The sequence below is a fragment of the Halosaccharopolyspora lacisalsi genome (assembly GCF_014137975.1).
Lineage (GTDB): Bacteria > Actinomycetota > Actinomycetes > Mycobacteriales > Pseudonocardiaceae > Halosaccharopolyspora > Halosaccharopolyspora lacisalsi.
Genome location: NZ_JACGWZ010000007.1, coordinates 225,700 through 399,767, shown reverse-complemented (window position 1 = coordinate 399,767; position 174,068 = coordinate 225,700). Strand labels below are relative to the sequence as shown.

General features: G+C 68.3%; 170 protein-coding genes, 4 tRNA genes, 3 rRNA genes and 4 pseudogenes (1 of these 181 running past the window's edge). 88 read left to right on the top strand and 93 right to left on the bottom strand.

The genetic code is table 11. The features are described from left to right. Both FHX42_RS22960 and FHX42_RS22955 read left to right on the top strand, forming a co-directional pair. On the top strand, positions 1-225 hold a 225-nt coding region (locus FHX42_RS22960), incomplete at its 5' end, for a DMT family transporter (protein WP_182546500.1). Beyond that, positions 222-821: a TetR/AcrR family transcriptional regulator gene (locus FHX42_RS22955; RefSeq protein WP_182546499.1), complete on the top strand. Its 600-nt coding sequence runs from the start codon at positions 222-224 to the stop codon at positions 819-821. The genes FHX42_RS22960 and FHX42_RS22955, both read left to right, overlap by 4 nt. A gap of 215 nt (positions 822-1,036) precedes the next feature. On the opposite strand, the gene FHX42_RS22950 is transcribed toward FHX42_RS22955, so the two are convergent. Then, positions 1,037-1,576 (bottom strand): hypothetical protein, encoded by a 540-nt coding sequence (locus FHX42_RS22950; protein ID WP_182546498.1) that lies wholly within the window; start codon positions 1,574-1,576, stop codon positions 1,037-1,039. Between the two features lie 249 nt (positions 1,577-1,825). Here FHX42_RS22950 and dnaK point away from each other — a divergent pair, with 249 nt between their 5' ends. The 4 genes from dnaK to FHX42_RS22930 are packed head-to-tail and all read left to right on the top strand — an operon-like array spanning position 1,826 to position 6,141. After that, a complete protein-coding gene (gene dnaK, locus FHX42_RS22945) occupies positions 1,826-3,703 on the top strand; it encodes a molecular chaperone DnaK (protein WP_182546497.1) in 1,878 nt (625 codons plus the stop codon). Continuing rightward, a complete protein-coding gene (gene grpE / locus FHX42_RS22940; RefSeq protein ID WP_182546496.1) occupies positions 3,700-4,455 on the top strand; it encodes a nucleotide exchange factor GrpE in 756 nt (251 codons plus the stop codon). Before dnaK ends, grpE begins: the two co-directional genes overlap by 4 nt. 24 nt (positions 4,456-4,479) lie before the next feature. After that, positions 4,480-5,673: a molecular chaperone DnaJ gene (dnaJ, locus tag FHX42_RS22935; RefSeq protein WP_182546495.1), complete on the top strand. Its 1,194-nt coding sequence runs from the start codon at positions 4,480-4,482 to the stop codon at positions 5,671-5,673. Between the two features lie 3 nt (positions 5,674-5,676). After that, positions 5,677-6,141: a heat shock protein transcriptional repressor HspR gene (locus tag FHX42_RS22930; RefSeq protein ID WP_328796684.1), complete on the top strand. Its 465-nt coding sequence runs from the start codon at positions 5,677-5,679 to the stop codon at positions 6,139-6,141. Between the two features lie 120 nt (positions 6,142-6,261). Here the strand turns inward: FHX42_RS22930 and FHX42_RS22925 are convergent, their stop codons facing one another. Next, a complete protein-coding gene (locus FHX42_RS22925) occupies positions 6,262-7,365 on the bottom strand; it encodes a globin domain-containing protein (protein ID WP_235987819.1) in 1,104 nt (367 codons plus the stop codon). A gap of 293 nt (positions 7,366-7,658) precedes the next feature. Here FHX42_RS22925 and FHX42_RS22920 point away from each other — a divergent pair, with 293 nt between their 5' ends. The 5 genes from FHX42_RS22920 to FHX42_RS22900 all read left to right on the top strand — a co-directional run bounded on the left by FHX42_RS22920 (position 7,659) and on the right by FHX42_RS22900 (position 11,735). Continuing rightward, positions 7,659-8,450 carry a pyridoxamine 5'-phosphate oxidase family protein gene (locus FHX42_RS22920; RefSeq protein ID WP_328796683.1) on the top strand — a complete coding sequence of 264 codons (792 nt, stop codon included), beginning with the start codon at positions 7,659-7,661 and terminating at the stop codon, positions 8,448-8,450. An 83-nt stretch (positions 8,451-8,533) separates the two neighbouring features. Next, a complete protein-coding gene (locus tag FHX42_RS22915; protein ID WP_328796682.1) occupies positions 8,534-8,998 on the top strand; it encodes a MarR family winged helix-turn-helix transcriptional regulator in 465 nt (154 codons plus the stop codon). Positions 8,999-9,161: 163 nt separating this feature from the next. Beyond that, a complete protein-coding gene (locus FHX42_RS22910; protein WP_182546493.1) occupies positions 9,162-9,653 on the top strand; it encodes a MarR family winged helix-turn-helix transcriptional regulator in 492 nt (163 codons plus the stop codon). 194 nt (positions 9,654-9,847) lie between these two features. After that, the gene (locus FHX42_RS22905) at positions 9,848-10,831 is read left to right on the top strand and encodes an MSCRAMM family protein (protein ID WP_220480709.1); all 984 of its coding nucleotides are present in this window, start codon (positions 9,848-9,850) and stop codon (positions 10,829-10,831) included. Between the two features lie 52 nt (positions 10,832-10,883). Beyond that, on the top strand, positions 10,884-11,735 hold the full coding sequence (locus FHX42_RS22900) for a YceI family protein (protein ID WP_182546491.1): 852 nt from the start codon (positions 10,884-10,886) through the stop codon (positions 11,733-11,735). An 81-nt stretch (positions 11,736-11,816) separates the two neighbouring features. On the opposite strand, the gene FHX42_RS22895 is transcribed toward FHX42_RS22900, so the two are convergent. The 13 genes from FHX42_RS22895 to FHX42_RS22840 form a co-directional block, all read right to left on the bottom strand. After that, positions 11,817-12,851, bottom strand: a complete 1,035-nt coding sequence (locus FHX42_RS22895) for a zinc-dependent alcohol dehydrogenase family protein (RefSeq protein WP_182546490.1) — start codon at positions 12,849-12,851, stop codon at positions 11,817-11,819. Between the two features lie 144 nt (positions 12,852-12,995). Next, complete coding sequence (locus tag FHX42_RS22890) at positions 12,996-15,101, bottom strand: VanW family protein (protein WP_182546489.1); 2,106 nt, start codon at positions 15,099-15,101, stop codon at positions 12,996-12,998. A 123-nt stretch (positions 15,102-15,224) separates the two neighbouring features. Continuing rightward, complete coding sequence (locus tag FHX42_RS22885; protein WP_182546488.1) at positions 15,225-15,545, bottom strand: GroES family chaperonin; 321 nt, start codon at positions 15,543-15,545, stop codon at positions 15,225-15,227. 64 nt (positions 15,546-15,609) lie between these two features. Next, the gene (locus FHX42_RS22880) at positions 15,610-17,487 is read right to left on the bottom strand and encodes an NHL domain-containing thioredoxin family protein (RefSeq protein WP_328796681.1); all 1,878 of its coding nucleotides are present in this window, start codon (positions 17,485-17,487) and stop codon (positions 15,610-15,612) included. Between the two features lie 45 nt (positions 17,488-17,532). Next, the gene (locus FHX42_RS22875; RefSeq protein WP_328796680.1) at positions 17,533-17,949 is read right to left on the bottom strand and encodes a type II toxin-antitoxin system VapC family toxin; all 417 of its coding nucleotides are present in this window, start codon (positions 17,947-17,949) and stop codon (positions 17,533-17,535) included. After that, entirely contained in the window at positions 17,946-18,605 is a 660-nt protein-coding gene (locus tag FHX42_RS27535) for a YunG family protein (protein WP_182546486.1), read from the bottom strand. Before FHX42_RS27535 ends, FHX42_RS22875 begins: the two co-directional genes overlap by 4 nt. A gap of 394 nt (positions 18,606-18,999) precedes the next feature. Next, entirely contained in the window at positions 19,000-19,299 is a 300-nt protein-coding gene (locus FHX42_RS22865; RefSeq protein ID WP_182546485.1) for a HigA family addiction module antitoxin, read from the bottom strand. A 9-nt stretch (positions 19,300-19,308) separates the two neighbouring features. Then, positions 19,309-19,587, bottom strand: a complete 279-nt coding sequence (locus FHX42_RS22860) for a type II toxin-antitoxin system RelE/ParE family toxin (RefSeq protein ID WP_328796679.1) — start codon at positions 19,585-19,587, stop codon at positions 19,309-19,311. Positions 19,588-19,714: 127 nt separating this feature from the next. Beyond that, the gene (locus FHX42_RS22855) at positions 19,715-20,104 is read right to left on the bottom strand and encodes a YunG family protein (protein ID WP_182546483.1); all 390 of its coding nucleotides are present in this window, start codon (positions 20,102-20,104) and stop codon (positions 19,715-19,717) included. Positions 20,105-20,277: 173 nt separating this feature from the next. Further along, positions 20,278-20,976, bottom strand: a complete 699-nt coding sequence (locus FHX42_RS22850) for a hypothetical protein (RefSeq protein WP_182546482.1) — start codon at positions 20,974-20,976, stop codon at positions 20,278-20,280. A gap of 495 nt (positions 20,977-21,471) precedes the next feature. Further along, complete coding sequence (locus FHX42_RS22845; RefSeq protein ID WP_235987729.1) at positions 21,472-22,311, bottom strand: alpha/beta fold hydrolase; 840 nt, start codon at positions 22,309-22,311, stop codon at positions 21,472-21,474. Positions 22,312-22,640: 329 nt separating this feature from the next. Continuing rightward, a complete protein-coding gene (locus FHX42_RS27195) occupies positions 22,641-22,772 on the bottom strand; it encodes a hypothetical protein (RefSeq protein WP_268898446.1) in 132 nt (43 codons plus the stop codon). A 527-nt stretch (positions 22,773-23,299) separates the two neighbouring features. Beyond that, positions 23,300-24,577 (bottom strand): acetyl-CoA C-acetyltransferase, encoded by a 1,278-nt coding sequence (locus tag FHX42_RS22840; RefSeq protein ID WP_182546480.1) that lies wholly within the window; start codon positions 24,575-24,577, stop codon positions 23,300-23,302. A gap of 99 nt (positions 24,578-24,676) precedes the next feature. Between FHX42_RS22840 and FHX42_RS22835 the strand changes: the two genes are divergently transcribed. From FHX42_RS22835 to FHX42_RS22810, 6 genes are all read left to right on the top strand, one after another. Further along, positions 24,677-26,014: a 3-oxoacyl-ACP reductase gene (locus tag FHX42_RS22835; RefSeq protein WP_182546479.1), complete on the top strand. Its 1,338-nt coding sequence runs from the start codon at positions 24,677-24,679 to the stop codon at positions 26,012-26,014. A gap of 2 nt (positions 26,015-26,016) precedes the next feature. Continuing rightward, positions 26,017-26,844, top strand: a complete 828-nt coding sequence (locus tag FHX42_RS22830; protein ID WP_182546478.1) for a MaoC family dehydratase — start codon at positions 26,017-26,019, stop codon at positions 26,842-26,844. A gap of 123 nt (positions 26,845-26,967) precedes the next feature. Beyond that, positions 26,968-27,621: a response regulator gene (locus tag FHX42_RS22825; RefSeq protein WP_182546477.1), complete on the top strand. Its 654-nt coding sequence runs from the start codon at positions 26,968-26,970 to the stop codon at positions 27,619-27,621. A 59-nt stretch (positions 27,622-27,680) separates the two neighbouring features. Then, positions 27,681-28,502, top strand: a complete 822-nt coding sequence (locus FHX42_RS22820) for an HAD family hydrolase (RefSeq protein WP_328796678.1) — start codon at positions 27,681-27,683, stop codon at positions 28,500-28,502. Between the two features lie 173 nt (positions 28,503-28,675). Continuing rightward, entirely contained in the window at positions 28,676-29,617 is a 942-nt protein-coding gene (locus FHX42_RS22815; protein WP_182546475.1) for an ABC transporter ATP-binding protein, read from the top strand. Positions 29,618-29,621: 4 nt separating this feature from the next. Then, on the top strand, positions 29,622-30,356 hold the full coding sequence (locus tag FHX42_RS22810; protein ID WP_182546474.1) for a hypothetical protein: 735 nt from the start codon (positions 29,622-29,624) through the stop codon (positions 30,354-30,356). A gap of 336 nt (positions 30,357-30,692) precedes the next feature. Here the strand turns inward: FHX42_RS22810 and FHX42_RS22805 are convergent, their stop codons facing one another. After that, positions 30,693-31,160, bottom strand: coding sequence for a universal stress protein (locus tag FHX42_RS22805; protein ID WP_328796677.1), 468 nt, complete (start codon positions 31,158-31,160; stop codon positions 30,693-30,695). A 237-nt stretch (positions 31,161-31,397) separates the two neighbouring features. Here FHX42_RS22805 and FHX42_RS22800 point away from each other — a divergent pair, with 237 nt between their 5' ends. Beyond that, positions 31,398-31,967 carry a hypothetical protein gene (locus FHX42_RS22800; RefSeq protein WP_235987728.1) on the top strand — a complete coding sequence of 190 codons (570 nt, stop codon included), beginning with the start codon at positions 31,398-31,400 and terminating at the stop codon, positions 31,965-31,967. A gap of 65 nt (positions 31,968-32,032) precedes the next feature. Continuing rightward, positions 32,033-32,746, top strand: a complete 714-nt coding sequence (gene trmB / locus FHX42_RS22795) for a tRNA (guanosine(46)-N7)-methyltransferase TrmB (protein WP_182546473.1) — start codon at positions 32,033-32,035, stop codon at positions 32,744-32,746. Positions 32,747-32,754: 8 nt separating this feature from the next. Here the strand turns inward: trmB and FHX42_RS27190 are convergent, their stop codons facing one another. The 3 genes from FHX42_RS27190 to FHX42_RS22785 all read right to left on the bottom strand — a co-directional run bounded on the left by FHX42_RS27190 (position 32,755) and on the right by FHX42_RS22785 (position 34,471). After that, complete coding sequence (locus FHX42_RS27190) at positions 32,755-32,877, bottom strand: hypothetical protein (RefSeq protein ID WP_268898445.1); 123 nt, start codon at positions 32,875-32,877, stop codon at positions 32,755-32,757. A 137-nt stretch (positions 32,878-33,014) separates the two neighbouring features. Next, positions 33,015-33,755 (bottom strand): hypothetical protein, encoded by a 741-nt coding sequence (locus FHX42_RS22790; RefSeq protein ID WP_182546472.1) that lies wholly within the window; start codon positions 33,753-33,755, stop codon positions 33,015-33,017. Then, positions 33,752-34,471 (bottom strand): ABC transporter ATP-binding protein, encoded by a 720-nt coding sequence (locus FHX42_RS22785; protein WP_182546547.1) that lies wholly within the window; start codon positions 34,469-34,471, stop codon positions 33,752-33,754. Before FHX42_RS22785 ends, FHX42_RS22790 begins: the two co-directional genes overlap by 4 nt. A 217-nt stretch (positions 34,472-34,688) precedes the next feature. Here FHX42_RS22785 and FHX42_RS22780 point away from each other — a divergent pair, with 217 nt between their 5' ends. From FHX42_RS22780 to FHX42_RS22770, 3 genes are all read left to right on the top strand, one after another. Continuing rightward, entirely contained in the window at positions 34,689-36,494 is a 1,806-nt protein-coding gene (locus tag FHX42_RS22780) for a sensor histidine kinase (RefSeq protein WP_328796676.1), read from the top strand. After that, positions 36,491-37,150 carry a response regulator gene (locus FHX42_RS22775; RefSeq protein ID WP_182546471.1) on the top strand — a complete coding sequence of 220 codons (660 nt, stop codon included), beginning with the start codon at positions 36,491-36,493 and terminating at the stop codon, positions 37,148-37,150. The genes FHX42_RS22780 and FHX42_RS22775 overlap by 4 nt, the downstream gene beginning before the upstream one ends. 219 nt (positions 37,151-37,369) lie before the next feature. Next, complete coding sequence (locus FHX42_RS22770; protein ID WP_407926316.1) at positions 37,370-38,695, top strand: amidohydrolase family protein; 1,326 nt, start codon at positions 37,370-37,372, stop codon at positions 38,693-38,695. A gap of 73 nt (positions 38,696-38,768) precedes the next feature. Here the strand turns inward: FHX42_RS22770 and FHX42_RS22765 are convergent, their stop codons facing one another. From FHX42_RS22765 to FHX42_RS22750, 4 genes are all read right to left on the bottom strand, one after another. Then, positions 38,769-39,455, bottom strand: coding sequence for an SDR family oxidoreductase (locus tag FHX42_RS22765; protein ID WP_182546469.1), 687 nt, complete (start codon positions 39,453-39,455; stop codon positions 38,769-38,771). Positions 39,456-39,528: 73 nt separating this feature from the next. Continuing rightward, on the bottom strand, positions 39,529-41,604 hold the full coding sequence (locus tag FHX42_RS22760) for a PhoX family protein (RefSeq protein WP_182546468.1): 2,076 nt from the start codon (positions 41,602-41,604) through the stop codon (positions 39,529-39,531). A gap of 250 nt (positions 41,605-41,854) precedes the next feature. After that, positions 41,855-43,846, bottom strand: a complete 1,992-nt coding sequence (locus FHX42_RS22755; protein WP_182546467.1) for a PhoX family protein — start codon at positions 43,844-43,846, stop codon at positions 41,855-41,857. 84 nt (positions 43,847-43,930) lie between these two features. Then, positions 43,931-45,154, bottom strand: coding sequence for an MFS transporter (locus FHX42_RS22750; protein ID WP_182546466.1), 1,224 nt, complete (start codon positions 45,152-45,154; stop codon positions 43,931-43,933). Positions 45,155-45,323: 169 nt separating this feature from the next. Between FHX42_RS22750 and FHX42_RS22745 the strand changes: the two genes are divergently transcribed. Next, the gene (locus tag FHX42_RS22745) at positions 45,324-45,983 is read left to right on the top strand and encodes an HAD family hydrolase (protein WP_328796675.1); all 660 of its coding nucleotides are present in this window, start codon (positions 45,324-45,326) and stop codon (positions 45,981-45,983) included. Here the strand turns inward: FHX42_RS22745 and FHX42_RS22740 are convergent. After that, on the bottom strand, positions 45,970-46,371 hold the full coding sequence (locus FHX42_RS22740) for a hypothetical protein (RefSeq protein WP_220480708.1): 402 nt from the start codon (positions 46,369-46,371) through the stop codon (positions 45,970-45,972). The genes FHX42_RS22745 and FHX42_RS22740 overlap by 14 nt on opposite strands. Positions 46,372-46,666: 295 nt before the next feature. On the opposite strand from FHX42_RS22740, the pseudogene FHX42_RS22730 reads away from it, so the two are divergent. Beyond that, positions 46,667-47,343 (top strand): annotated as a pseudogene (locus tag FHX42_RS22730) (formylglycine-generating enzyme family protein). A gap of 10 nt (positions 47,344-47,353) precedes the next feature. On the opposite strand, the gene FHX42_RS22725 reads toward FHX42_RS22730, so the two are convergent. The 6 genes from FHX42_RS22725 to FHX42_RS22700 form a co-directional block, all read right to left on the bottom strand. Continuing rightward, positions 47,354-50,938 (bottom strand): replicative DNA helicase, encoded by a 3,585-nt coding sequence (locus tag FHX42_RS22725; RefSeq protein WP_407926313.1) that lies wholly within the window; start codon positions 50,936-50,938, stop codon positions 47,354-47,356. 473 nt (positions 50,939-51,411) lie between these two features. Continuing rightward, positions 51,412-51,864 (bottom strand): 50S ribosomal protein L9, encoded by a 453-nt coding sequence (gene rplI, locus FHX42_RS22720; RefSeq protein ID WP_182546462.1) that lies wholly within the window; start codon positions 51,862-51,864, stop codon positions 51,412-51,414. A 27-nt stretch (positions 51,865-51,891) separates the two neighbouring features. Further along, a complete protein-coding gene (gene rpsR, locus FHX42_RS22715; RefSeq protein WP_182546461.1) occupies positions 51,892-52,131 on the bottom strand; it encodes a 30S ribosomal protein S18 in 240 nt (79 codons plus the stop codon). Between the two features lie 59 nt (positions 52,132-52,190). Beyond that, positions 52,191-52,664: a single-stranded DNA-binding protein gene (locus FHX42_RS22710; protein WP_182546460.1), complete on the bottom strand. Its 474-nt coding sequence runs from the start codon at positions 52,662-52,664 to the stop codon at positions 52,191-52,193. 60 nt (positions 52,665-52,724) lie between these two features. Then, complete coding sequence (gene rpsF / locus FHX42_RS22705) at positions 52,725-53,096, bottom strand: 30S ribosomal protein S6 (RefSeq protein ID WP_182546459.1); 372 nt, start codon at positions 53,094-53,096, stop codon at positions 52,725-52,727. A gap of 149 nt (positions 53,097-53,245) precedes the next feature. Continuing rightward, entirely contained in the window at positions 53,246-53,530 is a 285-nt protein-coding gene (locus FHX42_RS22700; protein ID WP_182546458.1) for a hypothetical protein, read from the bottom strand. Between FHX42_RS22700 and FHX42_RS22695 the strand changes: the two genes are divergently transcribed. The 4 genes from FHX42_RS22695 to FHX42_RS22680 all read left to right on the top strand — a co-directional run bounded on the left by FHX42_RS22695 (position 53,529) and on the right by FHX42_RS22680 (position 56,824). Continuing rightward, on the top strand, positions 53,529-53,987 hold the full coding sequence (locus FHX42_RS22695) for a hypothetical protein (protein WP_182546457.1): 459 nt from the start codon (positions 53,529-53,531) through the stop codon (positions 53,985-53,987). The two genes, FHX42_RS22700 and FHX42_RS22695, sit on opposite strands and share 2 nt — an antisense overlap. Positions 53,988-54,056: 69 nt before the next feature. Then, positions 54,057-54,437 carry a hypothetical protein gene (locus FHX42_RS22690; RefSeq protein ID WP_182546456.1) on the top strand — a complete coding sequence of 127 codons (381 nt, stop codon included), beginning with the start codon at positions 54,057-54,059 and terminating at the stop codon, positions 54,435-54,437. Between the two features lie 217 nt (positions 54,438-54,654). Then, positions 54,655-55,413, top strand: a complete 759-nt coding sequence (locus tag FHX42_RS22685) for a deoxyribonuclease IV (RefSeq protein ID WP_182546455.1) — start codon at positions 54,655-54,657, stop codon at positions 55,411-55,413. Positions 55,414-55,504: 91 nt separating this feature from the next. Further along, positions 55,505-56,824 carry a glycosyltransferase family 87 protein gene (locus tag FHX42_RS22680; RefSeq protein WP_182546545.1) on the top strand — a complete coding sequence of 440 codons (1,320 nt, stop codon included), beginning with the start codon at positions 55,505-55,507 and terminating at the stop codon, positions 56,822-56,824. Positions 56,825-56,915: 91 nt separating this feature from the next. Here FHX42_RS22680 and FHX42_RS22675 read toward each other — a convergent pair whose 3' ends face one another. Next, complete coding sequence (locus FHX42_RS22675; protein ID WP_182546454.1) at positions 56,916-57,338, bottom strand: DUF2690 domain-containing protein; 423 nt, start codon at positions 57,336-57,338, stop codon at positions 56,916-56,918. A 545-nt stretch (positions 57,339-57,883) separates the two neighbouring features. On the opposite strand from FHX42_RS22675, the gene FHX42_RS22670 reads away from it, so the two are divergent. The 3 genes from FHX42_RS22670 to FHX42_RS22660 are packed head-to-tail and all read left to right on the top strand — an operon-like array spanning position 57,884 to position 61,384. Beyond that, positions 57,884-60,265: a glycoside hydrolase domain-containing protein gene (locus FHX42_RS22670; RefSeq protein ID WP_182546453.1), complete on the top strand. Its 2,382-nt coding sequence runs from the start codon at positions 57,884-57,886 to the stop codon at positions 60,263-60,265. Positions 60,266-60,270: 5 nt separating this feature from the next. Beyond that, on the top strand, positions 60,271-60,729 hold the full coding sequence (locus tag FHX42_RS22665) for a hypothetical protein (RefSeq protein WP_182546452.1): 459 nt from the start codon (positions 60,271-60,273) through the stop codon (positions 60,727-60,729). Beyond that, positions 60,722-61,384 carry a hypothetical protein gene (locus FHX42_RS22660; RefSeq protein WP_220480706.1) on the top strand — a complete coding sequence of 221 codons (663 nt, stop codon included), beginning with the start codon at positions 60,722-60,724 and terminating at the stop codon, positions 61,382-61,384. Before FHX42_RS22665 ends, FHX42_RS22660 begins: the two co-directional genes overlap by 8 nt. A gap of 82 nt (positions 61,385-61,466) precedes the next feature. Here FHX42_RS22660 and FHX42_RS22655 read toward each other — a convergent pair whose 3' ends face one another. From FHX42_RS22655 to FHX42_RS26840, 4 genes are all read right to left on the bottom strand, one after another. Beyond that, positions 61,467-62,009, bottom strand: coding sequence for a hypothetical protein (locus tag FHX42_RS22655; RefSeq protein WP_182546451.1), 543 nt, complete (start codon positions 62,007-62,009; stop codon positions 61,467-61,469). A 37-nt stretch (positions 62,010-62,046) separates the two neighbouring features. Then, complete coding sequence (locus FHX42_RS22650; RefSeq protein WP_182546543.1) at positions 62,047-63,558, bottom strand: glycosyltransferase family 87 protein; 1,512 nt, start codon at positions 63,556-63,558, stop codon at positions 62,047-62,049. A gap of 193 nt (positions 63,559-63,751) precedes the next feature. Beyond that, positions 63,752-67,072, bottom strand: a complete 3,321-nt coding sequence (locus FHX42_RS26845; protein WP_220480705.1) for a transglycosylase domain-containing protein — start codon at positions 67,070-67,072, stop codon at positions 63,752-63,754. 101 nt (positions 67,073-67,173) lie between these two features. Next, the gene (locus FHX42_RS26840; RefSeq protein ID WP_182546450.1) at positions 67,174-67,578 is read right to left on the bottom strand and encodes a DUF5318 domain-containing protein; all 405 of its coding nucleotides are present in this window, start codon (positions 67,576-67,578) and stop codon (positions 67,174-67,176) included. A gap of 410 nt (positions 67,579-67,988) precedes the next feature. On the opposite strand from FHX42_RS26840, the gene FHX42_RS22635 reads away from it, so the two are divergent. Next, the gene (locus FHX42_RS22635; RefSeq protein ID WP_182546449.1) at positions 67,989-69,101 is read left to right on the top strand and encodes an inositol-3-phosphate synthase; all 1,113 of its coding nucleotides are present in this window, start codon (positions 67,989-67,991) and stop codon (positions 69,099-69,101) included. Positions 69,102-69,215: 114 nt separating this feature from the next. On the opposite strand, the gene FHX42_RS22630 is transcribed toward FHX42_RS22635, so the two are convergent. From FHX42_RS22630 to FHX42_RS22620, 3 genes are all read right to left on the bottom strand, one after another. Continuing rightward, positions 69,216-70,259 (bottom strand): glucose 1-dehydrogenase, encoded by a 1,044-nt coding sequence (locus FHX42_RS22630; protein WP_182546448.1) that lies wholly within the window; start codon positions 70,257-70,259, stop codon positions 69,216-69,218. After that, positions 70,256-72,130 carry a glycoside hydrolase family 15 protein gene (locus FHX42_RS22625; RefSeq protein WP_328796673.1) on the bottom strand — a complete coding sequence of 625 codons (1,875 nt, stop codon included), beginning with the start codon at positions 72,128-72,130 and terminating at the stop codon, positions 70,256-70,258. The genes FHX42_RS22630 and FHX42_RS22625 overlap by 4 nt, the downstream gene beginning before the upstream one ends. A 70-nt stretch (positions 72,131-72,200) precedes the next feature. Further along, positions 72,201-72,788: a type VII secretion system-associated protein gene (locus tag FHX42_RS22620; protein WP_182546447.1), complete on the bottom strand. Its 588-nt coding sequence runs from the start codon at positions 72,786-72,788 to the stop codon at positions 72,201-72,203. A 190-nt stretch (positions 72,789-72,978) separates the two neighbouring features. On the opposite strand from FHX42_RS22620, the gene FHX42_RS22615 reads away from it, so the two are divergent. The 6 genes from FHX42_RS22615 to purM all read left to right on the top strand — a co-directional run bounded on the left by FHX42_RS22615 (position 72,979) and on the right by purM (position 79,459). Further along, the gene (locus FHX42_RS22615; RefSeq protein WP_182546446.1) at positions 72,979-73,416 is read left to right on the top strand and encodes a PRC-barrel domain-containing protein; all 438 of its coding nucleotides are present in this window, start codon (positions 72,979-72,981) and stop codon (positions 73,414-73,416) included. A gap of 226 nt (positions 73,417-73,642) precedes the next feature. Further along, entirely contained in the window at positions 73,643-74,851 is a 1,209-nt protein-coding gene (locus FHX42_RS22610) for a S8 family peptidase (RefSeq protein ID WP_182546445.1), read from the top strand. A 211-nt stretch (positions 74,852-75,062) separates the two neighbouring features. Then, the gene (locus FHX42_RS22605) at positions 75,063-75,827 is read left to right on the top strand and encodes a helix-turn-helix transcriptional regulator (protein WP_328796672.1); all 765 of its coding nucleotides are present in this window, start codon (positions 75,063-75,065) and stop codon (positions 75,825-75,827) included. Between the two features lie 265 nt (positions 75,828-76,092). Then, on the top strand, positions 76,093-76,497 hold the full coding sequence (locus FHX42_RS22600; RefSeq protein WP_182546444.1) for a sterol carrier family protein: 405 nt from the start codon (positions 76,093-76,095) through the stop codon (positions 76,495-76,497). Positions 76,498-76,600: 103 nt separating this feature from the next. Then, entirely contained in the window at positions 76,601-78,196 is a 1,596-nt protein-coding gene (purF, locus tag FHX42_RS22595; protein WP_182546443.1) for an amidophosphoribosyltransferase, read from the top strand. A 144-nt stretch (positions 78,197-78,340) separates the two neighbouring features. Beyond that, a complete protein-coding gene (gene purM, locus FHX42_RS22590; protein WP_182546442.1) occupies positions 78,341-79,459 on the top strand; it encodes a phosphoribosylformylglycinamidine cyclo-ligase in 1,119 nt (372 codons plus the stop codon). 42 nt (positions 79,460-79,501) lie between these two features. Here purM and FHX42_RS22585 read toward each other — a convergent pair whose 3' ends face one another. Beyond that, a complete protein-coding gene (locus FHX42_RS22585; protein ID WP_182546441.1) occupies positions 79,502-80,077 on the bottom strand; it encodes a DUF305 domain-containing protein in 576 nt (191 codons plus the stop codon). Positions 80,078-80,318: 241 nt separating this feature from the next. Between FHX42_RS22585 and FHX42_RS22580 the strand changes: the two genes are divergently transcribed. Both FHX42_RS22580 and FHX42_RS22575 read left to right on the top strand, forming a co-directional pair. Further along, positions 80,319-80,498, top strand: a complete 180-nt coding sequence (locus FHX42_RS22580) for a hypothetical protein (RefSeq protein ID WP_182546440.1) — start codon at positions 80,319-80,321, stop codon at positions 80,496-80,498. Between the two features lie 129 nt (positions 80,499-80,627). After that, on the top strand, positions 80,628-81,062 hold the full coding sequence (locus FHX42_RS22575; RefSeq protein WP_182546540.1) for a DUF4396 domain-containing protein: 435 nt from the start codon (positions 80,628-80,630) through the stop codon (positions 81,060-81,062). A gap of 254 nt (positions 81,063-81,316) precedes the next feature. Here FHX42_RS22575 and FHX42_RS22570 read toward each other — a convergent pair whose 3' ends face one another. Beyond that, positions 81,317-81,499: a DUF3073 domain-containing protein gene (locus tag FHX42_RS22570; protein WP_182546439.1), complete on the bottom strand. Its 183-nt coding sequence runs from the start codon at positions 81,497-81,499 to the stop codon at positions 81,317-81,319. Between the two features lie 213 nt (positions 81,500-81,712). Here FHX42_RS22570 and FHX42_RS22565 point away from each other — a divergent pair, with 213 nt between their 5' ends. Continuing rightward, positions 81,713-82,606, top strand: coding sequence for a hypothetical protein (locus FHX42_RS22565; protein ID WP_220480703.1), 894 nt, complete (start codon positions 81,713-81,715; stop codon positions 82,604-82,606). Positions 82,607-82,803: 197 nt separating this feature from the next. Here FHX42_RS22565 and FHX42_RS22560 read toward each other — a convergent pair whose 3' ends face one another. The 5 genes from FHX42_RS22560 to FHX42_RS22540 form a co-directional block, all read right to left on the bottom strand. Beyond that, positions 82,804-83,763 (bottom strand): asparaginase, encoded by a 960-nt coding sequence (locus tag FHX42_RS22560; RefSeq protein ID WP_182546438.1) that lies wholly within the window; start codon positions 83,761-83,763, stop codon positions 82,804-82,806. Then, positions 83,760-84,320 carry an RsiG family protein gene (locus FHX42_RS22555; RefSeq protein WP_182546437.1) on the bottom strand — a complete coding sequence of 187 codons (561 nt, stop codon included), beginning with the start codon at positions 84,318-84,320 and terminating at the stop codon, positions 83,760-83,762. The genes FHX42_RS22560 and FHX42_RS22555 overlap by 4 nt, the downstream gene beginning before the upstream one ends. A 101-nt stretch (positions 84,321-84,421) precedes the next feature. Then, positions 84,422-85,177, bottom strand: coding sequence for a 3-keto-5-aminohexanoate cleavage protein (locus tag FHX42_RS22550; RefSeq protein ID WP_182546436.1), 756 nt, complete (start codon positions 85,175-85,177; stop codon positions 84,422-84,424). A 28-nt stretch (positions 85,178-85,205) separates the two neighbouring features. Beyond that, entirely contained in the window at positions 85,206-86,354 is a 1,149-nt protein-coding gene (ygfZ, locus tag FHX42_RS22545; protein ID WP_182546435.1) for a CAF17-like 4Fe-4S cluster assembly/insertion protein YgfZ, read from the bottom strand. Next, entirely contained in the window at positions 86,351-86,791 is a 441-nt protein-coding gene (locus tag FHX42_RS22540; protein WP_456318585.1) for a Fur family transcriptional regulator, read from the bottom strand. Before FHX42_RS22540 ends, ygfZ begins: the two co-directional genes overlap by 4 nt. 127 nt (positions 86,792-86,918) lie before the next feature. On the opposite strand from FHX42_RS22540, the gene FHX42_RS22535 reads away from it, so the two are divergent. Beyond that, on the top strand, positions 86,919-87,767 hold the full coding sequence (locus FHX42_RS22535; RefSeq protein ID WP_182546434.1) for an aminodeoxychorismate lyase: 849 nt from the start codon (positions 86,919-86,921) through the stop codon (positions 87,765-87,767). 297 nt (positions 87,768-88,064) lie between these two features. Here FHX42_RS22535 and FHX42_RS22530 read toward each other — a convergent pair whose 3' ends face one another. Then, complete coding sequence (locus tag FHX42_RS22530) at positions 88,065-88,718, bottom strand: FABP family protein (protein WP_182546433.1); 654 nt, start codon at positions 88,716-88,718, stop codon at positions 88,065-88,067. Positions 88,719-89,011: 293 nt separating this feature from the next. Here FHX42_RS22530 and FHX42_RS22525 point away from each other — a divergent pair, with 293 nt between their 5' ends. The 4 genes from FHX42_RS22525 (at position 89,012) to rrf (ending at position 95,620) form a co-directional block, all read left to right on the top strand. Further along, positions 89,012-89,758 carry a class I SAM-dependent methyltransferase gene (locus FHX42_RS22525; RefSeq protein ID WP_182546432.1) on the top strand — a complete coding sequence of 249 codons (747 nt, stop codon included), beginning with the start codon at positions 89,012-89,014 and terminating at the stop codon, positions 89,756-89,758. Positions 89,759-90,500: 742 nt separating this feature from the next. Beyond that, positions 90,501-92,033, top strand: a 16S ribosomal RNA gene (locus FHX42_RS22520). A gap of 294 nt (positions 92,034-92,327) precedes the next feature. Beyond that, a 23S ribosomal RNA gene (locus FHX42_RS22515) occupies positions 92,328-95,424 on the top strand. Between the two features lie 78 nt (positions 95,425-95,502). Further along, a 5S ribosomal RNA gene (gene rrf, locus FHX42_RS22510) occupies positions 95,503-95,620 on the top strand. The 16S, 23S and 5S rRNA genes sit together here, the layout of an rRNA operon. 118 nt (positions 95,621-95,738) lie before the next feature. Here the strand turns inward: rrf and FHX42_RS22505 are convergent. The 6 genes from FHX42_RS22505 to FHX42_RS22485 all read right to left on the bottom strand — a co-directional run bounded on the left by FHX42_RS22505 (position 95,739) and on the right by FHX42_RS22485 (position 98,937). After that, complete coding sequence (locus FHX42_RS22505) at positions 95,739-96,041, bottom strand: DUF1416 domain-containing protein (protein ID WP_182546431.1); 303 nt, start codon at positions 96,039-96,041, stop codon at positions 95,739-95,741. 2 nt (positions 96,042-96,043) lie between these two features. After that, positions 96,044-96,904, bottom strand: coding sequence for a sulfurtransferase (locus FHX42_RS22500; protein WP_182546430.1), 861 nt, complete (start codon positions 96,902-96,904; stop codon positions 96,044-96,046). A 28-nt stretch (positions 96,905-96,932) separates the two neighbouring features. Beyond that, positions 96,933-97,379, bottom strand: coding sequence for a DUF4395 domain-containing protein (locus FHX42_RS22495; RefSeq protein WP_182546429.1), 447 nt, complete (start codon positions 97,377-97,379; stop codon positions 96,933-96,935). Positions 97,380-97,472: 93 nt separating this feature from the next. Then, positions 97,473-97,547 carry a putative leader peptide gene (locus tag FHX42_RS27930; RefSeq protein ID WP_407926315.1) on the bottom strand — a complete coding sequence of 25 codons (75 nt, stop codon included), beginning with the start codon at positions 97,545-97,547 and terminating at the stop codon, positions 97,473-97,475. A 71-nt stretch (positions 97,548-97,618) separates the two neighbouring features. Then, positions 97,619-98,089, bottom strand: a complete 471-nt coding sequence (locus FHX42_RS22490; protein WP_182546428.1) for a TlpA family protein disulfide reductase — start codon at positions 98,087-98,089, stop codon at positions 97,619-97,621. Then, complete coding sequence (locus FHX42_RS22485) at positions 98,086-98,937, bottom strand: LmeA family phospholipid-binding protein (RefSeq protein ID WP_182546427.1); 852 nt, start codon at positions 98,935-98,937, stop codon at positions 98,086-98,088. The genes FHX42_RS22490 and FHX42_RS22485 overlap by 4 nt, the downstream gene beginning before the upstream one ends. Positions 98,938-99,259: 322 nt before the next feature. Between FHX42_RS22485 and FHX42_RS22480 the strand changes: the two genes are divergently transcribed. From FHX42_RS22480 to pstB, 6 genes are all read left to right on the top strand, one after another. Continuing rightward, positions 99,260-100,009, top strand: a complete 750-nt coding sequence (locus FHX42_RS22480) for a winged helix-turn-helix domain-containing protein (RefSeq protein ID WP_182546426.1) — start codon at positions 99,260-99,262, stop codon at positions 100,007-100,009. Between the two features lie 51 nt (positions 100,010-100,060). Further along, positions 100,061-101,023, top strand: a complete 963-nt coding sequence (mshD, locus tag FHX42_RS22475; protein ID WP_182546425.1) for a mycothiol synthase — start codon at positions 100,061-100,063, stop codon at positions 101,021-101,023. A 201-nt stretch (positions 101,024-101,224) separates the two neighbouring features. Continuing rightward, positions 101,225-102,340 carry a phosphate ABC transporter substrate-binding protein PstS gene (gene pstS, locus FHX42_RS22470; RefSeq protein WP_182546424.1) on the top strand — a complete coding sequence of 372 codons (1,116 nt, stop codon included), beginning with the start codon at positions 101,225-101,227 and terminating at the stop codon, positions 102,338-102,340. Between the two features lie 163 nt (positions 102,341-102,503). Continuing rightward, positions 102,504-103,433: a phosphate ABC transporter permease subunit PstC gene (gene pstC / locus FHX42_RS22465; RefSeq protein WP_328796688.1), complete on the top strand. Its 930-nt coding sequence runs from the start codon at positions 102,504-102,506 to the stop codon at positions 103,431-103,433. Next, positions 103,430-104,344 carry a phosphate ABC transporter permease PstA gene (pstA, locus tag FHX42_RS22460; RefSeq protein ID WP_182546422.1) on the top strand — a complete coding sequence of 305 codons (915 nt, stop codon included), beginning with the start codon at positions 103,430-103,432 and terminating at the stop codon, positions 104,342-104,344. Before pstC ends, pstA begins: the two co-directional genes overlap by 4 nt. A 14-nt stretch (positions 104,345-104,358) precedes the next feature. Beyond that, entirely contained in the window at positions 104,359-105,135 is a 777-nt protein-coding gene (gene pstB, locus FHX42_RS22455; protein WP_182546421.1) for a phosphate ABC transporter ATP-binding protein PstB, read from the top strand. Positions 105,136-105,214: 79 nt separating this feature from the next. Here pstB and FHX42_RS22450 read toward each other — a convergent pair whose 3' ends face one another. The 7 genes from FHX42_RS22450 to FHX42_RS22420 all read right to left on the bottom strand — a co-directional run bounded on the left by FHX42_RS22450 (position 105,215) and on the right by FHX42_RS22420 (position 113,297). Continuing rightward, positions 105,215-106,060, bottom strand: coding sequence for a helix-turn-helix domain-containing protein (locus FHX42_RS22450; RefSeq protein WP_328796668.1), 846 nt, complete (start codon positions 106,058-106,060; stop codon positions 105,215-105,217). A 72-nt stretch (positions 106,061-106,132) separates the two neighbouring features. Further along, positions 106,133-106,780 (bottom strand): phosphate signaling complex protein PhoU, encoded by a 648-nt coding sequence (gene phoU / locus FHX42_RS22445; protein WP_182546420.1) that lies wholly within the window; start codon positions 106,778-106,780, stop codon positions 106,133-106,135. 104 nt (positions 106,781-106,884) lie between these two features. After that, a complete protein-coding gene (locus tag FHX42_RS22440) occupies positions 106,885-109,581 on the bottom strand; it encodes an LCP family glycopolymer transferase (protein WP_328796667.1) in 2,697 nt (898 codons plus the stop codon). A 255-nt stretch (positions 109,582-109,836) separates the two neighbouring features. Continuing rightward, positions 109,837-110,718, bottom strand: a complete 882-nt coding sequence (locus FHX42_RS22435; RefSeq protein ID WP_182546419.1) for a GGDEF domain-containing protein — start codon at positions 110,716-110,718, stop codon at positions 109,837-109,839. A gap of 264 nt (positions 110,719-110,982) precedes the next feature. Beyond that, positions 110,983-111,426: a hypothetical protein gene (locus tag FHX42_RS22430; RefSeq protein ID WP_328796666.1), complete on the bottom strand. Its 444-nt coding sequence runs from the start codon at positions 111,424-111,426 to the stop codon at positions 110,983-110,985. A gap of 2 nt (positions 111,427-111,428) precedes the next feature. Further along, positions 111,429-112,583, bottom strand: coding sequence for a tRNA dihydrouridine synthase DusB (dusB, locus tag FHX42_RS22425; RefSeq protein WP_182546418.1), 1,155 nt, complete (start codon positions 112,581-112,583; stop codon positions 111,429-111,431). 135 nt (positions 112,584-112,718) lie between these two features. Continuing rightward, positions 112,719-113,297 (bottom strand): superoxide dismutase family protein, encoded by a 579-nt coding sequence (locus FHX42_RS22420; protein WP_182546417.1) that lies wholly within the window; start codon positions 113,295-113,297, stop codon positions 112,719-112,721. Positions 113,298-113,483: 186 nt separating this feature from the next. Here FHX42_RS22420 and FHX42_RS22415 point away from each other — a divergent pair, with 186 nt between their 5' ends. Beyond that, a complete protein-coding gene (locus FHX42_RS22415; RefSeq protein WP_182546416.1) occupies positions 113,484-114,407 on the top strand; it encodes a DMT family transporter in 924 nt (307 codons plus the stop codon). Positions 114,408-114,462: 55 nt separating this feature from the next. Then, positions 114,463-114,535: transfer RNA gene (locus FHX42_RS22410), tRNA-Lys, on the top strand. A 326-nt stretch (positions 114,536-114,861) separates the two neighbouring features. Here FHX42_RS22410 and FHX42_RS22405 read toward each other — a convergent pair. Further along, the gene (locus tag FHX42_RS22405; protein WP_182546415.1) at positions 114,862-115,038 is read right to left on the bottom strand and encodes a hypothetical protein; all 177 of its coding nucleotides are present in this window, start codon (positions 115,036-115,038) and stop codon (positions 114,862-114,864) included. Positions 115,039-115,067: 29 nt separating this feature from the next. Between FHX42_RS22405 and FHX42_RS27925 the strand changes: the two are divergent. Continuing rightward, positions 115,068-115,220 (top strand): annotated as a pseudogene (locus FHX42_RS27925) (hypothetical protein); the annotation flags it as partial. A gap of 2 nt (positions 115,221-115,222) precedes the next feature. On the opposite strand, the gene FHX42_RS26835 reads toward FHX42_RS27925, so the two are convergent. The 12 genes and pseudogenes from FHX42_RS26835 to paaI form a co-directional block, all read right to left on the bottom strand. Next, the gene (locus FHX42_RS26835) at positions 115,223-115,504 is read right to left on the bottom strand and encodes a hypothetical protein (protein ID WP_235987726.1); all 282 of its coding nucleotides are present in this window, start codon (positions 115,502-115,504) and stop codon (positions 115,223-115,225) included. A gap of 12 nt (positions 115,505-115,516) precedes the next feature. Next, on the bottom strand, positions 115,517-116,248 hold the full coding sequence (locus FHX42_RS22395; protein ID WP_328796665.1) for a sulfite exporter TauE/SafE family protein: 732 nt from the start codon (positions 116,246-116,248) through the stop codon (positions 115,517-115,519). A 17-nt stretch (positions 116,249-116,265) separates the two neighbouring features. Continuing rightward, on the bottom strand, positions 116,266-116,907 hold the full coding sequence (locus FHX42_RS22390; RefSeq protein ID WP_182546413.1) for a TVP38/TMEM64 family protein: 642 nt from the start codon (positions 116,905-116,907) through the stop codon (positions 116,266-116,268). A gap of 470 nt (positions 116,908-117,377) precedes the next feature. Next, a pseudogene (locus FHX42_RS26830) lies at positions 117,378-118,027 on the bottom strand (response regulator). Between the two features lie 54 nt (positions 118,028-118,081). Then, a pseudogene (locus FHX42_RS27530) lies at positions 118,082-118,648 on the bottom strand (sensor histidine kinase); the annotation flags it as partial. A 345-nt stretch (positions 118,649-118,993) separates the two neighbouring features. Then, positions 118,994-119,152 (bottom strand): hypothetical protein, encoded by a 159-nt coding sequence (locus FHX42_RS22375; RefSeq protein ID WP_182546411.1) that lies wholly within the window; start codon positions 119,150-119,152, stop codon positions 118,994-118,996. Positions 119,153-119,298: 146 nt separating this feature from the next. Next, positions 119,299-120,240, bottom strand: coding sequence for an NADP-dependent oxidoreductase (locus tag FHX42_RS22370; protein ID WP_182546532.1), 942 nt, complete (start codon positions 120,238-120,240; stop codon positions 119,299-119,301). 35 nt (positions 120,241-120,275) lie between these two features. Beyond that, complete coding sequence (locus FHX42_RS22365) at positions 120,276-121,181, bottom strand: lipid kinase (protein ID WP_328796664.1); 906 nt, start codon at positions 121,179-121,181, stop codon at positions 120,276-120,278. Positions 121,182-121,303: 122 nt separating this feature from the next. Then, positions 121,304-122,941, bottom strand: coding sequence for an APC family permease (locus FHX42_RS22360; RefSeq protein WP_220480701.1), 1,638 nt, complete (start codon positions 122,939-122,941; stop codon positions 121,304-121,306). Positions 122,942-123,264: 323 nt separating this feature from the next. Next, positions 123,265-123,861 (bottom strand): TetR/AcrR family transcriptional regulator, encoded by a 597-nt coding sequence (locus FHX42_RS22355; RefSeq protein ID WP_182546409.1) that lies wholly within the window; start codon positions 123,859-123,861, stop codon positions 123,265-123,267. A gap of 42 nt (positions 123,862-123,903) precedes the next feature. After that, entirely contained in the window at positions 123,904-125,226 is a 1,323-nt protein-coding gene (gene paaK / locus FHX42_RS22350; protein ID WP_182546408.1) for a phenylacetate--CoA ligase PaaK, read from the bottom strand. Next, positions 125,223-125,618 (bottom strand): hydroxyphenylacetyl-CoA thioesterase PaaI, encoded by a 396-nt coding sequence (paaI, locus tag FHX42_RS22345; RefSeq protein WP_182546530.1) that lies wholly within the window; start codon positions 125,616-125,618, stop codon positions 125,223-125,225. The genes paaK and paaI overlap by 4 nt, the downstream gene beginning before the upstream one ends. A gap of 300 nt (positions 125,619-125,918) precedes the next feature. On the opposite strand from paaI, the gene paaZ reads away from it, so the two are divergent. The 6 genes from paaZ to paaE all read left to right on the top strand — a co-directional run bounded on the left by paaZ (position 125,919) and on the right by paaE (position 131,902). After that, positions 125,919-127,994, top strand: coding sequence for a phenylacetic acid degradation bifunctional protein PaaZ (paaZ, locus tag FHX42_RS22340; protein ID WP_182546407.1), 2,076 nt, complete (start codon positions 125,919-125,921; stop codon positions 127,992-127,994). Positions 127,995-128,147: 153 nt separating this feature from the next. Further along, positions 128,148-129,119, top strand: coding sequence for a 1,2-phenylacetyl-CoA epoxidase subunit PaaA (gene paaA / locus FHX42_RS22335; RefSeq protein ID WP_182546406.1), 972 nt, complete (start codon positions 128,148-128,150; stop codon positions 129,117-129,119). Beyond that, on the top strand, positions 129,116-129,421 hold the full coding sequence (paaB, locus tag FHX42_RS22330; protein ID WP_182546405.1) for a 1,2-phenylacetyl-CoA epoxidase subunit PaaB: 306 nt from the start codon (positions 129,116-129,118) through the stop codon (positions 129,419-129,421). Before paaA ends, paaB begins: the two co-directional genes overlap by 4 nt. Positions 129,422-129,455: 34 nt before the next feature. Next, positions 129,456-130,310 (top strand): 1,2-phenylacetyl-CoA epoxidase subunit PaaC, encoded by an 855-nt coding sequence (paaC, locus tag FHX42_RS22325; protein WP_328796663.1) that lies wholly within the window; start codon positions 129,456-129,458, stop codon positions 130,308-130,310. Further along, positions 130,304-130,810, top strand: a complete 507-nt coding sequence (paaD, locus tag FHX42_RS22320) for a 1,2-phenylacetyl-CoA epoxidase subunit PaaD (RefSeq protein WP_182546403.1) — start codon at positions 130,304-130,306, stop codon at positions 130,808-130,810. Before paaC ends, paaD begins: the two co-directional genes overlap by 7 nt. A 3-nt stretch (positions 130,811-130,813) precedes the next feature. Further along, positions 130,814-131,902 (top strand): 1,2-phenylacetyl-CoA epoxidase subunit PaaE, encoded by a 1,089-nt coding sequence (gene paaE / locus FHX42_RS22315; RefSeq protein WP_328796662.1) that lies wholly within the window; start codon positions 130,814-130,816, stop codon positions 131,900-131,902. Positions 131,903-132,051: 149 nt separating this feature from the next. Here the strand turns inward: paaE and FHX42_RS22310 are convergent, their stop codons facing one another. After that, positions 132,052-133,014, bottom strand: coding sequence for a sporulation protein (locus tag FHX42_RS22310; protein WP_182546402.1), 963 nt, complete (start codon positions 133,012-133,014; stop codon positions 132,052-132,054). Positions 133,015-133,174: 160 nt separating this feature from the next. On the opposite strand from FHX42_RS22310, the gene FHX42_RS22305 reads away from it, so the two are divergent. Further along, a complete protein-coding gene (locus FHX42_RS22305) occupies positions 133,175-134,482 on the top strand; it encodes a hemolysin family protein (protein ID WP_182546401.1) in 1,308 nt (435 codons plus the stop codon). Between the two features lie 37 nt (positions 134,483-134,519). Here FHX42_RS22305 and FHX42_RS22300 read toward each other — a convergent pair whose 3' ends face one another. The 3 genes from FHX42_RS22300 to FHX42_RS22290 all read right to left on the bottom strand — a co-directional run bounded on the left by FHX42_RS22300 (position 134,520) and on the right by FHX42_RS22290 (position 136,294). Continuing rightward, complete coding sequence (locus tag FHX42_RS22300) at positions 134,520-134,726, bottom strand: hypothetical protein (protein ID WP_182546400.1); 207 nt, start codon at positions 134,724-134,726, stop codon at positions 134,520-134,522. 205 nt (positions 134,727-134,931) lie between these two features. Beyond that, positions 134,932-135,144 (bottom strand): hypothetical protein, encoded by a 213-nt coding sequence (locus FHX42_RS22295; RefSeq protein WP_182546399.1) that lies wholly within the window; start codon positions 135,142-135,144, stop codon positions 134,932-134,934. 535 nt (positions 135,145-135,679) lie between these two features. After that, complete coding sequence (locus FHX42_RS22290; protein ID WP_182546398.1) at positions 135,680-136,294, bottom strand: YigZ family protein; 615 nt, start codon at positions 136,292-136,294, stop codon at positions 135,680-135,682. 674 nt (positions 136,295-136,968) lie between these two features. Between FHX42_RS22290 and FHX42_RS22280 the strand changes: the two genes are divergently transcribed. After that, on the top strand, positions 136,969-138,120 hold the full coding sequence (locus tag FHX42_RS22280; protein WP_182546396.1) for an FAD-dependent monooxygenase: 1,152 nt from the start codon (positions 136,969-136,971) through the stop codon (positions 138,118-138,120). Between the two features lie 89 nt (positions 138,121-138,209). Here the strand turns inward: FHX42_RS22280 and FHX42_RS22275 are convergent, their stop codons facing one another. Continuing rightward, positions 138,210-139,040, bottom strand: a complete 831-nt coding sequence (locus FHX42_RS22275) for an aldo/keto reductase (protein WP_182546395.1) — start codon at positions 139,038-139,040, stop codon at positions 138,210-138,212. A gap of 175 nt (positions 139,041-139,215) precedes the next feature. Further along, entirely contained in the window at positions 139,216-140,436 is a 1,221-nt protein-coding gene (locus FHX42_RS22270; RefSeq protein WP_182546394.1) for an MFS transporter, read from the bottom strand. A 267-nt stretch (positions 140,437-140,703) separates the two neighbouring features. On the opposite strand from FHX42_RS22270, the gene FHX42_RS22265 reads away from it, so the two are divergent. Further along, positions 140,704-141,204, top strand: coding sequence for a hypothetical protein (locus FHX42_RS22265; RefSeq protein ID WP_220480700.1), 501 nt, complete (start codon positions 140,704-140,706; stop codon positions 141,202-141,204). A gap of 45 nt (positions 141,205-141,249) precedes the next feature. On the opposite strand, the gene FHX42_RS22260 is transcribed toward FHX42_RS22265, so the two are convergent. Together FHX42_RS22260 and FHX42_RS22255 are read right to left on the bottom strand one after the other, a co-directional pair. Beyond that, complete coding sequence (locus tag FHX42_RS22260) at positions 141,250-141,621, bottom strand: hypothetical protein (RefSeq protein ID WP_182546392.1); 372 nt, start codon at positions 141,619-141,621, stop codon at positions 141,250-141,252. Continuing rightward, complete coding sequence (locus FHX42_RS22255; protein ID WP_220480699.1) at positions 141,621-141,908, bottom strand: zinc finger protein; 288 nt, start codon at positions 141,906-141,908, stop codon at positions 141,621-141,623. The genes FHX42_RS22260 and FHX42_RS22255 overlap by 1 nt, the downstream gene beginning before the upstream one ends. 235 nt (positions 141,909-142,143) lie before the next feature. Between FHX42_RS22255 and FHX42_RS22250 the strand changes: the two genes are divergently transcribed. Further along, the gene (locus FHX42_RS22250) at positions 142,144-143,034 is read left to right on the top strand and encodes a Scr1 family TA system antitoxin-like transcriptional regulator (protein WP_182546391.1); all 891 of its coding nucleotides are present in this window, start codon (positions 142,144-142,146) and stop codon (positions 143,032-143,034) included. Positions 143,035-143,058: 24 nt separating this feature from the next. After that, the gene (locus tag FHX42_RS22245; protein WP_182546390.1) at positions 143,059-143,253 is read left to right on the top strand and encodes a DUF397 domain-containing protein; all 195 of its coding nucleotides are present in this window, start codon (positions 143,059-143,061) and stop codon (positions 143,251-143,253) included. Between the two features lie 203 nt (positions 143,254-143,456). Here the strand turns inward: FHX42_RS22245 and FHX42_RS22240 are convergent, their stop codons facing one another. Next, the gene (locus FHX42_RS22240) at positions 143,457-143,945 is read right to left on the bottom strand and encodes a MarR family winged helix-turn-helix transcriptional regulator (RefSeq protein ID WP_182546389.1); all 489 of its coding nucleotides are present in this window, start codon (positions 143,943-143,945) and stop codon (positions 143,457-143,459) included. Positions 143,946-143,991: 46 nt separating this feature from the next. On the opposite strand from FHX42_RS22240, the gene FHX42_RS22235 reads away from it, so the two are divergent. After that, positions 143,992-144,546, top strand: coding sequence for a DUF2269 family protein (locus FHX42_RS22235; RefSeq protein ID WP_182546388.1), 555 nt, complete (start codon positions 143,992-143,994; stop codon positions 144,544-144,546). Here the strand turns inward: FHX42_RS22235 and ctaD are convergent. After that, positions 144,527-146,236 (bottom strand): aa3-type cytochrome oxidase subunit I, encoded by a 1,710-nt coding sequence (gene ctaD / locus FHX42_RS22230; protein ID WP_182546387.1) that lies wholly within the window; start codon positions 146,234-146,236, stop codon positions 144,527-144,529. The genes FHX42_RS22235 and ctaD overlap by 20 nt on opposite strands. Before the next feature lie 150 nt (positions 146,237-146,386). Here ctaD and FHX42_RS22225 point away from each other — a divergent pair, with 150 nt between their 5' ends. Further along, on the top strand, positions 146,387-147,172 hold the full coding sequence (locus FHX42_RS22225; RefSeq protein WP_182546386.1) for a DUF427 domain-containing protein: 786 nt from the start codon (positions 146,387-146,389) through the stop codon (positions 147,170-147,172). Between the two features lie 223 nt (positions 147,173-147,395). On the opposite strand, the gene FHX42_RS22220 is transcribed toward FHX42_RS22225, so the two are convergent. After that, complete coding sequence (locus tag FHX42_RS22220) at positions 147,396-148,001, bottom strand: SACE_7040 family transcriptional regulator (protein ID WP_182546385.1); 606 nt, start codon at positions 147,999-148,001, stop codon at positions 147,396-147,398. Positions 148,002-148,080: 79 nt separating this feature from the next. Here FHX42_RS22220 and FHX42_RS22215 point away from each other — a divergent pair, with 79 nt between their 5' ends. The 3 genes from FHX42_RS22215 to FHX42_RS22205 are packed head-to-tail and all read left to right on the top strand — an operon-like array spanning position 148,081 to position 152,910. After that, positions 148,081-149,694 carry a carboxyl transferase domain-containing protein gene (locus FHX42_RS22215; protein ID WP_182546384.1) on the top strand — a complete coding sequence of 538 codons (1,614 nt, stop codon included), beginning with the start codon at positions 148,081-148,083 and terminating at the stop codon, positions 149,692-149,694. Between the two features lie 8 nt (positions 149,695-149,702). Next, positions 149,703-151,757 (top strand): ATP-binding protein, encoded by a 2,055-nt coding sequence (locus FHX42_RS22210; protein WP_182546383.1) that lies wholly within the window; start codon positions 149,703-149,705, stop codon positions 151,755-151,757. Between the two features lies 1 nt (position 151,758). Continuing rightward, positions 151,759-152,910, top strand: a complete 1,152-nt coding sequence (locus tag FHX42_RS22205) for an acyl-CoA dehydrogenase family protein (RefSeq protein WP_182546382.1) — start codon at positions 151,759-151,761, stop codon at positions 152,908-152,910. 266 nt (positions 152,911-153,176) lie between these two features. Here the strand turns inward: FHX42_RS22205 and FHX42_RS22200 are convergent, their stop codons facing one another. The 4 genes from FHX42_RS22200 to FHX42_RS22185 form a co-directional block, all read right to left on the bottom strand. Further along, positions 153,177-153,740 carry a hypothetical protein gene (locus FHX42_RS22200; RefSeq protein ID WP_182546381.1) on the bottom strand — a complete coding sequence of 188 codons (564 nt, stop codon included), beginning with the start codon at positions 153,738-153,740 and terminating at the stop codon, positions 153,177-153,179. Positions 153,741-153,982: 242 nt separating this feature from the next. Continuing rightward, complete coding sequence (locus FHX42_RS22195) at positions 153,983-156,244, bottom strand: heavy metal translocating P-type ATPase (RefSeq protein ID WP_182546380.1); 2,262 nt, start codon at positions 156,242-156,244, stop codon at positions 153,983-153,985. A 103-nt stretch (positions 156,245-156,347) separates the two neighbouring features. Further along, the gene (locus FHX42_RS22190) at positions 156,348-156,569 is read right to left on the bottom strand and encodes a heavy-metal-associated domain-containing protein (protein ID WP_182546379.1); all 222 of its coding nucleotides are present in this window, start codon (positions 156,567-156,569) and stop codon (positions 156,348-156,350) included. Positions 156,570-156,628: 59 nt separating this feature from the next. Further along, a complete protein-coding gene (locus FHX42_RS22185) occupies positions 156,629-156,937 on the bottom strand; it encodes a metal-sensitive transcriptional regulator (RefSeq protein ID WP_182546378.1) in 309 nt (102 codons plus the stop codon). Between the two features lie 235 nt (positions 156,938-157,172). On the opposite strand from FHX42_RS22185, the gene FHX42_RS22180 reads away from it, so the two are divergent. The 5 genes from FHX42_RS22180 (at position 157,173) to FHX42_RS22160 (ending at position 158,914) form a co-directional block, all read left to right on the top strand. Then, positions 157,173-157,412: a hypothetical protein gene (locus FHX42_RS22180; RefSeq protein WP_182546377.1), complete on the top strand. Its 240-nt coding sequence runs from the start codon at positions 157,173-157,175 to the stop codon at positions 157,410-157,412. A 376-nt stretch (positions 157,413-157,788) separates the two neighbouring features. Then, positions 157,789-158,415, top strand: coding sequence for a ScbR family autoregulator-binding transcription factor (locus tag FHX42_RS22175; protein ID WP_182546376.1), 627 nt, complete (start codon positions 157,789-157,791; stop codon positions 158,413-158,415). 230 nt (positions 158,416-158,645) lie between these two features. Beyond that, positions 158,646-158,718 (top strand) — tRNA-Glu (locus FHX42_RS22170). Between the two features lie 16 nt (positions 158,719-158,734). Then, positions 158,735-158,811, top strand: a tRNA-Asp gene (locus FHX42_RS22165). A gap of 29 nt (positions 158,812-158,840) precedes the next feature. After that, positions 158,841-158,914 (top strand) — tRNA-Phe (locus FHX42_RS22160). Positions 158,915-159,272: 358 nt separating this feature from the next. Here FHX42_RS22160 and FHX42_RS22155 read toward each other — a convergent pair. The 3 genes from FHX42_RS22155 to yczE form a co-directional block, all read right to left on the bottom strand. Beyond that, positions 159,273-159,533, bottom strand: coding sequence for a hypothetical protein (locus FHX42_RS22155; protein ID WP_182546375.1), 261 nt, complete (start codon positions 159,531-159,533; stop codon positions 159,273-159,275). A gap of 354 nt (positions 159,534-159,887) precedes the next feature. Beyond that, positions 159,888-160,697 carry a hypothetical protein gene (locus FHX42_RS22150; RefSeq protein WP_182546374.1) on the bottom strand — a complete coding sequence of 270 codons (810 nt, stop codon included), beginning with the start codon at positions 160,695-160,697 and terminating at the stop codon, positions 159,888-159,890. Positions 160,698-160,705: 8 nt separating this feature from the next. Next, complete coding sequence (yczE, locus tag FHX42_RS22145; RefSeq protein ID WP_182546373.1) at positions 160,706-161,347, bottom strand: membrane protein YczE; 642 nt, start codon at positions 161,345-161,347, stop codon at positions 160,706-160,708. A 78-nt stretch (positions 161,348-161,425) separates the two neighbouring features. Here yczE and yczR point away from each other — a divergent pair, with 78 nt between their 5' ends. From yczR to FHX42_RS22125, 4 genes are all read left to right on the top strand, one after another. Then, positions 161,426-162,838 carry a MocR-like transcription factor YczR gene (yczR, locus tag FHX42_RS22140; protein WP_182546372.1) on the top strand — a complete coding sequence of 471 codons (1,413 nt, stop codon included), beginning with the start codon at positions 161,426-161,428 and terminating at the stop codon, positions 162,836-162,838. A 761-nt stretch (positions 162,839-163,599) separates the two neighbouring features. Then, positions 163,600-164,184, top strand: a complete 585-nt coding sequence (locus tag FHX42_RS22135; RefSeq protein ID WP_328796654.1) for an RNA polymerase sigma factor — start codon at positions 163,600-163,602, stop codon at positions 164,182-164,184. Further along, entirely contained in the window at positions 164,181-164,666 is a 486-nt protein-coding gene (locus FHX42_RS22130; protein ID WP_182546371.1) for a hypothetical protein, read from the top strand. Before FHX42_RS22135 ends, FHX42_RS22130 begins: the two co-directional genes overlap by 4 nt. Before the next feature lie 242 nt (positions 164,667-164,908). Continuing rightward, positions 164,909-166,198: a CHAT domain-containing protein gene (locus tag FHX42_RS22125; protein ID WP_182546370.1), complete on the top strand. Its 1,290-nt coding sequence runs from the start codon at positions 164,909-164,911 to the stop codon at positions 166,196-166,198. 206 nt (positions 166,199-166,404) lie between these two features. Here FHX42_RS22125 and FHX42_RS22120 read toward each other — a convergent pair whose 3' ends face one another. Further along, on the bottom strand, positions 166,405-167,574 hold the full coding sequence (locus FHX42_RS22120) for a pyridoxal phosphate-dependent aminotransferase (RefSeq protein ID WP_182546369.1): 1,170 nt from the start codon (positions 167,572-167,574) through the stop codon (positions 166,405-166,407). Between the two features lie 141 nt (positions 167,575-167,715). Here FHX42_RS22120 and FHX42_RS22115 point away from each other — a divergent pair, with 141 nt between their 5' ends. Then, on the top strand, positions 167,716-168,924 hold the full coding sequence (locus tag FHX42_RS22115; protein ID WP_182546526.1) for a DUF445 domain-containing protein: 1,209 nt from the start codon (positions 167,716-167,718) through the stop codon (positions 168,922-168,924). A 263-nt stretch (positions 168,925-169,187) separates the two neighbouring features. Here FHX42_RS22115 and FHX42_RS22110 read toward each other — a convergent pair whose 3' ends face one another. Continuing rightward, a complete protein-coding gene (locus FHX42_RS22110) occupies positions 169,188-169,730 on the bottom strand; it encodes a CGNR zinc finger domain-containing protein (protein ID WP_328796651.1) in 543 nt (180 codons plus the stop codon). A 113-nt stretch (positions 169,731-169,843) separates the two neighbouring features. Between FHX42_RS22110 and FHX42_RS22105 the strand changes: the two genes are divergently transcribed. The 6 genes from FHX42_RS22105 to FHX42_RS22080 all read left to right on the top strand — a co-directional run bounded on the left by FHX42_RS22105 (position 169,844) and on the right by FHX42_RS22080 (position 173,178). Beyond that, complete coding sequence (locus FHX42_RS22105; RefSeq protein ID WP_182546367.1) at positions 169,844-170,236, top strand: VOC family protein; 393 nt, start codon at positions 169,844-169,846, stop codon at positions 170,234-170,236. A 156-nt stretch (positions 170,237-170,392) separates the two neighbouring features. Next, positions 170,393-170,836 (top strand): helix-turn-helix domain-containing protein, encoded by a 444-nt coding sequence (locus FHX42_RS22100; RefSeq protein ID WP_182546366.1) that lies wholly within the window; start codon positions 170,393-170,395, stop codon positions 170,834-170,836. Between the two features lie 5 nt (positions 170,837-170,841). After that, entirely contained in the window at positions 170,842-171,459 is a 618-nt protein-coding gene (locus FHX42_RS22095; RefSeq protein ID WP_182546365.1) for a hypothetical protein, read from the top strand. Positions 171,460-171,528: 69 nt separating this feature from the next. Beyond that, positions 171,529-171,813, top strand: a complete 285-nt coding sequence (locus tag FHX42_RS22090; protein ID WP_328796648.1) for a DUF2516 family protein — start codon at positions 171,529-171,531, stop codon at positions 171,811-171,813. Continuing rightward, positions 171,813-172,580, top strand: coding sequence for an alpha/beta fold hydrolase (locus FHX42_RS22085; protein ID WP_328796646.1), 768 nt, complete (start codon positions 171,813-171,815; stop codon positions 172,578-172,580). Before FHX42_RS22090 ends, FHX42_RS22085 begins: the two co-directional genes overlap by 1 nt. A gap of 37 nt (positions 172,581-172,617) precedes the next feature. Continuing rightward, positions 172,618-173,178, top strand: coding sequence for a YbaK/EbsC family protein (locus tag FHX42_RS22080; RefSeq protein ID WP_182546363.1), 561 nt, complete (start codon positions 172,618-172,620; stop codon positions 173,176-173,178). Here the strand turns inward: FHX42_RS22080 and FHX42_RS22075 are convergent, their stop codons facing one another. Beyond that, the gene (locus FHX42_RS22075) at positions 173,179-173,691 is read right to left on the bottom strand and encodes a DUF2505 domain-containing protein (protein WP_182546362.1); all 513 of its coding nucleotides are present in this window, start codon (positions 173,689-173,691) and stop codon (positions 173,179-173,181) included. Positions 173,692-173,707: 16 nt separating this feature from the next. On the opposite strand from FHX42_RS22075, the gene FHX42_RS22070 reads away from it, so the two are divergent. After that, on the top strand, positions 173,708-174,068 hold the start of the coding sequence (locus FHX42_RS22070) for a UDP-N-acetylmuramate dehydrogenase (protein WP_407926312.1). Its footprint extends 797 nt past the window's final position; the window shows 361 of its 1,158 coding nt (coding positions 1-361); its start codon is at positions 173,708-173,710; the stop codon falls past the right edge of the window.

Here is a 174,068-nt window from a genome sequence, read left to right as displayed (position 1 = left end):
CTGGTGATCGTGGGCTACGGTTCCGCGTTCGTCGCGCTGGCCAGCGTGCTCAAGCTGGGCGTTCCGGTCAGCGTCGCCTACGCCATCTGGTCCGGTGCCGGAGTCGCCCTGGTGGCGATCATCGGTGCCGCCTTCCTGAACGAGAGCATCACGGCGGTGCAGCTCGGTGGCATCGCTCTGATCATCGGTGGTGTGGTGACGCTCGAGATGGGAGGTGCGCATTGACGACGGTCGACGGGCGCAGGATCAAGGGGGAGCGCCGTCGCCGCGCGATCGTCGACGCGACGTTGCGGATCGTCGAGCGGGACGGTGTCGCCGGTGTCAGTCACCGCAACATCGCGCGCGAGGCCGGCGTGCCGGCGGCCTCGATCGCCTACTACTTCGGCAGCATCGACGAGTTGCTGGTGGCCACGCTGCTGGAGAGCGTCGAGACGCTGATCGGCGAGTTGAACCGGCTCGCCGACACCGTGAACGGGGGCGACGCGCATCGACCCGCCGCCGTGGCGCGATTGCTGGCCGACATGGTCCGCGAGCACCGGGGACGCACCATCGCCGAGTACGAGCTCTACCTGCTCGCCGCGCGCCGCCCCGCGCTGCGCCCGGCCGCGCGGCGCTGGATCGAAGCGGCGTCCGGCTACGTCGACGACGGTTCGGGAGATCCGGCAGTGGCCAACGCCCTGTTCGCCGCGATCGACGGGATGCTGCTGCACGCGCTGATCGCCGACGAGCCGCCGGGTCCCGAGGATTTCGAGCCCACCCTGTCCTGTCTCATGCGGCCGATCCGACACCTCCACCGCATCGACGTTCCGCAGGGGGAATAGGAGCGAATCCGGACGATGCTCCGGGCGACGGGTGAACGCGGTTCGTCGAATGCGGAGCACCGTGGACATCGACGACGATCTCGTGGTGCTCGTCGAACAACGCGGGAAGGAGGCAGTCCAGAACTTCGACGAAGTGGTCGACGAAGCACTCCGGCGTAGCCGGCACCTGACGGAGGATCCGGGAGGAATTTCCGGCACCAGTCCGGACTCGCAGGTCAGTGTCCTCCTCCGCTCTCCTCGCACCCGCCGTCGAGGCTCGGGCCCCCGGTTTCGACGACGACGGACTCGGTGGTGAGTTTCCCGTTGACGCAGACGCCACTCCGCGGCGTGGACCAGAAGCGCGCCAGTGGGGGTCGTCCGGTGCGGGAAACGACGTCGACCGGTTCGAGTCCGGATTCCACCAGGGCGTTTCGCAGCGCTTCCGGAGAGAAGTCTCCGGCGGCTTGGAGCCGTCGCAGTTTCGGTCGCAACCGCGTCGCGGCGGCGTCGGCGATTTCCTGCTGCGGCGAGGAGAGTTCGTAATGCTGTTTCCACCCGTTGTTTCCCGCGTGCTCGCGGGCCCAGGCGTCCCCGGTGCCCTCGTGGCGTTGGTCGGGCGGACGGGGCGCCGTAGGGGCGGGAGTCGACGGCGAGGTCGTGACGACACCGGGATCCAGCGCCGGGTTCTCGGCGGAACGACCGCATCCCGCGAGAGCCGTGCCGCTCGCGGCCAGTGCCAGGGAGATGACGACGAAACGTCTTCGGTGGCGCGACATGGCCCGAGTGTGGCACGCGCAGCGATTCACGGTACGTGGCCCGCGTCACCTTCCTTCTCGGTGGGAAGTGGTGAGCTTCCGTCTCGGGGGAACAATCGTCGCAGGTCGGACGTTGTACCGGCAGGAAGCTTGAGCTTGCGTCACTCAACCCGGTTTGACGACCGCGGCGGGTGTCGGTAAGACTTGAGTCGGCAAGGCTCAGGACCGATGCGTCCCGAGCGAGAAAGCTAGTAGCAGGAGGAAACACCCATGGGGCGAGCGGTCGGTATCGACCTGGGGACGACCAACTCCGTCGTCACCGTCCTGGAAGGCGGCGAGCCGACGGTCATCGCCAACTCGGAGGGCGCGCGGACGACCCCGTCCACGGTGGCCTTCGCCAAGAACGGCGAGATCCTGACGGGCCAGCCCGCCAAGAACCAGGCGGTCACCAACGTGGATCGCACCATCCGCTCGATCAAGCGCGAGATGGGCACCGAGTGGAAGACCACCTTCGACGAGAAGGAGTACACCCCGCAGGAGATCAGCGCGCGCGTGCTGATGAAGCTCAAGCGGGACGCCGAGGCCTACCTGGGTGAGGACGTCACGGAAGCCGTGATCACCGTTCCTGCCTACTTCGAGGACGCGCAGCGGCAGGCCACCAAGGAAGCGGGCCAGATCGCCGGCCTCGACGTGCTGCGCATCGTCAACGAGCCGACCGCCGCCGCACTGGCCTACGGCCTGGAGAAGGGCGAGAACGAGCAGACCATCCTGGTCTTCGACCTCGGTGGCGGTACCTTCGACGTCTCCCTGCTGGAGATCGGCGAGGGCGTGGTCGAGGTCCGCGCCACCAGTGGTGACAACCACCTCGGTGGTGAGGACTGGGACGACCGCATCGTCGAGTGGCTGGTCGACAAGTTCAAGAGCGCCAACGGCATCGACCTGAACAAGGACAAGATGGCGCTGCAGCGGATCAAGGAAGCCGCCGAGAAGGCCAAGATCGAGCTGTCCAGCTCCGCGCAGGCCAACATCAACCTGCCCTACATCACCGTCGACGGTGACAAGAACCCGCTGTTCCTGGACGAGACGCTGACCCGCGCCGAGTTCGAGCGGATCACCTCGGACCTGCTGGAGCGGACCCGCAAGCCGTTCGAGTCCGTCCTCAAGGACGCGGGCACCAAGGTCGGCGACATCAACCACGTGGTGCTCGTGGGTGGCTCCACCCGGATGCCCGCGGTCACCGACCTGGTCAAGACCATGACCGGCAAGGACCCGAACAAGGGCGTCAACCCGGACGAGGTCGTCGCCGTCGGTGCGGGTCTGCAGGCCGGTGTGCTGCGCGGTGACGTCAAGGACGTCCTGCTGCTCGACGTCACGCCGCTGTCCCTGGGCATCGAGACCAAGGGTGGCGTGATGACCAAGCTGATCGAGCGCAACACCACGATCCCGACCAAGCGGTCGGAGACCTTCACCACCGCCGACGACAACCAGCCCTCGGTGCAGATCCAGGTCTTCCAGGGTGAGCGCGAGATCGCCGCGCACAACAAGAAGCTCGGCATGTTCGAGCTCAGCGAGCTGCCCCCGGCTCCCCGCGGCGTGCCGCAGATCGAGGTCACCTTCGACATCGACGCCAACGGCATCGTGCACGTCAGCGCCAAGGACCAGGGCACCGGCAAGGAGCAGTCGATGACCATCACCGGTGGCTCCGCGCTGCCGAAGGAGGACATCGACCAGATGGTCGCCGACGCCGAGGCCCACGCGGAGGAGGACAAGAAGCGCCGCGAGGAGGCCGAGACCCGCAACCAGGCGGAGTCGCTGGTCCACCAGACCGAGAAGGTCCTCAAGGACAACGACGAGCAGCTGCCGTCCGAGACCAAGGAGCAGGTCCAGACCGCGATCAACGAGGTCAACGAGGCTCTGAAGGGCGAGGACACCTCCGCCATCTCCACGGCGGTGGAGAAGCTGGCGACCGAGTCGCAGTCGTTGGGTCAGGCGCTCTACTCCAACACCGACGCCGCGGCCGCCGGTGCGGGTGCCGCCGGAGGAGCGGACGAGTCCGCGTCGGAGTCGGCGGACTCCACGAAGTCCTCCGACTCGGATGACGTGATGGACGCCGAGGTCGTCGACGACGAGGACGAGAAGAAGAAGTGACGTCACCGGAGAACGAAGACAGGGCGGAAACGCCGCAGGAGGAAGGTGAGCAGGAGCCCGTCGTGGTTCGGGACCGGCGTCGTATCGACCCGGACACCGGCCAGCGGCGGGCTCCCGCCCCCGAGGAATCGGACGAGCAATCCGCGGGAGAGGCCACGGAGAGCATGTCGGGAACACTGGACGAGGAGCTGGCGAAGGTGGCTTCCGAGTCCGCGGCCCCCGAGAACCAGGAGGCCGGGACTCCCGATGATCCGCAGGCCGACCTGCAGCGGCAGGTCGACGACCTCACGGCGGATCTCAAGCGGGTCACCGCCGAGTACGCCAACTACCGCAAGCGCGTGGAGCGTGACCGGGAGTCGGTGATCTCCGGTGCGAAGGCGTCGGTGGCCGGTGAGCTGTTGACCGTGCTCGACGACATCGAACGGGCGGAGTCGCACGGCGACCTGACCGGGGCGTTCAAGGCCGTGGCCGACAAGCTCACCGACGCGCTCACCAGCGCGGGTCTGGAGGGCTTCGGGCAGGAGGGCGAGGAGTTCGACCCCTCCCAGCACGAGGCCGTGCAGCACACCACGTCCTCGGAGGTCTCCGGGCCTACGGTGACCACGGTGATGCGCCGCGGCTACCGCTTCGGTGACCGGGTGCTGCGTCCGGCGATGGTCGGGGTCACCGACCACGAGTCGGAGGAACCCGCCGCCGCGGATCAGCCCGACGTCGTCGACGGCGCCGCCGACGAGTCGTCACAACAAGGCTGATTCCAGCGGAAGGAGGGGCGTCCGGTGAGCGCCAGGGAGTGGCTCGACAAGGATTTCTACGCCGAACTGGGCGTCTCTTCGGACGCCTCGGCGGATGAGATCAAAAGGGCGTACCGGAAGTTGGCGCGGGAGAACCATCCCGACGCCAACCCCGGTAACAGCCGTGCCGAGAACAAGTTCAAGGCCGTCTCCGAGGCCTATGGCGTGCTCTCGGATCCGGAGAAGCGCAAGCAGTACGACGAGGCCCGCAAGCTGTTCGCCTCCGGTGGCGGCCAGGGTGGCTTCGGCGGGTTCGGTTCTCCGGGAGGCGCCGGCGGCGGTGCCGGAGCCGGTGGTTTCGACCTGGGCGACCTCTTCGGAGGGGCCCAGGGCGGCTCCACCGGTGGGTTCGGCGACCTGTTCGGCGGGTTGTTCGGCAACCGGCGCGGAGGCGGGGGCGGTGCGGCTTCGGCGAACCGGCCCCGTCGAGGAGCCGACGTCGAGACCGAGGTCCGCATCGACTTCGCCGAGTCCGTGCACGGGGCCACGGTGCCGCTGCGGTTGTCCAGCCCGGCGACTTGCACGACCTGCCACGGCGCGGGCGCCCGTCCCGGTACGCGTCCGCGTGCCTGTCCGACCTGCTCGGCTGAGGGCGTGGTCACGCGCAATCAGGGTGCCTTCGCCTTCAGCGAGCCGTGCCCGGACTGCCGCGGGCGTGGCACCGTCATCGACGATCCGTGCCGGGAGTGCCGGGGTGAGGGTGTCAGCACCCGCACCCGGACGTTGACCGTGCGGATTCCGGAGGGCGTCTCGGACGGGCAGCGCATCCGGCTGGCCGGTCAGGGCGAGCCAGGCCGCAACGGAGCCGGCTCCGGGGATCTCTACGTCGTGGTGCACGTCAACCCGCACGAGGTGTTCGGGCGTTCCGGGGACGATCTGACGATCACGGTGCCCGTCACCTACCCGGAGCTGGCGTTGGGGACGACGTTGACGGTGCCGACGCTGGACGGGAAAGTAACCCTGAAGGTTCAGCCGGGCACCGCCAGCGGCCGTACGTTGCGGGTGCGCGGTAAGGGCATCGGCAAGAAGAGCGGCGGTAACGGGGACATGCTGGTCACTCTCGAAGTGGCCGTTCCGTCCAAGCTGGACGGCAAGGCCGTCGAGGCGTTGCGGGCCTACGAGCGTGAGACCGCCGAGCACGATCCCCGTTCGGAGCTCAACAAGCTGCTCGGGAGGTAAGGCGTGATCGGAAAGCAGTCGCCCGCCGAAGGCACGAGTGGCTTCCCTCCGGGAGCTTCCGAGGACACTCCGGTATTCGTGATCTCGGTCGCGGCCGAGCTTTCCGGAATGCACGCCCAGACGCTGCGCAGCTACGACCGGTTGGGTCTGGTCTCTCCCGGACGGACACCCGCCGGTGGTCGTCGCTACTCCGCCAGGGACATCGCTGTTCTGCGTGAGGTGCAGCGACTGTCCCAGGAGGAGGGCGTCAACCTCGCGGGAATCAAACGGATCATCGAACTGGAAAACCAGGTCGACGCCCTGCGTGGCAAGGTGCACGAGCTGATGGAGGAGCTGGCCGCCGCCCAGCTGGCGGCAGAGCAGGCCGCCGCGCAGGTGCACGCCTCCTACCGCCGTGATCTCGTGCCGCTGCGGCAGGAGACGGCACTGGTCGTCTGGAAGCCGAACCGTCAGCGGCGGCGGCGCTGACGGTTCGGGTTTCACGATTTTCCCTAAAGTTGTGCCACAACTTTAGGGAAAATCGTGTGTCCGACGCGCGACCGGCGCCTGCCCCCCCCGGGGCACGAGCCGAGCCGGTCCACGCACCCGCTAGTCCAGGGTGAAGGGGTCGTACTGGATCCGCTCCAGGGGCGTGCCCGCCACGAGCATCCGACTCACCGTGGCCCTGATCATCGACGGTGAGCCGCTGACCATGACGTCGCGCTCGGCCCACGTCCCGTGGCGGGCCACGACGTCGGCCAGCGTGCCCTGCTCGGCGCCGACGGCCCCGGGGTCGTTGTCCAGCACCGGAGTCACCGTCAGCCACGGGTTGCTCATGGCCACCTGCTGAAGGTTCTCCAGGTCGTAGAGATCGTCGCGGGTGCGGCCGCCGTAGAAGAGGTGCACGTTCGGGTTCTTGCCGTACTGGGCGAGTTCCTCCACGATCGCGCGCATGGGGGCCAGTCCCGTTCCGCCCGCCACCATGAGCACGTCGCGCTCGGACGAGCGGTCCACCGTCAGGCGTCCCATCGGTGCGCCGATGCGCCACTGGTCGCCGGCTCGGGCGTGGCCCACGATGGCGCGGCTGACCCAGCCCTCGTCCACCTTGCGGATGTGGAACTCGAGGGTGCCGTCCTCCGCGGGAGCGTTGGCCGGCGTCAGGTAGCGCCACAGCCGGGGCCGTTGCGGAACTTCGACGCTGACGTACTGCCCCGCCTGGTAGGGCACCGGGTGCTCGGGCCGTACCCGCACCACCGCGACGTCCCAACCCAGCCGCTCGTGCTCCACGACCTCGCCGTTGTACCAGGCCGGACCCTCGTCGGCGGCGGCTGCTTCGGTCATCGCCGAGGCCATCACGGTGTATGCCTCGGCCCAGGCACGTTCGACCTCGTCGGTCCAGGTGTCCCCGGCGTACTTCTTGACGGCGGCCAGCAACGCGGTGCCGAGCGCCTCGTAGTGGTCGGCGACCACACCGAACTTGCGGTGGTCGCGGCCGAGCTGGTGCAGGAAGGGGAGCAGGTCGTCCGGACGGTCGACCATCTGTATTACGTGGACGAGCGCGCGCAGCAGCCTGCTGCGCTGGACTTCCATGTTCACCGGGAACAGTTCGCGAGTGGCGGGGGCGAGGCTGAACAGCATCCCGTAGAAGAACTTGCCCACTTCTTCGGAATGGGGTTCCACCGCGGCCCAGCTCTCGCGGATCAGGCGGACCATCGTGCTGACCCCGGTTTGGGTCTCGTCCGGCCGGGGTGGCCCGGGGCTCAAAACGGCGTTCGCTGTCATGATTTGGGCGCAGTCTTCTCCACATGGGTGGGCGCACCGTGCGGTACGCCGTTCCTTGGTCAACGTCCCCGACAACTCGGACTCTAACTCGTATGTCGGTTGATGTGCTGCTTGATGCCACTTTCGAGTGTTTTTCACTTACTCGACGTCGGTGGAAGTACACGGTCGAGCGAATCAGCACTCCCGATATTGGTCGTGCCGAGCGAGCATGAAACGGTGTGGTCGTGACCGAGGCCCCGCTCCCTCCCACCGGTACGGCACCCGCGGACTACCTCGAACTGGAGCTCGCCGACTCCCGCGAGTCCGGTCGTGAGGCCCCTCCGGAATCCGTGCCCACACAGCAGATCGCCCCGGTGCAGCCCGGACCCGCGGATCCGTTCGCGGGTCGTGAGCAGCCGGTACGGTTCCCCGGATCGTCCGGGGAGCACCTTCTCCAGAGCGCCTACAGTACCGAGCGGCGTGCCAAGCGCTTCTACGACGACCAGGTTCTGGACCACCTCAACCCGCGGATGAAGGAGTTCGTCGGGCGGATGGACATGGCCTTCCTGGCCACCTCCGACGCCAGCGGCGAGTGTGACTCCAGCCTGCGCGCGGGACCGTCCGGGTTCATCGAGGTGCTCGACGACCGCCACCTGGCCTACCCCGAGTACCGGGGCAACGGGGTCATGGCCAGTCTCGGCAACATCAGTGAGAACCCGCACGTCGGCATCCTCATGGTGGACTTCGTCACCGAGATCATCGGTCTGCACGTCAACGGCAAGGCCCGCATCGTCGAGGATCCGGACCTGCGCGCCATCCACCCGGCACTGCCCTCGGAGTTCGAACGCGGGCGCATCCCGGAACGCTGGGTCGTGGTCCAGGTCGAGGAGGCCTACATCCACTGTCGCAAGCACATTCCCCGCATGGAGCCGGTCTCGCGGCAACGCAGTTGGGGCACCGACGACAACAAGCGCAAGGGTGGCGACTACTTCGCGGCGAAGGGCACCCCTCGCCCGTGGCACGCCCAAAACGCCTGAACCCGGCACCGGTGCCGATCCGAAGCGGCCCGCGAGGCACACTGGTCGCCAGTGGGTCCCATCGGTGAAAGAGGGCGCGGATCGTGACTGAAGGTGACGAACGGCGGGACGCCGCTGATGCCGTCGAACGTGAACTGATGATGATGTTCCGGCGGGCGCGCAAGCTGTCGTCGACCGTGGCCGCGCAAGTCCATCCCGACCTGGACCCGGCCTCCTACAGCCTGCTGCTGATGGTCGACGACGCCGGGTCGTTGCGCGGGATGGACGTGGCCGACAAGACGGGGCTGGACAAGTCCACCGTGAGCAGGCAGATCGCCACGCTCGTCGAGCTGGACCTGCTGGAACGCGTCCCGGATCCCGACGACGGCCGCGCCCGCCGCATCCAGCTGTCCGAAACGGGGCGGACCCGGTTGGACGAGGTGCGCAGGCAGCGGCGCGAGCACATGTACTCCGAGTTCGGGAACTGGTCCACCACGGACCTCAGCGAGTTCTCCCGGCTGCTGTCCCGCCTCAACGGGATGTCCCTGGGGCCCATTCGCCCGGAGTGAGCAAGGACACCCGGGAGTGGGCGTGTATCCGGAGTAGTTCGATCGCATGTTTTCCCTGGTCGTGAGCTTCGGCAGGAAGCAGCGGCGCGGGGGTGGCACGTCCTCGAAGTTGTCTTCAGCAACTAAGTACTATATAGTTGTTTGCAACAACCAAGGAATGCCGATGAGACCACAAGTCGACACCTGCGAGGAGCTGCTTCGCCCCCTGCGGTCGTTGCTCGGGCTCAAGCAGGTATCCCTGCACTGGGCGAACCAGAAGAACGACTCGCTTCCCGCCGCCGCTGCCGGGTTGCTGTCCGAGCTCGTTCACCGTGGCGAGTGCCGCTCCTGCGATCTCGCGCAGCACCGCGTCGTCGACGCGTCGGTGGTGAGCAGGCAGGTGGCCCAGCTGGAGAGCTCCGGGCTGATCGCCCGCAGGCCGGACCCCGACGACCGGCGCGTGTCCTTGCTGCACGCCACCCGGGAGGGTGAGCTGGCCCTCGCCGACCTCGAACAGCGAAAGTCGCGGTGGCTGAGCCACGCCCTCCGGGAGTGGGACGACCACGAGGTGCGGCAGCTCGCGAACCTGTTGCAGAGCGCCTCCACTGATCTGCGGGAGGCCGCGCAAGAGCTGATGGACCACCCCGGTCGGGGGACCGAGGAGGGGGCGCGATGACGACCGCGACCGCGGCGGTGTTCGTCGTGCTGGGCAGGACGCTGAAGTCGTCGGTGGCCAAGCGACGTCTCCCCCGCCCGCACCGCTGGAGGACATCGTGCGCGGCGCCCACGGCAGCGGCGACCTCCTCCCCGTCTCGACCCGCGTTCCCGTTGTCACTCCCATCGCCGTTTCGCTCATCAAGGAGGCCCCCCTTGCGCACCACTGTCGAGTCCGTGGAAGAGAACGCGGAAGCAGCGAAGAGCAGGCACCGTGGCGACTCCGGACGGTCGGTCACGGCGCTGGCACAGCAGGACGAAGACAACGGGCAATACACGAACAACGGGAACGGATCCGTGGACACCACACTCGAACGCTGGTCGCCGGAGGACCCGGACGGTGCCCAACTGGCCGGCTCGCTGTTCCCAGGTGGAGGAGGTGGCATGTTCGTCCACGGCGTCGTGCACGGTCCCGGAGGCGACCCGGTCTCCGGAGCGATGCTGACCCTGACCGACTCCGGTGGGCGCCAGATCGACCGCGCGCGCTCCGACGAGGAGGGTGGCTTCCGGGTGCACCCCGGCAGTGGTGGCACCTACATCCTGATCGCGTCCGCGGGCCAGTTCCAGCCGTCGGCCTCGATGGTGGCCGTCAACGACCGCCCGGTGCGCCGGGACGTGGAGCTGTCCGGAGCCGGTGTGCTGATCGGGATGGTCCACGCGGGTACGAGGCCGGTACCGGGAGCCATGGTCGTGCTCACCGACGTGAGGGGGGAGGTGGTCGCCTCGGGGGCCACCGGCAGCGGTGGCGGTTACCGGCTGCCCGATCTGCTCGGTGGTTCGTACACGTTGACCGTCTCGGCCGAGGGGCACCGCCCGGTGGCCACCCAGATCAGCGTGCCGGACGGGCAGGAGACCACCGTCGACGTCCCGCTGGAGGCGGGCACGCGGCTGACCGGTGTGGTGCGCTCGGCGAACCTGGGAGTGCCGGTGCCGGAGGCGCAGGTCAGTCTGCTGGACTCCACCGGCGGTGTCGTCTCGGCGATGACCACCGACGCCGAGGGCGGGTACGAGTTCACCGACCTGCCCGGGGGCGAGTACACGGTGATCGCCACCGGCTACCCGCCGGTCGCCTCCTCGCTGCACCTCGACGGGCAGGAGGCCGTCCACGACGTCGCCCTCGGTCACTCCGGGTCCGAATGACGTCCCGGCAGTACACCAGCTTCACCGCACGACCCGCGAGAGGAAACACGAGATGACCCTCGGCCAGCACGAATCCGGCGCACGACACGTGACCGAGGACTCCGGAACGGTGACCGCCCGGTTGCAGTCCGCGGACGGGTGGCCGCTGGCGAACGGGATCCTGACCATCACCGACACCGGCGGCGCGCAACGGGCGCGGGTGCAGGCGGACCAGCAGGGCATGGTCACCGCACCCGGTCTACCGGCCGGGACCTACACGGTGATCACCACCACCATCGGCTACCAACCGCTGGCCAGGACCGCCGTGGTTCACCGGGGCCGGACGGCCGAGCTGGGGGATCTGACCCTGGATCGCGTGGGCGGCGACGAGCTGCCCACCGCGGGGCTCTGGACGATCGACCCGGTGCACTCGTCGATCCTGGCGACCGCTCAGCACCTGGGCATCAGCAGCATCCACGGGCGGTTCAACGAGTTCAGCGGTGAGATCCGGGTGGCCGACCAGGTGGAGTCCTCCGGCGTGGACGTGCGCATCGAGGCGGCCAGCGTGGACACCGCCAACTCCATGCGTGACTCCCACCTGCGCAACCAGGACTTCCTCGACGTCGAGCGGCACCCGACGATCAGCTACCGGTCGACGGCGTTGAGCCGGCGCGACCGGGACCGCTGGGACCTGGACGGTGATCTCACGCTCTGCGGGGTGACCCGGCCGGTGCGGCTCGACGTCCGGTTCACCGGCGTGGGACCCGACCCGTGGGGAGGTACCCGCGCGTCGGCGACGGCCACGACGCAGTTGCGTCGCGAGGACTTCGCGATGACGTTCAACCAGGCGCTGAGCACCGGTATCGCCGCGATCGGCACGACACTGCGGGTCGAGATCGACATCCAGGCCGTCCGCCAGGACTGAGTTCGACCGAGTTCGCCCGGATCGCTCCTGCGGACGACCGGGCGCGTGGGAGTCCGGTTCCGCGCGAAACCGCCGAGGCCCTCAGGGGCGGACGAGGACCTTCAGGGACTCGCGGTCGGTCATCGCGCGGTAACCGTCCGGGACTCCGTCCAGGTCGGTGGTGTGGTCGAACACGCGCGAGGGATCGAGCTCGCCGGAGAGCACGTCGGGCAGCAGCTCCGGGATGTAGGACCGCGCGGGGCAGACGCCCCCGGCCAGGCCGACGTTGCGCATGAACAGCTCACGCGCGTCCACTCCGCCACCGTCCTGGGGAACACCGACGTAACCGACCCGACCACCGTCGCGGGCCAGCCGCAGCGCCGTGCTCAGCGACTCGCCGGTGCCGACGCACTCCAGCACGGACCTCGTGCCCTGCCCGCCGGTGAGCTCGCGCACCCGCTCCACCGCCTCGTCACCGCGCTCGGGGACCACGTCCGTGGCGCCGTACTCGCGGGCGAGGTCGGTGCGGTCGGTGTGCCTGCCCATGATGATGATCCGCTCGGCACCGAGCCGGGAGGCCGCCAGCACACCGCTGAGCCCGACCGCGCCGTCACCCACGACCGTGACGGTGTCCCCGGGTCGCACGCCCGCCGAGACCGCGGCGTGGTGGCCGGTGGGGAAGATGTCGGCGAGGGTCAGCAGCGCGGGCAGCAGTTCGCTGTCCGGCTCCACCGGCAGCTTCACCAGCGTGCCGTCCGCGTACGGGACGCGGACGGCCTCGCCCTGGGCCCCGTCGGTCCCGTTCGTGCCCCAGAGTCCGCCGTGCACGCACGAGGTCTGCAGCGACTCGCTGCAGAAGTCGCAACTCCCGTCGGAGAAGGTGAAAGGCGAGACGACGAGGTCGCCCGCTCGGAGGCCGGTGACCTGCGAGCCGACCTCCTCCACGACGCCGAGGAACTCGTGGCCGATGCGCTGACCGGCGTCGTCGGCTCCCATGCTCTTGTACGGCCAGAGATCACTACCGCAGATACAGGTCAGGCTGACGCGCACGAGCGCGTCCGTCGGCTCCCGCAGGGACGGGTCGGGGACCTGCTCGACCCGGACATCACCCGCACCGTGGATCACGGTGGCACGCATCGGGCACCTCTTCACGCCGTAGGGGAAGTTCACCCGTTCAGACGCTTGCGATCACCGTCGCATTTCTCCGCGGCGGTGTGGGAAGCCCCACCGTGCACGAAGAGGGGCGCCCCCTCGGTGAGGAGACGCCCCTGAAGCCGGGTCCTAGCCCGCGGGTGGCCCGGGGGGCGGTGGCGGCGGTGGAGCACCGCACTTCACGATCGGCTGCGCTTCGTACTCGGTCTCGTGACTGTTCTTGGTCACTTCGCCCGTCTTGACGTTCGTGCGCGTCCGCGTGTCGGTGACCGTGAAACCGGGCTTGCCGTCGGTCGACTTGCACGGCTGGCCGGGCGGAATCGTGGTCACCTCCGGCGGGATCGGGGGGCTCTTCGGGCTCGTGTGCGACTTCACGTCGTACTTCTTGGTGCCCCAGAACGTCACCGTGATGGACTCCGGGGTCCACTTCGTGGTGATCAGGATCCCGCTGTCCAGGGTGTTCTTGAACTTGACGTCGATGAGGCTGGTGCCGTCGGGCTGCTGGAACACCGTCGCCTCCCGGCCCATCGGGTAGCGACTGATGTAGTAGCTGTGCTCCTTGTGCTCGACGTCCTTGAGGCCGGCGAAGTACGAGGCGTTGTACAACGTCGTCGCGAACTGGGAGATCCCGCCGCCGACGGCCTTGCTCGGCCTGCCGTTCTTGATGATGCCGGATGCGATGTAGCCCTGCGGCTTCTGCCGGATGCCGGTGTGGCCGTTGAGGCTGAACGTCTTGCCCGGCTTGATGATCGCCCCGTTGACCTCCTGGGCCACCCTGCGGATGTTCACCCCGGAGTCGGGGCCGAAGCCCCTGGTCGTGAACGTGGAGACCTTCTCGCGGATGCCGAGCTTGTTGGCCTCCTCGGTGGTCAGCTTCGCGGGCTCCTCCACGTACACGGCTCGCACGCTGCGCGACTGGTCCTGCTGCCGCAGCACCTTGGACAGCGGTGCCAGGCTTTTCTTCCAGTCGATGCCGCGCCCGTGCACTGATTTCTGCACGACCGGCTTGCCGCCCTTGACGACGAAACCGGCGTCCTTGCCGGGGCGGATGGTGCTCGCCAGCTGCGGTTCGGCGGCCTTCACCACGGTGGGCCGGTCCACGTGCATCTTCAACCCGCCGTTGCCGTCGGGGTTGAAGCGCAGCGCGTCCGCGATCATCTCGGGGGTCAGGGTCGCTTTCGCGCCGTCGCCCAGCACCGTCACCGGAGCGGACACGGCGGGCTTGGCGATCCGGTTCAGCGCCTGGTGCACGCCCTGGGAGGTGGTGCTGACCGGTTGCTCGACGAACGGCACCTGCACGGGCCCCTTACCGGCCCACTGGGTGAGCACGGCGTCGGCGGCCTTGGCGGTGTCGATGCTGTGCCCGGTCACCGGCTCGACGGCCACGGGTTCGGCGTCGTCGAACCGGATGGTGCCTTCGGAGGGCTTGTGCTCCAGCCGCGGCACGACCTCGTCGACCGCCCGGTTCAGCTTCGCCCGGTCGACATTGCTGACCGGAGTGATCTCGCGGCTGGTGAAGAACGAGCTCAGCCGCGTGAACGGGTTCAGCGGTTGGGAACCGGCCTTGTCCAGGGTGGCGTCCCAGTCCATCGACAGCCCGGCCTCGCTCGGATCGAGGCTGGTCCTGTCCGCACCGGCACGCAGTACCACGGGTTCGTTGAGTCCGGGGCCGAGTTCCTCGCGCAGCTTGCGCTCGGCGGCGGCCTTGTTCAGCCCACCGACCGCGACGTTGCCCACGACCGTGCCGCGCGGTACCTGACCGCTGCTGAACGCCAGGTCACCGATGTAGAGCAGGGCGAGCAGACCCACGGCGACGCCGGCGGCCACTCCCGAGCGGATCAGCGTGCGGCGTTTCTTCGCGGAACCACCGGAGTCCGGTCCGCTCGACTGCGGCGGGGACGTGCCCGGCGGCTGGTCCGGTGGTGGCGCAGTCCCGTCGAACGACCACGCGGCGGTCCGGGTGGTGTCGGTGATCGCCGGGATCGACTGGGTCGTCTCGGTGTCGGACTCCGGTACCGGGTCGGAGGACACGGCCGGGATGCGCTGCGTACGCTCGGAGTCCGATTCGTCGGGTTCGGTGGTGGGGAACTCCTGCCGCACGGTTTCGTCGGCGGGATCGCCCAACTGTCCCGAGAACCGCTTGGTCGGCTCGTCGCTCGACGTGGACCACTCCGGTGGTGACCCTTCCGGGGGCTCCGCGTTCGATCCCTCGGGGTGTTCGTGGTCTTCCGGCACCGCGTTCCCTTCTCCTCGGTCGTGCGGTGGCTCGTACGGCCAACGGTGACAGGCGTGCTTCACTCGTCAGGGTGACACTCTACGCACGGTGAGGACGCAGTAGCTGCTGTGGTGAGGAGATGCTTACAAGTACAGGCCCGTGCCGTGCTCGATGCGTTCGCTCGCCACGGCGTGCAGGTCCTGTTCACGCAGGACCAGGTACGACTCTCCCTGAACCTCGACCTCGAACTGTTCCTCCGGGTCGAACAGTACCTGCTGGCCGGCTTCGACAGCCCGAACCTGACTGCCCACTCCGAGGACCTCGCCCCACACCAACCGCTTGGCCACCTGGGCGGTTGCCGGAATCACGATGCCGCCGTTGCTGCGACGCTCGCCGGAACCCTCGGAGACCTGCACCATGACCCGGTCATGCAGCATCTGGATCTCAAGTTTGGCTTCGGTCACCCGAAAAGTTTACTTGCTCGCGGCGCGACCGTGGTCGAGGAGGGGACCACGGCCGCGCGCGAACTCAGGAGTCCTGATCGAGTCCGCCCATCACCAACGGTAGTCGCCCAGGACCGTCCGGAGTGACGTGAACCGGCACCCCCCAGTCCTGGCGGCTGAGCCTGCAGGCCGGGTGCTCGACCTCGGAGTCGTCGTCGCAACTGGCCGCCTGGGCCACGACGTGCAGGACGCCGTGCTCGATCCCCTCGGCCAGCACCAGTCGCCGCGTGAGTTCGGAGCCGGTGCCGCCGCCGGTGACCAGCAGCTCCTCGGGGGAGGCACTGACCTCCAGCCGGGTGGAGGGGCCGTAGCGCTCGTCGAGCTTCTGCCCCGGCGGCGGGGTGAACACCACCGCCAGCTCCAGCTCCCCGGAACCGATCTCCGTGGCCGGGCGCTTGACCTGCTGGGAGGCGCCGTGGACGAGTTGGGCCGTCATGCCGGGAGGAACGGGACGTTCCAGCCGGTGCGCGGTGGAGGCGACCACGACGAGTTCCCCGTCGACCACCGCGGCCCCGGAGGGCTCTGCGATCTCGGTGGCCAGCGTGGAGACCTCGCCCCGCTCCGGGTCGTACCGGCGGATCGCACCGTTGTAGGTGTCGCACACCGCCACGGTCGTGTCGGGCAGGATCGCGACCCCGATCGGGTGCTGCAGCAGTGCCTCGGCGGCGGGGCCGTCGGCGTGCCCGAAGTCGAACAGCCCGGTTCCCACGGCCGTGCGCACCTCGAAGCCGGTTTCGGCGGGAGCCACCCAACGCAGCGCCGAGGTCTCCGAGTCGGCCAGCCACAGGCGGTCACCGCCGTCGGCCAGGCCGGACGGCTGGGCGAAGTGGGCCTCGTCGACCGCGCCGTCGCGCAGCCCCTCCACGGTGGTGCCGGCGAACCGCCGCACCTCGCCGGCGGCGGGGTCGAACAGACCCAGGGTGTGGTTGCCCGCCATGGCGACGACGACGCCACCGGCCGGTTCCCACCAGCACACGTCCCACGGGCTGGTCAGCGCGGTGGCCAGGGCGGGGCCGGAGTCGTCCTCGTCCCGCCACTGCGCGCCGGTCCCGGCGACGGTCGTCACGTGCCCGTCGGCCAGCCGCACTCCGCGCAGCAGGTGATTGGCGGTGTCGGCGACCACGACGTCGTAGCCCGCGCGCGCGGCCACCGGTTCGGGCAGCAGCGCCAGCCCGGCGGGTTCGCGGAAACCGGCCACCTCCGGATCGCCGTCCGCGCGGTCGCGTTCGCCGGAGCCGATCCGACGCAGCACGGTCTCGCCGTCGGCGGCGAACTCCACCAGCGAGTGGTTGGCCGAGTCCGACACCAGCAGCGTTCCGCCTCCGAGTCGGATCACCTTGCCGGGGAAGCGCAACGTGGTCTCGGCGGCCTCGGGCGGCACGTAGGGGCCCTCACCCCGGTGCAGCGTGCCCTTCGCCTCGTGTTCGGCGACCACCTCGGTGACGACCTTCCTGAGCGCCTCGACATGGCCCTCACCGGCGGCGACGTGCACGACGTAGCCCTCGGGGTCCACGACGACCAGCGTCGGCCACGCCTTGACCGCGTAGTCGCTCCAGGTGGTCAGCTCGGGGTCGTCGAGCACCGGGTGGTCCACCGAGTAGCGCTCCACGGCCGCCGCCAGCGCCTCCGGATCGGCCTCGTGCTCGAACTTCGGGGAGTGCACGCCGACCGTGACCAGCTCCGCGGAGAACTCCTCCTCCAGCGGCCGCAGCTCGTCGATGACGTGCAGGCAGTTGATGCAGCAGAACGCCCAGAAGTCCAGGATCACGACCTTGCCGCGAAAGTCGGCGAGCCGCAGCTGCTCTCCTCCAGTGTTCAACCACTGACGTCCCCGTAGCTCGGGGGCACGGACGCGGGCGCGGCGGGATGTCTGCGGGGTGCTCACGTCGGTAGTCAACGACACCGGACCGTGCGCTGTTCCTCAGGACAGGTGCTCCTGAGTCACGTCTCACTGTTCGTTCGGCAGATGCAGGGTTTCGGTCAGCTCGGGGCACACCTTCGCCAGTTTGTGGTCAGTGGTCAGCACCCGAAGTCCGAGGTGGCCGGCCAGCGCGATGTAGAGCGCGTCGAGCAGCCGCACGTCCGCGCGCCGTGCCCATGCCCCCGTCAACAGACCTGGCAGCGGGTGACGAGTAACGGGCATGGCTGTGAGGCGGTCCAGGGCCAATTCGACATCGGCGACAGCGAGGTCACCCGCGCGCTGCATCCGACCAAGCGCGGAGATGACCTCAGCGTCCAGGTGCGCCGGAGCGTGTAGCTCGGTCCTGGTCAGACGGTCGATCGCCGCGGGGGCGCAGTCGGTGCCGGCGAGCAGATCGACCGCCACGGAGGCATCCAGCACCACGGCGTTCATCGCTGAGCTCACGCACCGAACTCCTCACGCGCGTCATCGAGCGCGGTAACGGCCGCCTCATGGGTGAGCCCACGCGGCGCAGGCAGCGTCGCCAACCATGCATCGGTAGCGGTGCGCGCCAGCTCGGCGGCGATGGCGGCCTGCGTCAACGCCGAGAGGTTGAGCTGGGCCTCGCGTGCTCGCTCTGCGAGCTCGTCAGGCACCCACACGTTCATCCGAACCATACACACACCATACACACATGTCGTTGCGCGGCCTAGCGCTCGAGGTGCGTCAGCACCCGTTTTCGACAGGGTTTCGTACTCCGTGTCGAGGCGGGTCCTGCCGGTCGGGCGAGAGACGGGTTCACCGGGGCCGACGATCTCGTCCGGAGCGAACTGCTCCCGGGTGAGGTCGACCTCGAGGCTTTTGGCGAACCGGTTCCACCAGTGGAAATCGACCCACCTCCGGTCACGGTGAACCTCACCGCGAACGAGGTCGCCACCGAGCAGATCGTTGAGGACGAGGGCAGTGGTGCCGCACTGGCCGCGGGCCGGATTGCTGGGGTGCCAGTCGGGGACGTCTTCTGGGGCACAGGTGTCAGCACCCCACGAGGACCGGATCGCGCGCTCGATGTCCATCAGAGTCCGAATCGGCATGCCGAGCAGCCTGCCGAAAGCCACCGACACTCACGCCCGATCATGCGTGTCGTCGCCACGACCGACCAGCGGCCCGAGCTGATACTTCGGTCCGGAACGCCCGGAAGTCCAGGATCACGACCTTGCCGCGAAAGTCGGCGAGCCGCAGCTGCTCTCCTCCGGTGTTCACCCACTGACGTCCTCGTAGCTCGGGGCACGGACACGGGCGCGGCGGGGCTGTTCGGAAGTGCTCACGCTGGTAGTCGACAACACCGAGCACGGCAGTGTACCGAGGGGTGTGGCCACCTTGACGGCGAAGCCTCACACGGTGGGCGCGCTATGCTCGCGCTCCCGTGCGCTCGATCGTCATGAGCGTCCTCGGGAGGCGAGCCCGGTAAGTGACCTTGATTCAAGAACGTGCGTTCCGGCCAGCGACGTTCGTTGATCACGCACTGATCGGTGCGATCGAATCGAGCGTGTCACCGAGCTTGTCCTTGGTCACAGCCCGGTCGTAGTCGTCCTGGAGTCCGGTCCAGAAGCCCTCGGACATGCCGAAGTAGCGTGACAGGCGCAACCCGGTATCGGCTGTGATCCCTCGTCGGCCGTGTGTGATCGCGCTGACGCGCGTCTGCGGGATGCCGAGATCCTTCGCGAGCCGGTATTCCGTGATCCCCATGGGTTCGAGGAACTCCTCACGGAGGATCGCACCCGGATGCGTGGGTGGCATGACGATGTCAGTGCTCATGGCTGCCTCTCAGTGGTAGTCGGTGAACTCGACGGCTTCCGGTCCCGCATCCGTCCAGCGAAAGCAGATCCGCCACTGCTGATTCACGCGGATGCTGTGCTGCCCGGCGCGGTCGCCCTTGAGCTGTTCGAGTCGGTTGCCGGGTGGCACGCGGAGATCGTCGAGGGTGGCCGCTCGGTTGAGCATGGCGAGCTTGTTGTAGGCACGACGTTGCGTTTCGGGGTGCAACTTCGTTCGGCGGCGCTCCCAGATCAGCAGTGTGCGTTTGTCGGTGAAGGACCGGATCACGGAGGAATGGTAACGCGTTGCGTCAGTAACGACAAGCATCAGTATTGACAGCGCTGTCGCAGTCATCCCTCATCGGGACGCTTCGCGCCACAGTGATTCCCACGAAGACGCTGTGCGCCGCAGCCGGTCAGCGCGTACCGTCGTCCAGCGCTGCGAAAACTCGGTTGCGGAGGGTCTCGTACTCACCACCGAGGCGGCATATCGCGGGCGGCCGTTCGATCACGGTGCCGGGGCCGACGATCTCGTCCGGAGCGAACTGCTCCCGGGTGAGGTCGACCTCGAGGCTTTTGGCGAACCGGTTCCACCAGTGGAAATCGACCCACCTCCGGTCACGGTGAACCTCACCGCGAACGAGGTCGCCACCGAGCAGATCGTTGAGGACGAGGGCAGTGGTGCCGCACTGGCCGCGGGCCGGATTGCTGGGGTGCCAGTCGGGGACGTCTTCTGGGGCACAGGTGTCAGCACCCCACGAGGACCGGATCGCGCGCTCGATGTCCATCAGAGTCCGAATCGGCATGCCGAGCAGCCTGCCGAAAGCCACCGACGCTCACGCCCGATCATGCGTGTCGTCGCCACGACCGACCAGCGGCCCGAGCTGATACTTCGGTCCGGAACGCCCGGAAGTCCAGGATCAAGCAACGACCTCGGAAGTCCCCGATCGAGTAGGGCTGGTCGCCGGGTGGAACCTCCTCACGGCGGCGGGAACCTTTTAGCGACCTCGGCGGCGCCCTGCAGCAGCCCCGGATCCATGGAACCGCTCGCCGCGGCCGCCTCGGCGCGGACGAGCAGGGAGCGCTTTCGGCGGGAGTCGTAGTGCTCGCCGGTGAGGCGGATACCCCGTGAGGTCAACGCCCAACCGGCGAGGGGGTGGACGTCGCCGGTGCCCTGGACGTCGTCCAACCTCTTCAGCCGGGCCGCGCTGCCACCACCGGACATCCGCACCCAGGCGATCGAGACCACGCCGGTGTTGCCGTGCTCGTCGGCGAGTCCCACCAGGGTCCGTCGCAGGGAGCGACAGGGCGTGTGCACGAAGAACCCCTGCACCTGTCCGAAGGAGTGCGCGGCGCACTTCGGGTCGTACCGGGGCTTTCTCCGGTGCTTGACCTTGAGCCGCATGCGCTTCCACGCCTTGGCGCGCTGCCCCTTGTTCGCGGCCCGTTTCGCCTTGCTCACGCGCACCTGCACGGTCCGACTCACGGCTGAGCCGGCCGCGCCCTCCGTCGACGTGGCCCCCAGACCTCCCAGACCGCCCAGACCACCACCGGAGGCAGCGACCGCGATGGCGACGGCAGCGGCGGCGACGCCACCTCTGCCCTTCGGTTTGTAGCCGGGCCGGGTACGGCCGTACTTGTCGCGCCAGTAGTAGTCTGGTTCCCTGTCATCCGCCACAGTCTCTCCCTCGACGCCGGATCAGTAGGGTGATCCTGCCAACCGGCTCCGACATCGGCGGGAGAACGAACGGGGTTCACCCGAAGGGAGTATCAAGGTCGTCGGTGTTCCTTGCTGGTGTGGGAGCCGCCTAGCATTCGCCGAGTGCGCGTCCTGTTCGCCTTCGCCGGGGGAAGCGGCCATTTCGAACCGCTCGTCCCGATCGCCCGCGCTGCCGAGCGCGCCGGGCACGCGGTCGCTTTCACCGGACGTCCCGCGATGGTTCCCGCGGTCGAGGACGCCGGATTCGTCGCTTTCGCCACCGGAACGGACTCCGGGGTGGTTGCGGAGCGGATCCCGCTGCGGGAACTCAGCGTTGCCGGGGAGGAGCTGGCCGTTCGGGAGGGCTTCGCCGGTCGGATCGCGCGGGAGCGGGCCTGCCGGAACCTGCGCACGCTGCGCGACTGCTGGAGCGGCTCGGTACCGGGGGATGAGCGCCGGTCCGGACGAACTGCCTCACCCGCGCGGGTCGGCCGCGAGGAAACGTTCGATCCTGTTCGCGGTCGCCGTGCGGTCGCCGAACCAACCCAGGTGGCTGTCGGCGCCGCTCAAGAAGAGTTCCGCCCCGGGAATGCCGGCCGTCAGGGACTCGGCGTGGGCGAAGGGAACGCCGCCGTCCGTGCGGCTCGCGACGACCAGTGTGGGTTGGGTGACGGTCTCGGGCGCCACGGCCCGGGTGTGGTCGATGTCGTTGAGAAAACCGCTTCCCGACCGCATCCGCGAGAACAGCTCCACCATCCGCGCCCGTTCCTCGTCACCCAGGGCGGCGACGACCTCGTGCGCCGGCTTCGTGGACAGATCGCCGAGCAGCAGTCGGAGACCGGTGGTGGGAGCGAGCCGCAGGAGCGCACGGACGGCACCCCAGGTCAGCCTCTCGGTGCGGGCGTTGAACACGATGTTCGCGGCGATGCGCGTGCGCCGGTCCGGATAGGTGCCGAAGCCGACCGAGCTCTCCAGGACGAGTCGCTGCACGAGCCGGGGACACCGGGAGGCCATCGCCAGCGCGGTCCGTCCGCCCGCCGAGATCCCCACGACCGCCGCCACGCTGTCGATCCCGAGTTCCCGGCACAGCTCCGCGAGGACGTCGGCGAAGCCGCTCGGTGACGGGCCGACGGACAGCGGCGTTCTCCCGTAGCCGGGGCGGGACGGCACCAGTACCGAGTAGCCGCGATCGAGGTAAGTCTCCTCGCCGGGTGCCAGTCCGGCGCGCATGTGTCCACCGTGGAGGACGAGGACGGTGGAGTCTCCGGCCGCCTCCAGCCGGTACTCGATCCGACCCGAGTGAAGTCGTGTCATCGACGTGGGCCGTTCGATTATCGGCTTCACCATCCGCGCCACCCCTCTTTCGTGAAGATCGCCTCGACCCAATGTAGTGCTTTGGGCGCGCGGGCCGCGCGGTTTCGCGCGAAACCGCCGAAATACGGTTTCGCGCGAAACCGACTAACCACCGCGAATGCGGCAGGAAGTTATGAAGACCGGTACTCGGTCCGCGAGGGGACGGCCATCACCGCGGCGGTCGCCCTGCCCCGGGGAACGCCCCTGCCCAGGGAGCACGCCGTGGCAGTGCTCGGTCTCGTCACGGTGAGACGATCGGCTCACTCGCGAGCCGAATGACCGGTGTGCCGTCAGTCCTGACCGGATTCTTCGTTCGTCGATGTTTGCGTCCGCCCGCGGGCGGTGCTGTGAGTATTGATGTAGAACATGCTCGCTGCCAGCATCGGGATAAACGTGCCGAGCAGCAGGATCGCGGTGTTCACAGGTGCCTCTCCCTTCAAGTGTCTCGAAGAGACCGGTAACCCCTTGATCACCCAGGGTGACGGGGCGCGGGTGTAAAGGAGGCGCCCCCAAAAAGGGGACACCTTGATCGGATCGTCGCCACGGGGGCGACGAAGAGACACCTCGTCCGGCGGCGTGGAGACCACCCCGGGGGCGAGGACGTATCCAAGCGAGGGCCCGACGCCGATATCTCGGCGGCGAGCGAACATCGGAAGTTGGAAGGCCCCGTGATGCTGCCAGGTCGGGGGTCCGACAGCATCACGGAGTCACTCCGTTCATCGTGCCTGGAGCCGACGGCGTTACACCGTCATGAAGGTATGACGTACATCACTTTAGTGTCACCCGTTCGGGTGTACGTGATCCGTACGGCGCACCTCTCGGCAGCGGGCACAACGCCCCAGCTCAGCGGCGCTATTCCTGCTCCGATCACCCTGGTCGAGGCCACGCGCGAAAAGGGGGTCGGGCGGTTCGCGCCGAAACCGCCCGACCCCTGAGGAGAAGCCGCTGCTCAGCGTTCGACGATGGCGGTGACTCCCTGGCCGCCCGCCGCGCAGATCGAGATCAGCCCGCGTCCCGAATCGCGTTCGGACAGCAGTTTGGACAGCGTCGCCACGATCCGCCCGCCGGTCGCGGCGAAGGGGTGGCCCACAGCCAACGAGGATCCGGTGACGTTGAGGCGGTCGGCGTCGACCGTGCCCAGCGGTTCGTCCAGTCCGAGGCGCTCGGAGCAGAATTCGGGGTCCTGCCAGGCCTTCAGCGTCGTGAGCACCTGCGAGGCGAACGCCTCGTGCAGCTCGTAGAAATCGAAGTCGCCCAGCCCGATGCCGTTGCGGTCGAGCAGCTTCGGCACCGCGTAGGTGGGCGCCATGAGCAGGCCCTCGTCCCCGCTGACGTGGTCGACGGCCTCCGAGACCGAGTCGGTGATGTAGGCCAGCACCGGCAGTCGCCGCTGCCGCGCCCACTCCTCGCTGGCCAGCAGCACGGTGGACGCCCCGTCGGACAGGGCGGTGGAGTTGCCCGCCGTCATCGTCGCGGTCTCGCCGCTGCCGAAAACCGGCTTGAGCTCGGCCAGCTTCTCGGGCGTGCTGTCCGGCCGCATGTTCTGGTCGCGGGAGAGTCCCTGGAACGGGGTCAGCAGATCGGAGAAGAAGTCCCGCTCGTAGGCGGCGGCCAGTCGCTGGTGACTGCGCGCGGCGAGTTCGTCCTGCTCGGTGCGGTCGATGCCCCACGCGGCGGCGGTCCTGGCCGCGTGCTCCCCCATCGACAGACCGGTGCGCGGCTCGGCGTTGCGGGGGATCTCGGGCACGACCTGCTGCGGTCGCACACCGCTCAGCGCCTGGAGTCGTCCGCCGAGGCTCTTGGCGTGGTTGGCCCGAAGCAGGAGGCGGCGCAACTCGTCGTTGAGCGCGATCGGCGCGTCGCTGGCCGAGTCCACGCCCCCGGCGATACCGGAGTCGAGTTGCCCGAGGGCGATCTTGTTGGCCACCGACACGACCGACTCCAGCCCGGTCGCGCAGGCCATCTGCACGTCGTGCGTGGGCGTGCGCGGGTCGAGGCGTGAGCCCAGCACGGTCTCGCGGGCGAGATTGAAGTCCCGGCTGTGCTTGAGCACGGCCCCCGCGACGAACTCGCCGACCCGTTCGTCCTGCAGTCCGAAGCGGGCGATCAGCCCGTCGAGCGCGGCGGTGAGCATGTCCTGGTTGCTCGCCCGCGCGTAGGGGCCGCCGGAGCGCGCGAACGGGATCCGGTTGCCGCCGACGATGGCGACCCGACGAATGGTGGTCATGACCGACTCCCTCGCTCTCGTGTCGAACCTCGATGGTGCAACATAACCTACCGACGGGTAGCTTATGCGTCGAGGCAGTCGTCCCTCCCAGGAGTGCTCATGTCCGATCGATACCAGCAACTCACATCATCCGGGCTCGGCCGGCAACTCGCGAAGCGACTCGGATTGCCGACCCCGACCCCGCTGCGGCGCCACCGCCCCGGTGATCCGGTCGTGTCGGCACCGGTGCTCAGCGGCGCGGCCGAGGGAGCCCGGCTGGGTGAGTCGATCTCGAAGACACTGGGCGAGGTGCACGCGCAGGTCGAGCACGCACCCACCGAGGGGACTCGTTACGCGGCGCTGGTCTTCGACGCCACCGGTATCACCGCCAGTGATCAGCTCCGCCAGGTTTACGCGTTCGTCAGTACCGCGATCCGCCAGGTCGCCACGAGCGGCAGGGTGATCGTGCTCGGCACGCCCCCCGAGGAAACCTCCGGCACCGCCGAGCGCACGGCCCAGCGCGCCCTGGAGGGCTTCGTCCGCACCGTGGGCAAGGAACTCAAGGGCGGAGCGACCGCCCAGCTCGTCCACGCCGCGCCCGGTGCGGGCAACGCCCTCGACTCCACACTGCGGTTCCTGCTGTCGTCGAAGTCGGCCTTCGTCTCCGCCCAGGTCATCCGGGTCGGTCCAGCCGACGTCGAGCAGCCGCACCACTCCCGCCCCCTGCGGGAGAAGGTCGCGCTGGTCACCGGAGCATCGCGCGGCATCGGCGAGTCGATCGCCGAAACCCTCGCGCGCGACGGCGCGCACGTGGTGTGCCTGGACGTGCCCGCGCAGGGGGAGGACCTCGCGCGAGTGGCCAATCGCATCGGTGGTTCCACGCTGCAACTCGACATCACCGAGCAGGACGCCCCGCGACGAATCACCGAGCACTTCACCGAGCGCCACGGCGGCCTCGACGTCGTCGTGCACAACGCGGGCATCACGCGGGACAAGACGCTCGGTCGGATGAGCGAGCAGCAGTGGGACTCGGTGATCGGCGTGAACCTCATGGCCCAGGAACGCATCAACGAGGCACTGCTCACCGACTCGTCACCGCTGCGCGCCGGCGGCCGGCTGATCGGAGTCGCCTCGATCAGCGGGATCGCGGGCAACGTCGGGCAGGCCAACTACGCGACCTCCAAGGCGGGAGTGATCGGCCACGTCCAGGGGCTCGCGCCGCGTGCCGCCGAACGGGGAGTCACGATCAACGCCGTGGCCCCCGGATTCATCGAGACGTCGATGACGGCGGCGGTACCCGTGATGATCCGTGAGGCGGGCAGGCGCATGAACAGCCTCTCGCAGGGCGGGTTGCCGATCGACGTCGCCGAGACCATCGCCTGGTACGCCGATCCCGGCTCCGGGGGCGTCAACGGCAACGTCGTACGAGTCTGCGGCCAGAGCATGTTGGGATCCTGACGATGAGCACGATCGAGTTGAGCGGTCCCCCGAACCTGGCCGCGCTGTATCTCAAGGCGGTGCTGTCCGCGCCGACGCGCAACGGTGCCGAACTGCCGGAGACCGAGTACGTGCGCCCCGACATCGTCGTGGACCGCGATCACCTGGCGGACTACAACAGGACCTGCGGGTTCGGGATGCGCGACGAGTTGCCCGTGACCTACCCGCACGTGCTGTCCTTCGCCACGGCGGTGCGCCTGATGACCGATCCGGAGTTCCCGTTCCCGCTGGCCGGACTCGTTCACATCGCCAACAGCATCACCCAGTACCGCCCGTTGCTGGTCACCGAGCCGCTGACGCAGCGAGTGCGGCTGGCCGACCATCGGCCGCACCCGAAGGGGAGGCAGTTCGACGTCATCACCGACACCCTCGTGGACGAGCACGTGGTCTGGACCGAGAGCAGCACGTACCTGCGGCGGGGTGAGCCGAACGAGTCGGAGCCGAAGCGCGGGGTCGAGGCGGTCGAGGCCGGTGAGGCCGTGGCGAGCTGGCGGTTGCCCGCGGACCTGGGACGCCGCTACGCGGCGATCGCCGGGGACCGCAACCCGATCCACCTGCACCCGTGGGCGGCCAAGGCGTTCGGGTTTCCCCGCACGATCGCCCACGGCATGTGGTCGAAGGCGCGCTGCGTCGCGGCGTTCGAGGGGCGCCTGCCGGAGGCGTACACGGTCGACGTCGACTTCGCCAAGCCCGTGCTGCTGCCCTCCACGGTCGAGTTCTCCGCGCGCGGCGCGGACTTCGCCCTCCACTCCCGGTCCGGAAAACCGCACCTGCGCGGTCGATTCTCGTAGCACCGGGTGATTCCGCTCCTCGCACGTGACATCACCCGCTTCGAAAGCCGAGGCCCTCGATGCGGAAAAACACCGTGGTCGGTCCCGTCGCCGGCGCGTACCCGCCTGGATAGGCTGACTCCCATGGTGCGGGTACTGCTGGTGGACGACCAGGAACTCATGCGGATGGGGTTTCGCATGGTCCTCGACGCGCAGGACGACCTCGAGGTCGTGGGGGAGGCAGGTGACGGCGTCCGGGCCGTCGAACTCGCCGAGTCCCTCCGGCCCGACGTGGTGCTGATGGACGTGCGGATGCCGGTGCTCGACGGCGTCGAGGCGACCCGTCGCATCGTGGCGGCCGAAACGGCGAAAGTGCTCGTGCTGACCACCTTCGACCTGGACGAGTACGCCCTGGCCGCGTTGCGCGGGGGTGCGGGCGGGTTCCTGCTCAAGGACACTCCGCCGGACGATCTGGTCTCGGCGGTGCGGTCGGTGGCCAGCGGCGATGCCGTCGTGTCCCCGAACGTCACCCGTCGCCTGCTGGACCGTTTCCTGGGCGGGCCCGGCGGTGAACTGCGGGACGCTTCCGTGCTCGACGTGCTCACCGAGCGGGAGCGCGAAGTGCTCGAGTACGTGGCCAAGGGGCTGTCCAACACCGAGCTGGCCGAGCGGTTGTTCCTGTCCGAGGCCACCGTGAAGACACACATCGGCCACATACTGTCCAAGCTGGAGCTGCGAGATCGGGTACAGGCCGTGGTGCTGGCGTACGAGACCGGTCTGGTCAGCCCGGGAGCATGAGTTGTGATTCGACGCGTTCACGTCCCGCTCGCCGGGCGACTGCGGTTAGTCTCACAGGAGTGAGTCAAACAACCCCGTGGAAACCTCGGCTCGTCGCCCTCGACGTCGACGGCACCATGCTCGACCCCGCCACCCAGACCCTGTCGGAGGGGGTGCGCGCCGCCGTGCGCCGAGCGGTCGACGCCGGTTGCCACGTCGTCGTCTCCACCGGTCGCAGCATGCTCGGCACCCTCCCCGTCCTGGACGAGCTCGGGCTGAGCGCGGGTGCCGTGCTGTGCTCCAACGGAGCCGTGCGGCTCGACGCCGCCACCCGCGAGACCGTCTCCGTCGAGACCTTCGATCCGGCTCCGGTGTACACGCGGCTGAGCTCGCTGCTTCCCGGAGCGCAGTTCGCCGCCGAACAACTCGGCACGGGCAGCCTTGTGACCAGCTGGTTTCCCGAAACTCACCTGCACGGTCCGCAACAGCCGGTCGACGTGGCGGAGCTGACCGAGCGCCCGGTGCCCCGGCTGATCGCGCACTGGGCGGGGCACACACCGGAGGAAGTCGCCGAGGTGCTCGACGGGGTGTCACTGCCCGGCAGCGTCTACACGATCGACCAGTACGCCACGTGGGTCACAGTCGTGCCCGACGGGGTCACCAAGGGTGCCGCGCTGGAGAAGCTGCGCGCCGAGCTCGGAATCGCGATCGAGGACACCTTCGCGGCAGGTGACGGCGACAACGATATACAAATGTTGCAGTGGGCCGGGCACTCCGTGGCGATGGGGCAGGCGCAGCCCGAGGTTCGCACCGCGGCCACCGAGGTCGCCGCCGACGTGGCGGCGGATGGCCTGGTCACGGTGCTGGACCGCTGGTTCTCCGGGGGAACCCCCTCGGGGTGACCCCGAGGCCCTGATACCGGTGTGGGGCCGTACTACGACCTGGATCTGAGACCGAATCCAGACCGAGGTTCGACGCGAAACGGCTTCGGGAACAGGCATGCTGGTGGAGTATCGGCGTCATGACGGCGCCACGGCGGCGTCGGACGCCTTTCCCTAGCTTCGCAGGAGCGACCATGATAGAGGCTGTTGGCCTCACCAAGCGCTACGGCTCGACGGTGGCCGTCAACGACTTGTCGTTTTCCGTCAAACCGGGTCGGGTCACCGGTTTCCTGGGGCCCAACGGTGCCGGTAAGTCCACCACCATGCGGATGATCCTGGGGCTGGACCGTCCGAGCGCGGGCAAGGTGCTCGTCGACGGCAAGCCCTACCAGGAGCTCAAGTACCCGCTGCGTCACGTCGGTGCGCTCGTGGAGGCGAGGTGGGTCCACCCGAACCGCTCGGCCCACGCTCACCTGCGCTGGCTGGCCCGCTCCAACGACCTCCCCCGGAAGCGGGTGGACGAGGTCCTGGGGATGGTCGGGCTGGACAAGGTCGCCGGACGCAAGGCCGGTGGCTTCTCGCTGGGGATGTCACAACGCCTGGGCATCGCCGCGGCGCTGCTGGGAGACCCGCAGGTGTTGCTGTTCGACGAGCCGGTCAACGGACTCGACCCCGAGGGCATTCACTGGATCAGGCAGTTCATGCAGCGACTGGCCGCCGAGGGGCGCACGGTGCTCGTCTCCAGTCACCTGCTCTCGGAGATGTCGCTGACCGCGGAGGACCTCGTCGTCGTCGGTCGCGGTGAGCTGATCGCCGAGTGCAGCACCGAGGAGTTCGTCAACAGGGCCAGTGACTCCTCGGTCCGCGTTCGCTCGCCTCAGGCAGAGCAGCTGGCCGGACTGCTGGCCGAGCGAGGCCTGGCCGCCCGAACGGCCGACGCGCAAAGCCTGCTGGTCGATGGTGCCGACACCGAGCAGGTCGGTGAGATCGCGGCGGCAGGTGGGATCGTCCTGCACGAACTGGCGGCGGAGCGCAGTTCGCTGGAGGAGGCCTTCATGCGGCTCACGGGCGACTCGGTGGAGTACCAGACCGATTTCGGCCAGCCCACCGACACACTCACGACGGCAGGAAAGTGAAGCGATGACTCTGCTCGCTGTTGAACGCATCAAACTGTTCTCGACCCGTTCGCCGTGGTGGTCGATGTTCCTCGCGCTCGCGTTGACCATCGGCTTCGCCGGTCTGATGGCCACCCAGGCGAGCGCGAACTCTCCGATGGGGGTGTCGACGACCCAGATCGGCTACCAGTTCGGGCTCATGGTCATCATGGTCATGGCCGCCCTGGCGGTGACCACCGAGTACCGCTTCGGAACCATCCGCGCCACCTTCCAGGCCGCACCGAACCGCACCCGGGTGCTGTTGGCCAAGACCGCTGTCGTGGCCGCCCTCGCGCTGGTGATCGGAGAGATCGCCGCATTCGGCTCGTGGGGAGTTTCGTGGGTGCTGGCCCCGGTCTCCGACCTGGCGTTGGCCACAGCCGAGCAGTGGCGGCTGGTCGCCGGAGTCGGGCTGGTGTTCATGGGAGCCGCGGTCTTCTCGATCGCCGTGGGCATCCTGCTCAGGCAGTCGGCGGGTGCGGTCACGCTCCTGTTGATCTGGTCCATGCTGGTGGAGCAGTTGATCCGTCTCGTTCCGACGTTCGGCTCGGACCTGCAGGAGTGGATGCCGTTCACCGCGGCCGGACGTTTCCTCACCGGCAGCAACAGGTTCACCGAGTCCGCTCCGCTGGGGCCGTGGGCCTCACTGGCCTACTTCTTCGCACTGGCAGTGGTACTCTTGATCATCGCGCTGGTCACCGCGAACCGGCGGGATGCCTGAAAATCGCGGGGATTTTTCCGATGACGGGCGTGTTACCCGGTGTTACCCATCCCGGCCGAGATACTGGTCACCCTCCCGGATAGAATCAGCGCACAGATCAAGGCCGCTCCGCTGGGTCGACAGTGGACAAAAGTCGCCGCCCTCGGTGGCGAGTCCGATGTGGATACTGCGATGACGCGGCCACGCACAATCGAAACGACCGACTGCATACGCGCTCGGGGGCGCCGGCGGTCGGGACGGGGGAGGGCCCGGGCTGTCATTCGGGGGATGGCCCGGGCCCTGTGCTTTTTTCGGAGCGCTTTTTCGGAGCCGGGCCCGGGTACGTGCGCAGGTGGATCACATGCTGGGGCGTACCACCAGCACCGGGCAGGAGGCGTGACGGACGCACTGCTCGGCGACCGCGCCGAGCAGCAGTCCGGAGAAACCGCCGCGCCCGCGATGTCCCACCACGAGCATGTCGGCGCCGCGCGAAGCCGAGAGCAGTGCTTGGGGGGAGGGCGAGTGCACCACGTGCACCTCCACCGGGCACCCCGGGTCTCCCCCGAGCGTTTCGGAGACGAGCTGATGAGTGTCGGCGAGCACCGACTGCTCGTACTGCTCGGTACTGGGCACCGCGCCGGGAGGGCAGTCCCTCGGTTTCGGTGCGGTGCGGATGCTCCAGGCACGTACGATGTGCAGCACCGTGTTCCTGCACTTGGCTTCTTCGGCGGCCGCGGTCAGGGCACGCAGAGCGGAGGCCGAGTTCTCCAGTCCGACGGCCACGCCCCCGTCGATGTCCACTCGTTGCCATGTTCGTTCCGTCACCTCTCCACTTCACGCCAGTAGCCGGAGGTTGTCGAGCCGAGAGCTCACGAGCACGCTCAAGCTGTTGTTGTTTTGTGACCTTAGACACAATATGGCTCGGTTTGTCCCCCTTGAGGCTTTTTCTGGTAATGCATGAGGGAGGAGACGTTGTCGACGAATCGCTCCTCCAGGGCAGGCACTGCCGTGGGCGTCCCGCGAGGTGCTCCGAGGAGTTCCGCGCGAAGGGAAGGTCCCTCCATGATCCGTACTTCCCCGTTTCTTCGGCACCGGCTGTCGGCGTGCCCACGGCGCAGGTCACCCGATGTCCGGCTGGAGCCACTGCCGGGCTTGGAATGGTCGCTGCTCATGGAGGAGCAGCCACCGGGACCCGACGCGATGTCGCCCGCCGCGCTGCGTCGTGGATGGGTTCATCGTGCGCCGCAGGGGCAGGTGTTGAACCTGTTCCGGAGGCTGACCGCCTCCGGCGGTGACCTTCCCGTCCCGTGGTGGCTGCGGGCGCTGGACCTCGGTCGGATCTCTTCGCGCGCGGAGGCCTTCGAGATCGAGGACGCCCTGCACGGGCTGCTCGGCGCCAGGGTCGGTTGGTCCTTCGTGCCGTGGGTGGGAGCGGGTGAAAGCGTGTACTGGGAGTACGAACCCTCGGACCGGGCACCCATGATCATGCCCACCACCGTGGTTCTGACACATCAGCACACCGGCTGGATCAGCGTCGTGCCCGCTCACAGCGACACCTTCACCGGAGACCCGACGGCGCTGGGCGGTGTGTCGGAGCTGGAGTCGTCACTGACTCGGATCGAATCCTGGTGACCCTGTCCGTCGAAGATGAGCGGCACCTGACGGACGGGAACGGCCGTTTGCGATACTGAATCCCCGTGAGCGCTTCTGACCAGCAGGTTCCCTTCCACCGCACGGTTGTCAGCTATGTTCGACGCAGCGAGCGGACGACAACCGGGCAGCAACGCGCGTGGGATCGGTATTGGCCGGAACTGGGAGCCGAGATCGACGCACTGCCCGAGGGCACACTCGACGTGTCCGGATGGTTCGGTCGCTCGGCACCGGTGATCCTGGAGATCGGCTCCGGGATGGGTGAGGCCACCGCCGAGCTCGCCACTGCCCGGCCGGACGCCAATCACCTCGCGGTGGAGGTGTACAAGCCCGGCTTGGCTCAACTGCTCCTGCGTATCGAAAAGCTCGGCTTGGACAATCTCCGGCTGCTTCGTGGTGATGCGGTCATGCTGCTGCGCAACCACATCGAGCCGAACTCGCTATCCGAGATCCGTGTCTTCTTCCCCGATCCGTGGCCGAAGAAACGGCACCACAAGCGCCGGCTGGTGCAGGACGACATCGTCGAAATGATGGCATCTCGACTTGCCGTGGGCGGTTTTTTGCATCTGGCTACCGACTGGGAACAGTACGCCGAGCAGATGCTGGAGATGTGTCATGAGCAGCCCACCTTGCGCAACCACCATGCTGACATGCCGGGTGGCTGGGCACCGCGGCCGGAATGGCGCCCCGTGACAAAATTCGAGCAGCGTGCGGAGGAGGAAGGTCGCGTGATACGCGATCTCGTGTTCGAACGGATCTGAGTGCCTTTTCACCTCACCTTGTCCCTCGGATTGCGGTCCCAGGCATCGGAGAGCTCCGAACTCACCGCCATCAGCAGAAGCACTCCCAGTGCCAGGATCGTTCCCGCGGTGGTCAAAGCGACAGTGATCATTGCTGTCTTCCTTTCACAGTGGCCCCTGTGGGGAGCGGGTTCCGATTCGTTGCTTTCTCCCGTATCATGACGCCTAAGTTGTGTTCGTGCATCGGCCATATGGTTGGTCACTGGTGACCATAAGGTCATACAGTTGGTCACTGGTGACCATAAGGCCAGGATTGTGTGCCGGAGCCGATTCTGCGCAGTGTCGGTGTGCAGGCGGCGGTGGCTACTACGGCCGCACCGCTTCCGAGGAAAGCCGGAGCGGCCATCCATCCCCCGAACACCGCCTCCGCGCCGAGCAGTCGCAGTACAACGGCGCCGATGACGACACCACCGCCACCCGCTCCCCACATGGCGATCAGCGCGGGCACGGTGACCTCCATGCTCACGACCCTGCGCAGTACCCGTACCGGGGTTCCCGCCGCTAACAGCGCACCGAAGACGTGCCGCCTGTCGAAGACGGAGGTCATCACCGTGGCGACCGCGCACCACCCCGCCGGTGCGGTTACGAGCACGCCGATGATGACCGTCTCCGTCCACTCGCCCGGGAAATGCCCCGGTCCATGGCACGCGGGCAACAGCGTCATCCCCACCGAGCCGAGAAAAACGGCCAGTACGGCGTCGCAGGAGGTTCTCCGGGGGGCGTCGGGGTTCTCGTACAGGCGGCGCCCGGCCAGGAGCGCGGCCGGACCGTGCCAGCGACCGATGAGAAGCCTCCCGAGCGTCGCGGCGATCCACGGGCCCGTGAGCCACACGGACAAGGTGGTGAGAGCCGGAGCGAACAGCAGCACACCGGTGTTGTCCGAGTCCGCTGTCGTGAGCAACCCGTATCCGGACAGTGCCGCCATTCCCATGAGCACGGCGACTCGCCAGACCGGCGCCACGGGGATCACGCCGCCATCACCCCGCCGGTGATGAGCCCCTCCCGGATCTCCATCGTGGTGCCGGTACGTGCGACGAGGTCCCGGTCACGAGTCGTGATGATCACCGCGCTCTCGTCCTCCCGCGCCGCTCGCAGCAGCGTGCTCACGGTCTCTTCTCCGGTACGGACGTCCAGGGCATCCGCGGGTTCGTCGGCGAAGACGATCCGGGGCCCGTGTACGAACGCGCGAGCCAGGGTGACTCGCAGTGCTTGCCCGGCCGAGAGCTCACGGGGACGCCGGTTCTCCAGCCCGTTCAGGTCGAGTCGTTCCAGCCGGGTACGTGCCTCGGCCAGGGCGCGGCACCGCCCCACCCCGGAAACCAGCAGCGGCAGCGCGACGTTCTCCTCGGTGGTGAGTTCGTCCACCAGCTTCCCGCGGGCGAACACGAACCCGAAGGACCGTCTGCGCACCTTGCCGCGTTCGGCCGCGCCGAGGCGGTCGATGCGGTGACCCTGCAGCGCGACCTCGCCGCTGTCCGGGGGCTGGATCGCGGCCAGCACGTGCAGCAGCGTCGTCTTGCCGGCACCGTGCGGTCCGACGATCCCCAGGGCCTCGCCGGCCTTGACGGTGATGTCGACGCCGGCCAGGGCGTGCTGCCGACCGTACCGTTTGAACAACCCGCGCCCGGTGAGTAGCGGCCCCGTCGGCGGGGGGAGGGACGCGAGGGGTTCGGCAGCTGGGGACATCACCGTGTTCTCCTCAGGGGCGAGGGGTGCCCGGTCGGGAAGCGGCATCGGCCGTGTTCGCCGGGATGGCCGGTGGACGTGATCGCTGCCGAGCGTGGCAGCGGTCGTAGCGCGTGCGCCTCGTCTTCGCGGCCGAATGATGCTCGGCCGATCGGCCAGGATCTTCCGAACCTTTCGACCGGGACAGCGCCGACTCCCCGACAGTTACGGTCGTGTGGTGAACACGCCCCGTACCGCTCCCGAACAGGTGAGTCCACCGGCCCCGTGGTGGTGGCACAGCCTGCTCGCTTCGTTGCGCGAGCAGTGGATCTTCGCCGCGCTGCTGGGCTTGGTGTGGTGCGGCGAGACGATCATGACTCTCCAGTACGGCACCGGCAGTCCGGTCCTGTTGGCCACGAGCACCGCCATGGCCGTGCTGGCCCTGTGGGCCCGGCGCTCCCCGGTCCGCGCCGGTCTGCTCGCAGCCGTCGCGATGATCCTGTCGACGGTGGTGTTTCGCCTCTTCGGGCTACGCTCGGGCCCCGACCTGCTCTGGAACGTCACCTTCACCGAGAACGCCGCCGGTGCCCTGCTCGTGCTGTACGTGTTCTGGAAGGCCTCGCGTGGCCGGGCGGTCGTGGTGACCGCCACGCTCGCGGCAGCGTGTCTGTTCGCGGTTTTCGTCCGCACGGGCGTCTCGTTCGTGATGCCCCCGGCGAGCGTGGCGCGCACCCTCGGGGTCGGATTCCTCCAGCTCGTCCTGCTCGTCGGTACGGGGATGTACTTACGAGCCCGGGAGCCCCGGGCCGCGGAAACCTCCATGCAGGGCCTGTTGCGCCGCCAGTGGCCGGTGACCGCCGCGCTGTGCGTGCTGCTGTTCGGGCAGGTGGCGAGCACGGACATGCCGCTTTTCCTGCCCGGCGGCTGGGTGGTGCTGCTCAGCTGCATCGTGATGGCCGGCCTGGCCGTGTTCGCTCCGCTGCGACCGTTCGAGGCGAGTCTACTCGGTGCGATCGCGCTGGTACTGACGACCCTGCTGACTCGACTGCTCGACATAACGCGCTCGTCGTTCCTGCTCGGAGCGATTCCGCCCACCGATATCGCCGCCGGAATGCTGCTGATGGCCTTCGTCGCCCGCTACGACGCGCCGCGCAAGGCGCTCTGGGGTGGATGCGCGCTGGTTTCCTCGACCATCGTGTCCGTGCTCGTCATGCCGCGCGAGCCCCCCGTTCGAACTCCGGCCGACGTGTACCCCGCCTTGTTCATGGGCGGTATTCTGCTGGTGCTGTCGGTGGGAACCGGCATGTACTTCCGCGCGCGGGACGAGGATCGCGCCAAGTCGGTCCGGGCGGCGATCACCGACGCCCAGTACACCGAGCGGATGGCGCTCGCGCGGGAACTGCACGACGTCGTCGCCCACCACGTCACCGGCATCGTTGTGCAGTCGCAGGCCGCGCGCGTGGTCGCGCAGAAGGAGCCGGAGGCCGCGTCGGCGGCGCTGGAACGCATCTCGACCAGCGGTACCGAAGCCCTGACGGCGATGCGGCGGCTGGTCGCCAGCATGCGGGGTGCCGACCCGGTGGGAGCCTCCGGAATGACCGAGCACGCCACGAGCGATCTGGAAGCGGACCTCGAAGCTCTCGTGGCCCGGGCCGAACGGACACTTCCCGACAACGGGCACGCCGCTCGCGTCGAGTTGTCGGTCGAACTGACGCGGCGAATTCCTCCCGAAGTGGCACGCTCCGGATTGCGCCTGGTGCAGGAGTCCCTCACCAATGTTCGGAAACACGCTCCGGACGCCACGCTGATCCACGTCGCGGTCGAGGACACGAACACGTACCTGCACGTCCGGGTCACCGACGACGGCTCGGACACGGCCGCGCATCCCGTCGGCGGATCCGGCGGCTACGGTTTGGTCGGGATGCGGGAGCGGATCGAACTTCTCGGTGGGCGGTTCTACACCGGCCCCGGTGAGCACGTGGGTTGGCGGGTCGAGGCATGGTTGCCTCTTGGTGAACACGAGCGGGAAGAGGGACACCCATGATCCGGGTACTGATCGCCGATGACCAGGAGATGGTGCGGGCGGGGTTCCGGATGATCCTGGAGGCCGAGGACGACATCGAGGTGATCGGTGACGTCCCCACCGGTTCCGAGGCCGTCCGGCTGGCGCGTGAGCAGCGTCCCGACGTGTGCTTGATGGACATCAGGATGCCCGGTCTCGACGGTTTGGAGGCCACCAAACAACTCGCGGGCCCCGAGGTCACGGAGCCGATCAAGGTCGTCGTGGTCACCACCTTCGACCTCGACGAGTACGTGGCCGGAGCACTGAGCAACGGCGCGAGCGGATTCCTGCTCAAGGACGCGGGGCCGGCACTGCTCGTCGAGGCCGTTCAAGCCGCGGTCCGTGGTGACGCGCTGATGTCTCCCCAGATCACCGTGCGTTTGCTGAAGCACTTCCACCAGCCCTCCGAGCCCTCCCGGGCGCAAACCGAACCGCCCGTCGAGGCGCTGACCGAGCGCGAAGTCGACGTGGTACGCGCCACGGCGCGCGGACTGACCAACACCGAGATCGGGCAGGAGCTGTTCATGTCCCTGTCCACCGTGAAAACCCACCTCGCCGCCGCCCAAGCCAAGATCAGAGCGCGGAACCGGGTCGAGACCGCCGCCTGGGCCTGGCGAAGCAACCTCATGGATGACTGATCGGCGGGGAACTCCCAGCCGCTAGGACGAGGTGGAAAAACCGAAAAGCCGAGGTGAGCAGTCTCAGCGGTGAGGATGTTGGAGTCATGACACGAGGACTCCAAGACACCATCCTGCTGGCCGTGCTGATTCTCGTCATGCTCTCGGCCGGACTCATCATGGTGCGAGCGGTCATGACCTTCGGTGCCTGAGAAGTCGGGGGAGAATACGGGTATGCCGATCGCATTACGTCTGTACGCACCACTGGCTTTGCCCTGTGACGCAACATGCTCGGTCGTCCGGGACGCCGTCGTCGACATCGACACCTCGGGGCGCGTCGCCTTCTGCGGAGTTCGCTCCCAGGCGCCGAAGACCGCCACCGACACGGTGATACGGCACTGCACGGGGATGTTGCTCCCGGGGTTGATCAACGCTCATGCCCACAGTCCGATGACGCTGCTTCGGGGGATGGGTGGGGATCTACCGCTGTTGCGTTGGTTGCGTGAGGTGGTTTGGCCCGCGGAGTCCCGACTGCGTCCCTCCGACGTCCGAGCCGGAATGGAACTCGGATGCGTGGAGATGTTGCGTGCCGGGGTGACCACCAGCGCCGAGATGTATTTTTCCGGTGAGTCCGTGGTGGAGGCGACGCTGGCGGTCGGTTCACGGGTCCTGTTCACCTCGGCGGTGATCGACATGCCGGATCTCGGTGATCTCGGCGGGTGGGAACGGATGGTTGACGAAACCAGCCGGTGGATCGACGCCGACGGTCTGCGGTTCGGACCCGGTGAGCGGATCGAGCTCGGTTATGGCCCCCACTCGGCATACACCCTGCCGCCCGAAGCATTGCGGAGCATCGGGGAACAGGCGCAGCAACGTGGTGCCCTGGTGCAGACTCACGTCGCCGAAACCGCCGGCGAGGACAGCAGGCAGCGGGAGCAGTACGGCTCGGTGCCGAAGTTGCTGGACAAGCTCGGTGTGCTCGATGGACGGGTACTCGCCGCACACGGGGTGCACCTGTCGGACGAGGACATCGCGATCCTCTCCGGGCGGGGAGTCGGGGTGGCGCACTGCCCGGGTTCCAACGCCAAGCTTGCTTCGGGAACGGCCCGAACGGTCGACATGCTCGCCTCCGGGATGCCCCTGGGGCTCGGTACGGATGGCCCGTCGAGCAATGACGACCTCGACCTGTGGGAGGAGGTGCAGCTGGCCGGGATGCTCGCAAGGCTGTCCACAGGGGACTCCACGGCGATTTCGGCTCGTTGCGCTCTACTGGCGGCCACCCGAGGTGGGGCCGCTGCCCTGCACCGGGACGACATCGGTTCCCTGGAACCCGGGTGCTACGCCGACATCGTGCACATGGACGTCGACAATCCCGCCTTCGCTACCGGACTCGACGTCGCGGACGAGCAGGTGCTTTCCAATTTGGTGTGGGCAGCGGGGTCGCGGTGTGTCCGAGACGTGTGGGTGGCCGGCGAGGAGGTCCTCCGGGAACGCGAACCCACCCGTGTCGATCGGCACCGCGTGCAGCGAGTCGCCGGAACCGCGGCCGAGCACGTCCGAGGCTGAATCCCGGTCGGTGGTGCCGGGGACTGGAAGTCGCCCCGGCACCACGCGCGAATCCCACGGAGTCGCCGTCCGCTCAGGAAGTGGGGCGTACGACGATCTCGGTGAAATGGGCATCACCGGGTGCGCGGACGGCCGAGACGATGGAGTCGGCGACCGACTCGGGCCGCAGGTAGTTCTCGGGTTCGAAGTCCCCGCCTTCGGCATCGCGTACGCCACGCTGCATATCGGTGGCCACTCGCCCGGGGAACACCGAGGTCACCCGAACACCGTTGGCGGCTTCCTCGGCGCGCAGCACGTCGGCGAAGGCACGCAGTGCGAACTTGCTGGCGGCGTAGGAACCCCAGTGCGGTTTGGCACCCAATCCGGCACCGGAGTTGACCAGCACGACATGCCCGGACGTGGCACGCAGCGCGGGCAGCAGAACACGTGTCAGCTCGGTGACGGCGAACAGGTTCAGCTCGAAGGTGCGTCGCCACGAGTCGGCCGAAACCTCGGATACCGCACCCAGTTCGATCGTTCCGGCACTGTGGACCAACACGTCCAGTTCGTCGATACTTTCGGCGGCAGCGGCGACGGCGCTGTCATCGGTGAGTTCCACGGGCCAGGGACGTGATCCGGGGATCTCGTGGGCCAGTGATTCCAGCGCGGCGTTGTCGCGTCCGCCCAGCAGCACCTCGTGAGTGTCGGACAGGGATCGTGCGACAACAGCACCGATGCCTCGCGAGGCACCGGTGACCAGGGCAGTCGGTCGGGAAGCCATACCGGAGACCGTAACCGCACGCCACGGCGAGGACAGCGGGGGCCTTTTCCCGGAGGAGGCCCCCGCTGCGGGATCAGCGCCGTCCGATCTCGCCGGCTCGACCGCCCTCGTCGCGCCACACCGCGGTGAGGGACGGACGCGGTCGGGAGTCGCCCCCGTCCGGCCAGTGCGAGGTGGGGTGTTGTGCGTCCTCGGCGTCCTCCCCCGGGTGTTGCACGCACACGGTCACCAGGTTGTCGGTGACGATGGGCCCGCAGGTCTCGGCCCCGTTGGGCACGGTGAGGAACTGCTTGACGTGGCCACGTTGTGGTCCGTCGACCGGGACGACGAACAACCCGTCGTGGGAGCCCAACTCGTTGCCGTCCGTGGAGATCCACAGGTTGCCGTGCCGGTCGAAGGCGAGGTTGTCCGGGCACGAGATCGGGCTGACCCGGTTCTTGTCGAATCCGCCGAAGTAGGTGTTCGAGTCCTCCGGGTCCCCGCAGACCAGCAGCAGGGTCCAGGAGAACCGGGTCCCGGTGGCGTCGTCGTCCATCTCCAGCACGTGCCCGTGCTTGTTGCCGATCCTCGGATTCGTCTCGTCGACCGGTGCGTGGCCCGGCGTGCCACGGTTGGAGTTGTTGGTCAGCGCGCAGTAGACGCGGCCGTTGACGGGGTTGGGTTGGACGTCTTCGGGTCGGTCCATCTTGGTGGCGCCGACAGCGTCGGCGGCCAGCCGGGTGAAGACGTAGACCTCCTCGGCGGTGAAGCCGGGGACGTAGGACTTCGCGCCGCCGGCCAGGGGAAGCCACTCGCCGGAACCGTCGAACTCGCCGTCCGCGGGGAGGGCGCCACTGCCGTCGATCTCGGCAGCGGGACTGTCACCGCTGAACCGCGCGACGTAGAGGGTGCCCTCGTCGAGCAACCCCATGTTGTGCCGCCGGGCGTGCGCGCTGCCGCCCGGTTTCATCGTGCCGTGGGAGACGAACTTGTACATGTAGTCGAAGCGTTCGTCGTCGCCCATGTAGGCCACGACACGTCCGTCCTCGGCGACCTCGATGGTCGCGCCCTCGTGCTTGAAACGGCCGAGCGCGGTGTGCTTGACCGGGGTCGAGTCCGGGTCGTGCGGGTCGATCTCGACGATCCAGCCGAACCGGTTCGCCTCGTTGGGTTCCCGCCCGAGGTCCCAGCGCTCGTCGAACCGCTCCCACTTGCGAGTGCTGGCACCGGCGTTGAAGCCGTAGCGGTCGAGTCGCCGCTTGGTCCGTGGATCGGTGACCCGGTCGGCGTGGGCGAAGTACTGGTGGACGTTCTCCTCACCGGAGAGCATCGTCCCCCACGGAGTGACGCCACCGGCGCAGTTGTTCTGGGTACCGAGGACGCGCGTACCGCTCGGGTCGGCCGAGGTCTTGAGATGGTCGCTGCCCGCGGCGGGGCCGCGCACCTCGAACTCGGTGTTCAGCGTGATGCGCCGGTTGTACCGGCTCGGTTCCGCTGTCAGACCACCCCTGGCAAGGTCACGCATGACCAGCAGGACGGACTGACCGTGCGCGGCCCAGGCGATGCGCACTTGCTGCTCGGTCGGGTTCTCCGCGTCGTACCCGGGGAACATGTGCGTCTCGGTGGTGTACTCGTGGTTGACCACCAGCAGGTTGCGTCGACCGGCACCGTCCAGCGGGATCAGCCCCGCGAAGTCGTTGTTGTAGCCGAACTGGCGTTGCTGGGCCTCGGGCGTCTGGTGGTGGAAGTCGAACTCCGGGGCGCCGGGCACGACCGGGTCGCCCCAGCGAATGACGATCCGCTGCTCGTAGCCCTCGGGAACCACCACGCGGTCCTCGGTGTTCGGCGGGACCGGATCGAAGTCCGTTCCCGGCGCCGACGGACCACCCGATTCCGGATGCGGTGGTGCGGGCCGGGCCGCGGCCGTGCCGCCGAACGCCATCGCGCCCGCCGTGGACAGCGCCAGTACGGCGCTGCCCTTGAGCGCGCCGCGACGGCTGAGCACATTCGCCACGATGTCGCCGAAGTACGCGTTGTCCGAGGTGTTGGGGGCTTCGTGCGCGCAGGCGTTGCCGCAGCGGTATTCGCAGGTCACCGCGGATCGTCTGGCGGAGTGGCTGGACACGAGGGGGAGCGGGACGACCCGCCCGCTGTCCGGTCGGGCAGACATGCGGACCTCCAAGACGTCGGTCGGGAACGTCTCGACAGTAGGCGGGTCAGGCGAGGTCGGTGAGACTTCAAAGTGAACAGCGCACGAACACTTCCACGCAGAGTCACCGACTCCGCATGCACCCACGGGGATGTTCACTCGTTCAGCGTCTTTTTCGACACGTTGGGTGAAACCTGTTGATTGAGGTTTTTCCGCCGCGGTGCCCGGCCGTCGCCGTGGTGGACGAGCGCCGGCGTCGCCGCGGCGGTGGCTATCTCCAGACCGCCACCACGGAGGGGCGTGGCCGGGAATCACCGCCATCGGGCCAGTGCGAGACCGGATGGTCGGCATCGGCGCCGTCCACCTCTCCCGGATGCTGCGCGGAGACCAGCACGAACTCGTCGTCGATCACCGGACCGCAGGTCTCGGCTCCTCGAGGCACGCTCAGGAACTGCTTGAGACAACCGCGCTGTGGTCCGTCGACGGGCACCGCGTACAAACCGTCGTTGGCCCCCAGCGCCGCCGAGGAATCGGTGGTGATCCACAGGTTGCCGTGCCGGTCGAAGGCGAGGTTGTCCGGGCACGAGATCGGGCTGACGCGGCTCTTGTCGAATCCGCCGAAGTAGGTGTTCGAGTCCTCCGGGTCCCCGCAGACCAGCAGCAGGGTCCAGGAGAACCGGGTCCCGGTGGCGTCGTCGTCCATCTCCAGCACGTGCCCGTGCTTGTTGCCGATCCTCGGATTCGTCTCGTCGACCGGTGCGTGGCCCGGCGTGCCACGGTTGGAGTTGTTGGTCAGCGCGCAGTAGACGCGGCCGTTGACGGGGTTGGGTTGGACGTCTTCGGGTCGGTCCATCTTGGTGGCGCCGACAGCGTCGGCGGCCAGCCGGGTGAAGACGTAGACCTCCTCGGCGGTGAAGCCGGGGACGTAGGACTTCGCGCCGCCGGCCAGGGGAAGCCACTCGCCGGAACCGTCGAACTCGCCGTCCGCGGGGAGGGCGCCACTGCCGTCGATCTCGGCAGCGGGACTGTCACCGCTGAACCGCGCGACGTACAACGTCCCCTTCTCCAACAGCGACATATTGTGCCGCCGGGCGTGCGCGCTGCCGCCCGGTTTCATCGTGCCGTGGGAGACGAACTTGTACAGGTACTCGAACGCCTCGTCGTCGCCCATGTAGGCCACCACCCGGCCGTCCTCGGCCACGCGAACGGTGGCCGTCTCGTGCTTGAGACGGCCGAGCGCGGTGTGCTTGACCGGGGTCGAGTCCGGGTCGTGCGGGTCGATCTCGACGATCCAGCCGAACCGGTTCGCCTCGTTGGGTTCCCGCCCGAGGTCCCAGCGGGAATCGAAACGCTCCCACTTGCGTTCGCTCTCCCCGGCCATGAAGCCGTAGCGGTCGAGTCGCCGCTTGGTCCGTGGATCGGTGACCCGGTCGGCGTGGGCGAAGTACTGGTGGACGTTCTCCTCGCCGGAGAGCACCGTGCCCCACGGGGTCACGCTGCCGGAGCAGTTGTTCATCGTGCCCCGCACACGGCGGCCGCTCGGATCGCTCGGTGTCTTCAACAGCTCACTGCTCGCCGCCGGGCCACGTACCTCGAACTCGGTGTTCAGCGTGATGCGCCGGTTGAGCCGATCCAGCACCACGGTCGGCGCGCCGTCATCCGAGCGGTCGACCACGACCACGGACAGGCCGTGAGCTGCCCAGGCGATCCGCACCTGCTCTTCGGTGGGGTTCTCCCCGTCGTAGCCGGAGAACAGGAACTCCTCGCTGGTGTACTCGTGATTGTTGACCATCAGCCGCCGGCCGTCCGGTAGCGGTAACAGCGTGCAGAAGTCGTTGTTATACCCGAACTGACGCTCCTGCGCCTCGGCCGTCTGGTCGTCGAAGTCGAACTCCGGAGCACCGGGCACGACCGGGTCGCCCCACCGCAGGACGATCCGCTGCTCGTAGCCCTCGGGAACCACCACAGCATCCCCGGAGTTCGGCCGCACCGGCGTGAAACCCAGACCGACCGGCGGCGTGGCCGCCCGCGCGGGAGTGGGGCCCGTGCCCACGACGCCGACCGCACCGAGCACGGCACCGGCCCGCAGCAGGCCACGACGGCCGAACACGCCGCTGAGCAGATCACCGAAGTACGTGTTGGCCGAATCGTTCGACGGAGGCTGCCCGCACTGGTCCCCACAGCGATAACGGCAGGTCACCTGGGCACGTCCACCTCCGAGCAAGGGCAGCGTCCAGTGGCTTCTTCGCGGCTGCAACGGCATCGAAGTCTCCCGAGGTTTTCGAACAGTACTGGGAGGTCAAGCAGTTATGAGGTGACAGTGAACACTTCTGCCCGAACTGGGCGGTCAGAATTCCTCGCCGACCACCGCGGCCTCGTCCGGAACCCGGTGCGGATCGGGGCGCCGCAACCCGAGTGCGAGCAGACCCGCCGCGAGCACGCACAGCACTGCCGCGACGGCGAAGGGGGCGTGCGGAGAACCCAGCCACCCGGCGACGTGGCTGACCATCGTCGCGGCGATCGCCCCGCCCAGCCAGCGGCAGAAGTTGTAACCGGCGCTGGCCACCGGCCGCGGAACCGGACTCACGCTCATGGCACTGCCGGTGAACAGGGTGTTGAGCAGTCCGGAGGCCAACCCGCTGAGGATGACGCAGACGACCACCACGACCTTGGAATCGATGGTCATCACACCCATCAGCGCCGCGTAGATCACCACCGCGATGATGGTGCCGCCCAGCTCGCCGAAGCGGGCCGCCACCTTCGGTGCCAACGTCACGCCCGCGACGGCCACGCAGACACCCCAGCCGAAGAACACCAGGCCGACCGCGATCGCGCCGAACTGCAGCACGAACGGAGACCACGCGAGCACGGTGAAGAACGCCGCCGTGTACAGCGCGGAACCGACCGAGGTGCGCAGCAGTCCGCCATGGCGCAGCGCCCGCAGCGGATCGAGCAGCTTGATCGGCTGACGCTGTTCGCGCCCGTTCTCGTCCGGGGGCAGGAAGCGCAGCGACAGCACCAGCGCGGCGGCCATCAGCACCGCCGTGCCGGCGAACGGGCCGCGCCACGAGATGTTGCCGAGCAGGGCCCCCAGCAGGGGCCCGACCGACAGTCCGATGCCGAGCGCCGCCTCGTAGAGCAGGATCGCCGCCTGCTGCCCACCGCTGGCCGCGCCCACGATCACCGACAGCGCCGTGGCGATGAAGAGGGCGTTACCCAGCCCCCAGACGGCACGCAGCGCCACCAGCTGCCCGATCGTGCCCGCCAGCGCACACGCCAGCGTCGCCAGCACGATGAGCACGAGTCCGGTCACCACGGTGCGCTTGGGTCCGAAGCGGGCGCTGAAAGCACCCGTGACGAGCATCGCCACGACCTGCACCCCGAGGTAGGAGGAGAACAGCAGGGTCACCGACTCGGGGCCGGCGTCGAGCGCCTCGGCGATGGACAGCAGGATCGGATCGACCAGGCCGATACCGGCGAAGGCGATCACCGCGGCGAAGGCCGTGATCCACACGGCTTTCGGTTGCCCCTTGAAGACATCCAGCAGTCTGGCGTGTCCGGCACCACTCATCAGTGGACGTACCTCGCTTCGCATGCACGCTAATTCGTTTGTCATGCTAACTTTTTGAGCGGGGAAACCCAAGTCGACGATGAACAAGCTCACCACGCCGCACCCGGCACGAGCACCGAGACGGCGATCGACACCGCGTCCCGAACGCGCAGCACTTAGGATCACCCGTGTGCTACCGCGAGCAGTGATCTTCGACCTCGACGGTGTCCTCGTCGACTCCGAACACCTCTGGGACCGAATCCGGCGCGACGTCGTCGCCGAACACGGTGGTGAGTGGTCCGAGGGAACCACCGAAACGCTCATGGGCATGAGCACCCCGGAGTGGGCCCGCCACCTCGTCGACCGGCTCGGAGTTCGACTCACACCGGAACAGACGGCCGAGACCGTCATCGAACGCATGGCCCAGCACTACGCCGCGGGACCACCCGTGATCCCCCACGCCACCGACGCGGTTCGCACCGTCGCCCGCGACCACCCCACCGCCATCGCCAGCTCGGCACCACCCCGCATCATCCGCCGCTACCTCGAGGCCACCGACCTCACCGGCACCATCGGTCACACCGTCTCCAGCGAGGAGGTCGGCGCGGGCAAACCCGCCCCCGACGTCTACCTGCGGGCAGCCCAGGGACTCGACATCGACCCGCGGGAATGCGTGGCCGTGGAGGACTCCGGCAACGGCCTCCGCGCCGCGGCCGCATCGGGAGCCACCGTCATCGCCGTACCCAACCCCCACTTCCCACCGGACCCCGAGGCGCTCCGGCAGATCCACCACGTCATCGACGAGATCAGCGAGCTGCCACCACTGATCCGGCGGCTCACGAGCTCCTGACCCGCGACACCGGACCCAGCGAACGCCGTGCCACGCTCGCCACCCGTTCGTCCGGATGCCCCTCGGCGACCACCCGCAACACACTGTCCCGCCGAGAATGCCGAACCAGGTTCATCCGCTCGACCAACGCGATCTGGTTCGTCGTCGCCGTGTCCCGAAACTCCGAAAGAAACGCCTCGGCGTCCTCCTCCGCGGCTATCGACATGCTGTCCAGCGCGAACGTCAGATCATCATCGGAGCGGAGGGGGACCTCGGCATCCACGTCGCGGCCCTGCAACCACATCCGCGCGGCCGGACCGGCGACCGGATCCTCGGACAATCCCAGCACGGCCTCCACACCATCGGCGCCCGCGTGCTCCAACACCGACAACGCCGTCAACCGCACCATCGGATCGTCCACCTCCAAGCCTCATACAACTAACCGCATGAATGAGGGTTTTGCGGGCGTGGTCGCCGTAGCTGCTCCTCGCCGAGGCCGTCGAGTTTCCACAGCACCACGTCGCGGTGTCGGTCGCGACTGCCGTGCAGACTTTCCTTCTCGTCACCGGTTGGAGGCACTGTTCGCTTCATGCGCGGAACCTGGCAGGCGCGCGCGGTCGCTCAGGCCGAAAAACGACCGGGGCGGCAACCGCGGGTTCGCGGAACACCTCGGCCGGGGCGGGGCATCGGTAGGCTCGTTCGTCATGGGCGTGGACGTGGGAAGCGAGAAGATGGTCGCTGTGCCACCGGGGCGGGTGACGCTGTCGGACCGGAGAACGCAGCACAGGTGGTCGGTCGAGCTCGCCCCCTACCAACTCGCCGCGCACCCGATCACCCGGGCGCTGTACGCACAGGTCACCGGCCAGTGGCCGAGCACCGCGCAAGGCGACCGGTTGCCCGTCGAAGGCGTTTCCTGGTGGGACGCGGCCCGGTTCTGCAACGCCCTGTCCCGGCACGAGGAATTGACGCCCGCCTACCACCCGCACGCCGACGCCGAGGACGTCGAGTGGGACACCTCCGCCGACGGGTACCGGCTGCCGACCGAGGCGGAGTGGGAACACGCCTGCCGCGCCGGTACGACGGGCCCGCGCTACGGACCGCTCGACGAGATCGCCTGGCATCGCCGCAACTCGCACGAGCGGATCCACGACGTGGGGGGGGCAAGCGCCCCAACGCGTGGGGGCTGCACGACATGCTGGGCAACGTCTGGGAGTGGTGCTGGGACCTTTACGACCCCGAGGTCTACGGCGCTTACCGAGTGCTGCGCGGCGGTGGGTGGTTCGACGAGCACTGGAGCTGCCGGGCCTCGGTGCGCCGCCGCAGCCACCCGACCTTCCGGACCGACGACGTCGGATTCCGCATCGCGCGCTCCCTCCGGTGAGGTGCGGGGCCTACTCCTTGGCCATGTCGACGAAGCGGCTGTAGTGCAGCTGGTGCGCCACGGTCACCGTCGACGTCGGTCCCGCGCGGTGCTTGGCCAGGATCAGGTCCGCCTCGCCCATGCGTGGATCGTCCCGCTCGAACGCGTCGGGCCGGTGAATGAGAATCACCATGTCAGCATCTTGCTCGAGGGAGTTGTGCATAACTATGCAGTTGGATACAAAGTTATGCGTATCGTCGACCGTGGCGTCGTAGACCGGCTGTTCGCCCAGTGGGGTGATCTCCACGATCTCGTCCCAGAACACGTCACGGGCCGCCGGGTTATCCAGCTCGGTGTCCTCGAGAACGGCGGCCCCGCCCGACCGGCTTCGACTGGGTGCGCGCTTCCACGTGGCAGAACCGGAGAATTCCGTGCCCAGCCGTGTCGCGAACTCGCGACGAGTCACGGAACGGTCGGGCAGAGCCGTACGTACTCGTCCCCGCACCTCCCCGGGGATCGTGTCGCAGATGGTGTTCCCGACGGCGGAGCGCAGTTTCTCGGTAACGACGTCGACCTGCGGGGAACGAGCACCGTGAACTCCCGCCTCCTCCAGGAAGCGCAGCTGGTTCTCGCCGCCGTAGATCAACACGTGGTAACCGTCCCGGTCCCCCGCCTTGCTCGCGGTCTTGATCCGGGCGAAGACGCCCAACCGGAGTAGCAGGTTGGTGACGTCGTCCGCGAGACGCCTGCTCGACGTGGCGTAGTGGATCCGGGCCTGACCGTAGGTCTCGTCCCAGCGCACCGACCCGTCGGTGGCCCAGAGGTGGCGCAGGAACAGGGCGATCTGCTCGCGCGGCAGGGAGAACACCCGCTCCGGGACGAACTTCTCGTGGCTGCGCAGGCCGAACAGACCCATGTCGTCCAGCCACGCCGCGATCGGGTTCCGCTCGCCCCGTGCGAGCGGATACGGCGCCGGAAGCCGCAACGTCGTCACCTCGGCCGAGGCGTACTCGTCCCGGACCGGTGTGACCCCGAAGTGCTTCGCTGCCTCGGTCACGGCTTCGAGGTTGGCCTCGTCGACGCCGGCGTAGCGGATCGGCTGGCGCTTCACGAAGGAGCCGTCGCCGGTCAGGTGCGCCAGCATGACGATCTCGGGCTCGGGCATCGACTCGGTGCCGAGCGGTTCGGGAACGCTGCGCGGGACCGCGACGCGGTCGCCCACGGCGAGTTCCCCCAGCGGTAGCCAGTCGCGGACCGTCAGCATCGGGTGGTTCGCGGTCGCTTCGATCTCGCGGCCGGAGGCGAGCCGAACCCTGAAGACCTCCTTCACACCGCTGGAGAAGACGTTGGTGATCGGCCGGGGCACCATGCGCATCCGCTCGTCCAGGGACCAGACGATGGGGCGCTCCCCGGTCTCCATGAGTTCGCCGAAGGTGACCTCGGCCCCGGTGTCGGCGCGCAGCAGGCGGGTGCCGCTGGTCAGACACCCCGACTCGCGGAGGTCGGAGAGCTGGGGGCGGCGGTCGTTGCGCTGTTCGGGACCGCGGTTGAGCTGCGAGATGGCCACGACGGGAACGTTGAGCTCCTTGGCCAGCAGCTTGAGGTTCCGGGAGAACTCCGAGACCTCCTGCTGCCGGGACTCGACGCGCTTGCCCGAGGTCATCAGCTGCATGTAGTCCACGACGATCAGATTGATGTCGTTGCGCTGCTTGAGCCGCCGGGCCTTCGCGCGGATCTCCATCATGGTCAGGTTCGGCGAGTCGTCGATGAACAGCGGTGCCTCGCTGATCTCGCTCATCCGCCGCGCCAGCCGCGTCCAGTCGTCGTCGGTCATGCGCCCGCCGCGCATGTCGCCCAGCCGGATGCGGGCCTCGGCCGAGAGCATCCGCATGACGATCTCGGTGCGGCCCATCTCCAGCGAGAAGATGACGCTGGCCATGCCGTGCTTGATCGAGGCTGAGCGGGCGAAGTCCAGCCCGAGGGTGGAGTTGTGGGTGGGGATCATCGACCGGCCGGCCAGGTACAGCCGATCGGCCGCGTCGACCTCGACGCAGCGCACCGGCACGCTGTCGACGGGCCGTACGGCGACGACGGTGCGCGCCGGCTGCTCGTCCGACTCCCGGCGGAGGCGCTTGTGCAGCTCGTTGTTGCGTCCGAGCCGGAACACCTCGTCGGGGCCGGAGTCGAAGACGAGCACCGAGGTGTCGAACTCGTCGCCGTCGTCCTCCCAGTTCGGGGTCGCCGTGCAGGCGTAACCGAGGCTGAGCACCAGCTCCCGGGCCCGGACGGAAGCGAGTTCGCTGATGGTCAGGCCGATGGTGCCGTCCGAGGACACGGAACCGCCCGCGTCGAGCATGCCCGCCAGCAGTGCCCGGCGCTGCTGCTCACTGCCCCGCAGGTATTCGGCGGGCAGGTCGTGGTCCCGCCACGTGCCCAGGTCGGTGAGCCGCTCGGCGATCTCGTCGCCGAAAAGCGGTCCGTCGCCGGGTTCGACGCCCTCCAGCTCGAGGTTCGTCACTAGCTCGGCGTCGTCGGTGCGCAGGCCGCCGGTGTCCGGGTCCCCCGCCAGCAGCCAGACCCCCAGCACGTACGGCGCCACCGGCAGTTCCCGCTCCGGTAGCCGGAGTCGTTCGTGCGGGGGGAGCCGCGGGGTGTCCTCGGCGGCCAGCTGCTCGGTGGTCAGGATCCGTCCGTCGGCCAGCCGCCAGCGGTGCTCGGAGTCGGCGACGACGACGGTGCCGTCGTTGAACTCGATCTCGTGGCAGGGGCGGTCGTGCAGCACCTCGGTCGCGGCCACGACGGTCGTGGGACGGCCGTCGACGCCGAGGAGCCGGTCTCCCCCGGCCACCTCGCCCATGCTGGTCCAGCCGCGCGGGGTGGGCAGCGGCGTGTCCAGTGCCAGCGCCTTGCCGACGCCGGGGCGGGCGGCCACGATCACCATCTGCCCGGCGTGCAGGCCGTTGGTGACCTCGTCGAGGTCTGTGAAGTCGGTGGGCAGTCCCTGGGCGTCCCCGCCGCGCGACGCGATGGCGTCGATCTCGTCCATCGTCGGCTGCAGCAGGTCCTCCAGCGCGGCGTAGTCCTCGCTGGTGCGGTTCTCGGTGACGTCGTAGACGGCCGCCTGGGCGCGGTCCACGACTTCCTCGATCGCAGCGCCCTCGGAGCCGTTGTAGCCGTACTGCACGATGCGGGTGCCCGCCTCGACCAGTCGGCGCAGCACCGCCTTCTCGGCGACGATCTCGGCGTAGTAGCTCGCGTTGGCCGCCGTGGGAACGGTCGCGATCAGGGTGTGCATGTAGGGGGCGCCGCCGACGCGGGACAGCTCGTTGCGGCGCTCCAGCTCGGCGGAGACGGTGATCGGGTCGGCGGGTTCACCGCGCCCGTAGAGGTCCAGGACGCAGTCGTAGATGGCCTGGTGGGCGGGGCGGTAGAAGTCGTGGGGGCGGACGACCTCGACGATGTCGGCGATCGCGTCCTTGCTCAGCAGCATCCCGCCGAGGACGGACTGCTCGGCCTCCAGGTCCTGCGGAGGCTGCCGGTCGAAGGTCTGTTCGCGTCCCGAGCGCCCGTCCCCTCCCTGAGAGGGGTTGGCCCCGCGTTCGTCGGTCAGCGCCACCGGTCTCTGCCACCTCCTGGACGCGCCGAGTCGGACCATCTCGCCCGGAGGGCGGCGGATCCGTCCTTGCCAACGATGTGTCTGCGGTGCTCGCCGACCCCGGTTTCGGAAACTCCGGGCGGCCTCGAGCGGGTTCACTCCACGGCTGTCGCGACTCCCCGCGCGATGAAGCTAGACCGCCGCGCGGAAGGAGGCAAACAGGGCTGTGGACAAGAGTGGGGACAACTTGTGGAGAAGTGCCGAAGTTATCCACAGGACAGCATCCCACTTGGGGAAAACCTGGGGAAAACCAGTGGAGATCCCATGGAAACCCCAGGTCAAGCCCTGTGGATAACTTGTGGACAGCATGAACCGCTTTACTGCGGCATGTCGCTAATCCGACGCGCTTCGGCGTGTCGGATGTATCCACTCATCGACCGGTTGAGAACAGGAACCGATCCGGTCGTGTCGGCGTGAGCGCGTGGCGGCTCTTCTTACTCCGTGGAGGTGACCAGGACGTCCATCGAGGCGTTGACGTCCGGGTGCAGCCGCACGTTCACCGAGTGCTTGCCCAGCGACTTGATGTGCCCCTTGAGGTCCACGGACCGCTTGTCCAGCGGCGGGCCACCGGCCTTGCGCACGGCGGCGACCACGTCGGACTCGGTGATCGAACCGAACAGCTTGCCCTTCTTGGAAACCTTCTTGGGCAGCGAGACCGTGTCCAGCTTCTCCAGCTGCTGCTGGAGTTCCCGGGCGTGCTCCAGATCGCGAACCCGACGGGCCTCCTGCGAGCGCCGGATGGTCTCGACCTGCTTCTGCGCGCCCTTGGTGGCCACGATGGCCAGGTTCTGGGGCAGCAGGTAGTTCCGGGCGTAGCCGTCGCGAACCTCGACAATGTCACCCGAGGAACCGAGGTTGGCCACGTCCGCGGTCAGAATGATCTTCACGACGTGTCTCCTAACGAGGTCGGTCGGTCAGCGGGCGGTCGAGGTGTAGGGCAGCAGCGCCATCTCGCGGGCGTTCTTCACCGCGGTGGCGACGTCACGCTGGTGCTGGCTGCAGTTGCCGGTCACGCGCCGGGCACGGATCTTGCCCCGGTCGGAGATGTACTTGCGCAGCAGCGTGGTGTCCTTGAAATCGATGCTCAGCGCAGCCTTGTCCTTGCAGAAAGCGCAGACCTTCTTCTTCGGCTTGCGCACGGGCGCCTTGGCCATGTGCTAGCTCCTTAAGCGAGCGAAAACTTCGTCTGGGGGTAGGGCCGTCGGGCCGCTGCTCAGAAGGGCGGCTCGTCGCTGAACCCGCCGCCGGAACCGGCGGGCGGAGCCGAGCCCCACGGGTCATTGGACGGCGCGGAATCGCCGCCCGTCTGGCCCCCGCCGCCGCGACTGACCTTGTTCACCTTCGCCGTCGCGTACTTCAGACTCGGGCCGACCTCGTCGACCTCCATCTCGACGACGGTGCGCTTCTCGCCCTCCTTCGTCTCGAAGGAACGCTGGCGCAAGCGCCCCTGCACGACCACGCGCATACCGCGGGTAAGCGTTTCGGCCACGTTCTCGGCGGCCTGTCGCCAGATGTTGCAGCGCAGGAACAGCGCTTCCTGGTCCTTCCACTCGCCGCTCTGGCGGTCGAAGGTCCGGGGAGTGGAGGCGACCGTGAAGTTCGCCACCGCTGCTCCCGAAGGGGTGAAGCGCAGTTCCGGATCGGCGGTCAGGTTGCCGACCACCGTGATTACGGTCTCACCAGCCATCGCCTGCGGGCTCCAGTCTTCTTGGTGCGGCTAGGGGCGCCGTCGATCGCTGAGAAGCGATCAGGCGGACGCGGTGGCCTCGCTGGGGGCGGTCTTGCCGCCGGACTTGGCGTTCGCGCGGGCGAGGCGGGCTTCCTTGCGGGGCTGCGCGACGTGCCGCAGGACCTTGGTGCGCAGCACCATCTCGTTGAGGTTGAGCTGACGGTCCAGCTCCTGCATGGAAGCGGACTCGCTGTTGACGTCGACGACGACGTAGACGCCCTCGGTCTGCTTGTTGATCTCGTAGGCGAGGCGGCGACGTCCCCAGACGTCGACCTTCTCGATGCTGCCACCGTCGTTGCGGATGACCTTGAGGAAGTTTTCCAAGGACGAAGCGACGTTGCGCTCGTCCTGGCTCGGGTCGAGGATGACCATGAGCTCGTAATGACGCATGAAGACCACACACCTCCTGTGGACTCGCGGCCGCGGACTCTCCGCGGCAGGAGGGCCGTCGCGTTGACGGACCGGTTCAGGCTAGCAAGTCGGCCGCGACCTGCTGTGGCGTGGGGCGGGAACCTCCGGCCGGTCCGGAGGGACTCCCCTCAGCTCCGGTGGAGGACCCAGCTGCGCACCAGTCCCGCGGTGGCTGCCGCCAGGGTGACCACGGCGATCAGCACCGGTACGGCCACCCGGTCGCTCGCCCCGGTGGGCAAGGCTTCGGCGCTGCCCACGGCCCGCACCTGCTCCCGCTGTTTTTCGGCGGGCTTCTCCTCGGGCCGTTCGAGCCGGTCGCCGACCTTCGGTCGCTGGTCGGGGGCCGCGCCGAAGGGCGTGCGCGACCACGGTGGCAGCGTCCCGGGCATGGCGGCGTAGTCCGGCGGCACCATGCGTTCGGCGGGCGCGGAGGAAGCGTCCGCATCGAGGGTGGTCGGGCTCGATGCGCTGCTCGGAGATTCGGACGGTTTCGCGCGAGACGGACTCGGCCTCGGGTTCGGTGCGGGATCGGTCGGCTTCACCGCTGGTCCGGGCTTCGGCGTCGACGATGATGTTGGTGCCGACGACGAGGTCGGTGTCGGCTTCGAGGTTGGTGCGGGTTCCGACGACGTTGGCGACGGTGACGATGTCGGCCCGGGTTCGGACGTCGGTGCGGGTTCGGATGTTGGCGACGGCGACGAGGTCGGCCCGGGTTCGGATGTTGGCGACGGCTTCGAGGTTGGTGCGGGTTCCGACGACGTTGGCGACGGCGACGAGGTTGGTGCGGGTTCGGATGTTGGCGAAGGCGTTGGATCGGACGTCGGTGCGGGCTCCGACGTCGGTTCCGGCTCCGGTGTCGATTTCTCGTGACCGGTGACGTCGGCACCGCCGCGGCATTCGCGCACCGCCAGTTCGCGCACGTGGGAGCGGAGCGCTTCGGTGCGTTCCTCGGCCGTGGACAGCTCGGAGATCCGAGGGGCCAGGGCGTCCGACAGTTCGGCCCCGGAGAAGGACCGGTCCTCCTCGGCGACGGTGCCCAGCGAGACGGCCTCGGTGGTCAGGAACTCCCGACGAATCTCGTCGGCGAGCTCGGCTCGGGACGGGAACACCTTGAGCGCGGCCTGTTCGACTTCGGCCTCGAGGACTTCGGGAGCCACCACGATCGGTTGGCCGAACGCGCTGCTGGGGACCTCACCGGTGCACGTGTCGATCACGACCGGCTCGGTTGCCGTCGCCGCACCCACGCCGAGGACCCCGCTCGCGGCGACCACGGCTCCGGCGACTCCCGTGCTCGCGGCCCGTCGCAGTGCACGGGGGTGACTCGTTCGGTCGCGTCCGCTGCCGTGTCGGTTCATCCGTCGCGCTCCTCAGCCGGTTCGACGAGAGTGGCACCACTCAGGATCAGGTGTTCGTGTCCGGATCAACGCACGAACACCCGAAGAGTGACGCCACTCACTCTGACGGAGGCACCCTCCTCACGGAAAGTGCACGACTGTGTGCGGGCCCCTCCCGAACGCGCTTGCTTTACGCTCGGGGCATGCCCATCGGCGCTCATGTCCGCGATGACGATCCCCTCGGTGCCGCCGGCGAGTGCGGCGCCGAGGTGGTGCAGTTCTTCCTGTCCGACCCGCAGGGGTGGAAGACTCCGCAGCCGCATCCACAGGCGGAACGTCTGCGCGACTCCGAGGTCGCGGTGTTCGTGCACGCGCCGTACCGGATCAACGTGGCCTCGTTGAACAACCGGATCAGGATCCCCTCGCGCAAGGCGGTCGACCAGCAGGTACGGGCGGCGGCGGAGGTCGGTGCCCGCGGTGTGGTGGTGCACGGCGGACACGTCACGAAGGACGACGACCCGGCCGAGGGGGTCGCGAACTGGCGCAAGCTGTTCGAGCGCAAGGAGGCCGACGGCGGTTTCGAGGTGCCGGTGCTGATCGAGAACACGGCCGGTGGTGCGAACGCGATGACTCGCAGTCTGGATGACATCGCCCGGCTGTGGGACGCCGTCGGAGCGTTCGGGGCCGGGTTCTGCCTGGACACCTGCCATGCTTACGCGGCGGGCGAGGACCTCGCCGACATCGTGGACAGGGTGCGGGCGATCACGGGCCGGATCGATCTGGTGCATCTCAACGATTCCCGCGACGGGTTCGGGTCGTGGCGGGACCGGCACGCCAACATCGGTTCCGGGAACATCGACCCGGAGGTGTTGCGCGCCGTGTGCGCCGGCGCGAACGCTCCGGTCGTGGTCGAGACCCCCGGCCGGGGACAGGCCGCCGACATCGCGTTCCTGCGGGGATGATCGAGTGACCGGCAGCGGGAAGTCGGGAGGCCGGATCATCGGGGGAACGCGGGAGTCCGCCACGCCGGGTCGGGCCGGGCGCAGGTTGACCATGCTGGGGTTGGCGTTGTTGTGCCTGCTCACCGGCCTGACGATGGTGCTGGGGTACGCGAACAAGGCGCGCTGCACCGGCCCGGGGTTCGACGAGTGGGGGCGCTCGGAGCCGTCCTTCCAGGAACGCTCCTACGGGCTGGTCTGCTACTCCGACATCCAGAAGCTGTGGATCGGACGGGACGTCGACCGGCACGTGTTCCCGTACGTGCACGGCGGCATCACCGAGGACGGCTCGCTCTACGGCGGCGTCGTGGAGTATCCGGTGCTGACGGGGATGCTGATGTGGCTCGGTGCGATGTTCGTCGACACCGACGCCGGTTTTCTGGCCGCGTCCGCGTTGTTGCTGGCGCCGTTCGGGTTGGTCACTGCGTGGTGGTTGGGTCGGTTGAGCGGGTGGCGGGCGTTGTTGTGGGCGTTGAGTCCGCCCCTGGTGTTCTACGCCTTCCACAACTGGGACCTGGCCGCGGTCGCGTGCGCGGTGGCCGCCGTGTTCGTGGTGCATCGTGGTGGCGCGTCGTTGCGAAGACGGGCGACTCTCGGCGCCGTCCTGCTGGGAATCGGGTTCGCCTTCAAGATCTACCCGGGGATCTTCGTGCTGCCGCTGGCCCTGTACGTGCTCACCGGGGGGTGCGGCGGCGCCGAAGGGGTGTCTCGGCTCGACGTTCGCGGTGCCCTGCGGGTGGCCGGTGCGGCCGTGGCCACGGTCGTGGTGGTGAACCTGCCGTTCGTGCTGGCCGGCTTCGAAGGCTGGCTGGCCTCGTTCCAGTACCAGTCCCAGCGGCGGGTGGATCTGAGCACGAACTCGATCTGGTACTGGGGATTCCTGCCGTACCACGGCTCACCGGCGTTCCAGGACGTCGTCGGGCTGGTCTCACCGTTGCTGATACTCGCCTCGTTCGCGCTGGCGTGCTGGCTGGGCTGGCGGCGCCGGGAGCGGACGGGGACGTTCCCGTGGATCCAGGTGAGCGCGGCGATGTTGTGCGGGTTCCTGCTGCTGCACAAGGTGCATTCACCGCAGTACGTGCTGTGGCTGCTGCCCTTCTTCGTGCTGGTGTCTGTGCGCTGGGGATGGGTGGTGGCCTATCTCGTCGCCGACGCGGTGATGGGGATCGGGATCTTCCGGTGGCTGTATCTGAACATGATCGGTGCGTCCAACGGGATCCACAGCAGTTTCGCCGCTCAGGCGGTCGTGCTCGGCGTGTGGGGACGGGCGGCGCTGCTGGTCGGCCTGTTCGTCGCCTTCCTCGCTGCTCGCTCCCCCGTGGACGACGACGAGGAAGCACCCCGGCGCCCCCTGATCGGCGGGCGGCCGGAGTGACCGGTGTGGCTCGTCGTCGGCTGCGGTAGGAGGGACCTGCTCCGAAAGTTCGGGTCCCGATACCGACTTCGACTGCCGAGTGTCGGTTATGTCAGTGGTATTCCGTGCAGTACCAGGTGTTCCATCCATGGACGGCGCCGTCTTTGTACCTGCCGCAGACGCGTGTGGCGTCACGCCCGGCGCCCATCGGGGTCCAGAAGGGGTGCTGCTTGCTGCCCCCTGCCCAATATGTGTAGATGTCAAAAGTATAAGGAGGGTAGTGCGGTTCCGGGGGAACACCGTCCAGGTTGGTCTGGGTAGGAGATCCTGCTCCTCCGTTGACGTAGCGCCCCCAGTTCGCGTGGCACGCCGCCGAGTACCGCAGCTCGAAGATCGCGCTCTCGTTCACCAGCCGATCTACAGTCACGGCGTCGGCGGCGCAGCCCATGGCTTCGGGATCCTTGCCGGTGCACGTCCCGTCGTAGCATCCCGCAGCCTGCGCCGGCTGGGCGGCGACGAGCTGCAGGAAAAGCATGGCAACGATTGTCGTGACTGCTTTTGCCGAAGATAACAAACCTTTCCTGGTCGCTAAACTTCTGTTCCTCATCGTTTCTCCTCACGAGTTTTTTCGGTTCCGTCACTCAACGGGTCGAATTGAAAGAGTAAAGCAGTAAACACGGTCGAGCAAGGTGACAAAAGGCATACCGCTGAATTTCCAGACTTCCGTGACGCATATGCATCGACAGTGGTATGAGGATCCCTCTCGGTGCTGGGAAGTCGTATATAACGGTTGCTTTTTTGTAACCTTTGAGTATCGTTCGCCGCATCGGGGTCAGTGCGCTGCTCTTTCTGTAGTAGTTAGATAAGTGCTTTACGTCACTTTGATTTTCGCGTGTTAATACAGTATAATTATTCGATAATTAAATAATGACGTGTAGGCGGTATTCCGGTGCTCCGGCAGGTGGGCCGTCCCTACTGATACGAATTTTTCGAGCATGCTGCTCGTGAGGCCTACGACCGTTTTGTGTGGTTCCTCGTTCCACGGGGGCGGGGAACGATTTATTTGATGGGAGAAGAACCGTGGACGAGAAGGTTCTCGCGGCGCAGAAGTGGGTCAACTCCACCTACGGCGATGTTCCGGGGTACGAAAGATGCCCGGAGGACGGGACAACCGGGTGGGGTGTCATGTACTCGCTCACTCGTGCGCTGCAGCACGAGCTGGGTATTACCGCGCTGTCGGACAACTTCGGCCCCTCAACGCTGGGACATCTTCGGGATCACGGGGACATCGGCCCGGGTGAGGCGAACGAGAACATCGTCAGGATCGTCCAGCACGCTTGCTTCTGCAAGGGCTACTGGGGTGGTCCGGTCGATGGTAACTACCATAGCAACACGCGAAACGCCATCATCTCCATGAAGGTACAAGCCGGGCTGGACGGTACCAACACGATGGTGCAGCCCAAGGTCTTCAAAGCGCTGTTAACGATGGATTCCTATGTGCTCCTGTCCGGAGGATCCGAGAAGATTCGTGAGATCCAGCAGTGGCTCAACGGTAGGTACATCGATCGGCAGAACTTCTTCGTCGCCCCCTGCGACGGGCACTTCTCGCGAGACGTCCAGAAAGCGCTGATGAAGGCGCTCCAGTACGAGTTCGGTATTCCCGACTGGCAGGTCAACGGAAACTTCGGACCCCAGACGAAGGCGGGCCTGAAAGATCATCCCGTCGCCGAAGGTGATTCCGGTGTATTCGTACAGCTCTTCAGTGCGGCCTGTGTCTTCAACGGTACGGTCAACAACCACGAAGCCGGGGAGGAAAGCAGCTACCACACCACGTTCAAGGAAGTCTTCGATTCGGCTCTCACCACGTACGTGGAAGCCTTTCAGAGATTCTCCATGCTCGTCAGGAATGGTAACGGTGACTACAACACCTGGTGTCAACTCCTGGTGTCGACGGGTAATCCCGATCGCCCGGGGAGTGCAGCCGACTGCAGCACCCCTGTCACACCAGCGCGTGCCCGAACACTGCACGATGCGGGATACCTGGTAATCGGTCGATACTTGGACAACGTGGACGGTAGCAATCTGGATAAGGAGATCAGGCCCGGAGAGTTGCAGACCATATTCGACCATGGACTACGTGTCTTCCCGATTTCGCAGTACTATGGAAGGGAGGTCGACTATTTCACCTACAGCAAAGGTTATCAACACGGTCTTCAGGCTCATGCGCGTGCCGACCACTACGGGTTCAATCGTGGCACGGTCATCTACTTCGCTGTCGACTACGATGCCACGGACCCTCAGATCGACGACTACATTCTCCCGTACTTCTTCGGTGTGCAGGCAGCCCTGTCTTCGCAGAACAAGAAGTACATCGCCGGTGTCTACGGTTCGCGCAACGTGTGCTCCCGTGTGTCCAACGAGGCATACGCGCGCTACTCGTTCGTGGCGGGTATGTCCTACGGGTTTTCCGGAAATCTCGGATTTCCGCTACCGGATAACTGGGCCTTCAATCAGATTCAGACACTGACGGTCGGGTCCGGGGAAGGTGCGATCGAGATCGACAAGAATATTCATAGGTATGGAACCGATGCAGGTTCCGCTTCGGTGAACAACGAGAATTCACCGCTGGACACGTACCTGCAGTACATCAGTGATTTGTACAGCACCGCGCGCTCCTACGGCAGCGGTGACCCCAGCCTGCGCGTCATGGAGTATCTCCGGTATCCGAGATACAATGGTTTTACCAGCGGCTGGCAAAGTCTTATCGGAAACGTCGACACAGCATGGATTGACTATGTGGACAAAAATGTCCCGCGACGTGTTACGAAATTCACCGATCCCTCCTACGGCGTGAGTATCAACATCGACCACTTCGGCGCCACGGCCAACGCCGTGTACCTCAAGGGACGTGGGGAGGGTACGGAGGCCAACAGAGGTGACTTCGGTGGCTGGGGTGGTGACCTGTGTAGCTTCTACGGAGACTGGCGCGCCAACGGTGATGAGTACGCCTCCGGATACAAGTTCTGCATGGACCGTCTCGCGAAGATCAACAAGACTTCGTCCTTTCCTTTTAGCGACCTGATCGAGGATGTCGACGGGTATCTCGTCGGTATGGCTGTTCGCGATGGAAAGAACATCGTCGACGCGATTCAAGATCACATTGGCGGAACCGGGCACCTCAGCCGCTTCAGGAGTTTTTATGACGATCGCTACGGAGGTACGGTCGGAAACACGGTAAAAACGGCGAGCGACATGCTCCAAGGAGCTGTCGACCTGAAGCTCGAGGGTATACGGATAGCGGCGATCGAGAAATCGGGAGGCTGGAAGGTCATACTTCCGGCGGATCTTCCCGGCTACAAGCTCGATCCGTTCATCAAGGGCTATGCTGACACTATCCAGCAGCTTGTGGGGCAGGAAAACGCTCGCTTGTTGCGTCTGAAGTCAGCAGGCAAGGTAGACTGAGCAGAATGCTTTTTCTCGTTCTGCTGGTGTCCCCGCTGTTATCGCTCGGGCTGCTCGTCATGACACTCGTTTACGTGCTGGTTGCTCGGGGACACTCTCTGAAAAACTCGGTCAAGGTTCTGGTTCAGGGTGCGGTCGTTTTTACCTGCCTTGCGCACCTGGTATTCAGCTGGGGGTTTTTTCAGGGGCTCGGCGTGCCCGACATGGGGGAGGAGTGCGCGTCATCGCCGCGGGCCGGTGGGCACGGCCCGTCGGATCTTGCACGAGTGGACAGTCGATTGTTTCCGCCGAAAACCGTGTGCGTGTGGCGGGACGGCATGTCCTTTGATTTGGTGGCCCCCTATATCAATCCGCTGCTGTACACGTTCCTCGCCGCCGCGGTCGTGTGCGTGGTCGCTGCTGTGTACTTCCGCCTGAGGGGTTCTCGGGTTCCGACGAAGAAGGAGAGTGGTTCTGGTGAGTGAGTCCGTCCCCGCGCGGTCGTTGTCGCGAAGACGGCTGTTGGCCGTCGGAGCCGGTGTGGCCGGTGGCGCGGCGCTGTGGACTTCCGGGTTGGACAGCGTGGCCCACGCGGCGTCGAGGCCCGCCGCCGAGTCCGAGCCCGGGACCTGGACCGGCGGCAGGAGTGCGAACGGTTGGCCGGTGATCGATGACCGGGCGCGGATACGAGCCAGCCCGACGGCCGGGCACGTCATCGAGGGCAGCAACGCCTCGGTGACGGTGCTGGCCGGCGACGCGGCCGTCGTGCTGCTGCACGTCGCGCGGCGTTTCCACTACGAGGTCGAGGAGCTGGAAGACGGCGACGTCGTCGGGCACAGCACTTCCCGGACGATAGCGGCTCCGTACGAGAGCAACTACTTGTCCGGTACCGCGATCGCCGTCCGTCCGGGGGAGTACCCGGCCGGTGTCGGAGAGGCGTTGTTCCCCGGACAGCTCGTCACCGTTCGCGACATCCTCGCCGACTGCGAGGGGGTCGTCCGGTGGGGCGGAAAGGAGAAGACGCCCAAGGCGGGGCACTTCCAGATCGACGTCGCCCCCGGCAGCGAGCATCTGCGCGAGGTCGCCGACAAGATCCGACAGTGGAACAGGTCTCCGGGCCGGGGTGCGGGCACCGACTGAGGTCCGCTGGCACCTGAACGAAGAACCCCGCTCGCAACGGTCCGGCGCGCCAGGGGGCGGTCGCGCCGGACCGCTCCCCGAATCAGCGCAGGAAGGGCGGAAGCAGGTCGGTGATCGAGCCCGAATCGCCCCCGAAGGGCCACCACGGCTGCTCGTTCGGCTGAGGTGGCCGCTCGATCGGCCGGGTGTCCGGGGCGGGGCGCTTCTCCGGTGGTTTCTGCTCGTCGTGGCAGGACACGGTGACGGTGCGGTCCAGCAACACGGTGCCGTGGGAGCGGACCTCGATGCGGACGTCACCGTGGTCGGGCACCGAGATGCCGTTGATCACGACTCCGCCGGGGCCGACGGAGCCCTTGGCCTTGCGGTCGCCGTCGGCGGTGATGGTGAACGGTGCATTGTCCCCGTTCTCGGTTCCGCGGATGGTGACCGGGATGTTGGCGACCTCGTCGAGCTTCTCGTCGACCTGGTCGTCCAGCATCGGCACCATCGGCTTCAGCCAGGAGAGGTCGTTGCAGTGCACATGTCCCAGCTCGACACTCATCGGTGGAGCCGCCCCGGCGGCCGGGGCGGACACCAGTGCGGCCGCTGCCGTGGCGAGGACCACCGCGCTGCGACGAAAACCCATTACTGCCTCCCGAGAATCGGTGCCGTCCTCGGTGAAGCTACGGTGCCGCCGGGACTTTCGCCCGCTGTGCGGTGGGGGTTTCCCCCCAACGGGCGAGGCCGGGGAGCCCGATGCGGTCGGGTGCGTCGTCGAGGAAACCGCCGTGCGGGTCGCCGCCGGGCGTGGTGCGCACCTTGTCGCGGGCCGGGTCCAGGATCTCCCGCACGTTCAGCACGCACAGGGCCACGACCACGGCGTCGCGGACGACGACGGCGCCGAGGAACCACTCCTCCGGCAGGCCCTTGTCGGCCGTGCCGAGGTAGTAGTACATGCGCGGCGCCCAGATGGACGCGTCGACGATCATCCACACCAGCAGCAGCCGCCATCGTGGAAGGGCGAGCACGGCCAGCGGCACCAGCCACAGCGAGTACTGCGGACTCCACACCTTGTTCGTCAGCAGGAACGCCGCGACGAGGAGGAAGCACAGCTGCGCCAGTCTGGGTTTGACCGGTGCGGCCAGCGCGAGCCAACCGACGGCGACGCACCCGAGCAGGAACAGGGCGAGACTCACGGAGTTGAGCACGGTCGGTGCCTCGCCCGGCCCGAGCGGGCCGTCGAACCCGGCCCATCCGGTGAAGGAGGACACCACGTTGTACAGCGAGTCCGGATCGGCCGGACGTTCGCTGTTGACCCGGAAGAACTCCCACCAGCCGCGCGGGTACAGCAGCACGATCGGCAGGTTGACCACCAGCCATGCGCCGGCCGCGCCCAGCAGGGCGCGCGTGCCCTCGCGCATTCGGCCGGATCTCAGGCACAGCACGAGCAGCGGGCCGAGCAGGAACAGCGGGTAGAGCTTGGCGGCGCCTCCGAGCCCGATCAGCACCCCCGCGAGCACGGGTCTGCGCCTGGCCCACGCCAGGAGCCCGGTGGTGGCGAAGGCGATGGTCAGCGCGTCGAAGTTGGTGAAGGCGTGCATGAAGACCAGCGGTGACACGGCCGCCAGCGCGGCGTCCCACAGTCGTACTCGGCACAGGCGCGTCAGCGCCCAGATGGTGGCCAGCCACGCGGCGGCGAGCCAGAAAGCCGTGATGTCGAAGTAGACGACGACACCAGCTCCCCCCGGCAACCATCCCGCCTTCGCCAGCGTCAGCCACCCGTCGGTGATCTTGGCGTTGACCCACTGGAACAGTCCCGTCAGGACCGGGTACTCCATGTAGTGGTTCTGCTCCCGCGGAGTGCCCGCGTTCTCCACCCACGACGTCTTGTACGGGAAGACCCCGTCGGGGGCGAGATCGCCCATCCCGTAGCGGGGAATGACGTCGGTGTAGCACATCGCCGTGTACTGGCGGCTGTGCTCCCAGTTGATGCGGAAACCCTGCGAGGTTTCGTGGGTCTGCAGGCACGGCGCCTTGAGCAGCCAGCCCGCGGCCAGGGTGAGCACCGCCAGGAGCAGGATCACGCGCAGCGGGGTCCAGAACCACTGGCGTCCGACCTGGGCGTGACGGCCGAGTCTCCCGCCGAAGGGACGGCTCAGCCGCTGTGCCAGGGGTTCGGTCCACGTGGGCGCCATGCGTTCGGCGGGACCGAGCGAGGCGCGGTCGACGGCCGCCGAGACCCGTTCAGCGGTGCCCGTTCGCGACTCGTGTTCGGGTGGTTCCGGCGACGTGGACACGATCGAATTTTACGGCGTGGGTGCGGCGGTTCCGGCTACGGCCGGGTCCGGTGGCGACCTTCCCGGAAGGAGGTCGCCACCGGTGCCCGGATCAGCCCCCTTCGGGGCGTCCGGTCGATCCGACGGCGTTCTGCCTGCCGTCCGTATCGGTGCTGTTGTCCGAATCGGAGTTCGAGTCGCCGTCGTTCGAATCGCTTCCGCTTCCGGAGCCCTCCTGGCAGTCGGGGTTCCAGATGCTGCACTCCTCGGTGGGCTCCGTGCGGGAGGCGGAGGGATCCGAGGACTCCGAAGCGGACGGATCGCTGCTCGAGGTCGGCGGCATCGTGGTCGTCGGCGGTGGCTTCGTGGTCGTCGGCGGTGGCTTCGTCGACGACGTGGGCTTCTCCGTGGGGGTCGGGGGCGGGGTCCGCCACTGTCCGACCGGGTCGGGATTCGGGAACTGCTTGACGGATTTGCCCTGTAGGTAGCTGGTCATGAACTCCTGCCAGATGTGGCCGGGAAGCTCCGACCCGAAGACGTCGCTGCCCTTGCTGTCCAGCAACGATTCCTGCCCGTTCTTGCTGTTGGCACTCATCGACACGGCGGTGGAGATCTGCGGGGTGTAGCCGACCATCCACGCCGTGAGGTTGTGCCCGGTATCGCCGTTCTGGTGCGTGCCGGTCTTGGAGGCGACGGGGCGCTTGTCGTTGGCCACGCCGATCTCGGCGTGGTCGGCCACGTTGAGCATGGAGGCGGTGACGTTGGCCGCCAGATTCCTGCTCTCCTCCTTGCTGGAGGCGAAGGCCGGTTCCTGCCCGCTGCCGGTGAAGTCCTCGATGATCTTGCCGTTGCTGTCGACGATCTTGGCGACGAAGTGGGACTTGGTCCTCATCCCGTCGGCGAGGGCACCGTAGGCGTTGGACATGTTGGTGGTGGTCGCCCGATACTGACCCAGGGCGATGCCGAGATGGGGGACGCCATCCTGGCCCACCAAGGTCGACTTCCCACCCCGCTCACGCGGAATTCCCGCCTCGTGGGCGGCCTCGGCGACCTTGTCCGGACCGAACTGCATGGCCATGTTCACGAACACGGTGTTGACCGACTTGGTGGTGGCCTCCCGGACCCCGCACTGCTTCGGGCGCTTGCAATCGACGCCTTCGGCGTTGACGTACTTGGTGCCCCCGATCGTCTGCGGTTCCGATCCGTCGTAGGTCCTGCCGATGCCCTTGTTCTGCTGCAGACCGGCCATGGTCACGAACGGCTTGAACGAGGAACCCGGTTGCTGGGGTGCGGCGGCCCAGTCGGTACCGACGCCGCCGCCGCCGTAGTACGCCCTGACCGCCCCGGTCTTCGGGTCGGTGGCCACCAGTGCTGTGTCCAGATTCTCCGGTTGGCCCTTGGTCACCTTGTCGACCGCGGCTACCGCCTTGCGCTGCGCCTGCGGGTCGATGGTGGTGACCACCTGGTAGCCCTGGCTGGTCAGCGTGCCGTACGGGTAGCCCTTCTTCTCCAGCTCGGCCGTCACCTGCTGCTTGATGTGCAGCTGCGCTCCCGTGACCCCCTCGCCGCGCCAGGCCATGCGGGGCTTGGTCTTCGGCATCTCGAGGGTCTTTTCCTCGTTCTTGCGGATCCAGCCGTTGTCGGCCATCTGACCGATGACGTACTCCCAGCGGTGCTGGGCCTGCTCGGGGTTGACCCGGGGATCGTTGCCCCTGGGCAGCTGCACCATGCCCGCCAATACCGCGGACTCGGCCGCGTTGAGCTGCTTCGGCGTCTTGCCGAAGTACGCGTCGGCGGCGTTGTGGATGCCGTAGGCGCCGCGGCCGTAGTAGGCGGTGTTGAGGTAGGCCTTGAAGATCGTGTTCTTGTCGTAGTTGTTGGTCAGCTTGAAGGCGCGGACGACCTCGGTGAACTTGCGCCACATCGTGTGATCGTCGTTGCCGGTGCTGAGCTTGATGTACTGCTGGGTGATGGTCGAGCCACCGCCCTGCCCACCGGTGAGCTGGTTCAGCACGGCACGGGCGATGCCCGTGGGGGAGAATCCCGGGTTGCTGTAGAAGTCCGCGGACTCGGCGGCCATCGTGGCGTGCTTCATGTCACCGGAGACCTCGTCGAGGTCCTTGATGAGCACCCGGCTGTGTCCGCTGTCGCTACTGCTGAACTTGTTGAGCAGCGACCCGTCGGCGTACTTGACGACGAGGCTGGTGTTGTACTCGCGCTGCACCTTCGCCGGAGGCTTGTTCTCCAGGTTGTAGTACAGGACCACGAACATCACGGTCGGGACGATGAACATCAGGGCCGCCGCCCCGTAGCAGGTGCGGCGTACCCGGCGCCAGATCTTCCTGCGCCGCGCCTTCTTGGCCTGGGCGGCGTTCATCTCGTCGTCCGGGTCGCCGTAGTCGTCGTCGCCATAGTCGTCGTCACCGTAGTCGTCGTCGAAGTAGTCCTCGTCCTCGTAACCCTCGTCGTGCTCGTCGTTGGAGTAGTAGTTGTAGCCGCCCTGCTCGGAGCGGTGGGTGATCAGGCCGGGATCACGTGCCGGGCCACCTCCGGCCGCTGCCGCTCCACCGGCCGCACCGGCCGCTGCCGCTCCACCGGCGGCCTGGTGCCTGGTGGGTGGTTCGGAGTCGGTGGGAGGCAGGTTCTCCGTCGGCCGTTCGCCCGGGTGCTGCGGGGAAGCCGACTGCCGCGTCGGCTGTTGGCCGGGAGGTGGCGGAGGTGGTCCCTGCGGGGGCTGCCGTGTCGGCTGGTCACCCGGGGGACGCGGGGGTTGTCCACCCGGTGGTGGCGGCTGGTTGCGGCCGTGCGGCGGTTGCTGCCCCGGCGGGGGGCCCTGCCCTGGTGGGGGGGCTTGCCCCGGCGGAGGGCCCTGCGCCGATCGGGGAGCCTGCGTGGGCTGGTCGGCGTGATTGCCGACCGCCCCACCACTGAGGCGATTCGCGATGGGGGAGGAGTCGTCCGCGGTTTCGTCGGGTGACGGTGCGCCGCTGCCACGGTGACCTTCGGAAGGGACCTGCGGGTGCTGGGCCGTCTCCTGGTTCGGATCGACGTTCGGGGCGCCACGACGGTCCTGCGGACCGGAGCGCGGCGGCTCGCCCCGTGCCCGGGACTGCGGGTCCGTCGTCGGCCAGCCCTGTTGTTCCGGACGCCCCCCGGGCGGTTGTCCTTGAGGGGGTTGTCCCGGGGGAGGCTGCCCCTGGGGAGGTCCCGAGGTGCCGCGCTCCTCCTCTTCCGGCCACGCGGCTCTCCCGGACTGCTGCGGGGGCCGCTGCTGCCCCGGTGGACCTTGATCCGGGCGCTGCGGCGGCTGCTGCGGCGATTGCTGATTCGGTGGGGGCGTGCCACGCTCGCCGGGGCGACCGGGTTCCCGGTTCGTGGGCGGAGGTTGCCGTGAGTGGCGACTCTCGGCCCGGTCGTCTCGCTCGTCGTTCACGAGTTAGGCCTCCAGGACAGGCATCGTTGCGACGCCGTGCTGTGCTTTCACGTCGACCGGCCGTTGCCGGGGCGTGTGCGGTGCGCCGGGACCAACCGGATTCACTCTGCCGCGGTCCTACGTCCGTAGCGGCGGCCATCGGATCCGCCGGTTCCCAGGACGTACGACAGCACCAAGTGGTTCCAGCTACATGTGCGGCACACCTCGACGACGAAAACGTTGAACTCCTTGAACATGGTGTCCATGCGTGCGAGCTCCTCGGGTCCCCTGGCGGAGTTCGAAGCGTGCTTGAGCTCGTCGCCGAAGACCCAGGAGACCTCGGTCAGCCGCTCCTTGCGGCAGACCGGACAGATCACGTCGCTGGGCACACCATGAAACTTGGCGGCCTGTAGCAGGTACGGGCCGGCATCGCAGACCTCATCCACCCCGACTTGGCCGGCGTGCAACTGCGCGAGCAGCGACCGTCGCCGCAACGCGTAGTCCACCACCTGCCGTTGGGTCCGCACGTCCCCCAGCTTACGTGCCTTACGCCAGACCTCCCCATCCCAGGACCCCGTACCGTGCTCGGAGCACCCGCCCGGCGCAATGCAAGACGGTGTCTCGCTCGCCACATCGGATGCTGTGACCAGGGCGCGACGGGGTGGGGGGATATAATGCCTCGTCGGACCCGGCCGGTGGTGCGCGTACTCGTGGCGGTACTCCGCCGAGTTTTTCGCGGTACCGCCGAGTTTTTCGCGGGAGCCAGAGGAACAACGTCGGGGCGAATCGCGTTCGGTGTTTCGGGAGCGGGGCTCCAACGCGTCGTCGACGCATCGTCGCGGACGGGCCGGAGCGTGCCGTTCGAAGCTGCTCGGCGAGAACGGATCCCGGGTGGGACAACACACACGAAGCATGACCGAGAAGGAGGCCCGCGGCTATGGGCGGAGATCGTCGCGATGAAGGTGCCGCACGCGGTGCGGTGCGAGTTGCGGTAGTCGGCGTCGGTAACTGCGCCGCGTCGCTGGTACAGGGCGTGCAGTATTACGCCGACACGGATCCCGCCACCCGCGTGCCGGGGCTGATGCACGTGGACTTCGGCGGGTACCACGTGCGCGATCTCGAGTTCGTCGCCGCCTTCGACGTGGACGCCAAGAAGGTCGGGCGGGACCTGTCGGAGGCCGTGGTCGCCAGTGAGAACAACACCATCAAGATCACCGATGTTCCGCCGCTGGGAGTGACCGTGCGACGCGGGCACACCCTCGACGGGCTCGGGCAGTACTACGGCGACACCATCGACGAGTCCGACGACGAGCCGGTCGACGTGGTCGCCGCACTGCGCGAGACCGAGGCCGACGTGCTGGTGTCCTACCTGCCCGTGGGCTCGGAGGACGCCGACAGGTTCTACGCGCAGGCCGCCATCGACGCCGGTGTGGCCTTCGTCAACGCACTGCCGGTGTTCATCGCCTCGGACCCGGAGTGGGCGCGCAAGTTCACCGACGCCGGGGTTCCGATCATCGGCGACGACATCAAGTCGCAGATCGGGGCCACGATCACGCACCGCGTGCTGGCGAAGCTGTTCGAGGACCGCGGTGTGTACGTGGACCGCACCATGCAGCTCAACGTCGGCGGCAACATGGACTTCCTGAACATGAAGGAGCCGGAGCGGCTGGAGACGAAGAAGACCTCCAAGACGCAGTCGGTGACGTCGCAGGTGGATCGCGACCTCGACAAGCGCAACGTGCACATCGGACCCTCCGACTACGTGCCGTGGCTGGACGACCGCAAGTGGGCCTACATCAGGCTGGAGGGGCGCGCGTTCGGCGACGTGCCGCTGAACCTGGAGTACAAGCTGGAGGTGTGGGACTCGCCGAACTCGGCGGGCATCATCATCGACGCGATCCGCGCGGCCAAGATCGCCACCGACCGCGGTATCGGCGGGCCGGTGTCGGCGCCGTCGGCGTACTTCATGAAGTCCCCGCCGGAGCAGTCCTCCGACTCCGATGCCTACCAGGCCGTCGAGGACTTCATCGCCGGCGACTCGGAGCGCTGAGTCGCGGGGTGGTCGCACCGGGTGCGACCACCCCGCGACGAAGAGCCGAGGGCGGTTTCGCGCGGAGCCGGATTTCGCCGGTTTCGCGCGAAACCGCCCGGCTTCGGGCCGGGCTCAGTCCTGGAGATCGACGACGATCTTCACGTCGTCGGCTCGCTGTTCGAGCGCGTCGGTCCAGCGCGTCAGCGGAACGCGACGGCTGATCATCCGGTGCAGCCAGTCGTGGTCGGCCTCGTCCAGTGCCCGCACGGCCTGCCGGTAGTGCCGCAGGTTGGCGTTGACGCTGCCCACGACCACGTCGTTGTCCAGGACCAGCTCGTCGTTGATCGCCCCCGCCGGCACGGGCAGGGTGCGTTCCTGCCCGGAGATCCCGGTCAGCACGGTGATCGCGTTGCGGGCGGTGCGCCGCAGCACGTCGAACACGACGGTGCCGGATCCGGTCGCCTCGATCACCAGGTTCGGGCGGAAGCCCAGCTCGTCCAGGGACGTGTGGTACTCGGCGCCGAGATCGCGGACGAGTTCGGGTTTGGGGCCGCTGGTGACCTTGTCCAGCACGTGCACGTCCAGCCCCCGCCGCTTGCCCAGCAGCGCTGCCAGCAGTCCGACCGGTCCGGCACCGGTGACCAGCACGTTGTACGGCTCGAAGTGGGTCCGCCTGCCGATCAGCTCGACCTGCTCCCACGCCTTGGCCACGATCGAGGTGGGTTCGGTCAGCACGGCCAGCTCACCCAGCGACGGAGTGGACCGGACGGCGAAATCCGGTTCGATGGTCCACAGCTGGGAGCCGAATCCGTCCAGCTCCTTGATACCGCGCTCGGTGTACTCGCCGTTGAGGCAGAAGTCCCAGTCCCCGGCCGCGCACGCGCCGCACGGGCGCGGGTCCGGACGACGAACGATTCCCACCACGTGGTCGCCCTCGGCGAAGCCGCTGTCCGCCGGTGCCTGCCGGACGCGGCCCACGGACTCGTGGAACAGCACCATGCGCTCCCGACCCGGTGGCAGGCTGCCGTGCCCGTTCTCGGTGACGGCGGTGTCGGTACCGCACACCCCGGCCAGCAGGCCCTCCACCAACAGCTCCCCGGGGCGTGGGGCGGGTTCGGCCAGTTCGTCGACCCTGCTCGACTCGGGCTTGCCGGGAAACACCGTCGCGGCCCTCACACCTGTCTCCTTCCGTCGCGGCGGCTCGGCTCCTCCCGAGTGTGCCCGCCGTAGAGGACGGCCGCCGAGTTGACCAGTCCCAGATGGCTGAAGGCCTGGGGGAAGTTGCCCGTGAAGCGCCCGTTGGCCAGGTCGTACTCCTCGGAGTAGAGGCCGACGTCGTTGGACAGCTCGACGAGGTCGGTGAACATCCGCTCGGCCTCCTCGCGGTACCCGCACAGCGCCAGCGCGTCGACCATCCAGAACGAGCACGCCAGGAAGGAGCCCTCGCGCCCGGCCATCCCGTCGACCGAGTTGGTCTCGGGGCTGGTGGTGTAGCGGTCGACGAGCACCCCGTGCTGCAACTGTCGCTGCACAGCGCGCACGGTGGAGCGCACGCGCTCGTCGTTGCCGGGCAGGAATCCCAGCGTCGGGATCAGCAGCGTGGCCGCGTCGAGACCGGTGCTGCCGTAGTACTGGGTGAACGCGCCCATGTCCTCGTTCCAGCCCTTGATCAGCACCTCGGCGTGCACGGTGTCCCTGATCTCGCGCCAGCGCTCGACGGGGCCGGGTAGTCCGTCCTCCTCCACGGCCTTCACGGCCCGGTCGAAGGCCACCCACACCATCACCCGCGAGTGGGTGAAGAAGCGGTCCGGGCCGCGGACCTCCCAGAGGCCCTTGTCCGGTTGCTGCCAGATGGTTTCCAGGTGCTTGAGCATTCCGCGCTGCATCGACCAGGAAGCCTGGGTCTCGGTGACCCCCCGCTCGCGGGCCAGGTGCAGCGCGTCCATGACCTCGCCGTAGATGTCGAGCTGGCGCTGCCGGAAGGCGGCGTTGCCGACGCGGACCGGGGTGGCGCCCTGGTACCCGTCCAGCCAGTCCGGTTCCCACTCCAGCAGGTGCCGCTCCCCGTTGACGCCGTACATGATCTGCACGTCGGCCGGGTCGCCGGCCACCGCGCGGCCCAGCCAGTGGCGCCACGCCAGGGCCTCGTCGGTGCAGCCGAAGTTGTACAGGGCCAGCAGCACCAGCGTCGCGTCGCGCAGCCAGCAGTAGCGGTAGTCCCAGTTGCGGCTGCCTCCGAGAACCTCGGGCAGCGAGGTGGTGGGGGCGGCGACCATACCGCCGGTGGGACCGTAGGTCAGGGCCTTGAGGGTCGCCAGGGAGCGGTGCACCGCCTCGCGGTGCGGACCCCGGTAGCAGATCTTGCCGGACCACTCGCTCCAGAAGTCCTCGCTGTCCTGGGTCTCCTGCACGGGGTCCATCGGGGGTGGCAGGTCGTCGAAGTCCGGGGACCACTGCAGCACCCAGGTGAACCGCTCGCCCTCGCGGACGGTGAGCACCACCTCGTGGGCCCGTTCGTCGTCCTTGCGCCGGGGCAGCTCGTCACCGCGCAGCACCACGGTGTGCGGTCCGGCCAGGGCCAGCAGGTACTCGTCGAGCACCGGGGTGGTTTCGCGGACGTGGCGCACCCAGGGCATCGAGTGGCCGTAGGCGAAGCGCACCACCCAGCGCACCCGTACCCGGACCTCGCCGGAGACCCCTTCGAGCACCCGCACCAGGCAGGGCTGGTCCTCGACGTTCTTCTCGTGCGGCGGCATGCTGTCGGTCACCCGCACGACGCCGTCGTCGGTGTGGAAGTCGGTGTCCAGCACCAGCGAGTCGCCCCGGTAGGCGCGTTCGGTGCGGGTCACCTCGGTGGTGGGGGCGATTCGCCAGTGGCCGTCGTGGTCGTCGCCGAGCAGGCGGGTGAAGCACGAGGGCGAGTCGAACCGGGGCAGACACAGCCAGTCGATCGAACCGTCCTTGCCGACCAGGGCGGCGGTGCGCATATCGGACAGGAGTGCGTAGTCCTCGATCGGGCTGGGGAGGCTGCGTTCTTGATCGGTCACACCACCGAGGTTAGGGACTGTGCCGCGCACCGACCACCAGGTGCGCCCGGTGCGGCGGCAGAGTCCGTGATCAGTCCTTGGAGGCGGCGGCCTCGACGAGCACGTCGTGCGGGATCACCGCGCGGACGGCGTCGTCGAGGTTGATGCCGAGGTCGAGCCCGTTGAGCAGTTCCGGTAGGGCGTTGCCCGGTACGACGCGGTAGGCGGGCCAGCCCTCCGGCACGCGGGCCGACGAGGTGCAGGCGGGCACCAGCTGGCTGCCGTCGGTCATCTCGGCGGCGTAGACCGAGTCGTCCTCCTCGGACTCCGTGGCGTAGAGCAGGACCTCGGAAGCCAGCACCGCGGGGGGGAGGTCCGTGTCCGGGGCCTCACCGGTGGCGATGTTGTTGAGCACCTGCTCCAGCTCGTTGGTCGGCTCCGGTACCGGCATGGACTGTTCCGAGGGCTGGTACTCGTCGTTGTGGTGGAAGTCCTCGTCGATCTCGCCCTCGGAGTCGATCCGGTAGGCGCCGACGACGCCCTCCGGCGGCACGTCGTCCCCCGAGGACTGGTAGCCCGGGTCGACGATGTAGAGCCAGCTGTCCGGGGTCTGCCTGGCCTGTTCCCGCATCTCCTCGGTGATCGGCGGGCCGGGACGTTGTTCCGGTTCTTGCGACATGAAAGGAGACTCCGTCCCCGTTGGCATCGGCGTACTCCCCCGAGAATGCCAGTCCGCTGGGCGAGTCGGCGGATCGGTCTCGACGACGAGGCCCGTGCCGCGTGCCCGATGCCTCGCACGATGCTCGTGAAGGTGTGACAGGGCAAACTGGGCGAGGCCAGTGCGCTAGGTGGGTGGGAGGCGATCGCTCGTGATCGGGCAACGAGAGGCGCTGCGGCTGTTCGGATGTGAGGTCTTCGACCCCGTGGGCCAGCGGATCGGCATCATCGGGGAGCTCTTCCTCGACGACGTCACCGAGCAGCCGGCGTGGGTCACGGTGCAGACCGGCCTGTTCGGAACGAACGAGAGCTTCGTTCCGCTGGAGGGCGCGGCGTTCGACGGCGACACGGTGACCGTGGCCGTGTCCCGGGAGGCCGTGCGGCACGCACCGCAGGTTCCGCTGGAGCAGGGGAATCTTCCGCCGGAGCGGGAGCGGGAGCTGTACCTGCACTACGGGTTGGAGTACGGGATCAGGCCGGCCGACATCACCCCTGCCGCGGAGTCCGACTCCGCCGCGGAGTCCGATCCCGCGCCGGAGTACGTCGACGCGGTGAGGTCACGACTACGCCGCTGGATCGCGGCGTCCTAGAAGTTCTTCTCGTTCCTGCTGGCTCGTCCCACGTCGAGTGGCTCCTGTCGCATGGGCGAGCCGCCGACCGTGCACGGGCCGTGGATCATATGTCCCTCATGTGACACCTCAGGTGGCGACAACTCGCCAACTCATTCGAAAGAGTGAGGACGGCCATTACATTCCGTCCCGGAAGCGATCAAGTCTCGTCACGGTCACGCCGTGACGAGCCCGCAGGAGGGGACGGATGAAAACACTTTCCCACGGCTGTGGAGCGGGGGTGGCCGCGACTGCGCTCATGGTGGCCGTGACCCCGGTGGCCGGAGCCGTCGAAGTGCCGGAACTGGCTCCGTTGACGCTGCACACCCAGCATTCGGGCGATTCGCGGGAGCAAGCCACTCCGCAGTCGGCCGGGTCGAGGACCTACGTCGTCAACCTCACCGACGGCACGTCCCCACGCGAGATCGCTCGCGACCTGGGCGTGCCCACCGAGCACCTCTACACCTCGACCCTCAACGGATTCTCCGCCGAGCTCGCCCCCGAACAGTTACGCAGAGTGCGGGCCGCGGACTCGGTGGAGGGGGTCTCCGAGAGCTACCGAGTCCAGCTGGAGCCGCCGCGTCCCTCCAGCGCGCCCGACACGCAGGCGTGGGGGCTGGACCGGCTCGACCAGCCGGGACTGCCGCTGGACGGTCGGTACCGGCCCCGCGACACCGGTGCGGGAGTGACCGCCTACGTCCTCGACACCGGGATCGCGCCGAAGCATCCCGAGTTCGGGGGACGAGCCTCGGTCGGGTACGACGCCACCGGTGGTGACGGCATCGACCGCATGGGTCACGGCACTCACGTGGCGGGCACGATCGGGAGTGAGACCTACGGCGTGGCCAAGCGGGCCGAGCTGGTGGGCGTGAAGGTCCTCGGCGACGACGGCAGCGGCACCACCGCCGACATCATCGAGGGCATGGACTGGGTGGCCCGGCACGCCCAGGGGCCCTCGGTGGCGAACATGTCACTGGGGGGAGCCAAGGATCCGGCGCTGAACGAGGCCGCCAGTTCGCTGGTCGACAGCGGTGTGTTCCTGTCCGTGGCCGCCGGGAACGCGGGCAAGGACGCCGCGGACTTCTCCCCGGCCAGCGCGCGGGGCGTGTTCACCACCGCCGCATCGGGGCCCGAGGACCGGTCGGCGGAGTTCACCAACTTCGGCGGGGAGGTCGAGGGCTACGCCCCCGGCGTGGGCATCAGTTCCACCGTGCCCGGTGGCGGTACGCAGGTCTACAGCGGCACCTCGATGGCCAGTCCGCACGTGGCCGGCGCGGCAGCTCTGTACCTGCAGTCCCACTCGGGCGCCGAGCCGGCCGAGACGGTGCGGGCCCTGGAGAACGGCGCCACGCAGGACGTGATCGGCAACGCTCCCCCCGGGACCGAATCGGATCTGTTGCGGGTTCCGGCCCTGTGAATCGAATCATGCCCGGCTGGCCCTTCCTCGGCTGAGACGAGGGAGGGCCAGCGGTGTTTTCGCCCGCGTCGGCTCCGGCAGCCCCGGGAAACGCCGGGCCGGGATCCCGCGAAAGTGGGTTTCTCCCGTGGTCTCGGATTGGTTACGTTCCCACCGAGGGGGTATCGAGTGCTCGCCCGTTCGGGGAGGGCACGGCAGTGAGAGGTGCGCGGTGCTGTCCGGATTCACCGAAACGTCACGACCATCGCAGCATTCGTCGGACGAGACGGCGGATCCCGGGGCGGGAGATCCCGCACGGGAATTCGTGGCCTCGGTGACCCAGGCCCGGTCGAGCGACGGAGTGATCCAGGTCGTCCGGGGGGCCAGACGGGTCGGCTGGGCCGCGTACCGGCTGCAGCGGGACGCCTCGGAAACGGTGCGGGGAGTGGTCAAGCCGCCGTACGCCGCCACCGAGTCGTTGGACTCACTGGAGTGCCTCAAACTTTCCGAGGGGGTGGACTACCAGGTGCTCTACGACCGCGCGGCGCTGGCCCGGCCACCCCAGCTGGAGGTGACCTCCCGGTTGGTCTCGCTCGGGGAGCAGGCGCGGATCGTCCACCTCGCCCCCACCAAACTCCTTCTCGTGGACAACGCGGTGGCGCTGCTGCCGCTGACCACCACTTCCCGCACCGTCGAGAGCGCCGTGGTGGTGCGGAGCTCGGCGTTGTTGGCGGCACTGGTGCGGATCTTCGACGACCTCTGGCGGTTCGCCGGCCCGTTCACCTCGCACGGTGCGATCTCCTCCGAGGCGCCGTCGGAGGAGGAGCGCTGGATCCTGTCGCTGCTGGCCTCGGGCTCCACGGACGAGAACATCGGTCGCCTCATGGGATTCAGCGCCCGCACCGCCCACCGGCGGGTGCGCGAACTGATCACGCGGCTGGGCGTGGAAACCAGGTTTCAGGCCGGGGTGCAAGCAGTCAAACTCGGCTGGCTGTAGGAATTTTTCGGCATGGCTCACGTAGCGGGGCGGGTGGGGAACCTCGGTCGCCGTCTCGCTCCGGGACCCGACACACCGAGTAGTCGATACGCCACGTGTTCCGGACCCGGGTCGCTGTCCTCGCGAGGCGACGGCCGAGAACCCCCGGCTGGTCGGCTTGCGCGCTCGGTGGGGCAGCGGTCGGCGCCGCTTGTCTGACGGTGGGTGCGCTGCGCGGGGCGGCGCACCTTCCCGGTGACTCGCTCGCGCTTCGTAGGGTGGAGCCATGCCCTCCCGCCGCAGTGTGGACCCGCACGAGCTTCGCGACGCCGTCGAGACCGTGGTGCCGTGGCTGGACGGCGTGGCCGAGAGGCCCCCGCGCAGCGAGCTCGCGCCCGCCGTACGGCTGAGCCTGCGTACCCTGCAGCAGCTCGCACCGGGACACAGCGTGGAGGTGCGCGTACCGCCTTTCGCCGCGGTCCAGTGCGTGGCGGGTCCGCAGCACACGAGGGGGACCCCGCCGAACGTCGTCGAGACGGATTCGTACACCTGGCTGTCGCTGGCGACGGGCGGCCTCACGTGGGAGCAGGCGTTGGAGCGAGGCGATGTCCAGGCCTCCGGCTCGCGTGCTGATCTCGCACGATGGTTGCCGTTACTCCGCGTGTCCGGTCGGGGCGCCTCCGAAGTTTGAGTGTGGTCCATCCTGGTCGCGGGCGGGAGGACGGTGACCGAACGTTATACTGGGGTGTAACTCCGACTGCAGTTACAACAGTCTTTCGACAGGGAGTTTTTCGGTGGTCACCGACCTGCCATATCCTGGCGTGAGCAAGCCGGACCAGACGTCGCCCGAAGCTATCGAGCAGGACGTCCCTCGCGAGGAATGCGGGGTGTTCGGCGTGTGGGCGCCGGGGGAGGAAGTCGCCAAGCTGGCTTTCTACGGTCTGTTCGCGCTTCAGCACCGCGGTCAGGAAGCGGCGGGAATCGCCGCTGCCGACGGCACGCAGATGCTGGTCTACAAGGACCTCGGTCTGGTCAGCCAGATTTTCGACGAACAGGTACTCGCCTCGTTGCAGGGGCACATCGCCGTCGGACACAACCGCTACTCCACCACCGGTGGTGGAACCTGGGAGAACGCGCAGCCGACCTTCCGCACCACAGCGGGAGGAGGCGGAGTGGCTCTCGGGCACAACGGGAACCTGGTCAACACCGCCGAGCTGATGGAGCGGGTCGTCACCGAGGGCGCCGACACCGACGCGCAGAACACCTCGGCACCCGCGGGTGCCTGCGAACGCGCGACCACCGACTCCGACCTGGTGTGCGCGCTGCTGGCCACGCACGCCGCGGAGAAGGGCATCGAGCAGGCGGCGCTGGAGCTGCTGCCCACCCTGAGCGGTGCGTTCTCGATGGTCTTCTCCGACGAGTCCACGCTCTACGCCGCCAGGGACCCGCACGGGGTCCGGCCGCTGGTGCTGGGTCGCCTGGAACGCGGCTGGGTGGTCGCCAGCGAGACCGCGGCGCTGGACATCGTCGGCGCCTCCTTCGTGCGCGAGGTCGAGGCCGGAGAGCTGATCGCCGTCGACGAGCGGGGACTGCGCTCGTCCCGCTTCGCGCGACCGAATCCGAAGGGCTGCGTGTTCGAGTACGTCTACCTCGCACGCCCCGACACCACCATCGGTGGCCGGTCGGTGCACAGTACCCGGGTCGAGATCGGGCGGCGCCTGGCCCGCGAGCATCCCGCCGAGGCCGACCTGGTGATCCCCGTACCGGAATCGGGAACGCCCGCCGCCATCGGCTACGCCCAGGAAGCCGATCTGCCCTACGGAAACGGCCTGGTCAAGAACGCCTACGTCGGGCGTACCTTCATCCAGCCCTCCCAGACCATTCGCCAACTCGGCATCCGGCTGAAGCTCAACCCGTTGCGCGAGGTGATCCGGGGCAAGCGCCTGGTGGTGGTCGACGACTCCGTCGTGCGCGGCAACACCCAGCGCGCGTTGGTGCGGATGCTGCGTGAGGCGGGGGCATCGGAGGTGCACGTGCGCATCTCCTCGCCGCCGGTGCGCTGGCCGTGCTTCTACGGCATCGACTTCGCCTCCCGCGCCGAACTGATCGCCAACGGCCTCGACATGGAGGGCATCCGCCAGTCGATCGACGCCGACACCCTCGGCTACGTGTCGCTGGACGCGTTGATCTCGGCCTCCGAGCAGCCCCGCAGCCAGTTGTGCTCCGCCTGCTTCGACGGGCATTACCCGATCCCGGTTCCCGACTCCGATCAGCTCGGCAAGTACCTGCTCGAGAACTCCGACGACAGCGACGAGTCGGGCGTGGCCGGCCCCGCCGAGCCCGTACTGCCCAGTGGCTACGGTGCCGAGGACGCCGTGCGCCGCCCGTGAGGGTGCCGCCGGGAATCGCGGCACCTCGCACCGTCGGTGGTGACATCGTTTCGATGACCACCTGTGACCCTTCGATCCCCCGTGCCGCGTAGCGTGGTCACAGCCAGGGCGGATCGCTTCCCAGCACCAGATGTGGAGCCAGTCGTGTCCGAAGACCTGTCCACGGACTCCAACGCCGACGCCGCCGGGAGCTCATCGGCCACCTACGCCGACGCCGGGGTGAGCATCGACGCGGGCGACGAGGCCGTGGGGCTGATGCGCCCGTGGGCCGAACGTGCCACCCGCCCCGAGGTGCTCGGCTCGCTCGGCGGTTTCGCCGGTCTCTTCCAGCTCCCGCTGGACAGGTGGTCCGAGCCGGTGCTGGCCTCGGCCACCGACGGCGTGGGAACCAAGATCGCCATTTCGCAGGCGCTGGACAAGCACGACACGGTGGGAATCGACCTGGTGGCGATGGTCGCCGACGACCTGGTGGTCTGCGGCGCGGAACCGTTGTTCCTCCAGGACTACATCGCCGTGGGCAAGGTCGTCCCCGAGCGCATCTCCGACCTGGTCAAGGGGATCTCCGAGGGCTGCGTGCAGGCGGGCTGCGCGCTGCTGGGCGGGGAGACCGCCGAACATCCCGGGATGATGGGTTCCGGCGAGTACGACATCTCGGCCAACGCCGTGGGCGCCGTCGAGGCGAACGCGGTGCTCGGACCCGACAGGGTGCGTGCTGGTGACGTCGTGATCGCGATGGGGTCGTCCGGGCTGCACTCCAACGGCTACTCGCTGGCCCGGCACGTGCTCCTGGACAGCGCGCGGATGCCGTTGTCCGGGCACGTCGAGGAGTTCGGCCGCACGCTCGGCGAGGAGCTGCTGGAGCCCACCCGAATCTACGCCAAGGACTGCCTGGCCATGGCCGCCGAGGCCCAGGTGCGTACGTTCGCGCACGTCACCGGCGGTGGACTGGCCGACAACCTGGGGCGTGTGATCCCCCCGGGGCTGACCGCGGTGCTCGACCGCGCGAGCTGGACCCCGGACCCGGTGTTCCGGCTGATCGCTCAGCGGGGGCGCATCGAGGCCGCGGAGATGGAGCGCACCTTCAACATGGGGGTCGGGATGGCCGCGGTGGTCGCCGCCGAGGACGTCGACCGTGCGTTGGCAGTGCTCACGGCCCGCCACGTTCCCGCTTGGGTGCTGGGTGAGGTGTCCAAGCAACCCTCGGTCGAGGAGACCGAGGAGGGTCAGCGAGTGCTCATGAGGGGCGACCACCCGCGCTTCTGAGGCGAAGGTCCGTGGTTCCCCGGGAACCACGGACCTCGTGGCTCAGCCGAGCATCGCCCTCGTCTCGGCGGTCTCGGACCGCTGGGACTCGGTGATCCCGCGGGCGAGTTCCCTGGCGGCGTCGTTGCGACCTTCGTCGAACTCGGTGCGGGCCATGGTGACCGCGCCCTCGTGATGCTCGATCACCATGCGCAGCCACATCTCCTCGAAGGCGTGGCCGCGCGCCTCGTCCAACGCCATGTCCTCGGCCGACATCATGCCGTCCGTGGAGTCGTGCCCACCGCCCGAGGGGGTGGGGGGCTGCCAGTCGCGCAACCAACCGGTCATCCTGTCGATCTCCGGTCGCTGTGCCCGGCGAATCCGCTCGGCCAGGTCACGCAGGGCCGCGTCGTCGGTACGACTCGGAACCATGTCGGCCATCCGCACCGCCTGGTCGTGGTGCGGGATCATGTCGCTCGCGAACGTGATGTCGACCCGGTTGACGTCGACGGGTGCCTGCGACCGGGACGGCGGAGCAGGAGGCCGTTCCGGTTCGGTGTTCGTGCCCGCCGTACCGCAACCGGCCGTCGCCAGTGCCGCCGCCACGACCGGGGCGGCGCCGAACCCGCGCTCGTTCATCGTTCTCCTGTCGGATCTCTTCCGTGTGGTCATCGCTGGTGACGGCTCGGGCCGTCCCGGTGATCACAGCCGGAGAACCCGTAGGGAGTGCAGGCACGGTCGCAACCAGGGAGGAGCTCGGAGCGTGGCGCTCCCGAGGGCGACGCCCCCGGCGCGGAGGTATCGCCGGACGTCCGGGACCCGGCCGAGGAGGCGCAGCGCCCCGCAGCATCATCGCGGCCACCGTGACGGCCAGGCACAGGTGCAGCATGATCCCACCGCCGGGGTTCGCGTCGCGGCAGCACCCGTGGCCGGAGTGGCCCCCGGTCCCGGCCACGGCGACGGCAGCGGTCTCCTGATGTCCGTGCTGTGCGATCGGCAGCTGGTGCATGGCCACCACACCGGAGAGCACCGCGATGAGCAGGAGGACCTTGGCGACTGAGCGCACCACGTCGACTCCTTCCCGCGACCTGCGAGGAATATACCCCCTGGGGGTAGAAGTTGGTTAGGCCGGGCGATCGTTGATCGTGATGGAAGGGGAGTGATGCCCATGTCCGCCGCGTCCTGGTCGATGGCGGCCTCGGCGACACTGCACTGCCTCACCGGCTGTGCTCTCGGTGAGATCCTCGGGATGGTCGTCGGCACCTCGGTCGGCCTGCACAACGCGACCACCGTGTTGCTCTCGGTCGCGCTCGCGTTCCTGTTCGGCTACGCCCTGACCATGCGCGGTGTGCTGCGCTCGGGGGAGACCTTCGGCAGAGCAGCCCGGCTGGCCCTGGCCGCCGACACGCTCTCGATCGCGGTCATGGAGATCGTGGACAACGCCGTGATGGTGCTGATCCCCGGCGCGATGCACGCCGGACCGCTCAGCGTGCTGTTCTGGGTGGCGCTGGTCCTGGCACTGGGTGTGGCCTTCGTGCTCACGACACCGGTCAACAAGTGGATGATCGCGAGGGGCAGGGGACACGCCGTCGTCCACGGCGCCCATGCCCACGCCGGGCACTGAGCCGGAGTCCGACCCGCGATCGAGCCGAGGGGAGGCTTGATAAGCGTCCGTGGCGTCACCGGCAGCCGGTGACGCCACGGACGTCGCTTCCGAACATCGATGTACGACCCGCGAGCGTGCTGTCCACGCCGCGCGGGTGGTCCGGTGACCACTGGCTCGTCAACTCACCCGCTGACTCACGCGGTCACGGCGACATCGGCCGCACACCAACCGAGTGAGCGGTTGCGCTACCGCTCACTCGGTCGGGTCGTGCGTCAGTACCGGTGGTCGTCGTACCCGTCGTCGTCGTATGGGTCGCCGCGATCCTGCTCGTACCACTCGCCCCTATAGTCCGAGGAGAGCTCACGCTCCAAGGCATCCACATCCATGTTGGGCGAGTTGTACTTCAGCTCGCGGGCCACCTTCGTCTGCTTGGCCTTAGCCCGGCCGCGCCCCATGGCTCGACCCCCTCGCACAGGGTGTGCGGGGCGGCCAGGGGAACGGCGGCCCCGCATGATCTCGACAACTTTTCCTGTAACTACCGTACCGCGCCGATGCGGTTCTACGCGACGTGGTGCCGGTACTGGGGTGCCCTCGTCGGGGTGAGTTAGCCCCCATCCACGCCCGCGACACGCGGGCAGGCCGAACGAGCAGCTCGCGAACATGGCACCATGCTCGCTGTGCCAGAGCCGTTCGTCGCCTACCTGAGGGTGTACGAACCCCTGTCTTCCTTCGAAGCGTCCGCGCGGGAACGACTCGCCGAAGCCGTGGAGAGCGGTTCGGTGGATCCGGCCGTCGTGGGTTCGCACGAACAGGACTTGTGGTTGCGTACACAGGTCTCCACCCGTCCTCACCTGTTGCCCGGGGAGGCGGTCGTCGGAAGCGGACCGAGCCGGGAGGAGGTCCTCGTGCTCGATCCGGAGGAGGTCGCCACCGGACCGGCCGACTCCGTCGGGCCGGGGCCGCTGGTGTGCCCGCTGGATCTGCGGGGACGTTCCGCCGCCGCGCTGGTGGGCTTCATCGGCGCCGCCGACGCGCCGTTGCGCACGGCGGCGCTGACTGTGCCGGAGGAGACCGCGAGGTCCCGAGCCACGGCCGTGGTCCAGGAGCTCTCCGACAGCGCCGTCCACGTGCTGTCGTCGACGTGGACGGTGCCGCTGCCCTGGTTCGTGGTGATCGATCCGGAGCAGCGACGGATTCGCGTGAGCGAGACGGGCCGGATCGAGCGCGTGTCCTGGCAGACGTCGATGGCCGACGCCCGCAGGCGGGTCGCTCGGGCCCACACAGCGACCCGCAACTCCCTCGGGGAGGAAGGGCCGACCAGGATGCTGCGGGAAACGGAGCGCTGGCTGGAACGGTTCCACCCGTACTCGGCCGTGGAACTGGACTACGGCGGCCTGGTGCAGATGATGTCTCGCGAGGACATCGATGCCGACACGTCGGCCGAGGACATCGCCGCGATCGTGGACGCCATGGAGGAGGGGCGAAACACCGAGGTCGGGCAGCGCTACGAGGCGCTGCGTGACTTCTGGTCCGAGTTCGCCTCCCACGAACGCTACAACTGAGCTCTCAGGGGCCGCGGAACGGCTTGTGCGGCGGTTCCCGTGGGGGAGCCCGGACTGGGGCCGTGCCGCGGGGTTTGACGATTTTCCCTAAAGTTGTGCCACAACTTTAGGGAAAACCGCACCACCGCGTGCCTGACGGCAGGTGCAGCTGGGTGGGCGGTTCTCCGTGCGCTCTCGCCACCCGCGCAGCCGCGAAGTCAGTCGAGGGCGCCGGGGATCGGGCGCACGGCGCCCACCCGCTCGCCACCGCCGAACAGGGGCTCCTCGGCCAGTGCTTCGAGCTCTCCGACGTCGATCCCCAGGGTGCGCAGTGTCGCGACCGCCACGGGCAGGCGTGCGCGCGCGGCACCGTCCTCGATCTTGATCGCGATGCCGTGCCCGTCGGGCAGCGCGAGCGCCAGCACGCCCTCGACCCCCTCCTTGGACAACAATCCCGGAACCGCGCTCATCAGCTTCGAGTCGGCGCGTCCGGACCCCGACACCAGCCACGGGTGGGCACGCATCGCATCGGCCACCCGCCGCCGCGGAAGGCCGGGCGCGGCGGTGACGTGGTGGGAGAACATCCGGGCGAGCCCGGTGAGTGAGATCGCGAACAGCGGAGCCCCGCACCCGTCGACGCTCGTGGCCGCGATCGGCTCGGCGGCGAGCTCGGTCACGGTCGCGTGCAGCTCGACCTGCAACGGGTGCTTCGGGTCCAGGTAGTCGTCCAAGCTCCAGCCACGTTGCACGCAGGTGGCGAGCATCGCCGAGTGCTTTCCCGAACAGTTCATCGCGATGCGTTGCCTGCCGAAACCCTGCTCGGCCCGCTCGTCCCTGGCCGCCTCGTTCAACGGCCAGTCCCGCGGACACCGCAGCGCGCCCTCGCTCAGCCCGTTCCGACGCAGCAGCTCCCGCACTCGCGCGATGTGGGCGGATTCACCACTGTGCGAGGAGGCAGCCAGGGCCAGATCGGCCTGCTCCGGCAGCTCCAGCCCGGCGCGCAGCATTCCCGTCGCCTGCGCGGGCTTGTTGGACGAACGTGGGTACGTGGCGGAGTCGACGTCGCCGACCGCCCGCAGCACCGATCCGTCGGGGGCGGTCACGACCACCGAGCCGTGGTGCACACCCTCACGGACACCACCCCGGACGATCTCGACGAGGGGGATCGCCGCGGTCACTGCTCGTCCTGCTCCGCGGCCAGCAACTCGTCCACCGAGGCCGCCCCCTCCCTGTAACGGCGTGCGATCTCGGCATTGAGCCGATCCACCACCTCCTGCACCTCGCGGCGTCGCCGTGACACCGAATCCTCCTCGCAGGTGTAGGCCCGCAGCGCCTCGTCCAGCTTCTCCGCGGACAACGACATCACGTCGGAGAGATCGACGTCGGAGACCAGGGCTTCCTCGTGCCTGCGGTGCGACTGGGCACGCGAGGGCTCGGTGGTCTGGTACCGGCCCGATCCGGTGGCGGGGCCGACGGCGTTGTCGGACAGGATGCGCACGAGCTCGTGAACCACCGACGCCGAGCCGTCCTCGTGGCGTCGGCGTTGCTCGGCTCGCACGATGTCGATGCGGGCGTGCAGCATTCTGCGCAGGTAGGAAAGATCGGTCTCCTCCTGCGCGGCCTCGTTCCGCAGCTGCCGCACCAGCCGCAGCTCGCGATGCTCGATCTCGTTGGTGTATTCCGGGGACAGCACCCTGTCGATGCGGCGCCGGCCACCGGGACGGACTTCGATCACGCCTCCATCCTCCGGCACCGAGGAGGCCTCCGCCAAGGCATCGTGGTCCTTTCGCACGTATTCCCGCCGAACGAGGCCACCTTCCGCGTTCGCGACGGAGCTCACGCCGGAGGCTCCGGCAGCAGCGTCGACCGGGCTTCCTCCGGTGGTACCGGGGCCCGCTGGGCGATCTTGGCGACCCCGGTGGCCCTGGCCGCGAGCTGGGTGTTGTCCCGAACCGGGACACCGTCGGCGTAGTCGAGGGTGTCGGCCATGCCCACGCGCACGTGCCCGCCCGCGGCGAGCGCGGTCAGCAGCACCGGAAGACTCGTCGTCCCCAACCCCGTGGTCGTGAAGGTGGTTCCCGCGTCGAGCTCCGCGAGAACCTCCGACAGCCCTGCCACCGTGCCGGGAAGCTTCTCGCCCAGCACGAGGACCACATGCGGTGGGTCCACGAGCTCGAGCCTGCGCAGCGCGTCCAATCCGGCTTGGTCGCGCACCTCGTAGTGCACCGCGATGCCACGGATGCCCGCGCCCTCGCGCAGGTCGGCCACGAAGTCGTCCGGAGCTTCCAGCGGACACGTGATGATGTCGGCCCCTGCGTCGAGCAGGGTCTCCAGGGTCTCCGAACGGGCGTAGGCCGTGACCCGCACTAGCAGACCACTGCGGCCGCGCACGGCGGCCACAACATCGGGCAACGCGGTGTCGTGCCGGGGTTCCAGGTCGATCACCGCCGCCCCCACACGCTCGCAGTCGGCGGCCGCGCCGGCCACTTCCTCGGTGCTTACCGGAAGCTGGGGAACATCGGCCTTGGCGTGAGCTCCGGTGGGAGCGATCGTGATGATCGTTCCCACCGGCGTGTGAGACGGCGCTGTCATGCCCGCGATCCTGGCACAGGCGCCCGGATCACCGGCCGCGCAGGCCCTGCGCGGCCACCTTGCCCGGGGGTTCGCCGGTGTCCGGCGGCACCGAGTCCGGGTCCACGGCCGCGGCCACCGCCCGGTCCTGCTCGGCGTCACCGGCCATCAGGTCGACGTCGACCGGTGCGCTGCGCTTGAGCAACGCCAGCGCCACCGGACCGAGCTCGTGATGCAGCACCACGCTGCCCACGCGTCCCACCTTGCGGTCACCGTGGTGGACGGGGTCGCCGGATTCGGGACGGACCTCGACCGAACCGTCCAGATGCAGCAGCACCATCCGACGCGGCGGCTTGCCCACGTTGTGGACCTTGGCCACGGTTTCCTGGCCCCGGTAGCACCCCTTGGCCACGTGAGCGGCCTGGTGGATCCACCCCAGCTCGTGCGGGATCGCGCGTTCGTCCGTGTCGAAGCCGACACGCGGGCGCAGCGCCTCCACCCGCAGGGCCTCGAAGGCCTGGCTTCCCGAGGGGCGAGCCCCGTTGTCGGTCAGCGACTGCCACCACTCGACCATCGAAGCGCGCGGCACCAGCAGATCCGCCGTGAACAGGCCCCGGAACGGCACCTGGCGCACGAACCCGCCACCGGGCAGGCCGGTCACCTCGTAGGGCTGCGTGGGCACGGGCGAGACCCCGGCCCGCTCCAGCACGGTGGCGGCGTCCGGTCCGACGACGGTGAACACGGCGAACTCGCCGGTGGCCTCGCGGGGCTCGACCTTGGACCAGAAGCGCATCGCCTCCAGGTACTCCATCAGCGACTGCCTGCCGTCGACACCCATGCTGGGCAGGGCGCTGGTGGCCATGGCTCCCGCGTCGGTGTCCAGGTAGACGACGCCGTCGTGGTGGGCGACGAGCATGTGGCTGTCGACGCGGCCCTGGGTGTCCAGCACCAGGGACTCGGTGCCCCACCCCTCTTCCAAGTCGTTCATGTGCTGCGACAGCACCAGGTGCAGCCAGCTCAGTCGCTCCTCGCCGGGCACCGCGATCACCTCGCGGTGTGATCGGTCCACGACCACCGCGGAGCGGACCGCCGAGCGTTGTTCGGAGAACGGGTCCCCGAAGTGACGCGGTACACCCGCGTCCGCGGAGTCCTCCGGGGGCGGCACGGCCCCCGGCAGTTCCAGCAAAGGTGATTTCATGCCCGCTCCTGTTCGGGTGTGGCTTCGCGGCAGTCGCGGCAGCTGCCGGAGAGCGCGAGATGGGTCGCGTCGAGGGCGAACCCGTGCTGCCGGTCGAGTATTTCCGCGAGCCCGTCGAGCAGCTCGCACGGCACCTCGTCGATCCCGCCGCAGCGGTGGCAGACGAGGTGGACGTGTTCGTGCTCCTCCACGGAGTACGTGGGCGCACCGTGACCCAGGTGGGTGTGGCGCACCAACCCCAGCTCCTCCAGCAGGTCCAGCGCGCGGTAGACCGTGGTGATGTTGACCGTCGGAGTCGCGCGCTGGACACGGCGACACACCTGTTCCGGCGTCGCGTGCTCCAGCTCGCGTACCGCGTCCAACACCAACTGCCGTTGCGGGGTCATCCGCATCCCGCGTTGGTGCAGCGTGTTACGCAGCGATCCTCGGTCCGTCACCGCCCACTCCCGTGTCCGTTTCGTGCCGACCCACCGATCGTAGGACGGCCGGCCCCGTGGTGGTCGTCCACGGGTTCGAGAAGCACCTACGCAAGCCCGCACGGGGTTTCACGGCTAGGCTGCGAGTATGCGTGTACTGGCTCTGTTGGACGGGACCATCGCGGACGCCCAGGCGCCGCTGCTGCGCGCCGACGATCTGGGTGTGCAGCGTGGCGACGGCATCTTCGAGACGATCCTGGTCGTCGAGCGGCAGCCCCGCGAACTCGGCCCCCACCTGGACCGGCTGGAGCGCTCCGCCCAGCTCATGGACATGGATCCGCCCGACCGTGCCGGGTTCGAACGCGCCGCGCGGGCGGTGATCGATCACTGGCCGTGGGACACCGACCCCGAGATGGCCCTCAAACTCGTCTGCACCCGGGGCGTCGACGGTGGTGACGGCGGCCAGACCGGATTCGCCATGGGGCAGCAGATCTCGGCGGAAATGCTGCGCAAGCGTGCCGAGGGAGTCTCGGCGGTCACACTGGAACGTGGCTTCGCGCCGGACCTGAAGCAGCGGGCTCCCTGGCTGCTGCTGTCGGCCAAGACGCTGTCGTACGCGGTGAACATGGCCGCCATGCGCGAGGCGGAGAAGCGGGGAGTCGACGAGGTCGTGTTCACCGCGACCGACGGCTCGGTGCTGGAGGGGCCGACCTCCAACGTCGTGCTGGCCAGGGGAGACACCCTCTACACCACACCCCCCGAATCGGGGGTGTTGCCGGGAACCACCCAGGGCGCGTTGTTCCGCGCCGCCGAGCAGGCCGGATGGCGGACCGAGGTCGCCACCTTCCCCGGTGAGTGGTTGTTCGACTCCGACGGAGTCTGGTTGGCCTCCAGCGTCCGGCTGATCACCCGGGTGAACACCATCGACGGTGTCGACGTCCGGGCAGCCGACGAGCAGCACCAGCAGATCACCAAGCTCTACGAAAGCCAATACTGATCAAGATCGTGCGAATGGGTTGTGCGGTGGGTCCTGCGGCGGAACCTCGGGCGGGTTCCGCCCGTAACCCGGCCACCGCCCCCGCGGAGGTGCTGCGCGCCGCAGCGTCTCCGCGGGGCTTTCCTCGCGAGGCACCCGCCCGTAACCCGGCCGCCACCTCTCACGGAGGCGCTTCGCGCCGCAGGCGCATTCGAGAACCCGCGGCCGGTCCACTTGCGTGCTCGGGGCGAAAGTCAGGGTTCAGGTCGCCGGCGCCGCTCGCCCGACGTGGAGCAGGGGATCAGTACTGATTCACAATCAGCCGACGACTCGTTCGAGCTTGGCGGACAGGCGCGGCTGCATCTCGTGCTCGGAGGTGGCCCGCTCCTCGACGTAGGCCAGCGAGCCCTCGACGACGCCGTAGAGCCTGCTCGCGGCGGTCACGTCCTCCGAGGTCGGGGTGCGCAGGATCGCGTCGGTGGACAGCTCCCACGTCGTCTGGTTCTTCGGCTTGCCGAAGAACATCTCCGCGACTCCGGTGGAGTGCGTGAGCAGCAGCTCGATGGTGTCGTCGGGCTGGGGACGCCACCAGCCGCTCTCGCGGAACGCGGGCTCGACGACGTTGCCGCCCTGGGCGTCCAGCTTCCATGCGCGGCTTTCGTAGTGCAGGAACGGGCGACCGTCGTGGGAGAAGGTGACCTGCTGGACGAACCGGTAGCTCTCGCTCATCGAGGGGTGCTTGGCCTCGCCCTCGCCGCGCCACACACCGACCAGCGGCAGCAACGCCAGGCAAGCGCTGTTGATCTCGGGGCCCAGCCTGAGGTTGGCGGTGTCGCCGCTACCGGGCAGGTCGTCGAACTCGGGGAGGTTGCGGTTGCGCGTGTACTCGGCGCGTTCGGCGGCGGCTTGTACCGCCGCGTCACCGCTTCCCGGAGAGGGCTGATTCGTCGGTTGGTCGGGCGTGGCGTTCATCGCCATCGAGGTTACCTGGGCCGCTGACCTGCCCACACACCACGTCGGAGAGCCACTCAGTCGCTGTAGAGGCGCCAGACCACGTAGCCGGCGAACCACAGGGTCGCCACGGCGGCGACCCCGACCATGGTGACCAGGCCCCAGTGCAAGAAAGGTATGAGTTCCACGCGCACCAGGATAGCCACAGGTGGGCATCGCACGGAATGTGGCGTCGGGCATGATTCGCCTTCGAGGCTCGTCGACACCACCGGCCGGAACGCGTGCCCGTCGCGCGTCCGAGACAGGAAATCACCATGGACTTCGACACCCTGCGGGAGCGGGCGCTGACCTTCCGGGAGTGGCTGCTGGCGCGCAAGGACGCGATCGCGCCGACCGGGTTCGACTGGTACCCCTACGACACGATGGCCAGCGTGCTGCACCTGGACACCCTGTTGTCGGAACCGAACCGCTCGGTGTTCGGCTCCGTGGCGGGCGGCCGGGTCGCCGACATCGGTGCCGCCGACGGTGACCTCGGCTTCTTCCTGGAGGCCGAACTGGGCTGCCGAGTGGATCTGATCGACAACGCGCAGCCGAACTTCAACAAGCTCGCCGGTGCGGGCAGGTTGGTCGACGAGCTCGACTCCGAGTGCCGGGTCCACGACGTGGATCTCGACTCGCAGTTCTCGTTGCCCGCGGAGCACTACGACGCGGTGTTGATGCTCGGGTTGCTGTACCACCTGAAGAACCCGTTCTACGTGATGGAGACGCTCGCGCGCCGTAGTGCGCTGTGCTTCGTGTCCACCCGGATCGCACAGGTGACTCCGGACCACCGGAGCAGGCTGGAGCAGCAGCCGGTCGCCTATCTGCTGGACCCGTCGGAAGCCAACAACGACGACACGAACTACTGGATCTTCTCCCGGCAGGGCCTGGTGCGGTTGTTCGAGCGGACTGGCTGGGAGGTCGCGGACCTCGTCACGGTCGGATGCCGGCAGGACTCCGACCCCAGTCGCCAGGACAGGGACGAACGCGCCTTCGCGCTACTGCGGTCCCGAATTGCTTGAGGTGCGCGGCCGTTTCGCGCGAAGCTGCCGGGACATCCGCCATTAAACCCGTGTTGTGCTGGTGTTTCGGTGGTGAGTGGGGGTGGGTGTGTGGTGGGTGGTGGGTGGGATGTAGATTATTCGTTGTCAGCACGGAACGGACTGCGCGGTGGGCCGGGTGCTGGGGGTCGGATTCGGTCTGCTGGTGTTGCTGGTAGGGTGGATGCGGTCTTGCCGAAAAGTTGGTTGCTGGTTCTGCGGCGTGTTCCGGGGTTTTCTCGGGGTGGTTGTGGGCTGGTTTTTTCGGTGTTGTTATTGTTGTGAATACCTGGTTGTGGCTGAATCGTGGATTCGCTGGGATCGGGGGTTTGCCCCCCGGTGTGCTGGTGGTTTCGGGTTGGGTTAGACTGGTGAAGTAGCCGCGTGGCCGGGTTGTGGTTGTGTGGTGGTTCTGCCCGCTGTGGTGGCTCTGTGCCGGGTGTTCGGGGGGTGACCCCCGGGTGAATGCCGGGTTGTGGGTTTGCTAGAGTGGTGTTGGAACGAAGCGAAGGATAATTGATTCTGCGGTGTGTCCGTGGGTGCCTGCCGGTGGGTGGGTGTGTTCTTTGAGAACTCAACAGTGTGCCTGTTTTGGTGAGTGTTTGATGCGGAGCCGTTGATTCGGTTTTGTTTTTTGTCAGCGCCATGCGGGTCCGGCCGGTGATGCCCTGTTTGTGGGGTGTTGGGTTGGATGTGTGTGGTGTGCTGGGGTTTTGATGATCCATGGATGGAGAGTTTGATCCTGGCTCAGGACGAACGCTGGCGGCGTGCTTAACACATGCAAGTCGAACGCTGAAGCCCTTCGGGGTGGATGAGTGGCGAACGGGTGAGTAACACGTGGGTAATCTGCCCTGTACTCGGGGATAAGCCTTGGAAACGAGGTCTAATACCGGATAGGACATCTGGCCGCATGGTCTGGGTGTGGAAAGTTCCGGCGGTATGGGATGAGCCCGCGGCCTATCAGCTGGATGGTGGGGTAATGGCCTGCCATGGCGACGACGGGTAGCCGGCCTGAGAGGGTGATCGGCCACACTGGGACTGAGACACGGCCCAGACTCCTACGGGAGGCAGCAGTGGGGAATCTTGCGCAATGGGCGAAAGCCTGACGCAGCAACGCCGCGTGAGGGAGGACGGCCTTCGGGTTGTAAACCTCTTTCGACACCGACGAAGGCCCCGTGTGGGTGTGACGGTAGGTGTAGAAGAAGCACCGGCTAACTACGTGCCAGCAGCCGCGGTAATACGTAGGGTGCGAGCGTTGTCCGGATTTATTGGGCGTAAAGAGCTCGTAGGCGGTTTGTCGCGTCGGCCGTGGAAACCTGCCGCTTAACGGTGGGCGTGCGGTCGATACGGGCAAACTTGAGTTCGGTAGGGGAGACTGGAATTCCTGGTGTAGCGGTGAAATGCGCAGATATCAGGAGGAACACCGGTGGCGAAGGCGGGTCTCTGGGCCGATACTGACGCTGAGGAGCGAAAGCGTGGGGAGCGAACAGGATTAGATACCCTGGTAGTCCACGCCGTAAACGTTGGGCGCTAGGTGTGGGGACTGGTTCCACGGTTTCCGTGCCGTAGCTAACGCATTAAGCGCCCCGCCTGGGGAGTACGGCCGCAAGGCTAAAACTCAAAGGAATTGACGGGGGCCCGCACAAGCGGCGGAGCATGTGGATTAATTCGATGCAACGCGAAGAACCTTACCTGGGTTTGACATGCGCCAGATTGCCTCAGAGATGGGGTTTCCCTTTGGGCTGGTGTGCAGGTGGTGCATGGCTGTCGTCAGCTCGTGTCGTGAGATGTTGGGTTAAGTCCCGCAACGAGCGCAACCCTTATCCTGTGTTGCCAGCACGTGATGGTGGGGACTCGCGGGAGACTGCCGGGGTCAACTCGGAGGAAGGTGGGGACGACGTCAAGTCATCATGCCCCTTATGCCCAGGGCTTCACACATGCTACAATGGCCGGTACAGAGGGTGGCGAGACCGCGAGGTGGAGCGAATCCCTTAAAGCCGGTCTCAGTTCGGATCGGGGTCTGCAACTCGACCCTGTGAAGTCGGAGTCGCTAGTAATCGCAGATCAGCAGTGCTGCGGTGAATACGTTCCCGGGCCTTGTACACACCGCCCGTCACGTCACGAAAGTCGGTAACACCCGAAGCTCATGGCCCAACCACACTGTGTGTGGGGGGAGTGGTCGAAGGTGGGACTGGCGATTGGGACGAAGTCGTAACAAGGTAGCCGTACCGGAAGGTGCGGCTGGATCACCTCCTTTCTAAGGAGTTCAGTGGGACCATCAAACCCGCGCGTGGACGATGCCTCCGGATGGGGGTGTGGACGTGTGGTCGCTCTCGGCGTGGTTTCCCCGTGTGGGGGGACGCGGTGGGGGTGTGCTCGCTGCAGGCATGCTGTTGGGTTCTGAGGGAACATGCCCCCGGAGCCCGCCCGTGAAGGTCGGAACGGTGTTTCGATCTGGGGGTGGGTGGGGTGGGTGTGTTGTCTGGGTTGTTGTTTGAGAACTGGATAGTGGATGCGAGCATCTGTGCTGTAATTTGTTTGTGTGGCTTGTGTGGCAAGTTAGACGGGCACATGGTGGATGCCTAGGCACCAGGGGCCGATGAAGGACGTGGGAGGCTGCGATAAGCCTCGGGGAGTTGTCTACCGAGCGGTGATCCGAGGATGTCCGAATGGGGAAACCCAGCCCGAGTGATGTCGGGTTACCCGCACCTGAATGTATAGGGTGTGTGGAGGGAACGCGGGGAAGTGAAACATCTCAGTACCCGTAGGAAGAGAAAACACTGGTGATTCCGCTAGTAGTGGCGAGCGAACGCGGAACAGGCTAAACCACGCGCGTGGAAACCGGATAGGGGTTGCGTGTGTGGGGTCGTTGGGGCCCGCTGGGCGGATCTATTCGTCTGCCAGGGTCGTGCTGTGGTGAGCCGAACACCGTGGAGGCGGTGACCGGAGTGGGTGATGAGTCCCGTAGGTGAACACTGCAGGCATGGCCTGGGGCGGTGGCCCCGAGTAGCAGCGTTTCCGTGGAGGGCGTTGTGAATCGGGCGGGACCACTCGCTAAGCCTAAATACTTCCTGGTGACCGATAGCGGATAGTACCGTGAGGGAATGGTGAAAAGTACCCCGGGAGGGGAGTGAAAGAGTACCTGAAACCATGTGCCCCCAAACCGTCAGAGCGCCCTGTGCGGGTGTGATGGCGTGCCTTTTGAAGAATGAGCCTGCGAGTCGCGGCTGCGTGGCGAGGTTAACCCGTTGTGGGGTAGCCGGAGCGAAAGCGAGTCTGAATAGGGCGTCGAAGTCGCGTGGTGCGGACCCGAAGCGGAGTGAGCTACCCATGGCCAGGGTGAAGCGCGGGTAAGACCGTGTGGAGGCCCGCACCCACCAGGGTTGAAAACCTGGGGGATGAGCTGTGGGTAGGGGTGAAAGGCCAATCAAACTTCGTGATAGCTGGTTCTCCCCGAAATGCATTGAGGTGCAGCGTCACGTGGTGCCCGGGTGGGGTAGAGCACTGGTTGGTGGCGGGGCCCGATGAGGGTTACCAACGTCAGCCAAACTCCGAATACGCCCGTGGTAGCAGCGTGGCAGTGAGTCCGTGGGGGAAAAGCTCCACGGTCGAGAGGGAAACAGCCCAGAACACCGGCTAAGGCCCCTAAGTGTGCGCTTAGTGGAAAAGGATGTGGGATTGCCCAGACAACCAGGAGGTTGGCTTAGAAGCAGCCATCCTTGAAAGAGTGCGTAATAGCTCACTGGTCGAGTGATCCTGCGCCGATAATGTAGCGGGGCTCAAGCGTACCGCCGAAGCCGTGTCACCGTGCCCAACACTGTTGGGTGGGGTGGGTAGGGGAGCGTCCCCCACTGCGCGGAAGCATCGGTGTAAACCGGTGTGGAGTGTGGGGGAGTGAGAATGCAGGCATGAGTAGCGCATGGAAAGTGAGAATCTTTCCCGCCGAATGACCAAGGGTTCCTGGGGCAGGTTCGTCCGCCCAGGGTGAGTCGGGGCCTAAGGCGAGGCCGACAGGCGTAGTCGATGGACAACGGGTTGATATTCCCGTACCCGTGGGCACGCGCCCATGGCGGAACCGGGGACACTAACCATCCCGCTGCCCGCGCCGGCTTTCGAGCCGGTGTGGAGTCCAGTGGCATGGGACCTGATCCGGGAGTAGTCAAGCGATGGGGTGACGCAGCAGGGTAGCCCGAGCCAGTGAGTGGTAGTACTGGTGTAAACCCGTAGCCCGCCGTCCAGGCAAATCCGGACGGCTGCAGGGGTGAGAGGTGAGACCGAGCCGTTGTGGCGAAGTCGGTGATCCCGCACTGCCGAGAAAAGCCTCTAGCGATGTGTGTCCATGGCCCGTACCCGAAACCGACACAGGTGGTCTGGTTGAGTATACCAAGGCGATCGGGTGAACTGTGGTTAAGGAATTCGGCAAATTGCCCCCGTAACTTCGGGAGAAGGGGGGCCACCCCCGGTGTAGCACCGCGCGTGTGAAGCTCGGGGTGGCCGCAGAGGCCAGGGAGAAGCGACTGTTTACTAAAAACACAGGTCCGTGCGAAGTCGTAAGACGAGGTATACGGACTGACGCCTGCCCGGTGCTGGAACGTTAACAGGACTCGTTACCCACCATGTGGGGAAGCGGAGAATGGAAGCGCCAGTAAACGGCGGTGGTAACTATAACCATCCTAAGGTAGCGAAATTCCTTGTCGGGTAAGTTCCGACCTGCACGAATGGCGTAACGACTTCTCCGCTGTCTCGACCACAGGCCCGGTGAAATTGCAGGACGAGTAAAGATGCTCGTTTCGCGCGGCAGGACGGAAAGACCCCGGGACCTTTACTATAGCTTGGTATTGGCGCGGGCTACGGCTTGTGTAGGATAGGTGGGAGACTGCGAAGCCCTCTACGCCAGTGGGGGTGGAGTCGTTGGTGAAATACCACTCTGGTCGCAGCGTGCGTCTCACGTCGAACCCTGATCGGGTTCACGGACAGTGCCTGGTGGGTAGTTTAACTGGGGCGGTTGCCTCCTAAAGAGTAACGGAGGCGCCCAACGGTTCCCTCAGCCTGGTTGGCAATCAGGCCGCGAGTGTAAGTGCACAAGGGAGCTTGACTGTGAGACTGACGGGTCGAGCAGGTGCGAAAGCAGGGACTAGTGATCCGGCACTGGCAGGTGGAAGCGGTGTCGCTCAACGGATAAAAGGTACCCCGGGGATAACAGGCTGATCTTGCCCAAGAGTCCATATCGACGGCATGGTTTGGCACCTCGATGTCGGCTCGTCGCATCCTGGGGCTGGAGTGGGTCCCAAGGGTTGGGCTGTTCGCCCATTAAAGCGGCACGCGAGCTGGGTTTAGAACGTCGTGAGACAGTTCGGTCCCTATCCGCCGCGCGCGCAGGAGACCTGCGGAAAGCTGTCCCCAGTACGAGAGGACCGGGACGGACGAACCTCTGGTGTGCCAGTTGTCCCGCCCGGGGCACGGCTGGTTGGCTACGTTCGGCACGGATAACCGCTGAAAGCATCTAAGCGGGAAGCCCGTTCCCAGATGAGGTCTCCCACCCCCAGTGGGTTAAGGCCCCCACCCGACCAGTGGGTTGATAGGCCCGACATGCACGCACAGCAATGTGTTCAGTGGACGGGTACTAACCGGCCGAGGACTTACCCCACACCACACCGCACAGCACCACTACTCGCATCCACCATCCGGCTCTGAAACAACAACCCCCAACCCCATACAGACTTGTGGTCGGTGGCCACAGCGGGGCGGGACACGCCCGGACCCATCCCGAACCCGGAAGCTAAGCCCCCCAGCGCCCAAGGTACTGCACCCCCACGGGTGTGGGAGACTCGGACACCGCCGACCACATTCACCACAAAGAGGCCCCCGCACCCCGTGCGGGGGCCCCTTTCACATCACCGAACCGTGTTTCGAGCACGTGGAGCCGGTTGGGGAGTTTCACGCGAAACTCCCCAACCCCTCGTCAGTCCAGAGCGATGTCCGCGGGATGCAGGCCGGGACCGGAAGCGGCCACTTCCGCCTGACCGCTGCCCTGGCGGTGCAGGGCACGCACGGTCCAAGTGCCCGACGCCGCGTAGAACCGGAAGTCCCCCTCGTCGGAGGAGACCACCTCGGCGGTGAACTCCCCGGAGGAATCCAGCAGTCGTACGAAGGCGCCCCCGACCGGCTGGTCACCGGAACGGACCTTGCCCGCCACCACGGTCTGGTCGCCGGTGTCGGCTTCCAGCGTCGCCGTCTGCTGCGGTGCTCCGCATCCGTCGCTCATGATCAGGCTCCCTGCGTCGTTGAGTCCTTCTCGGAAGGGTTGTCGATCGGCACGCCGATCAGCGAGCCGTATTCGGTCCACGATCCGTCGTAGTTCTTCACGTTGGAGTGGCCGAGCAGTTCACGCAGCACGAACCAGGTGTGCGAGGACCGCTCCCCGATCCGGCAGTAGGCGATGGTGTCCTTGGAGTCGTCCAGCCCGGCTTCCCCGTAGACCTTGCGCAGTTCCTCGTCGGACTTGAACGTGCCGTCCTCGTTGGCGGCCTTGCTCCACGGCACGTTGATCGCGGTGGGGATGTGGCCGCCGCGCTGGGCCGACTCCTGCGGCAGGTGCGCGGGAGCCAGCAGCTTGCCGGAGAACTCGTCGGGCGAGCGCACGTCGACGAGGTTCTGGGTGTTGATCGCGTTGACGACCTCGTCGCGGAAGGCCCGAATCGAGCGGTCCGGGTCCTGGGCGGAGTAGTTCGTGCGCGAACGCTGCGGCTCCTGCTTGGTCAGTTCCCTGCCGTCGAGCTCCCACTTCTTGCGGCCACCGTCGAGCAACCGCACGTCGGCGTGACCGTAGAGCTTGAAGTACCAGTAGGCGTAGGCGGCGAACCAGTTGTTGTTACCGCCGTAGAGGACCACCGTGTCGTCGTTGCTGATGCCCTTGGAGGACAGCAGCTCCGAAAAGTCGTCCCTGCCGACGAAGTCGCGGCGCACGGGATCCTGCAACTCGTTGCGCCAGTCCAACTTGACGGCACCGGAAATGTGCCCCCCGTCGTAGGCGGTGGTGTCCTCGTCGACCTCGGCGAAAACCACCTTGTCGGCGCCGAGGTTCTGCTCGGCCCATTCGGTGGAGACCAGGACATCTTCACGGCTCATCGAGCGACTCCTTCTCGTCGTGCTTGTTCTACACATCGGTTGCTGACCGGCCGCTGGGAACCAGGCGGCGGGCCAGCGGGTACATCTGACAGCCGAGGCAGTATCCGAATGCGGCGTTGAGCAATGCGGCCACCAGCGCGAGCGCGTTCGCGAGGATGCCGAGGAAGTCCCACCCAGCCGCGTAGCCGATCATCGCGAGCAGCGCGAAGACGAATCCGACCCCCTGGGAGAACCGCACCGGTGCGGGATCCTCGCGATCGGCCTCATCGGCCGGCTCCAGGCGCGGCTGCACCGTCTGCCGGTAAACGTGGCCCCACGGGTTCAGCCGTAGACCGACGAACGCGCACAGCGCGAACAGCGCGGTCTGCGCGGCCAGGACACGCCAGCTCGTCGTGACCAGTCCGAGGGCGAGGATGCCGCTGGTCATCCATGCGGTGAATCGGACCCCGCGGGGGTCGAGCGTCTCGGCGGGCATGAGGGCATCCTCACCATGGGCTGATCGTGGACTTGACTGCCGGACCCGGCGGGCACTCGTGCGAACACGCCCCTGGCATCTACTACCGCCCGGTCAGCGCCACCAACACAGGCTGCTACCCACGCGGCACAGATCCACCGCGCGCCTTCGGGTCAGCAGTACATGCACGTTCGGCAGGTTACCGCGCGCGGCCGACAACCGGGAAGCTTGTTCACCAGATGGGACGGTGCGTCCGGGATTCAGCCGAGATAGGGGCGCAGGACCTCGGTGAGCTTGTCGCGGCGCGGTACTCCGCCGAAGCGGAACAGTTCACGGCCCGTGCTGTCGAGCGCGAGCGTGGTGGGGGTGGTGTGCACGCCCAGCGGAGTCGACCAGTCGGGATGGTGGGTGAGGTCGACCTCGACGTGCCGAATGCCCTCGGTGCGCTCGGCCAATCCCGCCAGCAGGATGCGCGTGTGCCGGCACGGGGCGCAGAAGGTGGTGGACAGCTGCAGCAACGTGACCGCCTGCGACCCCTCGGATCCGGCGGGTACGCGTTCCCGCAGCGTTCGGTTTATTTCCTGGGGAAGCTGATCGAACACTGTTCGTTCAACGTCCGTGTCCGCCGTGGTGTTCCGTACCCGGATCCTGCCCTGCCGGGCGCGCCACACCAGCCCCAGGAACATCGCGACGGTCACCGCGCACGCCAGCGCCCACCATTCCGCCGTCATCCGGTGCTCATGCCCTTGGGGCTGATCTTGACCTCGTGGGCGGTGCCCTCGACGATCAGAGCTCCGTGCTCGGCCCGTACCGCTGTCGGAGTCACGGTGAACGGGAGCTGCCCCGGATCGAGGGTGGTGGTGAACTTGTCCAGCACCGACTGCTCGAAGATGTCCGGGAGCGGTATCGGGCCGAAGGCGCTGTTGTCGAGCTTGAGCTCGCGCGGCTCGATGCGCAGCTTGCCGTCGACCAGTGACAACGTGGCGATCACTTGGACGTGGTTGTCGGTGCTGGCGATGTTGACCGTGCCGTCGAGCTTGATGGTGGTCTCGGTCGGGTCCGAGGGGTCACTGCCCGACTCGCTTCCCGACCCGCTGCCGGAGTCGCTGCCGGTGACGGAGTTGTCGGAGCCGCCGGAGGAGTCCCGCAGCGCGTTGGCCGGAGCTGGTGCGATGTTGAGATCGCCGATGCCGATGAACCGGCCGATGTCCGAGGCCTTCAGCCGGAGACGGCCGACCACCTCGTCGACCTGCAACTCGTCGGCCTTGCCCGCCATCAGGGCGGAGGTGGAGACCCGGGCGTGGTACAAGTGGGCCCGCACCCCGACCTCGGTGAGTTCGTCGACGCGCACACCCTTGGCTTTGATCGAGACGTCGTGGAAGTCTCCCGAGGTCGCCTGGGTCAGGAACGGGAAGCCGTTGATCCGGACCGCGGGCGCGTGGGCGAGCTTGAGCTGGGTGCGCATCTTCCGCGACACCTGGTGCTCGGCAATCGCCGCGGCACTGAAGTCCGCTCCGACCAGCAAGGCGACCACGACGGCCAGGGTGATGGCGAGCTTTTTCTTGGTCTTCGTCTTCACCGAGGAAGTCCGTTCTCGTCGGGGCTCGGCCGGACGCGGGCTGCACCGCGCCGTGCCGGGGCACGCACCTCACTGTAGCGGGGTTCGGACAAGCTCGATGAGCATGGCGATACATGCCCGTAACGTCCGGTTCCCGGCCGTTCACATGTGTGACGCCAAACGCGTCACCTGGGATTTCAGGGTGTGTCTCGTTAGTATCAGGGATGTTCCCCAAGCGGCAACGAAGCCGGGCCGTCCGCGCTGTCATGCCGGGGCGGCTTCATCGCCGGCATCGTCCCGCTCGTGTGGTGGGGTGATTCGGCCGGTCCGTCACGGAGGCCTCATGAGTTCTCAGCTGCTGTTCCTGAGCGCCGATGAAGACTGTGCGGCTGTGCTGCCCGCGCTGGAGCTGCTTCCGCACCGGGTGCGGAACCTGCCGCCGGACCCCGGCGCGTTGTTGAACGCGGGCCACCACGAGGTGGTACTGGTCGACGCCCGTCGTGACCTGGCCGCGGCACGTCGACTGTGCAGGATGCTGTCGGCGGATGACTCCGCCGCACCGGTGGTCGCGGTGGTCAACGAGGGCGGACTCGTCACGATCAGCGCCGAGTGGGGTGTCGACGACATCCTGCTGCCCACCGTTGGCCCGGCCGAGTTGGACGCCCGGTTGCGGTTGCTGACTTCGCGGGCGGAGCACGCGGGCAGTGGGCCGCTGACGGTGGGGGACCTGGTCATCGAGGAGGAGACCTACACCGCTCGGCTCAAGGGCAAGGCGCTGGAGCTGACCTACAAGGAGTTCGAGCTGCTGAAGTTCCTCGCCCAGCACGCGGGACGGGTGTTCACCCGTGCCCAGCTGCTCCAGGAGGTGTGGGGCTACGACTTCTTCGGCGGTACCCGCACGGTCGACGTGCACATTCGGCGGTTGCGCGCCAAGCTCGGCCCGGAGTACGACGCGATGATCGGCACCGTGCGCAACGTCGGCTACAAGTTCGTGAACCCGGCCCGCGGGGGCCGGTCCTCCTCGGTCGTCGAGGAGCGGTCCGTCGAGCTCGTCGAGCCGGTCGTCGAGATCGCCGAGCTCGGCCCGCGCTGAAGCGGCGGGCGCCGGTCGGCCGCCGCGGCGTACGTCTGTAACGTCGATGGTGTGGTGCAACTGACGTGGCGAAACGGGTTGGACGGCGCTGAGACCGCCGAGGTGATGCGGCTGCTGTCCGAGGCGGAGAGCGCCGACGGCGTGGCTCCGGCGGGCGAGCACGTGATTCTGCGACTCCGCGCGCACAGGGGCGTGGTCGAGCAGATAGAGCCGGTGCAGGCCGACGTGGGCGGGTCCGAGCACTTCGTGGTGCGTGACGCCGAGGACGAGCTGGTCGGTTACGCGCATTTGGACACCGCCGGGGAGCCCACCGGCGATCCGCTGGTGGCCGAGCTGGCCGTGCATCCCCGGCACCGTGGTCGCGGAGCCGGGGAGAAGTTGGTGAGCGCGCTGCTGGAGCGGGCCGAGGTGCCCGCCGAGCCCGGCGATGCGGACACCGGACGGTTGCGGATCTGGTCGCACGGCCTGCATCCGGCGGCGTCGCGGCTGGCCGAGAGGTTCGGGTTCCGGCGTTCCCGCGAGCTGTGGCGGATGGGTCGTGAGCTGGACGACACCGAGCTCGGTGAAGCGCCGCTGCCGGAGTGGGTCACGATTCGTGCGTTCCGCCCCGGCGTCGACGAGGCCGCCGTGGTGCGGGTCAACCACCGGGCGTTTTCCTGGCATCCGGAGCAGGGTGGAATGGACGAGGCCGAGCTGCGGGGCAAGCAGCGGGAGGACTGGTTCGATCCGGCCGGTTTTCTGCTCGCCGTGGACTCCGCCGGAGAGCTGCTCGGTTTCCACTGGACCAAGGTTCACCCGGACGGCACCGGAGAGGTCTATGTCATCGGTGTGGATCCGGACACGCAAGGCAGCGGTTTGGGGAAGTCACTGACCGTGGCCGGAATGCGCCACTTGCGTGATGTCGGCTGTCCGCGGGTGATGCTCTACGTGGAGGGTGACAACGCGGCGGCAATCGGCGTTTACCAGCGGCTGGAGTTTCGGCGCTGGGACATCGACGTCCAGTTCGGTCGGTGACGAACGGATGACTATCCGTCTCGATGGCTCCCAGTTTGTGGAATGAATCACCCATATGAGGGTGTGTCTGCTTACTTAGAGTGCTTTGTTCACCTGGGGTTCATCTCGACGCGGGTGCGTGGACACCGCGACTCCCTACTGTTTCGGGGCGAGCGGTAAGCACCGCGCCCATCACCCTGTCTCTTCCGGTGGAGGAAAGACGTGAAGTTCAAGAGGCACAGAGCTGCGGTCGGGCTCCTCGCGGCGGGTACGTTCGCGCTCACGGCGTGCGGGAGCGACCAGAACATCTCGGCCGCGAACATGAACCCCGCACTGAAGAACCTCAAGGTCGAGTGCGGGACCCAGCCGGTGGTCGCGGAGGGGTCCTCGGCGCAGAAGAACGCCATGGACATCTTCACCCGGGCCTACACCATGAAGTGCCCGGGACAGAAGATCAAGTACACCGCCACGGGGTCCGGCAAGGGAGTCGCGGCCTTCACCGCGGGCCAGGTCGACTTCGGTGGTTCCGACGAGCCGCTTCAGCAGGGGGCGGAGACCGCGGCGGCCAAGAAGCGCTGCAACGGCAACCCGGCCTGGAACATCCCGATGGTCTTCGGTCCCGTCGCGATGTCCTACAACCTGCCCGGCGTGGACAACCTGGTGCTCAGCCCCGAGACGATCGCCAAGATCTACCAGGGCGAGATCACCAAGTGGAACGATCCGGCGATCCAGCAGCTCAACCCGGACGCCAAGCTTCCCGCCATCGAAATCGTGCCGTTCTACCGCTCCGACGAGTCCGGCACCTCGGCCAACTTCCAGAAGTACCTGGCCACCGCCACCGACGGCATGTGGACCGGGGAGGGCAAGACGTTCCAGGCCGGCCCCGGTGTCGGCCAGGGCAAGTCGGGGACCGACGGGGTGACCTCCGCGGTCAAGCAGACCAAGGGCGGGTTCACCTACGCCGCCTGGGCCTTCCCGAAGAACGCCGGACTGGGCATCGCCAGCATCGACAGCGGTAGTGGACCGGTCTCGCTGACCAGTAAGTCCGCGGGCAAGGCCATCGACGGCGCCAAGATCAAGGGGCAGGGCAACGACCTGCGGCTGGATCTGAAGTCGATCTACGGCAACGACAGCCCCGGTGTGTACCCGATCGTGCTGGCCACCTACGAGATGGTGTGCTCGAAGGGCTACGACCCCGCCACGGCCAAGAGCGTCAAGGCGGCGCTGAAGGTCGCGGCCAACGCCGATCCGCAGCAGTTGGAGAAGGCCGGCTACGCCCCGTTGCCGCCGAAGTTCAAGAGCAGGGTCATGGAGGCGGTCAACGCCATCTCGGCGTAGAGCGTCGGTAATCGAGAAGTGACCAAGTGAGAGGCTGCCCCCAGCAGTGACCGACTCCACGAAGTCCGAGCGGCACCCGGCTGACGCCGAGCCGGGTGCCGCCGCGGCACCTTCCGGCCCGCAGGATCCCAAGACACCTGCCGAACCCCGGTCGGACAGCAAAGTGGTCCGAATCGGCGACCGCGTGTTCCACTCGGTGGCCACCGGCTCGGGTGTCTTCGTCATCGCGCTGATCGCGGCGATCGGGCTCTTCCTGCTCATTCGCGCGATCCCCTCGTTGCAGGCCAACGAGGTGAGCTTTCTGTTCAGCAGGGAGTGGCAGGCCGGGGATCCGGACAACCTGCGCTTCGGCATCATCGACCTGGCCTGGATCACCGTGGCCAGTTCGCTGGTCGCGCTGGTGCTGGCGATGCCGACCGCCTTCGGCATCTCCCTGTTCCTGACCCAGTACGCCCCCCGCTCGCTGGCCCGCCCCTTCGCCTACGTCGTCGACCTGTTGGCCGCGGTGCCGTCGGTGATCTACGGGTTGTGGGGCTTCCTGGTGCTCACACCGGTGATCAGTCCGGTCGCCGTGTGGCTGAACACCAACCTCGGCTGGATTCCGCTCTTCGCCGACGGCAACATTCCCGTGGGCACCGGCTCGAACGTGTTCGTTGCCGGCATCGTGCTGGCCGTGATGATCCTGCCGATCATCACGGGTGTGACCCGCGAGGTCTTCGAGCGCACCCCCACCGTGCAGATCGAGGGAGCGTTGGCCCTCGGTGCCACCAAGTGGGAGGTCGTGCGCACCACGGTGTGGCCGTTCGGGCGCAACGGCTTCATCGGTGGCTCGATGCTCGGGCTCGGTCGTGCGCTCGGCGAGACCGTCGCGCTGACGGTCATCCTCAGCGCCACTCAGGAAGCTCCGAGCTACAGCATCTTCGACGCCGGGGCCACCTTCGCTTCCAAGATCGCGCTGGGGTCGGCGGAGTTCAACAACAACATGACGGTCGGTGCCTACATCTCCGCCGGCCTCGTGCTGTTCGTCACCACATTCGCGGTCAACGCGCTGGCCCGCTGGATCGAGGGCCGCAGCGGTAAGGGGAAAGAATGAGAACGGACACCGCTGACGTGGAACGCCCCGCCACCGCCCCGACGTTCCAGCACATCGGTATCGGACGCAGGCTGAAGAACCACACCGCCACGGGCCTGTTCACGGTCTCCTTCCTGGTCGCGGTCGTTCCGCTGCTGTGGGTGCTGTACACCCTGCTGAGCAGGGGTTTGGTCCCGATGCTCAGCGCCGACTGGTGGAGCCACTCCTTCTACGGGCTGCTCCCCAACGACTTCGGCGGCGGCATCTACCACGCGCTGGTGGGGACCATCGAGCAGTCGTTCGTGGCCGCCGTGATCTCGGTGCCGCTGGGTGTGACGGTCGGGGTCTTCCTCATCGAGTACGGGAAGGACTCGCGGCTGGCCAGCACCGCCACGTTCATGGTCGACATCCTCAGCGGGCTGCCCTCGATCGTGGCCGGTCTGTTCGTCTACGCGCTGTGGATCACCACCTTCGGTTTCCCCAAGAGCGGCTTCGCCGTGGCGCTGTCCCTGGTGCTGCTGATGCTGCCGCTGGTCGTGCGCACCACCGAGACGATGCTGCGGATCGTGCCCGACGACCTGCGAGAGGCCTCCTACGCGTTGGGAGTGCCGAAGTGGAAGACGATCCTCAAGGTCGTGCTGCCCACCTCGCTGTCGGGCATCCTCACCGGCGTGATGCTCGGCCTGGCCCGCATCATGGGGGAGACGGCCCCGTTGCTGATCCTGGTCGGCTACGCGCGCTCGATCAACTTCAACCTGTTCTCCGGGCCGATGGCGTCGCTGCCGCTGACCATTTACACCGAGCGCAAGACCCCGACCGAGGCCGGCGACGCCCGGATGTGGGGGGCCGCGCTGACCCTCGTCCTCGTCATCATGCTGATCAACCTGCTGGCGACGCTGATCTCCAGGTTGTTCGCGGTCAAGACCAAGTAGGCGGTACACAACTCATGGCCAAGCGTCTCGACATCCAGGATCTGAACCTGCACTACGGCAAGTTCCACGCCGTTCAGGACGTGAGCCTGCAGGTGCACGCCCGCGGTGTGACGGCTTTCATCGGGCCGTCCGGGTGTGGCAAGTCCACCGTGCTGCGCGCGCTGAACCGGATGCACGAGGTCATCGCCGGTGCACGGGTGGAGGGCAAGGTCCTGCTCGACGGTGAGGACGTCTACGCCTCCAACGTGGACCCGGTGCAGGTGCGCCGGACCATCGGCATGGTCTTCCAGCGCGCCAACCCGTTTCCCACCATGTCCATCCGGGACAACGTGGTCGCCGGGCTCAAGCTCGCCGGTGAGAAGAACAAGAAGCACCTCGACGAGGTCGCCGAGCGCTCGCTGCGCTCGGCCAACCTCTGGGAGGAGGTCAAGGACCGGCTGAACAAGCCGGGTGGCAGCCTCTCCGGTGGTCAGCAGCAGCGGCTGTGCATCGCCCGCGCGGTCGCGGTCCAGCCCGACGTGCTGCTCATGGACGAGCCCTGCTCGGCGCTCGACCCGATCTCGACGCTGGCGATCGAGGACCTCATCGCCGAGCTCAAGAAGGACTACACGATCGTCATCGTCACCCACAACATGCAGCAGGCCGCCCGCGTGAGTGACCAGACTGCGTTTTTCAATCTGCGCGCGGTCGGTGAGCCCGGCCAGCTCGTCGAGATCGAGGAGACCGGCAAGATCTTCTCCAACCCGAACCAGAAGGCCACGGAGGACTACATCTCCGGTCGCTTCGGCTGAATCACTCTCATCACCACTTCGGTGGTTACCCGGTTTCGCGCGAAATCAGGAAAATCCGGTTTCGCGCGAAACCGGATTTTCATCTGTTCCGGCCGTCGGCGATGGTGGAGATGAGGTTGGCGGAGTCGCGCGTGGTCAGCGCCGCGGCGCACACCCTGTCGAAGGACGTCAGGTACGGCTCCGTCTCGCCGGGCTTGTCGAGAAAGCGCGAGTTGGTGGAATCGCCGAGATGAACGACCTGCGGGTCGGTGGGGTTCGAGAACGAGAAGACGGTGACCCGGTCGCCACTGAGCGCGTGCTCGTCGGCGTCGAAGGGCAGCACTCGCAGGGTGACGTTTCGCCGGTAGCTCATGAGCACGAGGTACTCCAGCTGGGAGCGCATCACCGCCGGACCACCGACCACGCGTCGCAGCACCGCCTCGTCGAGGACCGCCCACAGTTCGAGCGGTCGCTCGCCGAGCAGCCGTTGCTGGCGGGAGGAGGTCACGGCCAGCCGGTCGGCGGTGTCGGTCTCGTCGAGGTTACCGAGCAGTGCCCTGCCGTAGTCGACGGTTCGTAACAGCTCGGGGACCGAATCCGCGCCGAAGCAGCTCACCGCCTGCGCGGCGGTCTCCAGACCGAGATAGGTGTCGAAGCCGGGACGTCGCGCCGTGCTCGGATGACCCTGCCACCAGCCGGGTTGCTTGGAATCCCTGGCCAGCTCCTCCAACGAGGTGACCTGCTCGGCCGCTGCGCCGCAGAACTCCGCCATGAGGCGCACGTCCGAGGCACGTACCGGCACCCGCCCGAGCTCGATCTGACTGATCTTGCCCTGGGAGCAGTCCAGCCACTCGGCGACTTCCCGGTGCGTGCGCCCCGCTCTCTCACGCAGTTCGCGGAGCTTGCTGCCGAGGCGCCGGCGGTGCATGGTCGGACTCTTACGCACGCGGTTGATCTTCGCACGGTGAGTACTCGATACCGAGTATTAATACCGCGCGGCGCTTCGGCGTGTCGGGGATCAGCTGGTCGGCATCGCTCCGGTGACGATGTAGACGATCCGGCGGGCCACCGACACGGCGTGGTCGGCGAAGCGCTCGTAGAAGCGACCGAGCAGCGTGACGTCGACGGCCGCCGACACCCCGTGCTCCCACTCGGGGCTCATCATCACCGAGAACAGGTGCCGGTGCAGGTCGTCCATCTCGTCGTCCTCGCCCTCGAGGGCCTTGGCACCCTGCACGTCCTGGGTACGCATCACCTCGTTGAGACGGCTGGACAGCTTCTCCGCGGACTCGCCCATCCGGGAGAAGTACGGCTTCACGTCCTCCGGCAGCACCGGGTTCGGATGCCGGCGACGGGTGGTCTTGGCGACGTGCAACGCCAGGTCACCCATGCGCTCCAGATCCTCGGCGACGTGGATCGTCGAGATCACCGCACGCAGGTCGCCCGCGACGGGTGCTTGCAACGCCAGCAGGCCGAATGCTCGCTCCTCGCACTGGGCGCGGGCCTCGTCGACTTGCATGTCCTGGTCGATCACCTGCTCGGCCAATGAAAGATCGGCTTCCAGGAGTGCTTTCGTGGCGTGCTCCATGGCGGTGCCGACCATCGTCGACATCGAGGCGAGCTCCTCCGCGAGCATGTCGAGTTGTTCCTGGTAAACCTCACGCATGGTTCCATGCTACGTGGGGTGAGGGGTCGACAATAGGCGGGACGAGTGAACCACTGGTGAACGATTCCGGACGTTACCGACGGTGACGCGCCGCTCTCGTGATCTCAGACACCGCCGCACCGGTCCTTGCCCGCGTTGACGGTCGAGAGGTTGTCCGGGACGTCGGGTTTACCGGTGTCCGGGGAGTGGACCGTGCCCTCGTAGCCGGAACCGAGTTCCAACCGGAGCGCGTCTCCCAGGGAGGGATCGGCGATCAGCCCGGCCCCGGGAATCGAGGTCGCCAGCAGTTGCGCGGCCGCGGTGGTGGAGGGTGAGTGCCGGATGATCGTGCCTTCGCCCCCGGTGTCGAGGTTGCCGACCCCGCTGACCGTGAAGCCGACGTCCCGTAGTTCCTGCGCGGTCTCACCGGCCAGGCCGGCCTGATCGGTGGTGTTCATGACCTTGACGCGCACCTGGGACGGCTGCGTCGGCTTCGGCGCCTGCGACAGCGCCGGAGCGGCCAGCGCCGCACTGCTCGCGTTGGTCGACGCGGGCACGGAGGAGTCGGTCTGCGCGATCTCGCGGGTCTTGGAGTCGCTCGATTTCTCGGGGGCGAGCGACGTGCCTTCGATGATCGCCCGGAACAGGGAGTGGGCGTCGGACTCGCGCAACTCCTCGTTGCCGTTGTCGTTGGGTACGCCGGTGGTCGGCACGGTCACGAACGTGACCTTGTCGCTTTTCAGCCCCTGGAGCGACTTACCCAGCGCGATGAGCTGGTCGGTGCCGATGTTCTCCCCGAAGGTGTTGCTCGTGACCGCGCTGACGAAGTTCGTGAGCTTGCCGGGGTCGAGCAGCACGTTGGCGGACATGACCTTGCGCAGCAGCGCGGACAGGAACAGCTGCTGCCGCTCCATCCGCCCGTAACCCGAGGTCGGGTCGCCCTGGACGTGGCGGGCACGCACGTACTCCAGCGCTTGCCGCCCGTTGAGCTTGTGGACACCCGCTGTCGGGATCACCGGCCCCAGCACGTCGTCGATGATCGGGGTCTTGCTGCAGACCCGCACTCCCTCGACGGAGTCGACCATCGAGGAGAACCCCTGGAAGTCGATACCGAGGAAGTTGGTGATGGACAGCCCCGAGATCTGCTGGACGAGTTTGGTGGTGCACTTCGGGCCGCCGGTGGCGTAGGCGACGTTGAACTTCACGTTCTCCATCTCCGGCACGGACTCGGAGCTGTACTCACCGGTCTTGGGGTCCCAGCGGTTGCAGTCCGGCAGGTCCACCTCGAGGTCGCGCGGGAGCGAGACGACGACGATCCGGCTGCGGTCGGCCGGAATGTGGGCGATCATCGTCGTGTCCCCTCGTGCGCCGGGAACGCCTTTCGCGGTACCGACTCCCTCACCGGCTCCCGCGCCCGCCCTGGTGTCCGAACCGACCAGCAGGAAGTTGCGATCGCCGGTTTGCAGGTGCGCGTCCTGGATCCCGGCGCCGTCGCGGACCAGCGCGGAGACCTCCCGGAACTTCGCGTCCACCCATGCCTTGGCGCTCCAGCCGACACCGGTGGCCACGAAGACCAGGGCGGCCGCCGTGGCCGCCAGCGCCTTGATCGCGAACACGGAGCGCTGCTTGCGGTGCTGTTGCTTCGATTCCATCCGGGACGACCGCGAGTCGCGTCCCACCGCGAAGTCGAAGGGCAGGCTGTCCTGGCCGAGTTCGGGTTCCCTGCGCTTGCGGAACAGCCAGGCGAAGCGGTTGCGTCGCTGGGCCTCCTCCTCGGCGATCTGGTCGTGCACGGCGGAGAAGCGGGCCAGCGTCGCGTCGATCGCGGCGGTGTACTCGCCGTTGGGCTGCTCGTCCGCGCCGGGGACGTCCTCGGCGTCCTCGGACACGTCCTCCTCGGGCGTGTCGCCGTGCTCGGACTGCTCGGGTGTGTCCTCCTGACCGACCGGGGCATGCTGAGTGGTGACCTCGGCGTCCGGCACCGGTTCCCGGGCGGGCGGAGGGACGGGGTGCTGCCGCGTCCGCTCCGGTTGTGCGGGGGGGCCGGGGCGCTGCTCCGGCTCGGCCCGGGGAGCGGGCTTGCCGTCTCCGGACAGTGCCTCGGAGATCCGGGTGGCCTGCGGGTCCTCGCCGGCCCCGGTGTTGTCGGGGCCGGGGGCCGGTCGGGGATGCGCTGGCGGTGCCGCCGGTGGCGTCGGTCCCGGTGGTGGTGCGGGAGGACCGGGTTGCCTGGTGGGCGGGGTGCCGTTTGGTCTTCGCGGCGCGCCTCGGTACTCGGGGGGCTGGGGCGCATCGCCTGCGGGACGGGGGCGACGCGGCGGCTGACGGTCAGCCGTGTACTGCCCGCTGTCGTCGGGCGGGGCCTGGTGCTGTTCGGCCGGGGCCCGTGGCGGTGCCGCTCGACGTGCGGGGGCCATCGGGGCGCCGGCCTGCGGTTCCTGGTTTTGCCGAGGTGGGGCTTGCGGAGGCGCCGGAGGACGTTGGGTCTGCTGGGGTTGCTGAGTCTGCGACTGCTGAGGTTGCGACTGCTGAGGTTGCTGAGCCCGCTGCTGCTGGGGCTGCTGCTGGGGCGGGGGCGGAGGCTGCTCCTGGTTCCCCTCCGACTCCTCGGCGTCGGGCTTGCGCCTGCGATGCGCGGAGCCGCCCTGTGCGGAAGACTTGCCGTGCTTGGACAGCAGATCCGTGACCCGCGTGCCACCGGTACCGTCATCCCCCAGGGCACGCCTGCGGCGCCCGGACGAGGACTCTTCGTTTTCCTCGTCCGGCTGTTCCTGGTGAGGACGCTGGTGCCCGAAACTTCCCTCATGAGAATCCTGAGGCACCCTGGTTCCCTCCCACCATCGAAGACGATGTTGTGCTGGCTTGCTCGGCCGTTGGCGATTCCCCGTCCCCAAGCTGTATCGCTCAACTCTGCCGAGATGGTACGGCTGATCGCCCGAATTGACGATAGCGCGGCCAATTTATTCACAAATCGTGTACAGTCCCCCCGTAAATTGTCATCCAAATCACGTAACAACATTGCTCCGCTTGGCTGTTGGTAACGCCAGGTGTCGCACGCTGTGTGTTTGTCGGTGCTGTCAGTGACCGTGGTCGCGTGAAGCACCCAGGACGTTTCGCTGTCCGGGGCGCCCCGCCAGTCGGACCTCACCGCCCGACCGGTAGGCAACCGCGTTGCGGCCCGACCGCTTCGCCGCATACAAAAGCATGTCGGCGTTGAGGATCAGTTGTTCGGATCCCGGTCGGACGGTCTCGGTGGCACGACGTTGATATCCCAGCCCGACGCTCACCGTGACGTGCAGGCCGGGGGCCATACGCAGCCACGTGAAACTCTCGACGCGGGCGCGCGCGGCCTCGCACGCGGCGAGCGCGGTCGTCATGCCCACACCGGGGAGGACGAGTACGAACTCCTCGCCGCCGTAGCGCGCGCAGAACCCCCCGCCGGGAAGCACCTCCTGGATGAGCTCGACCACCTGCCGCAGGACCCGATCGCCGAGCACGTGGCCGTAGGTGTCGTTGACCTCCTTGAACCAGTCCAGATCGACCAGTGCGATCCCCAGCCCGTCCCGGGATCCCCCCGGGGCCAGCTCCTCCAACCGCTCGTCGAGGTAGCGCCTGTTGTAGCTGCCGGTGAGACTGTCGCGCCTGCTCTGCTCGTACGCCTCGGCGTGTTCCCGGCGCAGCCGGTCGACCTCGTGGCGCAGTTGCCGAGGGACGTGGGTGGGTTCGTCGGACGACATCAGGTCGACCGCCGAGCGCAGGTGCCGGTAGGCCTGCTGCCACTGGCCACGTGAGGCCAGCAGCGCCGCGATGGATTCGTGCAGCTCCACCATCCCGGATTCCTGATCGCCGTCCGGTTCGGGGGCGATCTCGTCGTCGGGAGGAGTCACGGTGGCCCACGACATTCGCGCTTCGTCGCACCGTGACTGCGGCCCGGCGGAACCGCTGCGCAGTCCGCTCATCGCACTCACCTCCCGTCCGTGGTGTCGTCGGGTGAGACGGATCGCTTGAGCTGCTGATACTCGAGCCCGCTCGAATTCGCTCGACCGGTCGACCCGTCTGCACTCTCCGTTTATCGGCGACCCGCCGGTTCGACGCTTCTCGCGAACTGCTTGGTGTTTACCGGGCGGAGGGGTGTGTGTGGAAGCGAAATGAGCTGTCCCCACCCACACGGAGGAGAGCACAAGTGTGTGGTTCGTGGTGACCGTGCCGCAAGTTCGTGAAACTCAGGACGGACACGGAGTGAAGCCGTACACTCGCTCATTCAGGTGGACCAGGTGTTGCGAACCGACCTGGTGTGCGCTGACGACTCCGCTGCGCCGAACGGTGACCTCGACGGCGACCACCCATATTTCACCCCTTGGCGTGATATCGCCGGGGGAGAACGTCGGGTCCGGCCGCAGCGTCGAGAGCACGGGGTCCAGCGTGACCGTCATGGCGCCGAGGTCGCACACGTCGGCGCTGTAATCCGGGTGTTGGGTGCGTCGCAGGAACTCCTGTTGCGCGGCGGGCCCGCGGCGCGCCGCGGCATTGTTGTCGTGAAAGTACCGCCGCGCCAACCGGAGTTGGTCCTCCTCGCCCGAATGCTGTGCACCGACCGAGCAGCCGGACGCGAGCACGACCGAGACCAGGCCGGCGAGCAGCCGCCGCGAGGAGCTCGACCGTGCCACCCTCAGCCGCCGTTGTGGTCCATCTCGGCGTCCGCCGGCACGCTCGCGTCCTCCGGATCGTCCAGCCACCCCTCGGGCAGCACGACCTTGCCCGCCGAGCCCTGTCGTCCACGCGGTCCTTCGGCTTCGTCGGGGAACGGAACGTCGGGATCGAGTTCGGCCAGCAGGTCGTCCAGCTCGCCGAGGCCGGAGACCAGGCCGAAGCGCTTCCGGAGTTCGGAGCCGACCGGGAAGCCCCGCAGGTACTGAGTCAGGTGTTTGCGCAGGTCGCGGAGCCCGCTGTGCTCACCCATGTGGTCGGTCAGCAGTTCGGCGTGCCGTCGGATGACGTGGGCGACCTCGCCCAGCTTCGGTCCCTCCGGAACCGGCTCGCCGGCGAAGGCGGCCTGCAGGTCGCGGAACAGCCACGGGCGCCCGAGGCAGCCACGGCCGACCACGACGCCGTCGCAGCCGGTCTCGGCCTTCATGCGCAGCGCGTCACCGGCGCTGAAGATGTCGCCGTTGCCGAGGACCGGGATGCTTCGCACGGTCTGCTTCAACGCGCGGATCGCCGACCAGTCGGCGTGACCCGAGTAGCGCTGGGCGGCCGTCCTGCCGTGCAGCGCGACGGCGGAGGCGCCCTTGTCCTCGGCGATGCGTCCCGCGTCCGTGCAGGTGACGTGCTCGTCGTCGATACCGACGCGGAACTTGACGGTGACCGGCACACCAGCGGGTTCGGCGGCGCGCACCGCCGCGTCGACGATCTCGCCGAACAGGCGCCGCTTGTACGGCAGCGCCGAGCCGCCACCCTTCCGGGTGACCTTCGGGACGGGACAACCGAAGTTCATGTCGATGTGATCGGCGAGGTTCTCGTCGACGATCATGCGGACGGCCTCGCGCATGGTGTCGGGGTCCACGCCGTAGAGCTGCATGGACCGCGGGGACTCGTCGGCGTCGAAAGCGACCATGCGCAGGGTTTTCGGGTGGCGTTCCACCAGCGCCCTCGAGGTGATCATTTCGCAGACGTAGAGCCCGGCACCGTACTCGCGGCACAGCCGGCGGAACGCGATGTTGGTGATTCCGGCCATCGGGGCCAGCACCACCGGCGGGTCGACCTCGTAGGGGCCGATCCGCAGACCCGACGTGGTCTCACCGGGAGCGGGAAGTGTCGCCGTCATCAGTCGCCATTGTCCCCGATGCCGTCGTCGCGTGGCGGCGACCCGAGCGTTTCCGGTGGCGTCGAGATCACCGGCGTGTGCCGTGCCGTCCCGGTGGATCGCACCCGTGGGCGGTCCACCGGGGCGGTCGCGAGGTCAGAAACGGACGTTGAGGCAGGCCAGCCGCGGCCCGGCCTCGCCGGCCTCGCCGGGAGCGGTCCTGGTCAGGTGCTCGTGGATGACCACCGAGTTGGCCGTGCCCTCGGCCGGGTTCCAGTCGCCGAGGGCGCCGCTGACGGCGTTGCCCTCGGCGTCGGTGCGGAAGTCCAGCCAGATCTCGTTGCCCGGGTTGGCGTAGGTGGGATCGCCGGAGACCCCTTCGGGAGCCTCGTCCTGCTGGAAGTGCGGCCCGGCCGCCGAGCCCGTCTTCCCGCACGGCCGGGTGTGCACGTGCGCACCGTAGTTGCGGTTGGGCCGCAACCCGGTGAACTTCGCGAGGACCTTGGTGTGCGCGCCGTGGGACAACGACGTGACGCTGCCCTCGGAACCGACGGGCACCTGCTTCCGGTCGTAGGTGACGGCGTCGGCGTCCTCGCCGTACGGCTGGAACACCCCGTGCGAGCTGCGCGGCGGGTCATTGTCCGGTGTCGCCGAAGCGGCGGGCGCGGTCAGGGCCAACGCCGCGACGGCGGTGGCGACGGCAGCGGTCCGTCTTCTGGCGGTAGAGATTCGCATGGCAGCAGACTTACCCGGGCCGGGCGCTCCCTGCACTCGAGGTCCCCCGGACGGGTGTACATCCCGGATGGACTTCGCGGACGAAGCCCTGCCGTGAGGGGCCACGGTGATGACTCCCGGGGGTGTGACGAGGATCGTCGTGGTCGCGGCCCTGCCTCGGCGGGGCTTCGCGGTACGTTGATCGTCATGTTCGAGAGCGGACGGGACCGGACGTGGCTGGTCGCCGTGGCCACGGCGATGTGGGGCACCGACGCGCTGTGGCGGATGCCGTTGGCCACCAGCCTGCCCGCGGGCAGCGTGGTGTTCTGGGAGCACCTCATCATCGTGCTGGCGTTGTCACCGCTGCTCCCGCGAGCGTGGCGGGCCTTCGCCGCCTGCGACGTCCGGGAGCGGCTGGCGGTGGTCGTCGTCGGCGGTGGTGCCTCGGCGCTGGCCACGGCGCTGTTCACGGCGGCCTTCCAGGCCGGTGATCCGGTCACCCCGCTGGTGCTGCAGAAACTCCAGCCGATCTTCGCGGCCTTCGCCTCGTTCGCACTGCTGCGCGAGCGGCTGCGGGGGCGATACTTCGCGTTCGCCGTTCCCGCGCTGATCGGTGCCTGGCTGCTGGCCTTCCCCGAACCGCTGGATGTGCAGGTCTCCCAGGTGAAACCGGCCCTGCTGGCCGTGGGGGCGGCCGTCCTGTGGGCGTCGGGCACCGTGCTCGGACGCTTCCTCAGCCGCCGGTTGTCCGCTCAGGACGTGACGACGCTGCGGTTCTCGGTGGGACTTCCCACCGCCGCCGTCATCCTGCTGCTGCGGGGCGACCCCGTCGCGGTGGGCTGGAACAACCTGGGTGGTCTGCTGCTGCTGGCACTGATCCCCGGACTGATCGCGCTGAGCCTGTACTACTTCGGGCTGCGCACCACTCCGGCCGCGCGTGCCACCCTCGCCGAGCTGTCCTTCCCGGCCACGGCGGCGATCATCGGCGTCGGCGTGTTCGACGAGCACTTCACCCCCACCCAGTGGGCGGGCTTCCTGCTCGTGGTGCTCGTGGTCACGGGCATGGGCTGGCACGAGCGCACCAGCCGCACGAAGATGGTCGTCGCTCCGCCGGAGCCGGACCGCGCCTGACGGTCCGGCTCCCGGAGAGGACAAGATCACGCCGACCTTGTAGGCTCCCCCGCGAGGGCCGTTAGCTCAACCGGCAGAGCAGTGGACTTTTAATCCACGGGTTCGGGGTTCGATCCCCCGGCGGCCCACCGACTCTCCCGGTCGCAGCGTTGACCGTCGATCATTACAAGATCGCGAGTGCGCTCTGGGTGCACAGCACGTCTGGACTGCGTATCGACGGCGCTTTCCAGGGCTTCCGCCGCTAACCGCCTTGCGGAACACGTGCGGGGCCACCCGCGCGAATCCTTGGCGCCCCGCCCCGGCTCGAAGGCGGCAGGCTGCTCACCTCGGTCCGGGCCAACGCGGACTCACCGACTGAGACCGCGTGTTCGGAGTCGCTCTCCTCCCGAACCCGGCGAGCGGACCGAGAACCGTCGGACTCCCCGGTGTTGCTCGCGTGGTGGTTGATCAGCGTTCATGAGTACCGGACTCGTTCTCCCGAGGGACGTTTTGCTCGCGCCATCATCAGCACTGGTGCGGACAACAGGACGGCGAGCACCTCGGAGGTGGCCGGTTCCGCGTTCGCCATGAACATGATCGCTGCTGCCCGGGTGAGGACGGCCACGACGGTCATGACCGCGATGCGCTTCAAGAAGTTCCGGGGGCCTCCGTCCAGGACTGGTGCACCATGCTGGACACGAACGTGATGGGCCTGTCGCAGTGCACCCGTGCGGCGCTGCCTCATCCGCTGGAGTCCGCGGAGGGGAGCGCGTCGTCGCCGACGTCGTCAACATCAGCTCGGTCGCCGGGCGAGTCGTACGCACGGGAAACAGCGCCTACGCGGCCACCGAACACGCCGTGGGCGCCTTCAGCGAGACGTTGCGCCTCGAGCCGTGGTCAGACGTCTTCGACGACGGTGAAGTGCACGATGACGACGTCGGCGTCGTTCGGATTCCCGGGTAGTGCTGGTTCAGCGCGGACAGCAGGGCGCCGCGGTCGGCGGACCCGTCCGCGGTGGCGTCGACAGCGGTCCGCACCAGCTCCGCCTCGGCGTCGTTGAGCACCACCTCAACGTAGAAGCCGACCGCCCTCGGGGGCACTCCGCGCTGCCGGGGCATCCGGGTGGGCGGTCACATCGCGGCTTGCAGCAGCAGCACGACCGCGCCGACCGTGGCCACCATCAGCAGGGCCGGGCGGGTGCGGCCGGCGTCGAGGACCCCGCGCAGCGGCCCGGACAGGGCGAAACCCACCAGCGCGAACGGGAACAGGACCAGCGCGGCCAGCAGCGACTCCGGGCCCAACTGCCCGCCCAGGGACAGCCCCACGATCGACAGCAGCGAACCGATGGCGAAGTAGGCCCCCAGGGTCGGGCGCACCTTGGTTCCGTGGACGTGCTGGTAGATCAGGGCGATCGGAGGACCGCCGAGCGCGGCGGCGGTGCCGAAGGTGCCGCTGGCGACACCCGCGGTGACCAGCGCGGGCCGGGTCGGGCGGGGGCTCCAGGACAGCAGGGACAGCCCCACCGAGACCAGCACCGCGACACCGATCAGGATCCCGAGCCCGCGCGGGGGCAGCAGCGCCAGCGCGGCCACGCCGAGCGCCGTGCCGGGAACCCGCCCGACGACGCCCCAGCTCACTCCGTGCCAGTCGAGCTCGCCGCGTTCGCGCAGCATCGCCAGCACGGCGAACACCGAGGCCACCAGCAGCAGGGGAACCGGAACCAGCACCGGGTCGATGATCGCCAGCAGCGGCGCGGCCACCAGGTTCATCCCGAACCCGACCGTGCCCTGCACGAGCGCTCCGAGCAGCACGATCGCACCCGCCACCAGCAGCAGCCAGAAAGTCACGTGCTTCGCCTCCACGGCCCGGATCGGGAGCGCTACACACTCTCCGACCGCCCGGTCGGTGCTGTCCAGTTATCGTTAGCGGAAACACGTCGCCGTGGTGCGCGACGGTGGCGCGCCACTGCGAACAAGGCGGCGGAACCGAGCGCCCCGATGACCAGCCACCACGGGGATCCGGTGGTCAGCCCGGAAGACATGAGCACACCCAGCGTGGTCCCCGGAACCCTGCCGACGGTGGCGAGCAGCGCGAAGCGCCGCAGCCGCATGTCGCACAGCCCGGCGGCGAAGCAGGCGACGTCACCACCCAGCGGTATCGGCAGGGCGAGCACGGGCAGGAGCCACATCCCGTCCGAGCCCCCGAGCGCCCCGGTGACTCTCGTGCCGCCGAGGCGATGCACGAGCGGCCAACCGCAGCGCCGTCCCAGCATGAAGGCCGCGACCGACCCGACGACGGTGCCGACCACGCCGGTCACCCAGCTCGGCCAGGCGCCGAGGAGCGCGACCTCGGCGAAGGTGAACGGACCAGCCGGAACGGGGGCGACCACGACCGACGCCGCCTGCAGCATCACGAGGAGGACCGGTGCCCACGCGCCGAGTCCGGCGGCCCACACCCGCACGGCGGACGCGTCGGGAAGAACGTGCCCCGCCTGCTGGAACAGCTGCTGAAAGTCGATCACGACACCGGTCCCTCCCCGTCGCGCCTCGTCTCGGCCAACCTCGAGTGGTCACCGGCCGGAGCGGATGCTCACCGATCCACGCGGTCGCTAAGCGCCTCTGAACGGCGTGCCCCTGTGGGCGGGAGCGAGGAAGAATCCGATGTAGACCCCTGGTGCACCGCGACGAGCACGAGCGCTTTCGCCGGGAGAGAACGGCGGCGGGTGGAGCGTCGTCACTGGGCATGCGGCCAGCCTCGACGATTCGGTGCGGCACCGTAATCCGGTGGGCACCCGGGCACGGCGGGGGGACGACCCCACTGCGGTGGCTTGTTCGGCGGCGCGTCGGCGGTCGCACGGCTCCGGCCTTTCTCGGGGGCTGGCGCCTTGTGGCACCACCTTCGACGGTGCCGGGAGTGCCGGGCCGGGCGCGTCCGACCGCGGTCCCGGATCGGACGGACCGCGGGGGTACGCCGGTCGGGCGGTCGCCGAGGTCAGCGTCCCGGGCGGACCAGTCGGTGCTCGTAGGCGAAGATCACGTCCTGCACGCGGTCGCGCATCCCGAGCTTGGACAGGATCCGGTCGACGTGCGTCTTGACCGTGCCCTCGGACAGGAACAGCCGCTCGGCGATCTCGGTGTTGGCGGCACCGCGCGCGATCTCGACCAGGATCTCGCGCTCCCGATCGGTCAACGCCGCCAGCGGATCGGTTCCCGGATCGGGAGTGGGGGAGATCGGCGGCCACGTGGTCCAGCAGCCGCCGCGGGGGCGACGGTGCGATCACGGCGTCACCTCGGTGAACGGTGCGGATCGCGCCGAGCAGGCCCTCCCGTAACCCGACCACCACCCCTCATCGTGGCGCTTCGCGCCGCAGCGATGTCGGGGTCGGAGTCCTTGACCAGGAAGCCGCCGGCCCCGGCGCGCAGGGCGGCGAAGGCGTACTCGTCGAGGTCGTAGGTGGTGAGCATGACGACCTTCGGAGCTCGGTGCCCGGTCAGCACCCTGCGGGTCGCCTCGACACCGTCCATGCGCGGCATCCGCACGTCCATGAGCACCACGTCGGCGGCGGTGAGCTGGTGCAGGGCGTCGTGGCCGTCACCGGCCTCGCCCACGACCCGCATGTCCTCCTGGGACTCGACGACCATGACGAACCCGGCGCGGACCAGCCCCTGGCCGCCTTCGGCGCTCGTCGGGCCGGGACCGTCGTCGCGGACCGCGATCACCAGTTCGTCGCGGCACCAGGACAGGTCCACCTCGGCGCGGGCTCCCGGACCGACGTGCTTGAGGGTGTTCGTCAGGGCTTCCTGGACCAGCCGGAACACGGCCAGCTCAGTGACCGGGCTGAGCGCGTGCTCGGATCCCCGCTCGGAATGCTCGACCGCGACGCCCGCCTCGCGCACCCGGTCGAACAGGGCGGGCAGGTCCTTCAGCAGGGGCCGTGGGAACAGCTCCCGCTCGACGTCGGCGTCGTCACGCAGCACCGTCAGGGTTCCCCGGCCGTCGGCGAGTGCCTGCCTGCCGGTTCCGGCGATCGTGTTCAGCGCCTCGATGCCCCGCTCGGGGTCGCCGCGAGCGGCGTACCGGCCACCGTTGGCCTGGCTGGTGATCACGGACAGCGCGTGTGCGACGACGTCGTGCACGTCGCGGGCGATCCTGGTTCGTTCGTCGGCCACCGCACGCCGAGCACGTTCCTCCCGCTCGGCCTCGGCGCGGAGCGCCCTGCCCTTCAGGGCCGCGACGTGGTCCAGCCGTACCCGGCGGAACATGCCCAGGCTCCACGCGGTCACCACGAACGGCAGGAACCGGACGAAAACGTGCATAAGCAGATCCGGGACCATCGGTCGACCCGCGATCGCGAACCCCGCGACGGTCAACGCCACGGTCCCACCGATACCGACCGCGAAACCCGCCGTCGGCGCAGGCCGCCTGCCGTGGGCGCAGTAGGAGTACAGCGCGATCAGGAACAGTGCTTCCGAGGGAGATCAGGTAGGCGCTGGCCAGCAGCTGCACCCCGGATGCCGCGCTCACCACGGTGAACGAGATCCCCGGTCGCACCCGTCGGAAGGCGATGGCTCCGTGCCCGAGGACCGCCGACACGGTCATCAGCCACGTCAGGTCCGCGGCGGGCGAAGCGGCGACCCGCGCCTCGGCCAGAGGAGCGCGACCACGAAGGCCGACGCGACGGCGATCGCGCCGTCCACGACCAGCGGATGTTCACGGGACCACGTGCTCGCTCGTTCCAGCCATCGCGACCAGGTGGTCGTCGTCATTCGGCCAGCGTAACCAGGCAGTGGTCGGCCGGGCGTCCTCCTCGCGCCTCGGGACCGTGCGACCCGAGGCGTAGTCGTGGAGACCCGGTTTCGCGCGAAACCGGGAAACCCCTGAGCGGGCTGTGGCGGTTACTGCGGCACCGTGCTCACGCCGGGAACTCGAGGACCAGGCGTCCCCGTGTGCCACCGTCCTCGAGCACGCGGTGCGCGTCGGAAGCCTGCGTCGCCGGGAAGGTGCGCGCCACTCGGAGGGTGACGGCGCCCTGCTCGACCTGTTGCCGCAACCGGTCGAGCTTGGCCTGCTCGTTCCGGTAGTGGTAGATCCAGACCGGGTGGTAGGTGATTCCGCGCTCGGCTTCGGTGCTGAAACCACGCACGGTCGCGATACCGCCGCCGTCACGGATGGCGGGGACGACGCGCTCGTTGAGCACCGCCCCGTCCGCGACCCCGTCCACGCCCTCGGGAACCGCCTCGCGGAACCTGTCGGCCACGTCCTCGCCGCGCGGGACCACGATGTCGGCACCCAGTTGCTTGACCAGCTCGGTGTCCTGCTCGGAGGCGTCCGCGACGACGCGAAGACCGTCGGCCTTGGCCAGTTGGATGGCGTAGCCGCCGAAGGCACCGGCCGCACCGGTGACCGCGAGCGTGCTGCCCGGCGACAGGTCCAGCCGGTCCAGCGCCAGTCGTGCCGTCAGCCCGTTCATCGGCAGCGTCGAGGCCGCCACGTCGTCCGTACCGGCCGGAACGTGGGTCACCGACTCGGCTTGGACGACGAGGCCGTCCGCGTAAGCCCCGTGGGACCCGTGGGGAATCACGATCGCCATCACGTGGTCGCCGGTGGCGAAGCCGGTGACTCCCTCGCCGATCTCGTCGATGACCCCGGCCGCGTCCATGCCGGGAACGTAAGGCGGTGGTTCCTGGCTGAGCTGCTCGGCGCGGGCGCCGTTGCGCGTGAAGGTGTCGGTCGGGTTGACCGTGGCCGCGCGCACGCTGATGCGCACCTCGCCCGGGCCCGCGTGCTGTTCCGGTGCCTCGACGACGTCCAGGGCCTCCGGCCCGCCGAACTCGGTTACTCCCACGACTCGCATCTCGATCACCAACGCCGGCGTGGGCGCCCGTATTCCTACTGGCCGTCGACCCAGGTGTCGGGGACGACGACGTGCAGGGCGTTGCGCGCCACCGACAGGTCCCGCGGCGTGTGGGCGGCCAGCTCCCCGTCGATGTTGATCGGCAGCTCGGGGTCGGTCTCCACGTACACCCGGCTGGTGCGGAAATGGTCGGCCTGCTCGGTGTGGAGCAGGTGTCCGCTCTTGAGGTTGCGGGCGACGGTGATCAGTTCGCGGTAGTTGCCGTGCCGGATGATCGAGACGTCCAGGGTGCTGTCGTCGATGCCGGAGTCGTACGCGGCGAGCTGCCCGCCACCGAAGTAGCGCCCGTTGGCGACCGAGATCTGCAGCAGGCTCGGGTACTCCCGTGGCTCGTGGTCCCCGTCGGGAAAGGTCAACCGCGCGGAGAAGGGCCTGTGCCGCATAACGGCCTTGGCGGTGGCGACCGGGTAGGCCAGCGATCCGACCCACCGCTTCAGCTGCGGTGACATCTCCCGCGCCACGGCCGCGCCGATGCCGACCGAGGCCCGGTTGGCGTAGTAGTTGTCCCCGGCCAGCCCCAGATCGATGTCGACGATCTTGCCGTGGGCGATGGTCTCGCACGCCCGGTCCAGATCGGTGGGCACGTGCAGGGTGCGGGCGAAGTCGTTGGCGGTGCCCAGCGGCAGCAGCCCGAGCGGTACCTCGCGGTGGGCGAGCATGTCCACCACGGAGCTGATGGTTCCGTCGCCGCCCCCGACGACGACCAGGTCGTTGCCCTCCTCCACGGCCGTCTTGACCACCTCGGGCAGCCGCGAGGGGTCGCGCAGCGGATAGCTCGAACGTACCGGCACGCCGAGTTCGACGAGGGATTTCTCGGCTCGGGCGAAGGCGTCGGCGCCGGTGCGCGACTGGGTGTTGACCACCAGCGCGGCCCGGTTCACTGAGTTGACGGGGATGGCTCCTCCTGAGGACTGACTGCTGCCCAGAGGATAGCCACTCCCGGAGCGGGACCGGACACGCAACTCCCCGGACCCGAGGGGCCGGGGAGTTGCGGAGAGGATTATCACACGGTTTTCGGTGCGTCGGTCGGGGTCTTTTCGATGTAGGCGACCGTGCGCTCGGAGGGCAGTCGCACCGCCATCGCGTAGTAGTAGATCACCACGCTCCAGACGGCGATGACCACGGCACCGAGGGCGAGGCCGAGCGGCCCGTCACCGCCCTGGAGGATGAGGCCCGGGTCGGTCTCGCTGCCGGGGACGATGTCGCCGAAGTAGCTCGCGATCATCAGGCCGACGAGCCAGATGGGGAACCAGGAGCCCGACTTGAAGTCGATCGGCGGCGTGTTGTGCTTGGTCGTCAGGTGGTAGATGACGTAGACGACGTAGCCGACCAGGAAGCCGATGAACATCTTCTCGTTGATCGACCAGGTCGACCAGAACACCAGCAGACTGGCGAAGATGAACGCCAGGATCGGGATCGTGTCACCGCCGGGCAGCCTGAACGGCCGTTCCTGGTCGGGAATCTGGCGGCGCAGCGCGCCCACGACCAGCGCACCCGGAGCGAAGGAGACCGCGAAGGCCGAGGTGATGAAGCCGATGAACTGCGCCCAGCCGGGGAACGGCAGGAACATGAAGCAGCCGACCACGAACATGAGCAGGATCGAGATGTACGGCACGCCCCGGTTGTTGAGCTTGGTCAGCGCCTGCGGGGCGTTGTCGTTGCGCGCGTTGGCGTACGACAGCCGGGTGGTCACACCCGCGTAGATCAGGCCGGTGTCGGCGGGGGAGATGATCGCGTCGATGCGCAGCAGCCAGGCCATCCAGATGAGACCGAAGGTCAGCGAGAGCGCGGCCAGCGGACCGGCGCTCTCCTCGAAGGAGATGTTGGCCCAACCCTGCCCGAGCAGTTCCTGCGGAAGGCCGGTGATGAAGGCGATCTGCAGCAGCACGTAGATCACCGCGGTGATCACGATCGAGCCGATCAGCGCGAACGGGACGTTGCGCTGCGGGTTGTCCGTCTCGCCCGCGAACTCCACGCCGTTGCGGAATCCCAGGTAGGAGAAGGCGATGCCCGCGGCGGGGATCGCGGCGAAGACCGACCCGAAACCGGTCGGGGCGAACCCGCCGAAGTCGGTGAGGTTGCCGGGGTTGAACGAGACCGCGAAGAACACGACGATCACCAGTGCGATGACCGCGAGCTTCCACCACACCAGCGCGTTGTTGAGCTTGGCGAAGAGGTGCACGCCCAGCACGTTGATCGTGCTGTACAGCGCCATCAGTGCGATGGCCACGATCAGACCGGGACCGGTGACGATCCACTCGCCCTCGACCTGGTTCATCAACCAGGGAACGTAGGGATCGGTGTACTGCAGAGTGGCCAGCACCTCGATGGGGGTGACGGCCGCGGCGGCCAGCCAGCTGACCCAGCCGGAGCTGAAACTGGCGAAGGAGCCGAAGGAGTAGTGTGGGAAGCGGATGATGCCGCCGACCACGGGGAACATCACGGACAGCTCGGCGTAGACGAATCCGATGACCATGACCATGATCGCGCCGACGATCCAGGACAGGATCGCCGCGGGTCCGGCGATCTGCGCGGCGTAGAGCGCACCGAACAACCAGCCTGAACCGATGATCGCACCGACCCCGGTGAACAGCAGACTGAGCTTGTTGACGTCTTTGCGCACCCCTGTATCAAGCTGCACGTGAGCCCGCGTTGGTGGCGCAGCTGGTGTCGCCATCTGGTGCCGCCTTCCTCATCCCTGGCATTCGTTACTTACGGTGCACAGGACTTTCGTATATCACCGGAGCGGCGTCAACACGAAATGACCAGAGCCCCGGGACTTTCGATAACATTTGTGTACACACTGTACTCGAAGTGACACATCAACGACCGAGTGTCACACTTTTCGGTGTCGCCCGCTCCAGGTACTCGCCGGAGGTCGGCTCCCCACCGGAGGTGTCCGAGAACAGCATCCCACGTGGTGGGGCGGGGGCAACCGAGGAACACGACGCGGGAAGCAGCGGCTCAGCGACGCCGCAGGCCGTCGAAGGCGATCTTGGTGACGGTCTCGGCGATCTCGGACTTGGTCAGCCCCTGGCGGGGCCTGTACCACTCGATCAGCGAGTTGACCATGCCGAACAGCAGCCTGCTGGTCAGTGCGGGATCCACGTCCAGCCGCAGGCTGCCCTCGTGCTCGGCCTCGGCGACGAGCTCGCCGACCAGGTGGTCGAACTCGCGGCGCCGCGCCAGGGCCTGGCGCTCGACCTTGCTGTTGCCGCGAATCCGCAGCAGCAGCGTGACGAAGGGCAGCTCGTCGACGAGCACCTCCACGCTCCGCCGGACGACGTGGTGCAGCCGCTCGATCGCGGGACCGTCGGTGGAGCTCGGCTCGTCGAGCACCGCGAACAGCGCGTCCAGGGCGCGGTCGACGCTGAGCCGCAACAGCTCCTGCTTGCTCGGCACGTGGTAGTAGATCGCCGACTTCGTGATGCCGAGTCGCTTGGCCAGGTCCTCCATGCTCGTTCCGTCGTAGCCGCGTTCGTGGAAGACCTTGACCGCCGTGTGCAGCAGCGAGTCGAGATCGTAGCCGGGCCTGCCCCGACTGCCCTTGCCCTCGGTCATGACCACCAGTCTCGCAGCGCTCGGATCCGGGGTTCTCGCAGGTCAGCTCTCACGGTTGTCGACGACCCGCTGCAGCTTGCCGACCGAGCGCTCCAGGGTCGCCGGTTCGACGATCGTCACCTCCGCGGTGACGCCGACCGCTTCCTTGATGGCGTTGACCAGCAGAGACGGTGCGGTCTGGCGCTGGGTGGCCGTGGTGGTCTCGTCGGCTTCGACGCGCACGGTGAGATGGTCCATGCGGCCCTGCCGGGAGAGCACGAGCTGGAAGTGCGGGGACAGGCCCTCGGCCCGGACGACGAGTTCCTCGATCTGGGTGGGAAAGACGTTGACCCCGCGCAGCACGAGCATGTCGTCGCTGCGTCCGGTGATCTTGGCCATCCGGCGCATCCCGGGACGGGCCGTGCCCGGCAGCAGCCGGGTCAGGTCGCGGGTGCGGTAGCGGATGATCGGCAGCGCTTCCTTGGTCAGCGAGGTGAACACCAGTTCACCGGACTCCCCGTCGGGCAGGACCTCGCTCGTGACCGGGTCGATGACCTCGGGGTAGAAGTGGTCCTCCCAGATGTGCGGACCGTCCTTGGTCTCGACGCACTCGTTGGCCACGCCGGGCCCCATCACCTCGGACAGGCCGTAGATGTCCACGGCGTCGATGCCAGCGGCACGTTCGATCTCGGCGCGCATCTCGCTCGTCCACGGCTCGGCACCGAAGATGCCCACGCGCAGCGAGGTCTCGCGCGGGTCGATGCCCTGGCGGCGGAACTCGTCGATGAGCGTGAGCATGTAGGACGGAGTGATCATGATGATCTCGGGTTCGAAGTCCTGGATGATCCGCACCTGGCGCGCGGTCATGCCGCCGGAGGCGGGAATGACGGTGCAGCCCAGCCGTTCGGCTCCGTAGTGGGCACCCAGCCCGCCGGTGAACAGTCCGTATCCGTAGGAGACGTGCACCTTGTGGCCGGGCCGGCCGCCCGCGGCACGGATGGAGCGGGCCACCACGTCCGCCCAGACGTCCAGGTCGTGCTGGGTGTATCCGACGACGGTGGGTTGGCCGGTGGTGCCGCTGGAGGCGTGGACGCGGCGCACCTGGTCCTGGGCGACGGCGAACATGCCGAACGGGTAGTTGTCGCGCAGGTCGTGCTTGGTGGTGGTGGGAAACCTCGCCAGGTCGGCCAGGGTGCGGCAGTCCCGCGGGTGCACTCCGGCCGCGTCGAACCTGTGCCGGTAGAAGGGCACGTTGTCGTAGGCGTGCCACAGCGTCCACTGCAGCCGCTCCAGTTGCAGACCGGCGAGCCCGTCGGGGCCGAGCCGTTCCCCGCTGTCCCACGCGGAGCTGTCCCGGGTTCGGTGGGGCGAGACCGTCTCGGTCATGACGTGCCCTTTCCCTCGTCGTTGATGCTGCGGCTGTGCCCGCGGAACTCGGCGACCACGGGGCCCCGCTCGTCGCCGGAGCGGACGGTGATGTCGTAGACGCCACTGCGGCCGAAGCGGGTGCGTTCCTCGGCGCGGGCGTACAGCAGGTCGCCCTCGTAGCTCGGGGCGACGAAAGTGATCTCGGCACCGGAGGCGACCGTGACGGGGCCGTGGCTGTTGCACGCGTAGGCGAAAGCGGTGTCGGCCAGCAGGAAAACGTAGCCACCGTGGGTGATGGCGTGGCCGTTGACCATCGTGGCGGTGATGCGCAGGCGCAGCAGCGCGTTCCCGCCTGCCGCCTCGATCAGTTCGATACCCAGCGCTTTCGCGGCGTGGTCGTCGTCGTACATCGCGGCGGCAGGACCCGCGATGGCCGTTGGACCGGAGTTCACGAGCGTGGCCACCTCCCTGGTCGTGGACGCGCTCGACGCTCGTCCACAGTCATGAACTGACCGAACAGTCGGTTCGTCGAAGAAGTGTTGGACGTCACGTTCGTGGTGTCAACCCTCGACGGGAATCCGGCCGTCCGAGCGCACGGTGCGATCCGATGATTGTGCCCGGGCCGGTCTTGCGCCACAATCATTACCAACCGATCGGTCAGTAATTCGTGCGGACGACGGTGTGTCCGCCGCTGAGGAGGGAGCGAGCCGATGAGCGTGCCGCGTGGAGGGAACGAGGCGACGAGCGTACTGCGCAGTTACGTCAGCGGGCAGTGGCAGCGACCGACCGAGGACGGCACGCCCCTGCACGACGCCGTGACGGGACGGGAGGTCGCCCGGATCTCCTCGGCCGGCATCGACATGGCCGCCGCGCTCGACCACGGGCGCCGCGTCGGCGGATCCGCGTTGCGGGAACTGACCTTCCACCAGCGTGCCGCGCTGCTCAAGTCGCTGGCCTCGCACCTGCGCGAGCACCGTGAGGAGCTCTACGAGCTCTCCGCGCGCACCGGAGCGACCAAGGGCGACGCGAAGTTCGACGTCGACGGCGGTATCGGGGTGCTGTTCAGCTACTCCAGCAAGGGCCGCCGCGAGATGCCCGCGGGCAAGGTCTACGTCGAGGGCGGGCCGGAGCCGCTCGGCAAGGGCGGGACCTTCCTCGGTCGGCACATCGCCACGCCGCTGCACGGCGTCGCCGTCCAGATCAACGCCTTCAACTTCCCCGCGTGGGGACCGCTGGAAAAGCTCGCCCCCGCCTTCCTGGCCGGGGTGCCGAGCCTGATCAAACCGGCCGCTCAGACCGCCTACCTCACCCACCGGCTCGTCGAGCTCATCGTCGAGTCCGGCATCCTGCCGGAGGGGTCGGTGCAGCTGGTGTGCGGCAGCGCGGGCGATCTGCTCGACCACCTCACCGAGCAGGACCAGCTCTCGTTCACCGGATCGGCCTCCACCGCCCAACGCCTGCGCAGCCACGAGAACGTCGTGCGCAACTCGGTGCGCTTCAACGCCGAGGCCGACTCGCTGAACTGCTCGATCCTCGGTCCGGACGCCACTCCGGACACCGCGGAGTTCGAGTTGTTCGTCGAGCAGCTCGTCACCGAGATGACCGTCAAGGCCGGCCAGAAGTGCACCGCGATTCGCCGGGCCTTCGTGCCCACCGAGCTCGTGGACGACGTGATCGGCGCGGCCGCCGAGCGACTGTCGAAGATCAAGGTCGGCAGCCCGGAGAACCCCAACGTCGGAATGGGGGCGCTGGCCAGCCTCGAACAACGCGAGGAGGTGCGCCGTTCGCTCAAGGCGCTGCTGGAGGCGGGGCGGCTCGTCCACGGTGACACCCGCGAGCGCCTGGCGGTGGTCGACGCCGAGGCGGTCAACGGCGCGTTCCTGCCGCCCTTCCTGCTGCGCTGCGACGATCCGGACCGGACGCAGCCGCACGAGGTGGAGGCCTTCGGTCCGGTGAGCACCGTCATGCCGTACGAGGGGGCCGCGCACGCCGTGGAGCTGGCCCGGCGCGGACACGGCAGCCTCGTCGGCTCGGTCGTCACCGCCGACACCGACTTCGCCCGCGAGGTCGTCGTCGGCAGTGCCTCCCAGCACGGCCGGATGCTCGTGCTCAACCGGCACAACGCCGAGGAGTCCACCGGCCACGGATCACCGCTGCCCCAGCTGTTGCACGGTGGCCCCGGCCGCGCCGGTGGTGGCGAGGAACTGGGGGGCTTGAACGGAGTGCTGCACCACATGCAGCGCACGGCCGTGCAGGGAGATCCGGAGACGCTCACCGCCGTCACGGGGGAGTGGGTGCAGGGCAGCGCGCGCACCACGACCGACGTGCACCCGTTCCGCAAGCACCTGGAGGAGCTGCGGGTCGGGGACACCGTGGTGGGCGGTCCGCGCCGGGTGACGCTGGAGGACGTCGAGCACTTCGCGGAGTTCACCGGCGACACCTTCTACGCGCACACCGACGAGGAGGCCGCGGCGGCGAACCCGTTCTTCGAGGGCCGCGTGGCCCACGGCTACCTGGTGGTCTCGTTGGCCGCCGGGCTGTTCGTCTCGCCGGAGCCCGGCCCGGTGCTGGCCAACTACGGGCTGGAGAACCTGCGGTTCGTCACGCCCACCTATCCCGGTGACGAGATCACGGTGACGTTGACCGCCAAGCGCATCACCCCGCGCCACGGCGCCGACTACGGCGAGGTCCGCTGGGACGCCGACGTCACCAACCAGCACGGCGAGTCCGTGGCCAAGTACGACGTGCTGACCCTGGTCGCCAAGAAGGCCCCCGCCGAGTCCTGAGTTCCGAGGGGTGAACGGATCGTTCTGGCACTCGCACCGCCGAAACGGTCCGTTCACACCCAGGGGGTTGCGCCGGGCCGCGCGGGGGACAACAATCAGGAACTGACCGAACGGTCGGTAATTCCGGCCGCTGAGAGCAGGAGGTGTTCGCTCGTGACGGCAACGGAGGCGGTCGCCGGCGGCGAGGACGAACTGCAACGGCACTTCGACGCCACCATCGACCACGACCAGCGTGTCGAGCCGCGGGACTGGATGCCCGACGGCTACCGCGGGACCCTGGTGCGTCAGATCGCCCAGCACGCCCATTCCGAGATCATCGGTATGCAGCCGGAGGCCAACTGGATCACCCGGGCCCCGAGCCTGCGCCGCAAGGCGATCCTGCTGGCCAAGGTCCAGGACGAGGCCGGGCACGGGCTGTACCTGTACTCGGCCACCGAGACCCTCGGGGTCGATCGGACCGACCTGACGGACAAGCTCGTCGAGGGGCGGCAGAAGTACTCGTCGATCTTCAACTACCCGACGCTGAACTTCGCCGACATCGGCGTCATCGGCTGGCTGGTCGACGGCGCGGCGATCGTCAACCAGGTCCCGTTGTGCCGGTGCTCCTACGGCCCCTACGCGCGGGCGATGATCCGCGTCTGCAAGGAGGAGTCGTTCCACCAGCGGCAGGGCTACGAGCTGCTGCTGACGATGATGAGCGGCACCGACGAACAGCGCCGGATGGTCCAGGACGCCACCGACCGGTGGTGGTGGCCGTCGCTGATGATGTTCGGCCCGCCCGACGGCGACTCGCCCAACACCCGGCAGTCGATGGCCTGGGGCATCAAGCGCCACACCAACGACGAGCTGCGGCAGAAGTTCGTCGACATGACCGTGCCGCAGGCCGAGACGCTCGGCGTCACCCTGCCGGACCCCGGCCTGGCGTGGAACTCAGAACGCGGCCACCACGACTTCGGCGAGCCCGACTGGGACGAGTTCAAGCGGGTGCTGCACGGCAACGGACCGTGCAACGCCCAACGGGTCGAGCGTCGCCGCGCGGCGCGCGAGGACGGCCAGTGGGTCCGCGACGCCGCCGCCGCGTACGCGGCCAAGCAGGCGGACCGGGAGAGGGGAGCAGCGGTATGAGTGAGGAACGAACCGGGGTCACGTCGTCGTGGCCGTTGTACGAGGTGTTCGTGCGCGGCAAGCGCGGACTCAACCACGTTCACGTCGGTTCCCTGCACGCCGCCGACGAGGAGATGGCGCTGCACAACGCGCGCAATCTCTACACCCGGCGCAACGAGGGCGTGAGCATCTGGGTGGTGCGTGCCGAGGACGTCACCGCGTCCAGTCCGGACGAGAAGGACCCCTTCTTCGCCCCGAGCGCGGACAAGGTCTACCGCCACCCGACCTTCTACTCCATCCCCGACGACGTCCCGCACATGTGAGGCCACCTTGGTGGACAACGCTTACGAAGCTCTCGTGGAGAGCGAAGGAGACACCCGGTGGGCCTTCGGTACCGGGTTCGACGACCCGCTGGCCGGGGTGGACGCGACCGTGCCCGCGGGCGTCGACGGCCCGGACCTGGGCGCCTACTGCCTGATGCTCGGTGACGACGCGCTGATCCTGTCCCACCGGTTGTCCGAGTGGTGCACCCGCGCCCACGAGCTGGAGGACGAGGTCGCGCTGGCCAACATCTCCCTGGACCTGCTCGGCCAGACCAGGATGCTGCTCGCGCGGGCCGGGCAGGCCGACGGCAGCGGTCGTGACGAGGATCGGTTGGCCTACTTCCGCGACGAGGAGCACTTCCGCAACGTGCGGTTGTGCGAGCTGCCCGGCGGTGACTTCGGGCGGACGATCGCGAGGCTGCTGGTGTTCGCGAGCTGGCGGCTGGCGGCCTTCAACCGGCTGGGCGAGTCGCGGGATCCGGTGCTGGCTGCGATCGCGGCCAAGGCGGTCAAGGAGCTCACCTACCACCGCGACTACGCCGCCCGCTGGCTCGTGCGCCTCGGCGACGGCACCGACCACTCCCACCAGCGGGCGCGCGAGGGTTTGGAGGCGGTGTGGCCACTGGTCGACGAACTGTTCGAGCCTCACGACGTGGAACGCCGAATGGTCGGTGCCGGTGTCGGAGTGGACCCGGCGAGCCTGCGCGAGGAGTTCGACGCCGTCCTGGGCCAGGTACTCGAACCTGCCGGGCTGGCCACCCCCGAGACCCCGGCGATGGGCCGGGTCGGTGGGCGCGCGGGCCGCGACGGCGTGCACACCGAGCACCTCGGCTACCTGCTCGCGGAGATGCAGGGCCTCGCACGTGCACACCCGGAGGCGACATGGTGACCGTTACCCGCACCGACCCCCGGGTGATCGCCGAGAGCGTGGTCGACCCGGAGCTGCCGATGCTGACGCTGGCCGACCTCGGCGTGCTCCGCGAGGTCGCGGCCACCGGTGACCGGGTGGTCGTGACCATCACCCCGACCTACTCGGGATGCCCGGCCATCACCGAAATGCGCACCGAGCTGCATCGACGGCTGACCGAGGCCGGACATCCCGAGGTGGAGGTCCGCACCCGGCTGGACCCGCCGTGGACCACCGACTGGATCAGTGACGCGGGGCGCCGCAAGCTGGCCGAGCACGGTATCGCCCCACCCGGCCACGCACCCGAATCCGGACCGGGGCCGGTTCCGCTCCGGCTCGGACCGACGCGGCGGCACGCGCGGTGCCCGCGGTGCGAGTCGGCCGACACCGAGGAGCTCTCGGAGTTCGGGGCGACGGCGTGCAAGGCCCTGCGGCGGTGCCGCTCGTGCCTCGAACCGTTCGAGCACATGAAGGAGATCTGAGCAGTGACGTCTACAGTGGACACACCGGTGCGGAGGCGGCGGGGGTTCCACGCCCTGCGCGTGGCCGAGGTCGAGCGGCTGTGCGACGACGCCGTGGCCGTGACTCTCGACGTGCCCGACGAGTTGGGCGACGAGTTCGACTTCCGCCCGGGCCAGTCGGTGACGCTGCGCCTGCGCACCGACGAGGGTGAGCACCGGCGCTCGTACTCGATCTGCGCCCCGCGTGGCGCCAAGCCCCGCATCGGGGTGCGGCTGGTGCCCGACGGACTGTTCTCCGGTTGGCTGACCGGGGAGATCCGGGCGGGCGACGAGCTCGAGGTGCAGGCTCCGTCGGGGAGTTTCACCCCGGACCTGACGCGGTCGGCCCGGCACGTGCTCGTCGCCGCGGGCTCGGGGATCACGCCGGTGCTGTCCATCGCGGCCTCGCTGCTGGCCGACACCGACTCGCAGGTCACAGTCGTCTACGGCAATCGGCGCAGTGACACCGTCATGTTCGTCGACGAGCTCTCCGACCTCAAGGACCGCTACCCGGCTCGGCTGGAGCTCGTGCACGTGCTCTCCCGCGAGCCGCGCGAGTCCGACCTGGTCTCGGGACGGCTGGACGCCGACAAGCTGCGCGAGCTGCTGGGCACGCTCGTGCCGTGCGACGGTGACGAGCAGTGGTGGCTGTGCGGGCCGTACGGCGTGGTCACCGGAGCCCAGGAGGTTCTCGACGAGCTCGGGGTGCCGGCGGGCAACGTGCACCGCGAGCTGTTCTACGTCGACGACATCCCTCCCGAACCGGTCCGCCACGAGGAACCCGCACCCGACGGCGCGGGCGCCGAGGCCACGGTGGTTCTCGACGGGCGTTCCACCTCGCTGACGTTGCCGCGCGAGAAGCCGGTGCTCGACTCGGCCCAGCGGGTGCGCTCCGACCTGCCGTTCGCCTGCAAGGGCGGCGTCTGCGGCACCTGCCGCGCCAGGGTCACCGACGGCGAGGTGCGGATGCGTCGCAACTTCGCCCTCGAGCAGTCCGAGATCGACTCGGGTTTCGTGCTGACCTGCCAGTCCCTGCCCGTCTCCGACCACCTCACCGTCGACTACGACGCCTGAGGCGAGGTTTTCCGGCCGGCTCGTTGCGACTGCCTCGACGAGGTGAACGCGTCGTCGTGGCGGTGTGAGCGCCACGACGACGCGTTCACCCTTCGGGAGCCGGCTGGTGGTGTGGCGCGAGGGACGGCTCCCCGGGAGGGACGGAGTGACTACTCCTCTCCCCCCTCCATCTCCATTTCCTCTCCCGTGGCCTCGGCCTCCTCCTCGTCGCCCTCGAGCATCTCCGCGGCGACCATGCCGCCGACGACGCCGGCCGCACCGGCGGCGACCATGCCGCCCACACCGGGTCCGGAGCCGTGCTCCTCGTGGTGACCGTGATGTCCGCGGTGGCCGTGGACCCCGTGCTGACCACCGCCCTCGGACACGGCCTCCAACCAGCGGTTGATCTCGGCCGTCCAGTCGGTGCGCAGCGCCTCCTCGTGGTTGCGGTGGAAGCGGCCCAACGCGTCCCCGCCCGGGGTGAACAGGCCACCCCGCTTGCCGGCCTCCAGGACGACGTCGAGATCGTCCGGGCGAGCGACGAAGGTCAGCTCGATCTCCTCGAGCCGGCCCGCGAAGTGCGGCGGCGCGAAGAACTCGATCTCCTGGTAGCAGGGGAACTCCTGGTCCAGGCCGCGAATGTGACCGTGTTCGACGTCGGTTCTGCTGACCCGGGCACCCAGCGACAGCATCGCGTCCACCACCCGCTGCTGGGAATCCAGCGGCTCCACGCGGACGGGGTCGAGGTCGGACTTGTCCACGGCCTTGGCGATCGCCACCTCGGTACGCAGGCCGAGCCGCATCCCCCGCAGCTGTTCCCCGCGCACCTCCGTGATCGGAGTTTCCCAGGGCAGCGACACGGTGAACGGGATGGTCCGCTGTTCCTCGGCCCCCAGCCGCGAGCTCTCGGCCACGGTGACCCGCCGGAGCTCCATGCCCCGCTTCTCGTCGTCGCCGGTCTCGACCTCGGCGACCAGGCTCAGTTCGATCTTTTCGACGTCGGCATCGGTGTTCCCACCGCTCAGGCGCACCTCGCCGCTGAGCTGACCCCCCGGACTGGACGCGGCACCGTGGAGCACGGTGTCCACCGAGGGGGCTCCGACTCCGAACGCCTGCATCATCTTCTTGAACACCAGGGCCTCCTTCCACGTACCGTCGACTTCGGCGTGAAGTCCCGCACCCGCCGAACGCGTGGTCGATCACCCCGGTTCCCGGCGTTCGGCGATCGTTACCGTGTCGAGAGAAGTGGGATGAAGCGAGTCGCTTCACCGCCGTGAATGTGAGAATCGCGGAGTGGACAGCGTCGCGCTCAACTTGCTCCTGATCGTGGTCTTCGTGCTGCTCGGGGGCTTCTTCGCCGCCGCCGAGATCGCCCTGGTCTCGCTGCGCGAGGGGCAGGTGCGCAGACTCGCCGAGCGCGGTCGTCGAGGGGCGCGGGTGGCCAGCCTCAAGCGCGACTCCAACCGCTTCCTGTCGGCCGTGCAGATCGGTGTCACCTTCACCGGTTTCTTCGCCTCCAGCTACGGCGGTGCCACCATCGCGGCGCGCATCCAGCCCGCGCTGGCGGACTGGGGGCTGGGCGCGGGCCTGGCGGCCACCGTCTCCCTGCTGGTGGTGACCCTGTTCGTGTCCTACCTGTCGCTGGTGCTCGGGGAGCTGACCCCGAAGCGGCTGGCGCTGCAGCGGACCGAGGGCGTGGCACTGGCCACGGCGGGTGTGCTCGACAAGGTGGCGACCGTGTGCCGTCCGGCGATCTGGCTGCTGTCGAAGTCCACCAACGCCGTCGTGAGGCTGGTGGGGCTCAATCCCGCCGCTGCCGAGCAGTCGGTCAGCGAGCAGGAGCTGCGCGACATGGTGCGCACGAGCGAGCAGCTCACCGACGAGGAGCGTCGCCTGGTCTCCGACGCCTTCGAGGCCAGCGACCGCGTGCTCAGCGAGGTCATGGTTCCCCGCACGGAGGTGCACTTCCTGAGCAGCACGCTCTCGTTGGCCGAGGCGACCACCGAGATCGCGGGCAGGCCGCACTCGCGGTACCCCGTGATCGGGGAGACGGTCGACGACGTCGTCGGCTTCGTCCACGTCCGCGACCTGTTCTCCGCCACCCTCCGAGAGGACGGCGCGGCACAGACCCTCGGCCGGCTCGCCCGGCCGGTGACGGCGCTACCCGGCAGCAAGCCCATCCTGGCCGCGCTGACCCGGATGCGCGGTGGTGGCGGGCACCTCGCCGTCGTCGTCGACGAGTACGGGGGCACCGACGGCATCGTCACCGTGGAGGACCTCGTCGAGGAGGTGGTCGGCGAGATCCAGGACGAGTACGACCCGAAGCTCAGGCCGGTGCGCTCGGTGGCCGAGGGGACTTTCGAGGTCGACGGGCTCCTGCACCGCAACGAGGTCGAGGAGCAGACCGGTATCGTCCTGCCCGAGGGCTCCTACGACACGCTCGCCGGTTTCGCGCTGAGCCGGTTCGAGCGGATGCCCGCGGAGGGGGATTCAGTCGACGCTCTCGGGCACCGGTTCAGGGTGCTGTCGATGGACGGACGTCGTATCGCGCGACTGCGCGTGACCCGGCTGGACGGCACCTCCGAGGGCTCGTCCGGATAGTGCCGTGTGCGCCCGCTCGGGCGCACACGGTGGCGCGTCACTCAGCGAGGTTGGTCAGCGCCTGAGCCCGCAGGAAGTACTTGTTGGTGGCCAGATCACGCACCGTCTTGATGCCGAAAGCGTCCTGCAGGTGCTGTCCGTCGCTCTCGCTGACGCCCTGCAGCGCCGCGACGGGAGCGTCCGCGATCTCGGCGAAGTCCTTGTCCTCGTATGCCTTGTCGACCTTGGCGGTGATGTCGGCCATCCCGTGCTCCTCTCAACATTGTTCACCGAGGGTCAGTCCCGGTGAACGGTGTGTATCACCCGTTTCGGCGTGCCAACCACCCACTGTTGATCTTCTCACGGTCACCGGCAAGGTCCTCGCGACAACCTCACCCGGTGGGACCAGCCGAGCGGACCAACGGCTGGCCCCACCGGGCCACCCACCGGTCACCCGGAAGGCGATCCGCTCAGCAGAGGGACTTCGGGCTCTCGGCTTCGTTGTCGACCCCGAGTCTCTCCAGGTTCGAGACCCGGTCTCCCGCGGGGATGTCCACGGCGCCGCCCCAGCCGACGTCGGCGTGCGGTCGCACCGTGCAGGACGTCCTGTTCTTGACCGAGGAGATCTCGTCGTCGCCGTCCCACCCGTCGATTTCGCGGCTGCTGCAGTTCGACGGGGACACGTTGGTGCGGAGGCTTCCCGAACATCCCGGGTCCTCCCGGCCGAGGAGGTTTCCCGGAATCCGCGCGTCGACCCCGACTCGGGAGCGGCGCTCGCGGCGCCGGAGAACGCGAGCGCGAACGCCGCGGTGACTCCCGGCAATGAGGTGGCTTTCCGGGTGGAACTCCTCTTTGCCCTTCGCTCGTCGCGCGGGTCCCCGGGGGAGCCGGGCCCGCTCGGTCGAGACGCGCACCGGTTACGTGCCTCGACCGAGCGGACATCACCACGGCACGAGGATCGAGAAATTCACCCCGGTTCCCCTTGTGCCGGTCCCGACCAGGACCGTCCACGGGACGGGAAGTCGTCCGCCTCCGCACGGGTGAAACCCTCGACCCTTTCGGCGGACGAACGCTGCGCAAGAACGAAGCGAAACAGGAACACCCGGACGGGTTCGCACTTGTTCGCGGATTTCTTCGAGTGTCCCGGGCCGGGAGTGGTCGTCGTCGCGTATGCGACAGCCCTCTCGCGCTGACCGTCCCGTGCCGGACCGGCCGGGCTCAGCCTTCGGCGTAGACCAAGTCGCCGAGCACGACCGTGGCGGCGCCGCCGGTGGTCTCGGCCAGCCAGGCCTGGAAAGTCGTCACGTCGGAGTCGTCGACGTGCACCTCGAACCGAACCCGGTCGGTGTAGTCCACGTCGGCCAGGTGGTACCTCGAAGTGCGCAGGTCGTTCTCGAGCCTGCCCGCGGCCCGGTGGTCCACCGTGGTCGTCACGATCCGCACCGGCCGCCGCTCGACGAGCCCGACGTGGTCGAGCCCCTCGGACACGGCACCGCCGTAGGCGCGGGTCAGTCCACCCGCCCCCAGCAGCACACCACCGAAGTAGCGCGAGACCACCGCGACGGTGTTGGTGACGGAGTTGCGGCGCAGTACTTCCAGCATCGGTGCCCCGGCGGTGCCCGCGGGCTCCCCGTCGTCGCTGGACTTCTGGTTCTGGCCGTCGTCGCCCAGGACGTAGGCCGAGCAGTGATGCCGCGCGTCGTGATGGATCCTGCGCCGTTGCCGCACGAAATCGCGTGCCCGCTCCTCGTCGGTCACGCGTTCCAGGGCGCACAGGAACCGGGACTTCTTCGCCTCCAGTTCGTGGAAACCCGACTGCCTGATCGTGTACATGCACGTCCTTCCCGTCGCGGCCATCGTCGCGCGACACCCGGACGACGACACCGTGGACACGGTGCGTAGTGATTCCCGTCACGAACGGCTTGCATCGGCCTCGTGCGCACGAACAGTATCCCCGGTTATCAACTTCGCTGGTCACGGGTTTAACGGGACTTTCACCCGGACGCGGTTTTTCGTTATGTTCGGAGGACACGTACCGTCCACTCCTATGGAGCAGTCATCGAGTCCGTTGGAACCCGGGACGCGCGTGCGCGCATCGTTCGGTCGGTTTCGTGATCAGACCGGGACGGTGATCGAGACCGCCAGCGGTCTTCCGGACGTCTTCGACGGCCCTGTGCTGTGGGTCCGGTTCGATGGCGACGAGGAACCGGGGTTGGTTGCCGGTCGTTTCCTCGAAGCCGCGGTCTGATGCCCGGCCGCAGTCCTCGCGGAGGCGCTCTGCGCCGGGGGGCCGCCCGTAACCCGGCCACCGCCCCACGGAGGCTCTCCGCGCCGCGGATGTTTCGGTAACCCGGCCTACCGCCCCGGCACCCGGTCAGCCTACCCCACGGGGGTGAGACCGCTCACCTCCGTGGGGTGCTGTGACGGAGGGTAACTCGTCAGCGCCCCTCACCGCGTGGCTAAAATGCCCATGCAGCTGGAGACGCGAGCGGTTCGGATGGAGATCGATGCGAGTTCTCGTCATCGGGGGCGGCATCGGAGGACTCGCCGCCGCCAAGGGGCTGCTCGACCGGGGACACGAGGTCCGGGTCTACGAACACGCCGAATCGCTGCGCGAGGGCGGTGCCGGGGTCACCATCTGGAGCAACGGCACGGCGGCGCTGCGCGACATGGGGGTCTCGCTCGACGGCGTCGGGCGGAGCCTGCACAGCCTGCGCTCGCTGACCGGCAACGGCAGGTTGCTGTGGGAGGCAGACCTCGACGAGGTGACCGAGCGGCTCGGCTCCCCCACCATCGAGGTCCCGCGCCGTTCGCTGCTGCTGCGACTGGCCGAGACGCTGCCCGCCGACGTCTTCCGGTTCGGTCGGCGCTGCACGGACGTGCGCGAGTGCTCCGACCACGTCGTCGCCGAGTTCGCCGACGGAACATCCACCACCGGTGACGTTCTCATCGGCGCCGACGGACAGCGGTCCGTGGTGCGGCGCAGGGTGCTCGGTGGTGAACCGGCCAGACTGACCGGCTGGGCGAGCTGGCAGGGACTGACCCGCAGCGACCTGTCGCTGGCCCACGGGTACCAGACGCTCAACATCGCCGGCAGGGACGGACACTGCGGCCTCATCCCCGCCGGGGACGGACTGCTGCACTGGTGGTTCGACATGCCGTGGCGAGAGGGGCACCCGGAGCTGTCCGTGGCCGATCTGCGCGAGGCGTTCGCCGACTGGCCCGATCCGGTCGGACCGCTGCTGGCCTCGGTCACCGACGACGATCTCGGTTTCTTCCCGCACATTCGCCACCAGGTCCCGAAGTGGTGGGGCGGGTCACGCACGACGCTGATAGGGGACGCGGTGCACGCCATGCCCCCCGCGGTGGCCCAGGCCGCGAACCAGACCCTGGAGGACGCCTGGGTACTGTCCTGCTCGCTGTCGGACACCGGCGCGGCGCCCGGGGCCATGCTGCGCGCTTATGAACGTCAGCGGCGTCCTCGCGTGGCGAAAGTGTCGCGGACGGCCGCACTCACCTCGGCCCAGCGCCGCACACCACTGCAGCGGCTGGGGAGGTTCCCGAAGTCGATCGCCACCCGCAGTCAGGTGGCCTCGTTGCGCTCCGGCAGCAACGTGCTTCGCGGACTCACCCCGGCGCCGAACGTCCGCATGGCGTGAGGGGGTCCCGGGCACTTGGGGCTACCCAGTTTCGCGCGAAACTGGGTAGCCCCTGAATCTTCTACGGCGGTTAGTTCGGCCCACCGGCCTCACGCGCCGAGCACGTCCGGGTCGGGGCCGACACGGTTACCGGTGTGCATTCCGCCGATCACGGTCATGTCGTCCTCGGCGAGCTCGAAGTCGAAGACGTCGATGTTCTCGCGCACCCGCACCGGGGTGGCCGACTTGGGGATCACCACGTTGCCGAGCTGGAGGTGCCAACGCAGCACGATCTGCGCCGGGCTCTTGTCGTACTTGGCCGCCAGCGAGGTCAACGTGGCGTTCTCCAGCAGGCCCTTGCCCTGTCCGATCGGGCTCCACGCCTCGGTGGCGATGCCGTGCTCGGCGTGGAAGGACCGCAGGTCGGACTGCTGCAGGTTCGGGTGCAGCTCGATCTGGTTGAGTGCAGGGGTCACGTCGGTCTCCTCGAACAACCGGCGCAGGTGCGGGATCTGGAAGTTGGACACGCCGATGGACTTGACGCGGCCGTCGGCGTGCAGCTTCTCCAGCGCCTTCCACGTCTCGACGTAGGCGTCCTGGCCCGGCAGCGGCCAGTGGATCAGGTACAGGTCCACGTAGTCGAGGCCGAGCTTGCCCAGACTCTCGTCGAAGGCCCGCAGCGCGTTGTCGTGGCCGTGGCTGTCGTTCCACAGCTTGGTGGTCACGAACAGGTCCTCGCGGGCCACGCCGGACTCGGCGATGGCCCTGCCGACGCCCTCCTCGTTGCCGTAGGCGGCAGCGGTGTCGATGCTGCGGTACCCGGACTCGATCGCGGTGCGCACCGGCTCCACGACGTCGTCGGACGGGATCTGGAAGACACCGAAGCCGAGCTGAGGAATGCGTGCGCCCGTGTTCAGCGTGATGGTCGGAACCTGGGTCATGAAGAAGTTCCTTTGCGAGACGTTCGGCCTGGACGGTGACACCCCTGTCGATCTCGGGGCCCTGTTCGTGCCAACCACGGAGGCCGACACGGGATTCCGTGGCGTGTCCTCCGCCACATCGTAGTCGCCTGTGCTCGGTGAATCGGTGGCCCCGACGCGGCGGGGCCACCTGATGTCACCTCGTGTGGGTCGACGTGGTGACTTCCGCGTCGATCTCCCTGCGGTGGCTGGCCACGACCTCGGAGGAGACGGGAGCCCGGTGGTCCAGCCAGCCGGAGAGCACGGCGAAGCCGAGACCGACCATCGCCAGCAGCGCGCCCACCCAGCTGGGGGCGACCAGTCCGAACCCACCGGCGATGACCAGCCCGCCGAGGTAGGCACCCAGCGAGTTGGCGATGTTGAACGTGGACTGGATGCTGGCCGAACCCAGCGCCGGGGCCTCCTTGGCCTGGTCGAGGATCCGGGCCTGGATGCTCGGGATCGCGGCGAAGCCGCAGACGCCGACCAGGAACACGTTGACCGCCGCGAGCGCCATGCTGTTCGCCGTGAACAGGAACCCGGTCAGCGCCACGGCCAACGCGGGCAGGAACACGTACAGCGTGCGCATGGGCGAACGGTCGGCGAGTCGCCCACCGAGGATCGTGCCGACGGTCATGCCGATGCCGAACAGCGCCAGCAGCAGCGTGGTCGCGGTCTCGGTGTAGCCGGTCACCTCGATCAGCAGCGGCTGGATGTAGCTGTAGAAGGAGAACGTCGCGGCGAAGCCGAAGACCACCACGGCGAAGGCCAACCACACCTGCGGCCGCTTGAACGCCGTCAGCTCCGTGCGCAGGCTGACCTCGGTGGGCTTGGGCTGCCGGGGGACCAGCGCGGCCACGGCCAGCAGCGCGACCAGGCCGATCGCGGACACGAGCACGAACGTCCAGCGCCAGCCCATCGTCTGGCCGAGCAGGGTGCCGACCGGGACGCCGACGATGTTGGCCACGGTCAGTCCGACGAACATCATGGAGATGGCACGGCCGCGCTTGTCGTTGCTGACCAGGCTGGCGGCGACGACGGCACCGATACCGAAGAAGGTCCCGTGCGGCAGGCCCGCGATGAACCGCGCGCCCAGCAGCGTCTCGTGGGTGGGTGCCAGCGCCGTGAGCATGTTGCCGACGACGAACAGCCCCATCATGCTCAGCAGCATCGTCTTGCGGCGCACGCGCATCCCCGACATCGTCAGCAGTGGTGCGCCGATCACCACGCCGAGCGCGTACAGCGAGATGTAACCGCCCGCCGCCGAGGTCGACACGTTCATGGCGTCGCCGACGTTGGGCAACAGCCCCATCATCACGAATTCCGTGGTGCCGATGCCGAAGGCGGCCACGGCGAGGGCGAACAGGGCAATAGGCAAGTGTGTCTCCTCGGATGCGGGCCGTACCAGGTGTGGTGGGCTCCATCGCCCCAGACCGGGAGGCGGCGTGTCGTGCCCGCTGCTCCCCAGACAACTTCAACCGTAGCGGCGGCGGCACTGTTCCTGTATCGGTTATGAACCGACTCACGGGCGTGACGACGAAGTTCCCTCGTCCGGAGTAGGGCCGTCCCGGGGGCGATGCGTGGAGTTCTCGGTCGGTTCACCGAATCGACCGCTTCCGGCATCCCGCGGCCGTACCTCGAGGACATGAGCCCCTCGGTGATCGGGGAAGAAGTTCGCGCGGTCGAGGTCGAGCACGGGTGCTTCTACTTCGGGAACTGGCCGCAGGACACCGGATCGGATCCTTTTGAGGTCGAAGAATCAGCCAGCTCCATCATGGCTTATGCCGACGAGGGGATCGGTTTCTTCAGCGAGTGCGGGGACGAGGACGACGTAGCCCGGGTGCTGTTGCGTTTCCTCGATCAGCAGCCGGAGCAGGAGGATGATCAGGCCGCGTACGGCGAGTTCGTGATCTCTGATGGCGATGAGCTCGCGTTGGCCACGTTGATGATGGCTCCCAGCCCGACGATCGAGCCTCCTTTTCGGGGTAAAGCCGGGGTTCGCGTCGTGCGCATTCCCTCGGTGCAGCAGCCGCCGTGGGTGGAGATGGAGGGCGACACGCACCCGGTCAGTGAGGACTGGGTCGTCGAGATCTGGCCGTCGGGTGGCTGCTTCGTGGGCACCACGGTTTCGCGTGCGGTGGTATGAAGCGGTGCCCGCCGTCGGGGAGGTGGGCACCGCTTCGGTGGGCCGCTATGCGGGAATCGGCTCGGTGAGCACTGCGCGCAACCCGGGCGGGGGCGAATACATTTCGCCGGGTTCGTTGAGGCGGTGGCGGCCGGTGTAGGACTCTACGGCGGGTGGGTGGAGCAGCCGGTGGAGGTCGCGTTCCACCGGGGTGAGTTCTGGCTCGTCCCATCCCGGCTTGGGTTCGGGTGGCCAGACGATGTCCGCGTCGTCGGGCTCGGGCCGGTGGGCGATGGCGCTGAGCTGGGCCACGGTGAGGGTGCCGGGTCCGGCGTGGGCGTGCTGGCCGTTCCCGCCGTGGACCGGCACCAGCAGCAGGAACGGGGCGGCCAGCAGTGCGCCGAGGGTCAGCCAGATACCGAGTTCGTGGGTAGTCACTAGAACCACCCCTGTCGGCGGCGCTGATCACGACGGCGCTCTTCGATGGAGTCCTGGCGTTGTTGGGCCCACTGCTTTGCCCGGTCCATGCAGGTGTCGCAGGTGGGCATGAGCCAGTCCAGCTCGGACGGGTCGATCAATACGACCGCTTGCCCGCACAACGTGACCCTCTCCTGCTCCGGCCTGGGCTTCGTGTCCGGGGCGAAGGCGTGCCGAGCCCCGTCGACGGGGTTCCACCACACCACCGGGCCCTGCCAGGACAGGCCCTCCTCCAAAAACGTCGTCACCACGACCACGCCCTCTCGCTCGCTCCGTCCGATGAAGGCCCGCCCCGCCTGCCCTGTGAGACACCTGGCGGAGCGGGCTGCGAAGCGATCGGTGAACCGGACCACCAGCTCGCATCACGTGAACTAAGCTAGTTTATGTGTACACATGAGCGCTATCACTCAATAGTGTGATCCACATGTAGGCACACATAAGGCAGACTCGGAACATCAGCACAGGCGCAGCGAGGAGATCGATATGGCCGAGCACATCAGCGAGGACCAGCACGAAGACGGCGGTCCGGGGCCGAATCTGCGACGCCGCGAGCTCGGGCGGGAACTGCGCAAGCTCCGGGAACAAGCCGGCAAGAAGACCGCCGATGCCGCCAAGTACGCGGGTTTGACGGTCACGACCATCAATCGCCTGGAGAGCGGCAAGCAGGTCATCCTGCCGCGCAACGTCCGGCTGCTGTGTCAGTTCTACGGCGTGGAAGCTCCGTACTCGGACACGCTCGTTCGCCAGGCCGAGGAGTCCAACGAGCGTGGCTGGTGGGCGATGTACTCGGACAACATGCCCGACTGGTTCGAGAAGTTCGTCGGTCTGGAGTCCGACGCCGAGGAGCTGTGGAACTACTCGCCACTGATCATCGACGGTTTGTTGCAGACGTCCGAGTACGCCCAAGCACTGTTCGAAGCCGGTACGGATTCATCGCAGGAGTGCGCGCTCGCCCGGGCGGTCGAGCTTCGCCGAGCACGCCAGGAGGGGGTCAACCGGGACAAGCACCCGACGAAGCTGCACGTGGTGCTCGACGAGGCCGCACTCCACCGAGTCGTCGGCGGTGAGGAGGTGCTGCGGGACCAACTGCACCACCTGAGCGAAGTATCGATCAAGCCGAACATGGCGATCCAGGTCATGCCGTTCTCGGCCGGTGCGCACCTCGGTTTGCAGACACCCTTCTCGATGCTGCGCTTCCCGGAAGGCTACGACGACATGGACGCCGTCTACATCGAAAACCAGCGAGGTGCGGTCTGGTTGGAACGCCCGACCGACATCGAGCGCTACACCCGGGTGTTCACGGAGATGCAAGCGGCGGCGCTCTCGGCGGACGACTCGCGAAAGTTGGTGGATAGCCTGGCTTCGTCCCTGTGAGACACCAGCAAGGGAGAAGCCCGAATGACCGACCTCTCACGTGCCGACTGGCGCAAGAGCACTCGCAGCTCCGAACAAGGCCAGTGCGTCGAAGTGGCGCGGAACCTGGACGGCGTGGCGGCCGTGCGGGACTCGAAGACCCCGCACCGGGCGGCGCTGACCTTCACCCCCGAGCGGTTCGCCGTGTTCCTGTCCGCCCTCAAGGCCGGTGGCTACTGACGGTACCCGTCGGTGCGGTGGGGTTTTCCAGTTTCGCGCGAAATCGGGAGCTCCCAGTTTCGCGCGAAACTGGGAAACCCTCGCACCAAACGAGTGACGCTGTTGTCACCTGGTGCGCTTGGGCTCGGCCGGGATCGCCCTCAGGCTCCGGTCGGGATCGCCCTCGGGCTCCGACCGGCGCTCCACTGCTTCAGGTGGTCGTCTCAGGAGATCTTGCGGTAGCCGGGGTGCACGCCCGGGGTGATGCCCTGCTGCGCGGCGATGCGCCGGAGGAAGTCGCCGAGTTGGGCGCGCTCGTCGTCGTTCAGCGCGGCGGTCAGCGTCGCCTCGTGCTCCGTGGCGATCTCGGCGATCTCGTCCATCCGCGCCCGGCCGCGATCGGTGAGAGCCAATTCGTAGACGCGCCGGTCGCGCGTGCCGCGCGTCCGCGTGAGCAGCCCGTCGCGCTCCAGGTCGTCGGCGAACGAGACGACCTTGCTGGGCAGCAGCCCCAGGTGCTCGGCCAGCGCCTGCTGGCTCAGGCCCGGCCGCACCCCGATCAGCCGCAGCATTCCGACCTGCGGCGGCGTGAGTCCCAGCTCGCCCACGCGCTCGGCGAATCCCGAGGCCGCGTGCGTCCCCAGCTGCGTGAGCAGGAAGTGGATGCCGAAGCGGGCGTGGGACTCCTCGACCGGGGATCGCTCCTCGTTCATGGAGCAAACCCTAGCAAAGTAAAACCGTTCATGGTACAAATGGTTTATGGCGGTTACCACTTCGGCGGGGGCGCCGAACCGCTCTCGCCCGCAGCTTCCACCCCGAGCCCGCAAGGTCGTGCTGACCGTGCACGTGATCGCTTCGGTCGCCTGGATCGGCGCGACGCTGTGCCTGCTCGCGCTGAGCCTCACGGGCCTGCTCTCCCGCGATCCGCAGGTGCAGAGGGCCGCCTACGTCGCGCTGGGAACGATCGTCACGGTCGTGGGTGCGCCGGTGAGCATCGCCGCGCTGGTGTCCGGGATCATGATCTCGGTCGGCACCAGGTGGGGACTGTTCCGGCACTGGTGGGTGCTCGTCAGCCTCGTCGCGACGGCGGTCATGACCGCGGCCGTGCTGTTCGCGCTCGGCCCGCTGATGCGCGGCGCGGCGGCCGACGCGCTGGCCGCGCCACCGGGCACCCCGGTGCTGGACGCGGTCGGTGACGCCGCAGTCTCGGCAGTCGTCGCACCGTGCGTGGCACTGGTGGCGTTGAGCGCGATCACCGCGCTCAACGTCTTCAAGCCCAGGGGGCGCGTCCGGTTCAGGGCTTCTCGTGCGTAGTGCTCGACTGGCCGACGTGGGCCTCCGTCCACATCCGTTCGTGCATGTGGGGGTAGTGCAGTTCGAAGGCGGGGCGGGCCGAGCGGATCCGGGGCAGCTCGTGGAAGTTGTGCCGCGGCGGTGGGCAGGAGGTCGCCCACTCCAGCGAGTTGCCGTGCCCCCAGGGATCGTCCACGTTGGCCACGACACCGTAGCGGTAGCTCTTGAACACGTTCCACAGGAACGGGAGCATCGACGCGCCCAGGACGAACGCGCCGATCGTGGAGGCGATGTTCAGCGCGGTGAACCCGTCGGAGGGCAGGTAGTCGGCGTAGCGCCGGGGCATCCCCTCGTTGCCCAGCCAGTGCTGGACCAGGAACGTGGTGTGGAAGCCGATGAAGGTCAGCCAGAAGTGCAACTTGGCCAGTCGCTCGTCCATCATGCGCCCGGTCGTCTTCGGGAACCAGAAGTAGACCCCGGCGAACACGGCGAACACGATCGTGCCGAACAGCACGTAGTGGAAGTGGGCGACCACGAAGTAGGTGTCGGAGACGTGGAAGTCCAGCGGGGGCGAGGCCAGCAGCACCCCGGTGAGGCCACCGAACAGGAACGTCACCAGGAAGCCGACGCTGAACAGCATGGGCGACTCGAAGGTGATCTGACCGCGCCACATGGTCCCGATCCAGTTGAAGAACTTGATCCCGGTGGGCACGGCGATCAGGAAGGTCGTGAAGGAGAAGAACGGCAGCAGCACGGCGCCGGTGGCGAACATGTGGTGCGCCCACACCACCACCGACAGGAACCCGATCGTCCAGGTCGCCAGCACCAGCCCGGTGTAGCCGAACAGCGGCTTGCGGGAGAACACGGGCAGGATCTCGGTGACGATGCCGAAGAACGGCAGCGCGACGATGTAGACCTCGGGGTGGCCGAAGAACCAGAACAGGTGCTGCCAGAGCACCGCACCGCCGTTGGCCGGGTCGAACACGTGCGCACCGAGGTGCCGGTCGGCCAGCAGGCCCAGCAGCGCGGCGGTCAGGATCGGGAAGGCGATCAGCACCAGCAGGCTGGTGACCAGGATGTTCCACGTCAGGATCGACATCCGCCACATCGTCATGCCGGGAGCGCGCAGGCAGACGATCGTGGTGACCATGTTGACCGCGCCGAGGATGGTGCCCAGGCCGGACACGACCAGCCCCGTGATCCAGAGGTTGCCGCCGATGCCGGCGCTGTACTCCGGGCGGGCCAGTGGCGTGTAGGCGGTCCAGCCGAACTCGGCCGCGCCTCCGGGGACGAGGAAGCCGCTGACCACGATCAGCCCGCCGAACAGGAACAGCCAGTACGAGAAGGCGTTCAGCCGGGGGAAGGCCACGTCCGGCGCCCCGATCTGCAACGGCAGCACGATGTTGGCGAACCCGAACAGGATCGGCGTCGCGAACAGCAGCAGCATGATCGTGCCGTGCATGGTGAACAGCTGGTTGTACTGCTCCAGCGACAGGAACTGCATCCCCGGAACGGCCAGCTCACCGCGCATGAACATGGCCATCAACCCGCCGATCAGGAAGAACCCGAACGCCGTGACGATGTAGAGCTGGCCGATGACCTTGGGGTCGGTGGTGTTGGTCAACGGGATCAGAGCCGTCCCCTTGCGCGGACGAGCGACCTCGCTGGCTCTCCGGGGGATCGGCGTCGGACTGGGGTTGACCGTGGCCATCCGTACCTCCTTTGACACGACCGCACCAGTCTTGCGCCGTGTTCGGACGAACGCAAAACGTGGTAACCGTGTCGGGGGTGGTGGTTGACTGCCGGGTGCGGGATAACCGGGTTGGTCACACGGATAAACATCGGAACAGAGGAGAAGCACGTGGCACTGACTTTCGGCGGTGGTCCGCTGGCCACCCGGCCACCCGAGACCGCCAACTACAGCATCGACGGACCCGCGCACCGGTTGTTCCGGCACGACTTCCCCCGGCGGGTACGTGCCCTGCTCGGGGGCGAGGTCGTGCTGGACAGCGACGACGCCAAGCTCCTGCACGAGAGCAACCTGCTGCCCCAGCTCTACGTCCCCCGCGCCGACGTGCGCGCGGACCTGCTGGAGGGCAGCTCCCACAGCACGCACTGCCCGTTCAAGGGCGACGCCACCTACCGGTCGGTCCGGGTCGGTGAGCGCGTCGCCGAGAACGCGGTCTGGAGCTACCCCGCGCCGACCCCGGAGGCGCCGTGGCTGGCCGAGCACGTGGCGGTGTACTGGGATTCGATGGACGCCTGGTTCGACGAGGACGAGGAGGTCTTCGGCCACATCCGCGACCCCTACCACCGGGTGGACGTCCGGGAGACCGGCCGCCACGTCCGGGTGCTGACCGGTGACGTCGTCGTGGCCGAGAGCAGGCGGGCGAAGGTGCTGTCGGAGACCGGGCTGCCCAACCGCTACTACCTGCCGCCGTGTGACGTGCGCGTCGAGCTGCTGGAACCCAGCGCGACCCACACCGTCTGCCCCTACAAGGGGACGACCTCGTACCGGGGGCTGCGGGGCGCGGAGGGAGTCATCCCCGATGCCGCCTGGTCGTACCCGGAACCGCTGGACGACGCCCGGGCCGTCGGCGGGCACTGGTGCTTCCTCGCGGAAGGGGTTCGCACCGAGGTGGATTAGAGGGTCTGCGGATCGGCTCGCGTAGTGGGTCCTTCGGGGGAACCTCAGATGCCGCCTCGCTGTGGGATCCCCGACACCGAGTAGTTACTACGCCACGTCGGGGCTTTCCGCGCGAGGCGACATCTGAGAACCCCATGGGTCTTGCTAGGTGCCGACTGCGTGCGTGAGGAGAAAGCGGCTACGCCGCTTGCCTGACGACCGGTCCTACCAAGCAGGTGGGGCTTTACCGACCGTGCAGCCCCTCGGGCGGCGTCCGAGGTATCCCCAGGGCGTCGAGGGCCATGCGACGCAGGAGGGTCGACATGGTCGCGGCGTCGAGGTGAGCGCTGTGGGGAGTCGAGTTGATCAGCCCGAGCACGGCGTGGGCACAGGCCCGCGCCGTGTGCTCGTCGAGGTCGTCGCGTACCGCGCGCAGTGCGGTGACCCAGACCTCGACGTATCCGCGTTGCAGCTCGCGAACTCTGCGACGGTCCGCCTCGCAGAGGCTGTCGAGGTCGCGCAGGTGCACGGTGATCAGCGCGGGGTTGGTCAGGGCGAACTCGACGTGCCAGCCCACCAGCTCCTCCAGCGCCGTCGCGGCGTCGGCGGCGTTCTCGACGTGACCGCGTCCGCCCGACAGCAGCTTGTCGCTGATGCCGGTGAGCATTTCCGCGAGCATGGCGTCCTTGCTGCGGAAGTGCCGGTAGAGGGCGGGTCCGGACACGCCGACGGCCGCGCCGATGTCGTCGATGCCCACGCCGTGGAAGCCGTACCGGGCGAACAGCTCCGCGGCGGCGGACAGGATTTGCTCACGACGTGAAGCGGTGCTCCCGGTGGCGGTGGTGGACATCGGCGACCATCCTAGACGAGTCGGTTAGAAAGCGTTAACATCACTGTGTTAACGATGACTAACCCGTCGAGGGAGCGCCATGGATGCGCCGGTCCTGAGCACCACCGTCGACCCGACGACGGAAACCTACGCGCGCTACACCGAGCAGCACACCGAGCTCGTCGAGGACCTGAACGAGCAGCTGGCCCGCGCGCGCCTCGGCGGCCCGGAGAAGTCCCGGCAGCGCCACGTCGAACGCGGCAAGCTGCTGCCGCGCGACCGGGTGGACGCCCTGCTCGACCGCGGATCACCGTTTCTCGAACTGTCCCCGATGGCAGCCCACGGCCTCTACGACGACGAGGCACCGGCGGCGGGCATCATCGCCGGCGTCGGCCGGGTCAACGGGCGCGAGTGCGTGATCGTGGCCAACGACGCCACCGTCAAGGGCGGCACCTACTACCCCATGACGGTGAAGAAGCACCTCCGTGCCCAGGAGGTCGCGCTGCACAACAACCTGCCGTGCCTGTACCTGGTGGACTCCGGCGGTGCCTTCCTGCCGATGCAGGACGAGGTGTTTCCCGACCGCGAGCACTTCGGGCGGATCTTCTACAACCAGGCGACGATGTCGGCGCGCGGCATCCCGCAGATCGCCGCCGTGCTCGGCTCCTGCACGGCGGGCGGCGCGTACGTGCCCGCCATGAGCGACGAAGCCGTGATCGTCCGCGAGCAGGGCACCATCTTCCTCGGTGGTCCGCCGCTGGTGAAGGCCGCGACCGGGGCCGAGGTCAGCGCGGAGGAACTCGGCGGGGGCGAGCTGCACTCGCGGGTGTCCGGGGTCACCGACCACCTCGCCACCGACGACGCCGACGCGCTGCGCATCGTGCGCTCGATCGTGAGCACCTTCGGCCCGCGCGAGCAGCGGCCGTGGTCGGTCGAGCCGGTCGAGGCGCCCGCGGTGGACCCCGAGCAGCTCTACGGGGTGGTTCCCACCGACAGCCGCACCCCCTACGACGTGCGGGAGGTGATCGCGCGCGTCGTCGACGGCAGCCGCTTCGCCGAGTTCAAGCAGGGCTACGGGCAGACCCTGGTCACCGGCTTCGCCCGGATCCACGGCCACCCTGTGGGGATCGTGGCCAACAACGGCATCCTGTTCACCGAGTCGGCCCTCAAGGGCGCGCACTTCATCGAGCTCTGCGACCGTCGCTCGATTCCGCTGGTGTTCCTGCAGAACATCTCCGGGTTCATGGTCGGCAAGGAGTACGAGGCCGGTGGTATCGCCAAGAACGGGGCCAAGATGGTCACCGCCGTCGCCGGCGCCCGCGTCCCGAAGTTCACCGTCGTCATCGGGGGTTCCTTCGGGGCGGGCAACTACTCGATGTGCGGGCGGGCGTACTCGCCCCGGTTCCTGTGGATGTGGCCGAACGCCCGGATCTCGGTGATGGGCGGCGAGCAGGCCGCCTCGGTGCTGGCGACAGTGCGGCGCGAACAGTACGAGGCGCGGGACCAGGAGTGGTCCGCCGAGGACGAGGAGGCGTTCAAGCAACCCGTCCGCGACCAGTACGAGCACCAGGGGCATCCGTACTACTCGACGGCGCGGCTCTGGGACGACGGAGTGATCGACCCGCGGCAGACACGTGACGTTCTCGGCCTGGCCATCTCGGCGGCGGCCAACGCGCCGCTGGCCGAGGTCGGCAACGGCGTCTTCCGGATGTGAGGTGGGCAGTGACGAATCCCGCGAGCACGACCTTCGACACGGTGTTGGTCGCCAACAGGGGAGAGATCGCGGTGCGGGTGATCCGGACGCTGCGGCGACTGGGCATCCGCTCGGTCGCGGTCCACAGCGACGCCGACGCGGCGGCCCGGCACGTCGCCGAATCCGACACCGCCGTGCGCATCGGCCCCCGAGAGGCGAGCGAAAGCTACCTGTCGGCCGAACGGATCCTCGACGCCGCGCAGCGCACGGGCGCGCAGGCGATCCACCCCGGCTACGGCTTCCTGTCCGAGAACGCCGCCTTCGCTCGCGCATGTGCCGAGGCGGGAATCGCGTTCATCGGGCCGCCAGCCGCGGCCATCGACGCGATGGGCGACAAGATCCGCGCCAAGGGCACCGTCGGCCCCGCCGGAGTTCCCCTGGTTCCCGGCAGCAGCGAGCCCGGCATGTCCGACGAGCAGGTTCGCCGGGCAGCCCTGGACACGGGGCTTCCGGTGCTGCTCAAGCCGTCCGCGGGGGGTGGCGGCAAGGGAATGCGCGTCGTCACCGACGAGTCGGACCTGGACGAGCAGATCACCTCGGCGCGCCGCGAGTCACACGCGGCCTTCGGGGACGCGACCCTGCTCGTCGAGCGCTTCGTCACCCGCCCGCGCCACGTCGAGGTCCAGGTCCTGGCCGACCACCACGGCACCGTGGTGCACCTGGGTGAGCGCGAGTGCAGCCTGCAACGCAGGCACCAGAAGATCGTCGAGGAGGCTCCGTCGGCGCTCCTCGACGAGGCGACCCGGCAGCGCATCGGAACGGCGGCGGTGGAGGCGGCCCGCGCGGTGTCCTACGTCGGCGCCGGCACCGTCGAGTTCATCGTCTCCGCCGACAGGCCCGCGGAGTTCTTCTTCATGGAGATGAACACCCGGCTGCAGGTGGAGCACCCGGTGACGGAACTCGTGACCGCCGTCGACGGGCGACGCGGGATCGACATCGTCGAATGGCAGGTGCGGGTGGCGGAAGGACGCGGCCTGCCGTGGTCCCAGCAGGACATCGCGCTCGACGGGCACGCGGTCGAGGCCCGCGTCTACGCGGAGGATCCGGGACGGGGGTTCCTGCCGACCGGCGGCGAGATCCTCGCCGTCCACGAACCGTCCGGTACCGACGTGCGGGTGGACTCCGGGGTGTGGACGGGTACGCGCGTGACCTCGGACTACGACCCGATGCTGGCCAAGGTCATCGGCTGGGGGCCGACCAGGTCCGAGGCGCTGAGCCGACTCGACGCCGCGCTGGCCGACACCGCCGTGCTCGGCCTCGGCAGCAACATCGCCTTCCTGCGCGCGCTCCTGCGGCATCGGGACGTGCGCGCGGGCACTCTCGACACCGAGTTGGTGGAGCGCGAGCTGGACACCCTGGTCCCAGCGGACGCGACTCCGGCGGAGGTCCACATCGCGGCGGCGCTGGAACGGCTGCTGGCCGGCGAACCGACCGGCGCGGTCGTGGACCCGTGGGACGTTCCGAGCGGATGGCGGATCGGCGAACCGGCCTGGTGCGTGTGGCGCTTCGCCGCTTCCGGCGAGGAGACCGAGGTCAGGGTGCGCGGACGGGCGACGGATGCCGAGGTCCTGGTTGCCGGGGGCGGGGTTCCGGGGTCCGACCGAGCGGAGCCGAGCACCGCGAGCGCTCATCGCGACGGGAACGCGCTCAGCGTCACCGTCGACGGCCGCACCCACCGCTACCGCTGCGCACGTACCGGCGACACGACCTGGCTGGCGCACGGGGGCCGCACCTGGGCGCTGACCGAACACCGGCTGCTGGCCGGCCGCGCGGACACCGCCGCGGGCACGAGCGGGGCCGTCACCAGCCCCATGCCCGGAACCGTGCTGGTCGGCGACGTCGCCACCGGCCAGCGAGTCCGATCCGGGCAGGCCCTGTTCGTCGTGGAGGCCATGAAGATGGAGCACACCATCACCACCCCCGTGGACGGAACCGTCACCGAGGTAAACGCCCACAAAGGACAGTCAGTCGCCCTCGATCAGGTGCTGGCCGTCGTCACCGCGGACACCGCCCAGGAGGCCTGAGATGGTCGATCATCGACTCAGCGAGGAACACGAGGCGCTGCGGCAGAGCGTGGAAAGCTTCGCGCGCAAGGAAGTCGCCCCCGTCATCGCCGACTACTACGAGCGACACGAGTTCCCCTATCCGCTCGTGCAGGGCATGGCCCGCATGGGACTGTTCGGCCTGCCCGTCGACGAGGCCCACGACGGCATGGGCGGTGACTACTTCGCGCTGTGCCTGGCCCTGGAGGAACTCGCCCGCGTCGACTCGTCGGTGGCCATCACCCTCGAGGCCGGTGTCTCGCTCGGGGTGATGCCGATCCAGCGCTTCGGTGACGAGCGACAGCGCCGGGAGTGGCTCTCCCGGCTGGCCACCGGTGAGACGCTCGGCGCCTTCGGGCTCACCGAACCGGGTGGCGGGTCCGACGCCGGGGCCACCCGGACCACGGCGGTGCTCGACGGCGACGAGTGGGTGATCAACGGATCCAAGTCGTTCATCACCAACTCCGGCACCGAGATCACCGGGTTCGTCACGGTCACCGCCGTCACCGGGGAGAAGCCCACCGGTGGCAAGGAGATCTCGACGATCATCGTTCCGGCGGGAACCCCCGGTTTCACCGTGGCGCCCCAGTACTCCAAGGTCGGTTGGAACGCTTCGGACACCCACGAGCTCGCCTTCGACGACTGCCGCGTGCCCGCCGAGAACCTGCTCGGCGAACGCGGGCGCGGGTACGCGCAGTTCCTGTCGGTGCTCGCGGAGGGACGCGTGGCCATCGCGGCACTGGGTGTGGGGCTGGCACAGGGCTGCGTGGACGAGTGCGTGCGCTACGCCGGGGAGCGCGAGGCGTTCGGTCACCGGATCGGGGAGTACCAGGCGATCCAGTTCAAGATCGCGGACATGGAGCTGCGGGCCCACACGGCACGGCTGGCCTACTACGACGCCGCCTCGCGGATGCTGCGCGGGGAGTCCTTCACCAAGCAGGCCGCCATGGCCAAGCTCGCCTCCTCCAACGCCGCGATGGACAACGCGCGGGAAGCCACCCAGATCTTCGGCGGGTACGGGTTCATGAACGAGACTCCCGTGGCCCGGTTCTACCGCGACGCCAAGATCCTGGAGATCGGGGAGGGGACCAGCGAGGTGCAGCGCATGCTCATCTCCCGCGAACTCGGGCTTTGAGGAATTTTTGGCTGGCTTGCGCAGTGGGTTAAGCGGGGGGACCTCAGGCGTCGCCTCGCTCCGGGATCTGCCACATCGAGTAGTTACTACGCCACGTGGCAGCTGTCCCCGCGAGGCGACGCCTGAGAACCCCCGGGCGGTCACCTTGCGTGCGTGGAAGAAAGCGGCTTCGCCGCTTGCCTGACGGTGGTCGCCCTGTCGATCCGCTCCCGGCGGGCGCTGCCGGCGAAGACAGTCGGGGGGTGCCTTCGCCGGCAGAGGTCCGGTCAGTAGTAGCGGCGCTGCCCGTGGGGGATGGTGATCTCGGTGTCGGTTTCCTCGACCTCCGAGGCCCGGGGCGTGTACCCGGGCGGGGGCCAGGGAGCCTGGGCGGTGGATCCCGCGGCCGGGTACGGCTCGGAGTACTGGTCGGGATAGGGGGTCCCGGGTGCTTCGGGGAACTGCTGCGGAGGCCCCTGCCGGGTGGGTCCCCGCCGAGCGTGGGCCGAGGTGCGCGGCTCCTCCTGGGGCCACCCCGGGTCCGGTTCCGCTTCGGCGGCCTCGGCGTCGGAGAGGTGCTGCATGACCCAGTCACGCGCCAGCGCGTCCGGCGAGGTGCCCTGGCGGGCGGCGAGCTCCTTGAGACGCTCGTTGGCCATCAACGGCAGCCGAAGCTGATAAACCTGTGCGGCGCCGAAACGCCGCCCGGAGCCCGTGGTCTCCGTGTCCTCTTCTTCCGGCGTCAGCGCCGCCAGGTACGATTCGATCTCGCGATCCGGCTCGGACTCCTGCTGGTCCTCGAGAGACTCCGCCCGCTGCCGGCGCCCGATCTTCGTTCGTCCTAATGCCACGTGCACACGATAACGGCTGTGTTGCGAACGAACATGACGTGTGTGCCCTATCACTCCTGAGCACGGGTCGAATACGCCGGGTAATCGAGTCCGACAGCGGAGAGCCCCCGCGCCAGGGGGAAGAGCGCAGGGGCCGGAGGGGATCTCCACAGGTGCTGACCGGGGGTAGTCAGCACTGCTGATTGTGGCACGCCGAAGCACTTTTGGGGAGGGCTTCGCCCCCGATTCAAGCCTCTCGGTGCTCACCCGTCGTCGGAAGTGGCACGGAACCGCCGCAGCCGAAGGCTGTTGGTCACCACGAACACGCTGGAAAACGCCATCGCTGCCCCCGCGAGCATCGGGTTCAGCAGGCCGGCCGCCGCGATCGGCAGAGCGGCCACGTTGTAGGCGAAAGCCCAGAACAGGTTGCCCTTGATGGTGCCCAGCGTGCGCCGCGACAGTCGGATGGCGTCACCGGCGGCCCGCAGGTCCCCCCGGACCAGCGTGATGTCACCCGCCTCGATGGCCACGTCGGTACCGGTTCCGATGGCCAACCCGAGATCGGCGGCGGCCAGCGCCGGAGCATCGTTGATGCCGTCACCGACCATGGCCACCGTGCGCCCCTGCGACCGCAGCTCGCGCACGACCTCGATCTTGCGATCGGGCAGCACCCCGGCGATGACGTCGGTGGAGTCGATGCCGACCTCACCGGCCACGGCGGCGGCCACGGTCGTATTGTCACCGGTGAGCAGCATCGGCCGCAGTCCCAGATCCCGCAGCCGTCGAACGGCTTCCACGCTGCCGGGCTTGAGCCCGTCGGCCACGACCACCAGTCCCACGGCCGCCTCGCCACGTGCCACGGCGACGACCGTCCGGCCGGCTGCCTCCGCGCGCTCCCGTTCCCGTTCGAGCTCCGGCGGCATCTCGACGGAGTGCTGCTCGAGCAGGCTCGCGCGCCCGGCCAGTGCGGTCTCCGTACCGAGCCGACCGGACACGCCCAGACCCTCCACGTTGCGGAAGTCCTCGACCTCGGCGACATCACCCAGCTCCGAGCGGGCCGTGACCGCGATGCTGCGCGCGATCGGGTGCTCCGAGGGCGCTTCGAGAGCCCCCGCGACGCGCAGGACGTCCTCCCGGGTGCGGCCCGCACCGGGGACGACCTCGACGACGCTCATGCGCCCCGTCGTGACGGTGCCGGTCTTGTCCAGCACCACGGTGTCGACCCGCCGGGTGGACTCCAGTACCTCGGGCCCCTTGACCAGCAGTCCGAACTGGGCGCCGCGGCCGGTCCCCGCCAGCAGGGCCGTCGGCGTGGCCAGGCCCAGTGCGCAGGGGCACGCGACCACGAGCACCGTCACGGCCGCCGTCACGGCCAGCTCCACCGGTCGCCCGGTCAGCGACCAGCCCACGACCGTGAGCGCGGCGATGGCCAGCACGACCGGGACGAACACCGCGGAGATCCTGTCGGCCAGTCGCTGCACCCGGGCCTTGCCGCTCTGGGCCTCGGTGACCAGCTTGGTCATCCGCGCCAGTTCGGTGTCCGAGCCGACCCGCGTGGCGCGAACCACCAGCCGACCCCCCGTGTTGATCGTCGCGCCGGTGACCTCGTCGCCCTCGGCCACCTCCACGGGCACCGACTCCCCGGTCAGCATCGAGCGGTCCACGGCGGAGGAGCCCCGGAGCACGGTGCCGTCCGTGGCGATCTTCTCGCCGGGCCGCACCAGGAACTCGTCGCCGACCCGGAGCTGGTCGACGGCGATGCGCTCCTCCCGCCCGTCGCGGAGGACGGTCACCTCGGAAGCGCCGAGTTCCAGCAGCGCGCGCAGGGCCGCGCCCGCACGCCGCTTGGCGCGTTCCTCCAGCCACCTGCCGAGCAGCAGGAACACGGTCACGCCGACGGCGACTTCGAGGTAGATGTCGGCGTTGCTGGTGGGACGCGGCACGAGGCTGAACTCGTGGGTCATGCCCGCACGGCCCGCCGCCCCGAGGAACAGGGCGTACAGCGACCACAGGTAGGCCACGGTGACCCCCATCGACACCAGGGTGTCCATGGTGGTCGAGCCGTGGCGCAGGTTCGCGGCCGTGGCCCGGTGGAACGGCCACGCGCCCCACACCACGACCGGTGACGCCAGCGTCAGCACCAACCACTGCCAGTACGTGAACTGCCACGCGGGCACCATCGACAGCGCGATCACCGGAGCGCCGAGGATCGCCGAGACGACGAACCGGTGCCGAAGTGAGGCGGTTCGCGGATCCTCGGCCGTGTCCGGCTCCTGCCCGGCTTCCTCCGCGCTCCGGGGAAGTGTCGCCGAGTAGCCCGCGGCCTCGACGGCGTCGACCAGCCTGTCGAGTTCCACCCCGCCCGGGTGCTCGATCCTCGCCTGCTCGGTGGCGAAGTTGACCGTGGCGGTGACGCCGTCGAGCTTGTTCAGCTTGCGTTCGACCCGCGTCGCGCACGAGGCGCAGGTCATTCCGCCGATGGCGAGTTCGGTTTCCTGGGTGGTGGACAAGGCCGTACCGGTCATCATGCCCCCTGTGAAGGGTCCACGTGCTCTGCGAGGGTCCACGTGTTGGCTTGCGTGGTGGGGAGACCTCGGATGCCGCGCGGTCACCCGGCGGGTGTGTCGGTCAGTTCGCGGGTTGCCAGCTTTCGAGTGCGTATCCCGCCTCGCTGACGGCGGCCGAAGCCGCTTCCTCGCTGATCTGCTGCTCGGCGGTCACGGTCACCTCGCCGGTGTCGAGGGAGACGTCGACCGCGGATACCCCCGGCAGCTCACCGAGTTCCTCCGACACCGACATGGTGCAGTGCTCGCAGGTCATACCGCCGACGGTGAGGGTCTGAGTGGCCATGTTCGCTCCTCGGGTTTCGACTCGCGTGTGCTGTGCTCGGTGAGAACGACGAGCGGTCGTCAGGACTTGACCAGGCGTGCGATGGCGTCCGCGGCCTCGCGGACCTTCGCCTGGGCCTCGTCGTCACCGGTGCGGGCGGCTTCGACGACGCATCCCGCCATGTGCTCCTCCAGCAGATCCAGGGAGAAGGACTGCAATGCCTTGGTAGCCGCGGATACCTGGGTGAGCACGTCGATGCAGTACACGTCCTCGGACACCATGCGTTGCAGTCCTCGCAGCTGCCCCTCGATCCTGCGTAACCGGCGCAAGTGATCGTCCTTGCGCGTCGTGTCGGGTCGAGCGTGCTGATGCTCGTGACTGCCTTCCATGCCGTGGATAATACCCCTGGGGGGTAAGGGTGTAAACCTCGGACACGAGCGACGGAGGGAACGATCCCCCACGAGTCCCGCGGCGCGAGGGGTCGTGGTGCCCGGTGCGCTCGAAGTCGATCTCGAATTCGTCGAACCGATTACTGTGTGTCGGTGTAAAACACACCGTGGGGGGATATGACCCCTCGTGACCTGTGGTTATTCTGCCGCTGGTACACGAGTCGGGGAGGTCGCGATGGATGGATCACTGGACGTGCGCAGGTTCCTGGGGAGCCAGGAAGAGGGATCCGCTCGGCCCTCCGGCGAGGTTCCCGTCCCACGAAACGGGGATGCCGGCGGCATGTCGCCGGAGAAGGTGCACTGCGCCCGTGTCGCGGTGGCGCGCGGTGCCAGGGACGCCGAGGACTGCAAGTTGCTGCTGGAGATGCTCGGCCTGGCGCCGGACGAGAGCGGCGAGCCGCCGGTTACCCACTAAAGCACCGGGAGGGCCGCGGAAAGGCCTGCTGTGGGCGTGCCGCGGCTGGGCGGGGCACGCCTGTGGCTTCTCCGTGCGACCGATGCTCGCTCCCCGCGAGACGAACACCCCCCGGTGGAACGCCTCGCGGGGAGGCGGATCCGATGACGAACCCGAAGGGAAACATACTCCTGGGTCTCTTTTTCCTGTGCGCCAGGTAGGCGATGACGCGCTGACGTGCGACTTGGCGATCGAGTAGTGCCGGATGGGTGAATCCTGCGCGGAAGCGGTAACTTACCGTCACGTAGTTGATCATCGGATGGTGTGACACTCGGTGCGGGCGACCGCCGAAGCCGGTCGCACTGTCCGCCCTACGCGGCCTTCTGGAGATGCGTACATGCCCCAGCAGCGCAGGGCGCAAGCCACGCGTCGTGCCATCGTCATCGCTGCTGCCGAGGAATTCGACCGGGTGGGCTACGACGCCACACCGCTGAGCGCGATCCTGCGGCGCAGCGGGGTGACCAAGGGTGCTTTCTACTTCCACTTCGCCTCGAAGGAATCCCTCGCCGCCGCGCTCATCCAGCTGCAGAACCGGCGCTGGCCGACGCTGCGGCAGCGCTGGCTCGGGCGCGGTCTCGACCCGCTGTCGGTGGCGATCGGCATGGTCGACGAGGCCACCCGCCTCATCGAGGAGGACGTCGTACTGCGCGCCGGAACATCCCTGGCGCGGCATCGGATCGCCGACGAAGTGGTCGAGCGACGGAGCGGGGTGGACTGGGAGACGTTGCTGGCCGACCTGCTCCGCCGTTCGGCGGAGCGCGGTCTGCTGCGTTCCGGAGTGGAGCCGGCGGAGGTCGCGCGTGTGGTGCACGCCGCGATGATCGGTGCGCGGACGCTCGGTTCCGAACGACGCGGCGGCCCGGGGGCGGCCGCGCGGACCTCGGAAGTGTGGCGCGTCACGTTGAGGGGCGTGGCCAGTGCGGAGTGGTTGAGCAGCCACCAGCTTCCCGGTGCGGTCCGCTGATGTCGTTCGAGGTTCGTCTCGCTCGTGCTCTCCGGCGGAGCGGAAAACCAGGTCATGGTCGGTATCCTGGCTCGTGCGGAGTGCGGGTGGCTTCGGGGTGCGCGGCCTGGGGGACCCCCTTGTGGAGCCCTCGGAAGCATGCAGTAAAGTTTTCCTTGCTCCCAACGGGGCGCCCCAGAGAAAGGGAAAGCCGGTTGGAGGTAAGGCCGGGTCGGTTGGTGACCGGCCAAGCCCCCATCGTCTAGAGGCCTAGGACCCCGCCCTTTCAAGGCGGTAACGCGGGTTCGAATCCCGTTGGGGGTACGCTATAACAGCACATGGCCCAGTGGCGCAGTTGGTTAGCGCGCCGCCCTGTCACGGCGGAGGTCGCGGGTTCGAGTCCCGTCTGGGTCGCCAGGGCGATCGGTGATGAGCCGGGCGTGAATGGCCAGGTAGCTCAGTTGGTACGAGCGTCCGCCTGAAAAGCGGAAGGTCGGCGGTTCGACCCCGTCCCTGGCCACTGCTCAGAGCTGCGAGAACGGCCCCTGCCGGACACGGTGGGGGCCGCTTTCATGTCCGTGGGGCTTGTCGCTTCTTGCCCGGTCAAACAGGCTCGTGGTCTCGACCTGGCGGACCGGCGAGCAAATCATGACCTTCGTGACGCGACCGGTGGTCGAGGGCTGCTCCTCCCGGAGACGACCTCGGCGCAGGTCTTTTCGTGCGTGACCGCCCGATGGGTCGCCGTCTTCGTCGGAAGCGGTGTCGCCGCCCTCGCCGGGCAGTCCTCGGCGACGGCGTTGAAGGTGTCCGTGCGGGCCACTCGTGCCACGGAATCCCCCCCGGGGGGTATCTGACGTCCGCGGCCGTCGACGGTGTTCTCAGGTGTTCTCGGTTTGGTGGACCGAGTGCGAGCTGACGTACTTGTACACCCACATGTCCCTGCGCCGGCGATGGTGGCGCTCGTACCAGGCCACCTCGTGCTCCGCAGGGCCCTCGGACTCCTCCCCGGCGTCCTCTCCGGTACGGGGGGAGGGCACGGGCAGGGGTGAGAGGGGAGTGCCTTCCGTTCCGACCGGCAGGGTGATTTCGCGGCCGTCCTCCGGGCCGCCGAACAGTTCGATCTGGGCGTGCATATTCACGGCGCCTCCCAGCCTCGCGGTACATCAGCACAGGAACCGACTATGTGAATCCGCTTTCGGTTCCCTTTGTCACCCGAACGGACCAGTCGATCGAGTGTTGCCCGGTGTCATCCGAGCTCGATAACGCACCCTCCGGTACTCGTTCGTGCTCCTCTCCCGGGAAGCAAGGGCGCCCCCGCGCTCAACCGGTCTGGGGGTCACCGGGAGTGCGGGGGCGCGGAGGTCCACCCCTGGGGGTCAGGTGGACATCTCCACATTACTCGATAGTACCGCCGGTTGTCTCTAGGTGGAGTGATCTTTTCCGGCTGATTCGACTGAACGGGTGACACTCCATCGTGTCGTTCGGAAACGCCGTCATGTCGTACCGAAGCGCACCAGGGCGAGCGCCTGGTCATCGTGCCGCTTCGGACGCGGCCACCGCCGACCGTCGGGATCGGAGCTCTCGGCGTCCCGCACCTGTTCGAGAACGCTGCGAGCCCCGGCGTCGAACGCCTGTTCCAGGAGGGCGGACCAGTCCGGATAGATCTCGTACTCGTCCACCCCGCACGACACGCCGTCGCTGGCCAGCAGTGCCGAGTGCACCTCGTCCCGTCGCCACGTGGCCCGAGTCGCCCGGTACGCGGCGCGTGGGTCGGCCTCGGCCACCCAGAAGCCGCCCTCGACGTTGCGCCACCGCCCGGTCCGGTCCACGGCCGCGCGTAGCTCCTCGTCGTGACCCGGACCGAAGCCACCGCCGGTGCGGAGTCGTTCGCGGTAGCCGCCCCGGCCCTCCGAGCGCAGGTTCGCCAACCGGTCGTCGGTAACGGGGTGCGGTCCCGCCGCGGTGAACACCACCACCGGGCTGTCGGCGAGCACCAGCGCTTCCACGGTTTCGTCGTCCCAGCGCAGCAAGGACGCCGTACTGGAAGGAGCCCGGCCGGCGCGTAGTCCGTACCGGTCGGCGACCTCGGTGATGGCCGCTGCCAGCAGGTCGGCGAGATCGTCGGACGTGGACAGCCGGGGACGCAGTGCCTCGACGAGCCGTTGCGCGTACCAACCACCGGTGTACTCGGTCGGTCGCACCGAGGTCGCCCCGTCGAGCAGTGCCACCGCGTTCGGCAGGGTCAGCACCACGTCCTCACTGCGCTCGCCGCCCGCCCGCTCGGCCACTTCGACACTCACCATGACGGCGATTATCCGGCCCGGCGGCGGCGTATCGCCACGATGGCCAGGAAGTACTGCGTCAGCGGCCCGATGGCCAGTGCGTACAGCACGGTTCCCGCTCCCGCCGTGCCACCCAGCAACCAGCCGACCGCCAGTACGGAGACCTCGATACCGGTGCGCACCACGCGTATCGACCCTCCGGTGCGTGCGTGCAGTCCCGTCATCAGGCCGTCGCGCGGTCCCGGGCCGAGTCGGGCGCCGACGTAGAGGGCGGTCGCCACCGCGTTGAGCACGATGCCTCCGGTCATCATCGGTAGTTGCCATTCCAGCGCGGGCGCGGACGGCAACAGACGCAGGGCTCCGTCGACGGACACGGCGATGACGACGACGTTGGCCACGGTGCCGATACCCGGGCGTTGTCGCAGTGGAAGCCACGCCAGCAACACGGTCACCCCGGTGAGGGCGGTGACCGCGCCGAAGGACCACCCCAGCGACTCCGTCAGGCCCTGGTGCAGCACGTCCCACGGCGAGAGCCCGAGCCGGGCACGCACCATGAGCGCCATGCTCGTGCCGTAGAGCACCAGGCCGAGCAACAGTTGCGAGAGCCGGAACGCCGGCCGGATCGTGACCGGTATCGGTTCGAGGTCCACTTTTGCCAATTTCGCGGGCATGTGGTTGTTTATATGTTGTATTGGACCTCGTATCGAGTACCAATTTGGAGAAACCGGTCTTGTCGCTAAGGAAGCGGTATGCGTGGTCACACTTTCGCTCAGCTGCTCGGATCCTGGAACACCGGAGAGTGGTCCTCGCGGCGCCTGCACGAGGCCGTGCGTCAGCTCCTGCTGGACGGGCGGCTACCACCCGGAACCCGTCTTCCCGCCGAACGCGAACTCGCCGAGGCCCTCGGTGCCAGTCGTACTCTGGTCGGCAGCGCCCTGGAGCGGTTGCGTGCCGACGGCTTCGTCACGAAACGTCGTGGAGCCGGTTCCTGGGTGCGGCTTCCCGGGGGTGAGGCGGCTCCGGTGGGAGGGTGGTTTCCCTCGGAGGGCCCGGCACTCGTCAACCTCGCTCAGGCCACCCCGGCCGCGCCGCCCGAGTTGTTCGAAGCCGCCGACGCGGCTCGCGTCCGCTTCGTCGATCACGCGGACAGTCACGGTTACCAGCCGCACGGACTGAGGGATCTGCGCGAAAGCGTGGCCGAGCGGTTCACCCGCAGAGGACTGCCCACCTCACGCGACCAAATCCTGATCACCAACGGTGCGCAACACGCTTTCGCGCTCGTTCTGCGCACGATGGTGGCACCCGGTGAGCGGGTCCTGGTCGAGCAGCCGACCTACCCGAACGCCACGGAGGCGATCCGAGGTGCCCACGCCCAACCGGCACCGGTACCCCTGCTCGACGACGGGTGGGACCTGGAACTGGTCGAGGCGACGCTGAACCAGCGGTCACCCCGGCTGGCCTACTTGATCCCCGACTTCCAGAACCCGACGGGCGCGCGCATGAGCGGTCGCGATCGGCAGCGACTGGCCCTGGCGTTGCGGCGCAACCACACCGTCGCCGTCGTCGACGAAACCCTGGTCGACATCGATCTGTCCGCCCACGAGGCCCCGCCGCCGGTGGCGTCGTTCGACGAGAAGCACGTGATCACCATCGGTTCGGCCGCCAAGTCCTGCTGGGGAGGCATGAGGTTGGGATGGGTGCGGGCGTCCGAGGAGTTCGTGCGGTGCATGGTTCACGGACGGGCCTCGGTGGACCTGGGCAGCCCGGTGTTCGAGCAGCTCGTGCTCACCGAACTCCTGCGCGACGGTGAACGGCTTCTCCGGCGGCGGCGTGCCGAGTGGGCGCGCCGCCGGGACTTCCTCGTCGAGGAGCTCCGCAGGCAGTGCCCCCAGTGGAGCTGTCGAGTACCGGACGGGGGGCTTTCGCTGTGGTGCGACCTGGGCGCCCCGATCGGTGACAGGCTCGCCGTGGCCGCCGAGCAACACGGTGTGCGGTTGGCACCGGGGTCCCGCTTCGCGGTTCAGGGCTCCCTGCAGCACTACGCGCGGGTGCCCTACACCCTGCCCGAGGAACAGCTCCGTGACGCGGTGTCGAAGCTCGCGCTCGCGTGCGCCGCCGTCGGCGATGCCACCCCTCGCGAGTGGGAAGGACTCGTCACCTGAGGGAGCCGCCCACCGGCACGGCCCCTCGTCGTGCCGGTGGGCGGTTTCCCTGGTGCCCCCGGTGCCGCCGGGGCATCGCGGCACCGGGGAGAGGAGCCGCCCGAGATCGACAGCTCCTCGTGCCCGATCCGACCTAGCGCGGACGTCGGATCGGAGTCCGGGGTTCGAGAACGCCGGGAAAGGAAATTCCGCGTTGTTTCGGGTTTGGGGGCAGTCTGACTCGGCACCGTCGACGACCACCACCCCGAAAAGGGTGTGGTGGCGGCGTCGCTTTCGCCGATCAGTCTGTCACGTCGGGCGGTACTCCCGAGGAGACTCCAATGGGCTGGACCAATTCTGGTGTCCATCCCCCACGAGTCCGCACGGGGGTTTTCGGCGTCGCTTGCCCGACGGGCGGTGTGTGCCGACGACCGGAGATCGCCACTCGCGTCGCGGCCGCGAGGAGGGCTGATCGGCGTCGTGCACAAGTGTCGAGCATTATCACCACCGGTTGCGGGTTCAAGCGAGTCCCGGGGTCATCGTGCCTCACCCCGGCCCGTCCGGCATCCCGTGGGTAAATCCCGCCCACGAAGTGAGTAATTTCCATGTCCTTTGCTGAATAAAACTCACTTTTTCCGGTGCTGTCGGCTGAGTGGAAATACCTGGTTCGTGACCCTTTCGGGGGTTTCGCGGATCCGGGTGAATCCGTGCGGGGCTCCCGAGACTCTTATCCGTACCGGCCCCGACGGAAACGGACCGGAACCGACAGACGGAGGTGTGCAGTGACCGAGTTCGGTGCGAGCTGCGGGATGGCCGCGCTCTTGGACCGCGTGTCCGAGGGCGACCAGGACGCCTGGCGGTACTTGGTCGAACACCACGGCCCCATGGTGTGGGGAGCCGCCAGAGCGTATTCGATGAACCGCGCCGACGCGGAGGACGTGTGTCAGGTGACCTGGGTGTTGTTGGCGGAGAACCTGCACAAGTTGCGGCAGCCGGATGCGCTGCCCGCGTGGTTGGCGACGACGGCACGCCGCGAGGCCCTGCGGCTGGTCAAGGCGCGGCGGCGCGAAACGCCGGCCGGGCTGGACACGTTGCTGCTCGACGTGGCCGACATCGCGGACGGACCCGAGAACCGAGCCGTTCGGACCGCGGTGCTCTCCCGCGTGGCTCAGGCCTTCGCCGGGTTGTCCCAACGGTGTCAGCAGCTGCTTCGGGTCGTGGCGGTCGCTCCGGACACCAGCTACAACCAGATCGCTACCGCCCTGGGCATGGCGCGCGGCAGCATCGGGCCGAAGCGGAATCGGTGCCTGACGGCGTTGCGCCAGAGCCTGGCCGCCACCGGAATGCCCGAGGAGGCGGCAGGATGAGTGACTTCGTTCCCGATGAGTTGCGTGCGCTGCGTGCGGTGCTCCAGCTCTGCGATCCGGTTCCCGAGCGCGCGCTGGACGCGGCCTGCGCGGCGGCGCGGTTCGTGTCTTCGGAAGGTTCCCCCGCCACGGAGGTGCTGGAGCTCGTCGCTGATTCGGCGGACACTCCGGGGCCCGCGCTCACTCGCGGCGCGGACCGCGCGTCCAGGGTGCTCACTTACGCGCTGCCGGGGCGGGTGCTGGAGATGGATCTGATCCCGACCGTGCCGGGGATGCTGACTGCGCGCGGCATCGTGATCGACCGTGCCGGCCGGCACGGTCTCGGGGGATCGGTGACGCTGCGCCATCCCGACGGGGAGCACACCGGTGTGCTGGACCGGCACGCGGCCTTCCGCATCGACGACGTGCCCGCCGGACCGCTGAGCGTGACGCTGCGGCCGACCGGTTCCACGCCGCTCGTGGCCGATTGGTTGGTCTGTTGAACGGCGGCTCGGCAGCGCACGGCCTCAGCGCGTGCTCGAGGTTGCTCGCCGGTGCACCGGGGACCGCGTGGTTCGAACAGCGCTCGACCGGGTCGGCTCGCGGATGCGGGACCGTGCCGGGTTCGTGGTGCGGCGCCGGCTGCCGCACCACGGTGGTGGCGCTGCTCGCCGCACTGCGCTGGTTGTTTCGACGGCTCGCGGACAGCTGCAAAGCGAGTACGCGTTCGGTCGAGGAGTGCTTCGTGACTCTCCTGGCCCGGATGTGCTCCCCGGAGCACGCGGAGCGAATCGCCGGAGCGGCGATCGGAGCCGCCGTACGAAGCGGGACTCCGAGCCTGGTGCTGCGTCGAACGGAGTGGTTCCGAGCGGCGGTACCCCGCCGGAGGCAACTGCCTCCGCCATCGGACCGGAACTTGCGAACGGCACTGGGCACCCTGCGCGAGACCGTAGGGGGTCACGGCAGCCGCTCCGCGGTTCCGGCCGCGGTCGGGGCGCTGGAGGACCGGGTGCGGCGGCATGCGGTGCGCGGTGGTGGCAACCGGGCGGAAGCGGTGCGGAAGTTAGAGCTCGACGAGGTGCTGAGCGAGCTCGGGAAGGCGGTGCTGCTGAACTACTTCGTCCACGACGGCCGGGTGTACTCGACGGTCGTCGTGGACGGAGAGGTCCGACTGGGCGAGCACGGGGACGGTGTGGTCGAGTCGGGCGAGATCGACCGCCTCCGGTATTTCCTGGGCAAGCAGTCCGTGCGGACGGATCCGCACAGTGCTGAGGTGTTCTCCGCGGGAGCGCGGGAGTCCGCCCGGGCGCTCGACCGGTGGCTGCTCGAGCCGGTCGAGCGCGAGTTGCACCGGGGACGGTCGTTGGTCATCGTGCCGACGGGGCCGCTCCACGCACTGCCGTGGGCCGCGCTCCCTCGCTGCCGCGGCAGGAGCGTCACCGTGGCCCCGTCGCTGCGGTGCTGGTTGGGGGCCGCCGCGCGAGCGCGTTCCGCAACGGACGGTAGCTCCGGGGTTTGGGTCGGCGGACCCGACCTGGAGCATGCCGTCGGCGAGGTACGCACCCTGCATGCGGTCTCGGGTGGTCGACTGCTGCTCGGGGGTGCGGCGACGGTCGATCGCGTGCTGGAGAGCATGGACGGAGCGGAGTTCGCGCACATCGCCGCTCACGGGTGGTTCCGCGGTGACCACCCCCTGCTCTCCTGCCTGGAGCTGGCCGATGGTCCGCTCTACGGCTACGACGTGCACCGACTCCGGCGTGGTCCCACCACCGTGGTCCTGTCGGCGTGCGAGGTCGGATGCCTCGCGACCGGTCGCGGCAACGAGTTGACGGGCATGGCGGCGGCCCTGCTCGAACGCGGCACGGCCACCCTCATCGCCGGTGTCGTACCGATCTCGGACGAGCGCGCCGCCCGGGTCATGGTGTCGTTGCACACCGGACTGCGACAGGGACTCGCACCCGCGGAAGCCCTGGCCAGTGCCCAGGCTATGCACGGTGAACACGGGTTCGTGTGCCTCGGCCACGGAGGAACGTGAATCCCGTGTCGACGTGTGGTTGGTTCGCCACGGTGGGCGGGCCGCGGACCGTCGCCGCCCGCCCGCAACCGGAGCACCCTCACGGAGGCGCTGCCGCGCCGCAGCGCCTCCAGCTCCGGGGACCGGTACATCGTCGGCAGCGTGCGTCCGGCAAGGGGGTCGCGCCGCTTGCCGGACGCACGGCCGGACGGGGAGAGCTTGTGAGCTCAGCGCAGCTTGTGCAGTCGCTCGATCGCTTCGTCCAGGACGTCGTCGCGCTTGCAGAAGGCGAAGCGCACCAGATGGCGCATGTTCTCGGGGTTGTCGCAGAAGACCTGGACCGGGATCGCGGCCACACCGACCCGCTGCGGCAGGGCGCGGCAGAACTCGGCGCCCTCGGAGAAGCCGAGCGGACGCACGTCGGTGCAGACGAAATACGTGCCCTCGCTCGCGAGCACGTCGAAACCCGCTTCGGACAGCCCACCGGCCAGCCGGTCCCGCTTGCGTTGCAGGTCGTCGCGCAACTGCTCGACCCAGTCGAGCTCGTGATCCAGGGCGTGGGCCACGGCAGGCTGGAAGGGAGCGCCCCCGACGAAGGTCAGGAACTGCTTGGCCGAGCGCACGGCCGAGATCAGCTCGGCGGGCCCGCACACCCAGCCGATCTTCCAGCCCGTGGCGCTGAAGGTCTTACCGGCACTGGAGATCGACAGGGTGCGCTCGGCCATGCCGGGCAGCCCCGCCAGCGGGGTGTGTCCGCGTCCGTCGAAGAGCAGGTGCTCGTAGACCTCGTCGGTCACCGCGATCACGTCGTGCTCCCGGCACACCTCGGCGATCACGTCGAGTTCCGCGTCGGTGAACACGGTGCCCGTCGGGTTGTGGGGCGAGTTCAGCACCAGGGCCCTGGTTCGTGGTCCGACAGCGGCCCGCAGGGCCTCGGTGTCGAGTACGAACCGGTTCCCCTGCCCCTGGGTGAGCCCGACGGTGCGGCGCACACCACCGGCCAGGGACACGGCCACCGGGTACGAGTCGTAGTACGGCTCGACGAGCACGACTTCCTCACCCGGCTCGACCAGGGCCAGCATCGACGCCGTGATGGCCTCGGTCGCGCCGACGGTGACCAGCACCTCGCCGTCCGGGTCGTGGTCCGTGCCGTAGTGCTTGCGCCGCTGGTCGGCGATGGCCCGGCGCAGCTCGGGTTCTCCCGCTCCCGGGGAGTACTGGTTGACGCCGTCGGAGATCGCCCGGCGTGCCTCGTTCAGCATCGCCGGAGGTCCATCGGTGTCGGGGAAGCCCTGACCGAGGTTGACCGCTCCGGTTTCCCGAGCGAGCTCGGTGATCTCCGCGAAGATCGTCGAGGTGAAGGGGCGCAGCCGGGAGGTGAGAGCAGGAGTACGCACGGGCGCCGAGCGTATCCGAGACGGCCGTCCGCGGTCAGGGATCCGGGCACGTGCGTCACGGTGGTCTCCGAGCGCTGCCACAATCGAGGAGTGCGGGACACAGCTGCAGTCGAGGCCGAACGGCGACGGGGCCTGCGGCGGATGAAGGGCATCGCCACCGGGCTACTGCTGCTCGTCACGGCGATCTACGTGGTGGCCCGGTGGCAGGAGAGCGCCGGAGCACCGTCCTGGGTCGGCTACGTGAGCGCGGCGGCCGAGGCGGGCATGGTCGGTGCACTGGCGGACTGGTTCGCGGTGACGGCCCTGTTCCGCCACCCGATGGGACTGCCGATCCCGCACACCGCCATCATCCCGACCCGCAAGAACATGCTCGGCAGCAGCCTCGGCGACTTCGTGGGGTCGAACTTCCTGGCTCCCCAGGTGGTCAGCGACAAACTCGCGCGTGCGGGGATCACCCACCGGGCCGGGGTGTGGCTGTCCGAACCCGCCCACGCCGAGCGCGTCACCTCGGAACTGGCGACCGCCGTGCGCGGGGCGGTACGGGTGCTGCGGGACGAGGACGTACAGGCGGTGCTCGAACAGACCGTCGTGCGCCGGGTGCTCGAACAGCGGTGGGGACCGCCGCTGGGCCGGATCCTGGCTCGGGTGTTCGCCGACGGCTCCCACCACGGGCTCGTCGACCTCGTCTGCGACCGCGCCTACGACTGGGTTCGGGACAACCACGAGACCGTCATGCGCGTGGTCAGCCAACGGGCCCCCTCGTGGTCGCCGAGGTTCTTCGACTCTCTCGTGGCCGACCGCATCTACGCCGAGGTGCTCTCGTTCGCCTGGGCGGTCAAGACCGACCCCGAGCACCAGATGCGCAAGGCCGTCGACCGGTTCCTGGTGGACTTCGCCGAAGATCTCCAGCACGACCCGCACACCATCGCCAGGGCCGAGCGGATCAAGCAGCAGGTCCTCGAACACCCCGAGGTGCGCAACCTCGTGGCCTCGGCCTGGGCCACGGCGAAGAAGATGCTGCTGGACGCCGCCGAAGACCCCTCCAGCGAGCTGCGCCTGCGAGCCGGGGAGGGGCTGCGTTCGCTGGGGCGCCGGCTGACCGAGGACCCGGAGCTGCGCGCCAAGGTGGACGGGTGGCTGGAGGGTGCCGCGGTGTACGTGGTCTCGCACTACCGCGACGAGATCACCACGCTGATCACGGACACGGTCGAGCGCTGGGACGCCGAGGAGACCTCGCGCAAGATCGAAACACACGTCGGTCGAGACCTCCAGTTCATCCGGATCAACGGCACCGTCGTCGGATCGCTGGCCGGGCTCGTCATCCACACCCTGTCCCTGCTGTTCTTTTAGAGATCCCTCGTGGAATGGCCTGTGCAGTGGGTCGAGCGGGGAACCTCAGGCGGGGTCCACGTAACCCGGCCACGCCCCCCCCCCCGGGGGGGCACCGCAGCCCCCCGGGCTGTCCTCGCGAGACCCACACCCGAGACCCCGGCGGATCGGTCTGCGCGCGTGGTGAGAAGCGGCTTCGCCGCTTGCCCGAGGATCGGTACGGCTGAGCAGGTGGTATCCCGATCCGGGCAGTCAGCTATGTGCGCTGTGGCTCGCGCGGTGCACTACGGCACGACGTGGCGCTCGCGCCACGAACGGGCCTTCTCGCGGTTACCGCACACCCGCATCGAACACCAGGTTCGGGAGCGGTTGCGGGAGCGGTCGTAGAACGCCCACAGGCAGTCCTCGGCCGGGCAGATCTTGATGCGCCACCAGTGGCCGGTCGCCACGAGATTGAAGGCGGCGGCCAGCACTCCGCCCAGGGCGTCGTTTCCGGTCAGCACCGGCACACCACCACGCAGCACCATCCGCATGGGCCACTCCGGCCAGGACGTCGTTTCCGCGGAAGCCGCGTCGGTGCAACTCACGGAGGCGCGCATGGCATCGCGCACTTCGCGGGCGGAGCGGGGCGGAGGTGCTTCACCGAGATCGCGCGCTCGACACCAGGCGCACCACTGCTCTGGCTCGTCGAGGAGGTCGGTGCCGGTCTCCGCGTCGCGGGTGTTGAGGAACGCCACGGTCAGGTCGATGTCGTGCTGGAGGTCGGGTCCCACGGACTCCGGGGCTGTCGGTCGTTCCGTGTCGACTGCGACGGCTTCAGTGCTCACGACACCATCGTAAGTGACACGAGGGTTGCTCCCGTAAGAGCTAACCAGCATACTGACTTAGCCAGTAAGTGACTACTAAAAAAGTTTTGATGGTTATCAGCGAGGGAGCTGTCATGACGGCACCGAAGGAAGGCCCGCTGCGGCTGGCGGCCGTGGCGATCGACTGCCCGGATCCGCGGGAGCTCGCCGTTTTCTACGGAAACCTGCTGGGCTGGAGCATCGACGAGGAGGAATCGGACGGGAGCTGGGTGGAGCTCGCCGATCCGGCCGGTGGTGCGAAGCTGGCGTTCCAGCGGGACCCCGACTACCTGCCACCGACCTGGCCGGAGGGCGAGCGTCCCCAGATGCTGCATCTGGACGTGCGCGTGTCGGATCTCCGGCGGGCTCACGAGCACGCGCTGTCGGTCGGAGCCAAGCAGCTGCCCCAGCCGGAAGACCAGATCGGTGCCAACTTCCTCGTCTACGCGGACCCCGTCGGTCATCCGTTCTGTCTTTGTCAGGGCTGATCCGCTGCGCCGCGGCCGGGCCGGTGCGGGCCCGGCCGCGGCGCTGTCGTGCCGAACGCGCTCGGTCACCTCGAAAACACACGATCGGGTGCAAGCAGCCTGCTTGCTAGAGTTAGCACTCGTGGCTAACCTGGGGATGCAGGAGGGCGATGGTCGGTGGAACGCGTGGACAAAACCGTCAACAAAGCCGTCAACCAGGCGGTCAGCGATCTCGGCGGTTACATCCGCGCCCAGCGCGGCAACGCCCAGATCTCGCTGCGGCAGTTGGCCAAACGCGCCGGCGTGTCCAACCCCTACCTGAGCCAGGTCGAACGCGGGCTGCGCAAGCCGAGCGCGGAGATCCTGCAACAGATCGCACATGCCCTGCGCATCTCCGCGGAGGCGCTGTACGTGCAGGCCGGGATCCTGGAAAGCCGGGAGGGCGGACCGGTCGTCGACGCCGTACTGGCCGATGCCGAGCTCAGCGAGCGACAAAAGCAAGCACTACTGGACATCTACGCCTCGTTCCGCCGGGACCGGGACGACGAGCCCGACGAGAACCGGTACGGGGTCGTCGTGCCCGATCGGACCGAGGTGACCGAACCCGAGAGCGAGGAGTGATCGCCATGTCGACACGGCAACAGTCCGACCAGGAGAGCGCCGGTACGGCCGAGCAGGTCCGCACGCCGCTGCTCGCGGCACTGGGAGCCGGGGACATCGCGGCCCACGCCGTCGCCGACACCGTGCACAAGGTACGAGTGCAGCTCAACGAGAGCGCCGAGTCGGCGCGCGCCGGTGTCAACGACCTGCCCAAGGACTTCAACGAGCTGCGCGACAAGCTCGATCCCGCCGAACTGCGCAAGTTCGTCGACTCCTACACCCAGTCGGCCGTTCAGTTCTACGGCTACCTCGCCGAACGGGGTGAGGGCACGCTCGGCAAGTTGCAGTCCCAACCGCAGGTCCAGCGTGCCCAGGAGCGGTTCGAAGAGGCCGTGGGAGACGCTCGGGGCATCGCCGACGACGTGCTGGGCAAGGTCACCACGAGTGCCCGCTCCTTCGGGGAGAAGGCCGCGCACACCACCGAGGAGACCGCCGAGGAGACGGCCGAGGCGGTACGCGAGACCGGTTCCCAGGCGGCGAGCGCAACTCGGAGCACGGCCCGCAAGACCGCCAACCGGACAGCCGCGGCCAAGAGCAACGGCGGCAAGCAGTCCGCCAAGTCGACGAGCTCCAACAGCAACTGATCCGCGGGGTGCCCGATCCGGGTGCCCCGAGCCCTGGGGATGCGCACAGTTGTCGCGTACCCTGAGAGTGTGCTGCTGGCAAGCTGGATCCTGATGATCATCTGGTTGGCGGGGATCCCGGTCGGGATTTACGCGTTCGGGCACGCCGCCACCCAGCGGGCCGACGCGTTCACGGCCGCCGACAAGATGAGCAAGCCCGTCTGGCTCGGTATCACCGGGGGTGGGTTGGCCGTACTGGCGCTGTTCCGCGGCCCCATCACGATCTTCTGGATCGCCGGGCTGGTCGCGGTGCTGGTCTACCTCGTCGACGTGCGCCCCAAGGTCACCGAGGTGCAGAAGGGCAGTTCCTGGTAGTGGCCCTCGCCTCGGGCGCGCGTTGGAGCGCCCACGGCACGGGGACACCGGTCACGGTGATCGTGCACGGGTTGGGGGCCACCGAAGGCGAGGCCCGCATCCCGGCCTCGGGGCTTCGCGGCACTCGCGTGGTGGTGACTCTCCCCGGGCACGGTCGGGCGTCCGACGCGCCGGCCGACTACTGGACGTACTCCCGCATCGCCGAGGACGTACTCGGGATCGCCGACGAGGTCGAAGCCACCCGTGCGGTGGGAGTTTCGCTCGGAGCAGGGGCGTTGACCCGTATCGCGGCGAGTCATCCCACCAGGTTCGAGCGACTGGCCCTGTTACTGCCCGCTGCGCTGGACCAACCCCGCGATCCGGCGGGAGCGGAGACCTTCGCCCGACTCGCCGCGGCAGTGACCACCGCTGCCGCGGACGGCGGGGCGCAACTGCGGAAGCTGATCGCCGAAGACGTGCCCGCCGGTGCGGATGTCGGTGACTACGTCGAGCGCCGTGCCGCCGTCCTGACGCGGCTCGAGGACGCCCTGCGGTCGGTGCCTTACCGAAACCCCCTGGAGCACGCGGGGGCGCTGGCCGAGGTGGCGGCGCGGGTGCTCGTCATCGGAGCCACCGAGGACCCCCTGCACCCCGCCGAGATCGCTCGCTCCACCGCCGATGCCCTCCCCGCGGCGCGACTGGAACTGCTGCCCTCGGCAGCGCCGATGGTCACCCACCGCGGCGAACTCCGCCGGGTGCTCACCGAATTCCTGAACGACCGGGGCTGACGACCGGCTGGGAGCCCGGTCTCGTAGGCTTTCGGGCATGGCTGTCGACTGGTCGTTGGCCGCGGGAACCCTGCGGGTCGTGCCCGCACCGGAACGTCCCGATCTGCTCGCCGATCCCGTCGAGCGAACGATCCGGGAGTACGGGGCTCGGGAAGGTGCGCGGATCGGCGTGGCGGAGATCGAACCGGAGTTCGCCGACACCGCCACCTTCTGCGCGCAGTACGGCTCTCCGCCGGAACGGTCGGCGAACTGCGTCGTGGTCTCCGGAAAGCGCTCAGGGATCACGCGTCATGCCGCCTGCATGATTCCGGCCACCACTCGCGCCGACGTGAACGGAGTTGTCAGGCGGCGGCTCGACGTCCGGAAGGCATCGTTCACCGCGATGGACGACGCCGTCGGCCTCACCGGTATGGAGTACGGCGGCATCACCCCGTTCGGCCTGCCCGCGGACTGGCCGGTTCTCGTGGACACCGCCGTGGCCGAGAGCTCCGCGGTGGTGGTGGGGTCCGGCCTGCGCCGCAGCAAACTCGTCACCCCGGGCGAGGTGCTGGGCGAACTGCCGGCGGCCGAGGTGGTGGAGGGCTTGGGGCTGACCTGATCAGCTGTTGCGCTCCAGCCATTCGTAGGTGAACCGCATCTCGTCCGCCAGCAGGTCCTGTATCCGCTCGGCGGCCAGCGCCTCCAGCTTGCCCGCGACGAGGGGGACGCTGACGCCGACCTCGCCTTGCACGACGAACTCGCTGCCCCTCTCGCCCTCGCCCAGTTCGGTGAGCCACATCGACCCCGTGATGGATCCGGGGACGTGGGGAATGGCGGCGGCCACCTCCCCGGTGTAGCGCCCCGGCCCCTGGCAGCGCCACGACTCGCTGCGGTCGAGCATCAGGTCACCACCCACCACCGTTCGGACGACCGACGGCAGGTGCTCGGCGCTCACTCCCTGGCGGATCTTGAAATGAGTCTCCTCGTCCGTCGAGGAGTGCTCCAACAGCTCCGTGTCGCTGCCGCCGAGCTCGGCGAGTCTCTCCTTGAGAAAATCGATGTCGACCAACGCCTCGTGGACCCGTGCCGCGGGCCATTCCGAGGTGCTCCGATGCTCGATGCGGCGTGTCATGGATCGGAGGTTACCTTTGGCAACCGTGACCTCCTCGACCTCCGGTGCGGAAAGCACGCGCGACGGCAGCCCGGCGACCCCATCCGGTGGCTTTCGGCTCGACGCCCACACCACGTTGCGGCTGGGTGGTCCCGCCGCCGACCTGACGGTGGCCGAGCACGCCGGGGAACTCGCCGACCACGTCCGCCGGGCGGACGCGAGCGGGCGGCGCCTGCTGGTGCTGGGAGGCGGCTCGAACCTCGTGGTCGCCGACAGCGGATTCGACGGCCACGTCGTGCGCATCGCCACTCGGGGACGCTGGTTCGACAGCGCGAGTCGGGGGCGGGTGGAGGTGACGGTCGAGGCCGGGGAGGACTGGGACGACGTGGTCGCCGACA

Bases quoted from the DNA above. Each gene is read 5' to 3' on its own strand.
- FHX42_RS22810 (WP_182546474.1), top strand. From the start codon at position 29,622: ATGACTCTGCTCGCTGTTGAACGCATCAAACTGTTCTCGACCCGTTCG.
- FHX42_RS22785 (WP_182546547.1), bottom strand. From the start codon at position 34,471: ATGTCCCCAGCTGCCGAACCCCTCGCGTCCCTCCCCCCGCCGACGGGG.
- FHX42_RS22175 (WP_182546376.1), top strand. From the start codon at position 157,789: ATGCCCCAGCAGCGCAGGGCGCAAGCCACGCGTCGTGCCATCGTCATC.
- FHX42_RS22490 (WP_182546428.1), bottom strand. From the start codon at position 98,089: ATGACGGCGGAATGGTGGGCGCTGGCGTGCGCGGTGACCGTCGCGATG.
- paaB (WP_182546405.1), top strand. From the start codon at position 129,116: ATGAGTGAGGAACGAACCGGGGTCACGTCGTCGTGGCCGTTGTACGAG.
- FHX42_RS22755 (WP_182546467.1), bottom strand. From the start codon at position 43,846: ATGCCGTTGCAGCCGCGAAGAAGCCACTGGACGCTGCCCTTGCTCGGA.
- paaK (WP_182546408.1), bottom strand. From the start codon at position 125,226: ATGACCGAGACGGTCTCGCCCCACCGAACCCGGGACAGCTCCGCGTGG.
- FHX42_RS22355 (WP_182546409.1), bottom strand. From the start codon at position 123,861: ATGACCGAGGGCAAGGGCAGTCGGGGCAGGCCCGGCTACGATCTCGAC.
- FHX42_RS22415 (WP_182546416.1), top strand. From the start codon at position 113,484: ATGTTCGAGAGCGGACGGGACCGGACGTGGCTGGTCGCCGTGGCCACG.
- FHX42_RS22115 (WP_182546526.1), top strand. From the start codon at position 167,716: ATGAAGGGCATCGCCACCGGGCTACTGCTGCTCGTCACGGCGATCTAC.
- FHX42_RS27190 (WP_268898445.1), bottom strand. From the start codon at position 32,877: ATGATCACTGTCGCTTTGACCACCGCGGGAACGATCCTGGCACTGGGA.
- FHX42_RS22950 (WP_182546498.1), bottom strand. From the start codon at position 1,576: ATGTCGCGCCACCGAAGACGTTTCGTCGTCATCTCCCTGGCACTGGCC.
- FHX42_RS22240 (WP_182546389.1), bottom strand. From the start codon at position 143,945: ATGAACGAGGAGCGATCCCCGGTCGAGGAGTCCCACGCCCGCTTCGGC.
- FHX42_RS22215 (WP_182546384.1), top strand. From the start codon at position 148,081: ATGGATGCGCCGGTCCTGAGCACCACCGTCGACCCGACGACGGAAACC.
- FHX42_RS22740 (WP_220480708.1), bottom strand. From the start codon at position 46,371: ATGGTGCGGTTGACGGCGTTGTCGGTGTTGGAGCACGCGGGCGCCGAT.
- FHX42_RS22840 (WP_182546480.1), bottom strand. From the start codon at position 24,577: ATGACCACCATTCGTCGGGTCGCCATCGTCGGCGGCAACCGGATCCCG.
- FHX42_RS22525 (WP_182546432.1), top strand. From the start codon at position 89,012: ATGGACTTCGACACCCTGCGGGAGCGGGCGCTGACCTTCCGGGAGTGG.
- FHX42_RS22765 (WP_182546469.1), bottom strand. From the start codon at position 39,455: ATGGCTTCCCGACCGACTGCCCTGGTCACCGGTGCCTCGCGAGGCATC.
- FHX42_RS22150 (WP_182546374.1), bottom strand. From the start codon at position 160,697: ATGGTGAGTGTCGAAGTGGCCGAGCGGGCGGGCGGCGAGCGCAGTGAG.
- FHX42_RS22865 (WP_182546485.1), bottom strand. From the start codon at position 19,299: ATGAGCACTGACATCGTCATGCCACCCACGCATCCGGGTGCGATCCTC.
- phoU (WP_182546420.1), bottom strand. From the start codon at position 106,780: ATGCGTGAGGTTTACCAGGAACAACTCGACATGCTCGCGGAGGAGCTC.
- paaD (WP_182546403.1), top strand. From the start codon at position 130,304: ATGGTGACCGTTACCCGCACCGACCCCCGGGTGATCGCCGAGAGCGTG.
- FHX42_RS22685 (WP_182546455.1), top strand. From the start codon at position 54,655: ATGCCCATCGGCGCTCATGTCCGCGATGACGATCCCCTCGGTGCCGCC.
- FHX42_RS22575 (WP_182546540.1), top strand. From the start codon at position 80,628: ATGGCGGCCTCGGCGACACTGCACTGCCTCACCGGCTGTGCTCTCGGT.
- FHX42_RS22220 (WP_182546385.1), bottom strand. From the start codon at position 148,001: ATGTCCACCACCGCCACCGGGAGCACCGCTTCACGTCGTGAGCAAATC.
- FHX42_RS22565 (WP_220480703.1), top strand. From the start codon at position 81,713: ATGCTCGCTGTGCCAGAGCCGTTCGTCGCCTACCTGAGGGTGTACGAA.
- FHX42_RS22680 (WP_182546545.1), top strand. From the start codon at position 55,505: ATGCTGGGGTTGGCGTTGTTGTGCCTGCTCACCGGCCTGACGATGGTG.
- FHX42_RS22375 (WP_182546411.1), bottom strand. From the start codon at position 119,152: ATGACGACGACCACCTGGTCGCGATGGCTGGAACGAGCGAGCACGTGG.
- FHX42_RS22655 (WP_182546451.1), bottom strand. From the start codon at position 62,009: ATGGGTTTTCGTCGCAGCGCGGTGGTCCTCGCCACGGCAGCGGCCGCA.
- FHX42_RS22665 (WP_182546452.1), top strand. From the start codon at position 60,271: ATGCTTTTTCTCGTTCTGCTGGTGTCCCCGCTGTTATCGCTCGGGCTG.
- FHX42_RS22650 (WP_182546543.1), bottom strand. From the start codon at position 63,558: ATGGCGCCCACGTGGACCGAACCCCTGGCACAGCGGCTGAGCCGTCCC.
- FHX42_RS22245 (WP_182546390.1), top strand. From the start codon at position 143,059: ATGACCGACCTCTCACGTGCCGACTGGCGCAAGAGCACTCGCAGCTCC.
- FHX42_RS22185 (WP_182546378.1), bottom strand. From the start codon at position 156,937: ATGGAAGGCAGTCACGAGCATCAGCACGCTCGACCCGACACGACGCGC.
- FHX42_RS22275 (WP_182546395.1), bottom strand. From the start codon at position 139,040: ATGACCCAGGTTCCGACCATCACGCTGAACACGGGCGCACGCATTCCT.
- FHX42_RS22910 (WP_182546493.1), top strand. From the start codon at position 9,162: ATGAGACCACAAGTCGACACCTGCGAGGAGCTGCTTCGCCCCCTGCGG.
- FHX42_RS22550 (WP_182546436.1), bottom strand. From the start codon at position 85,177: ATGACAGCGCCGTCTCACACGCCGGTGGGAACGATCATCACGATCGCT.
- FHX42_RS22585 (WP_182546441.1), bottom strand. From the start codon at position 80,077: ATGAACGAGCGCGGGTTCGGCGCCGCCCCGGTCGTGGCGGCGGCACTG.
- FHX42_RS22635 (WP_182546449.1), top strand. From the start codon at position 67,989: ATGGGCGGAGATCGTCGCGATGAAGGTGCCGCACGCGGTGCGGTGCGA.
- FHX42_RS22420 (WP_182546417.1), bottom strand. From the start codon at position 113,297: ATGCGAATCTCTACCGCCAGAAGACGGACCGCTGCCGTCGCCACCGCC.
- FHX42_RS22825 (WP_182546477.1), top strand. From the start codon at position 26,968: ATGGTGCGGGTACTGCTGGTGGACGACCAGGAACTCATGCGGATGGGG.
- yczR (WP_182546372.1), top strand. From the start codon at position 161,426: ATGCGTGGTCACACTTTCGCTCAGCTGCTCGGATCCTGGAACACCGGA.
- FHX42_RS22265 (WP_220480700.1), top strand. From the start codon at position 140,704: ATGAGCCCCTCGGTGATCGGGGAAGAAGTTCGCGCGGTCGAGGTCGAG.
- FHX42_RS22370 (WP_182546532.1), bottom strand. From the start codon at position 120,240: ATGCGAGTCGTGGGAGTAACCGAGTTCGGCGGGCCGGAGGCCCTGGAC.
- FHX42_RS22505 (WP_182546431.1), bottom strand. From the start codon at position 96,041: ATGAGCGACGGATGCGGAGCACCGCAGCAGACGGCGACGCTGGAAGCC.
- rpsR (WP_182546461.1), bottom strand. From the start codon at position 52,131: ATGGCCAAGGCGCCCGTGCGCAAGCCGAAGAAGAAGGTCTGCGCTTTC.
- pstB (WP_182546421.1), top strand. From the start codon at position 104,359: ATGGCCAAGCGTCTCGACATCCAGGATCTGAACCTGCACTACGGCAAG.
- FHX42_RS22695 (WP_182546457.1), top strand. From the start codon at position 53,529: ATGCGTTCGGCGGGCGCGGAGGAAGCGTCCGCATCGAGGGTGGTCGGG.
- FHX42_RS22205 (WP_182546382.1), top strand. From the start codon at position 151,759: ATGGTCGATCATCGACTCAGCGAGGAACACGAGGCGCTGCGGCAGAGC.
- FHX42_RS22750 (WP_182546466.1), bottom strand. From the start codon at position 45,154: ATGAGTGGTGCCGGACACGCCAGACTGCTGGATGTCTTCAAGGGGCAA.
- FHX42_RS22500 (WP_182546430.1), bottom strand. From the start codon at position 96,904: ATGAGCCGTGAAGATGTCCTGGTCTCCACCGAATGGGCCGAGCAGAAC.
- pstA (WP_182546422.1), top strand. From the start codon at position 103,430: ATGAGAACGGACACCGCTGACGTGGAACGCCCCGCCACCGCCCCGACG.
- ctaD (WP_182546387.1), bottom strand. From the start codon at position 146,236: ATGGCCACGGTCAACCCCAGTCCGACGCCGATCCCCCGGAGAGCCAGC.
- FHX42_RS22530 (WP_182546433.1), bottom strand. From the start codon at position 88,718: ATGAACGCCACGCCCGACCAACCGACGAATCAGCCCTCTCCGGGAAGC.
- FHX42_RS22610 (WP_182546445.1), top strand. From the start codon at position 73,643: ATGAAAACACTTTCCCACGGCTGTGGAGCGGGGGTGGCCGCGACTGCG.
- FHX42_RS26835 (WP_235987726.1), bottom strand. From the start codon at position 115,504: ATGCCCCGGCAGCGCGGAGTGCCCCCGAGGGCGGTCGGCTTCTACGTT.
- dnaK (WP_182546497.1), top strand. From the start codon at position 1,826: ATGGGGCGAGCGGTCGGTATCGACCTGGGGACGACCAACTCCGTCGTC.
- yczE (WP_182546373.1), bottom strand. From the start codon at position 161,347: ATGCCCGCGAAATTGGCAAAAGTGGACCTCGAACCGATACCGGTCACG.
- FHX42_RS22250 (WP_182546391.1), top strand. From the start codon at position 142,144: ATGGCCGAGCACATCAGCGAGGACCAGCACGAAGACGGCGGTCCGGGG.
- ygfZ (WP_182546435.1), bottom strand. From the start codon at position 86,354: ATGAAATCACCTTTGCTGGAACTGCCGGGGGCCGTGCCGCCCCCGGAG.
- FHX42_RS22925 (WP_235987819.1), bottom strand. From the start codon at position 7,365: ATGGTCCGCCTGATCCGCGAGAGCTGGGCCGCGGTGGAACCCCATTCC.
- FHX42_RS22075 (WP_182546362.1), bottom strand. From the start codon at position 173,691: ATGACACGCCGCATCGAGCATCGGAGCACCTCGGAATGGCCCGCGGCA.
- FHX42_RS22835 (WP_182546479.1), top strand. From the start codon at position 24,677: ATGTCCGATCGATACCAGCAACTCACATCATCCGGGCTCGGCCGGCAA.
- FHX42_RS22895 (WP_182546490.1), bottom strand. From the start codon at position 12,851: ATGCGTGCCACCGTGATCCACGGTGCGGGTGATGTCCGGGTCGAGCAG.
- FHX42_RS22760 (WP_182546468.1), bottom strand. From the start codon at position 41,604: ATGTCTGCCCGACCGGACAGCGGGCGGGTCGTCCCGCTCCCCCTCGTG.
- FHX42_RS22830 (WP_182546478.1), top strand. From the start codon at position 26,017: ATGAGCACGATCGAGTTGAGCGGTCCCCCGAACCTGGCCGCGCTGTAT.
- FHX42_RS22800 (WP_235987728.1), top strand. From the start codon at position 31,398: ATGATCCGTACTTCCCCGTTTCTTCGGCACCGGCTGTCGGCGTGCCCA.
- FHX42_RS22235 (WP_182546388.1), top strand. From the start codon at position 143,992: ATGGCGGTTACCACTTCGGCGGGGGCGCCGAACCGCTCTCGCCCGCAG.
- FHX42_RS22130 (WP_182546371.1), top strand. From the start codon at position 164,181: ATGAGTGACTTCGTTCCCGATGAGTTGCGTGCGCTGCGTGCGGTGCTC.
- dusB (WP_182546418.1), bottom strand. From the start codon at position 112,583: ATGACGGCGACACTTCCCGCTCCCGGTGAGACCACGTCGGGTCTGCGG.
- FHX42_RS22180 (WP_182546377.1), top strand. From the start codon at position 157,173: ATGGATGGATCACTGGACGTGCGCAGGTTCCTGGGGAGCCAGGAAGAG.
- FHX42_RS22775 (WP_182546471.1), top strand. From the start codon at position 36,491: ATGATCCGGGTACTGATCGCCGATGACCAGGAGATGGTGCGGGCGGGG.
- FHX42_RS22480 (WP_182546426.1), top strand. From the start codon at position 99,260: ATGAGTTCTCAGCTGCTGTTCCTGAGCGCCGATGAAGACTGTGCGGCT.
- paaZ (WP_182546407.1), top strand. From the start codon at position 125,919: ATGAGCGTGCCGCGTGGAGGGAACGAGGCGACGAGCGTACTGCGCAGT.
- FHX42_RS22290 (WP_182546398.1), bottom strand. From the start codon at position 136,294: ATGTACACGATCAGGCAGTCGGGTTTCCACGAACTGGAGGCGAAGAAG.
- FHX42_RS22280 (WP_182546396.1), top strand. From the start codon at position 136,969: ATGCGAGTTCTCGTCATCGGGGGCGGCATCGGAGGACTCGCCGCCGCC.
- FHX42_RS22080 (WP_182546363.1), top strand. From the start codon at position 172,618: ATGGCTGTCGACTGGTCGTTGGCCGCGGGAACCCTGCGGGTCGTGCCC.
- FHX42_RS22700 (WP_182546458.1), bottom strand. From the start codon at position 53,530: ATGGTGCCGCCGGACTACGCCGCCATGCCCGGGACGCTGCCACCGTGG.
- FHX42_RS22710 (WP_182546460.1), bottom strand. From the start codon at position 52,664: ATGGCTGGTGAGACCGTAATCACGGTGGTCGGCAACCTGACCGCCGAT.
- FHX42_RS22900 (WP_182546491.1), top strand. From the start codon at position 10,884: ATGACCCTCGGCCAGCACGAATCCGGCGCACGACACGTGACCGAGGAC.
- FHX42_RS22570 (WP_182546439.1), bottom strand. From the start codon at position 81,499: ATGGGGCGCGGCCGGGCTAAGGCCAAGCAGACGAAGGTGGCCCGCGAG.
- FHX42_RS22620 (WP_182546447.1), bottom strand. From the start codon at position 72,788: ATGTCGCAAGAACCGGAACAACGTCCCGGCCCGCCGATCACCGAGGAG.
- FHX42_RS22435 (WP_182546419.1), bottom strand. From the start codon at position 110,718: ATGAGCGGACTGCGCAGCGGTTCCGCCGGGCCGCAGTCACGGTGCGAC.
- FHX42_RS22845 (WP_235987729.1), bottom strand. From the start codon at position 22,311: ATGACACGACTTCACTCGGGTCGGATCGAGTACCGGCTGGAGGCGGCC.
- FHX42_RS22105 (WP_182546367.1), top strand. From the start codon at position 169,844: ATGACGGCACCGAAGGAAGGCCCGCTGCGGCTGGCGGCCGTGGCGATC.
- FHX42_RS22675 (WP_182546454.1), bottom strand. From the start codon at position 57,338: ATGCTTTTCCTGCAGCTCGTCGCCGCCCAGCCGGCGCAGGCTGCGGGA.
- FHX42_RS22855 (WP_182546483.1), bottom strand. From the start codon at position 20,104: ATGCCGATTCGGACTCTGATGGACATCGAGCGCGCGATCCGGTCCTCG.
- FHX42_RS22600 (WP_182546444.1), top strand. From the start codon at position 76,093: ATGCCCTCCCGCCGCAGTGTGGACCCGCACGAGCTTCGCGACGCCGTC.
- rpsF (WP_182546459.1), bottom strand. From the start codon at position 53,096: ATGCGTCATTACGAGCTCATGGTCATCCTCGACCCGAGCCAGGACGAG.
- paaI (WP_182546530.1), bottom strand. From the start codon at position 125,618: ATGTACGACGACGACCACGCCGCGAAAGCGCTGGGTATCGAACTGATC.
- FHX42_RS22495 (WP_182546429.1), bottom strand. From the start codon at position 97,379: ATGCCCGCCGAGACGCTCGACCCCCGCGGGGTCCGATTCACCGCATGG.
- FHX42_RS22815 (WP_182546475.1), top strand. From the start codon at position 28,676: ATGATAGAGGCTGTTGGCCTCACCAAGCGCTACGGCTCGACGGTGGCC.
- FHX42_RS22195 (WP_182546380.1), bottom strand. From the start codon at position 156,244: ATGACCGGTACGGCCTTGTCCACCACCCAGGAAACCGAACTCGCCATC.
- FHX42_RS22300 (WP_182546400.1), bottom strand. From the start codon at position 134,726: ATGGCCGACATCACCGCCAAGGTCGACAAGGCATACGAGGACAAGGAC.
- FHX42_RS22190 (WP_182546379.1), bottom strand. From the start codon at position 156,569: ATGGCCACTCAGACCCTCACCGTCGGCGGTATGACCTGCGAGCACTGC.
- FHX42_RS22095 (WP_182546365.1), top strand. From the start codon at position 170,842: ATGTCGACACGGCAACAGTCCGACCAGGAGAGCGCCGGTACGGCCGAG.
- FHX42_RS22535 (WP_182546434.1), top strand. From the start codon at position 86,919: ATGCGTGTACTGGCTCTGTTGGACGGGACCATCGCGGACGCCCAGGCG.